We start from the raw sequence: 161,571 nt of genomic DNA on the forward strand, positions 1-161,571 counted from the left end.
CCATAAAAGCCAATCTATCGTGATTTCTCTAGAACGAAGCAGTCCGTCGCCAGCAGCGCCGCCGCCCTCGTTCAGTGAGCGGACTTATAAATCTAACCAAACAAACAAGTCAACAGCCCTTTTTCATATTTATAATAAAATCACACAAACTACTGTTTTTATTAGAGAAATGTATGTTTTTCGATCGTTTCGCACGCCACGATAGTTTTAGACCCTACTCACATGCACTGCAAACAAGGGAACATACGAAATCTCTAATGTGTCTGCCTTTATTCTGCCCTGACTCCGCCACATCTCAATGGTCAAAGGAGCGTTAATATCGTCCCGCGCTGATATGTATATATGTAAGAGCTTACGCATTTGACTCGCGGCATTGAAAGTTGCACACCTTCGGCAGTACCTTCTGGAGATTAAATGAAAGACTGGTCGCAACAAGCATGATAGCGGACCGCAACACGATCCGTTCGCTTGGCAATGAGCCTCCAATTCTGGCAGATGGGCGTCGCGCGCCTGATCGCCGGGAGATTTCACTGCGTTGGCTGTCCGGCACATTTCTCACCGGTATCACCTCTTCTATATTGATGGGCGTTGCACTGTTTGCAGCTCTCGACGGACGCCAGCAATTGGCCATTCCTGCCGAAGCCTTTGCAAAAGCGGATATGAACAGCGCATCAGCAGATGTTACACGTCGCGGCGGCCGTATTCTTGAAAGCAATATTGCAGCGCGCCCGTCTGACCGTTCCGTACTGGAAGTGTCAACCGTCATTCATGATGGCGACAAGGAAGTCGTCCGCCGCGTACCATTTGCGCATGTGAAGATCGCACTCGCGTCCAATTATGCGACGCAGGATGATTATCCAGCCTTTGATCCCCTAAATATCTTTGCAGCCAATGGCGCACCGCCACCGGCGGCAAGCCGTACCGGCACTATTTATGGCTCTGATGTGGAGTCAGAAGTCAGCCTTCGTACCGTGGCATTTCCGTTGAAGAACCCGGATTTTGCTTATGCAGGCGCAATGAGCATTGATGAGGTTGAGGAAGCTGTAAGATCAAACGGCTCCATTTTGACCGATGGCAATGAGCAGCTCGCTGCGCTCTATTATATCGACCCACGCCGTTTCGACACGTCCGAAAGTGATGTGGACATTACCGCTGGCCTTTCGGCGCGCGTGGTTGAACAGAATATGTCTGTTTCCACACCTCAGACAATTGTCGCCAACCAGCTTGAATATGCAGATGATGTGATACCGGTTCGTCAAGTCAGCAAAATCGCCGAACTTCTGGGAGCCAATGGCTACAGCAAAGAACAGGCCGATACCGCTGCAAACAGCCTTGAGCCTTTGTTGCGTTCTGCTGAACTGGCACCTGGTGACGTATTGCGGGTTGGCATTCTGCAAGGTGAAGGCGAAAGTGCCGCCAAAATCGTCCGCGCCAGCGTCTATCGTAAAAACCGGCACGACGTCACCGTGGCGGTCAATGACAAAGGCCAGTTTGTAGAAGCAAGCGAGCCTCCGAAACTGGATGCCGTAGCGAGCGCTTTTGAGAGCAATCCGGCGGCCGCCATGGCAAACCGTGATTTGCCGCGTGTTTATGACGGCATTTACCGCGCCTCACTTGCGTACGGCATGAACAAGGACATGATTGGCCTGATGATCAAGCTGCTAGCCAGCAGCGTCGACTTTCAGGCACAGTTGCGTCCAACCGACACGCTGGAAGCTTTCTTCTCCGTACAGGATAAAGAAGGCAAAGCCACCGACGATTCAGAACTGCTGTATGTGAATGCCAAGTTTGGTGACAACGAAACAAGGTTCTATCGTTTCCAGAACCCGGAAGATAACAGCGTTGACTACTTCAATGAAGACGGCAAGAGCATCCGTCAGTTCCTGATCAGAAACCCGGTGCCAAACGGTCGTATGACCTCCGGTTTCGGCATGCGCCGTCACCCGGTTTTGCGCTTCAGCCGCATGCACACCGGTACAGACTGGGCAGCTCCGCGCGGCACGCCCATTATTGCCACCGGCAACGGCGTTATCGAGAAAGCCGGATGGGCAAATGGTTACGGTAACCAGACCCTCATTCGCCACGCCAATGGTTATGTCTCGTCTTATAATCACCAGAGCGCCATCGCCAAGGGTGTGAAAGAAGGCGCGCGCGTCACCCAAGGTCAGGTGATTGGCTATGTCGGTTCGACCGGCCTTTCGACCGGCGCCCATCTGCACTACGAACTGATCGTCAATGGCACCAAGGTAGATGCCATGAAGGTTCGTCTTCCCGGCGGAAAATCACTGAGCGGCGATGCACTTGCCAGATTTACCGATGAACGCCAGCGTATCGATGCCTTGCTCGATTCCGAAGGCAAGCCGGAACAGGTCGCCAGCCGCTGAGTCAATTTGTAATCGAATGACAAAACCGGCTTTTTAGCCGGTTTTTTTGTGCGTGGATTTCAGGACACAAGCTACGGTCGATCTCTAGAAACCTAGCCACCCCAATGAAAAAGGCGGCCACATCGCTGTGGCCGCCTTGGTTTCTGGTCAAACATTAAATGCTCGGGCGGCAACCTGGCATGCCGGGCATGCATGGTTCGCCCCGATCATTGGCGCCGCCACGTTGGCGGTCCGGATCATATTGGCGGCGTGGTTGATCGCCATTGTTGCCACCGGGCCGGCTGTCCTCGCTCCAGCGCGGAGGATCCCGGCGATTATCGTCTCTCCGGTTATCGTCTCTGCGGTTGTCGCTGCGTTGGTCATCGTCGCGCCGGTCATCACGGCGCGGCGGACGCTGACCACTATCCCACTCCTGACCGTAACGCTGTTCCCAACGGCCATCATTGGGACCACGTGGCGGCGGCGGGCGGTTCCAGTTGCCATCACCGGGACGTGGTGGGGGGCGATTCCAATCGCCAGGGCGTGGTGGCGGAGGTCTGTTCCAGCCGGGAGGTGGTCCACCCCAATCATTACGAGGTGGGCGCGGACGGCTCCAACGATCGCGATCACGATAAAAATCACGGTCGCGATAATAGCGATCCCAGTAGGTACCGACATCGAAGGTGATGATCGGAACGCCCAGATCGCGGTAATAACGTGGTTCCACATAAACGCGGTTCTGGCGATATTCGGCCTGAACATAACGGCCCGCTACCCAGCCACGTCCACGACTGAATGAAACGTCGCACCATGGCGTGTCGGAAAGGCAGCCATAAATGACCAAGGGTGCCCCTTCCGGTATCACCACAACCGCTGGATATGCGGTGCTCGGGCCTGAGCGCATGTTGACGTTTGCGGTTGCAAAGCCTCGAGTGGCCGCCTCCGCAAGCGCCGGCATGGCGACAAGCGCCAGAAGCGCAATTGCACCATATAATTTCTTCTTCACGTTCGTTCTCTCCCTGGACAAGGCCCGCCTGCCGATTTCCGGCATCCTTCTTAATCATCGTTGGAACGCAATTTGGATTTTTTGATGATGATAAAATTCTGCTTCCAAACTGCGTGATATCATGCCGCAGATGTCTGGAAAATGCCGACTTTTCAGTCTTTTATTACGGCGTTAACGAACTGGCCGTCAGGTTGTTCCAAAGGTATCTCTTGACTTCACACGTCAATCATTGGACTCCAGTCCGCAAACAGCTTGGAGCATTGCAGATGAACGAAACAGCAAAAACGACCATCGACCAGACGGAAGTTGACCGCTTTTCGGCCATGGCCGCAGAATGGTGGAGCCCGACCGGCAAATTCCGTCCGTTGCACAAGTTCAATCCGGTGCGCCTCGAATATATTCGCAACCAGGTCTGCGAAGCATTTGGCCGTGACCCTAAATCCCATAAGCCACTCGCCGGACTTCGTATTCTTGATATCGGGTGCGGCGGCGGCCTGCTCTCAGAGCCCGTTGCCCGTATGGGTGCGGACGTTGTTGGCGCTGATCCATCGGAAAAGAATATAGGCATTGCCTCGACCCACGCCCGTGAAAGTGGCGTCTCGGTCGACTATCGTGCCGTGACCGCCGAACAGCTTCACGAAGCAGGCGAGACATTCGATGTGGTGTTGAACATGGAAGTGGTGGAGCATGTCGCGGATGTCGACTTCTTCGTGACAACATGTGCAAGCATGGTACGTCCCGGCGGCCTGATGTTTGCTGCCACCATCAACCGCACGCTCAAGGCGCGCGCCCTCGCCATCTTCGCGGCTGAAAATATTCTGCGTTGGCTGCCGCGCGGCACGCATCAATATGAGAAACTGGTTCGTCCGGAAGAGTTGGAAAAGCCGCTGACCGAAAGCGGCCTGCAGATCATTGACCGCACCGGTGTGTTTTACAATGTGCTGCAAGATCGCTGGAACCTGTCCAGCGATATGGACGTAAACTACATGCTGCTGGCAAAACGCCCCGCATAAGATTTACGCAGTTCAGTTCACATCATCCGGGATGAAGTTTAGTTCACATCATCCGGGATAACAGGCAACGGCGCAATATCGATGCCTTCTTCGACCAATGCCTGGGCTTCCTGCAAGGTCGCCTGCCCGATAATGCCGCGTTGGTCTGTCTCACCATAATGGATCTTGCGGGCTTCCTCGGGGAACCGCTCGCCGACATCTTCCGTATTGGCACGAATTTCCGCCAACGTTTCTTTCACCTTGGCCAGCACCGCTTTTTGCACTGTATCCATCGCCAGGGTGCGCATTTCATCCTGTTTGCGTGCAGTAGATACAGAAGGCGCCATCAGCGCCTTCGTAACCTGAAGAGAATTGCAAACCGGACATGATACGAGACCACGTTCGACCTGCTGGTCGAAATCGGCACTGCCTGCAAACCAACCTTCAAACTCATGCGCCTTTTCGCAACTAAGCGAGTAACGGATCAAGCCGCCTCACCTCCAGCTGAAGACGCTGCTTTAACTGTGTCCAGTTTGAAATCACGTGCGTTCTTGAGGTTCGGGATTTTTCCACGTGCAGCGGCGACTGCCGAAGGATCGATCTCCGCATAGATGATTTCCGCACCTGCTCCACCGGCAACGGCCAGAACCTTGCCCCATGGGTCGACGATGATCGAATGACCGAAGGTTTCGCGCTCGTCTTCGTGAACACCGGCTTGTGCCGCGGCAATCACAAAAGCACCATTTTCAATGGCACGGGCGCGCAAAAGCACTTCCCAATGTGCTTCACCGGTCTGGCGGGTAAAAGCGGCCGGAACCGTCAGCACCTCAGCGCCTGCAACGGCTTCCGTTCTGAACAGTGACGGGAAACGCACGTCGTAACAAATGGCAAAACCGAAGGATGCCAAAGGCAGCGTCGCAACGCGCGCATTAGTACCCGGCTCATAGGCTGCACTCTCACGCCAGCTCTCACCATTGTCGAGATCGACATCAAACATGTGGATCTTGTCATAGGTGCAGATCCTCTGACCATCAGGCGCAAACAGGAAACCACGATTGGCAATCTTGCCATCATCTCTGGCAATGGCCGTTGAGCCGACATGCACGTAAATACCAAGCTCCTTGGCAAGTCTTGCAGCAGTCGTTGCAATGATATCGGTGTCTTCATCTTTCAGGACAGCACGCAACGCAACGCGATCCTTCTGGATTGCACCGGTCATTTCCGGCGTCTGAACGTAAACAGCGCCATTGGCCGCCGCTTCACGGATCAGCTTTTCCATCTCAACGGCATTTTTCTCCGGATCAACACCGGAGCACATCTGAATTGCGGCAGCCTTGAAAGTCATCTCGCTATCCCGTTCTCAGTTCGCAAGCAACGCGTCAAGTTTGCCATCCCGTTCAAGGGCATGCAAATCATCACAACCACCGACATGCTGGCCAGCGATGAAGACCTGCGGGAACGTATTACGTCCGGATTTCTCTATCATTTCCTGCCGATATTCTGGCGTTACAGTCGCGTTATACTCCGCATAATCAACGCCCTTCTCATCAAGAAGAGCCTTTGCGCGGGCGCAATAACTGCAAAAATCGCGTGTGTAGATCGTGACAGATGCCATAGGTTTTCCCCAGGTTATGCAACATCATCAATGGAAGGCGTTTCAGCCTGTTCACCCCGTCATATAGGGCCGGAAATAGCCATTGCAAAGGTCAAAACGGTGACATCTGCGGCGCCCGCTTTCTTTAATAGTCGCGATACCGCTGAAACGGTCGCACCGGTGGTATAAACATCATCCACCAGCACCACTCTTTTCCCTGCAACATCCAGTTCGCGTCCCGGCGCAAAGGCAAATGCACCTCGCATATTGTCCTGTCGCCCCTTTGCAGTGAGGCCAACCTGTCGTTTGGTTGGTTTGGTCCTGATAACGGATGAAGACAGAAAAGGCTTTCCTGAAAGGTCCGCCAGATGGCGTGCCAGTTCTGCAGATTGATTGAAGCGCCGTGATATAAATCGTCTCCGGTGCAGTGGCACGGGTATGATGTAGTCACATTGTTCGATCATGCCGTCACTGGCACGCAGCATCCAGACTGCCATCGTGCTGACAAGATCCAACCGATCGAGATATTTCAGTTGATGAACGAGCTTGCGTGCTGCGCCCTCATGAATGACAGCTGATCGCAAACGGTCAAAAGGTGGCGGATTGGCAATCGCTTCGGAAGAGAGCATGCCTGGGCCCGGATCACTGGAAAATGGTAGACCCAAAATTTCGCAATAGGGACGCTCGATAAATCCGATGCCACTCCAGCATTCGCTGCAAAATGCACCGCCTCGCGAGATGATAATGCCACAACCAGCACATTGTGGAGGATAGACAATATCAACTACCGCCCTGCCCCATTGGCGTAGCAGTCCAATTGGTCCCGATGATAAAAAACGTAACCTGCCCGACCCCATGATGTTGACATTACCTTCGAACGGGTGCCTTTGCGAAGCAAATATTCTGAAGGCCATCCCATGGACATACTTTTCGACCAGCGGCTGATTGAAGCCAATCGCAAACGCGCCCTGCGCACACTGGATGAAAAGGCGCTTTTTCTGCTCGATATCGTCGCCGATGAAATTGCCGAACGGCTTGTTGTCGTTGAGCGGCAGTTTGAGACAGCGGTCGAACTTCATGGCGCAACCGGCATCACCGCACGACGGATCATGCAGATCGGCAAGGTCGAAACGTTACACCGTGTTGAAATAGACGCCGCTTTCGCCCAATCAGGCGAAACAGTACAGGTCGCTTCGCTGGAGCAATTTCCACTCGAAGAGGCCTCGGCCAACCTTATCGTGTCGCCACTTGGCCTACACCTTACCAATGACACACCCGGTGCCTTTATCCAGATCAGACGCGCATTGAAGCCAGACGGCCTGTTCATGGGGGCAATTCCTGGAGCCGGTACCCTTGCCGAATTGCGCGACGTGCTGCTCAGCACAGAGGCCGAGTTGACGGGCGGTGCCAGCCCGCGTGTCATTCCTTTTGCGGATGTGCGTGATGTTGGCGCCCTCTTGCAACGTGCAGGTTTTGCCCTGCCGGTAACCGACACCGAAACCTATACGGTACGTTACGATTCCATTTTCCCGCTGATGCGTGATTTGCGTGCCATGGGCATGGCCAATCCGTTGATGGGCCGCAGCCGTGCGCCGCTCAATCGTCACTTCTTCATGCGGGCTGCCGAGATTTACGCTGAGCGATATTCCGATCCGGACGGTCGCATCCGCGCCACCTTCTCATTCATTTATGTGTCAGGCTGGGCACCCCATGACAGCCAGCAGAAGCCGCTTAAGCCAGGCTCGGCAAAAATACGGTTGGCGGATGCCCTGAAAACCAAGGAAATAAAGCTTTGACCTCGGTCATGCCGAGCATGGCAGGGTGAACAAGTTGCAATAACGACAGGAAGAACGGCCTGAGCTTTCAGGCCGTCGAACTTGCCAGTGCGTTATAGATGATATCGAATATCTTGCCCAGATTTTCGGTGATCGCCCCAAAGCCCAGAATAATGGCGATAGCGATCAAGCCACCGATCAAGCCATATTCAATAGCGGTCGATCCCTTACAATCACGCAGCATCTCAAAAAGCTGGCGCATTGATTTTCCTTGTCCGGCAAGCCGAGCCTGCTGCTGCTTGAATGATGTCGTCATTTCGGCGCGCGCAATTGCGGCCGGAACATATGAACAGGGTCATTTCATGCCGATAATGTCGGCACCGGCCTCCCGGCCGCACTGCAGGTACAATCAGCAGCCGCTTTCGTTGCCATAGCCTTCAACAATACAAACCGAACCGGGTGTTTGCTGGAGAATACTGCGCCTTATGGAATAGGTTTTTTTGCCGTCTACCGAAGCAGCAGGCTTGATCGATCCGGTGGTAATCATGTCGAAATTATCAGGAACCTGCGCCAGACGCGGCTCTCTATTCTTGCCAGCCACCATCGGTGTGATGATCAAAGACAGCGCAATGGCTGCCGTACCGAACAGCAGGGCAATGTTCAAAATGCCAGTTTGGCGCGCCTTACGAGAATAAGGCCGACGGACCTCTACGGTCTTCCAGAAATCCTCGTTCATCGTTACGCCTCGTTTACCAATTCTACACAGTGGAATGTGCCAGATGGTGCTAAACGATCTATTAACGGACGATCAATTTTAGAAAGATCTAAAGCAAATCCTGAAGGTAAGGGATAAGCGGTTCGTCGGCGGGTGGCATAGGGTAATCACGCAGTGCATTGACCTTTACCCATTTGACCAGCTGACCTTCGCGACCGTAGGGGATTCCCTCATAACGACGGCATACGAAAAGTGGCATCAGCAGGTGAAATGTCTCGTAGGAATGGCTAGCAAAAGTCAGCGGCGCAAGGCAGGCAACCTTGGTGCGAATGCCCAGTTCCTCTTCCAACTCCCGCACCAGTGTTTCCTCAGGCGTTTCTCCTGCTTCCAGCTTGCCGCCGGGAAATTCCCAAAGGCCTGCAAGAGACTTTCCTTCAGGACGTTGTGCCAGAAGAATACGGTTGTCACTGTCAACGAGCGCGCAAGCCGCAACCAGTACGATCTTCTTTCCCGCTTCGCTCATTGCGCATCGCCTTTTCGCCAGTAAGCATAGGTATAGGCTTCGGTGAAACCGAATTTCTCGTAGAGTGCCAACGCCGGTTTGTTGGTTGAAACCACCTGCAACCAAGCGAGCTTGGCACCGCTCAACCGCGCCCAACGCAGCGCCGAAGTCAGCACCTGCGTCGCGATACCCAAACGACGGCTGTCCTCTGCCACATCCAAGGAGAGAATGCCGGCAAGATCGATGTCCTGTACGCAGATGACGGTCGCCTGCGGTTCGCCCTCGACGTCTTCCTTGATAAACAGACCAAGCGGCGGCACGATCGAGCTGACGATCTCGGCAATAGCCGGACGCAGCCCGGCATCATCGCCAGAGACCTTGAGGTGAGCCTCAACGAAACGCCCGACATCCTGGCTTGGCAAGTGTGAGATAGTTTCCGGCAATTCCGCGCTTGAAATGTCGGCGGTCATCACCTTGACCTCTTCAAAGGCAGACCAGCCGCTTTTGCTTAGATGTTCGCGCAATTGCGGTGGCATCAGTGGCGTTTCGCGCACCAGAAGCGGCCGTCCGTAATCTTCGAACCTCTTGCGCGCTTTTTCCAGCCGCATATCGGTATTGCCGTAATCCGAAGGATCCAGCGGCACGACACAGTTGATGCGCTTGGAAGGATGCGAACCTGTCATGCGCACCTGCCAGCTGCCATCGTAAACAACTGATGATGCTGGCCATGCACGGAAGCTGACCGCCTCTAAACGGCGAACCAGCGGAAAATTGACATTATTTTTAGGCTTATCGACAGTCACAAAATCAGCTCCGGTAGTCACCGTTGATCGCCACATATTCCTTGGTCAGATCACAGGTCCAAACCGTAGCGGTGCCATTGCCAAGACCGATATCCACCTTCACGGCAATATCTTCCAGCTTCATGACCGCAGTTGTTTCCGCTTCCGAATAGGCCGGATCACGTTCGCCATTAACGGCAACACGAACATTGCCAAACCAGATGGCCAGAAGGTCGCGGTCAGCCATTTCACCGGACTTGCCAACGGCCATTACGACACGGCCCCAATTGGCGTCTTCGCCGGCCACAGCTGTTTTGACCAACGGCGAATTGGCAATCGAAAGTGCAATCTTTTTGGCAGCGGCATCATTTTCCGCGCCGGTGACCGTCACTTCAACCATCTTGCGTGCGCCTTCGCCATCGCGAACCACCTGCAGTGCCAGATCCTTGAGCAGATCATTCAGCGCTTCACGGAAGGACGCAAGGCGGGCATCGTCGCCCTTTTCAACACGGGCCTGGCCATCAGCGGCAGCGGCACCCGTGGCAAACAACATCAATGTGTCGGACGTCGATGTATCGCTATCAACCGTAACCGAGTTGAAAGTCGGACCAACACCGGCAGACAACAGCGCCTGAAGTGCCTCAGGCGCAATATCGGCATCGGTCACTACAAACGACAGCATGGTCGCCATGTCAGGCGCAATCATGCCCGCACCCTTGGCGATACCATTGATTGTCACCTTCACGCCGCCAATGTCGGCAGTGCGGGTTGCAACCTTGGGATAAGTGTCCGTGGTCATGATGGCTTCAGCAGCCTGCTTCCAGAAATCACCGGTCGCGTCACTGTGCATCTGGCCAAGAACGCCTGCAAACTTGGTTGCGTCAAGCGGCTCACCAATAACGCCGGTCGAAGCGAGATAAACTTCATTTTCGCCGCAGCCAACAGCAGCAGCTGCAGATTGCGCCGTCAGCGTGGTGGCCTGCTTGCCCTTTGCGCCGGTGAAGGCGTTGGCGTTACCGGAATTGACGACCACTGCGCGGGCAACGCCATGTGCAAGGTTGGCGCGGCAGAAATCAACTGGCGCAGACGGGCACTTTGACTTGGTGAAAACACCGGCAACACTGGCCGGCTTGTCGAAGACCATCATCAAAACGTCTGTGCGGTTCTTGTATTTTATGCCAGCTGCCGCCGTTGCCATGCGCACACCGCGCAAGGAAGGCATTTCGGGATAGGATTTGGGAGCGAGCGGAGAAACGGCAACGGACATGACGGAACCTGACAGAAATGGGGTGGGGCTATGGAAAACGGGGCGGTAATGACCGCCCCGCGAAATATCGATTATGGCTGCGGCTGCGGCTGTGCCGCCTCAGCGTCCTGCGCTTTGTTGACTTCGTCGTAGCCAGTCTTGAGCGCCGGATCCATGATGTCGATCTTCTGCTCGGTCTTTGCCTTTTCAATCAGCGCAACATATTTTTCGCGCATAACCATCTGGCGAACCTGCTGCTCGACCTGATCAAATGGTGGTGGCGGTGCAATACGCTTGTCTTCCAACTTGATCACGTGGAAGCCGAACTGGCTCTTGACTGGGGTCTTGGTGTAAGCGCCCTTTTCGAGAGCAAAAGCAGCCTGTTCGAATTCCGGCACCATGCGGCCCTTGCCGAACCAGCCGAGATCGCCACCCTCATCCTTGTTGGAATCAGTGGACTTCTCTTTGGCGATTTCAGCAAAATCCTTGCCTTCATCAAGCTGCTTAATGACATCCTTGGCCACGTCTTCAGACTCAACCAGAATATGACGGGCGTGAACTTCTTCCTCCTGTGGCATCGCAGCGACTTCCTTGTCGTAGCGTGCCTTGACCTCTTCAGGCGTCACGGCGTCGGAAACGTGCTTGAGGAAGTAAGCATTGTGAAGTTCGCGCTCAGTGATGAAATTGACGCGGTTCTTGAAAGCGTCGGTGTCTCTGAGACCTTCCGCATCAGCATCCTTTACCAGCAGCTTCACATCGATGATGGACGACAGAGCTGCAACTTTTTTCTGCTCATCGGGAAACTGGGCAAATTGCGGGTCGAGATTGGCAATTGCCAGATCAAGTTCGGACTGGTGAATTTCCAGATCGCCCACTTTTGCAACAACGGCGTCTTCCTGCGCAAAAGCTGGAAGTTGAAGGCCAAGCGTCGCCACGATTACGGCGGCGGCAATTTTGTTATAGCGCAACATAATAAACCTTTCGGAGACTATGCCGGGTTCCACATGGCACTTCCGGCTGGAAAATGTTCCAAACATTGGATTGTGGCCATTCTGTAACCGGCAGAACCGTTGACATCATTTGCCCCCCCTCTTATCTGTCACGCAACCTCGCGTCCAGATACGTTTCCGGGCGAAAGCCGTCATTTGTTTGTGAAAAGCTCTGACGGTCGCAGCACGAAGCGGAAACGGCACTTCAGAAAGGGCCAGCAAGATGGTCAGTCTAGGCGGCATCGCCCGCAAGTTGTTCGGTTCGGCCAATGAACGCCGTGTCCGTTCGTTTAAAAGCAAGATCGCAGCCATCAACGCGCTGGAAGAAGCCACTAAGGCTCTTTCCGATGAGGCGCTCTCCGCAAAGACCGTCGAATTCCGCCAGCAGCTTGCAGATGGCAAGAAACTGGAAGACCTGATTATTCCGGCCTTTGCCGTTTGCCGTGAAGCATCGCGCCGCGTTCTGGGCATGCGCCCGTTCGATGTGCAGCTGACTGGTGGTATGATCCTCAATGAGGGCGCCATCTCGGAAATGAAGACCGGTGAAGGTAAAACGCTTGTGGCAACACTGGCGGTTTATCTGAACGCGCTTGAGGGCAAGGGCGTACACGTGGTGACGGTTAACGATTACCTCGCCTCCCGCGACGCCACCATCATGGGCAGGCTATATAGCTTCCTTGGACTGACCACCGGCATCGTCGTGCATGGTCTTTCCGACGAAGAGCGTCACGCGGCCTATGCCTGCGATATCACCTACGCGACCAACAACGAGCTTGGTTTCGACTATCTGCGCGACAACATGAAATATGATCGCGCCCAGATGGTTCAGCGCGGCCACCACTACGCCATCGTCGACGAAGTGGACTCGATCCTCGTCGATGAAGCGCGGACGCCACTGATCATTTCCGGCCCGCTTGATGACCGTTCCGATCTTTACAACACGATCGACGCTTTCATCCCTCTGCTTGATGCTGCCGATTACGAAATCGACGAGAAGCAACGTTCGGCCAACTTCTCCGAGGAAGGCACCGAAAAGCTGGAAAACCTGCTGCGCGCTGCTGGCCTGTTGAAGGGTGAATCGCTTTACGATGTCGAGAACGTTGCAATCGTTCACCACATCAACAACGCGTTGAAGGCTCACAAGCTGTTCACACGCGACAAGGACTACATTGTCCGCAATGATGAGATCGTCATCATTGACGAATTTACCGGACGTATGATGCCAGGCCGCCGTTATTCGGAAGGCCAGCACCAGGCGCTTGAAGCCAAGGAAAAGGTTCAGATCCAGCCGGAAAACCAGACGCTTTCCTCGATCACCTTCCAGAATTACTTCCGTATGTACAAGAAGCTTGCCGGCATGACCGGTACGGCATCGACCGAAGCGGAAGAATTCAGCAACATCTACGGCCTCGATGTTATCGAAGTTCCCACCAACCTGCCGATCCAGCGTATCGACGAGGATGATGAGATCTACCGGACCGGTGAAGAGAAATACAAGGCGATCATCACCGAAATCCGCGCAGCCCATGACCGCAATCAACCGGTTCTGGTTGGCACCACATCGATTGAAAAATCGGAATTGCTTGCCACGATGCTGCGTCAGACTGGTTTCGAGAATTTCCAGGTTCTGAACGCCCGCTACCACGAGCAGGAAGCCTACATCGTGTCACAGGCCGGCGTTCCCGGCGCTGTCACCATCGCCACCAACATGGCTGGTCGCGGTACCGACATTCAGCTTGGCGGCAACGTCGACATGCGTCTTGAGCGCGAACTCGACGGTATGGAGCCAAGCGCCGAGCGCGACGCAAAAGAAAAGGCGATCCGCGAAGAGATCAAGGTTCTCAAGGAAAAAGCACTGGCTGCTGGCGGTCTTTACGTCATCGCGACAGAACGCCACGAAAGCCGCCGTATCGATAACCAGTTGCGTGGTCGTTCGGGTCGTCAGGGTGACCCGGGCCGTTCGAAGTTCTACCTGTCGCTTCAGGATGACCTGATGCGCATCTTCGGCTCCGAGCGCATGGACAGCATGCTGCAGAAACTTGGCCTGAAGGATGGTGAGGCAATCGTCCACCCCTGGATCAACAAGGCCCTTGAGCGCGCCCAGAAGAAGGTTGAAGCCCGCAACTTCGAAACGCGTAAAAACCTGCTGAAATACGACGACGTTCTCAACGATCAGCGTAAGGTGATCTTCGACCAGCGTCTGGAACTGATGGATGCACAGAACATCAGCGAAACCGTTGCCGACATGCGCAGCGAAGTCATCGACATGCTGGTGCAGAAGCACATTCCAGAACATGCTTATGCCGAACAGTGGGATACCGCTGGCCTGAAGGCCGGTGTTGCCCAGTTCCTCAACCTTGATCTGCCTATCGAAGACTGGGCCAAGGAAGAAGGCATTGCTGAAGATGACATTCTCCAGCGCATCACGGAAGCCACCGAAAAATACGCAGCAGACCGTCGCGAGCGTTTCGGCGAAGAGCTGATGACCTATGTCGAACGCTCTATCCTTCTGCAGACCATCGACCACCTGTGGCGCGAGCACATCGTCAACCTCGATCACCTGCGCTCCGTCGTCGGTTTCCGCGGTTATGCCCAGCGCGACCCGCTGCAGGAATACAAGGCCGAAGCATTCGAACTGTTCCAGGCACTGCTTGCCAATCTGCGCGAAGCCGTCACCACCCAGCTGATGCGCGTTGAACTGGTTCAGGAACCACCACAGCCTGCCGAACTGCCGGAAATGACCGCTCATCACGCAGACCCGAATACCGGCGAAGACGAGATGAATGAACCGGCTTTTGCAATGGGTCTGGCTTACGTTGCCCCGGAAGATCGTGATCCGAACAACCCCGCAACCTGGGGCAAGATCGGTCGCAACGAGCTTTGCCCTTGCGGCTCCGGCAAGAAGTACAAACATTGCCACGGCGTCTTTGATCAGGCCTGATTGCCTGTTCCGCGACAAAAATCAAAAAGCCTGCAAACCTCGTTTGCAGGCTTTTTTGTTGTCATGGACAGCAAGGACGCTTGCGCAGGATCGGGCGAAAAATCAGTAGGCAGATTTACCAGTTCTTGTTGGTTTTATTTTAATGATTACCCGCTCGCTCATGAGCTGGATGGAAAAATCATGTTCAACTTCAAAACTGCGATCGTAACGGCAGCACTTTGTGCGGCCGCAGCTACGCCTTCGATGGCTGAAGACCTTGTGTTCAAGCTCATCAATGGCACGAACTCTGTGCTGACCCATTTTTATACTTCGCCTGTGGGTGTAGATAACTGGGAAGGCGATGTGTTTGGCAGCCAAGTTCTCAAGCCCGGTGAAAGCGGCACTGTCACCATTACTGACGGTCGTGATGTCTGTGAATACGACATGCGTTTCGAGTTTGAAGGCAGCGCTGACTTGGACACTACGGAAGACACACAGAACCTGTGTGAACTGAGCGAATACACGATCGAAGAATAATTGGTCGGCCAACACGACCCGCGGATGTCAGGATGGCGCAAGGGGGGACACTCATGCGCCATCGGTTGTCGGGCGGTATTCTCGCCGCATACAATTTGATTGACGCCTGTCAAAGGCTCTCATAACTGTGCCGCCAGAACCGCCTCTCTTTCTGGATAGTCTTATGAAACCGGGTGCAATCGCCGCATACATTTTTCTCGCTGTTGCGTGGGGTTTGTCATTCCTGTTGATGTTACGCGTTGTCGAAACATTCGGCTGGGTGGGCGCAGTGACAACCCGCTGTTTCATTGCCAGCCTAATGTTGCTTTTGATCGCAAAGCTGACCGGCCGTAAACTGAACTTCGACGCGGGATGGCGTGCCTTTGCCATTGTGGGCGCGACCACTGTTGCTGGTCAGCTTGTCGGCCTGTCCTACGGCACTCCGTTGATTGGGACTGCGATGGCCGCAATCATCGTTGCCACCATTCCCCTGTTCTCCATGTTGATCAGCCAGTTCTGGGGACTTGAGAAAATGACAGTACAGGGGCTGGTCGGGCTGCTGCTCGGCGCCGGCGGCATCATCCTGCTGGTTGGTTTTCCAACCGTACCAGTTACACTGTCCTTCGTGCTTGGCTGTGGTGCCTGCCTTGTCGGTTGCATCTGCGCTGCCTTTGGCAGCAACTATGCCAGCCGCAGCCTGAAAGGCACCGGTTCGTGGGAAATCACCATCGGCTCATTTCTGGCCGGCGGCTTTATCACATTGCCGCTGCTGCTCGCTGTCCCCTTCCGCGCGATACCGGGACCCGTTGATTTCTTTTATCTTTTCACGCTTGCCATGGTGATGAGTGCTTTGACTTACATCACCTATTTTTGGCTGGTTTCCAAGATCGGAGCCACCAAGGCCATCAGCGTGGAGTTTGCCGTTACCATTATAGCGGTGCTGATTGGTGCGCTGGTATTGCACGAACCACTTTCAGTTTTGCAGTTGGGTGGTGCCGTTGTTATCATTACCGGATGCATTCTGGTGCTGGGACTTTTCCCGCGCCGCAAACAACCCGTTCCTTTCATGCCGGAAACCTGAAACAGGTCGAAAATAAAGCCTGTCCCGTCCGCAAAAACCTTGACGTGCAAGGTACCGAAAACACATCAATTTTGTGCAGCCAATACCCTTCGTTAACTGGCGCAGGCTAGGCTGCGCATAGCCCGGTGGCTTTGGAATTATTGCGTGACCATCATGACGGTTCTCTATGCGGCGGAAAAAATCCTGCCCGATAGTCTTCGCTGCAAAGTCGCAGCGGTAAGGCTCGGAACCGCACGAATTTTATCCGGCGAAACCGAAGCAACGCGCGCCCAACGCATGGCGCTGATCGCCTTCCTGATCCGCATTATCAGTGCTGGCATTGCCTTCGTATCGCAGATCATGCTTGCCCGCCTGATGGGTGAATTTGACTACGGCATTTTCGCCTTTGTTTGGGTCATGGTCATTCTGCTCGGCAACATGTCCTGTCTCGGTTTCCACGCCACCGTCATCCGTTTTCTGCCGGGATACAAGGCAGCGGGCGACAACCATCTGATCCGCGGCCTGACCGCCACAGCGCGTATTTTTGCACTCGTCTCTGCAAGTCTGATGGCCGCAGCCGGTGCTGCCTTCCTGTATTTCTTCGGCGACATGATACCGGACTATTATCTGGTTCCGACCTTTCTGGGCGCCCTGATCCTGCCAATGATCGCACTCGGTGATGTGCTGGATGGCACGGCCAGAGCTAATGGCTGGCCTGTTTCCGCTCTCAGTCCAACCTACATCGTACGCCCGCTCTTGATCCTGATCTATATGCTGATCGCCATACTGGCGGGCGAACCTCACACTGCCACAACGGCAATGGTTGCCGGATTGGCAGCCGCCTACACGACAACTGTTCTGCAACTGCTGCTGATCAGCAAGAGGCTGGATCACACATTCGATCGCGGCAAAAGAACCATCCATTTCAGTCAATGGTTTCGCTTCGCCCTGCCGATTTTCGTCATCGACGGCATCGGCTTCATGATGACCAACGCAGATGTATTGGTGGTCGGCTTTTACCTGCCACCCGATCATGTCGGCATTTATTTCGCCGCCGCCAAAACCATCATTCTGGTACAATTCGTCTTTTTTGCCGTTAAGGCTGCTGCATCACCGCGTTTTGCAGCCCTGATCGCCGACAATGACCGAGAAGGACTATCCACCTTTGCCGGGCAGTCAGCGCGCTGGACATTCTGGCCGTCGCTCGGTATCGGCGCCTGTGTACTGCTGGCAGGACCTCTGTTACTCTCTCTCTTCGGACCCGCCTTCACCCAGGGTTATAGTTTGATGTTCATTCTGTTTGCAGGTTTCCTGGCCAAGGCCAGTATTGGCCCGGCGGAGGCACTGCTGAATATGACCGGACACCAGAAACTGTGTGTTGGTATTTACGTCGCAACTCTGGTGTGCGGCATCATTCTCTATCTGACCCTGACGCCGCTTTACGGACTGATCGGAGCAGCAATTGCAACGGCAGCAATTACGGTCATCGAAACCGTTCTGTTGCATGTCGCGGTACGCCATACGCTTGGCATTGTGCTGTTTGCTTTCAAGTTTCCATTTGCGCGTGCCGACCGGAAAAAGGCAGCATGATCATGACCCCCAACCAGCGCCCCACCGACATGCAAACGGTTGAGACGCCAGCAGGCGCAAAGGCCAGTGGCATGAGCGATACGGTTGCCCCTTCTGCTGACAAGACCCTGCAGATTGGTCGCGAGGGCCGAGAGTTCTGCATATATCCCGCACAACTGGGCTATGACTTGCAAGAAGAACTCGACTTCCTCACCAACCGCGTGATGGAACCGAACGTCTTTTTCACCGGTCGTCTTCTGGCACCGGCCATGACACGTATCGATGAGCGCGCTGTGCGTTTTGCGCTGATCCGCGACCGCAATGAGCAGCGCAGCCGCATGCGCCTGCTGATGCCGTTCTCGGTCGAAAAGCCTGGTTTTTCGATAGGTCCATCCGTTATTCGTGTCTGGGCCAATCCGTTTGGACCACTTGGCACGCCGCTGGTGGATACCGAAGCCGCGGCCGAAACCATTGACACCCTGCTTGACGCCTTAAGCGATGACCGCGCCGATCTGCCCGACGTTCTCGTTCTACCGGACCTGCGCCTGGATGGACCGTTTGCGCGTATGCTGAAAGCCATAGCACTCAGCCGCAACCTGCCACTGGCAACCGCTGAACAACATCAACGCCCGATGCTGCAAAGCTATGAGGATGGCGACGCCTATCTGAAAGAAACATTGGCCTCCAATCACCTGCGCGAAATGCGCCGGCAGTGGCGGCTTTTGGAGAAGGTCGGTACGCTGACCTACAATGTGGCCCGTCAGCCAAAGGACATTCGTTTCCGTCTGGAAGAATTTTTGGCATTGGAAGCCAGCGGCTGGAAGGGGCGCAAACGCTCTGCATTGGTGGATGACCGTTACCGCGCCGCATTTGCGCGTGAAGGCATCAACAACCTTGCAGAAAACGATGCGGCCCGTATTCACACCATCGACCTCGACGGACAGTCGATCGCCTCCATGGTGGTACTGATGGCACAAGGCGAAGCCTACACCTGGAAAACGGCCTACAACGAAAACTACTCAAAATATTCGCCCGGCAAGCTGCTGACATGGAAGCTGACGGACTGGCACCTTGATGACGCCAATATTTTACGGACCGACAGTTGCGCGGTCGAAGATCACCCCATTATGAGCCGCTTCTGGAAAGAGCGTGAAGAGATGGGAACATTGATCATCGGCTTGACACAGAAAAGCGACCGCGATGTGCGGCAAGTTTCGTCACAGGTCCATATGTATCGTAACACCCGCAGTATTGCGCGTATGTTGCGTCAGCGGATCATGTCGCTGGGCCGGCGCGGCGCCTGATCAACAACTCGCAACTGTCGAAGGACGAATAAATCACCCGCAAAGACATCTGCGGGTGATGGGTTTTACGTCACGTGAGAGCAAGGGGCGGTTTAGCGCGACGCCATCTGGATCATGCGGCAGAGCTGGGTCAGCGCTGCATCATAACCACCGCTACCAAGGATATCGACACAGCGACGTGCCAGCCGAATCTGCTCCGGACGAGACATGTTGTTGTAGCCGACTATCGCGCGACGCAGGGCCGGATTTTTGGTGCCGGGATTGTTGACGCCAGGGTTTCCTGGTGTGCCAGGTGTCGTCGTAGTGGTGCCACCAAGACCGAGACCCACACCCAGATTGACACCACCAGTTCCTGCATTCAGCCCGACATTGGCCTTCAATCCACGGTCGCCGCCAACCGAGGCTTTTGCATTGGCACTGGCAAGGTCGCGACCGCCAACCGTGGCTCCGACATCGGCATTAACGCCATCGCGGCCACCAACCGATGCGCTGACATCAGCACCGAGACCGCCACTGCTGCGGCCACCAACGGAAGCGCCAGCATTAACGCCATCACGACCGCCAACCGAGGCACCCGCATCCAGCCCGTCTTTTGCATCGACGCTGACGCTCACACCTTTTTCACCACCAACATTGATGTCGAGAGCGTAGGCACCCACGGGCATAAGAAGGCAGGCGGAGACGAGAAGGCTGCTTGTTATTGTTTTCATGATCTTCCTCCAAATGTTGTTAGCCACGAGCGGCTACAAACCATTGAAAGCGAAACTACATCAGCAGTTCCTTTAATTCATTTCATTTAATTAGACTTGCCTAATGAATAAAATACAAAGGACACAGGAAGAGGTGTGTGCTGATATCAAACCACGCGAGATGTCCCGTTTTGAAACAATTCTGTCTTTTTGCCGGCCAGGAAACCTTATCGACGGGTGGTTTCAATCCGACCGACGCGGGCAAGCAGGATCACAGGCAATATACCGATGACAACAATGGCCAGCGCTGCAATTGACGCTTCCTCATAGGTACCGCGTGCCGCCTCGCCATAAAGGTGGGTGGCGAAGGTCTCAAAATTCAGCGGACGCAGAAGAAGCGTTGCCGGAAGCTCCTTCACGCAGTCGACAAACACCAGCAAACCTGCAGCGGCCAGCGCCGCCCGTGACAGTGGAAAATGCACATGACGGAATGTGCTACCAGCAGTGCGACCGAGTGTTCGCGACGCATGATCAAAGGAGTGCGGTATGCGGCTAAAACCGGCATCAACACCACCAGCAGCAATGGTCAAAAATCGCGCCGTATAGGCAAAGATCAGCGCTCCGCCGCTACCGATCATCAAAAGACCGGTTGAAACGCCAAACCAACTTTGCGCAGTCACATCGACCAAGCGATCAAAAGCGCCGAGCGCGATCAACACGCCAATCGCGATCACCGTACCGGGTGCTGCATAACCGATTGTCGACAAACGGTAGCTCCACCGGCTGGTTGCACCGGGCCTTAGCCGCATGGCGTAAACAACGATGATGCCACATAGTAACGTTACGGCTGTCGCAACGCCTGCAAACACAAGCGTATTGCCTGCCTCACCGATGAGACGGGGAGAAAGCCCGCTGAAGCGGAAGCGCTTCCAGGCTTCGATAACCAAATAGATCGCCGGGAACACGAAGCCCACCAGGATCGGCAGGCTTCCAGCGAGAAATGCCAGCCAGCCCTTGAGCCGGGATAGCCGCAGAGGCTGCAGCGGATGATTGCGCTGCGCAGATACGGAATACCGCTGTCTGCGACGCGCCCACCGTTCCAAGGCAACAAGAGCAACGACGATGAACAGCATGAACAGGGCGATTTGCGATGCACCCGGCAGATCGGAACGGGTGACCCATGTCGTGTAGACGGACACCGTCAGCGTTCGTACACCAAGAAACTCGGACGCACCGATATCATTCAGCGCTTCCATCAGTGCGAGGCTGATGCCAACCGCTATGGCCGGACGCGCCAATGGCACTGCCACCCGTACAAAGACACCGCTACGAGACGCGCCAAGGCTACGTGCAGCCTCGATCAGATTGCCCGCCTGCGTCATGAACATCGCCCGCACGGGAATGTAGACATAAGGATACAGCACGAAGCTGAGCAGGATGATGCAGCCAGTGGTCGAGCGAATATCCGACAGTCGGAACTCGCGCGGGCTGGAGTAACCCAATACCCAGCGGATCAATTCCTGCACCGGACCGATCGGGTGCAGGATGTCGAGATAGGCGTAAGCGACGATATAGGTCGGCATGGCCAGCGGCAAAAGCAGCGCCCATTCCAGTATCTTGCGACCGGGAAAATCATGTGCGGCCACCAGCCAGGCGGCAAGTGTTCCAAGAACTCCGGCAATGACCCCGACGCCAACGAGCAGAACCAGCGTGTCGGGCAATGCCGTTGCCAGTACCGATGATGCCAGATGCGCCCACAGACCTTGCGAGCCCTGCAGCGCTTCAAAAAGCAACGCCAGAACCGGCACCAGTGCCAAAAGCGCAATCAACACAGCGCCAACCAGCCAGATTTCCAGTTTACGACGTCTGGCCTTGCTTGAGGATTCGACGGCTGGGTTAAGGCTCACGTATCGACCTGCTCTTCAGGTGGGAATTATCATCTTGGCCGAATAGCATTTTAAACGGCCAAAGGCGCCCGTTCAAAACGAGCGCCTCGGTAGCATGTAACAAACTGATTATCAGTTGTCGAAGCCAACCTTTTCAGCCAGTTCGCTGGCCTGTTTGCGGTGGGTAACGATTTCCGAAAGCGTCTTGTTGTCAATCTTCAGTTCGCCGAACGATGCAATGATCGGGTCGACAGAAGCACCCTGTCTGACCGGATATTCGTAGTTGGCTTCCGCGTAGATTTTCTGGGCTTCTGCAGAGACCAGATACTCAAGCAGCTTTACAGCATTGTCCTTGTTGGGCGCGTTCTTGGCAACAGCAGCGCCCGATATGTTGACCTGCGTACCGCCGTTCTTGAAGGTTGGCAGAACGACCTTGATCGCCTCGCCCCACTTGACCTGGTCTTCACCACCCTTGCCCGAACGCATCAGGCCAACATAGTAGGAGTTTGCAATACCGATATCGCAAATGCCGCCGAGGATATCCTTGGCAACATCACGGTCACCGCCACCAGCCTTGCGAGCCAGGTTATCCTTGACGCCAGCCAGCCACTTTTCAGTTTCTTCTGCACCGTAATGGGCGACGTAGTCAGCAAACAGGGCCGTGTTGTACGGGTGCTGGCCAGAACGAATGCATACCTTGCCCTTCCACTTGGCATCAGCGAGGTCTTCATAGTTGAAGGACGCCAGATCAAGGTCCTTGGCAGCGTAGAGAACGCGGGCGCGCATCGAAAGTGCAAACCAGTTGCCGTCGGCGTTACGCAGTTCAGCTGGAACGGCTTCCTTGAGAACGGCGGAATCAACGGCCTGCGTCACACCCTTTTCAACCAAGTCAACGAGGTTACCAGCATCAACGGTCATCAGGATGTCTGCAGGAGAGCTGGCGCCCTCGCTCAGAACGCGCTCAGCCAGACCGTCTTTCAGGAATACGGTATTGACCTTGATGCCGCTGTTGGTGGTGAAGGAATCGAGAAGCGGCTGAAGAAGAGCCGGTTCGCGGGTCGTGTAGATGTTCAGTTCAGTTGCCTGAGCTGCACCCGCCATGAACACGCTTGCGAGAAGTGCTGTCTTGAAAGAAATGACTTTGCTCATCTTAATCCCCTGTACTCCTAAGAAAAGTTACAGGCGGTCTGCATCATACATGACAACTGATGTCAAGTTTATGCGCTGGCAAATTCGGATAAAATACTCACTTTAAGTTGATAGCGCACCAAAAACAAAGAGGATACCAACGCAAATACAACCCTAGATGAAAACAAGAACCGTTTCCGGCTTCACCTTAAGCTGCACACGATCCACGCCTTGAGGCAGGCGATCCATGCTGCGCACGCGCAGATTTTCACTCATGCCGGGCACCTGGATATTGAGTTGCTCGATCTCGCCAAGGAAGGTTCTGCCGGAAATAACACCTTCTACCGAGCCGTTCATCGCACCGTTTGCCGACAGGGAAATGGCACTGGGACGAATATAGGCAACGGCCTGCGCACCCTCGGGAAGTTTTTCAGGCGTCGTAAAGGCACCCAACCCGGTTTCAATCCGGCCATTGCGAATGACGCCATCGACCTTATTGAAGGCACAGAAGAAATCCGCCGCATAACGGCAATTTGGTCTGTCGTGTAGATCATATCCACTGCCGGTTTGCACGATCTGGCCCTGCTGCATCAGCACTACACGATCACCGGCAGACAGCGCCTCCTCGGGATCATGTGTGACCATGATAGCCGTAGTGCCAAGACCACGTAGCAATGAAAGCGTCTCTTCGCGCACGCTGTCACGCAGGCCACGGTCGAGATTGGAAAAGGGTTCATCCATCAGCAGAATAGCCGGACGTGGAGCAAGCGCTCTTGCCAGCGCCACGCGCTGCTGTTCACCACCGGAGAGCGTGTGTGGATAACGCGTCGCCAATGCCCGCAGTCCGACATGGTCGATAAGGGAACTGGCACGCTCACGTGCCTCGTCCTTCTGTACGCCCTTGAGTCCAAACATCACATTTCGCTCAACGGTCAAATGCGGGAAGAGTGCATAATCCTGAAAGACGAAGCCGATATTGCGGTTTTCAGGTTCGACAAATGACGACGGCCCGGCAATCTCCCGGCCATTCATCATGAGCGTGCCCTGATCCGGAGTTTCAACACCGGCAATAATTCTCAAAAGCGTCGACTTGCCGCAACCGGAACGCCCGACCAGGCAGATGATTTCACCGCTGTTGACCGTGAGATCGATGTTGTTCAACACATCGGTCGCACCAAACCGTTTACCGATGTTTTTCAACTCAAGTGCAGCGACAGTCATTCACGTTATTCCATGCATACAGGCCGATATTCTTTGTTGATCGCGCAAATCAGGATTAAAGTCAAAACCAACCCGCGGGCGAATGGGCACGAAAGCGGATTTTCGGCGGAAAATTGTAGTCCCTACCGAAATAGACACGTCGAAAGGGTGATGTTTGCCACCGCCTCTTGCGCCATCCGTCAGCACCGGTCCAAATTGCGTAATCCGGTCGCGTATTTTTGACTGTAACAATCGTTACAGTGAGATTGACGTGTACGTTAGAGTTACATACATTTTGATCAGGCAGCTAATTCGGTTGGAGGACCGGAACGGCATGGACAGCGGGTGACAGCTATTTGCCTCACACAAAACGCTGTGCGATAAGTTACGCTGGGAGGAGCGGCATGAACGACGCGTTCAAAACTAAACCTGAAGGTTCTGCAAAGGATAAACCGTGGCTTGCTTCCTATCCGGAAGGTGTGCCAGCGGAAATTCCGTCATCGGCTTATAACTCCTTGCGCGATCTGATGGAGAAAAACTGCGCCGCTTATGCTGGCCGCAAAGTCTTCACCAGCATGGGTAAGTCGATCACCTACGCTGAACTTGAACAGGAAACACGCAAGGTCGCAGCCTGGCTGCAGGCCCACGGTTTCCGCAAGGGTGACCGTATTGCGGTGATGATGCCCAATATCCTGCAAAACCCGATTGCTGTTTACGGTATTTTGCGGGCAGGCATGATTGTCGTTAACATCAACCCGCTCTACACCGCCCGTGAACTGACCTATCAGTTGAAGGATTCCGGTGCAAAAGTCCTGTTTGTACTGGAGAACTTTGCCCATACGGCCCAGCAGGCCATCATCGGCACCGATATTCAAAATGTCGTTGTTGCCTCGATTGGTGACGTGTTCGGCGCCAAGGGTATCCTGATCAATTTCGTGCTGCGCCGAGTCAAGAAGATCGTGCCCAAATGGTCGATCTCCTGTGCGATCCGCTACACGGACATGATGAAGGAGGCGAACCGCTTGAAAATGGTGCATACCGATATTGCACCAGAAGACGTGGCGTTTCTGCAATATACCGGCGGTACCACAGGAATCTCCAAGGGTGCGGTGCTGACGCACAACAATCTTTTGGCCAACAAGGCGCAGATTTCGCTGTGGCTTGATTCGGCACTGGCCGGCAAACAACGCCCGGAAAGCATGACTTTCCTCTGCGCCCTGCCGCTTTGCCACATCTTTGCATTGACGGTGAACTCGCTGATGGGCGTGGCACTGGGTGCTAACAACGTGCTGATTGCCAATCCGCGTGATATTCCGGCGCTGATCAAGGAAATGCGCCATCATCGCTTTCACGTATTCCCCGGCATCAACACCCTGTTCAATGCACTTTTGAACAATGACGACTTCAAGACGCTTGATTTCTCCGAGCTTCTTCTTGTGCTCGGCGGCGGCATGGCTGTTCAAAGACCCGTGGCGGAACGTTGGATGTCGGTAACCGGCCGCCCGATCAGCGAAGGGTATGGTCTGTCCGAGACATCACCGGTCGCCACCGTCAACCGGCTGGATGTCAACGATTTCACGGGCACCATCGGCCTGCCTATTCCGTCCACCGAAGTGGATATTCGGGATGAAAACGATAACAGCCTGCCATTTGGCGAGGTTGGCGAAATCTGCATTCGTGGCCCGCAAGTCATGGCCGGTTACTGGCAAAGACCGGATGAAACCGCCAAGGTCATGGCAGCGGATGGTTACTTCCGCTCCGGCGACATGGGCTTCATGGATGAGCGCGGTTACACCAAAATCGTTGATCGCAAGAAGGACATGATCCTGGTTTCCGGCTTCAACGTGTATCCCAATGAAATCGAAGAAGTGGTCGCTTCACATCCCGGCGTGCTGGAATGCGCCGTGGTTGGCATTCCAGATGAACGGTCCGGTGAAGCCGTTAAACTATTCGTAGTCAAAAAAGACCCGAACCTGACGGCAGAAGAACTCAAGGCGTTCTGTGCTGAGAACATGACCAACTACAAACGCCCACGCCAGATCGAGTTCAGAACAGAGCTGCCAAAAACCAATGTCGGCAAGATCCTGCGACGCGAACTGCGCAGCTGAAGACGGTATCATTCAGCGACAGAACGATGGTCGGCAAGAACATCGTTCTTTTGTCAAATACGCGCCTTGATTTGGCCTGCTGAAAGGGAATAGTTTCTGCATCCTTCCACGGAACTGAGGAACATTCCATGCAGGCTATCATCGAAAACCTGAAATCTACGGCTGCGGCCACATCCGCAACAGATATCAGGGCCGCTTTCGCCAATGACGCAAAGCGTTTCGACAATTTCAGCGTCCGTTTTGACGATCTGCTGATGGATTATTCCAAATGCGCGGTGAATGCCGAGATTGTTGACCTGCTTGAAAAGCTGGCAACGGCAGGTGGCGTTGCAGAAAAACGCGAAGAAATGTTCTCGGGCAAGGCGATCAACTTCACCGAAGATCGCGCCGTATTGCACACAGCTTTGCGCAACCGTTCCAACACTCCGGTCCTGGTTGACGGCAAGGACGTGATGCCTGATGTCAACGACGTTCTCGCCGCCATGGGCAAGTTCGCCGATGCAATTCGCTTGGGCACACTCAAAGGCGCAACCGGCAAAAAGATCACCGACGTCATCAATATCGGCATTGGTGGTTCGGACCTCGGCCCGGTCATGGCGACATTGTCACTCGCACCATTCCATGATGGTCCACGTGCGCACTTCGTATCCAACATTGATGGCGCGCATATTGCAGATACGCTGAAATCGATTGATCCTGAGACAGCACTGTTCATCGTTGCATCAAAAACATTCACCACCATCGAAACGATGACCAATGCTGCAACGGCACGCAAGTTCATCGCCGACAAACTGGGTGAAGACGCCGTAAAGCACCACTTTTGCGCAGTATCGACCGCATTGGACAAGGTCGCCGCCTTCGGCATCGAAAGTGACCGTATTTTCGGTTTCTGGGATTGGGTCGGCGGACGCTACTCCATTTGGTCGGCAATTGGTCTGCCATTGATGATTGCCATCGGGCCTGAAAACTTCGGCAAGTTCCTTGATGGCGCGCATGCGATGGACAAGCACTTCCGCGAAGCGCCATTCCGTCAAAACCTGCCAATGCTGCTGGGCCTTATCGGTTTTTACCATCGCAATGTGCTGGATTATCCAACCCGCGCCATTCTGCCTTACGACCAGCGGCTTTCGCGCTTCCCTGCCTATTTGCAGCAGCTCGACATGGAATCCAACGGCAAGGGCGTCACGATTGACGGCAAAGCCGTTGAAGGTCAGTCCGGCCCGGTCGTATGGGGTGAACCCGGCACCAATGGACAGCATGCATTCTATCAGCTGATTCACCAGGGAACGAGCATCATCCCGGCTGAATTCATGATTGCCGCCAACGGCTTTGAAAAAGAATTGCGTCATCAGCACCAGTTGCTGATTTCCAATTGCCTTGCCCAGTCAGAGGCACTGATGAAGGGTCGCACACTGGCAGAAGCCAAGGCACAGCTGACCTCAAAGGGCATGGACGACAAACAGGCCGATTTCATTGCGCCACACCGCGTCTTTACCGGCAACCGCCCCTCGATCACCTTCGTGTATGACCAACTGACACCATTTGCGCTTGGTCGCCTGATCGCACTCTATGAACACCGCGTTTTTGTGGAAGGCGTGCTGTTCCGTATCAACTCCTTCGACCAGTGGGGCGTGGAGCTTGGCAAGGAACTGGCAACGGGCCTGCTGCCGGTTGTGGAAGGCAAGGAAAAGGCCGATGGCCATGACAGTTCCACACAGGGGCTGGTCAAGGTTTTGGCCGGTATGGCGAAATAACCAACAACACAAGATAAAAAAGCCGGGATATGCTCCCGGCTTTTTCATGAAAACCAAGCCTGTGTCTGTATGACTGGCTTGAACGTCAAGACCGCGCCAAATTTGGTGTCGCGAGATTGGTGGTACCTGGTTTTCTCAAAAGCAGCACTGACACAGCCGCGATCATGCACATGACACCTGCGATCTGCAAAGCGGGCATATAGGTTCCGAAATCATCCCTGAAATATCCGGCACCGAAAGCGGCGGTCGCAGCGCCAAGCTGGTGGCCAGTAAACACCCATCCAAAAACCAGACCGGCTTTTTCGCGTCCGAAATTCTCAGCCGCCAGCTTGACGGTTGGCGGAACGGTGGCAACCCAGTCCAGACCGTAAAATACCGCAAAGATCGACAGCTCCACCAGACTGAAACCCGAGAAGGAAAGGTAGATCAGCGATAGGCCACGCAGACCATAAAACCAGAACAGCAGGAAACGATTGTCAAAACGGTCCGACAGCCAGCCAGCAAATACCGTACCAAAGAAATCAAAGATGCCGATAACCGCTAGCGTGCCCGCCGCCGTCACCGCAGCCATGCCAAAATCTCCGCAAATCGAAATCCAGTGCGTCTGAATGAGCCCATTGGTCGACAGACCGCAGATGAAGAATGTTCCGAACAACACCCAGAATACCGGGTTTGTAGACACTTCCTTCAACACCAGCAGTGGCGACACAAGTGTGGCAAGTAGTTTGTGATCCTGCTTTACCCGCGCACTCACCGTCTCCTCACCATAGGCCGGTAAACCAACATCGGCCGGATAGTCACGCATCAGAAACAGCACGAGTAGCATTGCCAACACGATTACCGTGACAGCCAGCATCAGGGCTGTGCGCCAGCCATAGGCTTCGGTAAGTGCGGCAAGAATGGGTAAAAACACCAGCTGACCGGTTGCGTTGCTGGCAGTCATCAATCCAACAACCAGCCCGCGGCGTTTCGAGAACCAGCGTGTGGCGACCGTTGCACCAAGGACCAGCGCTGTCATGCCTGTGCCGACACCGATGACCACACCCCAGAGTGCGACGAGTTGCCAGACTTCCGTCATCAGAAACGATGTCAGGATGCCAAACAAAATCAGTGTCAGCGCCGTCAACACAACTTGGCGCACTCCAAAGTGGTTCATGAAGGCCGCAGCAAACGGTCCGAGAAGGCCAAAAAGCACCAGACGCACCGCCATGGCAAAAGAGATATCGGCAATGTCCCAGCCAAATTCCTGATGCAGCGGCTGGATCATCACCCCGGCGGAGCCCATGGCACCGGCGGTCGCGAGCATGGTCAGAAATGTGGTCGACGCCACCACCCAGCCATAATGAAGATTTTTGCCAGCCATCCAGCCAGCAAGACGTTCGGAAAACATTGCACTTCCCTTTCCTGATCACTGGTGTTGCGTCGAAATACGGGTAGATACCCTTATTTGCGTGCATATACCCGCTTCATGATAAAAATTAGAGAGCTGCCAGCAGCTCCTGTAACTGTCTCGTTCTGTCAGTGCCCAACCGAGCCTCAATATCATCCTGCACGCCGTCCCAGAGCGGCGCACCCTCATTCAGAACGGCCTGCCCTTGCTTGGTGATAGACAACATAGCCTCGCGCTGGTCCTCGCCATGGCCAATTGCCACCAGCCCCATACGCTCCAGTACCTTGGCATTACGGCCGACCGTCGAGCGGTCCAATTCCGCTGCGACAGCAACATCGGTCAATGACGCGGGCGCCAGACGCCTGATCTTCCTTAGCAGACTGAACTGGCCGATATTTACCCCAAGCGGAGCCAGCGCCTCGTCATAATAGGACGAGACCTTCCGGGAGGCTTGGCGCAGCAATATGCAGTGACAGTTACTGGTTGACATAACCATGGGTATATACCCGTAAAACTATAATCGCAAGCGCCGGATTGACCAACACAATAGACCGACCGAGATGAGGTCACAACAACTGGCAGAAAGCTGCGATTATCTGATTGAAACACAAAGAAAAAGCCGGGGGATGATCCCGACTTTTCCATGATCCAAATTTTGAGGAGATCAGGCGAGACTGACCTGCGCGCGCGGCTTGACCCCGAGAATGATACCAATGCTGGCGACAGCAAGCACCAGACCACTGATACCGAAAACGCCGGTTGCGCCATTTGTGTCGAAGATAAAGCCGCCAACTGCCGCACCCATGCCGATGGCAAACTGGATGGAGGCAACCAGCAAACCGCCGGCACTTTCCGCTTCATCGGGAATGGTGCGCGCCAGCCATGTCGACCATGACACCGGCACCGCGCCGAACAGGAAACCCCACAGCGCAACAAGCACGGCAGCCAGAGGCAGCGGCGGTTGTGTGGTCACAATCACGAATGCGATAGCAGCCATCAACAGTGGCAAGACGGCCAGCGACAGCTTGAGGCTACGCCCGATCAAAGATCCAGCCGTCAGCGTGCCCACAAAATTGGCCAATCCAAAGCCCAGCAACAGCGCCGAGACCATGCCAATATTGGCACCGATATCCATTTCCAGATACGGACGAAGGTAAGTGAAGAACGCAAAGTGTCCGCCAAATACCAGCGTTGCCGCCACCAGACCAAGCGCGATGCCTGGTCTTGCCAACACGGTACCAAGGGTGCGCAGGCTGCTTGTGCCTGAGGGGGCGAGCTTTGGCAGCGTCAGATACTGCATGATAAGGGCAACAACACCCAAACCGGCCGTCAACACGAAAACGAAACGCCAGCCGGCCATTTCACCGACGTAACTGCCAATCGGTGCCGCAACGATGGTTGCAGCAGACACACCGCTGAACACCATGGACAGGGCCCGCGGCACATTACGCGGCGGTACAAGGCGGATGACGATGGCCGTGGACATTGCCCAGAAACCGCCAAGCGCCACGCCCAACAGCAGACGCCCGAGCAAAAGCAGCGTAAAGCCGGGGGCAGCCGCCACCATAAGATTGGAAACAACCAGCAGCGCGGAGAAAAACATCATCAAATGGCGACGGTCAATGCGACGTGCAGCCGATGTGATCAGCAGGCTGGCAATCATGCCAACAACCGCTGTGACGGTAACAGCCTGTCCGGCCGCACCTTCGGTAATACCAAGTTCAGCAGCAATGGGGGTAAGAAGGCTTGCGGGCAGAAACTCTGCCGTCACCAGTCCGAATACACCGAGTGCCATGGAGGCCACGGCACCCCATACAGGGGTTTCCGGGCCAGCCCCAGCCTGTGTAGGTTCAAAAGTCGGGTTCATCATCTTGTCCTTTGGGAGGGAAGGAATGATCTGAAGATAAGCTGGACAGCCCGGACTATCTATGTCACAAAATCCGTCATGCTTGATCGAAAGTCCGAAAATCACAGCTTGCCAGATCCCGATCTCGTCAGTGAGCTGCTGATGGGCATGCGACTTGTCGGCCTGAACTACAATCGCATCGAAGTTGCTCCGCCCTTTGGTCTGGCGTTTGGTGAGGTCGAGGGACGAGCACAATTTCACTTTGTGGCACGCGGCCCGGTCTATCTGAGAACACTGTCCGGTAGCCTGCACGAGATGAACACTGGCGATGCCGTTCTGTTGCCACGTGGTGGCGCACATTCCCTGCTGTCCAGCCCGGAAATGCCCTGCCAGAACATCCGTTCCTTCAACACTGCGCCGCTCTGCAATTCCGTCACCGCCATCAAGACCTGCAGCCCCGAAACACCGGCCGCTGAGCGCATACTTGTTTTCAGCGGCTGCATGGAGTTTGACCTGGGCGGCCTGCACCCGCTTGTCGGACTGATGCCGGAAGTGATGTTTGTTGGCACCTTGATTAATCGTTACCCGGAACTGCTGCCGATGCTGGAGGCGATGGAGCGGGAAACGCGACAGGCCCGTGCCGGCTTTGCAGGCATTCTGGCGCGGCTTGCCGATGTGGTTGCCGCATTCATCGTGCGGGCATGGGTCGAATGTGGCTGTGGCGATTCCTCCGGTTGGATTGCGGCGTTGCGCGATCCTCGTCTTGGTCGCGTTCTGCTTGCCATTCACAACAATCCCGGCCACGACTGGTCTCTGGCAGAACTCGCCAGCCAGATGGGTGCGTCACGCTCGGTTTTTGCCGAACGTTTTCTCGAAGTGACCGGCATAACACCACTGCGTTATCTAACTGAGCTTCGCATGCGGCTTGCTTCGCAATGGATTGGCAAGGAACATATGCCGATTGAAACGGCCGCCCTGAAACTCGGTTACGGCTCACAGGCCGCATTCAGCCGGGCCTTCAAACGCATCATTGGCCATCCACCGGGCTCGCTGACCACAAAACACAGTGACCTGCCTCCCCCGCCCCATCATATCGCATAAAAAAACCGCCGGTCGCCCGGCGGTTTTGTCATTCGCAGCACCCGCGCTTATTCAGCAGGAACGGCTGTCGGATCAAGCGCGTCGATACCTTCAACGCGGTCATAGGCGTCCTGATCGAGAATGCCCTGACGTTTTGCAACGACGGTCGGGATAAGTGCCTGGCCAGCGACGTTAACGGCAGTACGACCCATGTCGAGAATAGGATCAACCGCAAGCAGCAGACCAACGCCCTGCAGAGGCAGGCCAAGGGTGGAAAGCGTCAGCGTCAACATGACCGTCGCACCAGTCAGGCCAGCAGTTGCAGCAGAACCAAGTACCGAAACAAAGGCAATCAGCACATATTCCTGCACACCAAGCGGAATACCGTAGAACTGCGCGACAAAGATCGCCGAAATGGCCGGATAGATTGCCGCGCAACCATCCATCTTTGTGGTCGCACCGAGCGGCACGGCAAAGGCTGCATATTCGCGTGGTACACCGAGATTACGTTCCGTAACCTGCTCGGTTACCGGCAGAGTGCCAATCGACGAACGGGAAACGAAGGCCAACTGGATCGCAGGCCATGCACCGGCGAAGAACCGCACGGGGTTCAGGCCGTTTGTTGCCAGCACGATTGGATAGACGACGAAAAGCACGATCGCCAAACCGATGTAGATCGCAGCAGAGTACCAACCAAGCGATGCGAGCGCATCCCAGCCATAAACGGCAACCGCATTGCCCAGAAGGCCGATTGTGCCGATTGGCGTCAGGCGAATGACCCACCACAGAATCTTACGGGTAATGGCAAGCAGCGAACGGTTGAAGGACAGAAACGGTTCAGCCTTTTCACCCACCTGCAAGGCGGCAATACCAACGGCAATCGAAACCACAAGGATCTGCAAGACGTTGAAGTTGAGCGATGTGGTGGCACCACTGTCATTGATCCGTGTCGATGCCTGCAGGCCTAGCACGTTGGAAGGGATAAGGCCTTTCAAGAAATCAAGCCACGAACCGGTACTGGAAGGTGCCGCGGCAGTCGTTGCGGCAACACCACTGTTGATCCCCGGCTGAATGACCAGACCAAGTACGATACCGATGAGAACCGCTATCAGTGCCGTAATCGCAAACCACAGCAGGGTCTGCCAGACGAGGCGCGCTGCATTGTTGAGTTCACGCAGGTTGGCGATACTGGCCACAATGGCCGTGAAAATCAGCAGAGGCACCAGGGCGCGCAGAAGCTGCACAAAGATGGAGCCAATGGTCGAAAGCGTCTGAACGAGCCAATTCGGGCCAGCATCGGTCGGGCCGATCTGGCGCGCGATGTAGCCGAGGACCAGGCCGATAGCCATGGCGACGAACACCTGAAAGCCGAACGAAGCGTAAAACGGCTTCTGCGCCCGCGAAGCGGATGTTGAACTAGACATTTTGCATTCCATTTGATGGAGATAAAAAGAAACGTGGCAGCGGCTGATGAACGCGGCGCTGCGATGTGCCTATATATTTGGCATTTCGCCTTAAATATCAACAGATACAATTGCGCGAAACAGACGCTTCACGAAAATTCATTCCACCATACAGGCAATTGGCGGGATGCTTTGGCGGTAGCACCGGCACGACCGGCCTGCTAATTATCACGATTGTCCGGACAGTGAACTCTGTCGACGCAGAATGAACTTCATCGGCACCGTAATTACAATAAGGCAGCAGATGATCAGGGCGACCCCAACCCAACCCAACATAGGCAACCGTTCACCAATGATTGCAACTGCAAGCATTGCCGCAATGACCGGCTCGATAAGTGTAATCGTCGTCGCCATACTGGCGGGAATTCGCGCCAGTCCGATGCCGAAACAGATGTAACCCAGGAACATCGGCACCATCGCCATATAGAGGCCAACCGCCGCATTGTTCCACGAGGCGAGAAACGGTCCACCGGTCATAACCAGCACAGGCATCAGCAGTAGGCCACCAATACCGAAGGTCGCACCCATGGCTGCGGATGACCGAATGCCCTGCAACATCAAACCGCGTGCCGTCCACGAATAAAGCGCATAGGTCAGGCCACCGACCAGACCCAATCCAATCCCGGCAATTGTCGAATGACCACCGGTGAAGATTTCGGTGGAGGAACTTTCCGCTACGCACAGCAGCAACATGCCGGCAAGGCCGAGCAGCGCACCGCCCAACCAGCGTTTCGACAAACGTGCCCCATCGAAGAGATTTTCTATCACGGCAGACAGTAGTGGCGCCGAGCCAAGAGTAACCACCGTGCCAATCGTAACTCCGGCCAAACGCATCGATCCGTAAAAAGCCAGCGGATAAAGAGCCACCGCCAGCCCACCGAGGAACAGCTTGCGCCAATGCAAAGCCAGATCGGGAATGGAGCGACGGATACTTTTGGTAGCAATCGCGGCCTGTAGCAGTCCGCCAATCCCCATGGCGGCAGCACCAATTGCAGCAGCGCTAACCTCTGGGGCGAACGTTGCCGCCGTACCGGTCGTACCCCACACGACGGAAGCGAATAGAACGGCCGCCACACCAATCCTGAAATCTTTTGGCGCAGTATTCATAATGTCTCCAGCAGGTCCGATGCCATAGCACGCGCTTCAATCACCAGCCCGCTGTTGCCTTCCAGCCCGGCGCGGGTAATGGCACCCTCTAGGAGAAAGGCCAGTTGTCGTGCGATCTTGATTGCACGAGGCCTGTCACTGCCAATCAGTTCGGCCAAATGATCGGCAAGCAGCCGTTCGACTTCTTCCTTGTGAACACGCACCGCCTGGCGCCCGATGTCGCCAACGGTCAGTTCAGCCGCCGCATTCAGCAGGCCACATCCACGAAATCCACGTTCATAGGCATATTCGGCATGATCCTGATAGGCATCGAACACCGCCAGGATCCGGTCTTTGGGCGAATGCGCCTTGGCCAACCGCTCATCGTACAGGGCAAGCCATTCGGCATGGCGAACTTGCAGATACTGGTTTACCAGATCGGCCTTGGAGGCAAAATTGTTGTAGAGGCTTTTCTTGGCAACGCCGGCCCGCTCCACAATGGCATCAATGCCGGTTCCGGCAATGCCGTTTTCATAAAACAGCACCGCTGCCGCCCGTAAAAGACGTTCACGAGCACTTTCCGGCACGGTTATTTGCACATCGCTCATCAGCAACCTCATTAGTAGGTAGATCGGTCTACCTACTGATTGCAAAAACGTCAAGCCTAGTGGGTGCCGTCGGCTATCACCAACACACCGTTGCCGCCTCAACCAGAAGCATCCATCAGGAGCGTTTGGCCATCACATCAACCAGCAGAAACAGGGTGACCACACCGATCCCGGCAGCGGTCAGCCAGGACCAGGCATAGAGCGGCGGAAAACCTTCGATGATGGAGGTCAAAATGGGCAGTGCCGCCATCGTCACCATCACAGTATAGGCGTCACAACGTTCGATACCAACCTGCAGAAGATAAAGCGGTGCCAAAACGGCGATCATTGTCACGGCAAGCAGATAGACGGACCATTCAATTGCTGGCAGGCCTGAGCCCAGTGTCATGACAAACGAAATCGGGATGATGAGATAAAACCGATGCGCCAGCACCGACTCGAATTTCCAGCCGCGATTAAGAAGCGCCTTGGAAGCCATAGTGATGAGCACAGCACCGATACCGGCGGCCACACTTGCAAGCAGACCAAGCCAGGCATTCTCACCAATGGAAGCAAAACCACTGCCCTTCACCGCAGCAAGCGCGAGAACACCACATCCAACTAGCACACCCGCGCAGACCGCAATGCGCTGAACGGACGGTTTCTGACCGGTACGAGCGAAGGTAATGATCACAGCCAGAACAGGACCGACACCAATTTCCACCGCACCGACAATCGCCGGTTCAATCAACTTCAGAGCATAAAAGAAAGTGAGAAAGGTCAGTGCCGTGCTGGCATTCAACAGAAGGAGCGGCCCTCACGCTTTTTGCCCGACGCTACGGCGCGACAAAAGCAGGAAAAACACGGCGGTAAGCGTGAAACTGACGAACACAAAAAAAAGCGAGGACACGACTGTCAACCATGTGCCAAACATCACCTTGCCGACCGGCTGAAAAAAGACGGCCAGAAAGATCATCAACCAACCAAAACCGGCACCTGCCACTGACACAAATTTCTCCCGCAATCTACACTGTGTCCGGGCAACCCTAACTGTAGAACACACATATGTGCTGTGTGCCCCAGGCAGTCATCCGGAGGCACACTGCACATTGCAAAACGCATCAAAGGCTGGTTTTAAAGGCCTATTTCTTTGGCCCATGGCGGGTTTGCGCCCGCGCGGGAAACGGTGACAGCGGCAGCCTTGGAGCCGAGCGCCAACGCTTTGGTAATCGCCTCCTCGCTGAGCGTTGCAACCTGCGCCTTGGTCAGCAGTCCCTGCAACTTGAGCGAGGCCAAAATACCAGCATCAAATGTATCACCAGCACCGACCGTGTCGACAACCTCAACCTTCTGGCTTGGCACGAACACCTTGCGATCCCGGGTGTAACCGACAGCGCCTTCAGCACCCTTGGTCACCACCACCAGTTTGGTGCCATCCTTCAGCCAATGCGTGGCCATGGCGTCGAGATCGCCATCCAGACCGAACCATTCCAGATCTTCATCAGAAAATTTCAGGATATCCGACATCGCAGCCATGCGGGTAATGCGGGCCAGGTGTTTTTCCTTGTCCTTGATGAATCCCGGACGGATATTCGGGTCGAGCGAGATGACACGGCTGGCATGTTCACGCTGCATCAGCGCTTCATAGGTGCTGCCGCATGGTTCGGGAATAAGGCTGATCGCACCAAAATGCATGGCCTCGCAGTCATCGCCCAGCGCCGGTAAGTCATCCTGCGACAACATTCTGAGTGCCGTGCCCTCATCATAGAAGGCGTAAGTCGCATGGCCATTGACCAGCTTCACAAAGGCAACGGTGGACGGACGATCCGAAAGTGCACAAAAGCTGTAATCGACATTGGCGGCCTTGAGGCTTTCAATCAGCACGTCACCCAGCATGTCCTTGGCAATGCCACAGAAAAAGCCGGAGGCAACACCAAGCCTTCCAAGCGCGATGGCCGTATTGAACACTGCACCACCTGCATAGGGGGCATAACCTGCCTCCCCTTGCGTCGTTTGACGTGGCAGCATGTCGATCAAAGCTTCGCCGCAGCACAGGATCATTCGGTCCTCCTCACCCATATGAAAAATGAATCTGAAAATTCTTTGCGCTTTAAATCGATTTAACCGATGTTACGCAGAAAAACCAGATCAGGACGTTGGCAATTCGCTGACACCACCGTTGCGGCCAGACCAGGCCAGCGGCGCATCCAGAAACGCTTCTACCTCAGCCAAAGTATTGTCATCGAACAGCTTGTCAGCCTTGGCAACGGCCAGCACATCGCGCCATGTGGCGATGTAGTGCAGCTTGACATTACCGGCTGCAAAACGCTGTTCCGCTTCCGGGAAAATGCCGTAATAAAAAAGCGCAATGCCATGATCAACGATGCCACCGGCCGCACGGATTGCATCAATGAAGGTAAACATCGAACCACCGGCTGTCGTCAGGTCTTCAATGACCAGAACACGCGAACCTTCAGGCATGTTGCCCTCGATCTGCGCATTACGGCCATGGCCCTTTGGCTTCTTGCGGCAGTAAATCATTGGCAGCGAAAGACGCTCGGACAGGAAAGCGGCAAAGGGAATGCCAGCCGTTTCACCACCGGCAACACAGTCGAACTTTTCAAAACCTGCGTCGCGCATCACAGTTGCCGCGGCAAAATCCATCGCCGTTGAGCGAATGCGCGGATAGGAAATCAGCTTGCGCATGTCGATGTAAACAGGGCTCGCCATGCCGGACGCGAACTTGTACGGCTGGTCAGCAGAAAAATGCACAGCCTTGATTTCCCAGAGCATTTTGGCGACGATTTCTGCCATGACGGCGCGATCTGTAAAGTTGGCATGGATCATCTGGCTCTCCTTGGGCGTCTTTGGCTTTTCAAAATTCAGTAAATGGGTGTTGCGGCTTAGGCCACATCCCAATGCAATGGGAACATTGGGTCAAACACCGTCACGATGCCGGCACCGGTTTCCCGCTTGGTTGGGAAGGCAACGGGCTGATCACGCTTGACCAGCGTGATCGTCTCATCATTTGGGGCAAGGCCATACCATGCCGGACCGTTGAGAGACGTGAAGGCCTCCAGCTTATCGAGTGCATTGTCCTGTTCAAACACATGCGCAAGGCAGCTCATGGTGTTGATCGAGGTGTAGACGCCGGCGCAACCACAGGCGCATTCCTTCAACGGATCGATATGCGGTGCGGAATCCGTGCCGAGGAAGAAACGTGCGTCGCCGGATGTTGCCGCAGCGCGCAGCGCAAGACGGTGTTCTTCACGCTTGGCAACCGGTAGGCAATAATAATGCGGCTTGATACCGCCGACCAGAATGGCGTTGCGGTTGATGATCAGGTGGTGCGTGGTGATCGAACCGGCGAGATTGGCCTTGGAGGATTTGATGTAATCCACGCCATCTTTTGTGGTGACATGTTCCATCGTCACTTTCAGCTCTGGCAAACGCTTGCGCAGCGGTTCGAGAACCGTTTCGATAAACACGGCCTCGCGGTCGAAAATATCGACCTCAGGCGTTGTCACTTCACCATGCACGCAAAGCGGCAGACCGATCTTGGCCATACGCTCCAGAACAGGCATGGCCTTGTCCATGTCACGCACGCCGCCGTGGGAATTTGTGGTGGCACCGGCGGGATAAAGCTTCACGGCGGTGATCAGGCCGCTGTTTTTACCGGCTTCAACATCATCCGCTTCGGTGTGTTCGGTCAGATAAAGCGTCATCAGCGGCTGGAACTTATGGCCAGCCGGTATAGCCTTGACGATGCGGTCCTTATAGGCCTGCGCATCCTCGGTCGTGACAACAGGCGGCACGAGGTTTGGCATGATGATCGCACGTGCGAAATCTTTGGACGTATCACCGATCACGCCTTCGAGCATGGCGCCATCGCGCAAATGCAGGTGCCAGTCATCAGGGCGGCGAAGGGTGATCGAATTCATCGTGCGGACCTCGGGTGCTGTATGGAATGCGGCAACCGCTTAACATCTTTTGCACCGGGGATACAGCCGCTGAACGGGTTTCAGCGGCTGTAAATGCATTTTTTCCGGCAGGAAGAACCGATCTGAGACCGGCTTTAGATACCGCCTGCCTCTGGTCCCCAGACATCGGTCATCGCAAATCCGTCCGCCAGCGGATCAAACGGGTCCAGACCCACCTGGTGCAGGCCGAATGTAAATCCACGACCGGCAATGGTCGGGATGACAGCCGGGCGACCGGCAACTTTAGTCAGCGCCGACAAGCCCACCTCAAATTCCGAGCCAATGATCGAACGCGATGTGTATTCGTCACCGAGTTTGACCTTGCCGCGCGCATAAAGCGTTGCGAGATTGGCCGAGTTGCCAGTACCGCATGGCGAACGGTCAGCACGCCCCGGCCACATGGTGGTGCAGGTGCGGATGGAGCCATCCGCATCCACATCGCGGAACATCACATAGGCAACACCTGAGATCGCCGGGATTTCGGGATGAACCACAGGCACTGCCCGGTTGACGATATCTTTCAGCACCATACCCGCCGCCACCAACTTGGCTGCGTTCGCCTTGTCGATGGTCAAGCCGATCTGCCGCACATCCACCAGCGCGTAAAAAATGCCGCCATAAGCGATATCCATCGTCACCCGGCCCCAGTCCGGTGTGTCGATGCTGACATCAAGCTCATGAACAAAAGACGGCACCATGGTCAGCTTGACCTTTTCACAGCGCCCGTCGCGGCAGGTGGCGGTTGCCTTGACGAGGCCAGCAGCCGTTTCAAGAATGATCACCGTTTCCGGCTCTTTCATCTCCACCATGCCGCTTTCCAGCAGCGCCGTTGTGGCGCAGATGGAGTTCGACCCGGAACTGGCATGGGCCTGATCCGGCTGCAGGATCACAAAGGCCGCATGGGCGTCCGGATGTTTCGGCGGCAGCAACAGATTGACCGAGCCCATTGGCGTGCCACGAGGTTCAAGCGTCAGGAAGCGCCGAAGCTCGGTACCTTTCGGATCGGTATTCATCCAGTGAAGCTGTTCAGCAATGCTGTCGCCAGGGATTTTCGGCGCACCACCCACGACGACGCGACCGATTTCGCCTTCACAATGCACATCGAGAAGCTGAAGTGTGCGTTTCCAACGCATGATATTCTCTCCGAAAATCAACCAAGACGAACAATGCCGCCGTTCACATGACGCGACCTAACCTTAAGCAATACTCAACTGCATGCAGTTTGTATATTGAATAATTGTGTTTCCCGGCGACAGTTTTGCGCGGTCAGCGTCGATTACAGACGGCACGATCGCGATTGACGGAAAGATCGCAATTCACGCCGGACGAACCCATTGCCGACTCGTTGACCACACTGCCGGCCGTATCCCCAACCGAACCAATTGTGTTGCCAAGCGAACGACCGAAGCGTTCAACCTGCTGACCGTAATTGTCGCGTGTGCGTGGATCAAACACAGCAATCGGAGCACTGACCACCACGCTGGCCGCCGTGCCAACGGTTTGCGCTGCGCCAATTCCAACGGCGCCAATTGCCTCACCAAGGCCAACATCAGAATCCGTCACTGTCTGTCCGGCAATCAACCGGTCGCCAATCAACCGCACGACTTCGGGGCTTTCGGCAAATTTACCGTGATTGAGATTGTCTCCTGACTTCAGCTTGGTGAGATCGAGAACCGTAATGCCGGCCTTTTCAAGCTGTGAAGCATAGGGCTCAACCGTTGGATCAATCTGTCCAAGGCGATCGACGTTACCGGAGATGCGGCGAGATAGGGTCAAGGCCCGGTCGTCCTGCGACACGAACAACGTGAACTTCGGCGGCGTCTTGCCGAGTGCCGTGTACTGTCGGCTGAATACGTCCACATCCAGATCAGGTGCAGCAAGAATGACATTTTTGATCTTCGGATTCACGCGACCATTGCGAATGGCCATCTGCCGCAGCGATTCCACCGCAAGCCAGGTGCCCATCGAATGGGCCATCACGGTGATCTCACCAACAGACGTGTCCTTGGCAAGGCGGGTCAGCATTTCCTCCAACGCGTCGCGCGAATAGTTGGTGCTTTCCTTGTCGTAATTATAATCGAAGATGCTGGCGCGGGATGGCCAGGTAAACACCACTGGCACCACGTCCGTACCGGAATCATGCACGATCTGCGCAAATCGATAGACCGATTCCTCGTAGCGGTTGTTGAAACCATGCACGAAGACCAAAACGCGGCGGTCCTTGGAAAGGTGCTTCTTCACCCACGAAAAACCGGCTGCCTCACCGATGATCGGCTCGATCGAAACCGTTGTAAAATCCTTGATCGGGTTGGGTGGCAATTTCTTTGGCCACTGCACCTGCCCGACCTTGCGATTGGCTTCAGGTGGAATGGAGACAGTCACAGCGTCGATCTTGAGGCCGGTGCCACGCTCTCCGCCAAACAGGATTGCGGTATTATCAGAGGGAGCACGGGTCGTCGCAACGAGAAGATTGACTTCAGACGTGCCCGGTACGGTCGTTCCGGTTGGGGTCATCACGCCGATTGGACGCCCACCACAGCCGGTCAGCACGGCAAATACCATAAACACTGCCGCACATTTTGTGCGCATTCCAAAGGGCATAGATTCATTCTCCCCGAACCATGGAGCCTTCGTCAAAACAGCATCCGGCCGGGTCCCTTCTATAGCAAAGCCCAATGAAGCGGAATTGCTTTTTACAATCCCGCATTTTTGTTGATCAGGCAGAAGACAACATGGTGCCCTTTTCCCGCAGTGCCGTGTGCCAGGAGAATGCTTCTTCGAGGATATGCGGTGTATGCCCACCACGTTTTACAGCCCGCTCATAATAATCTGCCAACTGGTCGCGGTAGAGCGGATGCACGCAGTTGCGAATAATCACCGGCGCACGCTCACGCGGCGCAAGTCCACGCAAGTCAGCGATGCCCACTTCCGTCACCAGAATATCCACATCATGTTCGGTGTGGTCGACATGACTTACCATCGGCACAACGCTGGAAATCGAACCATTCTTGGCAATAGACTTGGTGACAAAGATCGACATGTACGCGTTGCGGGCAAAGTCCCCGGAACCACCAATGCCGTTCATCATATTGGTGCCGCCAACATGGGTGGAGTTCACATTGCCGTAAATATCGAATTCCAGTGCCGTGTTGATGCCAATAATCCCCAGACGGCGAATAACCTCCGGGTGGTTGCTGACCTCCTGCGGACGCAGGATTAACCGGGACTTATAGTCCATCAGGCGCGGCATAACCTTTTCGTTCATCTCTCCCGACAGGGTGATTGAAGAACCGGATGCAAAGGTCAGCTTGCCACTGTCAAACAATTCAAAGGTCGAGTCCTGCAGAACCTCGGAATACATTTTTAGGTCATGGAACGGTGTGTCGATAAAACCGTGCATCACCGCATTGGCAATCGTACCGATACCGGCCTGCAGCGGCTGCAGTTCATAGCCCATGCGACCCTGCTTCACCTCGTTGAGCAGGAAGTCCGAAAGATGGGAGGCAATCGCCTTGGTATCGTCATCGGGTGGCAGAACGGTCGAGAAGCTGTCTTCCTTTTCCGTGACAACGATAGCAGCAATCTTTTCCGGCGGAACCGGAATATAGGGCAGACCAACGCGGCTATCCGGCGTCACCACCGGGATGGGCATGCGGGTAGGTCGACGTGCCGGAATGAAAATGTCATGCAGCCCTTCCAGAATGACCGACTGCGACAGGTTGATTTCAACGATGATCTTGTCCGCCAGAATGGCAAAACTTGCCGAGTTACCAACCGATGTAGTTGGCACGATGCCACCTTCGGAAGTAATTGCCACCGCCTCGATAATGGCAACATCAACGCCGTGGATCTGGCCCGAACGCAGTTGCTCAACGGTTTCCGACAGGTGTTGATCGATGAACATCACTTCACCGGCATTGATGGCCTTGCGAAGCGCCGGATCGGACTGGAAAGGCATGCGCCGCGCCAGCATATGGGCTTCGACCATGGTCTTGTCGAGATCATTGCCAAGTGATGCCCCGGTCATCAGCGTAATGGAGAGTGGGCTTTTCTTCGCCCGTTCCGCCAATGCCAGCGGCACGGCCTTGGCCTCGCCAGCACGGGTAAAGCCACTCATACCAACGGTCATGCCGTCGTTGATGAGCAAAGCAGCCTCGTCCGCACTGACCACCCTGTCGAGAAGGCTGGCGTTGCGAATACGATCCTGAAGCATGAAACTCTCCTAAAAACGCACTTATGTCATCGTCCCGACGACAATATATTGCACTGCAACAGACATCGCGCATAGTTCGCACCAGCGCAACTTGGCAATAAGTATGGGATAGTTTTAGCCACTCAGAACTGATCCATGTCAAAAAACAAGCAAGATCGCAGATAATAGCTACGCCATTAAAACCACGCTATAACGTATGCGAGACTTCGGACAGCGCTAATCTACAAAGACGCGCACGCTGGACGCACGCCCATCCGCGTCGATGACAGTCAGCGTCGAATAACCGGCACCGTCCGGCAGCCATTGGCTGGTGCGCTTGCGCGACAGGTCGCGAATGGGTTTGCCATTTGCCAGCCAGCGAAACGGCGCCCGACCACCCTGCATCTTCAAAACCAGCGGCGACATGTCACCTCCCTGCACGGAAAGTTCCACCTTTGCCCCCTCGGGTGGGTAGACGATATGCGGCGCAGCTTCACGGGTTGAAGCGGTCACAAGCCCGCTTGATGTCACACTGAAACGACGTTGTGCAGCAGGAAGATCCTGTGCGGCCAGCCGCACCGCACCTGTGGGTGCCGATGGCAAGGGTGTGATCGCCACGCCAGATTTTTCAAAGGCTTCAAACAGAATTGGTGCAGCAGAGGCATATCCCGCAATGCCCGCCACAGCGCCGTTATCGGCACGGCCAACCCAGACGCCAATGACGTGGCGGCCGTCATACCCCACCGACCACGCGTCACGATAACCGTAACTGGTTCCGGTTTTGTAAGCGATGCCGCGCTGCTTCATGCCAAGCGGCGGCAGAACACTGGCCAGTATATCGCTGACATTCCACACCGCGACCGTATCCAGCATTGTCGATGTCTGTTGCGCCTGGGGCTGCGATCGAACGCCGTCGCCGAGAGCGACCGGCACTCCACGATTAGCAAGAGCGGCATAAAGCTGAACCAGATCAACCAACGAAACACCGGCCCCACCAAGCGCAATGGCAAGTCCCGGCGCCTCGCCTGCTGGCAGCGACAATGACACGCCCGCCCTTCGGAAACGCACCATCAGAGCAGCCGGGCTAACCGCATCCAGCAACTTCACCGCAGGCACATTGAGAGAAAGCTGCAAAGCTTGGCGGATGCTGACGTCACCCTGGTAACTCATGTCGAAATTACGCGGGCGATAGCCGTAAAAATCGGAAGGCCGGTCTTCAATCAGCGTTTCCTGCGCTGCCACGCCATCTTCAAATGCAAGGCCGTAGATAAACGGCTTGAGTGTAGAGCCAGGCGAACGCACTGCCCGCGTCATATCCACCCAGCCGCGTCTCGCCGTGTCGGTATAATCGGAAGAACCGATTTCCGCGAGAATGTCTCCAGTGCGGCTGTCAGCCATCACGATCGCCACCGAGACTTTTGACCCGAGCTTTTCAGCTGCACGTTTTGCCAGCGCCTCCAGCTCTCTTTGAACAGACAGCGACAAAGTGGTTGAGATTTCGCCGGCATCAGGCGTTTTCCGTCTGGCAACCTCCGCCAGATGCGGTGCAAAGGCCGGCAGCTCCATTCGTCGTGAGGGTACCATTGAAAGCGATGCGCGGGCGGCTTCACCATCGCCTAACACATCGGCAACGGCAAGGCGCGACAACACCCGCTCCCGGGCGGCCTTTGCTGCCTCAGGAAAACGGTCTGGTCGTCGCCTTTCAGGCAGTTGCGGCAATGACACTAACAAAGCAGCTTCTGCCGTTGAGAGGCGTTTCGGCTCCTTGCCAAACCATGCGAGGCTTGCAGCACGGACCCCCTCAAGATTGCCGCCATAGGGTGCAAGATTGAGGTAGAGGTCAAGGATTTCCGCCTTGCCCAGGCGTCGTTCGATCTGTACCGCGCGCGCTGCCTGCAAGAATTTCGCAGAAAAGGAGCGGTCCGTGCGCGGCTCGATCAATCGGGCCACCTGCATGGACAGTGTGGAAGCACCGGAGACGATCCGCCCATTTGAGACCAGCTGCCAGCCCGCCCGCATCAACGCCCATGGGTCAATACCGGCATGTTGCCAGAAACGCTGGTCCTCATAAGCAACCAGCATTTTCAGAAACTGCGGGTCAACATCGTTAGCCGTCGTCTTCAACCGCCAGCGCCCGTCAGTCGTGGCAAAGGCGCGCAGCAACTGGCCATTTGCGTCCTTCACTTCGAATGAGCGGCTCAACGCGGCATCAAGCGGCGGCGGATAGGCCTTATCAAGAGCATCCAGCGTATAGGCGGCGCCGATGGTCAGAATACTGACCAGGGCAACCGCTATAGCTGTCTTTTTCCACCGCATGCTTTTGATCCGCATCATGGCGAAAGCCTTATTCGGCCTTCACCACCGACATGCGGCCAGTTGCTGTGCGGGCGGAGAACTGCGGACGATACATGTCTTCCACATTTGCCGCCGGATGATCGTAGGTACCGGGTGTGACCGCACGCACCACATAGGCCAGTGAAATTTCCGAATTGTCACCGGCCGAGCGATCAAATGCCGCCACGAAACGATCGCTGCGGAATTCGGTGTGTGCGGCCTCGACCTCGCCAATCCATTCGAAATTGGAAAGCTGCGCGCTATCCACAAGGCTTGGATTGTCGATTTCAAAACCGGCTGGCAAGAGGTCGGTAATCAGGATGCGCGACTGCCAGTCATGCTGCGGCATGACATTGAGCACCACCACATAACGTTCGTTCTGCACGGCCTCGCTGATGTTCACCTCTTCGCCATCAAGCGAATAGTAGGCCCGGGAAATCGTGAACCCATCGCCACCGGCCGCAAGCGGCGAGGCCGGCGCGGCAACCGTGGTGACCGTTGCCGTGACTGGATCGGAAGAGGCATTCGAGATGGTCAGCGGCTTGTGCAGCAACTCGTCGCCCGTCATCTGTTTGCCAAATCCACCGGTCGACATTTCGCCGTTCACATCAAGGCGAATGTCCTTGTCTTCGCCCTTAAGCGCGCGGGCAGCCAGCAGCATCCACGCCTGTTCCTGCGTGCTGGTGTAGGTCTTGTTTTCCCATTCCTTGGCAACACTGGTGGCCAGTTGCGGCACAACAGGCGGCACCGGACGGCTTTCTGCCGCCAGTGCCAGAGAGGCCGCACCATCACGCAGTGCCGACCCGTAATCGGCGCGGGCAAGGCTGACATTGGCGGAGTTGGCCGCCATGCCTAGTGAGGATGCAAAGACCGATTGCGAGCGATTATTATCGCCATAAAGCGAAAGTGCTGCAGCGATCTGTGCCTTGGCCAGAGGTGTCGGGAATTCGCCAAGCGCCGTATCTGCAAAGTAGCGCAGGTCGTTGATCGCGGCCTTCTTGTTGCGGGCCAGCACATAGAGTGCATAGGCGATTTCATTGCCACGATCCCGGACATTGTTGTCAATCGCCAGGCCGTTTTGCAGGTTGGTCAAAGCCTGAACCATCGCCTGCTCCGGAACCTCATAGGACTGTTCGCGGGCACGGGTCAGGAAGTCGGTGATATAGGCATCCAGCCAAAGGTCACCATAGCCGGGCGACCAGAGGCCGAAACTGCCCGAACTCGACTGGAAGGACAGCACGCGGAAAATCGCATCCTGTACGCGCTTCTTGATCTCAGGGTCTTGCGAAAGAGCAGTGTCGCTTGTCATTTCAGACAGATAGAGCAGCGGCAATGCACGGCTGGTCGTTTGCTCGGCACATCCGTAAGGATATTTGTCGAGCATCATCACCAGTGCCGGAACATCGAAAGCTGCCGAGCGGCTGACATTGACCGCAACCGATGCACCAAGCAGCATGCTGTCAGCCAGCAGGTCACCGTTCACAGTCAGGCTGCTATTGGGAGCAATACGAATGTTGCGTCGTGTGGTCACAGGCAGGGCAGATGGCCGCACCGGAATGTTCAACTCCTGTTCAAGAGCTGCACCCGTCGCATCCGCCAACCGTATCGTCACTTCGGCATTGCCGGGCATTTCGCCTGTTAACGGCAAGGTCAGATCCGCTTTGCCACCTGTCGCCAAAGTCAGGGTCTGCTGCACCAGTCCTTCACCCACTGTCGCAGCAGTGTTGCTGGAGACCGTCAGTGTGTAATCGCCAGCGCGACCATCAGTATTGGCAATGTCCAGCCGCAACTGGGCCTCGTCACCGGGGCTCAGGAATTTAGGCGCACTGGCGGTAATCACCACCGGATCACGAATGACGACATCAGACACCGCATGTCCAACCCCGGTCTTGGAATAGGCAACAGCCATAACCCGAGCAGTGCCGTTAAACTGCGGAATATCGAAGGTGATAACGGCCTTGCCTTCACCATCCAGTTTTACCGGACCGGCAAAAAACGCCACCAGCTTTTCGGTCGGAGGGCTACCCTGTAGGGCAACCTGCCCGCCATCACCACCGGTGCGCAACCGGCCGGTCGCACCCAGCGAACCGTCAATCAATCGTCCATAAATATCGCGGATTTCAAGTCCCAGACTGCGCTGGCCAAAATACCAGTCATCCGGCTTTGGCGGCTGGTAACGTGTCAGGTTCAATATCCCGACATCGACAGCAGCAACCATCACATAGGCGTCTTCGTCCGCACCGGCTCCCGTCACCTGTACGGGGATTTCCAGCGGCTGACGGGGTAGCGTCTTTTCCGGCAGGGTCAGCGAGACATTCAGCTTGCGCTCAGCCGGGTCAACGGCCAACCATTTGATACCGATGGCACGCATCGGCATGCGGCTTTCCTGCGCATCACCAGGGCGGAACAGTGTGGCGGTCACATAGGCACCCGCACCCCAGTCCTCGGTAACAGGAATGTCCACTTCACCGCCGTTTTCTCCAATCGAGACATTCTGGACGGCAATCAACGCTTCCGAACCAGCAGTGACCATTAGCTCACCCGCAAATTTCGAAGAAATCTGCAGCTTGGCAGTTTCGCCAACCGTGTAGCGTTCCTTGTCCAGTGCTATTTCCAGGCCATCAGGCGTTTCCGTTGAGCTTGCCTCCACGAACCAGCCAGCATCAAACTCAACGCTGGACGTCGGGCCATCATTCTGGGCAGTTTCCACTTCCAGACGGTAACGACCCCAATTGACAGGCACGGAAATCTGCCCGCCATTGGCGTCAACGGACACCGTTCCGGTTTCCATCTGACGGGTAAACACGACCGGCTCATAACGCCAGGAATTACCCTGACGATACCACTGGTAATTCCGTTCAACCTTGATCAGCTTCCATGTCAGGCCGCTCATAGCTTGTTTTGCACCATCTGCCGAAACGCCAATGATGTGGAAACGACCAACCGAATTCTCAGCAAGATCACCGGAAAATTCTGGCTTGATACCAATCATCGAACCTTCAGACTTGACCGGCAACGTCAGGCTGCGCTCGACAGCACGGCCACCAGCCTCACGCATCCGCACAATGACATTGGCATTGAGAAGCTGCGTGGTCGACGGAATTTCACTCAACGTCACCGGGAAGGTCGCCTTGCCATCATCATCCAGCACGGGAAGTTCTTCCAGCGGCATGCGGCTTTCTTCCTGGCTTTCCTCGTCAGCGAGACCAAAGAAATAACCGGGGAAAGCATCGCTGTTGCGGGTCGGTTTGAGGGCAACTTCGCCTTCAAGCTCAAGACCGGCGGCTGGCGCACCGTAAAGATAACGACCATCGACAGTAACATCAGCTTCCGCACCGGGCACGATTTCCTTCACCGAGCTGGAAAGCTCGAACTCGGTCCGATCAGGCACAAAATCGTCCACCAAGAACGATGTTTCGCTGAGCGATGACGCCTTTGGATCGGTATAGACCCTCATTGTCCAGGTGCCACGCATTGCGGTGGCCTGCGTTTCAAACTGCAGCGCGTGTCCACCAAGCGCCCGGCCATCACTGACCACGCGACGATCCTCAACGCCGTCAGGGCGCGAGAACACGAAGGTTAGCGGCAGATTTTCAATGGCGTTACCTTCAATGTCACGGGCAAGCGCAACAGCATTGACGGTTTCACCAGCACGGTAAATTCCGCGCTCCGTCCAGCTCATCACATCGATAGCACCGGGGGCTGCACGTCCTGTCACACCGCGATCAGAAAGATCAAAACCGGCGCGCGTCATATCAAGGAAAACGTAATCGCTGTCGCCATTACGGGCGGTAATGACTGCCGGTGCCTGTGCTGCCGTTCCGCGGATCAGACCGGCGGCAAAGGTCGCGCGACCTTCTGCATCACTCGTTGCGGTCGCCAGAACTTCGTTGTTCTTGGCCAGCAATTGCAGTTCCACGCCTTCCAATGGCTTGGCGGTGCTGAGTGCACGCACGAAGACATTCAGGCCATCCGTTCCGGCATAGGTCGTTACGCCGGTATCCGACACCAGGAACCATTGGGTTGCGCGTGAATCCCAGTTTTCCGGCGCAGTGCCAGGCGGTACAGCAGTCAGAACATAGATGCCAGGCTTACGCTCAGGCAGCGCTTCATCCACCGGGAAGCTCGTAACCACATCCTTGTTCAACTCAGGCTGAATGACGATATCGCCCTGCCACACCAGTTCACCAATTTCGTTTTCGATACGGTCTGAACTATAGCCATCCATCTGGGTGAGAAACTGCGAATTGGCCAGCAATGGCGCAATGTTGCGATCACCGACGCGGTAGAGTTTCAGAGATGCGCTTTCGATGTTGACGGACACCAGCGGCACACCACGGCGTGCAGTGCCCGGCAATACGAAACTGTCACCGGTAAAACGCACCGAGGCCGAACGGTCACGGACGTAAATGTCGAGATCGACCTGCTTTTCCAGCGGCTCTTCCACGGACGATGGCAAACCGGCACGCAAAGCAAGTTTGTAGCGCTGGCCATGGGTCAGACCTTCCACGCAAATTTCGCTGCCCTTGGCTTCCATAGCCTTTGGCGACGTACCATCCAGCGTCACGAAAGGCGCATAATCGACACCGGCTTTCAACAGCGGTTCGGAGAACTGCACGCAGGCACGCGGCGATGCGCTGTCGGTATCAACGGTGTTGCCGATAACCCTAAAGCCCTGGCGGGTGCGCAGGTCTACATAGGCAGCGCGAATAGCTCCATCATCGACGAGTGCAAGACGCGCCTTGTAGGTGTTGAGGGCAGCACGGTAATTCTGCGTTTTTTCAAACGCTCGCGCTAACGCATCCAGCGCGTCGGTTCTGGCACTTGAGGTACGGCTCAGCTCATAGGCATTGAGCGCAGCAGACGCAGCCTGTCCGGCAATCGAATAATTGTTATCGACGCGGGCAGCGGTCGCAGACAATTGCGCCCACACCGTACCGTTGTCAGGTTCCAGTGACAGGGCAGCCTTAAAGAAATCAACCGCTTGCGGAATATTTCCCGCGCCGCTTTGCATATTGGCATTGCCAAGCAGGGCATCAAAACCCATTGCCTCCTGTTCGTCCGTCGCCGTCAGGCTGGACTTGAGGCGCCGTGCCTCCTGAACCAGATCGTCGGAAATGAACGACAATCGCTTGGGCGCACCGATATCCGGTTCATTGGACACTTCCACGACTTTGCCAGCCACAGCGCCCGGGAAAGCGTTCAACTGGTTGAAGTCCGATTTGAGGAAGCACCATTGCACCTTGGGATTATAGGTAAATGCCTTGCAGGACGCGTCATCAAGGCACGTCGTCTTGCACTCATCTAGTGAAACATTTTGCTCGGTACGCAGGTCAAAACCGAAATAATCGCCATTTTGCGTGGTGACTATTTTACGGTCTGCCTGTTGAGCATTGGAGGGCAGCGTTGCAAAAACCGTTGCAGCAACCACGAAGGAACCGCGAAGCAAGGCGCGCAAGGACATCTGTTCTCTCCCCGACAGATTTTTATATTCGATTGTGTTCAAATTCCTTTTGGCTTGTCAACGCAGCCAAAACAAGCCTCAGAATTTATGGCTGAAATCCATAACGCCGACATGACGATGTTATGCGGCAGCTGGAAGGCTAATCTTCCAGCTTGCGGGCTTCAGAAACCAGCATGATCGGAATTCCGTCGCGAATGGGATAGGCAAGGCGCCCGCTCTCGGAAACCAGCTCGTTTTTCTCGCGGCTATAGGACAGCGTGCCCTTGGTCAGCGGGCAGACCAGAAGCTCAAGCATCTTCGGGTCAACCCGGCTCATTTTTTCATGCATGCAACATCACCTTCATTGCAAAACATTACCGCCATCGCTGCGCCCCTGCGCCAGTACGATTTCGGTAATCGCAATCAGCGTTTCCGCGCGTGAACGAAGATCCGGCGCCTCAAGCAGTGCCTGCTTTTCCGCAGGCCCGAAAGGTGACATCATCGACAGGGAGTTGACCAAAATACGGTTTCCGGCCCGCTCGACACTTTCCCAGTCGGCTTCCAACTGGTTGGCATCCAGAAAATCACGAAACACTCGCAACAAACTATCCCGGTCAACGGCGCTCTCGTCATCGTCTCCGGTAAGGTCCGTCAGCAAAGGCGCGTGTTTGAAAACCCGGTAGGGTTTGGAGCAGGCCACTTCGTCGATCAGCCGGAAACGGCACACGCCCGTCAGGGTCACCAGATAACGACCGTCACCGCTTTCGGTAAACGACGTGATACGGCCAAGGCAGCCGATCTGGCTTAAAACGGGCGTATTGACATCGTAATTATTCGCCTCTGTCAGCGATGGTTGCACTATGCCGATCAACCGTTCCGCCGCCATCGCCGCATCAAACATCGTCAGATAACGCGGTTCGAAAATGTTCAGCGGAAGATTGCCACCGGGCAGCAAAAGTGCGCCGGACAACGGAAAAACCGGAACGGTGGCGGGCAGATCACTGCCCTTCACATATCTCGCATTTCCCACTTGCATCAGGATCATCCCTCAGCGTGAAAGCCACAACAGGCCAGATACACTAAAGCACCAAATGTGGTGTTTTTGCGCAAAAACGCAAGCCTTTGTCAGCGATCAGACCCGGTTCAGGAGAATAGAACGGCAGAAAGTTTACGCCGTGCTGCAACCGTTGCCGGGTCCTTGAAGCCCCATGCATCGAAAAACTCGAGCAGCAGACGGCGCGCGCCATCATCATCAAAAGTGCGGTCCTTGCGCATCACCAGCAGCAGGTGATCTGCCGCCTCGTCACGCTTGCCCTGCACATTGAGGATCTTTGCCAGTTTCACCCGTGCTTCGTGGTTGTCGACGTTCAGTGCAAGCTCATGTTCCAGCGCTGTCGGATCGCCCAGCTTGCGGGCTTCTTCATACTGCGCCAGTTTTTTCTGAACAGCCTGAATACCTGCATCTTCGGCAATTTCCGGCGGCAGCGACGACAGCAACTGGCTGGCGCGGTCCTGTTGGCCAACCGCAATCATGCACTCAGCGATACCGGCGATCGCACCGGCATTATCAGGTGCAGCCTGCATCACAGCGCCAAAAAGCTGGGCCGCCTGATCGTACTGACCATCCGCCAACAACTGGCGTGCTTCAGCCAGTGCAGCGTCAATCTCGGCTGCAGGGTCATCGCCTGCCGGTCCTGCAATCTTGTCGATGAACTCGCGGATCTGGCTTTCAGGCACAGCACCCATGAAGCCATCTACCGGGCGACCGTCCGCAAAGGCGACGATTGCCGGTATGGACTGAATGCCGAGCTGGCCAGGAATGGACGGATGATCATCGATGTTCAGCTTGACCAGCTTCACGCGGCCGGCCGATTCGTTGATGACCTTTTCCAGCACCGGTGTTAGCTGTTTGCACGGTCCACACCATGGCGCCCAGAAATCCACCAGAACAGGCTGGCGACGTGATTCTTCAAGCACATCCTTGGTAAAACCTGCCGTGGTGGTGTCCTTGATGAAACCGCCCTCACCAGCACCGTTAGCGGCACCATATTGGGCCGATGCGCTCATTTGCGCACCAAAAGAACCGCCATAGGGGTTGTCCATTCCGCTCATCGTCGTCTCCAGTTCTTGAAGCCAGCACAGGCTGCACTGTCGTGCGCCAAAGCATTATCGTGGCAAAGATCGTATGTCACTCGCTCACTTTCAAGACAAGCGGTGTGTGACCGGTCGCCTCGAGAAAACGCAACACGTCTTTGGACGTCAAAGTTGTGGTTGCATCATTGGAAAGCGGATGGCCGTTAATCAGCTCGTTTTCCATCAGCGCTTCATCCAGCACAAAGGTCACTGCATTACCGGTATCGTTGATCGCACCAAACACCGTGACCGAACCCGGCACCACACCCAGATACTCCAGCATCTTTTCCGGTTTGCCAAAAGAGACCTTGCTCGCCGCACCGATCGCCTTGTGCACAGTCTTCAAATCAACCACCGCATTTTCTTCGACGGTCAGGACAAAATACTGGTCCTTCTTGTCCTTCACGAACAGATTTTTGGTGTGGCCACCAGGAATGAGGTCACGCAAAGACTGCGATTCGGCCACGGTAAACACCGGTTCATGGCTCGTTGTCTTATGGGAAATGCCCAGATTATCGAAGAATTCGAACAGGGCTTCTGGCGTTTTAGGGGCCGGATTTGTCATGTCATCGCTTCTCTGCTGTCACTCGATCTGAAATAGCCGTCAGAGGGTTTTAAGCGGCAAAATCAAGTCACGCAATGGCATCCACAAAACAAACCCCTAAAATTTCCATTTACTTTCAATAACTTGAGTGACGAATGCATTTTTTCTCGCTCTTTTTGTCATTTCCCTGTTGCATTTGAAAATCGATTGAGCGATATAGCCCCCGTCGCCGCAACGCAGCGACCCACGGCTCAGCGACTACCCCGGGCCTTGGATTTTTGAGCGGGTGTAGCTCAGGGGTAGAGCACAACCTTGCCAAGGTTGGGGTCGAGGGTTCAAATCCCTTCGCCCGCTCCAAATCTCCTAAAAAGAGATAAATGCTCAAAACCGCCGCAAGGCGGTTTTTGCATTTCTGGCCTATTGTTTTTCAATTTCTTTGCCGCCTTCCCACTGAATATGCGCCTTCAACAGCAGAAAACTAAATGCATCACGAAATGTATTGAGTATTGCATTTGAAATTCGATTGAGCGATATAGCCGTCGTCGCCGCAACGCAGCGACCCACGGCTCAGCGAACTACCCCGGGCCTTGGATTTTTGAGCGGGTGTAGCTCAGGGGTAGAGCACAACCTTGCCAAGGTTGGGGTCGAGGGTTCAAATCCCTTCGCCCGCTCCAAATCTCCCAAAAGGAGATAAATTCTCAAAACCGCCGAAAGGCGGTTTTTGCATTTCTGGCCTATGGTTTGTCAGTTTCCTTAACACCGTCCCACTGAATATGCGCCTTCAGCGGCAGGTGGTCAGAGGCGACGCGTGCCAGCGCCGAATCATGCACAGTCACCGAACCAATTAATTCTTTGCGGTTGGCGATGATTCGATCCAGTGCCAAGACCGGCAGGTTGGAAGGAAAGCTCGGCACGGCGGGCGGCAAAAAACCAAATGCATCACGAAATGTATTGAGTGACGATCCCTTTCCAAGCCGCCACTCATTAAGATCGCCCATCAGAATGGTTGGCAGGCCCTCACGTTCGCCCAAAAGCTCCAGCAATGCCCTCGCCTGTTGCGCTCTCGAATGGCGCAAAAGCCCGAAATGCGCAGCAATCACCCGTAGCGCGCCACCACGCTTCAATTCAAGTTCAGTGACCAGCGCACCGCGTGGCTCAAGACCGGGCAGTTTTACCGTGTGCACATCCCGGATTTTGCCTTCCTTGAACAGCAGCACGTTACCATGCCAGCCATGCGCCTTGCCTGCCGGTGCAATGGGCACGGCGACCAAGCCATTTTCGCGCTCCAGCCTCGCCAGATCGAGCAGGCCACGTCGTTCGCCGAAGCGGGTATCGGCTTCTTGGAGGGCAATAATGTCGGCTCCGATTTCCTGAATGACGCGACTGGTTCGCTCAGGGTCAAAACGGCCGTCCCGGCCAACGCACTTATGAACATTATAAGAGGCGATCACCGGCTGTGATGTGTCCATCAACACGCCGTGCTCCTGACGGCGCCGCCGATTCTTGATGGATGCCATTAGTGCGGCTTGCAGGCTCTCCGTCTTGGTCTTTTCCCTGATACGATTCACGAAATGCCGTTCTCCCGCAATTACAGATAAGGTGAGGCCAGCCACAGAACCCGCTCGGTAAAGCGGACCAGAAACGGACGTGCACGTAACGCATCAAGGCTGACCGCGGTTGCGTTCTGGCGAGCCGTCTCCATGCGTTCAGCGATCTGGCGGGCGAAGGCTTCATCCAGCACTTCGATATCGATCTCAAAATTCAACCGCAGCGAGCGCGGGTCAAGGTTCGAAGAACCGACATAGGACCAGCGGTCGTCAATCACCATCAGCTTGGAGTGGTTGAAGGCACCTTCGGCGCGCCAGATACGGCAATAGTTCCTCAAAAGCTGGTCAAACTGCGCCGTCATGGCGTGGTCCACCAGCTTGAGATTGTTGCTGGCCGGCACAATCACATCCACCTGCACGCCGCGCCGCGCGGCCGTGATGATCGACGAGATCAACTCACGGTCAGGCAGGAAATAGGGCGACATGATCAGGATAGAGGAGCGGGCGACTGAGAACGCCCCCATCAGCATCTTGTGGCTGGTTTCGATACTCTTGTCAGGACCCGATGATGCAATACGCGCCATCAACGGAGAGCCCGGTTCGGCATCCGGCAGCACGATGTCCCACACAGGGCCGTCGAGAAGCTCGTCGGTGGTAAAACGCCAGTCCTCGGCAGCAATGGTAAACAGGTCGGCGACGATTGGTCCCGTTACCTTGAAATGTGTGTCGAGCGCGAAATCCTTGCCGGCAAATTCTCCGGTGAAACCTTCTCGTATGTTCATGCCGCCGGTAAAACAGAACTGCCCATCGACAACCAGGATCTTGCGGTGTGTGCGCAGATTGGCATAGGGCAGCCTCAATCCCATCACCACCTGACCGTTGAACACGTCAGTGGTAACACCTTCTCGCTGCAGATGACCGACGATACTTGGCACGGAATAACGGGCACCCACGGCATCCACCAGTACCCGCACCTCAACGCCGCGTTTTTTTGCCTGTGACAGCGCCTCGACAAACCGCAGGCCAATACGGTCATGGTCGAAAATATAGGTTTCCAGAATGACGCTGCGTTGCGCGGCATGGATGGCATCCAGCATCGCCTTGTAGGCCGCGTCACCAGTTTCCAGCGGCGTTATGCTGTTGCCGGACGTCATCGCATGGCGGGTCACGCGGTCGGCCAGCGTCTTCATTGCCGCAAAACGACGTCCAAACAGCCGGGTGACAGTCTCGCCATCGACGTCATATTGCACAACGCGGTCCATGATACCGCCCTGCACCAGGGAGCGATGCTGAATGATGGAGCTGCGCCTTATGCGATTGATGCCGACAATAAAATAGATGACTGCACCAACGATAGGCGACAGAACGATCACACCGACCCACCCGACGGCGGAGCGAACCTCTTCTTTGGTCATCGTGGCGTGGACGGCAGCGATCGTTCCCAGGACCACGGAAAGAACGGCAAGAATATGCGGCCAATAGGTCACGAACAGATCGAGCATTCATTGAATATAATACGGTTGTTGCGGCACGCAATGCGTGCCGCAATCAAAGGCTGTACTATCGCCGGAAATCCGTCGCCCGTCTTTCAGGGTAGTTTAGCGCGATGACATTTCGCGAATCGGCGGCTCAGACCCTTCCGGCAGAGGGCTGATATAGGGCTTGCCTTTACGGCGCCTGACCAGATCAGCCCACGCAGCCTCACGCAACTGTTCACTTTCCAGAGCCGCCAGTCCTGTAGCCGCCATGACCTTAGCCACGGCCACCATGCCCTTGTGGGCCGCCGGGCTCTTGCCCTGCGCGACAAGTTGCCAGGTGTGAAACTGTGTGCCGATGGCGCAGGTTGGACCATCCGCTTGCACGGTTGGTACTACCCAGCTGACATCGCCTACATCGGTCGAGCCCGTGCTCAATGTCGCGCGATCATGCGAAGGCACGACAAAATCCGTCAGCGGAATATCCCGCTCCGGCAAGCTGAATGCGCGCCAGGTCGCTGCAATATCGTCGGGTGACAGCGCCTTGCGGATTTCCGTGGCAAAGGCGCGGTCCTGCTCATCAAACTCAGGCACGCCCAGCTGCTCCCAGATATCCTGCATGACATCCATTAGTGGCGTGTTGGGCAAAAGATTGGAAACGGCACTGATCACCCGGCTCTCGACCGAGGTCTCCGTCATCAGCGTTGCGCCTTTGGCAACATTTTTGACACGCTCGATCAGTGACAGCATACCGTCGAGTTCCGGCGCACGCACCACATAGCGCACCTTGGCGCGTGCCTGCACGACATTGGGGGAAATGCCGCCCGTATCCAGCACTGCGTAATGGATGCGGCAATCAGACGGCATATGTTCGCGCAGATAATTGACCCCGACATTCATCAGTTCCACCGCATCGAGCGCGCTGCGTCCCAGATGCGGGTTTGCGCCGGCATGTGCAGCACGCCCCTTGAAGGTAAAGTCGACACGGGAATTGGCCAGTGTCGTGCTGCGCTGGACCCCCGCGAAATCACTGGGATGCCAGCAGATGGCAACATCGACATCATCAAACACACCGGCCCGCACCATAAAGGCCTTTGCCGCGCCACCTTCTTCTGCCGGGCAACCATAGTAACGCACGCGGCCGGCAATACCTGTTTCCGCCAGCCAGTCCTTCAACGCAGTCGCCGCCAGCAAGGACGCCGATCCAAGCAAATTGTGGCCGCAACCATGGCCATTGGCACCTTCGGTTTCAGGATCGTGGTTGGTGGCGCCCGCCTTCTGGCTCAAACCGGCCAGCGCATCATATTCACCCAGAAACGCAATGACCGGGCCACCTTTTCCCGCTTCGCCCATCAGGGCGGTTGGAATACCCGCCAGATCGGCCGTGACGTTGAAGCCCTGTTTTTCCAGCATGCTGCGGTGTGCGGCGGCCGATGCCGTCTCCATGTAACAGGTCTCGGGTGTTCCCCATACGGTGTCGCTAAGCTCTATGAAGTCCTGCTTTTTATCCTCCACAATCTGCCAGATGCGTGGACGGTTGGAATCTTGCTTTGTCATGCTGAAATACTTTCGTGACAGTCCCGGAATAGGTGCTGGGCGTGACCATAGCTTTTCATGGTAAAATGAAAAGTGTCGCTTCAGGCCAGCCATGCGTAAACAACGGTGGAATATAATAAATTGCTATGCCATGAGAGGCGGCAATGAATGCTAAAGCCTGACAGAAGTGGCGCACCATCGCCGCTCCCGGGCTTCGATTGGAATGTGAGTGTCATGTCTGAAACCGTAAACGGCAGCGTCATCGCCATATCCAGCCAGGTCATGCGCGGTTCCGTCGGCAACCGCGCGGCGGCATTTGCCCTTGAAACACTGGGCTTTCCCGTATGGTCCGTTCCCACCATTGTCATGCCATGGCATCCCGGCCAGGGACCGTCCACCCGGTTGCGTTTTCCCGACGCGGATTTTGAAAAGGCGATGGACGATCTGGCCAATGCGCCATGGACCGGTGAACTCAAAGCTGTACTAACGGGCTATTTCGGCAGCGCTGCGCAGGTGAGAGCCGTTGCACGGCTGATAAAGACCCTGCGGGAAAAGAACCCCGACCTGATTTACGCCTGCGACCCTGTCATGGGCGACAAGGGCGGGCTTTATGTGCCGCTGGAAACCGCGCAGGCCATTCTGGACGAGCTTATTCCACTTGCCTCGATTGCCACACCAAACCGTTATGAACTTGCGTGGATGAGTGGTGCAGACCTTGAAACCAATGCCACCATCATGGATGCGGCTCTTGCGCTTGGTCCTGCACGCATGCTGGTTACTTCGGCAGTGCCGATGATGACAGGCGGTATCGGCAATCTGTTCCTCAGCGGTAAAGCCGCCTTGCTGGCAGAACACCGTTCGATCGACAATGTGCCAAACGGCCTGGGCGATTTGCTGGGCGCGCTGTTTCTGGCGCGGGTGCTGCAAGGCATGAGCGATGAGAAGGCCCTACAACTGGCAACGGCCAGCGTTTTTGAAATACTGGCACGCACCATGAAACGTGGCATGAATGAGCTGACGCTGGAAACCGACGCCTCAAGTCTTTCTACGCCCATGGCCATGGTACAGATGCGCCACCTGATGCATCCCAGCCGGGCGAAACAAAAATAACAGCTACTCGATCTGCCAAAAAGGTGTAGATCGAGCTCATTCAGAAAATGCGAAAATACAAAACCATGCGCATTTTCCGCAATCGGGCCTGTCCCTTGCTGCTTCGGGACAGACCTCACCAACTGATTGATATTCAGTCAAAGGAAGGATAATTCGAACCCATGCAGAATTTCCCCCCATCTCTTCTGTCTGGCTACAGAAACTTCATGAGCGGTCGCTACAAGGATGAAAGCGAACGTTATCGCGCCCTGGCTGAAACCGGTCAAAAACCTCAAACACTCTTTATCGCCTGTTGCGACTCCCGCGCTGCGCCCGAAACGATTTTCGATTGCGGTCCGGGAGAACTGTTCGTGATGCGCAACGTCGCTAACATGGTTCCGCCATTTGAGCCCGACGGCCAGTACCACGGCACATCCTCGGCCATCGAATATGCCGTTCAGGTCTTGAAGGTGAAGGACATTGTTGTGATGGGCCACGGCCGCTGCGGCGGCATCCAGGCAGCTCTCGACCCCAATCTGGCGCCCTTGTCGCCCGGCGACTTCATCGGCCGCTGGATGGGCCTTGTGAAACCCGCTGCCGAGCAAATCCAGAGCAACGACATCATGACGGCTGGCGAGCGCCAGACCGCACTTGAGCGCGTCTCGATCCGCAACTCCATCAACAACCTCATGACCTTCCCGTTCCTGAAAACCCAGGTCGAAGCTGGCAAAACGAAAATTCACGGCGCATGGTTCGACATCTCGACCGGTGAACTGTGGATCATGGACAGCAAAACGGGCGACTTTCGCCGCCCGGATGTGTGATTGAATTGAAGTGGTGACGGCCAGACTTACTGGCCGTCGATCGACTGACCGATATGGGCAATTGCCTGCTGGTAAACGCTTGCAGCATTCCAGCCCTGAATGGCAGCATAGCTCGGCTGACCGGGCTGATAACCGGCACCACGAACCCAACCGTGACCCTTGAGGAAGTTTGCCGTCGAGGCAAGTGCATCGGCGCGCGAACCAACCAGATCAACGCGACCGTCACGGTCAGCATCAACGCCGTAACGAACCACGTTCAGCGGCAAGAACTGCGTCTGGCCAATTTCGCCGTGTGCTGCACCCTTAGCGCTGGTCGACAGTGAGCCCTTGCCGACGAGCTGCAGAGCCGCATAAAGCTGCTCTGTGAAATATTCAGAACGGCGGCAGTCATAAGACAGGGTCGCAACAGCAGACAGCGTGTGCTGGTTGCCCATGAAGCTGCCAAAACCGGTTTCCATGCCCCAGATTGCAATCAGCGGGCCAGCAGGAACGCCATAAGTCTTCTCCAGCTGCGCAAATAGCGCGGCATTGTTGCGCTTCATGGTCTTGCCACGGGAAATGATCGTTGCGCCACCACGTTTCTGCATGAACTGGTCGAACGACAGCTTGAAGCTGTGTTGGCCACGGTCGGCGCGAATGGTAGCGGTATTGTAGGTCACATTGGCAAAAGCGCGGTCAAGAACCGACTTGCTGACACCCTTGGCAGCGGCTTCGCTCTTGAAGGCATCAACCCACTGCGAAAAACCAGCAGACGTATTGCCACATTGCGCAGCCATTACAGGCCCAGCCACCAAACCGGCAAACATCGCCACACCAAGGGAAAGTACCTTCATTGCCCGCATCAGAAATTCGTCCTCGATTGTTACTTCAGGGGAGCTTCGCCCCTGACAGCGCACGGCCTTGTTGCCGCGTATAAATTGTAAAATGCCTGCTCATGGAAGAAGCGGCAAATAAACTGGCCGTGATGCGGCTAATTTAAAACCCGCCTCTTCTTAACTGAACAGGCGGGTTATATTCAACGTTTCTTACGAAAAAGTATCAAGCAGCAGCTTTGCGTGGCTTGATAAGGCCACGGTTGACCAGAAGTTCGGCAATTTGGATTGCGTTAAGGGCTGCACCCTTACGCAGGTTGTCGGAAACAACCCAGATGTTCAGGCCGTTTTCAACCGTTGCGTCTTCACGGATACGCGAGATGTAGGTCGCATCTTCACCAGCACTTTCAACAGGCGTGATGTAGCCGCCGTCTTCATGCTTGTCGATGACGAGGCAACCTGGCGCTTCGCGCAGGATGTCACGAGCCTGATCGGCAGTGATCTCGTTTTCGAATTCGATGTTGACGGATTCCGAGTGACCGATGAACACAGGAACGCGAACAGCCGTGCAAGTGACCTTGATCTTTGGATCAAGCATCTTCTTGGTTTCAGCAAGAACCTTCCACTCTTCCTTCGTGTAACCGTCTTCCATGAACACGTCGATGTGCGGGATCACGTTGAAGGCGATACGCTTGGTGAACTTCTTGTTCTCGACCGGGTCAGCCACGAACACTGCGCGGGTCTGCGTGAACAGTTCGTCCATCCCTTCCTTGCCAGCGCCGGAAACGGACTGATAAGTGGACACGACAACACGCTTGATCTTGGCAAAGTCATGCAGCGGCTTCAGCGCGACAACGAGCTGCGCTGTCGAGCAATTTGGGTTGGCGATAATGTTCTTCTTGCCAAAAGTATTGATGGCATCCGGGTTTACTTCCGGCACGATCAACGGAACTTCCTGATCATAGCGCCATGCCGAAGAGTTATCGATGACAACGCAACCCTGTGCGCCGATCTTTGGAGACCACTTCTTGGAGATATCACCACCAGCCGACATCAAGCAGATATCGGTGTCAGAGAAATCGTAATTTTCGAGATTGGAAACCTTCAGCGTACGGTCACCGTAGGAAACTTCGGTACCCTGGCTGCGTGCCGAAGCCAGCGCCACAACTTCATCTGCTGGAAACCCGCGTTCTGCGAGGATATTGAGCATCTCGCGACCGACATTACCGGTGGCGCCTGCGATTGCAACTTTGAAACCCATAATCAAGCTCTCTTTCTTCTCTCCTCTTTTTGGTGAGGGGGAACCGCATTGCTGCGATTTCCTGTTCCCCAGCCAAACCGGGGAGAGAGCGGTGGCCAGAGACGTTAGACGGTTTTAATCGTCGTTTTGGCCATAATTCGGATAGAATAAGAAAAGCGTGGTAAAGCCCCGGCTTCATCAGCCGGTCTGTTGCATGCAGCAATGTCACAGACATTTAAATGCAAGGTCGCTCTCCCTTTCGAGGCAAGCTATTAGATGGTTTAGCGGTTCTGTCAAGGCTGTATCGGCTGAAAACTGGTCGCGAAACGCCTGTCGTCAGGCAAAAGCTGCGGCACTTTTGCACAAGCAAATTAGACTAAAGTCATAATGCGAAAGCATCGCTCTTCCTCTCGTTAATTTTCTGTCAATCTATTCACTGGTGCATCGTGCCTTTTGAGGCAACCCGGAGGAGAGTTGGGTTCACGCGATGCGACCATTTTACATCTGTGGAGGACAGAAAATGGCAAACGCAGCAGCCGTAAGCGGCTCGTCCCGTCCAATGACGGGAGAGGAGAAGAAGGTGATTTTCGCCTCTTCCCTCGGAACAGTTTTTGAGTGGTACGACTTCTATCTTTACGGTTCGCTGGCCATCTATATCGGCGCGACCTTCTTCAGCCAGTATCCGGAAACGACGCGCAATATCTTCGCGCTTCTTGCCTTTGCCGCCGGCTTCCTCGTTCGCCCGTTCGGCGCGCTGGTGTTTGGCCGCCTCGGCGATCTGGTCGGTCGTAAATACACCTTCCTCGTCACCATCCTCATCATGGGCGTTTCCACGTTCCTCGTCGGTGTTCTGCCGGGCGCGGACACCATCGGTATCGCCGCTCCAATCATCCTGATCATCCTGCGCATGCTGCAGGGCCTGGCACTGGGCGGTGAGTACGGCGGTGCTGCCACCTATGTGGCCGAGCACGCTCCGAACGGACGTCGCGGTTACTTCACCTCATGGATCCAGACAACAGCGACACTTGGTCTGTTCCTGTCGCTGGTCGTCATTCTTGGCGTGCAGTTTGCCGTTGGCAAGGAAGCCTTTGCTGCCTGGGGCTGGCGCATTCCGTTTCTTCTGTCCGTCGCACTTCTAGGTGTCTCGGTCTGGATTCGTATGAAAATGAACGAATCCCCCGCATTTAAAAAAATGAAGGACGAAGGCAAGCAGTCCAAGGCACCGTTGACGGAGGCTTTTGGTCAGTGGAAGAACGCCAAGATTGCCATTCTGGCGCTGATCGGTGCAGTTATCGGTCAGGCTGTGGTTTGGTACACAGGCCAGTTCTACGCACTATTCTTCCTCCAGAGCATTTTGAAGGTTGATGGCCAATCGGCGAACATCATGGTCGCCTGCGCGCTGATCCTCGGCACCGGCTTCTTCGTCCTGTTCGGCTGGCTGTCCGACAAGATCGGCCGCAAGCCGATCATCATGGCTGGCCTTCTGCTGGCGATGCTGACTTACTTCCCGCTGTTTAAAACCCTGACATGGGCCGGTAACCCGGCATTGGCACAGGCGCAGCAGGATGTTCGTGCAACGGTGACTGCCGCACCGGGGGACTGCAAATTCCAGTTCAACCCAACCGGTACTGCCAAATTCACCACCTCATGCGATATTGCAACGGCGTTCCTGACACGCAACTCCGTACCTTATGATGTTGTAATGACAGCTCCGGCCGGTACTGCAGCAACGGTTGCCGTCGGTAGCGCCACCATCAACAGCTATGACGCTGTTGCAGCGGGCGATCAGGCAACGGCACTGAGCAACACCTTCCAGAAGCAGGTCAACATTGCCCTTCACGATGGTGGTTACCCGCTGGTCCGTGGTCCTGCAAAGGTGGCCGATGCCAAACTGGATGCCTTCATTGCAGCCAACCCGGAACTCAATCTCAATGCAGAAGCGGTTCGCGCTGGCGAAAAGGCCGTAGTGCCGGCCGACAAGTTGGTGGCTGACAAACTGGCAACGACGGCAGAACTGAACGGCGCATCAGAAATGGCGGTTTACACCATTGCCGGTGGTGGTGGATTCACCATGGTGTCCGATCCGGCCGCCGTGAACTGGACAGTCATTATTGCTGTACTGACGGTTCTGGTGATCTATGTGACCATGGTGTACGGCCCGATTGCCGCTTTGCTGGTCGAACTGTTCCCGACCCGCATTCGTTATACCGGCATGTCGCTTCCATACCACATCGGTAACGGTTGGTTCGGGGGCCTGCTTCCAGCAACGGCTTTCGCGATGAGCGCGGCCAAGGGCGATATCTATTATGGCCTCTGGTACCCGATCATATTTGCAGGGATTACGCTGGTCATCGGCCTGCTGTTCCTGCCGGAAACCAAGGACCGCGATATCCACGCGATGGATTGATCACACACGACTAAAAGAAAACCCGGCGCAAGACGCCGGGTTTTTATATCTGCCGTTATGCCAGGCACACAGTCCTTGAGCGACATTTCATTGTGTTGGCAGCGATTGGCTTTGCACCTCACCGCCTTGCATGCTGAACATCTGCGCAAAAAACTGTTCATCCGACAGGCGACGAAGCACCGCTGCAATCATCGCCGTTACCACCACAGCAAACACCACGCGCCCGACAAGAATACCGTAGACGTCGGCACCAAGCGAAATCATGATCAGCGTATCCTCGATCACGCTATGCGCAAATCCCATGAAGACGCAGGACAAAAAAATCTGACGTGGCGATACTGTCCCCGATCGGGCCTCACGGATCAGCAGGCCGGCACCATAAGAAATTCCAAGGAATAGTCCGACAGCCGTCAGATGGCCTGCCTCGCCTCGGATACCGGCAAGCCGCAACACCGGCTCCAGGGCTTTCATCATCCATGCCATCACCCCGGTCACTTTTAGGAGCTCAAGTGCCCAGAACAGGGCAAAAAGGATGACAAACATCAAGACCATGGTTTCGCCAAGGCTCCAGAAATATTCGCTCCACTGCGGTGTGACGCCGAGCGGGATCCAGCCCGGATTGACCGGAGCCGACAGCCAGTCCATGGCCTGCAAAACATGATGCAGAAGAAACGCGTAGAGCAGACCGCCTGCAACACGCAGCACGGTGGTGACAACCATGCCAGGACCGGCCTTCTGGATAATCTTCTGCTCGATAGGCAGACCGTGCGCAAACAGGATCAGCGCTGAGAAAACAGTCATATCCGCAACAGTCAGCGACGAGGCCGGCACAAGCGCAAAAATAAGCGGCACCGCGCCCCAGATCCCGACCAGCATTGCCGTCAGCCATGCCAGACCAAGTTCATTGGGCAGGCCAACCAAGCTCATCACAGGGGAAAAGGCCGGTGCGACCGCCTCGATCACCCCCATGCGCGACAGTAGCTCCGTCAGAATGGCGATGGGAACGGTAATCCGGACAAGCACCCAATAAATATCGATGGTGTCGCGCGTTTTTAGCATGAAGGTTGATAGCAGTGGCTGCATCAGAAGCTCCTTTGACTGTGCCCTGATCTGCTACCGCAGGACCATTCGAATTTTTGGTCAAAGATTGCAGCTTCGTGCAATTTTATTGCAAATCCATTTTCATGAACCTTATGCTGCCAGCATGGACAAGATCGATCAGAAACTACTCAACCTCATGCAACGCGATGCATCACGGACCAATGTCGAGATGGCCGACGAGGTGGGTCTTTCGCCGTCCAGCTGCCTGCGGCGGGTGCAGCGGCTCCACAAATCGGGGATTATCGATCGCATCGTGGCGATCCTCAATCCCTCGAAAGCCGGACGTGGCATCAAGGCATGGGTGACGGTTGAGCTAAAACTGCATGGCGAACAGCATATGCGCCGCTTTCTGGATCTTGCATCTGCGGAGGCCGCCGTGACACAGGCCTATGCCGTCACCGGTGAAGCGGATGTCGTGCTGATGTTGCGACTGCGCGACATGGAAGAGTTCGATGCACTCTGTGAGCGGCTGTTTCGGGATCAAACCAATGTCGCAAGGTTCTTCACTATGGTCGTCATCCGCACGGCAAAAGAAGAAACCGCCATCCGTCTTTAAAGGACGCTGGGTTACAGCGTCCGGTAACTGCGGTTGAAATAGAGCAGCGCTTCACCCTGCCCGTTATGGCGAATGCATTGCACATCGCAGATCAATATGTCGTGGGTGCCACCATCATGAATGTCACGCACCACGCAATCCAGCGACACCATGGCACCGTCAAGCGCCGGTGAACCAGTTTCAAGCCGTGACCAGACACCGGCTGCGAAACGTTCCACCATCGGTGTCTTTCCGCCAAACAATGCACTCAGCGTCTGGTGCTCCGACGTCAGCGTGTTGATGCAGACGACGCGGTTTTTGATAACCGATGGATGGGCGGACGAGGCCCGGTTGATGCAGACCAGCATGGTTGGTGGATTGTCTGAGACACTACATACCGCTGTTGCGGCAAAGCCAGCCATGCCACCTTCCCCGTCTGTTGTCACGATATTAACCGCTGCGGCCAGATGCGACATGGCATTACGAAATGCCAAACTGTGCTCAGCCGAAGATGGTGTTGTATCCTGCGTGGTCACGGTCAGAATTTGTGCCTGCATCGGTTCATCCTGCTTTCACAACAACAGGCCCGAAATCGTATTTCAAAGGACCTGATTTCAATTTTGAAAATCGCTGCGCCAGTACCGTCGGAACAAGCGCATGGCGCAATCACGTCACGCCAGCACGCATGCCTCTTCAAAAGACAGGCGCGGCAATCGGCCGAACAATTTCGAAGGATCACCGTGGCCGAGATTGATCAAGAAGTTGGATTTCCAGCTTGTCCCGGCAAAAAATGCCTCATCGACCTTTGCCTTGTCGAAACCGGACATCGGCCCCGTATCCAGTCCCAGACTACGCGCCGCCAAGATGAGATAACCTGCCTGCAAGGTTCCATTGCGGAACGCGGTTTCCTCTGCAACGGCAGGGCTCGAGGTAAACCAGGACTTGGCATCCGCATGTGGGAAGAGTTCTGGCAGTTTCTCAAAGAACTGCGCATCGATTGCGGCGATCACCGTGACCGGTGCTGCCATGGTCTTTTCCAGATTGCCCGAAGACAAGGCCGGACGCAGTTTTTCCTTGGCCTCAGCCGAGCGCACGAACACAAAGCGCGCTGGCGAGCAATTGGCCGATGTTGGCCCCATGCGGGTCAGTTCGTAAATTTTCTGCAGTTCCGCATCGGTCACGGGCTGATCGCTCCAGCCATTATGGGTCCGTGCTTCTGTAAACAGCGCAGCCAGCGCGTTGCTATCAAGTGGCAATGTCATGACGTTCCGTTTCCGTTTTGATTGCTGCTTTTTCCTGCAACAGGAAAGCCAGCATATCCTTATTGAAGCGTGTCGCTTCAGTGATGTTGACCGCATGGGCACCGAAGTCGGCAAGCAAAAGCTTGGCGTTGGGCAAGCCATCGGCAAGCCTTATAGAGCGCGTGTAGGGCACAAGCAGATCATCTTTTGTCGCGGTCACCCAGGTCTCAGTGTCGATCGCACCGAGACGGTCATCGATATCGAATGCCCGCAGTGCCGCAATGCGTCGCAACACATTGGTCTTGCCCTGAAAATGGGCGATGCCGTGCGCTTCATCTGCAGCCATTCGCTCGGAATATTCACTCATCCACACGGCTGGATAAAGAAACAGCGGCTGCGCTTTCACAAACGCCTCGACGCCGGAATTCTCCAGAAGCGAAATGCGCGTATCGAAACACCGGCCCGAATGCGGATCCGCTTTGCTCCACGCATTGATCAGCAGCAGTTTGCCAAGCATGTCAGGCTGACGCAGTGCCAGCTCAAGTCCAATAAGACCGCCCAGCGCATGCCCCATGAAATGAAACCGCGTCAGCTTCAATGCATCGGCAATCTGCAGCACATCGTCGACCATGGCGGAAATACCGCCCTGTTCAGGCACCTCTCCGCCGGTGCGCCCCGTACCACGATGATCATAGGTCACAACGCGGAAATGTTCGGCAAGATCAGCTATCTGTGGTGCCCAATAGCTTCCCGATCCCCCCAGTCCTGAAGACAGGAGGATCGTTTCGACATCAGCGCTCTGTTGGCCGTGAACCTCGAAATACATCGGGCCTATTTCCCACCAATATGGGCAACGGTTGCAATTTCCACCAGCGCATCCGGTTTGACCAGGCCGCACTGAATGCAATAGCGGGCCGGTTTGTCACCCGGGAAATATTCGGCATAGACCTTGTTGACTGCCTGATAATTTGCCCAGTCGGTGATGAAGATATGGTTCATCGTCACATCGTCCATGGTGCCACCGGCTGTTTCAATCACCGACTTGATGGTTTCCAGCACATGGCGCGTCTGCGCGCCAGCATCGCCCACATGCACAACATCGTTGTTCTTGTCGAAAGGCAGGGTACCGGACACATAAACAACGCCATCAGCAAGCGTGCCCGGTGAATAGGGAGCAATCGGCTTCTGGGTGCCTTCCGGGACAATAATCGATTTCGGCATTTCAATTCTCCTCTTGGAACAGGTGATGACGACGTTCAGGCGTTTTCCGGTGCAGCCTGCGAAATGACGGCGCAAAAATCATTGACCGTCGCGACCCAGCCGAAAAACTTCTCGATGTTGTAGACGGTGGCCTGCTGAATGAAGTCAGGGCCGAGATGATGGGTGGCGTCTTCCAGCATCACCCCGAAATATTCGAGGTGGAACGCGTCTCTGAGTGACGATTCCACGCAGACATTGGTGGCAATTCCGACAAAGACCAGATTGCGAATGCCCCTCGCCCGCAGCACGCTGTCCATATTGGTGTTGAAGAACCCGCTGTAACGGGTCTTTGGCACAAGGATGTCGCCCGGCTGAGGTTGCAGCTCGTCGACAATGGCGTAGTCCCAGGTGCCTTTGGCCAGTAACTTGCCCTGCAGATCCGGCCGCGCCCGCATGGTTTTTAGGGCATTGGACTTGTGCCAGTTGGGAGAACCCGGGCCACCCGCCTCGACATAGTCCTTGTCCCAGCCATTCTGGAAATAGATCACCTGCACACCGGCAGCCCGCGCCGCATCCAGCGTTTTGCCAATATTGGCAATGGTGGATTTGGCACCGGAAATATCAAACCCGGCCAGATCGACATAACCGCCTTCGGTTGAATAGGCATTTTGCATGTCCACCACCACGACGGCCGTTTCCGATGGTTTGAGTGTGATCGGCTCTGGTCGCGCCGGCAGCGTTACACTTTGTGTGCGGCTTGTCGGGGCAACATATCCTGCAACAACGGGCTCGCTCATTCTGCAGCCTCCAGTGAAGGCTTGATGTGCTGGCGGCATTTCATCAGCGGCTGGATTTTGGTGCCAAAATCCTCAACCCCCTTCACAAAGTCATCGAAGGTCAGCAACACGCCGCCGGTCCCCGGAACCGTTGGAACTTCATCCAGCATCCTGGCCACCGTCTCATAGGACCCGACCAGCGTGCCCATGTTGATATTCACGGCAGAAACCGGGTCGGCCATCTGGCGGATATTGGTGTCGGAGCCGGATTTGGTGTCGGCAGCCCCCTGCAGACCGAGCCAGGAAATAGCCTCCTGGTCGGCACCGGCCTTGTAGTGTTCCCACTTGGCGCGAGCCGCCTCATCCGTTTCATCGGCAATCACCATGAACAGCACGAAGGACGACACATCACGGCCAGTCTTGGCGGTCGCTTCTATCAAACGTTCAGCGGCAGGTGCAAAAGCGGTGGGAGTGTTGACGCCAACACCAAAGCAGAAATTGTAATCAGCATATTTGGCGGAAAATTCCATGCCGGCATTGGATGAACCGGCACAGATAACCTTCATGTCAGCCTGCGGACGCGGGCTGAGACGGCAATCCTCCATCTTGAAGTAGTCGCCCTTGAAGTCGCTCTGGCCGTTTTCCCACAACTCGCGCAGAACAGTCGCGTATTCGCCGAGATAGTCATACCGTTTGGAGAAATATTCATCGCCCGGCCACATGCCCATCTGGGAATATTCCGGACGCTGCCAACCCGTAACCAGATTGAGACCAAAACGGCCATTGGAGATGCTGTCAATGGTCGAGGCCATGCGTGCCACAATCGCCGGTGGCATGACCAGCGTTGCCGCCGTCGCAAACAGTTTGATCTTGGTTGTGACTGCCGCAAGACCGGACATCAACGTGAAGGATTCCAGATTGTGATCCCAGAATTCGGTCTTGCCGCCAAAGCCGCGCAGCTTGATCATCGACAGCACGAAATCGAGGCCGTATTTTTCGGCCTTGAGCGTAATTTCTTTGTTCAGTTCAAAAGTCGGTTTGTACTGCGGCGCATTTTCAGACAGCAGCCAGCCATTGTTACCGATAGGAATGAAAACGCCGATTTCCATGTCAACACTCTCCTGTGCCAATGCCTCAAGGGCGAGAATTCTTGACAAAAGAGAAGCAGGTTCCGTGCCAGATTATAAAATCGTTTTATTTCAAAAACTTGCATAAGTGATATTTCATTGTTTTTATCAGAAGATAAAATTTTTATCATTTGATAAAATATTTACGCCCAATAAATCGCCCGAGATCATTATTTAGGCATCCATCGGAAACCAGTCCGCCGCTACTCAATAAGCGTAGAAATCCGGCGCTTGAAAGCTGGTGATGCAAGACTCAACAACGCACCTGCAGGACCTGCACTTGTTTGCTTCATTTGCGGTACCCAGATAGCGTCTGACATTTATGTTGCATGCGAGTATCAATGAACGACACACCCCATCCGCCCATCCGTACCGAACGCCTGACATTGCGACAATTTGCCAGAGATGATCTGGCCGCCTACAGCGCCTATCACACACGCGCCGATGTCTATCGCTTTCTTTACACCGCACCACCTGCGGCAGAAGCGCTGAAAGCCCAGTTTGAGGCAGTGCTGTCAGCACCTTTTGCAAATGATGGTGACACACTGCGTCTGGCCGTGACACGGTCCCAGGACGGCGCACTGATCGGTGAAGTTCTTTTGAAAATTGCCAGCAAGGCTGCCCTGCAGGCGGAAGTCGGCTACATCTTCAACCCCGCCTTTGCCGGAAAGGGATATGCAACGGAGGCTGTGCGCGCGATCATTGATCTGGGATTTGACCAGCTCGGCTATCACCGCATTTTTGCCCGACTAGATACACTCAATCATGGATCGATTGGCGTCGTTGAACGGCTGAATATGCGCAAGGAAGCGCACCTCATCCAGAATGACCGGTTCAACGACACCTGGGGTGATGAGTTCATCTACGCCATGCTGAAATCCGAATGGCAGGCCTCAAACGCCCAAGACATGAGAAGTAACCCATGAACCTCATCGAAGAACGGGTCGCCATGGCGCGCGCCAGTACAAACCCGTTTGTTATTTCCCGCCTGCCTTCCGGCTGGCTGGTGATTGGCGATGTGCAGCCACTTCCCGGATATTGTCTACTGCTGGCCGACCCAGTTGTTCCCAGCCTCAACGCACTCGACGCCAGACAGCGAATGGAATTCCTTCATGACATGGCTATGGTCGGCGACGCATTACTCGCGGTGACTGGCTGCGACCGCGTCAATTACGAAATATGGGGCAATAGTGAACCTGCCCTGCACGCACATATTATGCCACGCTATGCGACAGAAGCCGACGGGAAACGTCAGCGGCCGGCCTGCATGGGGTACTCCTGGAGCGATTCCCCCTCATCATCCGTTGATGAATATAAAGACCTCAAGGACAAGCTTCGGGCCTATCTGGAGCAGAAATATCAGACGGTCTGAGACCCAGATAGCAAAAGGGCGGGGAATCCCGCCCTTTCAAACATCAGAATTCTTCAGTCCAAATCAGCCGAGCTTTTCAACAGCATAAGCATGCACAGCGCGGAATGCATCCGACGCTGCAGCAACTGCGCGCTCTTCTTCTTCCTCGGTCAGCGCGATCTCATCGAGCGCTGCGGTAAATGTACGCCAATGCAGTCCACGCCCCTCTGGCGCACCAGCCAGGTGACGTGCGCCGAATTCCTCGTTCAAGCCAAGTTTGGCAGCATCCTTCAAAAGGAAGGCGGCGCCGAGATTGGAACCCTCGACCACATACAGCCAACCCATGGCTTCCGGCAGATCAAATGCACCACCCTTGGCGAAACGTGGCTCAGCAGATGGCGCAGGAACTTCAAGCCCAAGATCGGCTAGATCCTGCCTGATAAAGTCAAGACGGCGGCGACCCAATAGGTCTGGCAACATGCCATCCAGCTTTTCATTGTAGAAAAATGCATCCAGATCGCGGTGGAAAAGATACTGCGTCTGCACAAACTTGCCGAAATTTTCGCGGCTGGCAAAAGGTGCTGCACCGGTAATGAACTTGTCGAGGACCTCATGCGCTTCACGGGTCGCAGCCTTCATGCGCTTGGTGCGGCTTGCTTCTTTTTCCTGCCCAGCGGCAGCTGCTTGCGTGATGTCCATAAGGTGTCCCTCTCAAATAAGCGTGTTCCGCAACGCAATAAATCATGAGCCTATTACTCCATTTAGAATAAAAGGCAAACCCGCATGCGGTTGCAGAGACGTTTCTCACCCGTTTTTGGCGTTCATCCTGCATTCACATTGCAAATCGCACATTCCCGCCCGGTCACACCGCCTATGTGGCCTTGCGAGACCCGGTCGGGGGACCAAAGCTAGATTGGGTCTCGCAGAAGACAGCATGCCGTCACACCAATAAAATATAAGGGAGGACGCTTGTGACGTACGAATGGGACACGCGGAAAGCCCGCAAAAATCTTGCACTTCGAATCTGCACAAAAATGCTGGCTGCCATCGTCATCACAGCCATGCCGGTTGGCATTATGCTGTACACGATCGCGCATTGATTTTCTTGACATAGAGAAGTTTTGAAATTGCCTATATATAGCAATTTACGCAGATCAACGGGTAGACGATTTCGGCAGAAGTGAATCAAGGGGACCTATTAAAAGTTACGTAAAAGATTGAGGTGTTTGGCAGGTCCTAGCTCCTCACTGTTAGCTCATATTTGACGTCATACTTTCCCAACTCAAAAAATCGTTGGAGGATTTTCAGCGCGAGCGCATACGTGAATGCCGCAATCTCGAACGGTACTGGGTTTGAGTGCTTGGCGCCGGGGAAGCCGAACAAGTTTCGGTCATCAAATGAGTACGGTAGTGACACGTTTCCGTGGAAGAGTGCGTTTCGATACTTATAAAGCTCACGGAATTTGCCGACGATTTGGTCTTGATTTTCATCCAACAATGCACGCAAACGCAGTTCCAACACGCCACTATTTGCCTTGTCGGATGCAGTTGAAAGCATCGACTCAATCGCAGCCAAAGACCACATAAACATGACCAGTGGATTTTCTGACAATCTAAAAGTCTGAGAGATGTAGCTCAAGCCCTTCATAAATTGTGACTTTGGTTCGCCAGAGATTTCGTTTGGCTTGCCCCAGAGGAAGCCAAAGACATTCTTGGGCGATAACTTCCGTAATGCAACGTCTGACGCTAGAGTTGTATTAGCCCCCATGCCCATTTTGAAGCCTTCAGAAGTCGCTCTGTCGCCCCCACTGCGTGAGACGATGCGGCACGTAGAAACCGCCAGCGGATTCGCCAGATGCGCAGCCACCAGTATCGAGTATGCTTTTAGCTCAAAGTCACGAGCTAGTTCTCCGCGGAACACTGTGCCCTTGGAACGGCGGATAGCCTCTTGAACGTCAATGTTCTGGATACTGTCTCTCGCTTTGATCTGATCCAGTATTCGCGCGCGAGCTCGTTTCGAGTAGGCCGCAATGAGTTTACGATCTAGAGTGATTTGAAAGACCAGAACCTTTGAGGTGTCACATAGAGCATCAATGTTTGGAGTGAGCTTGATTAGGTTGGTGCCGCTGCGCTGCTCGATCTTGATGGTTGAGCCAGGAGCGTGATCCATGGCAACCTGCTCACTCATGCTAATGACAGGCCCCCAATCAGTTAGGCCTTCATTCTTTCCGATAATCTTTTGCGATAACGCAATCAGTTCAAACTTTTCGTTCAGCAGCGTCTTCATGGTTTCAACGCAAAATTATGGGTGAGAAAACTTGGTCTGAAATGTTGATAGGAATTAGTCGTGGAGTTTCGCCAACTCAGGCGTCACAGCTCGAACATATTTATCAATATTGAAGTTCGCCTGGGAAGATTTGGTGGAGCTAAGCGGGATCGAACCGCTGACCTCTTGCATGCCATGCAAGCGCTCTCCCAGCTGAGCTATAGCCCCATCAAGGGTTCCGGTTTTTCATCCGGTTCCGGGAAACCGAAGCGGTTTGTTTCCGTTCGGTGGCGGCTTATTACTTCCGCTGTTGGAAGATGGCAAGCCAAAAAATTCACCCGATGACATTTTTCTGTCATCGGGTGATTTATCAACAGGATCAGACTTCTTCGTCGTCGCCAGTCACACCGATGATGCCGGACATATCGTCATCGTCATCATCTTCGTCGGCTTCGAGGAATGTGTCGTCGTCGTCGTCCAACTCGACGTCATCGTCACCGATATCTGGAATGTCATCGCCGCTGTTGTCGCCGTCAGCATCTTCCAGCGACACAAGTTCGACTTCCGTGTTTTCGGTATCGACTTCTGCCACATCCTCTTCTTCTGCCTGCTCCAGCTTGGCTGCTGCTGTGCTTTCCTCGAAGTAGGACAGCGGCCAGGACTTGCCGGTGTAAGGAGAAACGATCGGGTCACGGTTGAGGTCGTAGAACTTCTTGCCGGTATCCGGGTCTACGCGCTTGGTTCCAAGTTCCGCTTTTGCCACTGTCAAAGCCTCAATTTTTTTTGAATGAGTTCGGTCTGTACGCCGTGGTTCCGGCAGTAGACGATAAAATTTCTAGCCGGTCCCCATAATCGTTGCAGTGTTGCCTGTCAAAGATAAACTTCAATTACCGCATCATCGACAAGTTTTCGGCACGAACGGGATGAATGCAAGCCTTCTTTATGATATCGCCCCCTCAACAGACAAAATGCCATCAGGATAACTGCAGCATGACCTTTACCATTGCCATCGACGGACCGGCCGCAGCCGGCAAGGGCACTCTTTCGCGCCGCATTGCCGAAACATACGGGTTCCATCATCTCGATACTGGCCTTACTTACCGTGCCACTGCTAAGGCCCTGCTCGATGCCAACCTGCCGCTGGATGATGAAGCAGTCGCGGAAAAGGTCGCTCTCGAGCTGGACCTTATGGGTCTTGATCGCTCGGTGTTGTCGCGCCACGAAATTGGCGAGGCTGCATCCAAAGTTGCCGTTATGCCAGCCGTGCGCCGTGCGCTGGTTGAGGCACAGCGCAAGTTTGCGACAAAGCAGCCGGGAACCGTGCTGGATGGTCGCGACATCGGCACCGTTGTCTGCCCCGCCGCACCGGTGAAGATTTATGTGACAGCATCGGCAGAGGTTAGGGCAAAACGTCGTTACGACGAAATTTTGGCCAATGGCACGGCAGCAGATTACGACGCCATTTTTGACGATGTGAAAAAGCGCGACGAACGCGACATGGGCCGTGCCGACAGCCCTTTGAAACCCGCTGAAGACGCGCACTTGCTTGATACGACAGAAATGAGTATAGAAGCCGCGTTTAAGGCCGCGAAAACCATCATAGACGCAGCCTTGCAAAAGAATTGACGTGACGGCGGAACCGGATCATCCGGTTTCTCATTTCACGGTAATGACCCGAAACGCGTCCCCGCGCCGAATAGCCTTCTTTGAAGGCGGATGTGATTTTCGGGTGTGATCAACACCAACACCGGCGCTCTTGTGTCCTTAACGGGGCACATTCAGGAGATTTCATGTCAGTAGCAAACCCCACGCGGGAGGATTTCGCAGCCCTCCTCGAAGAATCCTTCGCTTCCAACGATCTCGCCGAAGGCTATGTTGCCAAGGGTATCGTAACGGCCATCGAAAAGGACGTTGCAATCGTTGACGTCGGCCTCAAGGTTGAAGGCCGCGTACCGCTGAAGGAATTCGGCGCCAAGTCCAAGGACGGCTCGCTCAAGGTCGGCGACGAAGTCGAAGTTTACGTTGAGCGCATCGAAAACGCTCTGGGCGAAGCAGTTCTGTCGCGCGAGAAGGCTCGCCGCGAAGAGAGCTGGGTCAAGCTCGAAGCCAAGTTCGAAGCTGGCGAACGCGTCGAAGGCGTTATCTTCAACCAGGTCAAGGGTGGTTTCACCGTCGATCTGGACGGCGCTGTTGCCTTCCTTCCACGTTCGCAGGTCGACATTCGTCCGATCCGCGACGTTACTCCGCTGATGCACAACCCACAGCCGTTCGAAATCCTCAAGATGGACAAGCGCCGTGGCAACATCGTTGTATCGCGTCGTACGGTTCTCGAAGAGTCCCGCGCCGAGCAGCGTTCTGAAATCGTTCAGAACCTCGAAGAAGGCCAGGTTGTTGACGGCGTCGTCAAGAACATCACCGATTACGGTGCGTTCGTTGACCTCGGCGGCATCGACGGCCTGCTGCACGTCACCGACATGGCATGGCGCCGCGTCAACCATCCTTCGGAAATCCTCAACATTGGCCAGCAGGTCAAGGTTCAGATCATCCGTATCAACCAGGAAACCCACCGTATCTCGCTCGGCATGAAGCAGCTCGAGTCGGACCCATGGGATGGCATCTCCGCCAAGTACCCAGTTGGTAAGAAGATCTCCGGTACCGTCACCAACATCACCGACTACGGTGCATTTGTTGAGCTGGAGCCGGGCATCGAAGGCCTGATCCACATTTCCGAAATGTCCTGGACCAAGAAGAACGTACACCCCGGCAAGATCCTGTCCACAAGCCAGGAAGTTGACGTTGTCGTTCTCGAAGTTGATCCGTCCAAGCGCCGTATCTCGCTCGGTCTCAAGCAGACCCTCGAGAACCCATGGCAGGCATTTGCCTACAACCACCCAGCCGGCACTGAAGTCGAAGGCGAAGTCAAGAACAAGACCGAATTCGGCCTGTTCATCGGCCTCGAAGGCGACGTTGATGGCATGGTGCACCTGTCTGACCTCGACTGGAACCGTCCAGGCGAACAGGTTATCGAAGAATACAACAAGGGCGATGTCGTAAAGGCTGTCGTTCTGGATGTAGACGTCGAGAAGGAGCGTATTTCGCTCGGCATCAAGCAGCTCGGCAAGGACGCTGTTGGCGAAGCTGCTTCGTCCGGCGACCTGCGCAAGAACGCTGTCGTTTCGGCTGAAATCACTGCCGTTAACGAAGGTGGCATCGAAGTGAAGCTGGTCAACCACGAAGACCTGACTTCCTTCATCCGCCGTGCTGACCTTGCTCGCGACCGTGACGATCAGCGCCCTGAGCGTTTCTCGGTTGGCCAGACTGTCGACGCTCGCGTCGTCAACTTCTCGAAGAAAGACCGCAAGGTCATGCTTTCGATCAAGGCTCTGGAAATCGCAGAAGAGAAGGAAGCTGTTGCACAGTTCGGTTCGTCCGACAGCGGCGCTTCGCTCGGCGACATCCTCGGCGCAGCTCTGAAGAACCGCAGCGAGTAATCGTTACGGCTTTCGTCAGAAAGCGTTAGAAACAAAGAACCCGCCGAACCATTCGGCGGGTTTTTTATTGGCTATCGCATAACGGTATCATGTCGAAGGTGACCGATGCTTTAGGCCAATCCGCCCATACGCAGATAATAGGCTTCAGCACTCTCGCTATCGCTGGCTACAGTGCCATCATCAACTGTCTCATCGGTATTCTGCTCAGCCTCGGCTTGTTCATCAGGGGATTGCCCCTCATCGCCTTGCGCGTGAGCATCTTGCTGCCCTTCCTCACCGTCATCACTGGAAGACGGCCACCGACCGCGATGCGGAGACGAAGAATCCGGCTCATCCTTGGCCTGCGGATTAGCCACAAAGGGCATACCCAGACCTTCCTTGCTCAGGCTAGCAAGAGCTGATTGCAGAAGCGGTTGCTCAAGTGCGGCTTTGGCATCTGCCAAGCCCAGACCCTGCGGCACGCCATCAGCGCCATGACGTGCGGCAGGCAGTGGCGTTTCAGGATCTGATGATGAGGAAGCGGCAAATCCCGCAGCATTGGCCGCAACACCCGGTTTGCCGGTGTCCTGCTGTGTGCTTTCCAGCATCTGCGAAATAGCGGCGAGATAGGTAGAAGACCCTTCCGCCCGCTGCGGCAACTTCTGTCCCGCAAGCGATGTCAGCAGCAGGTTTTCCACATCCGTTTTGGTCAGTGTGCCCTTCGGATCCATGCGCCCGCCCGCTTCAGCGTTTTTGGCGGTTTCAGCCGCGCGGCCATCAACATGTGCTCGCGGCAGAGCGCGTTCGTCACGGGAAACCAATGGCTCGGACGACGACTTCTCTGTCTTTGTTGCCGCAGCTTCATTGATGTTGCGGTTTGCCACCTTTGCAGGATTGTCGTCCGCGATATCTTCTTGCTGCGGCACCGGTCCAGCTGCATTGACCCCGTCTTGTTTGGCACCGGTTGATGACGCTGCAGTATCCTGTTTCGTCGGTGCAGCAGAAGTACTCGCAGACGCCGCTGCGGCAACACCGTGGCGTCCTCCCGTCTTTGCGTCATCAACGGTATCATCAGGTGAAATAACTACGGCCGACAACGACGCTTTTTGCGCCTGCTCTGACGCCTTTGCGCCGGCAGCGTCAGCCTGTGTCGGCGGCTCCTGCATGGTGGCAGGACGAGGCTGTTGTGATTGACCTGCAGCCTGATCTTTGACCGGCAATGCTGCAATAAGATCATTGCCGGTATTCTGGCGATAAGACGATACGACGGCCTTGGCCGCCATATCACCCTTATATCGGGTCATTTCCAAGAGAACAGCAAGCCGCGCAGCATCCGGACCTGCCGGATTCTTCAAAACCTCGGCAATGATCTTCAAGGTCAGTCCCTGCAACACCTTGGCAAGTTGCTGGTTCAGCACTTCACGCTCGCTGGAAGACAGACCGCGAATGGCCTGCACAAGTCGATTGGCGTAATCATCAACACTCTCGGCGTCCTTGCGCGGAATATTGAGTATACGTCCCAGCGCCTCAGCCAGCACTGTCACACTTTGCGATAACTGCAACTGACCGGACAGCGCCAAAACGCTGGCGCGGCCAAGATTGGTGTTTTCCTGTGGGGCAACATTGCTGGAAGCCCCGCTATTGGGCGTCATTGTGCTGGCCGCACCGCCCTGCTGCTGGCTGGTGTAGCTGTTAAACGAGATATCCGTATTCGCAACTGCACGGACAGGCGTAAGCATGACGCGCTCCATTCAGGTTGAAAGACTACCCGCAACAAATGACCTTGCGTCTGTGCTTGCTGAATGAGCGTATTGATGGTGTAAGCCCATCAATAACAAGCCGCACGGACGGTAAAATTCATGACCGCTCATGCGGGTGTCCCGGCCAGTGTCGCCTTTTTCAGCTGAAAAAACCGAACCGTTCCCAACCATGGGACACGCCTGCGAATTCACAGCAGGCGCTTTGTGAATATAAAGAATCACTGATGTAAGGATGCGTTGAAAAACTTAATAATTCGCTAACCATAAACCGCTGGCTGTAGCTTGAGAGCTGCCACTCTTAAGGCGAGACGCCGACAAACATCCGGTAAAGGCCGTTATCGTCGGAATTGACAGAGGAAATGCTGGCCTTTGGCGGCTCCACGCTGTCAGCCATCGTCGGTTGCTGCGGTAACAGCGCATCGAGCCAACTGGCCTTGGGGTAAAGTCGAACCCGCGCCTTGGGGCGCATGTCTTCCATTTCATCGAGCGGAGTGATCGAATATTCGTCAACCGAAAACGGGTCGGCCGCCATTGATGGTGCCACGACATTCATCATGTTGCCGGTGGTCGTGTTATTGTCAGCTTGAAGCATATCCAGAATGTCAGGCATTACAGAACTCACATCATGTTTCGTTCATGGCATCTGCGAATGGCCCAATCACGCTGCATTGCGCTTGAGCAATTCGTATAATCCGTTGTCATCCACGCTGACCCAAAAAGGCGCGTCGCTTTTTCCGTGCTGCACGGCATCGAGAGCGTCAGCATAATCAGCCGCCTGCTCATCCAGACCCGTCTTTTCTGCATCATTATTGTCAGACGAGCCTGATGGTTCCTCTTCCGCAGCGTCTGCCTCGTTGTCATTATCAGCAGTGGTTGTTTTCTCGACCGACAGTCCGGCCGATAACAGCTGGATCATCTGGGCGGCAGCGGCAGCCTCGGCATTGCCTGTGTCGTCGCCGTCCTTGCCGTTCTTCGCCTGTTCCAGGCCCTCACGAACTGCCTCATGCATGTCGATAACATCATCCAGCTTTTGCGCGTGCTGGCGCTGCTCGATATCGGCTTCACGCTCAAGCTGCACTTCGGTGTCATTCACCTCGGTCGGGTCGCGTTTGGTCTTTTCCTGTTGTAACTCTTCAAGCGATTTGGGATCAGCCACGTCTTCCAGACGCTGGATCACCTTGCGCATTTCAAGCGTCATTCCCTGGTCGAGCTTGCTCTGCTCGTCCAGTATGCCCTTTATCTTCTGCGCGGCCTCGCCATAGGGACTGGCGACAGCGGAAATCAATTCGTTGATGGAAACACCCATGGCTTTCAGGCCGGTTGTTTCCTCAAGCTGTCTGGTGTTTACGGGCAGGCTTGCCCGCATTGCCGTCAGATACCCTGTCAGTTGCTCATTGAATGCATCGGGATCATCAGTGGAAAGATTGCCCTGTGTTGCCAGTCGCGCAATCAACTGCGTCGCCGCATCCGGCTTCAGCCCTTTTTCCTGGGCGGTACCATCCATCACGGAAATGATCGTCGAGACATCAAGGTTCAGCGAAGAGGCGCTGACCACGGTTGCCTCACCGGAGGAATTTGACTTTGGTACCATCTCCATAAAGGAGACGGCGTCCTGCAACCGTCGTGCAAAGGAAAAACCACTTTCATCGACGCCTTGTGTAATGCCAAGCGCAGACGCAACCCGGCCAATCAACGCGGCCATCTGGTTGCCTTCCTGCTTCAGATTACCGAAGAAATAGGCATTGATCTTTTGATTGGCAGCAGCAGTGACCGGATCATGCGTGATCTTCTGTTCAGCCGCATCATCCTTCTTCAGGCCCTCGAGCTCGTTTTCACGCTCCTGACGCAGCTCTTCTGCTTCCTCAAGCATTGAACGCATCAAATCGGATGCAATGATCCCGGAACCTGTCTGTAATGCTGGCAGCATGCGAATTTCCCGACTGCATCCCTGTAGAGAATACAGCCGAAGATAGGCACCAATCGTAAAGCAAGATTTAAAAGCCGGGCCCCAAAACTACCCGGTTTAAAGCAACGTAGAGCTTATCAGATGCGTTAGTACGCAGTGACTTCACGCTCCGCTACGGCCCTCAGCTATGGGCAAAAATATCAGTCTCTTCCCAGCCGAGAAGGTCAAGCTTCGCCCGAGTTGGCAGGAACGCGAAACAGGCGGTTGCATGGTCCTCCCGCCCGTCACGCACCAGTCGCTCGTTCAACTTGTCGCGCAGAGCATGCAGGTAAAGAACGTCGGAAGCCGCATATTCAAGCTGTGCCTGCGACAGCTTCGCTGCCGCCCAGTCGGAGGACTGCTGCGCCTTGGAAATATCAACCTCCAGCATTTCCTTGAGGTTGTCTTTCAGGCCATGCCGATCCGTGTAGGTGCGCGTCAGGCGTGACGCAATCTTGGTGCAGAACACTGGGGCAGAGGTGACCCCGAATGTGTGGAACAGCACGGCAATATCAAAACGGCCATAATGAAAGATCTTCTGACGCGCCGGATCAGCCAACATCGCCACAAGGTTCGGCGCCTCGGTCTGCCCTGCCGCAATGCGAATAACATCCGCAGAGCCGTCACCGGGTGAAAGTTGTACCACACACAGTCGGTCACGGCGCGGAACCAGACCGAGCGTTTCCGTATCGATGGCGATTGCCCCGGTATAACGCGCCGCATCCTCTGCACTGATATCACCCTCGTGACAGCGGATTGTCGTCGCCATTTTCTGCTCCAGACCTGATCTTTTCATCGTTCCGGCTATAGCGGAAACAGCGGTGCGACGATACCGCTTTTATATATTTTCACCATTGCCGACACTCATCGCCTGGCCTGGGCTTGCCTTCATGCTTCATCGCAAGATAGGTTGGCCGTCTTCCCTCAATTGCGACGAAAAACTCCATGACAAAAAAGCTATATCTTGCCGGACCGGAGGTATTTCTCTCCAACGCGCGCGAAATGCTGGACAGAAAAGCAGCACTGGCCCGTGAAGCCGGTTTCATACCGCTCTCGCCCGGTGATCTCGCCATTCCGCCTGCAGCAACCAAGACTGAGCATGGCTGCAACATCAACGCCATCGACGAGCAGATGATGCTTGAAGCCGACGGTGTGATTGCCAACCTCACCCCGTTTCGCGGTATCGCAGCCGATACCGGCACGACCTACGAGCTGGGTTTCATGTGTGCACTGGGCAAGCATGTTTTCGCTTACACCAATGTCGCGGACAATCATTTCACCCGCATCATGAACCATTATCACGGCATCGCCGCACAGGACGACGAAGGCCGTTATCGTGGCGCGGACGGACTGTCGATCGAGAACTTTGACATGGCTGACAACCTGATGCTGCACGGTGGCATTTTGCGCCGTGGCGGATCACTGATTGTCGGTGATGCAAAACCGGACGAAATCTACACCGATCTCACGGCATTCAAGCAATGCCTGAAGGTCGCCGCTGAAAAACTTCTGTAACAACGGAAACGGATAACGGGACTTTTGTTGGGAACGGCAAAAGTCCGGCAATGGAGACAACGGCATGAACGGAACAATCCTCATTACCGGCGCAACGGCTGGTTTCGGTCGCGCAACGGCAAAGCTTTTCATCGCCAATGGCTGGAAAGTCATCGGCACCGGCCGTCGTGCAGAACGCCTTGAGGCCCTGAAACAGGAACTGGGCGACAATTTTTACGGCTCAGTTTTCGACATTACCGACGAAGCCGCCATGCGTACCGCACTTGAGGCGCTTCCCGAGGCTTTCCGCGACATTGACATCCTGGTCAACAATGCCGGCCTGGCACTTGGCACGGGAACCGCGCCACAGGTTCCGCTAAAAGACTGGCACACCATGATCGACACCAACGTGACCGGTCTGGTCAACATCACGCATAGCATTCTGCCAACCTTGATTGAGCGCCGCGGCATCATCATCAATCTGGCATCGGTTGCGGCAAACTGGCCTTACACAGGCGGTAATGTCTACGGCGCAACGAAAGCCTTCTTGCGGCAGTTTTCGCTCGGCCTGCGCTCCGACATGCATGGCAAAGGTGTGCGTGTTACGTCGATTGAACCGGGCATGTGCGAGACAGAGTTCACGCTGGTCCGTACCGGTGGCAACCAGGCTGCGTCTGACAACCTCTATAAGGGCGTCAATCCGCTGACGGCAGATGATATTGCCAACACCATTCACTGGATTGCCACCCAGCCAAAGCACATCAACATCAACAGCATCGAGATCATGCCGGTCAATCAGTCCTTTGCAGGTTTCCAAATCTATCGGGAAACCCAGTAAAACAAGGCTTTTTCGCCTGCAGTGATCAAAAACAATGCAGCAAATACCGACCTATGCAAAAATGCATTGCTGCGTTGCGAGACTTGCGCTATTCATCGGCGGAGATTGGTTTATATATCTAAACATCGAAGCGACGCACTCCTCCTCCCAGCGTCGCTAGATGTGGATCGGCGATACTCCTCCTCCCAATTGCCGATCAAGTTTAAAGCCTGCCGCACCTCCTCCCGCGGCAGGCTTTTTCCGTTTCAGAGCCCTGAAAACAAAAATCCCACGCACCGTACCTCATGCCGGCAACGGAACGATCAAGTCTGGTCGACAGGGAAAATATTCATTGAATGAATGTGGCAAATACCCGGGGGGATGACCGCCGCCCAATTTGGTGTGGGCAAATCCCAACAGCTTGAGCCGGGCACACCTTGGCGGTGGCCCGAACAGCAGAGCCTAAAAGGCAACGCGAAGCTATTGAGCGACGTCGAGCGAATAACGATCGATACGACCTTGAAGCGCAGTCACGACAGCAGACAGGAACTCACGGCGGCGGGGTTCGGCGGCTGTCTGCAGCGTCACGTTCAACCGGTCACAGATTTTGCTCATAAACCCCACATGGTCGAAACGGTCAGCTTTGATGTTGACCTCAACCTCGTCCATATAATGGGCCAGATGCGGCTCGAACTCCAGGTTCACATCCATCTGGTAGTGGGTGGCCATCTGTTCGGCGAGCGTCCCCATCTGTACGTAGGGTCCAAATTCGTGTCTCATCAAGTCTCCTCTTGTCTGTCTGGCGACTTAGATAGGTGTTGCTTGTAACAGGTGCGAGATCAACTGCTTGATGAACATGACACAGGAGCCGTAATCACAGCTTTGTGATTACGTAGCTGTGTAGTGGCAAGGAAGCCGGATTTCTCCGCCAACCCGCAAACCAATTTAGCGCTTTGAAAACGGCTTAATTTCGTTGGTGTCCACGAGAGGATTCGAACCTCCGACCCCAGGATTCATACCACTTCGGCTTTAGCCGCCGTCATCAGACGTTCGTGGTCTGGACTGTCCCTTCACCATGGACCTTGACGGCCGTTAGGTGCTGCCCATCCAGTCTCTACACCTTCACCGGATTTCTCCGGAGCTTGGCTCGGGATTGGCATGCTGGAAGCCCAGCGAAGCGTTCCCCGACTTTGAGCAGATCGATTGTGCGGTTTCCCGGCACAACCCCCAATTTTAACTTAGGAATCCTGTGCTCTATCCTGCTGAGCTACGTGGACACTCAACGCCAGCTTCTTAACCCGCCAAAATGATTGGATCAACCGCCTTGTTGGCGTGCGCCACTGAAAATCAGGGAATGCCTGCCAAGGACCATGGGATCAATCTGCCAGCCTCTGCTCAACAAGCCGTACCCAGTACGAAACGCCATAAGGAATAACTTCGTCGTTGAAGTCATACGCCGGGTTATGCAGGCCTGCAGTTTCACCATTACCAATGAAGATAAAGGCGCCGGGACGTTCCTTCAGCATGTAGGAAAAGTCCTCCCCTGCCATCGAAGGATCGACCTCGGCATTCACATTGGTTTCGCCAACGATCTGGCGTGCAACCGCTGCGGCATAATCCGTCTCAGCGGCATGGTTGAAAGTGACCGGGCAGGCGCGCTCATACTCTAAATCCGCCGTTGCACCATGCGCAGCGACAAGGCCTTCCACCACCTGATGGATACGTTTTTCCGCCAGGTCCCGAACCGTCTCATCCAATGTGCGCACCGTACCAGCCAGCACCGCTTCGTTGGGAATGATATTGAAGCTGGATCCGGACTGAAACTTGGTGACCGACACGACAATGGAGCGCACAGGGTCAGTATTGCGCGACGCTATCAGCTGCAGGCTGCCGACCAACTGGGCGGCGATGGCGATCGGATCGATGGTGCTGTGCGGTTGGGCAGCATGTCCGCCCCTGCCCTTGACTGTAATGAAAAACTTGTCAGGCGCTGCCATGATGCCACCCTTGCGAATGGCAAATTCGCCAAGTGCAATGCCCGGCATATTGTGCATGCCGTAAACTTCATCAATGCCAAACCGGTCGATAAAACCATCTTCAACCATGGCAAGCGCACCTGCGCCACCTTCTTCGGCCGGCTGGAAAATTACTGCAACGGAACCGCTGAAATTACGTGTTTCGGCCAGATATTTTGCAGCCCCTAGCAACATCGCCATATGCCCGTCATGTCCGCAGGCATGCATTTTTCCGGATGTTTTCGAGGCCCAGGCCTTGCCGGTTTCTTCCACCATTGGCAGCGCATCCATGTCTGCCCGCAGGCCGATAACACGGTCGCTGTCACCCTTGCCACGGATGATGCCAACCACGCCGGTGCGGCCAATACCGGTCACGATCTCGTCAACACCAAAAGATTTCAATTTTTCTTCAACGAAGGCTGCGGTGTTGAATACGTCGTAGAGAATTTCAGGGTTCTCATGCAGATGATGCCGCCATCCGGTAATTTCTGCTTGCATTTCAGCGGCTCTGTTCAAAATCGGCATGATGAAAATTCCCGGGCCTTCAATATAAAAGTGTGAATCGTTGAGTTCGGTTGCAGATAGTGCGCCGCAGTATTGACGTAATCAATGTACTTTGCCATCCCTTGGTCATATATGGTGAATATTGCCAATCCCGGATTGAATACGGGAATTTGAGGACACGTCTTGCCACACGCACACAGATCACCTGCAGCACGCCGTCTGATGACGGCTCTGGTCGCCGCTTCTACCGGCTTGATGGCAATTGCCACAACAGCACAGGCAAACCCCAAAATGGTGGTGGATGTCAAAAGTGGTAAGGTTATCGCCCATGAAGAAGCGTTCCGCAAATGGTACCCGGCATCACTGACCAAGCTGATGACCGCCTACATCGCGTTCAGTGCCATGAAGTCGGGCAAGATCAGCCCTGAAACGGAAGTGATCGTCAGCAAACGCGCGGCCGATCAGCCCGCCAGCAAGATGTATTTCAAGCCCGGCCAGAAACTGACCATGGACAGCGCGCTCAAGCTGCTGCTGATCAAATCGGCCAACGACGTGGCAGTTGCCATTGCCGAAAGACTGGGTGGCACAAACGAAAACTTCGTGGCGCAGATGAATGCGCAGGCCGCACGGCTTGGCATGTCTTCGACTCATTTCATCAATCCGAATGGTCTGCCGGGCAAAGGCCAGTACACCACGGCCCGCGACCTTGCCGTGCTGGCGCTGATCCTTAAGCGTGAATTCCCTGAATATGCCGGTTATTTCTCGCTGGAAGGCGTGACCACCGGCAAGAAAAACTATGCCAACTACAACATGCTGGTCGGCCGCTTCGATGGCGCTGATGGCATGAAGACCGGTTTCATCTGTGCATCCGGCTTCAATCAGGTATCGTCTGCAACCCGTAACGGCCGCTCGGTGATCTCCGTTGTGCTTGGCGCAGACAGTCTTGGTGGACGTACCGACGCATCTGCAGACCTCCTGCAGATGGGCCTGACCTCGTCGTCGGGGGCAGGAACCTCGATTGCGTCGCTCGCTGCCTACGGCCCGGGACAGGATGCCGTCACCGACATCAGCGCGGAAATCTGTAATCCCAAAGCCCAGAAGGTGCGCAGCGAAGGCCGCGACGATGCCGGGCGCATGATTACCCACTCACCCTACATTCAGGAAATGACACGCCCACCGCAATATTCCTTTGCTGGCCTCATTCCGGGCAGTGAAACCGTTGCTGCCAACGACACCAAGGGCAGTGCAGTCAATGTTCCAATCCCGATCCCGCGTCCGTCTTTCTGACTGAGCGCATAAGACAACATCGTATCATGGCACAGACACGCATTCCCGTTTCGATCATCACCGGCTTCCTCGGAGCTGGTAAATCAACGTTGCTCAACCACCTGCTGAAAGATCCTGTGATGCAGGATGCCGCCATCATCATCAATGAATTTGGTGATGTCAGCATCGATCACATGCTGGTTGAATCCTCCAGCGATGCGATTGTCGAACTGGCCGATGGCTGCCTGTGCTGCACCGTGCGCGGTGAACTGGTGGATACGCTTGCTGAACTGATGGAGGGTATCCAGACCGGCAAGATCAAACCGATCAAGCGCGTGGTCATTGAAACAACTGGGCTGGCCGATCCGGCCCCGGTAATGCAGTCCGTCATGGGCAATCCGGTCATTGCCCAGAACTTTGTCCTCAACGGCATGATCACTGTTGTCGACGCTGCCAATGGTGCACAGACCCTCGACAATCATATTGAAGCGGTAAAACAGGCGGCTGTGGCCGACCGTCTGATCATCTCAAAAAAAACACTCGCCGACCCTGAAAAGCTCAAGCAGCTGATGGAGCGTCTGAAGACGCTTAATCCGCGTGCCCCGGTTCTGGATGCAGATGACAAGACTAACCTGACATCGGCCATTCTCGAGAATGGCCTTTATGACACGACCAGCAAACATGCAGATGTAAGCCGCTGGCTGGGTGAAGAAGATCACGCCCATCACCACCATGAACACAGCCACGAGCACGAGCACGAGCACGAGCACGAGCACGAGCACGAGCACGAGCACCATGGCCACCACCATCATCACGATGTAAACCGCCATGATGAGAGCATCCGCTCTTTTTCGATCATTCACGACCGCCCGATCGAGCCTGCGGCTATCGAGATGTTCATTGACCTTTTGCGCTCCGCCCATTCCGAGCGATTGCTGCGCATGAAAGCCATTATCCAGCTGGCGGATAATCCCGAGCGACCTTTGGTCCTTCATGGTGTGCAGAACATATTTCATGCACCGGAGCGGCTTGCCGCATGGCCAGACCAGAACGACCGCCGCACCCGCATGGTGATGATCACCAAGGATCTGCCGGAAGCATTTGTGCAGGATCTTTTTGGCGCCTTCGTTGGCAAACCACGCATCGACAAGCCCGATGCGCAGGCTTTGAGCGACAACCCGCTTGCCATTCCTGGCATGCGCATGTGACGCGCCGACTGTCTCATTCAGGGTCGCAATTGCAGCTATGCTCACCCAGCGGGGTGAGTATTTTTTTACTTTCCGACCCTATGCTCAACATTCGAATACTCATCTATTCGAAGATAATGCGATGAACGCATACGATGCACTCGATCGGTAATCGCGCATATGACGACAACGGGCTTGAAGACCGTCTCATCACAGTCGACAGTCACCGCAGCTGATGCGGCAGCGGGTATCCGCGCCATGCACAAAGGCGATATCGATGCGGCGGAAACATTGTTCAGCGCCGCCTTTCGCAAAAAAACGCCCCCAGCCGGCTCGGAACTGCGCGCTTACATTGCCAGCCTGTTTTTTGACAGTCCACCCTATACGACCGACAATGGCAGCATCGTTCACGACGATGGCAACGGTAACATCGACAGCGCAATCTTTGCCTTGCCCATGACATTTCACACCGTGGACCGCACCGCGGTGGCACGTCTGTTATGCGCCTTTGTCTCCAGCGGTGCCAAAGGGGCACTGGGTGCTGCACGTCTGGCCCGCAACGTGCGCGCCACCCAGCAGGACATGTGTTTTTCCGACACGTCATCGGCCACCAGTGCGGACCACTGCATTGCTGCCGGCGGCATTATCCTGCCAATACAAAGCCTTGACTGGCACCGGGTATTCCAACCGGTCGCAGCGCTGGCGCTGCGGCTGCAAAAGCGGATAAACCTGCCCGGCATCGATCTAATGTTACCGCTCTGCCGTATGTTCGATACGGCACTGGCCAAATGGAAGCCCGGTTTCAGACCGGTCGGTGATTTCGGTTTTCAATGCAAACTTGAGGAGCCATCGGCCTTTTTTGAACATATCGCCCCGATGACCCGCCGTTTTGCCATTCGCCCTGAATGGAGGAAAATCGAATTTGACTGGCTGATTGAAAAGGCAAAATTGAACCGTAAACTCGGCAAGCTGCAATGCGGCATCGTCGAGGACCGCCAAGGCACTGTTATCGGCGCCTTCCTGTTTTTCGGCAATAAAAAGCGGGTCGCCACGGTTTTGAACATTCTGTGCCAACCGGGCAAGGAACTGGACGTGACGCGGGAAATGTTCGCGTTTCTCAATATCGCCGGTCACGCAACCTCACAGGGCATGGCGCAACCCTTCCTGATGAACGCGCTTGGTCGACAGCGTTTGATGAGTTTCCGGCACCGCGGATATTTCTGCATCAGCACGCGTCATGACGACCTGAAACAGGCAGCGCTGTTGGGCGACATCTATATTGGCGGTCTGGCATCCGAACAATGGAGCCGGATGCTGACAGATTTCTAGCATCCACCAACGCGTCCGAACTACCACAGGAAACATGAGGGGGGCCCCTCATGCATGCTGCAAACGTTTTTCCCGACGCTGCGCCTGAATATGCGGATCAGGATCAAGTCCGGCAGCCAGAAGACGACGTGTATAGTCCTCACGCGGGTTCTCAAAGATCTGCCGCACGGTTCCGCTTTCCACCAGTTCGCCTGATTTCATCACCATCACATGGTCGGCAAAGTCCCGCACTACCGGCAGATCATGCGCGATAAAAATAAACGCGATGCCCAATTCACGGCGCAGCTTGTCCAGCAGGGCGATAACCTGCGCCTGTATCGACACGTCAAGCGCCGACACGGCTTCATCGCATACGATGAGTTCCGGTTCCAAGGCGAGTGCGCGGGCAATGGCAATACGCTGGCGTTGGCCGCCAGAAAACTGGTGCGGATAACGATCGGCATGGGATGCAGAAAGACCAACCTGCAGCAGCAATTCTTCAACGCGTGCCGGCCATTTGTTTTTCGGCAGGATTTCTGGATGGATGACCCAGGCCTCGGAGATAAGTTGATAGACGGACATGCGCGGGTTCAGCGACTGCGTCGGATCCTGGAACACCATCTGCAACTGCCGACGCAGACCATAAAGCTCCTTCTTTGGCATGGTCAGCAGGTCACGCCCTTTCCACAGCGCCTTGCCGGAATCCGCATCTTCCAACCGCAGCAAAGCCCGCGCCAGCGTCGACTTGCCAGAGCCACTTTCGCCAACCACAGCCATGGTTTCACCCGGCATGAGGTTGAAGGAAACACCTTTCAGCGCATGAAACGCACCATAGGTCTTGTAGAGGTTTTCGACCTTCAACAACGGTTCGCCGGTGGCAACAGGCTCATGCATTTCACCCTGACCGGGAGCGGCTGAAATCAGCTTCTTGGTATAGGGATGGCGCGGGTTGTGATAGACCTCATCCGGCGTTCCGGTTTCCACGATCTCACCGGAATTCATGACCACCACACGGTCTGCGATTTCCGCCACGACACCAAGGTCGTGGGTGATCAGCAGCAGGCCCATGCCGGTTTCTTTCTGCAGCTCACCCAGCAGCGCCAGAACCTCAGCCTGAACAGTTACGTCAAGCGCCGTTGTCGGTTCATCGGCAATGACAATATCCGGCTTCATCGCCAGAGCCATGGCAATCATCAGGCGTTGCCGCTGGCCGCCGGAAAACTGGTGCGGAAATTTACCCATCGCGGTTTCAGGAGATGGCAGGCCAACGCGCTTCAACAATTCCAGCGCCCGTGCCCGGGCCGCATCCGCGTCCACACCATGAATGCGCATGACTTCAACGATCTGCCAGCCAACCGTGTAAACCGGATTGAGATGGCTGAGTGGATCCTGAAACACCATGGCAATCCGTTTGCCATTGACACGCTTGCGCGCATCGTCACTCATTTTCAGCAGGTCCTGCCCGGCAAACAGGATTTCACCACTGGTAATTTCCGCCGGTGGCATGTCCAGCAGGTTCATGATGGTCGACGCGGAAACCGATTTGCCGGATCCGCTTTCGCCGAGAATGGCAAGCGTTTCACCACGGTCCAGATGCCAGCTGATATTGCGTACCGCGTGCACGGTGCCAGTCGCCGTATGAAACTGGACAGACAGATTGCGAACCTCGAGAAGATGTTCAGCCATTTTTCTTGCCTCCGATTTCAAGTCTCCAGCGCTGCACAGGATCAAGCACGATGCGCATCCAGTTGGAAAGGAGATTGAGCGACAGGGTGGTGAGGATGATTGCCAGGCCTGGCCAGAAGGCCAGCCACCAAGCATTGGTCAGATATTGTTTGCCCTGCGCGACCATCAGGCCCCAGGTCACTTCAGGTGGTTGGATGCCAATGCCCAGGAACGACAGAGACGATTCTGCCAACATCACAAAGGCAAAATCCAAGGTGGCAATGGTCACCAGTGTCGGAATGACCATCGGCAGTATATGTCGAAACACGATGCGCATCGACGATGCGCCCATCACCTGCGCCGCCTGCACGAACATGCGTTGGCGAATTTCCAGGACTTCAGCACGGGTGGTACGCAGATAGATCGGGATACGGGTGATCGCGAGAACAATAACGATATTACCGACCGAAGGCGCCAGCATGTAGAGAACTATCACGGCCAGCAGCAGTGACGGGAACGACATGATGACATCCGCCAGACGCATGATGACATTCGACACGCGTGGCGAGGAATAACCGGCAACCAGCCCGAGAAGTGCGCCAATCACGCTCGAGAAGATTACGGCAGCAGCCGCGATCATCAGCGTGTTCTGTGCCGCAACAACAATGCGTGCCAGAAGCGAGCGGCCAAGCGCGTCTGCGCCCAAAAACAGCAGCCAGCCATTTTCCAGCGAAAACGGTGGCAGGTTACGTGCCCGCAGGTTCTGCGCAACGGCCGCATCTCTCAGCAGCATTGGACCGAAGATCGCGCAGAATGTCGCGAGGATCAGGAACAGGGCAGCAAAGAACGCGAACTTGTCGCGCCACAACATGCCAAGCAGCACCGAAGCCTTGTTGCGAGATTTGGCTGAAACAGCCTGTACATTTGGAATAGTATTGGTCATGGACATGGCCTTCAGGTCCGCAAACGAGGATCGAGCAAGCTGTAGATGATGTCGATCAGCAGGTTCATGATGAAGATGGCGAGTGCCGTGACCATGATCGCGGCAAGGATGACATTGAAGTCGCGCTGCAGGATGGAATCGATCATCAGCTTGCCGACACCGGGGAAACCAAAAATCGTTTCAACAATCACCGCACCGTTCAACATGGCTGCGGCCTGATCGCCGATAACGGTGATGACCGGCAGCATGGCGTTGCGCAGTGTGTGAACGAAGATGATGGAGCGGTTGCCGACGCCTTTGGCGCGGGCGGTCTTGACGTAAGCCGAACCGAAGGCCGTCAGCATCGAGCCACGCACTACCTGAAGAATGAGGCCGAACGGGCGAATGAACAGAACGGCAATTGGCAGGATCCAGTGCCAGATCGTTCCGGTTCCAGAGGTTGGCACCCAACCGAGCGTCACCGAAAATACCACGATGCCAACGATGGCAATCCAGAAATCAGGAGCGGAAGCACCGATCAGCGACAGCAGGGACACAAGCCGGTCAAATACTCCGCCGGGACGGAAAGCCGCCAGTGAACCAATGACAATTGCCGCAACAGTCACAAGTATGATGGTGATGAGTGCAAGCTGCAATGTCCAGGTAAAGGCTTCCAGCACCACATCGATGGCGGGACGTGCCTTGCGGATGGATTCACCAAAATCAAGCTGCATCACATCGCGCACATAACGCGCAAACTGCTCGATCAGAGGATCGTTCAAACCATGCAATTCACGGAACTTGTCGAGCATTTCCTGACTGGCATCGATCGGCAGGAACAAGGCCGCTGGATCACCTGTCAGTCGTGACAGGAAGAACACGATAACGATAAGCGTGATCAGCGAAAAAAAGCTCGCCACGATGCGCGTGAATATCTTTTTTCCCATCGCGTCTACTCCCGAAAGAAACGGAAAGGCGAAGACAATTCTCCGCCTTTCCTGGAGGGTGGAAAGGCTTATTTGAAGCCGATTTCAGACAGTTGAAGCTGCGAGTTGGTCGCGATGGTCGGGGTGAAATCGATACGCGGATTGACCCGAGCGAAACCAACCATGTGGAACATCATCACATCTGCAACGACATCGTTGTAGAGATAGGCAATTACCTTCTTCCAGTCTTCCGTTCGCTTGTCCCCAGTTGCAGCGGTTGCGTCAGCAATCATCTGGTCGACCTTCGGGTCGGAGATACCGGACTGACGGCCCTTGCTGTCATACTTGAAGTACATGGAGAACACCGGGTCACCGCGCGAATTGTCGTGCTGGGCAGCAACGAGCTGTGGCCCACGGTTTTCCGGATAAGGCTTGGAATACTGCTTTTCGAATTCGGCCACTTCATACATTTGCAGCTTGGTTTTGAAACCGACAGCTTCAAACATCTGCTGGGCAGCTTCCAGAACTTCAACGACGTTCGGGAAGTTGTTGGTGCGGCCAACAATGGTGATTGGCGTATCAACGGCAACACCGTCAGCCTTGGCTTCTTCCAGCAGCTTCTTTGCACCTTCCGGGTCAAACGGCAGAGGCTTTACATCCGAGTTCCAGCCAAGTGTGCTTGGAGGCACCATGGCAACGGCCTTGACGGCACCCTTTGGCAGCAGCGTGCCGATGAAGGCGTCGCGGTCCAGTGCCATGTTCAGAGCCTTGCGAACACGAACGTCATCCAGCGGCTTGATGGATGTATCGACGCGCATGTAGAAAGTTTCAGAGTTCAGGTAGCTGAAGTCCATCTTCGGATCGGTGGCGTCGAGCTCCGAAATATTAGTTGCCAGATCGGCTTCGCCGGCGGCCACCATGGCTGCACGAACCGCTGGGTCAGCGCGGAAGACATAGGTTGCCTTGGTCACAGCAGGCGCTGTGCCCCAATAGTCGTCGCGGCGCTCAAGCGTAATGCTCTGGCCAGCCTTCCATTCGGTCAGCTTGTATGGACCGGTGCCGATTGGCTGACGGGTAAACTCGATTGGCGTTTCCGAAGGAACGATCGTTACCAGCGTCATCAGCAGTGGCAGAATTGGCTGTGCGGGCGTCGCGGTAATGTCGATTGTCTTGTCGTCGACAACCTTGGCTTCGATTTTGGTATCACCGAAATAACGTGGCGTTTCGCACGAGATCTTGTCGCTCATCGCGCGTTCGATGGAGTGTTTGACGTCGGCAGCATCAAATGCCGAACCGTCAGAGAACTTGGCATCCTTACGTAGATGGAAACGCCATGTGCCAGGCTGGCTTTCTTCCCACGTTTCCGCCAGTCGTGGCATCAGGCCCTTGTTGGTGCGCACATCCAGTTCGGTCAGCGTCTCGGATACGTTCTGCAGAATGATACGGCCAATGTTCGAGCGCGTTGCCATGCACGGCTCAACCAGATCAACCTCTTCATCCAGAACGACAGTCACATCCTTGGAAGCCTGCGCATAACCGGTCGTGACAACCGAAGTGGCCATCAACATCCCGAGTAAAATCCGTTTGCCTTTCATCTGTTCCTCCCTTTTTGATGCAGCACCTTGCGATTTTCCGCCCACGGCTGCGCTGCGAATGCCGTTACGAATTTTCAAGCTAGATATCGCGCTCGGCCGCAGCCTGCGCACGCCGTTTGAGGCGCCCTCCTCCCGCCACGGCCAGCGTGGACAGGAAAATCACTCCGGCGCCGATCCAGGTTGAAAAACCTGCGACCTCGCCAAACAGAACCCAAGCCATGACCGCAACAAATGGCAGACGCAGGAAATCCATAGGCGCAATATGCGACGCCTCTGCCATGCTGAAGGCCTTGGTCATCAGTGTCATGTTGATCGCACCCATCACACCTTGCAGGGCAAGCAGCGAAAACTGACGAAGATCGGGCGTCGCCCAGAAGAACAGTGCCGGAATGGCCGCCAGCGGCACGGTGACGATGAGGTTCCAGGCCACCAGCGTTTCCGTATTGTCCTTGTCCGACATGCGCTTGAGCATCAGTTGCACCAGCGCCTGAAGCGCCGAACCACCCAGCGCAAACAGCAGGGCTGGCGCAACGGCGCCCGCGGCACCGGGCTGAATAATGACAAGTGTACCGAGAAACCCGGTTACCACAGCAAAGAGTTTTGTCAGCGTGAAGGCCTCACCCAGCCACAACCAGGCACCAATCATCAGAAAGATTGGCGTCATGAACATGATCGCCATCGCATCAGCGAGTGGCGCGGCGGCCAACGCCACGAAATAACAAACGAGTGCTGCCAGCTTCAAAGCGGCGCGGCTGACATGCTGGAACCTGTAACCCGATTTCAGAATGTGCGGTCGCGTCGCGATCAGCGGCAGAATAACTGCCAATCCGAAGACACTTCTGAAAAAGCCAATAACAAAGGGATGCACTTCGCCGGCAAGAAGACGGATCACCGCAGCGTCCGCAGCGGCCAGCGCTGCAGCCAGTGCAACGTAGCATGACGCCACCATAATGGTGCGATCATTTCGCTGGACATCCGCCGTAACCATGATTTCTCCCTGTGCATGCTCCCACATTCACCGACACAAGCTTGCTACAACATAGACAATTTGTCAATTCGTTCGATATTAATGTTCGAATAAGAATTTTTTCAAAAAAATAAATATATGATATTAAACAATAAAATTTACTCAAAACCTCGAAATCGACAAAAAACAAAAACAGACATAACTTGACAACATATCAAATTCAGCAATGATGAACGTGAAAAAAGCATCATAGGGAGGATGCGTAAGTGACACCGGAAGAAATAGCCGCCAGCATGGATGGGCGCATCGCCGCATCCGAAGGCGGACTGACGCAGGCATTTCTGCCCTCACCGAAAATTCAGAACCACGCAGCCTTTTTGCGGTTCCTACCTGACGGCACACTTGCCTGCGCATGGTTTGGCGGCACGCTGGAAGGAAAGTCCGACATTTCCATCCACGTCTCGACGCTGGCACCACAGAGCAATCAATGGTCTGAAGCCAGCCAGCTGAGCGACGATCCGAACCGCTCCGAACAGAACCCGATGCTGTTTGTCGAGCCGGACGGTTCCATCAGCCTTTTTCATACGGCGCAGCCTTCCGGAAATCAGGATGAAAGCCGCGTTATCGCAAGGCCGATCTCATTCGACGGCACAATGACGGCTGGCAACCCACGCGACATTGGTCTTGCAAATGGCACCTTCATCCGCGCGACCATCGTGGTGCGCGATGATGGCGCTTGGATGTTGCCTCTGTTCCTGTGCAATCCACGCCCCGGCGCACGCTGGACCGGCACTCACGACACCGCAGCCGTCGCCGTCAGCACCGACAACGGCAAGACCTGGAGTGTGACGGATGTGCCCGATAGCTTCGGCTGCGTGCATATGACGATCGTGCCACTGGACAATGGCAAGATGGTCGCCTTCTTCCGTCGCAGGCAGGCCGATTTTGTTTATCGCACGCAAAGCCTTGATGGCGGCAGAAGCTGGTCAGCACCAACTGCCACCGACGTGCCCAACAACAATTCATCGATTGCCGCTATTCGACTGCGGGACGGACGTGTGGCGCTGTTGTGCAACCCGGTATCATCAGCCGAATTTTCGCAGCGTCGTGCATCGCTCTACGACGAGTTGGAAGAACAGGACGATCGCCCGAATGCCGAAGGTGGCATCGTGCCGATCTGGGGTGTGCCACGTGCGCCCCTCACGCTTTGTGTTTCAACGGATGATGGCCACACCTTCCCGACGCGTCGTATCGTTGAAGACGGCCCCGGCAACTGCCTTTCCAACAATTCTGTTGACGGTCACAATAAGGAAATGTCCTACCCGGCCATGGTCGAAGACGGACAGGGCAACTTGCATCTGGCCTACACCTATTATCGCCGCGCCATCAAATATGTCCGCCTGAACAAGGGCTGGATAGACGGAGAAATTGCATGAGCACACTCGTTGGAATAACCATGGGCGATCCCGCAGGCGTTGGCCCGGAAATCACCATCAAGGCACTGGCCGAAATGAGCACTGAGGACCGCGCCAATACGCGGGTCTATGGCAATCTCAAACAGCTGGAAGCCGCCAAAGCAGTGCTCGGCATCGATCTGGACCTGACCGGACTGGTCGTTGACGTGGAAGTGGAAGGAGCACCCGTTGCCTGGGGTAAACTCAGCGCCATCTCCGGCGATGCCTCATTCCGCTTCATCGATACTGCCGTGAAAGATTCAATGGTCGGCAAGATTGGCTGCATCGTCACCGCGCCAATCAACAAGGAAGCACTGAATTCGGCCGGCCACCACTATGATGGCCATACCGGCATGCTGACGTCACTGACCGGCTCGAAGTCCGCCTTCATGTTACTGGCGTCCGACCGGTTAAAGGTGATCCATGTTTCGACCCATGTGTCGTTGAAGGACGCCATCAACCGCGCCAAACCAGAGCGTATTCTGGCGACCATCAAGGCCGGAAATGATCACCTGAAACGTATCGGTTATGCCAAGCCGAAGATTGCCGTGGCAGGCATTAACCCGCATTGCGGTGAAAACGGTCTGTTCGGCACCGAAGACGATGAATTCATCGCGCCGGCCGTTGCCCAGGCACGCGCCGAAGGCATTGATGTTTACGGCCCTATTTCGGCGGATACCGTGTTCCACCGCGCCTATCAGGGCGGGTTTGATCTGGTGATTGCCCAGTATCACGATCAGGGTCACATCCCGATCAAGCTGGTGGCCTTCGATACGGCCGTCAACGTCTCCGTCGGCCTGCCGATTGACCGCACCTCTGTCGATCACGGCACCGCCTTCGACATTGCCGGGACCGGCAAGGCCAATCACGTCAACATGAACGCAGCCATCGCCTATGCGCGCAAGCTGATAGCCGGGAAAAATGCACATGGCAAAGTTTGAATTCAGCGGCGTTTATTGCGCGGCAACCACCCCGGTTACGGCCGATGGCAACCCGGATTTCCAGCTGTTTACCGCCCATTGCAAAGCGCTGCTGGACGAAGGCTGCGATGGCGTCGCACTGCTTGGCACCACAGGCGAGGCAAATTCCTTCGGCCTGAAACAGCGTATGGATATTCTGGAGAAGGCGATTGCCGGTGGCGTAGCACCTGAAAAACTGCTGCCCGGCACCGCCCAGACGGCCATTGCCGACACCATTGAAATGACACGCCATGCCGTTCAGGCCGGTGTGCACGGCGTGGTCTTGCTGCCGCCATTCTACTACAAGGGTGTCAGCGCCGAAGGCATCTACCGTGCCTATGCCCGTATTATCGAAGGCGTGAAAGACGACCGCCTGAAAGTGGTTCTCTATCACATTCCACAGGTATCGGGCGTCGCCATTCCGCATGAGGTTATTGCCCGCCTGCGCAAAAATTATCCCGGCGTCGTTGTTGGCATCAAGGACAGTTCAGGCGATCTGGAAAACATGAAGGCGATGATTGCCGCATTCCCGGATTTCGGCGTGCTGGCAGGTGCCGATCCGCTGCTTCTGCCGCTGATTCAAGCCGGTGGTGCAGGCTGCATTACCGCCAGCTCCAATCTTGTCGCCGCTGAACTTCGTTTTGTGTTCGACAATTGGAATGTGCTGGGCAAGGAAGCCGCAGTCAAAGCAGCACAAGACAAGATCGTCGCCTGGCGCGAACTGACCAACGCCTATGTACAACTGCCGACCGTGAAAACCATGGTTGCTAAACGTCGCGGCGACAATGGCTGGCTGCGCGTCACACCACCGCTGATCGAACTGTCGGACGCAGAACGTGCAGATGTCTGGTCGCGCATGGACGCGCTTGAAAGAGCTTGAGGGAGAACCGCCATGGATGGAATGGCTAGACCGATCACCCTGCATCAACCCAAGCGCCTTGAAATAGGCGTTGGCGCCTCTGCCAAGCTGGGCGAATGGGCCAATGGCGCATCACGCATTCTGGTGATTGCCACCGAACACACGCTTGGTTTTGTCGACCGACTGAAGCTGACTGGCGCGATCACCGTCTTTGCCGACATTCCACCGGAGCCGGATGACAAAGCGCTCAATGCAGCCATTGAAATGGCACGTAGCGTTCAGCCGGATCTGGTGGTTGGCCTCGGTGGTGGCTCGGTTCTCGATGTCGCGAAACTCGTTGCCGCTCTCTGGGACGGTCAGCAGGCGCTGGATGACGTTGTTGGCCCCAACAAGGTGGCTGGCCGCAAAACAGCGCTGGCTCAGGTGGCAACAACAGCTGGCACCGGGTCTGAAGCCGGTATTCGCGCACTGATTACCGACAGCCTTAGCCATTCCAAAAAGGCGGTCGAAAGCCCCTACCTGCTGGCCGACATCGCCATTCTCGATCCGGAACTGACCTGGTCGGTACCACCGGCAGTAACCGCCGCCACGGGCATTGATGCTATGGCTCACTGTGTGGAAGCCTTCACCAATATTCGCGCCCATGACCTGATTGATGGTTATGCGCGCATGGGCATCCAACTGGTCGGCAAATATCTGGCGCGTGCCGTGGAAAACGGCAAGGATACCGAAGCCCGCGCCGGCATGATGCTCGCCTCCTATTACGGCGGCATCTGCCTCGGACCCGTCAATACTGCGGCAGGCCACGCCCTTGCCTATCCTCTCGGCACCAGGCTAGGTCTGCCGCATGGCCTGGCCAATGCCATCATCTTCCCGCATGTGCTGGCCTATAATGTGCCGGTGCGAGCGGAAAAAACTGCCGAAGTTCTTGATGCACTTGGCCTTGCTATCTCCAAGGATCCGGCCGCCGTGCTCACCGCGACCTATGGTTTCTGCAAGGCACTTGGTGTGGAAATGAAGCTGTCGGTACATGGTGCGCAGCAGGAGCACTTGCAGAGCTGGGCAGATGAAGCTCATGCCATCCGTAGACTGATGGATAACAATCCACGGGACATGTCAGCGCAGGATGTGCTGGCAATCTATAACGCCGCGTTCTGAAACCTGCCTGTCAGGCACTCCAAATTCAAAACAGCAAACAAAACCCCGGTCAAAAGCCGGGGTTTTTATATGTGCAAAACAGAAAGCCTTATGCCCCCTGGGCAAGTTCGGGCCTGCGCCCCTCGAACAACCGGTCACGCGAACCACGAAGGTGCTGGCGCATCAGGTTTCTGGCCAGATCGGAATCGCGCGTGCGGATTGCCTCGTAAATCGCGGCGTGTTCATCAAAAACATGTCGCAGTCCACTGGCTGAATTCTTCAGCGACAGGCCATGGAACTGCATTCCAATGGCAATATGATCTTTCAAGGCCTCCATGGCCGTTGAAAAATATGTATTACCCGAAGCCTGCGCAATCGACAGGTGGAACATGAAGTCGGCATCTTCGCGGTGCCTTTGCCGGCTCGTTGCATCCTGCAATGCTTCAAGCGCCAGACGAATGACCCGGATCTGCGTATCGCTGTGCCGTTCGGCAGCGCAGGCCGCCGCTTCCGGTTCCACGGTAATGCGGAATTCATAACAGTTGTGCAGATCGGCAATATTTTCCAGTGGCCCGAACCCAAGGGGTTGCTTGACCCCTTGTATGCGCACGAAACTGCCAGCCCCCTGACGCGAATACACAAGCCCTAGATCGCGTAACTTCTTCAGGGCATCACGCACTACCGGGCGCGAAACCTCAAATTCCGCCGCCAATTCATGTTCGGTAGGCAATCGTTCATCGCTCTGATAGGCGCCGGATTTGATGGCATGTTTCAGCCGTTCAAACACCACCTCGCTCAGGCTTTTACGATGTGAAATCTGCTCCACTGTCCGCATTATTTCACGCCTTCATGTCCGAGAATTTTCTCCGCCACCTGCACCAGTGTTTCCGCATCGCCGAAACCGCCCGACTTGGTGATGAAATGACGATCGCCATATTTGGCAACGGGCAAGCCTGGCATAATCTCACCCAGCAAGGTCAAAATGCGAATACCCTGCTTGTCGAAATAGGCTTCCGCCGACGCACCGCCCGACAGGAGCAAGGTGTCATAACCCGCATCAAGCGCCGCAACCGATGTTGCAAGATTGTCCGCGACTTCAACGGACGACAGTTCCGTTGCACCATCAACCGCCTGAACGAGGATGAGCGCCGATGGAAGTGGCGCGGCAGCAACGGCTGTTTCCGAAACAGCACCACCTGGCGCAGCAATGTAATTCAGATGAGAAGCCGCATTGCGCAGGGTATCAACTTGCGAAACGGTAATCGGATCGCGCGACCCGATGGCAATCAGCAGCTTGCTGCCTTTCACGCCGACACTGTCCTGTCGCGGGCGACCCGATTGTGCCGCAAGCGCATTTGCCAGCGACAATGCGCCGACCAAAAGATCGTTTTCCTGCAAAAGACCCAATGCCGCCTGCATCGCCTCAACGGTGCTGGTGTCTGGAATGATCGATCTTTCAGCAACGGCCCCCAGCCGACCAGCAATGGCTATAGGTGTTTCAACACCAAAACCGCTGATCATGCCCTTGGTCACAACCCGACCAAACTCGGGAATGGCAGGCAAAACAACCGCACGCTCAAACTCAAGCGCTGAAATCTCGGCCTCGACATTGCCTTTCAGCCGTGAGTCGACCTTTTTCAAAAGCGCCATGCGGCTGACCAGCTCGTTTTGTGCCAAAGCCACACGGTTGGCGGCTTCATCCGGTGCAATTTCACGGCTGCGGGTGGTCACGGCAACCACATCTGCGCCGCCAGCAACGGCCTCACCCAACGCAGCCTGATCGGTAACGACCGCAACGGAATAACCATGAGCGGCAAAAGGAGCAGCGGAATCCAGCGCACCCGTCAAATCATCCGCAACGATCATTAATCTGTCGACTTCAAACTTCATGCTGCTGTACCGATTTTACAAATTTTCCATAAATTGGACTCTCAAAGGGCCGCAATTTCTTTGGTAAATCATCGCATAACGGGAAATGAAAACAACAAAAATTTACAAGTCAAAAACAAATTATCGCAACTTGTGTGGTTGAATGTGACCTAAATGCACATTCCCCAAACCACCAAAATATTGAGGCAGAAAACACCGGACAACAGCACCGGGTAAGGCACAGACCAAGCGCCAGCAATCCCCAACCAAATAGCCGGAGCGTAGAACTCAAAACGCCTTGAATTCATGGAATCGGACAGCGCCGGAGAAAAAAGAGGCATTCTATTTAAACTTAAAGAAAACTTCGCAAGCGCGACTTCAGAGCAAATTTCATCAAGTAAAAGAATTTCACGCGACAGCCGAAAAATAAAAATCAGGCAGAGAAAACCATTCTCAAGCGCTCATATTAGCGCAAAAAACTCATTACCCATATAAAATACAACCCGTAATTTTATATATCAAAAATACCAAACCTTGAATTTCCAAATTACCCGATGACTCGCCACAAAATGAAAAATCTTGAAATATCGGCACGTTAATCACGTTTACAAAATTTTAATCACCTAATCATTTCGGGTCATTTCTTTAATGCGGTTTTCATATTAGCATAATTAACAAGTGATTAATAACAATGGACATGCATCATTTCGCGGATTCGAAATAACAAACACAATAAGAAAGTAAAAAAGGCGTATCGCTCAGGGAGGCGTAAATGTTCATGGTATCTTCTAGAATAACTCATGCAGAACGCATAAACAACACGTCAGTAACAAACCAGACATTACTTTTAATCGCGGATGCGGATCTGTTTTCCGAATGCCTGGTTGAGGCACTCGGCAAAAAGTTCCCCATGTGTAATGTCATCAGCATTAACCAACCACAAGCAATCGAAGACGGGTATACATCCGATGTGAAACTGGTCCTGCTGTACAGAATTGCCGGCCAGCAGTTGCAAGATGCCCTGAACAACATCCGGGAAAAACATCCCTCAGCATCGATCGGCCTCGTTATTGATGCCGTCGGCATGCTGGAATCCTATCTCAAACAGCTGGTTGAAACACGGATCATTGATGGCGTATTGCCACTCAGTCTGAGGCTGGATGTATTCATGGCCGCAGTCGATCTGTTGATCAAGGGCGGAGAACATTTCCCGTCCGCGCTGCTTGGACGTCTTGTTGAGACCAAGTCACCAACCAATGCTATGCCGCATGCTGGCACGCCCATTGGCTTGGCGTCGGCTGCAAAGCAGCACCACCATGACTTCAACGGCCTCACGACACGGGAAGTCCAGATTTTGGATCTTCTGTGTAAGGGAACCCAGAACAAGATTATCGCGGACAGGCTGCATCTGTCGGAAAATACTGTCAAAGTACATGTGCGAAACATCTATAAGAAGATGCATGTGCGTAACCGTACGGAAGCCGCATCACGCTTCTTCGCATTCGACCATGCCGAAATGACCCATCACGAATGGAAAAACTGAGCGTCGTCGTACAAAAGTTGCAGTTTGCTTTTGTACGAAACTCTCCTGAGCTCATCGCGGCTCAATGAGCTTTTTGTGAAGCAACATTGATCCGCGACACCACGTTATGCCTGACAGAAGCAGATATTAGCGCAGGTAGCAGCGAGCCTTCTGGCCAAAACCGCTCGGCGAGCAGGTATAAGGCGATGAACCGAGATCATTGACCTTGGTAACGGCAACAGCAGGCTCGCCCTCCGCTTCAACGCTTGAGACCAGCGTGACAGACGCCTTGTCATAGGCATAGGACTTCTTCGGTGCGGAAACGCGATGACTGACTTCGTTCTGGATTTTCGGTGCGCTGTTATCGGACAGAAGCGGGGTCTCGACGGCGGAACAGGACGCAACGGAAAAAGCAACAACGGCAATAGAGCACGCCATTTTGGCAAGGCGCGCAGGGTTCAATGCCCCGGTGCGGTGATGAATAATAGACATATTTGTCCCCAATGCCGCAAAGCGCGGCCAGCTGCGATGCGTTTGCGGCAAACAGCCCGTCAAACACACTCGTGTTGATATTTGACTCATGCACCTCTGACCAAGGCAAGCATGTCACACCACACACAATCGCTTCCGGTGGCCAGTACACCGAACGCCGTTTCAGGCTCGGCACGCACGCTACCCTAACCTCATTCGATTGAGTGAGGCTTGCGCTCTTGCTTGATAAGAAAGGCATTATGTTGGCATAGTTAAAAATACGCACACAATGGGATTAATCAATGTATTTCCGCGGTAATCAATTGTAATATTTTAGAAATTTCGCATTGACGAAAGCAAACGATAAAATATGATATTCTTAAAACAATAAAAAAAGGACATGAATCAAGTAAAGGCGGCCGACAACAACAAGTAATAAAACCGCCGGAATTTCAAAAAATCAAAACGAGCGACACAACTACACGGAAACGGCACTGCAGTTTCCTGGTAGGAAGGAGTGTGTGTAATGCGTAAGTTCGTTCCCGATGACAATGATTCCAACGTCAATATCTATTCAAACTGGAAGCCGGGTCTCCGTGCGCTTGTCAATGGCGGCGCAGGTTTCCTCGGTTCGCACCTGTGCGAACGGCTTTTGCAATGCGGCCATGAGGTTGTCTGCCTCGACGACTTCTCCACCGGCAGACGCACCAATATTGAACATCTTACATCCAATAATCGTTTGACCGTGGTGGAGCACGACGTGCGCAACCCCTATGATCTCGATGTATCTGTCATCTTCAATTTTGCGTCGCCTGCATCACCACCTGATTACCAGAGGGATCCAGTAGGCACGCTTTTGACCAATGTGATCGGTGCCCTGAACGTGCTGGAACTGGCACGTCGCACCGGTGCAACAGTTGTCCAGTCCTCCACATCGGAGGTCTATGGCGACCCCCTTATCAACCCGCAGCCGGAAACCTACTTCGGCAACGTCAATCCCATCGGCCCGCGTGCCTGCTACGATGAGGGAAAACGCAGCGCTGAAACGCTGTTCTTCGATTATCACCGCAATTTTGGCGTCGATATCAAGGTTGGTCGCATCTTCAACACCTATGGCCCGCGCATGCGTCAGGACGATGGTCGTGTTGTTTCCAACTTCATCGTGCAAGCCCTGCAGAACAAGGACATCACCATCTATGGCGACGGCAAACAAACCCGTTCCTTCTGCTATGTGGATGACCTGATTGAAGGTTTCCTGCGCTTCTCGGTTAAAAGCCCGGAATGCTGTGGCCCGATCAACATTGGTAATCCTGCAGAAATTCCGGTGCGGCAACTGGCAGACATCGTCATTGCCATGACCAACTCCAGTTCACGCATCATACACCTGCCAGCCGCAGTGGATGACCCGCAACAACGCCGGCCGGATATTACCCGCGCCAAAGAAGAGCTGAGATGGCAACCCCGCGTCAATCTTGAACATGGCCTCGCAAAGACCATCCACTATTTCGATGCGCTGCTCAGCGGAAAAAAAATGGCGGAGGCCGTATGAGATGCCCCGCTACATCCTTGTCACAGGCGGAGCCGGCTTCATAGGAAGCCATATCTGCAAGGCGTTATCGCTGTCCGGCATGGTGCCGGTGGCTTATGACAACCTGTCCACCGGCCACAGCGATGCTGTGCGCTGGGGACCGTTGATCACGGCTGACATTGCCGATCACAGCATGTTGCGGGCAACGCTTTCCGAGTTTGCCCCTTCCCACGTCATCCATTGCGCTGCCAATGCCTATGTCGGGGAATCGGTAACCGACCCGCGCAAATATTACCGCAACAACGTGGCCGGCAGCCTGACACTGCTGGAAGCCTGCATGGACCACCATGTCGAAGGACTGGTCTTTTCCAGCAGTTGCGCCACCTATGGCATTCCGGAAATCCTGCCGATCCGTGAGGAAACGCCACAAATACCGGTTAATCCCTACGGCCGTACCAAGCTGATTTTTGAAATGGCTTTGGAAGACTATGCCGCAGCCTATGGGCTGCGGTTTGTCGCCCTGCGCTATTTCAATGCCGCAGGGGCTGACCCGGGCGGAGAGCTTTCCGAACGGCATGAGCCAGAAACCCACCTTGTGCCACGCGCGCTTCTGGCCGCCGCCCACAAGGTTCCGCAGCTGGATGTGTTCGGCAATGATTACGACACGCAAGACGGAACCTGCGTGCGTGACTACATTCATGTCAGCGATCTGGCTGACGCTCATCTCGCAGCGATCCGTTATCTTGTGGGTGGTGGCGAGACCCTGCGTGTCAATCTGGGCTCTGGCCGTGGCGCATCGGTTGCCGAAATCGTCGGCGCCATCCACCGAGTAACGGGCCAGCAGGTACCTGTCCAATACGGCCCGCGTCGCGCCGGTGATCCCCCCTCACTATTTGCAGATATTGGTCGCGCCAAAGCCGTGCTTGGCTTCACACCATCCCGCTCGGACATCGAAACGATCATCCGCACTGCTGCACCGACGTTCGGACTGGAGACCAGCCGATGAGCACGACACAGTTCACAACGATCGATAACACCCAAAAGGCCAAACATAAGGTCCATGCCAGGGTGTCCGACGCACTGTTCGACCCGGTCTTCACCGGGTGGAACCGTATTGCCTATCTGCTGGGTATCGCAGGTTGGCTGGTAACCCTGGTTTATTTCTGGGGCTGGTGGCTGGATACTGACCACGTGCTGTCGATGCCCTATTTCATCGCCGTCAGCGTCTCGGTGTTCTACGTCACCATCCTGCCTGCCTATTTCGTGCTGATTTTCCTCAACGCCAAAGCCGTCAAACCGGAGGCACCCTTGCCCGAGGGGCGTGTTGCCATGGTGGTGACCAAGGCTCCATCAGAGCCCTTCTCGGTGGTCAAAAAAACCATGCTGGCCATGCTCGAACAGAAAATAGCGACAGAATACGACGTCTGGCTGGCAGATGAAGATCCGTCACCGGAGACCAGACGCTGGTGCGGCGAACATGGCGTGTTGATTTCCACCCGCAAGGGTGTTGAAGCCTATCACCGTGCACAATGGCCGCGCCGCACACGCTGCAAGGAAGGCAACCTTGCCTATTTCTACGATCATTATGGGTATGACCGTTATGACTTCGTGGCGCAGTTCGATGCGGACCATGTACCGGAACCGGACTATCTCCACGAAATCCTGAAGCCTTTTGCGGATCCCGCGGTCGGTTATGTGTCGGCACCCAGCATTTGTGATGCAAATGCCGATGAAAGTTGGGCGGCACGCGGCAGGCTATACGTCGAGGCCGGCCTGCATGGCGCATTCCAGACCGGTTATAATAACGGCTGGGCACCTCTATGTATCGGCTCACATTATGCCGTGCGCACCAAAGCCTTGCGTCAAGTGGGTGGCCTTGGGCCTGAATTGGCAGAAGACCATTCCACCACCTTACTGATGAATGCGGGTGGCTGGCGTGGAGTGCATGCCTTGAACGCTATTGCCCATGGTGACGGGCCTTCAACCTTCACAGATCTTGCCGTGCAGGAATTCCAGTGGTCGCGTAGTCTGGTTACTATTCTTCTGCAGTATTCGAAGGACTATGTGCCGGCACTGCCAGCCAAACTGCAATTTCAGTTTCTGTTTTCGCAGATGTGGTATCCGCTGTTTTCCGTTGTCATGGCAGTCATGTTCGTCATGCCGGTTATCGCCCTTCTCGCAGGCCGTCCACTGGTCAATGTCAGCTACCCTGAATTCATGCTGCATTTCCTGCCTTCAATCTTGATGCTGACGGTGTTCACCTTCTTCTGGCGGGCAACCGGAACCTTCAGGCCGCATGATGCACGGCCGTTTTGCTGGGAAACATTTGCCTTCCTGTTCCTGCGTTGGCCCTGGTCGCTGGCAGGCTGCCTAGTCGCCATCCGTGACAGGATGAACGGTTCTTTCGTGGATTTTCGCATCACACCGAAAGGTGGCGAAAAGGCCGGATGCCTGCCGCTGCGCATCGTCGCACCCTACATAGTGCTGGCTGGCTTCACAGCGCTTGCCATGATGCTCGCGCCGGACAGCCGCAGCACACAGGGCTTTTACATTTTCGCAGCCATGAACGTGACGGTTTACGCCTTCCTCGTTCTGCTTTTGATGTTCCGGCACGCTTCGGAAAACAGCCTCTCGGTATTGCCGCGGACATGGGGCAATGCACTCGCAACAGTGTCTTCCTTCATCATCATTGCCAGCGGGGTGGTGCAACTCAACACTCATGGCCTTGGTGGCCTGGAAGCGCTGTCGCACGGCCAACCCTATGTCAGCTTTACCGAAACCCGCTTCAACGCTTCCGGTGCAGGCGTTGGTGGTACCAAGACCATAAAGATGAAATTCCGGGTGAAATGGCACGGCATCCAACCTGAACAGGAAGTGCAGGTAAAGCCGCAGCCCACTCCACCACAATACGGAATCATCATGCTGGCCAAGGCCAGACAGGATGGGTCCCTCGAGAAAGGAAGACTGTCATGAAAACTATAATCAAAAACCTCAGGCTTCCAGTCCTTCTGCTCAGCATGAGCATGCTGACACCAAGTCTGGCGCTTGCCGCAAAAGAGGTCAAAAAATCCCCACAGCTTCTGACAGCATCGGAAGTGGTGAATATGTACAAGGACAAAACCTGGCGCTGGCCAAGTGGCGGCGGACGGTTTGATTCGCAAGGTCGGCGCTTTACCGCAATGACCGAAGAAAACGGCAAGAAGTCCGTCGGCGAAGGCACATGGTCTGTCGATAACCTCGGCAAGATGTGCATGAACGCCACCTGGACGACGGACGGCAAGGCCGCCAAGGCAAGGACATGTTTTTCCCATGGCAGGCTTGGCAATGTCATCTACCAGAAGCGTTTGCCAATGGGAGACTGGTACGTGTTTCGCAGTGCCAAACCCAGAGCAAGCGATGAATTTTCGAAACTTGTGAACACCGACAGCGTAACCGTTCAGGCGTTGGCGGCCAAACAGGTCATGTCAGTCAAAAAATAGTTGGAGAGGAGAAAGCCATGAAGAAGCTGAACAAAAAAATCCTGTCCGCAGCGGCTATAGCAATCCTGTTTTCCGCCGCGGCCTACCCGGTGGTCCAGTCACAGGCACAAAATGCCGCAGGCATGACAGCAGCCACCTTGCGTTCCATCACAGACAAACGCCCGACACTGCATGCCGATGGCATAAAGTTCGGTGCCTATGATCCACATGGCGACTTTGGTCAGCAACAGGGTGTAGCAACCGAACACCTCTTCCTGCCCTGGGAAGACGTGGATCTGGATAGTCTGAAAACGGCCGATGCCTATGCGCTGGAACGCAAACGCAATGTGCTGATTACCGTTGAACCCTGGTCGTGGGACGTCAGCTGGCGCCTCACCTCCGATGAGTTGCGGCGGAAAATCCTGCAAGGCGGGTATGACGAAAATATGCACGCCATTGCCCGCATGGTCTCGCAAATGAAAAGCCCTGTCATCATTCGATGGGGCCAGGAAATGGAAGACAAATCCGGCCGCTTCTCTTGGTCCGGCTGGGCACCCAATGACTACATCACCGCCTACCGTCACATGATGGATATCTTGCGCAAGGAAGCACCCAATGCCAAACTGATGTGGTCTCCAAAGGGTGAAGACGGCCTGCAGGCCTATTATCCCGGCGACAACTATGTCGACTTTGTAGGGCTGTCAGTGTTCGGTCTCGAAGCCTTCGACAAAATCGAACATGGCGGCCCATGGACCTTCGGACAATCCCTCAAGAAGGGATACAGTCTGGTGGAAAAATACAACAAACCGATATGGGTCGCCGAACTGGGTTATGAAGGCAATGATGCCTACATCAAACCCTGGATGAACGACGTAACTTTGAAAACTAGCGAGTTCCCCAAGCTGGAAGAAGTCGTCTATTTCAACGACAAGGACGTCCATCCATGGCCGCATAACCTTGGAAAACCTGACTGGCGCGTGGTGCGCAACGACCAGACCAACTGAAGCGTTGCCATGTCAAACCACACATAAAAAAGCCCCGCACGACAGGCGCGCGGGGCTTTGTTGTTCAAGCGATACGGCTGCGATCAATCCTCTTGGATATGGCTCGTATGCTTGGTGTCGCGCATGCGGATGTAAACGATCAGCGATAGGCCAATCATGATCGTGACGTACCAGAAAAACCACTCTTCATGGCCGATCTGCTTGAACTTCAAGGCCACGAACTCTGCCGTACCGCCAAACACCGTATTGGCCAGCGCGTAAGGAAGCGCAACACCGAGTGCACGGATGTGCGCCGGGAACAGTTCCGCCTTAACGACGGCATTGATCGAGGTGTAACCGGTGACGATCAACAGACCCGCAAGAACCAGAGCGAATGCTGCAAAGGCATTTGTCGTTACAGCCAAAGTCGAGAAAATCGGATAGGTGCACAACAGACCGAGCACACCGAACCCGACCATCAGCGGCTTGCGACCGATCTTGTCGGAAAGCGCACCCGCGACAGGCTGGAACAGCATGAACACAAACAAAGCAGCTGTGGTAATCTCCGTCGCACTTTCCTTGCTGAAGCCCGACGTATTGACGAGGAACTTCTGCAGGTAGGTCGTGTAGGCATAAAAGGCCAATGTACCACCGGATGTCAGTGCCATAACCATCAACGCTTCACGCGGATAATGGCGGAACAGGGCCCAGCCACTGGACTTCGGCTTTTCAGCCGTATCAGCCTTGGCATTTTCAAAAGACTGCGTCTCAACCAGACCACGACGGATGTAAAACACCGCAATGGCGAGGAAGCCGCCAATCAGGAATGGGATACGCCAGCCCCACGAGCTGAGCTGTTCCGGCGTCAGCACACGCTGAAGAACCAAGAGAACCGCCAGCGCCAGCAACTGACCGGAAATCAGCGTGACATATTGGAAGCTTGAGAAAAAGCCGCGACGGTTCTTGCCCGCCATCTCGCTGAGGTAGGTGGCACTTGCGCCATATTCACCACCAACACTGATACCCTGCAGCAAACGTGCAAACACCAGAATGGCCGGCGCCGCAATGCCAATGGTTTCGTGACCCGGCGTAATGGCAATCAACAGCGATCCGAGACACATCAGCGTCACCGACAGCGTGAGGCCCGCCTTGCGGCCCTTGCGGTCTGCGTAGGTTCCCATGAACCAGGCACCTATCGGGCGCATCAGGAAACCGACCGCGAAAACGGCCGCTGCGCTCAACAATTCGGCGGTCTGATTGCCGGAAGGAAAGAAGATCGGCGCAAAATACAACGTAAAGGCCGAATAAACATACCAGTCATACCACTCGACGAGATTGCCTGCGGAACCGCCAATAATGGATTTCAAACGGGTTTTCTGGTCCAGGACTGGAGCACCAGCCGGACTTGATGACATCTTATTCACAGTAACTCCAATTCGTAATTATCTGGAGATGAGGCGCGCGGAAGGTATGAGATGCGATATTTTGCCGCGCCATAAGACGGCTATACACCCGGATTGCTGCAATGCGCAAGTTTATGCTGCGCTGCAGCAATGTCACATTAGACCAAAGAACTAGGCGCAAAAAACCGGTATCGTGCCGAACAGGAATTCGTTCCTGCGGAAATCTTTATCAAATTATCGATGTGAAGATTTTGGTGCCCCTTGCCGGAATCGAACCAGCACTCCTCTCGGAACCTGATTTTGAGTCAGGCGCGTCTACCAATTCCGCCAAAGGGGCAACAGGAGCGAAGTCCTGTGGTATGGCGCCGGACTATACGAATGAACCGGTTCCGGTCAACCGGTTTTTACAAAAATCAGCAATTCACGAAACTTTGCTCGATCACCGTGTTGGGCGGAACATTCACCACATTTACATTCCCGCATGTACTGGATTACAGGTTACAGCATGATGCCGGGCAGGACGGCACCCATATACCCCTCCTTTCCTGTCCCATGCGTGGGCAATTTTCATCACGCAGATACCAAAGCAAGAGTGAAATCCATGGCACAGACACAATCCGCGCAATCCGGTCTTATCGTTTCTTCCGTTCTGGTCACCGCAGGTATGATCTTCACCGTCGGCTCGGCGCTTGGTTTTCAGCACATTGGCGGCTACACGCCCTGCGCGCTTTGCCTCTTGCAGCGTGATCCCTATTATTACGCCATTCCGCTCGGCATTCTCGCCATCCTCGCAAGCCTTCTGAAGCTGCCCTCATGGACCGTCAAAACATTTCTCGTGCTGATTGGTATTGCCATGCTGATCGGCGCTGGCATGGGCGTTTATCATTCCGGCGTTGAATGGGGTTTCTGGGAAGGTCCGACGACCTGCGCCACCGGCGCACCATCGATCACAACCAATGCCGGCAGCCTGTTGAGCGACCTCAACGCCATCAAGGCGCCTTCGTGCAACACCGCAGCATTGCGCGTGCTTGGTCTGTCGTTTGCGGGCTGGAACGTGATTGCAAGCGTAGCGCTGGCCGCAATCGCCTTCTACGGCGCAACCCGCAAAAAGATCTGACCGGGAACCGGCTTCATCAAGGCTGAAGCTCGGTATCCCAGTAAAGATAGTCCATCCAGCTTTCATGCAGGTAATTGGGCGGGAACAACCGCCCATTATTATGCAGGTCCTGCACGGTTGGCTGGTATGGTCTCTGGTGCGGAAGCATGCCAGCCTGTTTCGGCAACTTACTGCCTTTGCGCAGGTTACATGGTGAACACGCCGCAACGACGTTCAGCCATGTGGTTTCACCACCATGCGCACGCGGAATAACATGATCGAATGTCAGGTCGTCATGAGAGCCGCAATACTGGCATTGGAACTTGTCGCGCAAGAAGACATTAAAGCGGGTAAAGGCAGGGTTTCTGGCCGGTTGCACATAGGTTTTGAGGCTTATGACACTCGGTAATCGTATCGAGAAACTCGGCGATGAAACCGAGTGATCATACTCTGCTATGATATTCACACGATCTAGAAAAACCGCCTTGATCGCGTCCTGCCATGACCAGAGCGACAAGGGATAATAACTCAGTGGCCTATAGTCAGCGTTCAGAACGAGCGCTGGCAAAGCCTGTGGGGAGACTGCAATCGTCAAGGGCTTCTCCTGATCGATTCGGCATCTGCATTGTGTATATTAGGTCTGTTGTTACAGTATTGTGAAGCCTATAAATGAAGCGCTCAAAGAAAGGCATATTTCAGGCGATTGGCAGCGCCTCACGCCGGGTTATTGCAGCGTAATAGGACCAGAAAAGCCGGGCCGCCACCGAGCGCCAGGGCGACCATTTTTCTGACAAGACAGCCAGTTGGCGAGCCGTCGGGCGCGCCTCCATGTCAAACGCATGGGCAACCGCAGCCTGCAAAGCGACATCCCCGGCCGGAAAAATATCCGCATGGCCACCGCAGAACATCAGATAGACCTGCGCCGTCCATGGCCCTACCCCTTTGACGGCGGTCAATTCGGCCATCGCAGTCGCCGCATCAATCCGGCTCAACGCTTCGAGATCCAGACCACCTTCGGCAACCGCCGTGGCAATGCGCTGCAAAGTCTGCGCTTTGGCACGGGAAAGGCCAAAACCGGCGGCAATATCCGGGTGAACAGCCAGATATCGGTCCGCCGTCATCACCTCCGTGCCCGCGACAATCCGACCCCAGATTGCATCCGCACTGGCACGCGACACCATCTGAGACACGACAATACTGGCAAGACCGGCAAAGCCCGGTTCGCTGAGACGTAACGGCACCGGTCCACACCGGCTGGCAATAAGGCTTAAGGATGGATCGAGCGCAAACAGGGCCGTAAGCCCGTTGGTAATATCATCATCCCCACGAATAACCGTCATCGAATTTCCCAGTCAAACCACAGCCTATTAGAGGGCCTAGGGTCAACACGCCCACCGACCCTTGGCAAACAGAAAAAAATAATGCCTGTAGAGATCATGTCTGATCTGCCTCGTCAAAATTGCGTTACCCGTTTTGCTCCAAGCCCCAATGGGCCATTGCATCTGGGTCATGCCCTTTCTGCCTTCATGAATGCCGATATGGCCAGAGAAAACCAGGGTCGCTTTCTGCTGCGCATAGAGGATATCGATCAAACCCGCTGCACTCCGCAGTTTGAACAGGACATTTACGACGATCTGTCCTGGCTTGGCCTGTCATGGGAACAACCTGTCCGGCGACAGTCTCAGCATTTCGACGACTACCGACTTGCACTGGAAAAACTTGTTGCCATGGATCTTGCCTATCCCGCATTTCTGACGCGCGGCGAAGTGAAGGCAATCGTCAAGGCATCAGAGGCAGGTGGCACGCCATGGCCACGTGATCCGGATGGCGCGGCGCATTACCCAGACAGCGACAAACTGCGGTCATCGGCCGAGCGACAAAGCCGCCTTGCAGCAAACGCCCCTTTTGCATGGCGGTTGAACATGCAAAAGGCCATTGCCCAGCTTGATGAACCATTATTCTGGGACGAGTTCGGCAGCGGCCAGCATCAAACAATCAAAGCCGATCCCGCCCAGTGGGGCGATGTTGTGCTATCGCGTTCGGATGCGCCATCAAGCTATCACCTTTCCGTGGTGCTGGATGACGCGTTGCAGGGCATTACCGATGTGGTGCGTGGCATGGACCTCTATCACGCCACCGCCATTCATCGCCTGTTACAGCAGCTTTTGAACCTTCCGGCACCCAATTATCGTCATCACCGGCTTATTCTCGGCGATGATGGTCGCAAGCTTTCCAAAAGCGAAGGCGGTACGGGACTGGCAGCCTTGCGCGCGATGGGCAAAACGCCCTCAGATATCCACCGCCAGTTACTGCTCGAAATAGGATAGGTCCCGAAGGCGCAACTCGGAGAAAAATAACCTACTGTTTGAGTACATGTCCAAACGTATCGAGCGTCATGTTTAAATCGTCAGCAATGTCTCCAATGTACTTCAAAAGGTTCTCAATGCTTTCCTGGGTATCCTCGTAGAAATAATCAATTGTAAAACGCAGTGTTTCACCAAACTGACTATCGATCGGCGGGTAAGCCAAGCTCCGAATTTGCGTTGCACTTCCCCCACGAGCCGCATCTCTCACCCACCAAGAGATGAACTCCAATCCTTTCAAGCCTTCGACGTTACGTGTAATTGTAAAGTTTATTGAGATTAGGACTTCTGATTTTGAAGCACCATTCGTCCGGCGAAGCGCCGCCAAAGGTAAATCTCCAAATGGTAACTGACTGAAATTACTAACGCTAATCGATGAAATATCCGTTTTGGATACTTCAACAGATGCAATCCCGGGGATGCGTCTTACGGCTTTTTGTAAACTGGCCACCTGTTCTGGAAGGCCATCGACAGCAACCTCAGATTGCGAACTAGCGTGGCAAGGCGAAACCAGCAGGGCACTGATCGCCATCAGCATATAAATAAGTCTTTTCATCCGCACATAAAAAAATGAAGAAATTTTTCTAACAGTCATCTCAGCTTTCCCAAAAAAAAGAGCTAAAATCAGCATCATACGCCGATCATGGCTCGCTAATCGAAGATGAAGCAAAAGATGCACAAAGGAATTAAATCAATTAAAAATTGCATAACGGACTTAACGAAGGTTTACCGCGATACTTAAATATCCGCAGCCTGGTCGGGCTCTGAACTTTCCTTGATGGTTTTCCCATTGATGGTGCGCTTGATGATGCGGCGGACCTGGTACTTCATCAGGGCTGCATTGACCTCTGCACCCAGCATGAAGATCACCCCGATCATGTACAGAAACACCAGCACGATCATCACCGACGCCAGACCGGCATAGGTGGCGGTGTAATTTGCGAAGGTGGCAAGATACGAGGCAAAAAGCAGCGCGCCAGCCACCCAGAACAGCAATGTCAGCACGATGCCCGGCAGCACATCCAGCAAACGCCGCCTGCCCGCTGGAAGCCATAGATGTGCAATCACCAAGCCGGTAAATAGAACGATGATAGTTCCGTAAACACCAAGGCTGGAGATAGTACTGAGAAAATCGGTCATCCACGGAAAGCGCACTTCCGCAAAAGCCAGAGCCACCGGCACCGCCACCAGCACCGTGCTGATTGCAGCAAAGATGATGACCGCCATCAGCACATAAAAAAGGCTCCACAGACGGGTTACATACCACCAGCGCGTTTCGGAAACGCGGTAGGCGCGGTTGAGCGATATGCGCAGCGCCTCTACCCCGTTAGACGCAAAGTAGGCGGCAGCCAGCACCGAAACTGTCAGCAGTCCCCCGCGCGGAATGGTCAGGACCTGCTGCACCTGGGCCGCAATGGGTGCGGCAATCGCCTCCGGCCAGGTATCAAAAATCAGATGAACAGCTGTTTCCGAAAAACTGTCCGCGCCAAGGAAACCGGCCAATGCCGTCCCGAAAATCAGGAACGGAAAAAGCGCCAGCAAAATAGACAATGCCACGTGACTTGCCATTGCCCAGCCGTCATCCTCCGCAAAATGGAAGTAGGCGTCAAAGGCAACCTTGTAGGCCAGTCGCAGAGTGGCGAACATGTCACCTCCTGATTCATGCATGCTGATTGTAACTTAGTGGCGAATATGGGAAATCAGCATCGCTTTGTACAGGGAAGAGGCATGACAGACAAACCGGTTATCATCATTACAGGTTGCTCGTCCGGCATTGGCGCCCATTGCGCGACAGCGCTGCAAGACGATGGTTGGCGGGTTTTTGCCACGGTCCGGAGAACTGAGGATATGGCGGCGCTGGAAAACCAGGGCATTGAAACCCTCCTGATGGACTATACCGAACCCACCTCGATTGCGGCGCTGGTCGACACGGTTGCGGCCCGCACTAACGGACGCATCGATGCGCTGTTCAACAACGGTGCCTATGGCCAGCCCGGCGCAGTGGAAGACATCTCGGTTGATACGCTACGCCGCCAGTTTGAAACCAATGTTTTTGGCTGGCATGACCTGACCTGCCGCGTCATTCCCTTCATGCGCAGACAGGGCAAGGGCCGCATCGTGCATTGCTCATCCATTCTCGGCCTTGTGCCATATCGCTATCGTGGCGCCTACACCGCTTCAAAATTCGCACTCGAGGGACTGGGTGTAACCTTACGCATGGAACTGGAAGGCAGCGGCATCCATGTCAGCATGATCGAACCGGGACCAATCGCATCAAAATTTACCGCTACCGCCCTTTCGCATATCGAGGCCAATATCGACCTGAAGAACTCGGCGCATGCGGCGCAGTACGAAAGACAACTAGCGCGCCTGGACGGAACAGGTCCGGTTAACAAGCATAAGCTTGGTCCTGAAGCAGTCTATAAAGTGCTCAAGCATGCCTTGACCGCAACAAGACCGAGGCCGCATTATCTTGTTACCGTTCCAGCCAAACAGGGTGCGTTTTTGAAGAGGATATTACCCGCCGACATGTTCTATCGGCTGCTGCGCAAGTTCGACTAGCCAGAAACGGAAATTCAAAGCAGAGTTTCGCAATGTGCATTGCGAAAACTTGAAATGATGATGCGTATCAAACGCACGGCACCTCAGGGAAACAACAAGGATAAAATCATGTCGGGGTTTACAACAGTTCTTGCCCTCATCGTCATGGGACTTGTCGTTCTCGTGCTGATCCGTGGCCTGTTCAACATGCTCAAGGGAACGGATGGCAACAAATCCAACAAGCTGATGCAACTGCGTCTGGTTCTTCAGGCATTGGCCATTGCGCTGATCATGCTGACATTGTGGATTACCGGCGGCGGGCGTTAAGACAGGAAAAACATGGTCAAGCTGAACAAAATTTACACCCGCACCGGCGACAAGGGCACCACAGCTCTGGTGTCTGGACCACGCCGCCGCAAGGACGACCTGCGTGTTGAGACCTACGGCACGGTGGACGAAACCAATTCGGCCATCGGCATGGCACGCCTGCACACCAAGGCATTTCCCGAACTGGATGCCATGCTGATGCGTATTCAGAACGATCTTTTCGATCTGGGGGCCGACCTTGCCGCGCCGGATACGGGAGAGCCGCTGGGTTATGAACCGCTGCGGATCATCGCAGCCCAGGTGACCCGGGTGGAAACCGAAATCGATGCGTTGAATGCAAACCTTTCGCCGCTCACCTCATTCGTGTTGCCCGGCGGTTCACCTGCATCGGCCTATCTGCATCTGGCGCGCACCATTTCCCGCCGCGCAGAACGGCAAATCGTGGAGCTGTCTTTTACCGATGGCGAAACGGTGAGCCCGGCGGCACTGCAATACATCAATCGTCTCTCCGATTTTCTGTTCGTGGCAGCGCGTTTCACCAATGACGGAGGCGCTGCCGATATTCTTTGGGTACCGGGCAAAAACCGCTGAAAATGATCATGCATCAGAGGAAAATCGATGTTCATACCGTTGCATGATTCGAACTCCCTCAAGCACATCAAAACCCAATACGTCACGATTTCGCTGATCGTCATCAATACAATTGTTTGGCTTGTGACCGGTGCGTTGGTTTCAGACGAAACTTTCGGTCGCGCGGCCATGGGGCTTGGCTTCATTCCGGCAGTGGTGTTCGACTATGCACATCTGGAACCGGCGCTGCAGATAATCCCTGATGATGCCACCTTGATCACCTATGCATTCCTGCATGCAGACTTCTGGCACCTCGCCGGTAACATGGTGTTTTTATGGGTGTTCGGCGACAATGTTGAAGATGCGCTCGGCCATGTCAGGTTTCTGCTGTTCTATCTGCTTTGCGCTGCGGCAGGCGCCCTGTTCCATGGTCTGGTCGCGCCCATGTCGGAAGGTCCGCTGATCGGCGCATCTGCAGCCGTGTCAGGGATTGTTGCCGCTTATTTTCTACTGCACCCGAAAGTCCGTGTTTGGGTGCTGGTGTTGTTTCGTATCCCGCTTCCGCTACCGGCGTTTATTCCACTCGCACTGTGGATCGGCCAACAATTTCTGATGCTGGCAGCTGGCATGGACGATAACGTCTCCTGGGCTGGGCATGTCGGTGGCATTCTGGCCGGCAGCATCCTGGTTTTGTTCCTGCGACGCAAAGGCGTACCGCTGTTTGATCGGACAATTGTCACGCCAAAAGCAGTCAAACACACGACCGATGATGTAAAAACAATACCGGTGTCGCAAAATCAGCGCTCCAATGGCGGCATCCGATGGGGTCGCTGAAAAGAAACCGCTTTATTTTATCTTCACGTAAACGTCAGATATCAATCCAACGCATGGCATCATGAGCAATGGTCCGTTGAATTTATGGAAAAAATGCGTATCCATGTGCCCACTCGAAAATATGGTGGTCGTATGCTCTGTCCACATGATTGAAGTTGAAGGAAAGCTCCATGAAGATCCTTGTGCCCGTTAAACGAGTTGTCGACTACAACGTGAAAATTCGCGTGAAAGCAGATGGCACGGGCGTTGAACTTGCCAACGTCAAAATGTCGATGAACCCGTTTGACGAAATCTCCGTCGAAGAGGCTCTTCGTCTGAAGGAAGCTGGCAAGGCCGAAGAAGTGGTCGTTGTGTCAATCGGTCCGGCCAAAGCCGAGGAAACGCTGCGCACGGCGCTGGCCATGGGTGCCGACCGTGCAATCCTGATTGAAACCGATGAAACGGTTGAGCCGCTGGCAGTCGCCAAGCTGTTGAAGGGCGTGGTCGATGCGGAAACGCCGGATCTGGTTATCCTCGGCAAGCAGGCAATCGATGACGACAGCAACCAGACCGGCCAGATGCTGGCGGCATTGCTCGGCTGGGGTCAGGGCACCTTCGCATCGAAAGTCGAGATTGCTGACAGCTCGGTTGCTGTGACCCGCGAAGTCGACGGCGGCCTGCAGACCGTTTCGCTGAAATTGCCTGCCATCGTGACCACCGACCTTCGCCTCAACGAACCACGTTACGCGTCGCTGCCGAACATCATGAAGGCCAAGAAGAAGCCGCTGGACAAGAAGACCCCTACCGATCTGGGTGTTGATATTGCGCCGCGCCTCAAGGTTTTGAAGACCGAAGAACCGGCTGGCCGCAAGGCAGGCGTCAAGGTTGGCTCGGTCGCAGAGCTGGTATCGAAACTCAAGGCCGACGGCGTATTGTAAGAGACGGATAAGGGAGATTTTATTATGGCCATTCTTCTTCTGGCAGAACACGACAACGCAACCCTTTCCGATCAGACCGCCAAGACGCTGACGGCAGCCGCCAAAATCGGTGGCGACGTGCATGTGCTGGTGGCTGGCTCCGGTGCAAAGGCTGCGGCCGATGAAGCTGCAAAGCTGTCCGGCGTTGCCAAGGTGCTTCTTGCTGACGACGCGTCCTACGCAAACCAGCTGGCAGAACCGCTTGCTGCGCTGATCGTATCACTGAGCGGCTCTTACGACGTCATCATCGCACCTGCGACCGCATCGGCCAAAAACGTTGCGCCGCGCGTTGCAGCTCTGCTCGACGTCGCACAGGTATCCGAAATCACCGAAGTGGTTTCCGCTGACACCTTCAAGCGCCCAATCTATGCCGGTAACGCCATCCAGACCGTACAGGCAACTGACGCCAAAAAGGTCATTACCGTTCGCACAGCCTCGTTCACTGCGGCACCAGCCGGTGGTTCCGCTGCTGTTGAAGCGATCGCTGCTGCGACCAACCCAGGCGTTTCGTCCTTCGTGTCGGACGCACTGGCATCGTCTGATCGTCCTGAACTGACATCTGCCAAGATCATCATCTCCGGTGGCCGTGCACTCGGCTCGTCTGAGAAGTTCAAGGAAGTCATTCTGCCGGTTGCCGACAAGCTGGGTGCGGCCGTTGGCGCATCGCGTGCGGCTGTTGACGCCGGTTATGCACCAAACGACTGGCAGGTTGGCCAGACCGGCAAGGTGGTTGCTCCGCAGCTTTACATTGCCGCTGGTATTTCCGGTGCCATCCAGCACCTGGCTGGCATGAAGGACTCGAAGGTCATCGTGGCCATCAACAAGGACGAAGAAGCACCAATCTTCCAGGTTGCTGACTACGGCCTGGTGGCAGACCTGTTCGACGCTCTGCCTGAACTCGAAAAAGCATTGTAAGAAAACAGGCACTATGCCTTGATTGCCGGGCAGGAAACTGCCCGGCAATATTTATTAATCCCTGCACCCATATATAATGCCCGCATAACTGCACCCGCTTTGCCCGGAGGAATCAGCACCATGACCGTTACATTGAAAAATATCGGCATTATCGGAGCGGGCCAGATGGGTTGTGGCATCGCCCATGTTTCGGCACTGGCCGGATACAAGGTGCATATTTACGATCTGAGCCAAAGCGGCATTGAAGCTGGCCTTGCCACCATCAACGGAAACCTGGCCCGTCAGGTCAGCCACGGCAAGCTGGAAGACGAAAGCCGCAAGCACGCGCTGTCCAAGATCAGCGGTTCGACCGATATCAATGATCTCGCATCGATGGATCTGGTGATCGAGGCGGCAACTGAAAACGAAGACATCAAGCGCAAGATTTACGCGCAGGTTTGCCCGGTTCTGAAACCTGAGGCACTGTTGGCGACCAACACCTCGTCGCTGTCGATTACCCGCCTTGCATCCGCCACCGACCGCCCGGAACAGTTCATGGGCATCCACTTCATGAACCCGGTTCCGGTGATGAAGCTGGTGGAACTGGTGCGTGGTATCGCAACCGGCGAAAAAACATTCGACACCGCCAAGGGATATGTCCGCTCGCTCGACAAGGCCATCACTGTCGCCGAAGATTTCCCGGCCTTCATCGTCAACCGCATTCTGCTGCCGATGATCAATGAAGCGATCTACACGCTTTACGAAGGTGTTGGCACGGTTGAAGCCATCGATACCGCCATGAAACTCGGCGCCAACCACCCGATGGGTCCGTTGCAGCTGGCAGACTTCATCGGTCTCGACACCTGCCTCTCCATCATGCAGGTGCTGCATGATGGTCTCGCAGACAGCAAATATCGCCCCTGCCCGCTGCTGGTCAAATATGTCGAGGCTGGATGGCTGGGTCGTAAATCAGGCCGTGGCTTTTATGACTACCGTGGCGAAACACCGGTTCCGACCCGCTAACAGTTCGCCATTACGCGGGGGAGAAAAGGTAAATTCACCCCCGCCATATCATTGGATCACGGCCTCTTGGCCGCCGTGATCAGGGCCTTGGCATCAGGGCTGTCCCATGCAGCCGGCCCATTCATCGATGCAAGCAGACATCCCTTGCCATCAAATAGCAGGGTGGCAGGCAGGCCAAAGGCCAGACCTTCCTTTTTCAGCAAATTAAAAACGCCCATCGAACTGTCGCGGTAGTAACCGAGCGCACCGATCTTGTATTCATCAAGGAAGGTTTTGGGCTTTTCATCCCCGCCCCTATCAATATTGACGGCAACCACTTCAAAGTCCTGCCCACCGATCTCCTGCTCGAGAGCGTTGAGTGCCGGCATTTCTTCACGACATGGCACACACCACGTGGCCCAGAGGTTCAAAAGCACCGTCTTTCCGGCAAAATCCGCCATCGTCAGGCTCTGACCTTCCGGCCCCTTGAAGGTAAGGTTGAGCGGACGCGGCTCCGACGCCGGTGCCATCGCAGCCACCTGCCCCTTGGAAAAGGGCGTCAACGCCGCAATACGGTCGCCTGCACCTTTACATAAACCGGCGACATTGGCCTGAGCCTCTTGAACCGAGCTGCCAGACCCAATATGCCTCATGTAAACCGCGCCTGCACCGGCGATGATACCGGCAAGGGCAGCAATTCCAACAAGCTTGGCAGAGGGAAGGCGAAATGGTCTTTTTTCTGTCACTACATACTCCGGGACTGGCAAACCATGGCTGACGGCAACGACACGAAATCCTCTAACCAGATGTGGGGCGGGCGATTCGCATCCGGTCCGGCCGCAATCATGGAAGAGATAAATGCCTCCATCGGCTTCGACAAGAAACTTTATGCCCAGGACATCCGCGGCTCTATGGCGCATGCTGCCATGCTGGCTGAAAAAGGCATTATTTCGCACGAAGATAAAGACAAGATCACTGAAGGCCTGAACACAATCCTGTCAGAGATCAAAAACGGCACATTCGAATTTTCACGCAAGCTTGAAGATATTCATATGAATATCGAAGCCCGCCTCGCCAACCTGATTGGCCCTGCTGCAGGACGCCTGCACACCGCCCGTTCGCGCAACGATCAGGTCGCGCTCGATTTTCGCCTGTGGGTGAAGGAAGAGCTTCAGAAAACCGAAGCCATGCTGACGGATTTGATTGCTGCGTTCCTCGACCGCGCCGAACAACATGCAGACACCGTCATGCCGGGCTTCACGCATCTGCAAACCGCCCAGCCTGTTACTTTCGGTCACCACTGCATGGCCTATGTTGAAATGTTCGGCCGTGACCGCGCGCGTGTTCGCCACGCCATCGAACATCTGGACGAAAGCCCGATCGGTGCTGCCGCACTTGCCGGCACCGGTTATCCGATCGACCGTCACATGACCGCCAAGGCACTCGGTTTCCGCGAACCGACCCGCAACTCTATCGACACGGTTTCAGACCGCGACTTCGCGCTGGAATTCCTGTCGATCGCCTCGATCTGCGCCACGCATCTGTCGCGTCTGGCGGAAGAAATCGTCATCTGGTCGACACCACAATTCGGCTTCATCCGTCTGTCGGATGCATTTTCGACCGGCTCTTCGATCATGCCGCAGAAAAAGAACCCGGATGCTGCTGAACTGGTGCGCGCCAAGACCGGTCGTATCAACGGTTCCCTGGTTGCCCTGCTGACCGTGATGAAGGGCCTGCCGCTGGCCTATTCAAAGGACATGCAGGAAGACAAGGAACAGGTCTTCGATGCCGCAGAAAGCCTCGAACTGGCGATTGCCGCGATGACCGGCATGATCCGCGACCTCGAAGTCCGCACCGACAAAATGCGCGCAGCTGCCGGTTCTGGTTACTCCACGGCAACCGATCTGGCCGACTGGCTCGTACGTGAAGCCGGCCTTCCGTTCCGTGATGCGCACCATGCCACCGGCCATGCTGTGGCACTGGCCGAAAAGAAGGGCTGCGACCTCGCCGACCTGTCGCTTGAGGAGTTGCAAGCCATCAACCCGGCTATCACCAACGGCATTTTCGATGTTCTTTCTGTCGAAGCCTCGGTTGCCAGCCGCACCAGCTTTGGCGGTACGGCACCGTCTGAAGTCCGCAAACAGATCGCCTGGTGGCGCGCGCGCAACTGATCAATTTAGCGTTACACCAGCATCACAAGAAACAGGGTGCACAAGCGCCCTGTTTTTCTGTATCAGAAGAGCAACTTTTTCCTTTGGACAGACCCATGCTTTCAAAAACGGTTCGTAGCTTCCTTCTTCCCCTTGGCATGACGCTGGTCGTCAGCCTCGTCGTTACCGGTTGCGGCCGTAAAGGCGCGATTGATCCGCCAAGCACGCCGGTAGAGCTGCGCAACAAACGCCCGGCAGATGGCCAGGAAGTCAAACAGGTTACGCCTGAGCGTCCTTTCGTTCTCGACCCGCTGCTTTAACGGAACTTAGACCGTGAACCATTTTCAGTATATTGACGGCGTCCTGCACGCCGAAAACGTGGCCGTGCCAGAAATCGCCAAGGCCGTCGGCACCCCGTTTTATGTCTATTCCACAGCCACGCTGGAACGCCACTACAAGGTGTTTTCGGCAGCCTTTGCCGATGTCGATTCCATGGTGTGCTACGCCATGAAGGCAAACTCCAACCAGGCAGTGCTCAAGACATTGGCCCGTCTGGGTGCCGGCATCGACGTCGTGTCCGGCGGTGAGCTACGCCGCGCGCTTGCAGCCGGTGTTCCCGCCAGTCGCATCATGTTTTCAGGCGTTGGCAAGACCGTTGTCGAAATGGATCTGGCGCTGGAAGCAGGCATTTACTGCTTTAACGTTGAGTCTGAGCCGGAACTGGAAGTGCTGAACCTGCGCGCCATCAAGGCTGGCAAGAAGGCACATGTTTCCTTCCGCATCAATCCGGATGTCGACGCGCGTACCCATGCCAAGATCTCGACGGGCAAAAAAGAAAACAAGTTCGGCATTTCCTACCAGCGTGCCCGCGCCGTTTACGCCCATGCGGCAACGCTTGAAGGTATTCAGGTTACCGGCATCGACATGCATATCGGCAGCCAGATTACCGAATTGCAGCCGTTCGAGGACGCATTCCGCCTGCTGCGCGAACTGGTTGAAGAGCTGCGCACCGAAGGTCATGTGATTGATCACGTCGATATCGGTGGCGGTCTCGGTATTCCCTACAAGGACGACAATAACCCGCCGCCACTGCCAGATGCCTATGCTGACATCGTCAAGGCACAGCTTCGCAGCCTGAATTGCAAGATCGTTACCGAACCTGGCCGCCTGATTGTTGGCAATGCCGGTATTCTGGTAACCGAAGTGCTGTTCGTGAAGGACGGCGGTGAAAAGACCTTCGTGATCGTTGACGGCGCCATGAACGACCTCATTCGCCCGACCCTTTATGAGGCCTATCACGAAATCCGTCCGGTCAGAATTTCTGCCGCCAATGCACCGCGCATCAAGGCCGATATCGTTGGCCCAGTCTGCGAAACCGGTGACTATCTGGCGCTTGATCGTGAAATGGCGATGCCGAAGCCCGGTGATCTGATTGCGGTCGGTTCGGCTGGCGCCTATGGCGCGGTTCAGGCGGGCACGTATAATTCACGCCTGCTCGTTCCCGAAGTGCTGGTCAAGGGCGATGAATTCCACGTCATCCGTCCGCGTGGCACCTATGAAGAGCTGATCGAACTTGATTCCGTGCCAAAGTGGCTGGATTGAGATCGGCATTCCCGATCACTTTTGAGAGAAATCATCGGAAAAATGAGGGTGAGCAGCCGCTTGCCCTCGTCTTCGCCATAAACAGTGTTATCTTGTAGACATTGCACCAGCACGTCAGGCGTCCGTTTGGACAGCTGATCGGGTTGAAATTTCGATGTGCGTGTCGTGCTTTGCGAAAAGCGATTAGGGTTTTCGCACCGATACGCTAAAATATTTTGCGATTCCGGTTCTTGCGGGATCAGGTGGCCAGAACCGGGAGAACGGATTGATGACCACATCCAGACAAGGCAGAAAAGGCGCCTTCGAAGGACAACCTGCGCTGGCCCGGAAGGTCGCAGCGAAGCGGTTTGTGGCCAGATTGGTGCTGCTGGCGGAGCGCGCCGCCCCCCTTTCCATTTTACCGCTGTCGATTATCGCCATTTTCCTCTCGCTGGCTTGGTTCGGTGTTTACCGTCAATTGCCGGACTGGCTTCGTCTCTGCGTCGTTTTCATTCTGGTCTTCGGCCTGCTGTCGTCGCTGTTGCCGTTCCTGCGTCTGCGTTGGCCATCAGCCGATGAAGCTGGGCGCCTGCTTGAAGAACGTAATGATCTGCCGCACCAGCCTGTCGGCGTGCAGGAAGACGAGCCAGCATTCGACACGCCGTTTGCCCGCGCGCTGTGGAAAGAACATCAGCTGCGCATGGCGCAACGTATTGCCACCCTCGATGCTGGCCTGCCGAAACCCGATATTGCCCGCCATGACCGTTTTGCGCTTCGCGCTATTCCCGCACTTGTTCTGGCAGCAGCGTTCGGCTTTTCCTATTCCAACGGCGCCGGTACCGTTGTTGAGGCATTCCGCAACAGTCCGGCAGCCGGACCAATCAATCCTGATTTGCGCATCGACGCATGGGTCACACCACCCTCATACACCGGGCGTGCACCGATTTTCCTGACCGGACGTAACGAGGCTGCGACTGAGGCCGTGGCGGTGCCACAGGCATCGAAACTGACAGTTCGTGTCACCGGCGGTGAAGGTGGAGAGCAGGTCAGCTTTGAGCCGGAAGTGGCAGGCCGTTTGCAACCCCTGCAGCCAGAAACAACCTCAAGCGGACAGACACCACCGCAAGCAGCGGCAAACAACGCCCCTGCTCCCGAAGCAGACAACAAACAGCTTCCGCCACGAACCTACTCGCTAGAAATCGCCGAAAGCGGCACCCTTGTTGCCAATGGCGAACAATGGGTCTTTGACGTTATTCCGGATAAGCCACCGGTCATCTCCTTCGACAAGATGCCGCGTCGTGCCGTGAACGGCGCGCTTGAAATCGGCTTTATCGCTTCGGATGATTACGGCCTGCGTGAAGCGCACGCGATCATCGAACCTGCGGAAACAAACGAAGACGCAACACCTCTTTATCCCCTGCCGGAATACAAGCTGGACCTGCCACGTCAAAACAGCCGCGAAATCAAAGGTCTGACCAGTCGCAACCTGACGGAACATCCGTTGGCGGGCAAAAAGGTGCGCATCACTCTGGTCGCCAGCGATGGCGCCGGACAGGAAGGTCGTAGCCCTTCACATGAAATGGTTCTACCCGGTCGCGGCTTCAGTGAACCACTGGCAGCAGCGGTTGCCGAACACCGCCAGATTTTCGCACTTGATACCCGACAGATGCCGAAAGCCATTGCCTTTAACGAGGCGGTGACAATGCGTCCGGAAGAAACCATCCCCAACAAGACGCATTATCTGCTGCTGCGCTCTGCTCATACCCGCATGAAACTTGCCTACGACGAGGCTAGCCTGAAGGACACTGCCGATTACCTCTGGGAAATCGCCCTCGGCATTGAGGACGGTGATCTGTCGCTAGCCGAGCGCCGGTTGCGCGATGCACAGAAGCAGCTTTCTGACGCGCTTGAACGCAACGCACCGGACGAAGAAATAGCCAAGCTTATGGAAGAACTGCGCAACGCCATGCAGGATTTCATGAGCGAGATGGCGCAGCGAATGCAGAATGCGCCGCAATCCAACATGAATCAGCAGGCGCAAAACTTCCTGCGTCAGCGTGACCTGCAAAACATGCTGGACCAGATTGAAAATCTGGCCCGCTCCGGCAATCGAGATGCCGCGCAGCAGATGCTGTCACAGCTGCAACGCATGATGAACAATCTGCAGATGGCACGCCCGCAGCAGGGTCGTCAGAACCAGCAGAACAGCCAGCTGCGACAGCAGATCGACAAGCTCGGCGAAATCATGCAGCAACAGCAGCAACTGATGGACCAGACCTTCCAGTTCGATCAGGCACTGCGTGACCGCATGCAACGCGGCGATCCACAGCAGGAAAGCGAAAACGGCGAACAGCAACAGGGTCAGCAAGGCCAGCAGGGGGACCAGCAGCAGCCAGGTCAGGGTCAGAATCCCACCGACCAAATGACGGCGGAGCAGCTTCGTGAAGCCTTGAAGCAACTGCGCGCGCAGCAGGACGCACTTGGCAAGCAGCTGGGTGAATTGCAGCAGGGTATGAAAGATCTTGGCATGCAGCCTGGAGAAGGTTTTGGCAAAGCCCAGCAGGAAATGCAGGGTGCCGGTGAAGCCTTGGGCCAAGGACAGGGCGACCGCGCCGTTGAGGGTCAGGGCAATGCCCTGAATGCTCTGCGCCAAGGTGCACAGGACATGATGAGCCAGATGATGCAGGCCATGCGCCAACAGGGTCAGGGCCAAGGTCAGGAAGACGGCATGATGGGTCAGGGCGGCCAGAACGGCCGTGATCCACTCGGTCGTCCACGGGCCACCAACGGTCCGGACTTTGGCGATCAGGTGCGTGTGCCCGATGAAATCGATGTGCAGCGAGCCCGCGAAATTCTCGAAGCAATCCGCGAGAAACTGGGACAGAACCCGCCGGGCGAAGCGGAACGCCGCTACCTCGAGCGTCTTCTGGATATCCGCTAGGACCTTATTCCAAAAGCGGTTGGACCGCTTTTGGAGAGCCCAGATACTGTCGTCAGGTCAGATCGTGCAGTTCTTTGCCAAGTGGCGCGGTGAGTTGAAAATCTGAGAAACGGACCTTTAACCCTGCCCGTTCAGGCGTGCAGGCCATCGGGCCCACCAGATAATGGTCAGCGACATCAAAAGGCGCGAGCCGCACGAGCGGCCAGAACTGGCCATCGGCAGACACCTGCACGCGGATAACACCCTTTTCAACCGTGACCCGCATCCAGAAATCATCATCATTGCCTTCGTATGGCGCAGTTGACCAGTCGGAGCGACCGTTGGTCAATACACTCGCCAGCATCGCGCGACCGTCGGAAAGCTCGATCCCGGCCTTGATCCAGCGGCATTCGTCAATCCGCACCATGATGCCAGCCTGATCGTAAAGCGCCTGATAAGCGCCGCGAATACGAAACTGGCATGTAAAAGCCGGTGGTGTCTGGACGCCGAAAAAATGCCCGCTGTCACGCGTGAAGCCGTAATAGGTCTCACGCCAATAATCAGAACCCTCGTCCGTCACCAGATCAAGAATACCATCCTTTAGCGACCAATCCTTCGGCTCATTCAGCCAGACACCGTTTTTCAAGTCACGCTCCTGTCAGCAATGTTGGGAAGGTTTTAAACTGCACCGGTTTTAAATGAGGATATAGAAAAGGAAAACTGAAATGCCTACGACACAAACGCAAGGCAGCTTAAGCCGCCGTGCGGGCCGCCAAGGCACGTGCAACAGCCATGCGAATATCGGGCAAGGCAAATGGCTTGGAAACCACGTCTACGACCTTCTCCATCAGGTCGTCAGCCCGCTCCCGCTGTTCGGCATAACCGGTCATCAGCAGAATGCGCATGTCAGGAAATTGCGAGGCCGCACGGTGGGCAAGCTCGATGCCGTCCATAACCGGCATACGAATATCTGACAAAAGCAGATCAAAGTTATGTTCCTGCAGCTTCTCCAGCCCCTCGGCGCCATCAGCCGCCTCATGGGTCTCGTGGCCATCAAGGCGCAAGGCACGCGCCACAAATGAACGCAGCGAATCCTCGTCTTCGGTAATCAAAATTTTTGCCATAATAACCATTGCTCCTGGCAGTCATCTCCAGCCGTGAGCAAAATCGCCGCTGCACCTTTTCAATCGGTAAAGATTGCGCCCTTTGTTACAAGATAAGACGCGATGCAGCGGACATGGTTAACAAGCGGTCATCAAAACGGAGGCGCTTAAGCCTCCGCATCACCTTTCACGATGCCAACAAATGGCAGTTCGCGGAAGGCATAAGCCACGTCCATGCCGTAACCGACGACGAAATAATCGGGGCATTCGAAGCCGACATAATCCGCCTCGAGGTTTTCCTTGCGCTTGACCTTTTTGTCGAGAAGAACTGCGATGGTCACGTTGCGGGCGCCACGCTCATAAAGCAGTTCCTTGGCGAACAGCAACGTGCGGCCTGATTCGAGAATGTCATCGATCAGCAGAACGTCGCGGTCCTTCACATCGCTGTCTATGTCTTTGACAATCCGTACACCCTGCGAAACCGTGCCAGCACCGTAGCTCGACAGGGTAATGAACTCGACTTCAGGCGCAAGACCACTGTCATGCAGCGAGCGAATGAGATCGGCAGCGAAAATGAACGAGCCTTTGAGAACCGCGATGACCAGCAGGTCTTTTGTTGGACCCGAAGCGATGCGCTGCGCCATATCCCGGTTACGCTCGGCGATTTGTTCCGCCGTATAAAGCGGCTCGATGATCTTTCCACGAACGACGGGCAATGCAATCTCCTTGACTGACTGTCGGGCAGACCTTGACCTACCCGTTCAACGAAAGGAAATCCGCTACCACAATCACGAACCGGAAACACCCGTTTCCATGAAGGAAAGCTTCACACGTGGCGTTTTTCCACCGGGATGGCGCAATTTTGTCGTGAATCCGTGGCTCTGACGCCCCAGAATTTCGCTAACCGGTGCTTCGATGACAACACTGGCAACCAATTGGCCATTTTCGGACAGAAGATCAGCACGGATATCTGGAACCGCCACCACATCGCCGCCATGGTTCTCGACAATACCGTTGATGGACAGCACTTCCATGCCATCTGCATCCTGCGGTGTGATGGTGACATGGGAAAGCCCAAGCGGATTCACCTGTTCCTGCGCAGCAGACGGGGTGCCCGAAACGAGTGTGAAACCACCGGAGACGCCGAAGACCACGATGACAGAAAGCGCCACCAATGCCGAATAAGCATCGACAGACAATTTGCCAAGACGTCTTTCCACGCGCTGCATTACGGCGGAGACCGGACGAGACGGCATCACACGCTGTTGATAACGGCGTTGCCGATTGTCATTGCCATAGCCGCGTGCCGGTGTTTCCTTTACCGTCACAAATTCGGCATCGACCACATCGTTTGCTGGTGTGCCGGAACGGGGCGCTTTTCGCGCGGGATGTTCAGGCAGGAGAAGATCGAAATCGAATGTGTCATGACGACGCGACGAACGGAACATACCCATGGAATTTCCTCTATGGTTTTCCGCCCTTTGAAAACTGGGCATTGAAACAAATACTCACCAAACGTAAATTTAAATGGTTAATGCTTCGCAAACATCGGGTCATCGCAGACACCGCACCACGGGCATGAAACCATGCAGCGACCTGAAACGTTCCATGCAAAATTGCCGTTGTGAAAGAGAAAGACTGGAAGTCCGTTGATCCATTTCGAAAATGTCGGGTTACGCTATGGTATGGGCCCCGAAATCCTCAGGGACATGACCTTCGATATTCCCAAAGGATCATTCCAGTTTCTGACCGGCCCTTCCGGTGCTGGTAAAACTACTCTTCTACGGCTTTTGTTTATGTCACTGCAGCCAACCCGCGGCATGATCCGCATGTTTGATCGTGACATTTCCCGCATTCCCCGCGCAGAACTTCCACTTTTGCGCCGGCGTGTTGGTATCGTGTTTCAGGATTTTCGCCTGCTTGAACATTTGACGACCTATGAAAATGTCGCGCTGCCGCTGCGAGTGCGCGGCAAGGACGAAAGCTCCTATCGTTCCGATGTGATTGAGCTTCTCAAATGGGTGGGACTTGGCGAACGCATCAACGTGTTGCCACCCATTCTATCCGGCGGTGAAAAACAACGTGCAGCAATTGCCCGTGCCCTTATGGATCAGCCGGAAATTCTGCTGGCCGATGAACCGACCGGCAACGTCGACCCTCCCATGGCCAAACGGCTTCTCAACCTTTTTCTCGAATTGAACCGGCTGGGAACCGCCGTTGTTATCGCAACGCATGATTTTGCATTGATGGATCAGATCGACGCACGCCGCATGATCCTTACCGAAGGGCGGCTCGACATCTATGAATGAGATCAACCGCCAACAGCTTTCACCGCAACAGAACCGCAAGCAGCGGCCTGCCATGCGCATCCGTCCGATGGGCCCGATCCTGCCCCCTTCCAATATTCAGGGCAATGCACTGATCGTCGTTATCGCCATCATGGCATTTCTGGCCTGTCTGACGCTGGGTGCTGTCAGCATGATCCGCGCAACGGCATCATCTTGGCAAAGCCAGATTTCCCGTGAGATTACCATCCAGATAAAGCCGGAGGACGGTCTGGACATGGCCGCCGCGCTGAGCAAGGCGCGCAACCTTGCTCTCACCTTCGTCGGCACCCGTGAAGGCACCATTCTCGATGACGCGGCCACAGCCCGCCTGCTCGAACCATGGCTCGGTTCGGGCCTTGATCTCAACGAACTGCCTGTGCCACGCCTCATCGTCGTTACCATCGACGAAAACAATCCACCTGACTTTCAGGCCATGCGTGACTTGCTGAAAACCGAAGTGCCGCAAGCCTTTCTCGATGACCACCGCACATGGGTAGACCGTCTGGTGTCTATGGCGCGAACAACCGTGATGATCGGCATCAGCGTGCTGGGTCTGGTTTTCATTGCTATGGTGCTGACCGTGGTCTTTGCAACGCGTGGCGCACTTGCCGGCAACAGACACATCGTGGAAGTTTTGCATTTCGTCGGTGCGGAAAGCAAATTCGTTGCGCATGAATTCCAGAAACACTTTCTCAAGATCAGCTTCAAAGGTTCAGCCGCTGGCGGATTGCTCGCCTCAGCTGTGTTCCTGCTGGCGGGCTTTTGGCAATCACGCTCCATAGCCACTCCGCAAAGCGATCAGGCTACAGCACTGTTCGGCACGTTTTCGGTTGGCTGGACCGGTTACCTCGGCATCTTCGGCACGATGATCTTCATCGCGCTGCTCACCACCCTGACGGCAAGGATGACCGTCATTCGCACGATTGACGATATTGACCAGATGCGTTCTGACGCTTCCCGCACTGATGGAATTCCTCCGGGCTGAAATTGATTGGCTTGGAAATGCCTGTTCCTTGCCTCAATCTGCCATTATTGATTAGACATGCTGATGAGTCGGTCGCAACGCAACGATGAGACAAATATCTCACGGGAAAGCAGATCTGGAAAGGATTTGCTTTCGCGGCGTGGACCATTGCGCCGCACGGCGCGTTATCTGATCCTCATTATCCTCATCATTACAGCCGTTGTTTTTGCCGGTTTCCTGCGCTTTGCCGATGCGGTTGCGACCATGCGACCGCCAGAAGATATCAAGGCAGATGCGATTATCGTATTGACCGGTGGCTATCAGCGGATCGATCAGGCCGTCGAACTTTTGCGCTCCGGTGCTGGTACGCGGCTGTTGATTTCCGGCGCCAATCCTTCGACCAGCCGCGCCCAGATCCGCAAGATGACACAAAGCTCGAGCGATCTGTTTTCCTGCTGCGTTGATGTTGGTTATGACGCTATCGACACCATTGGTAACGCCAATGAAGCGGCGCGCTGGATTACCGATCACGACTATTCGAGCGTTCTGGTGGTGACGAACAATTACCACATGCACCGCAGCCTCTATGAACTGCGCCGCGCAAGCCCAAAGACCGAATTTGTCGCCTACCCGGTTGTCAGTTCGGACCTTACCCGAAAGAACTGGTTCGCCGACCCGGATGTGTTGCGCACCCTGCTCTATGAATATGCAAAATATGTTGGTGCAGCCGCCCGTGATATGGTTGGCATGGGCAAAAGCAATGGCCTTCGCGGCACAGCCTCTCAGGACGCAAAATAAAACGGCACTTGCCGTAACTGCGCCTTTTCGTGTAGGCGTGCGGTAATTGCACCCGATGTTGTGGTTTCGAAATATCTCCCCTCGAAACAGCGGATGTGCCCGGAGAGTTGCCCTTTATGCTCAAGCTGCGTTCCGCACTGTTCAACACCCTGTTTTATGCCAATCTCATCCTCAGGATGGTCGTGCTGACGCCGATCTATTTCATCCTGCCGCGCAAGATCGCCTATGAGATTCCCAAGAACTGGGCCCGCTCCAGCCATTGGCTGATGAAAAACATTGTCGGAACAACCTTCGAGATCGAAGGTCTGGAAAACATCCCGACCACTGGCTGCATTTTTGCGCCCAAGCACCAGTCCTTCTGGGACACCTATGCATTGCTGCCAAACCTCAATGATCCGGTTTACATCCTCAAGCGTGAACTGCTTTGGATCCCGCTGTTTGGTTGGTACGCGATGAAGCAGCGCATGATCCCGGTCAACCGTGCCGCACGCGGCAAGGTTATGTTGAAGGTGATGGAACGCGCTAAGCAGGAAATGGCAAAAGGCCGTGAGCTCATCATTTACCCTGAAGGTACTCGCCGCCCGCCGGGTGCTGAGCCACAGTACCGTTACGGCATCGCCCGCCTTTACCGTGATCTCAACGTTCCGGTCGTTCCCGTTGCCATGCATCCGGGCCTGTTCTGGCCACGCCGTTCGACCATGCGTTATCCCGGCCACTTCAAAGTGCGCATTCTGCCGCCGATTGAACCGGGTCTAGATCCGGATGCGTTTTTCAAAAAGCTGATACAGGTCACCGAACAGGCAAGCGACGAGTTGCTGGTCGAGACGGCAACCAATAATCCGAACCTTCCCTTGCCGCCAACCGCCATCAAGCGTCTGGAAGAAATCAAGGCCATGAAAAATCAAAACGACTGAAGGTCGCTTCCAAACCTGTCACGGCAGGTAAGCGACCCGTCTTGCCTTTAGCACTTTCATGACAGGGACGTTTGTTACAAAATTGTGTACTAGTCACGGTTTTGCCGCTTATGGCCGTTCTCATTGTAGTTGTCGCCCTGCGCTGCTGCATCCATAAGAGTGGATTACCGTTTGGGCGACGAATCGCCCAAACGACCCCGGGAGAGACGACGTCTATATGATTGTAATGAAACAGATGAGGTGGGGCGGAGCGGCCTTGCTGGCCTTAAGCTTCGCATGCGCTGGAATATTACCCGCATGGACTGGCTATGAAAATGGCCCGATTGAGAATGCGCAGGTTTTGATATTGCTGGGTGGCGCAGTCGTGGCAATGGTTTTCGCCGCAGATCAACAATCAACGCTGCGATGGTTCTGGTTGGCCGTCATTCCTCTTTGGATCGTTATGGCGCTGCGCGAATTGAGTTGGGGTGGCGTCTTCATGCCGGCCCTGTCCGTCAGTGAACACGGACCATATTTCTCATCCTCTCAGCTTTGGTATAGATCTTACATCGTACCAATGCTGGTGGCAGTGAGCCTTCTGGTTGCCGTGCTTTTTATCAAGGCCAAAGGCCCGCATATTCTGAAGTACTTGGTCACTACGCGGCAGCTTCCCTACGCTGATATTGTGCTTGTTATTCTCGCAATGATCATTTCAGCCGGCGCCGAGGGGCATATGGGCCTGAATTTCGGTGATTGGGGTCACATGCTGGTTCTGGAGGAGATGTCAGAAACGGCGGCTTATGTTTTCCTGCTCTCCGCCCAGGCGCGGGTGGGGCTGGCGCTTAGGCACTACAGCCCCAACTAATCCCAATACGGCGACAAATGGGAGGGAGATAGCGGCTTAACCGCCGCTCTGCTCTAGGCCAGATGCAACATTTTCCAGCCATGGATCACGAATACCGATATCCGCCAGATGCTGGATTGTGTTGACCACGTAATCAGTGTTGGGGCCAGACCGACCAACACTTGATCTCACGATCCGGGCGGCATCTTCGGCGCTCAAGCCACCGGCATATTGTTCGTGCAGCGGGTCGGCCACATAGGTCACGGCACTGACCTTATGCCCGGCCGCCAAGCTAACCGGGACAATACGTTCTTTATAAACATTGGTGACAAGTTCGCGCTCGCGCAGGTAGCCGATAACCTCGCCGTGATTGCTTCCCTTGACACGGAAAGCCACGCCACGGCAGGAGCCACCGCGGTCCAACCCCAGAACAAGACCAGGCTTTTCCAGCGTACCACGGTAAACGCTCGACCATATGCACAGAGAGCGTCGGTAACCATGCAAACGGGCCGTCTGACGTTCCTCAAACGCAAAACCCGGGTTCCACATTAAGGAGCCGTAGCCAAATACCCAAAAATCGTCCATATCGCACGCCAGATCATTATTATGTTTCGTCGCCAGCCTTGGAGAACATCATGGCAGCATCAAGCCAATCGACAAGCAACAAAAAATTTCTCTTGCTCGGTTCGGGCATTGTGCTGGCAATCGCTGTTTATACCGGCGGCTGGTTCTATGCCGCATCGGCCTTGCGTGAAACGGTCTTGAAAACCATCAGCCCGGCCGGTGGCAAGGAAATCACCGGCGAATGCGTGGACATGGATTTCCGCGGTTATCCATTCCGCATCGGTCTGTTCTGCTCCAAGGTGAATGTCGATGACAGCACCAACGGCATTTCTGCTTCGTTCGGCTCGCTGCGGTCGGCAGCGCAGGTCTACGCCCCCAATCACATCGTCATGGAACTAGACTCCCCCGCGGAAATCCGCACGGCCCACGGCCTGTCGATCAATGCCGCATGGGAAAACCTGCAATCCAGCCTGATTGCCAAGTTGAAGGGTGTTGATCGTACCTCAACCGTTATCGACGGATTGAAGGCCACAGCGGTCTCTTCCGTCAGCGGCCAGACAATCAACTTTAATGCCGGGCACACGGAAATTCACCTGCGACAAAACAATGCCGATCTTGATGCCGCCATTTCCATGACCGATTCGGCAACCGTGATTGAAGGCTGGCCGCAGGTGCTGCCGCGCCTTTCCACCAATCTGGACGTCACGCTTGTCGGAAAAGCCGGCATGATTGATGGCAGCGACGAAGCGGGGCTTTATGGCGCAACCGGCGAACTCCGTCAGGCCGTTGCAAATATCGGCGAAGGCCGCACCATGACGCTGACTGGCCCGTTTTCTTTCGATGAAAGCGGTTATCTCTCGGGCAAGTTCAAGCTGGAAGTGCAGCAGCTCGGTGAATGGGGCAACAGCGCCAAGGAAGTGTTTCCGCAGCTGGCACCGACCATAGACAGCGCCACTAAGCTACTGCGTGCGCTTGCAGGCGGCAGCCAGCGTGTATCGGTCGATCTCGTAGTGGATCGCGGTCGCGCGACCGTAAGTGGCTTTATTCCTCTGGGAAATATACCGCCGATCTGAACCAGCGGCATCATTTTTCCACTTACTTCTTGTCGAGGATATGCCGGCCGAAATCCGGCGTATCCACATCCTGCCCCGCCTGAACGATAGAACGGCGGATGGCACGTGTGCGGGTAAACAGCTCAAACAGCTTGTCGCCCTCACCCCAGCGAATGGCGCGCTGCAAATAGGCCAGATCTTCAGAAAACCTTGACAGCATTTCAAGGATGGCATCCTTGTTGTGCAGGCAGATATCCCGCCACATGGTTGGGTCGGACGCGGCAAGACGCGTAAAGTCACGGAAACCCGATGCGGAATATTTGATGACTTCCGATTCCGTCACTGTCTCCAGATCGTCGGCCGTACCAACAATATTGTAGGCGATGATGTGCGGAAGATGCGAAACGATAGCCAGCACTTTATCATGGTGCTCGGGCGTCATTTCATCGACCATAGAGCCGAGTGTCTTCCAGAAGGTCTTCAACTTTTCCAGCGCCTGCGGATCGGTGCCTTCAAGCGGCGTGAAGATGCACCAGCGGCTGCGGAACAGTCCCGCGAAACCAGCATCTGGGCCGGACTTTTCGGTACCGGCCAGCGGGTGGCCAGGAATGAAATGAACCCCCTGTGGCATATGCGGCTGCATCTGCGCGATAACTGATGCCTTGGTCGAGCCCACGTCGGTAACGATCGCACCGGGTTTCAGATGCGACGCAATCTCGATCGCCACGCGTTCGGAAGCACCAACAGGCACCGACACGATCACCAGATCGGCATTCTTGACGGCCTCGGCCGCCGAAATTGTATAATGCGTGCCGAGTTGCAGTTCTTCCGCACGCTTCAGCGTCTCGGCACTGCGGGTCGACACCACAACATCGTTGGCGATGGACAGTTCCTTGATATCGCGTGCGATGGAAGAACCGATAAGACCGATACCGATCAGGGCAATTCTCTCGAAATGAACATCGCTCATGCGCTGCGTCCCATAAATTCTTTCAAGGCGGATATAACGCAAAGATTGGCCTCTTCCGAACCCACGGTCATGCGCAGAGCATTGGGGAAGCCATACCCCCGCACAGCGCGCAGGATGAAGCCGCGGCTGGTCAGAAATTCATCGGCATCCGTTGCCCGCTTGCCGTCAACGTCAGGGAAATGAACCAGAACGAAGTTGGTCACGGATGGCGTGACAGTCAGGCCAAGGTCGGTAAACTCCTGCGCCAGACGCTCCAGCCAGATCTTGTTGTGGGCGACGGCCTTTTCAACAAAAGCCTGGTCACGAATGGCAGCGGCACCGGCAGCGAGCGCAGGTGCGCTCATATTGAACGGACCGCGCACGCGATTTACCGCATCAACAACGTCAACCGGTGCATACATCCAGCCAACACGAAGGGCAGCAAGACCGTAAACCTTGGAGAAGGTGCGGGTCATCACCACGTTGCGGTTGGACGACACCAGTTCAAGCCCGGCCTCATAATCATTGCGGCGAACATACTCGGCATAGGCCGCATCAAGAACCAGCAACACATGTCTTGGCAGGCTCGCCTGCAGCCGACGAATTTCCGCAACGGGAACATAGGTGCCGGTCGGATTGCCGGGATTGGCGATGAACACCATTTTTGTCTTTGGTGTCACGGCTGCCAAAATCGCGTCGACATCAACCGTGCAGTCCCGTTCCCTGACGGTAACAGGTGTTGCGCCAGCACCCATGATCTGAATGCGATACACAAGAAAGCCGTGCTCGGTGATGATGGCTTCATCACCAGCGCCGAGATACACATGGCACAGCAGACCCAGCAGCTCGTCGGAACCATTGCCACACAGGATGTTGGCAAAGTTCAAACCATGAATGTCAGCAATCGACTGCCGCAGAACGGTGGCCTGACCGTCCGGATAGATTTCAAGATGGCTGGCGGCCGTGCCAAAAGCTTCAATCGCTTTGGGGCTTGGGCCAAGCGGCGTTTCGTTTGACGAAAGCTTGTACACCTTGGCGACACCCGGCGCATGTTCCTTACCCGGAACATAAGCGGCAATGTCCAGAATGCCCGGACGTGGAACGGGTTGGCTCAGCTCTTCATGCATGGAAACGACCTTTAGAAAAACGCCTGCTCAAACGGCATGGTGAATACCGGAAATTACAGCATCCAATCTGCGATTGCTCCCATCGCAATTAGGAACGCCATAACCTGTTGAATGCCGATTGCTCCTAGACCGGAACGCAGGATTTGTCGAGGGTTAGGCCGTGTTGACTGGTCGTGTTTGGGCCGTTGCCTGGAAGGAAATGACGCAAGCCTCAGCAGCACGACCGAACATCACGCCGATATCCAGGCAGTTTCGCGACATAAACTTGGAGATTTTCACCGATCTCAGCGCCGTTTTGTCTCGCTCGACCGCGTGCGGGTGGTCGGTATTCCCTGCGGCGCCAGCACCGGCACGAATACGCGGCGGGAGGCGCGCTGTGAAACCGGCAGGCCCTGATAAAGGCGCTTCTGCGCTTCCACGATAATCACGCCGGAAAACACCGGCCACAGCTTGCGGCCAATAGTTTCAAAATAGCGCCGCAGCTTGAGAATGAATTTGAGCTTCGACGGCGGAAACAGCAGCGCTTCCGTCGACACACCCGGCGTGAAGTTTGCCTCGCGCAGCAAAGTCGTCAGCTGCCCGCGTGAATAGGGTCTGCCCGAGCCGAACGGTGTGTGCTCCATACGCGCCCAGACGCCACGACGATTGGGAACAACGATCACCAGCCGTCCACCGGGGGCCAGCACACGCCAAAGCTCGGTCAGCGTTTCACGCGGATTTTCGGCAAACTCCAGCGAATGCACCAACAACACACGATCAATCGACGCGTCCGGTAGCGGCAATTCTTCGTCAAACACCAAAGCAGTGGAAGACAGCTCTCCGGCTGGCCAATTCACCGCGCCCTGCCCGGCAGGCATGAAAGCAAAGGTCCGCTCGGTATCGGCACGAAAACGATCGAGATAGGGCACAGCGTAACCCAGCCCCAGCAGGCGCTCTTCCGGCAGCGGTGGCCACATGGTGGAAAGCGCCATCACGATGGATTGCTCAGCCAGCCTTCCCAGTGTGGAATGATAAAATTCGCGCAGATCGACAATATCGGTGTTCATAGCCAGAATGTAGCAGCAGCCGGTTGGACTTCAAGGACAATGCACTTACATGAAAGAACGCACAACCGTAAGCCAAGGAGGAAGCCTGCCATGAAACCTTTGGAAATAGAAACCTTCCTGTGCCGCAGTGATAATTTCGGAGTGTTGTTGCACGACCCGGTATCAGGTGAGACGGCTTCCATCGATGCGCCGGAGGAGCAGCCGATCATCGAGGCGGCAAAGCGCCGTGGCTGGACGCTCACCCATATTTTCACCACCCATCATCATCACGACCATGTCGATGCCAATCTCGCGCTGAAAGAAAAGTTTGGCTGCACCATTCTTGGGCCTCACGGCGAAGCAGTTGCGATTCCCGGCCTGGACAAAACAGTGATGGATGGCGACGAGTTCGAATTTGCCGGACGCACCATCAAGGTGATCGAAACACCCGGCCACACCGCGGGCCATGTTTGTTATTACATTCCCAGCGACGGCTTGCTCTTTGCCGCCGATACCCTGTTTGCGATGGGGTGTGGCCGCCTTTTCGAGCGCCCAGCAGCCGATATGTGGCACTCCTTCCAGAAACTGATGGCCCTGCCCGATGAAACCAAAGTTTATTTCGGTCACGAATATACCGTTTCCAATGCCCGTTTTGCCGTGACCATCGACCTTGAAAACCCGGCACTGAAAACGCGTGCCGCCGAAGTATCCGCCCTGCGAGACGCCGGAAAATTTACGATTCCCACAACGATCGGCCTTGAAAAACAGACCAATCCCTACATGCGTGTTGGCGATGCGGCGATACGCCAACACCTGGGCATGATCGATGCCAGTGATGAGGACGTATTTGCAGAAATCCGCACGCGGAAGGATAATTTTTGATGACAGCGCAGGCCATCATCAGGGAGCTTGAATTGCAACGCCATCCGGAAGGTGGCTGGTATCGCCAGACCTTTCGCGACACGCAGGGCAGCCAGCGCGGCCACTCAACGGCCATTTATTATCTGCTGGAAGCCGGTGAACGCTCTCACTGGCACCGGGTGACCGATGCGGTGGAGGTCTGGCACCATTATGCTGGCGCACCGCTGAAATTGCATGTTTCGGAAAATGGCACGGATAGCACCACCATCAATCTCGGCCCAGACGTTCTGGCGGGCGAGCGGCCGCAGGGGCTTGTTCCGGCGGGCTGGTGGCAATCGGCAGAAACAACGGGAGAGTTTACCCTCGTTGGCTGCACGGTGTCGCCGGGCTTCGAGTTTTCAAGCTTTGAAATGGCTGCACCGGACTGGCAGCCTGAAAGCGCCTGAGCGCCGTCAGGTCAAACCATCAGCCGCCATATTTGGTCGCCGTTATGTAAACGGGGCCAACCTTGGTTGGAATGCGTGCGTAGACCGGAGCGTAGAGATCCATGTTCTCGGCCTTGGCAAACCAGACTTCCATGGAAATGGATTTCAGGTACTCAATATCGGCGCGTCCCTCACGAAAGCCTGATTTCGGCACATAACGAAGGGTGCAAACGATAGCATCACCACTAAAACCGGTCGTCGAAAACGGCCGTGTGCCCTTCGAACTCAACACCAGATCCATGCGTGATTCACCGTCATAGATCGGCAGACGGCTGGGGCATACACGGCCACCGGCCGGAATGATCAGACCGGAAATCGGATCGAGAACAGAGCGCAGGTCTCTGTCACGCACCTCAACCCAATTTTTCGGTTTGGTCTTCGGTTCAGGTCGCACAACCGTCGCTGTCACGTTGCCGTTGCGATAACGCACCTCATATGTCCGCGTGCGTTTGCCATCCTTGTAAACCAGCGTGTACTGGTTTGCGAGCATACGGTTGCCACGCTTGATGCCGGATACCGTGGTACGACCGGAAATGTCCTTGATGACGCTGGCTATGCCGGCGGCGTTGAACGACCCGGTGATCGAATAATTGCCATCGGTCATCTTGGTCGAGAACGACGCCTTGGCAATCGGCAGAATTCCGAGGTTAATGCTGTACTCGCTTTTGTGATATGTATCGGCAGCCTGCGACACGCCAAATGACGCCAGCAAGAAAGCAGTGGCCTGTAGATATTTCCGTCCGATGGCTATCATTCTCGCCTACCTTTGGCCCCGCAACCGTTTCGGACTGCATCATATAGCTGCACTTGTGGCAATAAAATAGCAGTGAATGGCGGGAAAACTCGGAAATTCCGCCTCAAAGCCAATGAGCGGCTTGACTGCGCCGCCCCACCTGACTATAGAACCGCAACTTTCCAATCATGGCCAATTGGATTGCCTTCCGGTTTTTGCCGGGAAGCTGGTTCAAAAGGCAAACACAAGAATAGGTGTACCCATGTCCCGTGTATGCGAATTGACCGGCAAGGGCGTCCAGACAGGCAACAACGTCAGCCACGCCAACAACAAGACCAAGCGCCGCTTTTTGCCAAACCTCTGCAGCGTTACGCTGATTTCTGATGCTCTTGGCCAGCGTTTCAGCCTGCGCGTATCCGCTGCAGCGCTGCGTACGGTTGAACACCGTGGCGGTCTCGACGCTTTCCTTCTCAAGGCAAGCGAAAACGAACTGAGCATGCGCGCTCGTCTGCTGCGTCGCCAGATCGCAAAGAAGACTGCTGAAGCAGCCTGATCTGCCCAAGCAAGAAATACAAAGGCTTGATGGGTACCGCTCATCAAGCCTTTTTTATTGAATAAACATTGTTATCCCTCCAACTGGTGGCATCACCCAGGATAAAAAAATGCCCTACCTGCGTTACACATTTATCTATGTCGTCCTTATGACGCTTGTCGTCGTGGCTTCGAACATCCTCGTTCAGTACCCGCTCAGCGGCACACTGTACGGTATCGCCCTTGGCGATCTCCTCACCTGGGGTGCATTCACTTACCCCATCGCCTTCCTGATTACCGACCTCACCAACCGCCAGTTCGGACCATCCATTGCACGTCGTGTGGTGTTTGCCGGTTTTGTCGTTGGTGTCAGCCTGTCATTCTGGACATCCATTCCACGCATCGCCGTGGCATCGGGCACTGCCTATCTGATTGGTCAGCTTCTGGACATCTCGGTATTCAACCGTCTGCGCCGCCAGAGCTGGTGGCAGGCACCGCTGGCAGGTTCGATTGCTGGCTCCGTGCTCGACACAGCGCTGTTCTTCTCGATATCCTTTGCACCGGCATTCGCCTTCATTGGCCCCAACGATGCCTTTGCAATCGAGAATGCTCCAATCTTCGGTGTGATGGCAGCAGAGGCTCCACGGTGGATCTCCTGGGCACTGGGTGACCTCAGCGTCAAGGTTCTGGTCGGCTTGGTCATGTTGCTGCCCTACGGCGCACTGATGACGACGCTGAAGCCAATGCCACCGGCAAAGACTGTATAACCCCATAAAAATAAAGCCCGCTTCTGCGGGCTTTATTCATTCAGGCGAAACTCCAGCATCATATTGCGCTGAAGAAATGAGTGGTTGTCATCAGACACCAGAATGATGTGCGTGGCATCATCTGGCCCAGCAATCACATCCATACCTTCCATATTGTCGATTTGGCTTTCCATGCCAGCCTCAAAGATCACAGGACCATCGAGAACTGCGCCCGGCTTGATAGTCGCAGCTGGAATGCGGCGAATACGAACACCCACACCTTCGGCAAGGTTGAAGCGGCGTTCCAGTAATAGAAGATCACCATCAGGCAAAAACGCACTGTCTGTCACATCAAATGAAGGATGGCGCGAAACGGTAAAAGCGCCCTTCAGCGGACCTTCCAGAATGGCACCGAGAAGATTGCCATCCTCATCGATACTCTTTTCAGCCACCACGACCAACGCCCCTTGCAGGGGCGAATTTGCGGGTGAAAGGCCAAGTGCTTCCATACCGCCATTGGCACGCAATTCCCCCGATGGAATAAGATGCGGAATACGTTTGACAGGCCGCGACGTGGCAAAGCCTGGATCAGGATACACATCAATCCGGTGACGCTGCTCGTAGCTGACGATCACCTGCCCATCCCTCAGAACCAGCCCTTCGGCATCCATTTCCATCTTGCGATGTGGTTCGCGCCCTGCGGCATCCAGCATCGGTGTTATTTTAACGCCGGTGACACTGACAAGCTTTCCATTAGTATCGCGCTGGATTTGCCCCGTCAGCCAGTGGCCAGTATCGAGAACCGCAACAAAATTTCGACCATCGGGACGGAAACGTATACTGGACATGGCGCCGAACAGTGGCTCGCGCGAACTGAGCACTAGTCCGCCGACAAAGTCGAGCTTTCCGAAACGGGTTTCCTTGCCGCTGACCTTGAAGCCCTGCAACACCCGCGCACTGACAGGCGCGTCAACACTGTTTGCAGCAAAAACCGGCAGCGGCATGAACAATGCGACACCGGCGACCAGCGTCGCCAGGACGCCAGTCAGAGATGCCGTATTTTTTGTCTTGCTGTCGGTATATTGCGTGCGCTGCTTATCCCGCACGGCGCGCTCGTCCGGAAGCCTTTGTCGTGCCCTGCTCCTCAAACAGAGAGGCAAGCTGTTCCGTCATCGCACCAGCAAGTTCATCCGCATCCACAATCGTCACCGCGCGGCGGTAATAACGTGTCACATCGTGACCGATACCAATAGCTAGCAACTCGACCGGCGACCGTGTCTCAATCTGCTCGATAACAGCGCGCAGATGCCGCTCGAGATAATTGCCCGGATTGACCGACAGTGTAGAATCGTCGACCGGCGCACCGTCGGAAATCATCATCATAATCTTGCGCTGCTCAGGACGGCCGATCAGACGGTTATGCGCCCACATCAGCGCTTCGCCATCGATGTTTTCCTTCAGCAGGCCTTCACGCATCATCAGACCGAGATTGCGGCGTGAACGCCGCCATGGCGCATCGGCGCTCTTGTAGATGATGTGACGCAGATCGTTGAGACGACCCGGCGAAGCAGGTTTGCCATTAGCAAGCCATTGCTCGCGCGACTGGCCGCCCTTCCAGGCCTTGGTGGTGAAACCGAGGATTTCGACCTTGACGCCTGAACGTTCCAGCGTCCGTGCCAGAATGTCGGCGCAAGTCGCAGCAACAGTGATCGGACGACCACGCATCGAACCGGAATTATCGATGACAAGCGATACGACGGTGTCCCGGAACTTGGTGTCGCGTTCCTTTTTGAAGGACAATGGTTGCATCGGATCAATGATCAGACGCACCAGCCTTGCAGGGTCGAGGTAACCTTCTTCGAGATCAAAATCCCAGGAGCGGTTCTGCTGCGCCATCAGGCGGCGCTGCAAGCGGTTTGCGAGACGTCCAACAGCACCCTGTAAATGGGCAAGCTGTTTGTCGAGGAATGCGCGCAGCCGATCCAGTTCAGCCTCTTCGCACAGTTCCTCGGCATGAATTTCTTCATCGAATTCCTGCGTGAAGATACGGTAGTCGACCTTCTCGTTAAAATCGTCAAACGGGCTATTGGGGCGACGGGTTTCACCCGGCGTTTCGGAGTCTTCATCGAGATCGTCGGACATTTCGTCCTCCGACATCTCGGCGCCATCCATCTCGCCTTCTTCCATTTCTTCCTGCGAGGCTTCACTGTCCTCGGCAGGGGCTGCATCAGAACCGGCTTCTTCTTCTACCTGCTCTTCTTCTGTCTCGTTGCTGCGTGGCTGATCTTCATCGCTCTGCGCTTCCTGATCATCGGCCTCATTATCAACGTCGCCAAGATCTTCCGCCATCTGCATCGAGGTCAGCATATGACGCACGAGCTTTGCGAAAGCCTTCTGATCGTGAATGGCCGAACCAAGATTATCGAGATCGACAGAGGCCTTTTCTTCGATGAAAGGACGCCACAGATCCAGAACCTTGCCCGCACTTGCCGGCGGTTTTTCACCGGTCAGACGTTCGCGAACCAGCAAGGCCACAGCCTCGGCAATGGGTGCGTCATCCTGTTTCTCAATCGTCGAGAAATTGGCTTTGGAATATTTCTCTGTGTTCATGCTGCGAATGTTGGAGGCAACACCCGGCATGCGCAGCGAACCGATGGATTCGACACGTGCCTGTTCTACAGCATCAAAAATAACGCGCGCATCTGCACCCTGCGGTGCGAGGTTTGCGTGAATATCATTGTCGTGACAGGCCAGTCGCAACGCCATGGAATCGCCAAGACCACGCGTGATGGCAATTTCCTGTGCCGTCGGCTTTTTGGAGATTTCCGGAAGACGCATACGCTCGCCTGCAAGACCCGGACGCTCATTGGCGAACACGACCTCAACCTGCGCACTGCCAGCAACGGACCGCACACTGCCGGCAATGGCATTGCGCAACGGCTCCGTATCGATCACCGTACCGCTTTTCGCTCTGGAATTATCGCCACGCATTGCCATGCTATTACCCATTCACCTGAGAAGCCCCGCCCCTCGCACGCCGTGACGGCAAAACCGTCACACAGTTTTACGTGGCATGCCATAAGGGGCGTAATGCATTCTCATCCCTTGATAATCCGAATGTTAGATCAACCCTCAAAGAGGGGTGGTCTCACGCGGAGAGAACGATGTTTGCTGCACTTTCTTTCAGCTCAACGCCAAAGGCGCGCTGATAAAGTTCGGCAACCAAAGTGCGCTCAAGTTCGTCGCACTTGTTAAGGAACGTCACGCGGAAAGCAAAGGCGACATCGCCAAAGATTTCAGCATTTTCTCCCCAGGTAATCACAGTACGAGGGCTCATGACGGTCGAAAGGTCGCCATTGACGAAGGACGAACGCGTGAGATCGGCCAGACGCACCATTTTGGAAGCGGTTTCGCGGCCTTCCTTGGTGTTCAGCTTCTTCACCTTGGCAACAACGATATCAACTTCCTTGTCATGCGGCAGGTAGTTCAGCGTCGTGACGATAGACCAGCGGTCCATCTGTGCCTGGTTGATCTGCTGCGTGCCATGGTAAAGACCGGTGGTATCACCAAGGCCAACCGTGTTGGCGGTTGCGAAAATGCGGAATGCAGGATGAGGACGGATAACGCGGCTCTGGTCGAGCAGCGTCAGGCGACCGGAAGATTCCAGAACGCGTTGAATAACGAACATCACGTCGGGACGACCGGCATCATATTCATCGAACACAAGCGCAACATTGTGCTGGTAAGCCCACGGCAGAATGCCGTCCTTGAATTCGGTAACCTGTTTGCCGTCCTTCAGAACGATGGCGTCCTTGCCGACGAGGTCGATACGGCTGACATGGCTGTCGAGGTTGATACGAACGCATGGCCAGTTCAGGCGCGCAGCAACCTGCTCGATATGGGTGGACTTACCCGTGCCGTGGAAACCGGACACCATGACACGTCGGTTGTGAGCAAAACCCGCAAGAATTGCCAGCGTCGTCTCGCGGTCAAAAAGGTAATCCGGGTCCAGATCCGGTACATAGGCATCGCCCTGGCTATAGGCAGGCACGACCAGATCGGTATCAATACCAAAAACATCCCGAACAGAAACGGTTGTGTCCGGCAGGTTGGAAATATCAAGATCAATTTTGCTCATCACGTCTCCAAGGCGGGTAGCAAGCACCCAACCACATATCATCAGGCAATTATCAAGCGAGTTTAAGGTTCGCAGACCCTAACAGAAACCAGACTGCTTTAACAATTGATACGCTTGAATAACAGTCCGAAAACGCTCTTCCGAACCGCGATCGCCACCATTAGCATCAGGATGATGCTTTTTGACAAGTTCCTTGTAGCGGCGCTTGATTTCGTCCTGGGTTGCACTGGCTGCCAAGCCAAGCGTATCAAAAGCTTGGGCTTCCAGTGTTTTCAACTTGCGGTTCTGCTGGAACCGTTGTCCGCCGCTACGCGCGCCACCGGAGCCGGTAAAACCAAACGGGTCGCGAATACGTGCATTTGCGCCGGCAGCGCCTGATTTCAGCGTGGAATGCAAAGGGCTATCGCGGGCGGTCTTGTTGACCCCAACCGTCCAGGTCGGACGGTGACCGGTAATCGCCTCTTTCTGGTAACGCGCAATGTCGCTGTCGGACAGGCCGGAGAAGTAGTTATAACCCTTGTTATACTCCTTCACGTGCTCGAAACAGAACATGAAGAATTGCCCTTCGGCGTTGCGGCCGACGGGTGCACGATGGGCACCAGGGCGCTCGCAACCGTCCCATTGACAGGTAGGAGCTTGAACCTCCTGCTGACTGTCCTTTTTCCGGCGCGTGCGGATGCGATCAAAGTATTTCGAATCCAGTTTCATGATAGCCTGATTATGGGGTACGCAAAGGTACACAACAAGAATTGACAAACAGGAATGTTGCTGGCTTTTAAAGAGCCCCTTTTAGAATGGAATGAGACGATGTCACTGACCGCCCGCATAGAAAAAAAACTGAACGACGCTTTCGCACCGCAACGCCTTGCCGTCATCAATGAGAGCGGTAAACACGCAGGCCACCAGCCAGGAATGACCGGGGATGGGGAAACCCATATGCGTATCCAGATAGTGTCAGAAAGCTTTTCCGGCAAGTCTCGCATCGACCGCCACCGGGCAATTAATGCCCTGTTGCAGCCTGAACTGGACGAAGGTTTGCATGCTCTCGCCATCGAAGCTGCGGCACCGGGAGAACCCACCCGCTTTTAAGATATGTGGCCGTCAATCTGAGCAGCAGCAGGATTGGCATCGTAAGACACGATGCCAATCTCAAAAACATCAAGCCGGATGTTTTTCTTTCAGGAAGGATTCGACTTCGGAGGCGGCAACATTATCCGCAACGAAGGACTGGCCAATACCATGGGTCAGGATGAAGGTAAGCTTGCCGCTTTTGACCTTCTTGTCCTGTGCAATCGCCGCCATCAGCATTTCAACCGGTGGCAGGGTGCCGGGAATTTCATTCATCGAAACAGGCAGACCAACCGCTTTCAGATGCGCCTCGACCCGCTTTGCGTCATCCGGGCTCGCCAGATTGAGCCGCGACGAGAACTGGTGCGCAAGAACCATGCCGATGGCAACACCTTCGCCGTGCACCAGACGTTTGCTGTCATATTCAGTTGCCGCTTCCAGCGCATGTCCGAAAGTATGGCCGAGATTGAGCAATGCGCGACGTCCGTTCTCGAATTCATCTTCGACAACCACATCGGATTTTGCCTGGCAGCTGGTGGCAATGGCTTCAATGCGCGCCGTACCACCGGCAAAAACCTCCTGCCAATTTTTCTCAAGCCACTCGAAGAAATCCGGTTTGTCGATAAGGCCGTATTTGACCACTTCCGCGTAACCGGCGCGGAATTCGCGCTTGCTCAACGTATCGAGCACCGAGGAATCCGCCAGAACCAGATCCGGCTGATGAAACACACCAACAAGGTTCTTGCCATGACGGGTGTTGATGCCGGTTTTGCCACCGACCGATGAATCCACCTGTGACAGCAGCGTGGTCGGTATCTGTACAAACCGCACACCACGCCGCACTGTGCCGGCGGCAAAGCCAGTCAGATCACCGATTACACCACCGCCCAAGGCAATGACTGCGTCATTACGTTCAACGCGTGCCTCAAGAATGAGGTCGCAGACTGCCATATAATGTTCGAAGCTCTTGGTCTTCTCACCCGCTGGCAGGGTCAGGGAAACGGCCTCAATGCCATCGGTCTGCAGGCTGTCCATCACCATATCAAGATAGAGAGGTGCGACATGTTCATCCGTGATGATCGCCGCTCGGCGACCTTTGAGACGCGAAGAAATTTCTCCGCCAGCCTTGGTCATCAGACCTGGCCCGATCAGAATGTCGTAAGCGCGCCCTACCAACGGCACATGCACGCGCCGCTCCTGCGATGATCCTGTCGAGGTCGTCATGATTTGGCATTTCCATTCTTGGAGGTAGCGAGGTCACGTCCGGCAACAGCCGCCAGAACCTCAGTCACGATGATATCTTTGCCCACATCGCGGGATTCGATCACTAGATCAGCCTCGGCATAGATCGGGTATCTCTTTATCATCAGGTTTTCGAGCGTGGCTTTTGGGTTCTCGGTTTTCAACAACGGCCGATGATCGCGCTTGTTGACGCGCTCCCACAATACATCCAGATCAGCCCTCAGCCACAGAGAAAGACCGGCATTCTTGATATGATTGCGAGTAACCTCGTTGATAAATGCGCCGCCGCCTGTCGAAACCACCTTAGGGCCACCGCGCAAAAGCCTTCTGATGACACGAGCCTCAAGTGCACGGAATTCGTTTTCGCCGTATTTTGCAAACAGGTCAGTGATCGTCATGCGCGATACGCGCTCGATCTCCGCATCCGTATCGACAAAAGTAACGCCAAGTTGCTGTGCGACCAGACGGCCGATCGCAGATTTACCAGCGCCCATAAGACCGACAAAGACGATATTGCGTCTTCCGAGCTTCGCCCGTGCTTCCTCAGCAAGCGTGGGAACGGGAAATGTGAAAGATTCGCTCATTAATGTGCAGGTCCGGTTCGATTCCGGTATCTGCAAATGTTTAGCCAGCGTCAAGAGATATTCCTTATGGCTCAGGCTAAAAGCCTCAGACATTAACGGTCAAAGATTGAACGCGTCTGGTTGCCCTTTGCTTTCATCTTTTGCATATGGGACAAGACAAACCCAATCTGGCACAGCAATGATAGATGGAGGGCCAATGCCAACCCTGTTCCGCTTTTTGTTTATCTGCGCCGCCATTGTCGGAATTGTTTACGGATCCATGGTTTCACTTGTGATGCTGGTTGAACCCCGAGAACGCGATATAACCGTGCGAATTCCTTCCGAGCGCCTTAACCCGCCGGTCCAGTGAGACCAAGAGACCGCCAATGAGCAAGATGGACAGTGCCCGTCTGGAAAGTTTCCTGGAAATGATGAGCGCGGAACGGGGCGCGGCTGACAATACGCTTCAATCCTACGAACGTGATCTTTCCGACCTCTGGCAGTTTCTGATCGATAACGGCACTTCGCTGATGCAGGCGCAGCAGAGCGACCTTTCAGCCTATCTTTCTCATCTGGCCACACTTGGCTTTGCCGCCTCGTCACAAGCACGCCACCTGTCCAGCATGCGCCAGTTCTACAAATTTCTGTATGCCGAGGGTCTGCGCGACGATGACCCGACCAGCATCCTCGACGCACCAAAGAAAACAACGCCGCTGCCCAAAATCATGAGTGTGGCCGATGTGAACCGCCTTTTACAGCAGGCCTCAGCTGAGGCAGAGCAAGAAGGACCAGGGCAGCTTTCGCGGTTGCGTATGCATGTTCTTCTGGAACTGCTTTATGCCACCGGCATGCGCGTCAGCGAACTTGTATCTCTGCCGCTCACGGCATTGGCACAAAAAGAGCGGTTCTTGTCGATCCGCGGCAAGGGCAACAAAGAGCGGCTGGTCCTGCTTTCGCGCACGGCAATGGACGCGATGTCAGCCTATGGCAGCGCCCTAAAGGCCAATAGCGACCCGAAAAACGAAAATCCCTGGCTTTTTCCTTCTTATGGTAAATCGGGCCACTTGCCGCGTCAGGTATTCGCCCGTGACCTGAAAGATATTGCCATTCGTGCCGGTATAAACCCTTCTGCGATATCGCCACACGTCATGCGACACGCCTTTGCCAGCCATCTTTTGCAAAATGGCGCCGATCTGCGTGCGGTACAGGAATTGTTGGGTCATTCCGACATTGCAACGACACAAATCTATACACATGTACTGGAAGAACGCCTGCAAGAACTGGTACAAACACACCACCCCCTTGCCAAACAGGGCAAAAAACACGATTAGAGCCTGCGGAACCGCCGGTAAGGACCGGATAAACCTTGGGCAAAACGATCGGAAACGGATCTCATGCACAACTACCTCGACTTCGAAAAACCAATCTCCGACCTTGAAGGCAAAATCATAGAGCTGAAAAAGCTCGCCACCGAGGACGAGAGCATAGACACCTCGGAGGAGATCACCCGTCTGGAAAGCCGTGTTCAGGATGCGATGCAGGACATCTATTCCAAACTGAACCCCTGGCAGAAGACGCAGGTAGCACGCCACCCGCAGCGTCCGCATTTCGTGGACTATGCAACTGCGCTGTTTACCGACTTCACACCATTGGCGGGCGACCGCAAGTTTTCGGAAGATGCCGCCATTCAGGCAGGCCTCGGTCGCTTTAATGGCCAGCCGGTTGCCATTATCGGTCAGGAAAAAGGCAACGATACCAAGTCGCGCCTCAAGCACAATTTCGGCAGCCCGCGCCCAGAGGGTTACCGCAAGGCTATCCGCGTGCTGGAACTGGCTGATCGCTTCTCGCTTCCGGTCATTACGCTGATCGATACCGCAGGCGCCTATCCCGGCGTTGGCGCCGAAGAGCGCGGACAGGCCGAAGCCATCGCTCGCTCGACCGAAATGTGCCTCAACGTCAAGGTCCCAATCGTCTCCGTTGTTATCGGCGAAGGTGGTTCGGGCGGCGCCATTGCCATTGCAACGGGCAACCGTGTCTACATGCTTGAGCACGCAATCTATTCGGTGATTTCACCTGAAGGTGCAGCATCCATTCTCTGGCGCGATTCCACCCGTGCAAAGGAAGCCGCCACCAACATGAAGATCACCTCGGAAGATCTGAAGTCGCTGGGCGTTATCGACGGTATCATTCCAGAGCCGATTGGCGGTGCACATCGTGATCCTTCCAAGGTCATCACCGCGACCGGTGACGTGATCAACAAGGCACTTTCTGACCTGTCGTCCCATTCTGCCAACCAAATCCGTGCGGAACGCCGCCAGAAATTCCTCGATATCGGCAGAAATCTCTGATTATGTCCGCATTACCAGCGAATATGGCCTAAACTAGGCCATATTCTGATCACAGACATGTGTGCGACGGAGGCAACGGGGGTGGATTGCCGATCAGTTAAGAACATGTAAACGGTTAACGCTGTATTTTAAATGACATGCTGTTGACGGAACAACGCCAACGGCGGCTTGTTTTTTCGGATCGATCTTCATGCGTTTGATACATCTTGCTCTTCTGGCGTGCACAGCCTTCGCATTGACAAGTTGCAACGATACGCTCGACACCGTCGAAGCGGACGTCTCGCACATCAAAAATAAGGTCGGCCACCCGCTTTCGCCAGCAAGACTTGCTGAAATGCAGAAAAAGGACATGGAGCGCAATGCGCCCATCATGATCCGCATTTTCAAGGAAGAAGGCGCGCTTGAAATCTGGAAAGCGAAACGTGACAACCGTTTCGACAAGATTGCCGAATATCAGATCTGTGCATGGTCAGGTAAACTTGGCCCAAAGGTCAAGGAAGGCGACCGGCAAGCCCCGGAAGGTTTCTATAACCTGACACCCGGCCACATGAACCCGAATTCCAGCTATTATCTGGCCATCAACACCGGATTTCCGAACCGCTATGACCAGGCCAACGGGCGTTCAGGTACCAACCTGATGATCCATGGTGCCTGCTCCTCATCCGGTTGTTATTCGATGACCGACGCGCAGGTCCTAGAAATCTACGCTTTTGCCCGTGATGCGTTTACTGGTGGCCAAAAGACCATTCAGCTGCAGGCATTCCCCTTCCGCATGACAGCGGAAAACATGGTACGCCACCGCCACAGCGAAAACCTTGATTTCTGGAAAATGCTGAAGGTCGGCTACGACAATTTTGAAGTGACCAAGCGCCCACCGGAAGTAAATGTCTGCGAGAAGAAATATGTCTTCAACCAGCAGACCGAAGGTGGATCGTTTAACGCTTCGGCACAATGCCCTGCCATGAGCACACCGCCAGCATTGGCGAACGCACTGGCAGGGTACGGCAAGACTTATGATCTTGCCTATGAAAAGGCAGTCAAAAAATACGACGGCATGGCGTGGTATGACCCAAGCGAGGCTGAGCGCAAGGCAGTTGTTGCCGACAAGCGTAAGGGCCGCGAAGCCGCTTACGCCCCCACCGGTTCTTCGCTGAAGGCTGGCAAGCTTATGAAGGAGGCGGAATTCGCTGCCCTCATGGACAAAAAGAACCATGTCACACCGGTTTTGACACCACAGACCCCTTCGGCAACAGCCTCGACACCACGTCCGGCAACACCGCAACAGTCTCCAGTCAGCACTGGTCAGACGGCTATCGCTTCGAACACGACGCAGCCAGCCGCTGGCATGACAACAGCTTCGGTCCCTGTTCCGTCGATGAACCCGCTCGCCTTCGCGCCACAGCAGGCACCGGAGCCAGAAAAGAAAAAACCATTCTGGAAGCTTTGGGCAACGGAATGACCTCCAGCGGTCCGGAAATGCTTGACCTGCGTGGGCTGCGTTGCCCACTGCCGGTTCTGCGAGCCAGAAAGCTACTTGCCAAAAAACAATCCGGATTCGAATTTATCATCGAGACCACCGATCCTCTCGCTGTGATCGATATTCCCCATCTTTGCAATGAAGACGGACACGCATTGCTGGAAAGCACTGCGCTGGAAAACAGCCACCGCTTTCACATTCGCAAGGGTTGAGCGCCTCAACCTCGGCAACGCCTTAAAGATAAGAAAGCTAAGATTGCCTTGCATAGCTGAAACCTAAAAAATCAGGTTGTCAGACAATGAAGAATGGTTTCTTATAAAACTGACTTCCCGCCTTTTACATGCATTTGGCACGCGCCCTACACCGGCGTCGGTCAGAACCCAAGATATGAGCTTTCAATGCAAGCCAAGACCACCGGCCTCCTTTATGCGCTGATTGCTTTCAGCATTTTTGCGGTTCAGGACGGTATCTCGAAATATCTTGGCACCCATTATCCGCCGGTCTTCGTGACCATGATCCGCTATTGGGCGTTTGCACTGTTTGCGATCTTCATGGCCATCCGATCCCGAGATGGGTTACGGGCAACAATCGCGGCAAAGCGGCTAGGCCTGCAAATCAGCCGTGGTGTGATCCTTGCGGTACAGATTTCGCTATCGATCACATCTTTCGCCATTGTCGGCCTGGCACACTCCCATTCCATTCTGGCCTCCACACCACTGATGGTGGCAGCGCTGTCCGTCCCCATTCTCGGGGAGCGTGTCGGCTGGCGCCGCTGGTCGGCTATTCTCGTCGGTTTTATCGGGGTGCTGATTATCCTCAAACCGGAAGGTGATGGATTTGACCCGATGCTGATCGTCACTTTCATTGCCGCATTCCTGCTTGGGCTTTATGGCGTGTTGACACGGCTGGCCAGCCGTACTGACAGTGCCATGACCAGCTTCTTTTATACCGGCGTTGCGGGCGCTGTCGCGCTGACCTTTGTCGGTCCCTTTTATTGGGTTTCTTTTGCGCCACATGATATTGTCTGGATGCTTGCATTGTGTGCCACCGGCATGAGTGGCCACTATCTGCTCATCAAAGCCTTTGAACTGGCCGATGCAGCCTCGGTACAGCCGTTCTCTTATTACCAGCTTGTTCTGGTCTCGATCATCGGCGTGACGCTTTTTGGCGAGAGCCTGAGCACCAATATGATCATTGGCGCTGTGATCGTTGTCGCCGCAGGTGTCTTCACCATTTGGCGTGAAAACATGGTCGCACGTAAGAACCGCAAGACGGAGGGCTGACAGCCCTCCTATTCCTTATGCGGCTGGGGCATTCGCTGTATTTACCATGTAGGTCTCAAGCACTTCAATCTGCTCTGCGGTGAGGTGGAGACCAATCTTGGTACGGCGCCAGACGACATCGACGGCATGGTTCGCCCATTCCTGCGTCATCAGCCAATCAACCTCTTTGGCGTAGAGATCTGCGCCAAAATGTTGACCGAGCTCGGAAATTTGCACAGCTGACCCAAGCACACGATTGGCATTGGTGCCATAAAGCCTGACGAGGCGTCTTGCATGTGATGTTTCCAGAAATGGATAAGCGGCGGAGAGCTTTTTGACTTCGGTCTCATAACCCGTGACATCGAAATCACCACCCGGCAAACGGCTCTTTGCAGTCCACGGCGCCCCCTTGATGACCAAGGCCTTGCCAATGATTTCCATCGCATGTTCAGCAAGACGGCGATATGTGGTGAGTTTGCCACCAAACACATTGAGAAGCGGTGCTTCGTCAGTGGCTCCATCCAGTTTCAGCACATAATCACGGGTCGCTTCCTGCGCCTTAGAGGCACCGTCATCATAGAGCGGACGAACAGCGGAATAGGTCCAGACGATATCTTCTGCGCGAACCGGCTCAGCAAAGTATTCGCTGGCGGCATTGCACAGATACTGAATTTCCTCGTCACTGATCTTCACGTCCTTCGGATCAGCCTTGTAGTCACGATCTGTCGTGCCGATCAGCGTGAACTCATCCTCATAGGGAATGGCGAAAATTATGCGGTTGTCAGGGTTCTGGAAGAAATAGGCACGCGGATCATCGAACTTCTTTTTCACGATGATATGGCTGCCCTGCACAAGCCGTACATTATGCACGGCGTTGCGGCCCAAGGACTGCCCCAGCACCTGGTCAACCCACGGGCCCGCCGCATTGACCAGCATGCGGGTTTTAACCGTCGTGACCTGCCCACTAACCGTATCGGTCAATGTCAGCGACCAGAGCTTGCCATCACGCTTCGCCGACGTCACTCTGGTGCGGTTCATGATATGTGCGCCACGGTCGGCCGCATCCCGCGCATTCAGAACCACCAGCCGCGCATCATCCACCCAACCGTCAGAATATTCGAATGCCTTGTCGAAAATCGGCTTCAGCGGTTTGCCTGCCGCATCGCGGCGCATGTCCAGCGACCTGGTCGGTGGCAACAACTTGCGGCCACCTAAGTGGTCATAGAGGAACAGGCCGAGGCGAATGAGCCAGGCAGGGCGCACACCGCCCTTATGGTAAGGCAACACAAACCGCATCGGCTTGATGATATGTGGTGCCATTGCCCACAGCACTTCACGTTCCATCAGCGATTCACGAACCAACCGGAACTCGTAATGTTCGAGATATCGCAAACCACCGTGAATAAGTTTGGTGGCACCAGATGACGTACCTGCAGCAAAATCGCTCATTTCGGCAAGGCCAACCGAGTACCCACGGCCAGCAGCATCACGTGCGATGCCGCAGCCATTGATGCCGCCACCGATAATGAAGAGGTCGTGTATTACGTCCTGCTGCAAGTTCGTCTCCCCAAAGGAAAATCTCATTGTATCCGGAACAGCTTACAGCACCGAAGATAATGAAATTCAAATGAAACTATGACGAAATTCAGCAGAATAACGTCATGAGTCTCAATCTGGCCAATGGGAGGCGTAAACAGATTACCCGACCTTTATCAGGCCATCGCTGCCTCACAACGCAGCAACATGCCGAATAGATCGCGTGGATCATCCGGGTCAGCAAGGAGGTCCAACTCCTCGAAAAGCCCTGTATCGTGCAGTTTGGCACGCACATAGCGCAGAGCCGAAAAATCCTCGGTCGCAAAACCGACGCTGTCAAAAAGCGTAATCTGGTGATCGTTCACCCGGCCGTCCGTCATGCCAGCCATCACCTGCCACAACTCCGTGACCGGATAATCGGCCGGTAACTGCTGTATCTCGCCTTCGATACGGGTCTGCGGCGGATATTCCACAAAGATATCCGATCGCAACAGGATATCCTTGTGCAGCTCCGTCTTGCCTGGGCAATCACCACCAACCGCGTTGATGTGCACGCCAGGGCCAACCATGTTGTCACTGAGGATCGTGGCATATTGTTTGTCTGCCGTAACCGTGGTGATGATGTCAGCACCTTCGACGGCATCCTGCGCAGTCGGACAAATCACAATATCAAAACCCTGTCCGGCAAGATTACGCCTGCATTTCTCACTCGCGGCGGGATCAATGTCATAGAGACGCAGTTGATCGATACCGAGGATAGCCTTGAAGGCACGCGCCTGAAATTCGCTCTGGGCACCATTACCGATGATCGCCATGGTGCGCGCGTTCTTGCGTGCAAGATGTTTGGCCGCAACCGCTGACGTCGCAGCGGTTCTAAGCGCCGTCAGGATTGTCATTTCGGTCAGCAGCATCGGATAACCGTTGCCTACGTCAGAAAGTACGCCAAAGGCCGTTACGGTCTGCCGGCCTTCCCGCGTGTTCTTGGGATGGCCGTTGACGTATTTGAAGCCGTATAAAGTGCCATCGCTGGTCGGCATCAGTTCAATAACACCATCGGTCGAGTGCGACGCGATGCGGGGCGTCTTGTCAAAACTCTCCCAGCGCAGGAAATCTTCTTCGACAACATCCGCCAGTTCACGCAGGAATGTATCGATGCCGATCTTCAAAACCAGCTTCATCATGTGATCGACACTGACGAATGGAACGATATTCAGATTAGGTGCGATTGTCATAGTCATCTCCTCCGCAATCAGCCTGCCCGGTTCGGGCGATCCATCACACTCTTGCCCATCAGGCTGGCAGCAAGATCGACCATAAGCGTTGCTGTACGCCCTCTTTCATCCAGAAACGGATTAAGCTCGACCAGATCAAGGCTCGAAACCAGACCGCTGTCGTGCAGCATCTCCATCACCAGATGTGCCTCACGAAAGGTAGCGCCACCCGGAACTGTTGTGCCTACCGCTGGCGCGATGGCGGGCTCAAGGAAGTCCACATCAAGGCTGACATGTAGCAGACCATTTGCGGCCTCGACCTTCGCAAGAAACTCGCGCAGCAGCACGGCGACGCCATGTTCGTCGATCATGCGCATGTCATGCACGGTGATACCAGAGCCTTTGAGGGCGACGCTCTCAGCCGGATCAACGCTTCGAATACCGATCATGCAGATGCGGTTTGGATCAACGGGGTGTTCAAGCGGTGGGAAATAGCCCGAAAAACTTTCTCGTCCGCTGTAATAAGCAACAGGCACGCCATGCAGATTGCCGCTGTGCGTTGTTTCAAGGCTGTGATAATCCGTATGAGCATCAAGCCAGAGCACAAAAAGCGGACGGCTCATTTCTGCAGCACGCTTTGACAAGCCGGCAACCGTTCCCGCCGATATCGCATGGTCACCGCCCATGAAAATCGGCATGCCAAGCCCGCTTTCACGATAGGCCGCTTCACTCAGAGCTTCCGTCCAGGCAGCCGTCTCACCGAGGTGGTGAACGGCGGCGTTGGGATGCGGGATTTCCGCGAACGCCTTGGGTGCCACATTACCGATATCAGTGACCGTGTGACCAAGAGCTTGAAGCGCGGTTTTAAGACCTGCAATCCTAAGCGCACTTGGGCCCATCTCGCAGCCCAACTGCCCTGCTCCAATCTGCAATGGTGCACCAATCAGTCTGCATTCCATGGCCATCACTCCTCTCAAATTCTATTCAGAGGATCAGACCATGTTTAACTGGCGAGATGAACAATAATTATTGGCAAATAGCGCCAATAGCTTTACCATTTTGGTCACTCATGGAGACAAAGTGGCAACATGGATCCGCTTGACGAAAAACTCATCACGCAATTGCGCCATAATGGACGTCGCAGCATTTCGGATCTGGCCGCAGAAACCGGCGCGTCGCGTGCCACAGTACGTGCGCATATAGAACGACTGGAAAAGTCCGGCGTTATTCTAGGTTACACCGTCATTCTACGGGCTGATGCCGTTGAAGAGGCGGTGCGGGGCATCATGATGATCGAAATCGAGGGGCATGTGACGGATCGCGTGATTCGCGCACTCGAAGGCATTGCTGAAATTTCTGAAGTTCATACCACCAATGGCCGCTGGGATCTGATCGCTGAACTCAGCGCCCCAACACTGGCCACCTTCGACGCGATCCTACGCCGCATACGCCTTATTCCCGGTATCACCGGCAGCGAAACCAGCCTGTTATTATCCTCGCCACACTCAACACGGGCGAGATTGTAAGCAAAGCGAATTTCCTTTGCCAAAAACGCATTTTGAGCTTGCATCAGGGGTTAAATCATTTATATGACGCCCTATCAGAGCGGCGCAGCCACTTCGCAGCGTTGGGGAATAGTTCAACGGTAGAACGACGGACTCTGACTCCGTTAATCTTGGTTCGAATCCAGGTTCCCCAGCCAATTCTCTTTTCCAGATACAGTATAATACCGTAAGAAAGCTCTTTAGTGAGTTGGCATTATATGTGCATGCGTACGCATTGTAACTCACACCTTTCCCGGAACTTGACTCCTGTGACCTGCCAAAACCGGTAAGTTAATCGCATTATGTCGCGTCTGATTGGCCAGCTTTCTCTTGGCAAATCCGTGGACCACACGGGCAAATGACCTGCCGTTTACGCCGCCGTCTTATGTTGGCACATGCTCCGCGTTCCATTCCCCGCGATTTTACTACTTTGTTTACGTACCTGCACCGCCTGGCAAAAGGACCGCAGCGTTCCCCTTTATGTCAGTGGTTCTCAGGCAGGTTTGTTGCCTGCTGTTCTGCCGATCATAATACCGAGATGTCTGCACTGTAATCAGGTCGATACGGGCGTACCGCCACCATTCACATCGACCGCAAGTTTCGGACCGTCATTATCGGCGACTGAGATGTGACGGCAAGTCGATCGATCAGCTCTATTACGCCCCGCCTTTCGCGCCGGGCCGATCATAAGAAGTGGTGCAGCACGTTGTGCTGCCTTTTTTGGCGCCGGCCGTCGTGTTGTTCGGTCTCCGCTGCGTGC

Annotated in this window: 153 protein-coding genes and 5 tRNA genes; 67 read left to right on the forward strand and 91 right to left on the reverse strand. The window is 55.0% G+C overall.

What is annotated here, in order from left to right; all coding sequences use genetic code 11:
- The first annotated feature begins 437 nt into the window (after nt 1-437).
- Nucleotides 438-2,384 (forward strand): M23 family metallopeptidase, encoded by a 1,947-nt coding sequence (locus tag M2418_RS22950; protein WP_259149328.1) that lies wholly within the window; start codon nt 438-440, stop codon nt 2,382-2,384.
- A 154-nt stretch (nt 2,385-2,538) separates the two neighbouring features.
- Here the strand turns inward: M2418_RS22950 and M2418_RS22955 are convergent, their stop codons facing one another.
- Nucleotides 2,539-3,369, reverse strand: a complete 831-nt coding sequence (locus M2418_RS22955; protein ID WP_259149329.1) for an SH3 domain-containing protein — start codon at nt 3,367-3,369, stop codon at nt 2,539-2,541.
- A gap of 266 nt (nt 3,370-3,635) precedes the next feature.
- Here M2418_RS22955 and ubiG point away from each other — a divergent pair, with 266 nt between their 5' ends.
- On the forward strand, nt 3,636-4,382 hold the full coding sequence (gene ubiG, locus M2418_RS22960) for a bifunctional 2-polyprenyl-6-hydroxyphenol methylase/3-demethylubiquinol 3-O-methyltransferase UbiG (protein WP_259149330.1): 747 nt from the start codon (nt 3,636-3,638) through the stop codon (nt 4,380-4,382).
- 38 nt (nt 4,383-4,420) lie between these two features.
- Here the strand turns inward: ubiG and M2418_RS22965 are convergent, their stop codons facing one another.
- The 4 genes from M2418_RS22965 to M2418_RS22980 are packed head-to-tail and all read right to left on the reverse strand — an operon-like array spanning nt 4,421 to nt 6,812.
- Entirely contained in the window at nt 4,421-4,849 is a 429-nt protein-coding gene (locus tag M2418_RS22965) for a DUF1178 family protein (RefSeq protein ID WP_259149331.1), read from the reverse strand.
- A complete protein-coding gene (locus M2418_RS22970; RefSeq protein WP_259149332.1) occupies nt 4,846-5,706 on the reverse strand; it encodes a carbon-nitrogen hydrolase family protein in 861 nt (286 codons plus the stop codon). Before M2418_RS22970 ends, M2418_RS22965 begins: the two co-directional genes overlap by 4 nt.
- A 15-nt stretch (nt 5,707-5,721) precedes the next feature.
- Complete coding sequence (gene grxC, locus M2418_RS22975) at nt 5,722-5,976, reverse strand: glutaredoxin 3 (protein ID WP_259149333.1); 255 nt, start codon at nt 5,974-5,976, stop codon at nt 5,722-5,724.
- Between the two features lie 59 nt (nt 5,977-6,035).
- A complete protein-coding gene (locus M2418_RS22980) occupies nt 6,036-6,812 on the reverse strand; it encodes a ComF family protein (protein ID WP_259149334.1) in 777 nt (258 codons plus the stop codon).
- Nucleotides 6,813-6,872: 60 nt separating this feature from the next.
- Here M2418_RS22980 and M2418_RS22985 point away from each other — a divergent pair, with 60 nt between their 5' ends.
- Nucleotides 6,873-7,751 carry a methyltransferase domain-containing protein gene (locus tag M2418_RS22985; RefSeq protein ID WP_259149335.1) on the forward strand — a complete coding sequence of 293 codons (879 nt, stop codon included), beginning with the start codon at nt 6,873-6,875 and terminating at the stop codon, nt 7,749-7,751.
- Between the two features lie 67 nt (nt 7,752-7,818).
- Here M2418_RS22985 and M2418_RS22990 read toward each other — a convergent pair whose 3' ends face one another.
- From M2418_RS22990 to M2418_RS23015, 6 genes are all read right to left on the reverse strand, one after another.
- A complete protein-coding gene (locus tag M2418_RS22990; RefSeq protein ID WP_250985619.1) occupies nt 7,819-7,992 on the reverse strand; it encodes a Flp family type IVb pilin in 174 nt (57 codons plus the stop codon).
- Nucleotides 7,993-8,139: 147 nt separating this feature from the next.
- Complete coding sequence (locus M2418_RS22995) at nt 8,140-8,466, reverse strand: hypothetical protein (protein ID WP_250985618.1); 327 nt, start codon at nt 8,464-8,466, stop codon at nt 8,140-8,142.
- Nucleotides 8,467-8,554: 88 nt separating this feature from the next.
- Nucleotides 8,555-8,968, reverse strand: coding sequence for an 8-oxo-dGTP diphosphatase MutT (gene mutT / locus M2418_RS23000; RefSeq protein WP_192491434.1), 414 nt, complete (start codon nt 8,966-8,968; stop codon nt 8,555-8,557).
- Entirely contained in the window at nt 8,965-9,750 is a 786-nt protein-coding gene (locus M2418_RS23005) for an N-acetyltransferase (RefSeq protein WP_250985617.1), read from the reverse strand. Before M2418_RS23005 ends, mutT begins: the two co-directional genes overlap by 4 nt.
- Nucleotides 9,751-9,754: 4 nt before the next feature.
- Nucleotides 9,755-10,996, reverse strand: coding sequence for a bifunctional glutamate N-acetyltransferase/amino-acid acetyltransferase ArgJ (argJ, locus tag M2418_RS23010; protein WP_259149336.1), 1,242 nt, complete (start codon nt 10,994-10,996; stop codon nt 9,755-9,757).
- A 71-nt stretch (nt 10,997-11,067) separates the two neighbouring features.
- Complete coding sequence (locus M2418_RS23015; protein WP_250985615.1) at nt 11,068-11,946, reverse strand: peptidylprolyl isomerase; 879 nt, start codon at nt 11,944-11,946, stop codon at nt 11,068-11,070.
- A 241-nt stretch (nt 11,947-12,187) separates the two neighbouring features.
- On the opposite strand from M2418_RS23015, the gene secA reads away from it, so the two are divergent.
- From secA to M2418_RS23040, 5 genes are all read left to right on the forward strand, one after another.
- Complete coding sequence (secA, locus tag M2418_RS23020) at nt 12,188-14,905, forward strand: preprotein translocase subunit SecA (protein ID WP_259149341.1); 2,718 nt, start codon at nt 12,188-12,190, stop codon at nt 14,903-14,905.
- 180 nt (nt 14,906-15,085) lie between these two features.
- A complete protein-coding gene (locus tag M2418_RS23025; RefSeq protein ID WP_192491439.1) occupies nt 15,086-15,421 on the forward strand; it encodes a hypothetical protein in 336 nt (111 codons plus the stop codon).
- A gap of 163 nt (nt 15,422-15,584) precedes the next feature.
- Nucleotides 15,585-16,481 (forward strand): DMT family transporter, encoded by an 897-nt coding sequence (locus M2418_RS23030; protein ID WP_259149343.1) that lies wholly within the window; start codon nt 15,585-15,587, stop codon nt 16,479-16,481.
- A gap of 153 nt (nt 16,482-16,634) precedes the next feature.
- Complete coding sequence (locus M2418_RS23035) at nt 16,635-18,050, forward strand: lipopolysaccharide biosynthesis protein (RefSeq protein ID WP_259149503.1); 1,416 nt, start codon at nt 16,635-16,637, stop codon at nt 18,048-18,050.
- Nucleotides 18,051-18,121: 71 nt separating this feature from the next.
- Entirely contained in the window at nt 18,122-19,333 is a 1,212-nt protein-coding gene (locus M2418_RS23040; protein WP_259149504.1) for a GNAT family N-acetyltransferase, read from the forward strand.
- A gap of 92 nt (nt 19,334-19,425) precedes the next feature.
- Here M2418_RS23040 and M2418_RS23045 read toward each other — a convergent pair whose 3' ends face one another.
- The 4 genes from M2418_RS23045 to M2418_RS23060 form a co-directional block, all read right to left on the reverse strand.
- The gene (locus M2418_RS23045) at nt 19,426-20,043 is read right to left on the reverse strand and encodes a hypothetical protein (RefSeq protein ID WP_250985611.1); all 618 of its coding nucleotides are present in this window, start codon (nt 20,041-20,043) and stop codon (nt 19,426-19,428) included.
- Between the two features lie 206 nt (nt 20,044-20,249).
- Nucleotides 20,250-21,878, reverse strand: coding sequence for an iron ABC transporter permease (locus tag M2418_RS23050; protein WP_259149505.1), 1,629 nt, complete (start codon nt 21,876-21,878; stop codon nt 20,250-20,252).
- A gap of 162 nt (nt 21,879-22,040) precedes the next feature.
- Nucleotides 22,041-23,057 (reverse strand): extracellular solute-binding protein, encoded by a 1,017-nt coding sequence (locus tag M2418_RS23055; protein ID WP_259149347.1) that lies wholly within the window; start codon nt 23,055-23,057, stop codon nt 22,041-22,043.
- Between the two features lie 153 nt (nt 23,058-23,210).
- Complete coding sequence (locus M2418_RS23060) at nt 23,211-24,257, reverse strand: ABC transporter ATP-binding protein (RefSeq protein ID WP_259149348.1); 1,047 nt, start codon at nt 24,255-24,257, stop codon at nt 23,211-23,213.
- A 383-nt stretch (nt 24,258-24,640) separates the two neighbouring features.
- Between M2418_RS23060 and M2418_RS23065 the strand changes: the two genes are divergently transcribed.
- Together M2418_RS23065 and pgi are read left to right on the forward strand one after the other, a co-directional pair.
- On the forward strand, nt 24,641-26,344 hold the full coding sequence (locus M2418_RS23065; protein WP_259149351.1) for a long-chain-fatty-acid--CoA ligase: 1,704 nt from the start codon (nt 24,641-24,643) through the stop codon (nt 26,342-26,344).
- 128 nt (nt 26,345-26,472) lie between these two features.
- Complete coding sequence (pgi, locus tag M2418_RS23070; protein ID WP_259149352.1) at nt 26,473-28,098, forward strand: glucose-6-phosphate isomerase; 1,626 nt, start codon at nt 26,473-26,475, stop codon at nt 28,096-28,098.
- Between the two features lie 85 nt (nt 28,099-28,183).
- Here pgi and M2418_RS23075 read toward each other — a convergent pair whose 3' ends face one another.
- The 3 genes from M2418_RS23075 to M2418_RS23085 form a co-directional block, all read right to left on the reverse strand.
- Nucleotides 28,184-29,488, reverse strand: a complete 1,305-nt coding sequence (locus M2418_RS23075; RefSeq protein WP_259149353.1) for an MFS transporter — start codon at nt 29,486-29,488, stop codon at nt 28,184-28,186.
- Nucleotides 29,489-29,576: 88 nt separating this feature from the next.
- Complete coding sequence (locus M2418_RS23080; protein ID WP_259149506.1) at nt 29,577-29,978, reverse strand: MarR family winged helix-turn-helix transcriptional regulator; 402 nt, start codon at nt 29,976-29,978, stop codon at nt 29,577-29,579.
- Nucleotides 29,979-30,152: 174 nt separating this feature from the next.
- Nucleotides 30,153-31,355, reverse strand: a complete 1,203-nt coding sequence (locus M2418_RS23085) for an MFS transporter (protein WP_259149354.1) — start codon at nt 31,353-31,355, stop codon at nt 30,153-30,155.
- A 78-nt stretch (nt 31,356-31,433) separates the two neighbouring features.
- Between M2418_RS23085 and M2418_RS23090 the strand changes: the two genes are divergently transcribed.
- Nucleotides 31,434-32,435, forward strand: coding sequence for an AraC family transcriptional regulator (locus M2418_RS23090; protein ID WP_250985604.1), 1,002 nt, complete (start codon nt 31,434-31,436; stop codon nt 32,433-32,435).
- Between the two features lie 47 nt (nt 32,436-32,482).
- On the opposite strand, the gene M2418_RS23095 is transcribed toward M2418_RS23090, so the two are convergent.
- The 17 genes from M2418_RS23095 to M2418_RS23175 all read right to left on the reverse strand — a co-directional run bounded on the left by M2418_RS23095 (nt 32,483) and on the right by M2418_RS23175 (nt 54,197).
- A complete protein-coding gene (locus M2418_RS23095) occupies nt 32,483-33,838 on the reverse strand; it encodes a dicarboxylate/amino acid:cation symporter (RefSeq protein ID WP_259149356.1) in 1,356 nt (451 codons plus the stop codon).
- A gap of 207 nt (nt 33,839-34,045) precedes the next feature.
- Nucleotides 34,046-34,984: a DMT family transporter gene (locus M2418_RS23100; RefSeq protein ID WP_259149358.1), complete on the reverse strand. Its 939-nt coding sequence runs from the start codon at nt 34,982-34,984 to the stop codon at nt 34,046-34,048.
- Complete coding sequence (locus M2418_RS23105) at nt 34,981-35,571, reverse strand: TetR/AcrR family transcriptional regulator (RefSeq protein ID WP_259149360.1); 591 nt, start codon at nt 35,569-35,571, stop codon at nt 34,981-34,983. The genes M2418_RS23100 and M2418_RS23105 overlap by 4 nt, the downstream gene beginning before the upstream one ends.
- Nucleotides 35,572-35,686: 115 nt before the next feature.
- Nucleotides 35,687-36,352, reverse strand: a complete 666-nt coding sequence (locus tag M2418_RS23110; RefSeq protein WP_259149361.1) for a hypothetical protein — start codon at nt 36,350-36,352, stop codon at nt 35,687-35,689.
- 15 nt (nt 36,353-36,367) lie between these two features.
- Nucleotides 36,368-36,559 (reverse strand): hypothetical protein, encoded by a 192-nt coding sequence (locus tag M2418_RS23115; protein WP_259149363.1) that lies wholly within the window; start codon nt 36,557-36,559, stop codon nt 36,368-36,370.
- Nucleotides 36,560-36,684: 125 nt separating this feature from the next.
- Nucleotides 36,685-37,611, reverse strand: coding sequence for a carbohydrate kinase (locus M2418_RS23120; RefSeq protein WP_259149364.1), 927 nt, complete (start codon nt 37,609-37,611; stop codon nt 36,685-36,687).
- Nucleotides 37,612-37,698: 87 nt separating this feature from the next.
- On the reverse strand, nt 37,699-38,397 hold the full coding sequence (locus M2418_RS23125) for an orotate phosphoribosyltransferase (RefSeq protein ID WP_192491453.1): 699 nt from the start codon (nt 38,395-38,397) through the stop codon (nt 37,699-37,701).
- A gap of 56 nt (nt 38,398-38,453) precedes the next feature.
- Nucleotides 38,454-39,491, reverse strand: coding sequence for a dihydroorotase (gene pyrC, locus M2418_RS23130; protein ID WP_259149367.1), 1,038 nt, complete (start codon nt 39,489-39,491; stop codon nt 38,454-38,456).
- A 134-nt stretch (nt 39,492-39,625) separates the two neighbouring features.
- A complete protein-coding gene (locus M2418_RS23135) occupies nt 39,626-40,663 on the reverse strand; it encodes a 4-hydroxyproline epimerase (RefSeq protein ID WP_259149369.1) in 1,038 nt (345 codons plus the stop codon).
- A gap of 133 nt (nt 40,664-40,796) precedes the next feature.
- Nucleotides 40,797-42,119, reverse strand: coding sequence for an alpha/beta hydrolase (locus tag M2418_RS23140; protein ID WP_259149507.1), 1,323 nt, complete (start codon nt 42,117-42,119; stop codon nt 40,797-40,799).
- Between the two features lie 127 nt (nt 42,120-42,246).
- Nucleotides 42,247-43,743, reverse strand: a complete 1,497-nt coding sequence (locus tag M2418_RS23145) for an acetyl-CoA hydrolase/transferase family protein (protein ID WP_259149370.1) — start codon at nt 43,741-43,743, stop codon at nt 42,247-42,249.
- A 216-nt stretch (nt 43,744-43,959) separates the two neighbouring features.
- Entirely contained in the window at nt 43,960-46,038 is a 2,079-nt protein-coding gene (pbpC, locus tag M2418_RS23150; protein ID WP_259149371.1) for a penicillin-binding protein 1C, read from the reverse strand.
- Nucleotides 46,039-46,066: 28 nt separating this feature from the next.
- The gene (locus M2418_RS23155; protein ID WP_259149373.1) at nt 46,067-51,520 is read right to left on the reverse strand and encodes an alpha-2-macroglobulin family protein; all 5,454 of its coding nucleotides are present in this window, start codon (nt 51,518-51,520) and stop codon (nt 46,067-46,069) included.
- A 139-nt stretch (nt 51,521-51,659) separates the two neighbouring features.
- Nucleotides 51,660-51,848: a Trm112 family protein gene (locus M2418_RS23160; RefSeq protein ID WP_192491458.1), complete on the reverse strand. Its 189-nt coding sequence runs from the start codon at nt 51,846-51,848 to the stop codon at nt 51,660-51,662.
- Nucleotides 51,849-51,860: 12 nt separating this feature from the next.
- Nucleotides 51,861-52,535: an LON peptidase substrate-binding domain-containing protein gene (locus M2418_RS23165; RefSeq protein WP_259149377.1), complete on the reverse strand. Its 675-nt coding sequence runs from the start codon at nt 52,533-52,535 to the stop codon at nt 51,861-51,863.
- Between the two features lie 107 nt (nt 52,536-52,642).
- Nucleotides 52,643-53,611 (reverse strand): thioredoxin, encoded by a 969-nt coding sequence (gene trxA / locus M2418_RS23170; protein WP_259149379.1) that lies wholly within the window; start codon nt 53,609-53,611, stop codon nt 52,643-52,645.
- A 76-nt stretch (nt 53,612-53,687) separates the two neighbouring features.
- Nucleotides 53,688-54,197, reverse strand: a complete 510-nt coding sequence (locus M2418_RS23175; RefSeq protein WP_259149381.1) for a prolyl-tRNA synthetase associated domain-containing protein — start codon at nt 54,195-54,197, stop codon at nt 53,688-53,690.
- A 261-nt stretch (nt 54,198-54,458) separates the two neighbouring features.
- On the opposite strand from M2418_RS23175, the gene M2418_RS23180 reads away from it, so the two are divergent.
- Nucleotides 54,459-54,533, forward strand: a tRNA-Gly gene (locus M2418_RS23180).
- A gap of 242 nt (nt 54,534-54,775) precedes the next feature.
- Nucleotides 54,776-54,850: transfer RNA gene (locus tag M2418_RS23185), tRNA-Gly, on the forward strand.
- Nucleotides 54,851-54,910: 60 nt separating this feature from the next.
- Here the strand turns inward: M2418_RS23185 and M2418_RS23190 are convergent.
- The 3 genes from M2418_RS23190 to M2418_RS23200 form a co-directional block, all read right to left on the reverse strand.
- Complete coding sequence (locus M2418_RS23190; protein ID WP_259149508.1) at nt 54,911-55,693, reverse strand: endonuclease/exonuclease/phosphatase family protein; 783 nt, start codon at nt 55,691-55,693, stop codon at nt 54,911-54,913.
- A gap of 71 nt (nt 55,694-55,764) precedes the next feature.
- Nucleotides 55,765-57,225, reverse strand: a complete 1,461-nt coding sequence (locus M2418_RS23195; protein ID WP_250985592.1) for a phospholipase D-like domain-containing protein — start codon at nt 57,223-57,225, stop codon at nt 55,765-55,767.
- Nucleotides 57,226-57,321: 96 nt separating this feature from the next.
- Nucleotides 57,322-58,755 carry a M20 family metallopeptidase gene (locus tag M2418_RS23200; protein ID WP_259149383.1) on the reverse strand — a complete coding sequence of 478 codons (1,434 nt, stop codon included), beginning with the start codon at nt 58,753-58,755 and terminating at the stop codon, nt 57,322-57,324.
- Between the two features lie 213 nt (nt 58,756-58,968).
- Here M2418_RS23200 and pdxY point away from each other — a divergent pair, with 213 nt between their 5' ends.
- Both pdxY and M2418_RS23210 read left to right on the forward strand, forming a co-directional pair.
- Nucleotides 58,969-59,844, forward strand: a complete 876-nt coding sequence (pdxY, locus tag M2418_RS23205) for a pyridoxal kinase PdxY (RefSeq protein ID WP_259149385.1) — start codon at nt 58,969-58,971, stop codon at nt 59,842-59,844.
- A gap of 161 nt (nt 59,845-60,005) precedes the next feature.
- Nucleotides 60,006-60,647 carry a carbonic anhydrase gene (locus M2418_RS23210; protein WP_192491465.1) on the forward strand — a complete coding sequence of 214 codons (642 nt, stop codon included), beginning with the start codon at nt 60,006-60,008 and terminating at the stop codon, nt 60,645-60,647.
- Nucleotides 60,648-60,673: 26 nt separating this feature from the next.
- Here M2418_RS23210 and M2418_RS23215 read toward each other — a convergent pair whose 3' ends face one another.
- On the reverse strand, nt 60,674-61,489 hold the full coding sequence (locus M2418_RS23215; RefSeq protein ID WP_259149386.1) for a lytic transglycosylase domain-containing protein: 816 nt from the start codon (nt 61,487-61,489) through the stop codon (nt 60,674-60,676).
- Between the two features lie 196 nt (nt 61,490-61,685).
- Complete coding sequence (locus M2418_RS23220) at nt 61,686-62,720, reverse strand: aspartate-semialdehyde dehydrogenase (protein WP_192491467.1); 1,035 nt, start codon at nt 62,718-62,720, stop codon at nt 61,686-61,688.
- A gap of 499 nt (nt 62,721-63,219) precedes the next feature.
- Between M2418_RS23220 and M2418_RS23225 the strand changes: the two genes are divergently transcribed.
- Complete coding sequence (locus tag M2418_RS23225; protein WP_259149393.1) at nt 63,220-65,106, forward strand: MFS transporter; 1,887 nt, start codon at nt 63,220-63,222, stop codon at nt 65,104-65,106.
- 87 nt (nt 65,107-65,193) lie between these two features.
- On the opposite strand, the gene M2418_RS23230 is transcribed toward M2418_RS23225, so the two are convergent.
- On the reverse strand, nt 65,194-66,189 hold the full coding sequence (locus tag M2418_RS23230) for a nucleoside recognition domain-containing protein (protein ID WP_259149395.1): 996 nt from the start codon (nt 66,187-66,189) through the stop codon (nt 65,194-65,196).
- Nucleotides 66,190-66,310: 121 nt separating this feature from the next.
- Here M2418_RS23230 and M2418_RS23235 point away from each other — a divergent pair, with 121 nt between their 5' ends.
- On the forward strand, nt 66,311-66,763 hold the full coding sequence (locus M2418_RS23235; RefSeq protein ID WP_250985587.1) for an Lrp/AsnC family transcriptional regulator: 453 nt from the start codon (nt 66,311-66,313) through the stop codon (nt 66,761-66,763).
- Nucleotides 66,764-66,774: 11 nt separating this feature from the next.
- On the opposite strand, the gene M2418_RS23240 is transcribed toward M2418_RS23235, so the two are convergent.
- The 6 genes from M2418_RS23240 to rutA form a co-directional block, all read right to left on the reverse strand.
- On the reverse strand, nt 66,775-67,299 hold the full coding sequence (locus M2418_RS23240; protein WP_259149398.1) for a flavin reductase: 525 nt from the start codon (nt 67,297-67,299) through the stop codon (nt 66,775-66,777).
- A gap of 114 nt (nt 67,300-67,413) precedes the next feature.
- A complete protein-coding gene (locus M2418_RS23245) occupies nt 67,414-68,004 on the reverse strand; it encodes a malonic semialdehyde reductase (protein ID WP_259149406.1) in 591 nt (196 codons plus the stop codon).
- A complete protein-coding gene (rutD, locus tag M2418_RS23250) occupies nt 67,988-68,809 on the reverse strand; it encodes a pyrimidine utilization protein D (protein ID WP_259149408.1) in 822 nt (273 codons plus the stop codon). Before rutD ends, M2418_RS23245 begins: the two co-directional genes overlap by 17 nt.
- A gap of 5 nt (nt 68,810-68,814) precedes the next feature.
- Nucleotides 68,815-69,204: a pyrimidine utilization protein C gene (gene rutC, locus M2418_RS23255; protein ID WP_250985583.1), complete on the reverse strand. Its 390-nt coding sequence runs from the start codon at nt 69,202-69,204 to the stop codon at nt 68,815-68,817.
- A gap of 35 nt (nt 69,205-69,239) precedes the next feature.
- A complete protein-coding gene (gene rutB, locus M2418_RS23260; protein ID WP_250985582.1) occupies nt 69,240-69,980 on the reverse strand; it encodes a pyrimidine utilization protein B in 741 nt (246 codons plus the stop codon).
- Nucleotides 69,977-71,068, reverse strand: a complete 1,092-nt coding sequence (gene rutA, locus M2418_RS23265; protein ID WP_259149409.1) for a pyrimidine utilization protein A — start codon at nt 71,066-71,068, stop codon at nt 69,977-69,979. The genes rutB and rutA overlap by 4 nt, the downstream gene beginning before the upstream one ends.
- A gap of 359 nt (nt 71,069-71,427) precedes the next feature.
- Between rutA and M2418_RS23270 the strand changes: the two genes are divergently transcribed.
- Together M2418_RS23270 and M2418_RS23275 are read left to right on the forward strand one after the other, a co-directional pair.
- Nucleotides 71,428-72,012 (forward strand): GNAT family N-acetyltransferase, encoded by a 585-nt coding sequence (locus tag M2418_RS23270; RefSeq protein ID WP_259149410.1) that lies wholly within the window; start codon nt 71,428-71,430, stop codon nt 72,010-72,012.
- Nucleotides 72,009-72,458 carry an HIT family protein gene (locus tag M2418_RS23275; RefSeq protein ID WP_259149411.1) on the forward strand — a complete coding sequence of 150 codons (450 nt, stop codon included), beginning with the start codon at nt 72,009-72,011 and terminating at the stop codon, nt 72,456-72,458. The genes M2418_RS23270 and M2418_RS23275 overlap by 4 nt, the downstream gene beginning before the upstream one ends.
- A 63-nt stretch (nt 72,459-72,521) precedes the next feature.
- Here the strand turns inward: M2418_RS23275 and M2418_RS23280 are convergent, their stop codons facing one another.
- The 4 genes from M2418_RS23280 to M2418_RS23295 form a co-directional block, all read right to left on the reverse strand.
- The gene (locus M2418_RS23280; protein ID WP_259149412.1) at nt 72,522-73,136 is read right to left on the reverse strand and encodes a biliverdin-producing heme oxygenase; all 615 of its coding nucleotides are present in this window, start codon (nt 73,134-73,136) and stop codon (nt 72,522-72,524) included.
- A 537-nt stretch (nt 73,137-73,673) separates the two neighbouring features.
- Nucleotides 73,674-74,723 (reverse strand): hypothetical protein, encoded by a 1,050-nt coding sequence (locus M2418_RS23285; protein WP_259149418.1) that lies wholly within the window; start codon nt 74,721-74,723, stop codon nt 73,674-73,676.
- 131 nt (nt 74,724-74,854) lie between these two features.
- Nucleotides 74,855-74,930: transfer RNA gene (locus tag M2418_RS23290), tRNA-Ala, on the reverse strand.
- A gap of 151 nt (nt 74,931-75,081) precedes the next feature.
- Nucleotides 75,082-75,465 carry a TIGR02300 family protein gene (locus M2418_RS23295; RefSeq protein ID WP_250985577.1) on the reverse strand — a complete coding sequence of 128 codons (384 nt, stop codon included), beginning with the start codon at nt 75,463-75,465 and terminating at the stop codon, nt 75,082-75,084.
- A 227-nt stretch (nt 75,466-75,692) separates the two neighbouring features.
- On the opposite strand from M2418_RS23295, the gene cmk reads away from it, so the two are divergent.
- Nucleotides 75,693-76,328, forward strand: coding sequence for a (d)CMP kinase (cmk, locus tag M2418_RS23300; RefSeq protein WP_259149419.1), 636 nt, complete (start codon nt 75,693-75,695; stop codon nt 76,326-76,328).
- Between the two features lie 164 nt (nt 76,329-76,492).
- On the forward strand, nt 76,493-78,193 hold the full coding sequence (rpsA, locus tag M2418_RS23305) for a 30S ribosomal protein S1 (RefSeq protein ID WP_192491482.1): 1,701 nt from the start codon (nt 76,493-76,495) through the stop codon (nt 78,191-78,193).
- 110 nt (nt 78,194-78,303) lie between these two features.
- On the opposite strand, the gene M2418_RS23310 is transcribed toward rpsA, so the two are convergent.
- The 4 genes from M2418_RS23310 to M2418_RS23325 form a co-directional block, all read right to left on the reverse strand.
- Entirely contained in the window at nt 78,304-79,911 is a 1,608-nt protein-coding gene (locus tag M2418_RS23310; protein WP_259149420.1) for a hypothetical protein, read from the reverse strand.
- Nucleotides 79,912-80,230: 319 nt separating this feature from the next.
- Nucleotides 80,231-80,542 carry a hypothetical protein gene (locus M2418_RS23315; protein ID WP_259149421.1) on the reverse strand — a complete coding sequence of 104 codons (312 nt, stop codon included), beginning with the start codon at nt 80,540-80,542 and terminating at the stop codon, nt 80,231-80,233.
- 48 nt (nt 80,543-80,590) lie between these two features.
- Nucleotides 80,591-81,859: a hypothetical protein gene (locus M2418_RS23320; RefSeq protein WP_259149422.1), complete on the reverse strand. Its 1,269-nt coding sequence runs from the start codon at nt 81,857-81,859 to the stop codon at nt 80,591-80,593.
- Between the two features lie 160 nt (nt 81,860-82,019).
- On the reverse strand, nt 82,020-82,646 hold the full coding sequence (locus tag M2418_RS23325) for a ribonuclease D (protein WP_192491485.1): 627 nt from the start codon (nt 82,644-82,646) through the stop codon (nt 82,020-82,022).
- A 176-nt stretch (nt 82,647-82,822) separates the two neighbouring features.
- Here M2418_RS23325 and M2418_RS23330 point away from each other — a divergent pair, with 176 nt between their 5' ends.
- Complete coding sequence (locus M2418_RS23330; RefSeq protein ID WP_192491486.1) at nt 82,823-83,392, forward strand: nucleoside 2-deoxyribosyltransferase; 570 nt, start codon at nt 82,823-82,825, stop codon at nt 83,390-83,392.
- A 64-nt stretch (nt 83,393-83,456) separates the two neighbouring features.
- Nucleotides 83,457-84,209, forward strand: coding sequence for an SDR family oxidoreductase (locus M2418_RS23335; protein WP_259149423.1), 753 nt, complete (start codon nt 83,457-83,459; stop codon nt 84,207-84,209).
- 459 nt (nt 84,210-84,668) lie between these two features.
- On the opposite strand, the gene M2418_RS23340 is transcribed toward M2418_RS23335, so the two are convergent.
- The gene (locus tag M2418_RS23340; protein WP_250985571.1) at nt 84,669-84,968 is read right to left on the reverse strand and encodes a hypothetical protein; all 300 of its coding nucleotides are present in this window, start codon (nt 84,966-84,968) and stop codon (nt 84,669-84,671) included.
- Nucleotides 84,969-85,564: 596 nt separating this feature from the next.
- Nucleotides 85,565-86,728: a M20 aminoacylase family protein gene (locus M2418_RS23345; RefSeq protein ID WP_250985570.1), complete on the reverse strand. Its 1,164-nt coding sequence runs from the start codon at nt 86,726-86,728 to the stop codon at nt 85,565-85,567.
- Nucleotides 86,729-86,929: 201 nt separating this feature from the next.
- Between M2418_RS23345 and M2418_RS23350 the strand changes: the two genes are divergently transcribed.
- The 3 genes from M2418_RS23350 (at nt 86,930) to M2418_RS23360 (ending at nt 90,489) form a co-directional block, all read left to right on the forward strand.
- On the forward strand, nt 86,930-87,994 hold the full coding sequence (locus M2418_RS23350) for a D-alanyl-D-alanine carboxypeptidase family protein (protein ID WP_405049474.1): 1,065 nt from the start codon (nt 86,930-86,932) through the stop codon (nt 87,992-87,994).
- Nucleotides 87,995-88,020: 26 nt separating this feature from the next.
- Nucleotides 88,021-89,181 carry a GTP-binding protein gene (locus M2418_RS23355; RefSeq protein ID WP_259149424.1) on the forward strand — a complete coding sequence of 387 codons (1,161 nt, stop codon included), beginning with the start codon at nt 88,021-88,023 and terminating at the stop codon, nt 89,179-89,181.
- 159 nt (nt 89,182-89,340) lie between these two features.
- A complete protein-coding gene (locus tag M2418_RS23360; RefSeq protein WP_259149425.1) occupies nt 89,341-90,489 on the forward strand; it encodes a GNAT family N-acetyltransferase in 1,149 nt (382 codons plus the stop codon).
- Between the two features lie 48 nt (nt 90,490-90,537).
- Here the strand turns inward: M2418_RS23360 and M2418_RS23365 are convergent, their stop codons facing one another.
- The 5 genes from M2418_RS23365 to M2418_RS23385 form a co-directional block, all read right to left on the reverse strand.
- Nucleotides 90,538-92,154, reverse strand: a complete 1,617-nt coding sequence (locus tag M2418_RS23365) for an ABC transporter ATP-binding protein (protein ID WP_259149426.1) — start codon at nt 92,152-92,154, stop codon at nt 90,538-90,540.
- Nucleotides 92,147-93,004, reverse strand: coding sequence for an ABC transporter permease (locus M2418_RS23370; protein WP_259149509.1), 858 nt, complete (start codon nt 93,002-93,004; stop codon nt 92,147-92,149). Before M2418_RS23370 ends, M2418_RS23365 begins: the two co-directional genes overlap by 8 nt.
- Nucleotides 93,005-93,087: 83 nt before the next feature.
- A complete protein-coding gene (locus M2418_RS23375; protein ID WP_192491494.1) occupies nt 93,088-94,002 on the reverse strand; it encodes an ABC transporter permease in 915 nt (304 codons plus the stop codon).
- Nucleotides 94,003-94,070: 68 nt separating this feature from the next.
- The gene (locus M2418_RS23380; protein ID WP_405049475.1) at nt 94,071-95,543 is read right to left on the reverse strand and encodes an ABC transporter substrate-binding protein; all 1,473 of its coding nucleotides are present in this window, start codon (nt 95,541-95,543) and stop codon (nt 94,071-94,073) included.
- 112 nt (nt 95,544-95,655) lie between these two features.
- On the reverse strand, nt 95,656-96,564 hold the full coding sequence (locus tag M2418_RS23385) for a DMT family transporter (protein WP_259149454.1): 909 nt from the start codon (nt 96,562-96,564) through the stop codon (nt 95,656-95,658).
- Nucleotides 96,565-96,809: 245 nt separating this feature from the next.
- On the opposite strand from M2418_RS23385, the gene M2418_RS23390 reads away from it, so the two are divergent.
- Genes M2418_RS23390 through M2418_RS23405 form a run of 4 tightly spaced genes read left to right on the forward strand, consistent with a single transcriptional unit; the run spans nt 96,810 to nt 100,973 of the window.
- Complete coding sequence (locus M2418_RS23390) at nt 96,810-97,979, forward strand: exo-alpha-sialidase (RefSeq protein ID WP_259149455.1); 1,170 nt, start codon at nt 96,810-96,812, stop codon at nt 97,977-97,979.
- On the forward strand, nt 97,976-98,938 hold the full coding sequence (gene pdxA, locus M2418_RS23395; protein WP_259149456.1) for a 4-hydroxythreonine-4-phosphate dehydrogenase PdxA: 963 nt from the start codon (nt 97,976-97,978) through the stop codon (nt 98,936-98,938). Before M2418_RS23390 ends, pdxA begins: the two co-directional genes overlap by 4 nt.
- Complete coding sequence (locus M2418_RS23400) at nt 98,925-99,836, forward strand: dihydrodipicolinate synthase family protein (RefSeq protein ID WP_259149457.1); 912 nt, start codon at nt 98,925-98,927, stop codon at nt 99,834-99,836. The genes pdxA and M2418_RS23400 overlap by 14 nt, the downstream gene beginning before the upstream one ends.
- 12 nt (nt 99,837-99,848) lie before the next feature.
- Nucleotides 99,849-100,973 (forward strand): iron-containing alcohol dehydrogenase, encoded by a 1,125-nt coding sequence (locus tag M2418_RS23405; protein WP_259149458.1) that lies wholly within the window; start codon nt 99,849-99,851, stop codon nt 100,971-100,973.
- An 88-nt stretch (nt 100,974-101,061) separates the two neighbouring features.
- On the opposite strand, the gene M2418_RS23410 is transcribed toward M2418_RS23405, so the two are convergent.
- Both M2418_RS23410 and M2418_RS23415 read right to left on the reverse strand, forming a co-directional pair.
- The gene (locus M2418_RS23410; RefSeq protein WP_259149459.1) at nt 101,062-101,787 is read right to left on the reverse strand and encodes a FadR/GntR family transcriptional regulator; all 726 of its coding nucleotides are present in this window, start codon (nt 101,785-101,787) and stop codon (nt 101,062-101,064) included.
- Nucleotides 101,787-102,842 carry a four-carbon acid sugar kinase family protein gene (locus tag M2418_RS23415; protein ID WP_259149460.1) on the reverse strand — a complete coding sequence of 352 codons (1,056 nt, stop codon included), beginning with the start codon at nt 102,840-102,842 and terminating at the stop codon, nt 101,787-101,789. Before M2418_RS23415 ends, M2418_RS23410 begins: the two co-directional genes overlap by 1 nt.
- A gap of 751 nt (nt 102,843-103,593) precedes the next feature.
- Here M2418_RS23415 and M2418_RS23420 point away from each other — a divergent pair.
- Nucleotides 103,594-104,364 carry a response regulator transcription factor gene (locus M2418_RS23420; RefSeq protein WP_250985557.1) on the forward strand — a complete coding sequence of 257 codons (771 nt, stop codon included), beginning with the start codon at nt 103,594-103,596 and terminating at the stop codon, nt 104,362-104,364.
- A gap of 126 nt (nt 104,365-104,490) precedes the next feature.
- Here M2418_RS23420 and M2418_RS23425 read toward each other — a convergent pair whose 3' ends face one another.
- Entirely contained in the window at nt 104,491-104,835 is a 345-nt protein-coding gene (locus tag M2418_RS23425) for a hypothetical protein (protein ID WP_259149461.1), read from the reverse strand.
- A gap of 505 nt (nt 104,836-105,340) precedes the next feature.
- Here M2418_RS23425 and M2418_RS23430 point away from each other — a divergent pair.
- The 5 genes from M2418_RS23430 to M2418_RS23450 are packed head-to-tail and all read left to right on the forward strand — an operon-like array spanning nt 105,341 to nt 110,804.
- On the forward strand, nt 105,341-106,363 hold the full coding sequence (locus M2418_RS23430) for a UDP-glucuronic acid decarboxylase family protein (protein WP_250985555.1): 1,023 nt from the start codon (nt 105,341-105,343) through the stop codon (nt 106,361-106,363).
- Nucleotide 106,364: 1 nt separating this feature from the next.
- Nucleotides 106,365-107,348, forward strand: coding sequence for a UDP-glucose 4-epimerase GalE (gene galE / locus M2418_RS23435; protein WP_192491506.1), 984 nt, complete (start codon nt 106,365-106,367; stop codon nt 107,346-107,348).
- Nucleotides 107,345-109,315 carry a glycosyltransferase family 2 protein gene (locus M2418_RS23440; RefSeq protein ID WP_259149462.1) on the forward strand — a complete coding sequence of 657 codons (1,971 nt, stop codon included), beginning with the start codon at nt 107,345-107,347 and terminating at the stop codon, nt 109,313-109,315. The genes galE and M2418_RS23440 overlap by 4 nt, the downstream gene beginning before the upstream one ends.
- A complete protein-coding gene (locus M2418_RS23445; protein ID WP_259149463.1) occupies nt 109,312-109,821 on the forward strand; it encodes a DUF995 domain-containing protein in 510 nt (169 codons plus the stop codon). The genes M2418_RS23440 and M2418_RS23445 overlap by 4 nt, the downstream gene beginning before the upstream one ends.
- A 17-nt stretch (nt 109,822-109,838) precedes the next feature.
- Nucleotides 109,839-110,804, forward strand: coding sequence for a glycoside hydrolase family 26 protein (locus tag M2418_RS23450; RefSeq protein WP_259149464.1), 966 nt, complete (start codon nt 109,839-109,841; stop codon nt 110,802-110,804).
- A gap of 83 nt (nt 110,805-110,887) precedes the next feature.
- Here M2418_RS23450 and M2418_RS23455 read toward each other — a convergent pair whose 3' ends face one another.
- Together M2418_RS23455 and M2418_RS23460 are read right to left on the reverse strand one after the other, a co-directional pair.
- Nucleotides 110,888-112,198 (reverse strand): MFS transporter, encoded by a 1,311-nt coding sequence (locus M2418_RS23455; protein ID WP_250985627.1) that lies wholly within the window; start codon nt 112,196-112,198, stop codon nt 110,888-110,890.
- 240 nt (nt 112,199-112,438) lie between these two features.
- A tRNA-Leu gene (locus M2418_RS23460) sits at nt 112,439-112,523 on the reverse strand.
- 264 nt (nt 112,524-112,787) lie between these two features.
- On the opposite strand from M2418_RS23460, the gene M2418_RS23465 reads away from it, so the two are divergent.
- On the forward strand, nt 112,788-113,303 hold the full coding sequence (locus M2418_RS23465) for a disulfide bond formation protein B (RefSeq protein WP_259149465.1): 516 nt from the start codon (nt 112,788-112,790) through the stop codon (nt 113,301-113,303).
- A 16-nt stretch (nt 113,304-113,319) separates the two neighbouring features.
- Here the strand turns inward: M2418_RS23465 and M2418_RS23470 are convergent, their stop codons facing one another.
- Nucleotides 113,320-113,877: an HNH endonuclease gene (locus tag M2418_RS23470; protein WP_192491511.1), complete on the reverse strand. Its 558-nt coding sequence runs from the start codon at nt 113,875-113,877 to the stop codon at nt 113,320-113,322.
- A 100-nt stretch (nt 113,878-113,977) separates the two neighbouring features.
- A complete protein-coding gene (locus M2418_RS23475) occupies nt 113,978-114,622 on the reverse strand; it encodes a DNA-3-methyladenine glycosylase (RefSeq protein ID WP_259149466.1) in 645 nt (214 codons plus the stop codon).
- Nucleotides 114,623-114,703: 81 nt separating this feature from the next.
- Here M2418_RS23475 and gluQRS point away from each other — a divergent pair, with 81 nt between their 5' ends.
- Nucleotides 114,704-115,609 (forward strand): tRNA glutamyl-Q(34) synthetase GluQRS, encoded by a 906-nt coding sequence (gene gluQRS / locus M2418_RS23480; RefSeq protein WP_259149467.1) that lies wholly within the window; start codon nt 114,704-114,706, stop codon nt 115,607-115,609.
- A 31-nt stretch (nt 115,610-115,640) separates the two neighbouring features.
- Here the strand turns inward: gluQRS and M2418_RS23485 are convergent, their stop codons facing one another.
- Together M2418_RS23485 and M2418_RS23490 are read right to left on the reverse strand one after the other, a co-directional pair.
- The gene (locus tag M2418_RS23485; RefSeq protein ID WP_259149468.1) at nt 115,641-116,279 is read right to left on the reverse strand and encodes a hypothetical protein; all 639 of its coding nucleotides are present in this window, start codon (nt 116,277-116,279) and stop codon (nt 115,641-115,643) included.
- Between the two features lie 104 nt (nt 116,280-116,383).
- Complete coding sequence (locus tag M2418_RS23490) at nt 116,384-117,292, reverse strand: YihY/virulence factor BrkB family protein (protein WP_192491513.1); 909 nt, start codon at nt 117,290-117,292, stop codon at nt 116,384-116,386.
- 81 nt (nt 117,293-117,373) lie between these two features.
- On the opposite strand from M2418_RS23490, the gene M2418_RS23495 reads away from it, so the two are divergent.
- The 7 genes from M2418_RS23495 to M2418_RS23525 all read left to right on the forward strand — a co-directional run bounded on the left by M2418_RS23495 (nt 117,374) and on the right by M2418_RS23525 (nt 122,790).
- Nucleotides 117,374-118,207 carry an SDR family oxidoreductase gene (locus M2418_RS23495; protein ID WP_259149469.1) on the forward strand — a complete coding sequence of 278 codons (834 nt, stop codon included), beginning with the start codon at nt 117,374-117,376 and terminating at the stop codon, nt 118,205-118,207.
- 108 nt (nt 118,208-118,315) lie between these two features.
- Nucleotides 118,316-118,513: a twin transmembrane helix small protein gene (locus M2418_RS23500; protein WP_192491515.1), complete on the forward strand. Its 198-nt coding sequence runs from the start codon at nt 118,316-118,318 to the stop codon at nt 118,511-118,513.
- A 12-nt stretch (nt 118,514-118,525) separates the two neighbouring features.
- Nucleotides 118,526-119,104, forward strand: coding sequence for a cob(I)yrinic acid a,c-diamide adenosyltransferase (locus tag M2418_RS23505; protein WP_259149471.1), 579 nt, complete (start codon nt 118,526-118,528; stop codon nt 119,102-119,104).
- A gap of 27 nt (nt 119,105-119,131) precedes the next feature.
- Nucleotides 119,132-119,917 carry a rhomboid family intramembrane serine protease gene (locus M2418_RS23510; RefSeq protein WP_259149472.1) on the forward strand — a complete coding sequence of 262 codons (786 nt, stop codon included), beginning with the start codon at nt 119,132-119,134 and terminating at the stop codon, nt 119,915-119,917.
- Between the two features lie 170 nt (nt 119,918-120,087).
- Nucleotides 120,088-120,834: an electron transfer flavoprotein subunit beta/FixA family protein gene (locus tag M2418_RS23515; RefSeq protein ID WP_259149475.1), complete on the forward strand. Its 747-nt coding sequence runs from the start codon at nt 120,088-120,090 to the stop codon at nt 120,832-120,834.
- 24 nt (nt 120,835-120,858) lie between these two features.
- Nucleotides 120,859-121,788: an electron transfer flavoprotein subunit alpha/FixB family protein gene (locus M2418_RS23520; RefSeq protein WP_259149476.1), complete on the forward strand. Its 930-nt coding sequence runs from the start codon at nt 120,859-120,861 to the stop codon at nt 121,786-121,788.
- 120 nt (nt 121,789-121,908) lie between these two features.
- The gene (locus tag M2418_RS23525; protein ID WP_259149477.1) at nt 121,909-122,790 is read left to right on the forward strand and encodes a 3-hydroxybutyryl-CoA dehydrogenase; all 882 of its coding nucleotides are present in this window, start codon (nt 121,909-121,911) and stop codon (nt 122,788-122,790) included.
- 56 nt (nt 122,791-122,846) lie between these two features.
- On the opposite strand, the gene tlpA is transcribed toward M2418_RS23525, so the two are convergent.
- Complete coding sequence (gene tlpA / locus M2418_RS23530) at nt 122,847-123,515, reverse strand: thiol:disulfide interchange protein TlpA (RefSeq protein WP_259149478.1); 669 nt, start codon at nt 123,513-123,515, stop codon at nt 122,847-122,849.
- Between the two features lie 24 nt (nt 123,516-123,539).
- Here tlpA and argH point away from each other — a divergent pair, with 24 nt between their 5' ends.
- The 4 genes from argH (at nt 123,540) to M2418_RS23550 (ending at nt 129,441) form a co-directional block, all read left to right on the forward strand.
- Nucleotides 123,540-124,940: an argininosuccinate lyase gene (gene argH / locus M2418_RS23535; protein WP_259149479.1), complete on the forward strand. Its 1,401-nt coding sequence runs from the start codon at nt 123,540-123,542 to the stop codon at nt 124,938-124,940.
- 95 nt (nt 124,941-125,035) lie between these two features.
- Nucleotides 125,036-125,239, forward strand: a complete 204-nt coding sequence (locus M2418_RS23540; RefSeq protein ID WP_250985539.1) for a hypothetical protein — start codon at nt 125,036-125,038, stop codon at nt 125,237-125,239.
- A gap of 13 nt (nt 125,240-125,252) precedes the next feature.
- Nucleotides 125,253-126,521, forward strand: coding sequence for a diaminopimelate decarboxylase (gene lysA / locus M2418_RS23545; RefSeq protein ID WP_259149480.1), 1,269 nt, complete (start codon nt 125,253-125,255; stop codon nt 126,519-126,521).
- Between the two features lie 268 nt (nt 126,522-126,789).
- On the forward strand, nt 126,790-129,441 hold the full coding sequence (locus tag M2418_RS23550) for a TIGR02302 family protein (RefSeq protein WP_259149481.1): 2,652 nt from the start codon (nt 126,790-126,792) through the stop codon (nt 129,439-129,441).
- 52 nt (nt 129,442-129,493) lie between these two features.
- Here M2418_RS23550 and M2418_RS23555 read toward each other — a convergent pair whose 3' ends face one another.
- From M2418_RS23555 to M2418_RS23570, 4 genes are all read right to left on the reverse strand, one after another.
- Nucleotides 129,494-130,066: a DUF1349 domain-containing protein gene (locus M2418_RS23555; protein ID WP_259149482.1), complete on the reverse strand. Its 573-nt coding sequence runs from the start codon at nt 130,064-130,066 to the stop codon at nt 129,494-129,496.
- Nucleotides 130,067-130,172: 106 nt separating this feature from the next.
- Nucleotides 130,173-130,544, reverse strand: a complete 372-nt coding sequence (locus M2418_RS23560; protein ID WP_192491527.1) for a response regulator — start codon at nt 130,542-130,544, stop codon at nt 130,173-130,175.
- A 146-nt stretch (nt 130,545-130,690) separates the two neighbouring features.
- Nucleotides 130,691-131,239, reverse strand: coding sequence for a hypoxanthine phosphoribosyltransferase (gene hpt, locus M2418_RS23565; protein WP_259149483.1), 549 nt, complete (start codon nt 131,237-131,239; stop codon nt 130,691-130,693).
- Between the two features lie 72 nt (nt 131,240-131,311).
- On the reverse strand, nt 131,312-131,971 hold the full coding sequence (locus tag M2418_RS23570) for a hypothetical protein (protein ID WP_259149518.1): 660 nt from the start codon (nt 131,969-131,971) through the stop codon (nt 131,312-131,314).
- A 201-nt stretch (nt 131,972-132,172) separates the two neighbouring features.
- Between M2418_RS23570 and ftsE the strand changes: the two genes are divergently transcribed.
- The 5 genes from ftsE (at nt 132,173) to M2418_RS23595 (ending at nt 136,370) form a co-directional block, all read left to right on the forward strand.
- Entirely contained in the window at nt 132,173-132,832 is a 660-nt protein-coding gene (gene ftsE, locus M2418_RS23575) for a cell division ATP-binding protein FtsE (protein ID WP_192491529.1), read from the forward strand.
- Nucleotides 132,825-133,835, forward strand: coding sequence for an ABC transporter permease (locus tag M2418_RS23580; protein ID WP_250985535.1), 1,011 nt, complete (start codon nt 132,825-132,827; stop codon nt 133,833-133,835). The genes ftsE and M2418_RS23580 overlap by 8 nt, the downstream gene beginning before the upstream one ends.
- 63 nt (nt 133,836-133,898) lie before the next feature.
- Nucleotides 133,899-134,612, forward strand: coding sequence for a YdcF family protein (locus M2418_RS23585; protein ID WP_405049472.1), 714 nt, complete (start codon nt 133,899-133,901; stop codon nt 134,610-134,612).
- Between the two features lie 116 nt (nt 134,613-134,728).
- Nucleotides 134,729-135,526, forward strand: coding sequence for a 1-acyl-sn-glycerol-3-phosphate acyltransferase (locus M2418_RS23590; RefSeq protein ID WP_259149487.1), 798 nt, complete (start codon nt 134,729-134,731; stop codon nt 135,524-135,526).
- Between the two features lie 364 nt (nt 135,527-135,890).
- Nucleotides 135,891-136,370 (forward strand): hypothetical protein, encoded by a 480-nt coding sequence (locus M2418_RS23595; protein WP_259149488.1) that lies wholly within the window; start codon nt 135,891-135,893, stop codon nt 136,368-136,370.
- A gap of 36 nt (nt 136,371-136,406) precedes the next feature.
- On the opposite strand, the gene M2418_RS23600 is transcribed toward M2418_RS23595, so the two are convergent.
- The gene (locus tag M2418_RS23600) at nt 136,407-136,934 is read right to left on the reverse strand and encodes a gamma-glutamylcyclotransferase (protein WP_192491534.1); all 528 of its coding nucleotides are present in this window, start codon (nt 136,932-136,934) and stop codon (nt 136,407-136,409) included.
- Nucleotides 136,935-136,984: 50 nt separating this feature from the next.
- Here M2418_RS23600 and M2418_RS23605 point away from each other — a divergent pair, with 50 nt between their 5' ends.
- Nucleotides 136,985-137,986 (forward strand): DUF2125 domain-containing protein, encoded by a 1,002-nt coding sequence (locus tag M2418_RS23605; protein WP_259149489.1) that lies wholly within the window; start codon nt 136,985-136,987, stop codon nt 137,984-137,986.
- A gap of 22 nt (nt 137,987-138,008) precedes the next feature.
- Here the strand turns inward: M2418_RS23605 and M2418_RS23610 are convergent, their stop codons facing one another.
- The 3 genes from M2418_RS23610 to M2418_RS23620 form a co-directional block, all read right to left on the reverse strand.
- Complete coding sequence (locus M2418_RS23610; protein ID WP_250985529.1) at nt 138,009-138,935, reverse strand: prephenate/arogenate dehydrogenase family protein; 927 nt, start codon at nt 138,933-138,935, stop codon at nt 138,009-138,011.
- Nucleotides 138,932-140,041, reverse strand: a complete 1,110-nt coding sequence (gene hisC, locus M2418_RS23615; RefSeq protein WP_259149491.1) for a histidinol-phosphate transaminase — start codon at nt 140,039-140,041, stop codon at nt 138,932-138,934. The genes M2418_RS23610 and hisC overlap by 4 nt, the downstream gene beginning before the upstream one ends.
- 284 nt (nt 140,042-140,325) lie before the next feature.
- Entirely contained in the window at nt 140,326-141,087 is a 762-nt protein-coding gene (locus tag M2418_RS23620) for a class I SAM-dependent methyltransferase (RefSeq protein WP_250985527.1), read from the reverse strand.
- Nucleotides 141,088-141,177: 90 nt separating this feature from the next.
- On the opposite strand from M2418_RS23620, the gene gloB reads away from it, so the two are divergent.
- Complete coding sequence (gene gloB, locus M2418_RS23625; RefSeq protein ID WP_259149492.1) at nt 141,178-141,948, forward strand: hydroxyacylglutathione hydrolase; 771 nt, start codon at nt 141,178-141,180, stop codon at nt 141,946-141,948.
- Nucleotides 141,948-142,373 (forward strand): cupin domain-containing protein, encoded by a 426-nt coding sequence (locus tag M2418_RS23630; protein WP_250985525.1) that lies wholly within the window; start codon nt 141,948-141,950, stop codon nt 142,371-142,373. Before gloB ends, M2418_RS23630 begins: the two co-directional genes overlap by 1 nt.
- Nucleotides 142,374-142,392: 19 nt before the next feature.
- Here M2418_RS23630 and M2418_RS23635 read toward each other — a convergent pair whose 3' ends face one another.
- Nucleotides 142,393-143,166, reverse strand: a complete 774-nt coding sequence (locus M2418_RS23635; protein WP_259149493.1) for a DUF3108 domain-containing protein — start codon at nt 143,164-143,166, stop codon at nt 142,393-142,395.
- A gap of 241 nt (nt 143,167-143,407) precedes the next feature.
- Here M2418_RS23635 and rpmB point away from each other — a divergent pair, with 241 nt between their 5' ends.
- Nucleotides 143,408-143,698: a 50S ribosomal protein L28 gene (gene rpmB / locus M2418_RS23640; RefSeq protein ID WP_192491542.1), complete on the forward strand. Its 291-nt coding sequence runs from the start codon at nt 143,408-143,410 to the stop codon at nt 143,696-143,698.
- A 109-nt stretch (nt 143,699-143,807) separates the two neighbouring features.
- Nucleotides 143,808-144,443, forward strand: a complete 636-nt coding sequence (locus tag M2418_RS23645) for a VUT family protein (RefSeq protein ID WP_192491543.1) — start codon at nt 143,808-143,810, stop codon at nt 144,441-144,443.
- A 32-nt stretch (nt 144,444-144,475) separates the two neighbouring features.
- Here the strand turns inward: M2418_RS23645 and M2418_RS23650 are convergent, their stop codons facing one another.
- The 4 genes from M2418_RS23650 to M2418_RS23665 all read right to left on the reverse strand — a co-directional run bounded on the left by M2418_RS23650 (nt 144,476) and on the right by M2418_RS23665 (nt 149,268).
- Nucleotides 144,476-145,528, reverse strand: a complete 1,053-nt coding sequence (locus M2418_RS23650) for an esterase-like activity of phytase family protein (protein ID WP_405049473.1) — start codon at nt 145,526-145,528, stop codon at nt 144,476-144,478.
- Nucleotides 145,518-147,419, reverse strand: a complete 1,902-nt coding sequence (cobT, locus tag M2418_RS23655) for a cobaltochelatase subunit CobT (RefSeq protein WP_259149494.1) — start codon at nt 147,417-147,419, stop codon at nt 145,518-145,520. Before cobT ends, M2418_RS23650 begins: the two co-directional genes overlap by 11 nt.
- Nucleotides 147,420-147,570: 151 nt before the next feature.
- Entirely contained in the window at nt 147,571-148,560 is a 990-nt protein-coding gene (gene cobS, locus M2418_RS23660; RefSeq protein ID WP_192491545.1) for a cobaltochelatase subunit CobS, read from the reverse strand.
- Between the two features lie 78 nt (nt 148,561-148,638).
- Complete coding sequence (locus M2418_RS23665) at nt 148,639-149,268, reverse strand: DnaJ domain-containing protein (protein WP_192491546.1); 630 nt, start codon at nt 149,266-149,268, stop codon at nt 148,639-148,641.
- Nucleotides 149,269-149,367: 99 nt separating this feature from the next.
- Between M2418_RS23665 and M2418_RS23670 the strand changes: the two genes are divergently transcribed.
- Nucleotides 149,368-149,649, forward strand: a complete 282-nt coding sequence (locus M2418_RS23670) for a BolA family transcriptional regulator (protein WP_192491573.1) — start codon at nt 149,368-149,370, stop codon at nt 149,647-149,649.
- Nucleotides 149,650-149,718: 69 nt separating this feature from the next.
- On the opposite strand, the gene aroB is transcribed toward M2418_RS23670, so the two are convergent.
- Together aroB and M2418_RS23680 are read right to left on the reverse strand one after the other, a co-directional pair.
- Nucleotides 149,719-150,852, reverse strand: a complete 1,134-nt coding sequence (gene aroB, locus M2418_RS23675) for a 3-dehydroquinate synthase (protein ID WP_259149495.1) — start codon at nt 150,850-150,852, stop codon at nt 149,719-149,721.
- Complete coding sequence (locus M2418_RS23680) at nt 150,849-151,454, reverse strand: shikimate kinase (RefSeq protein WP_192491548.1); 606 nt, start codon at nt 151,452-151,454, stop codon at nt 150,849-150,851. Before M2418_RS23680 ends, aroB begins: the two co-directional genes overlap by 4 nt.
- A 365-nt stretch (nt 151,455-151,819) precedes the next feature.
- Here M2418_RS23680 and xerD point away from each other — a divergent pair, with 365 nt between their 5' ends.
- From xerD to M2418_RS23705, 5 genes are all read left to right on the forward strand, one after another.
- Complete coding sequence (gene xerD, locus M2418_RS23685; RefSeq protein ID WP_250985520.1) at nt 151,820-152,764, forward strand: site-specific tyrosine recombinase XerD; 945 nt, start codon at nt 151,820-151,822, stop codon at nt 152,762-152,764.
- A 63-nt stretch (nt 152,765-152,827) separates the two neighbouring features.
- On the forward strand, nt 152,828-153,781 hold the full coding sequence (locus tag M2418_RS23690) for an acetyl-CoA carboxylase carboxyltransferase subunit alpha (protein ID WP_192491551.1): 954 nt from the start codon (nt 152,828-152,830) through the stop codon (nt 153,779-153,781).
- Nucleotides 153,782-153,971: 190 nt separating this feature from the next.
- On the forward strand, nt 153,972-155,240 hold the full coding sequence (locus tag M2418_RS23695; protein ID WP_259149497.1) for a murein L,D-transpeptidase family protein: 1,269 nt from the start codon (nt 153,972-153,974) through the stop codon (nt 155,238-155,240).
- The gene (locus tag M2418_RS23700; RefSeq protein ID WP_192491553.1) at nt 155,237-155,470 is read left to right on the forward strand and encodes a sulfurtransferase TusA family protein; all 234 of its coding nucleotides are present in this window, start codon (nt 155,237-155,239) and stop codon (nt 155,468-155,470) included. Before M2418_RS23695 ends, M2418_RS23700 begins: the two co-directional genes overlap by 4 nt.
- Nucleotides 155,471-155,656: 186 nt before the next feature.
- The gene (locus M2418_RS23705) at nt 155,657-156,541 is read left to right on the forward strand and encodes a DMT family transporter (protein ID WP_259149498.1); all 885 of its coding nucleotides are present in this window, start codon (nt 155,657-155,659) and stop codon (nt 156,539-156,541) included.
- A gap of 15 nt (nt 156,542-156,556) precedes the next feature.
- On the opposite strand, the gene glpD is transcribed toward M2418_RS23705, so the two are convergent.
- The 3 genes from glpD to rocF form a co-directional block, all read right to left on the reverse strand.
- A complete protein-coding gene (glpD, locus tag M2418_RS23710) occupies nt 156,557-158,077 on the reverse strand; it encodes a glycerol-3-phosphate dehydrogenase (RefSeq protein WP_259149499.1) in 1,521 nt (506 codons plus the stop codon).
- A 155-nt stretch (nt 158,078-158,232) separates the two neighbouring features.
- Nucleotides 158,233-159,288, reverse strand: coding sequence for an ornithine cyclodeaminase (locus tag M2418_RS23715; RefSeq protein WP_259149500.1), 1,056 nt, complete (start codon nt 159,286-159,288; stop codon nt 158,233-158,235).
- 17 nt (nt 159,289-159,305) lie between these two features.
- On the reverse strand, nt 159,306-160,226 hold the full coding sequence (gene rocF, locus M2418_RS23720) for an arginase (RefSeq protein WP_259149501.1): 921 nt from the start codon (nt 160,224-160,226) through the stop codon (nt 159,306-159,308).
- Between the two features lie 129 nt (nt 160,227-160,355).
- On the opposite strand from rocF, the gene M2418_RS23725 reads away from it, so the two are divergent.
- Nucleotides 160,356-160,793: an Lrp/AsnC family transcriptional regulator gene (locus tag M2418_RS23725; RefSeq protein ID WP_250985513.1), complete on the forward strand. Its 438-nt coding sequence runs from the start codon at nt 160,356-160,358 to the stop codon at nt 160,791-160,793.
- A 102-nt stretch (nt 160,794-160,895) separates the two neighbouring features.
- A tRNA-Gln gene (locus M2418_RS23730) sits at nt 160,896-160,969 on the forward strand.
- Nucleotides 160,970-161,364: 395 nt separating this feature from the next.
- Here M2418_RS23730 and M2418_RS23735 read toward each other — a convergent pair.
- On the reverse strand, nt 161,365-161,571 hold a 207-nt coding region (locus M2418_RS23735; protein WP_259149502.1), incomplete at its 5' end, for a hypothetical protein.

The sequence above is a fragment of the Rhizobium sp. BIGb0125 genome, assembly GCF_024810055.1.
GTDB lineage: Bacteria > Pseudomonadota > Alphaproteobacteria > Rhizobiales > Rhizobiaceae > Agrobacterium.

Bases quoted from the DNA above. Each gene is read 5' to 3' on its own strand.
- M2418_RS22950 (WP_259149328.1), top strand. From the start codon at position 438: ATGATAGCGGACCGCAACACGATCCGTTCGCTTGGCAATGAGCCTCCA.
- ubiG (WP_259149330.1), top strand. From the start codon at position 3,636: ATGAACGAAACAGCAAAAACGACCATCGACCAGACGGAAGTTGACCGC.
- M2418_RS22970 (WP_259149332.1), bottom strand. From the start codon at position 5,706: ATGACTTTCAAGGCTGCCGCAATTCAGATGTGCTCCGGTGTTGATCCG.
- grxC (WP_259149333.1), bottom strand. From the start codon at position 5,976: ATGGCATCTGTCACGATCTACACACGCGATTTTTGCAGTTATTGCGCC.
- M2418_RS22980 (WP_259149334.1), bottom strand. From the start codon at position 6,812: ATGGGGTCGGGCAGGTTACGTTTTTTATCATCGGGACCAATTGGACTG.
- M2418_RS22985 (WP_259149335.1), top strand. From the start codon at position 6,873: ATGGACATACTTTTCGACCAGCGGCTGATTGAAGCCAATCGCAAACGC.
- M2418_RS22990 (WP_250985619.1), bottom strand. From the start codon at position 7,992: ATGCGCCAGCTTTTTGAGATGCTGCGTGATTGTAAGGGATCGACCGCT.
- M2418_RS22995 (WP_250985618.1), bottom strand. From the start codon at position 8,466: ATGAACGAGGATTTCTGGAAGACCGTAGAGGTCCGTCGGCCTTATTCT.
- mutT (WP_192491434.1), bottom strand. From the start codon at position 8,968: ATGAGCGAAGCGGGAAAGAAGATCGTACTGGTTGCGGCTTGCGCGCTC.
- argJ (WP_259149336.1), bottom strand. From the start codon at position 10,996: ATGTCCGTTGCCGTTTCTCCGCTCGCTCCCAAATCCTATCCCGAAATG.
- M2418_RS23015 (WP_250985615.1), bottom strand. From the start codon at position 11,946: ATGTTGCGCTATAACAAAATTGCCGCCGCCGTAATCGTGGCGACGCTT.
- secA (WP_259149341.1), top strand. From the start codon at position 12,188: ATGGTCAGTCTAGGCGGCATCGCCCGCAAGTTGTTCGGTTCGGCCAAT.
- M2418_RS23025 (WP_192491439.1), top strand. From the start codon at position 15,086: ATGTTCAACTTCAAAACTGCGATCGTAACGGCAGCACTTTGTGCGGCC.
- M2418_RS23030 (WP_259149343.1), top strand. From the start codon at position 15,585: ATGAAACCGGGTGCAATCGCCGCATACATTTTTCTCGCTGTTGCGTGG.
- M2418_RS23035 (WP_259149503.1), top strand. From the start codon at position 16,635: ATGACGGTTCTCTATGCGGCGGAAAAAATCCTGCCCGATAGTCTTCGC.
- M2418_RS23040 (WP_259149504.1), top strand. From the start codon at position 18,122: ATGAGCGATACGGTTGCCCCTTCTGCTGACAAGACCCTGCAGATTGGT.
- M2418_RS23045 (WP_250985611.1), bottom strand. From the start codon at position 20,043: ATGAAAACAATAACAAGCAGCCTTCTCGTCTCCGCCTGCCTTCTTATG.
- M2418_RS23055 (WP_259149347.1), bottom strand. From the start codon at position 23,057: ATGAGCAAAGTCATTTCTTTCAAGACAGCACTTCTCGCAAGCGTGTTC.
- M2418_RS23060 (WP_259149348.1), bottom strand. From the start codon at position 24,257: ATGACTGTCGCTGCACTTGAGTTGAAAAACATCGGTAAACGGTTTGGT.
- M2418_RS23065 (WP_259149351.1), top strand. From the start codon at position 24,641: ATGAACGACGCGTTCAAAACTAAACCTGAAGGTTCTGCAAAGGATAAA.
- pgi (WP_259149352.1), top strand. From the start codon at position 26,473: ATGCAGGCTATCATCGAAAACCTGAAATCTACGGCTGCGGCCACATCC.
- M2418_RS23075 (WP_259149353.1), bottom strand. From the start codon at position 29,488: ATGTTTTCCGAACGTCTTGCTGGCTGGATGGCTGGCAAAAATCTTCAT.
- M2418_RS23080 (WP_259149506.1), bottom strand. From the start codon at position 29,978: ATGTCAACCAGTAACTGTCACTGCATATTGCTGCGCCAAGCCTCCCGG.
- M2418_RS23085 (WP_259149354.1), bottom strand. From the start codon at position 31,355: ATGAACCCGACTTTTGAACCTACACAGGCTGGGGCTGGCCCGGAAACC.
- M2418_RS23090 (WP_250985604.1), top strand. From the start codon at position 31,434: ATGCTTGATCGAAAGTCCGAAAATCACAGCTTGCCAGATCCCGATCTC.
- M2418_RS23095 (WP_259149356.1), bottom strand. From the start codon at position 33,838: ATGTCTAGTTCAACATCCGCTTCGCGGGCGCAGAAGCCGTTTTACGCT.
- M2418_RS23100 (WP_259149358.1), bottom strand. From the start codon at position 34,984: ATGAATACTGCGCCAAAAGATTTCAGGATTGGTGTGGCGGCCGTTCTA.
- M2418_RS23105 (WP_259149360.1), bottom strand. From the start codon at position 35,571: ATGAGCGATGTGCAAATAACCGTGCCGGAAAGTGCTCGTGAACGTCTT.
- M2418_RS23120 (WP_259149364.1), bottom strand. From the start codon at position 37,611: ATGATCCTGTGCTGCGGCGAAGCTTTGATCGACATGCTGCCACGTCAA.
- M2418_RS23125 (WP_192491453.1), bottom strand. From the start codon at position 38,397: ATGATCCATGCCAACTTTACAGATCGCGCCGTCATGGCAGAAATCGTC.
- pyrC (WP_259149367.1), bottom strand. From the start codon at position 39,491: ATGAATTCGATCACCCTTCGCCGCCCTGATGACTGGCACCTGCATTTG.
- M2418_RS23135 (WP_259149369.1), bottom strand. From the start codon at position 40,663: ATGCGTTGGAAACGCACACTTCAGCTTCTCGATGTGCATTGTGAAGGC.
- M2418_RS23140 (WP_259149507.1), bottom strand. From the start codon at position 42,119: ATGCGCACAAAATGTGCGGCAGTGTTTATGGTATTTGCCGTGCTGACC.
- M2418_RS23145 (WP_259149370.1), bottom strand. From the start codon at position 43,743: ATGCTTCAGGATCGTATTCGCAACGCCAGCCTTCTCGACAGGGTGGTC.
- pbpC (WP_259149371.1), bottom strand. From the start codon at position 46,038: ATGCGGTGGAAAAAGACAGCTATAGCGGTTGCCCTGGTCAGTATTCTG.
- M2418_RS23155 (WP_259149373.1), bottom strand. From the start codon at position 51,520: ATGTCCTTGCGCGCCTTGCTTCGCGGTTCCTTCGTGGTTGCTGCAACG.
- M2418_RS23160 (WP_192491458.1), bottom strand. From the start codon at position 51,848: ATGCATGAAAAAATGAGCCGGGTTGACCCGAAGATGCTTGAGCTTCTG.
- M2418_RS23165 (WP_259149377.1), bottom strand. From the start codon at position 52,535: ATGCAAGTGGGAAATGCGAGATATGTGAAGGGCAGTGATCTGCCCGCC.
- trxA (WP_259149379.1), bottom strand. From the start codon at position 53,611: ATGAGCGGAATGGACAACCCCTATGGCGGTTCTTTTGGTGCGCAAATG.
- M2418_RS23175 (WP_259149381.1), bottom strand. From the start codon at position 54,197: ATGACAAATCCGGCCCCTAAAACGCCAGAAGCCCTGTTCGAATTCTTC.
- M2418_RS23190 (WP_259149508.1), bottom strand. From the start codon at position 55,693: ATGGCATCCATCAAGAATCGGCGGCGCCGTCAGGAGCACGGCGTGTTG.
- M2418_RS23195 (WP_250985592.1), bottom strand. From the start codon at position 57,225: ATGCTCGATCTGTTCGTGACCTATTGGCCGCATATTCTTGCCGTTCTT.
- M2418_RS23200 (WP_259149383.1), bottom strand. From the start codon at position 58,755: ATGACAAAGCAAGATTCCAACCGTCCACGCATCTGGCAGATTGTGGAG.
- pdxY (WP_259149385.1), top strand. From the start codon at position 58,969: ATGTCTGAAACCGTAAACGGCAGCGTCATCGCCATATCCAGCCAGGTC.
- M2418_RS23210 (WP_192491465.1), top strand. From the start codon at position 60,006: ATGCAGAATTTCCCCCCATCTCTTCTGTCTGGCTACAGAAACTTCATG.
- M2418_RS23215 (WP_259149386.1), bottom strand. From the start codon at position 61,489: ATGCGGGCAATGAAGGTACTTTCCCTTGGTGTGGCGATGTTTGCCGGT.
- M2418_RS23220 (WP_192491467.1), bottom strand. From the start codon at position 62,720: ATGGGTTTCAAAGTTGCAATCGCAGGCGCCACCGGTAATGTCGGTCGC.
- M2418_RS23225 (WP_259149393.1), top strand. From the start codon at position 63,220: ATGGCAAACGCAGCAGCCGTAAGCGGCTCGTCCCGTCCAATGACGGGA.
- M2418_RS23230 (WP_259149395.1), bottom strand. From the start codon at position 66,189: ATGCAGCCACTGCTATCAACCTTCATGCTAAAAACGCGCGACACCATC.
- M2418_RS23235 (WP_250985587.1), top strand. From the start codon at position 66,311: ATGGACAAGATCGATCAGAAACTACTCAACCTCATGCAACGCGATGCA.
- M2418_RS23240 (WP_259149398.1), bottom strand. From the start codon at position 67,299: ATGCAGGCACAAATTCTGACCGTGACCACGCAGGATACAACACCATCT.
- M2418_RS23245 (WP_259149406.1), bottom strand. From the start codon at position 68,004: ATGACATTGCCACTTGATAGCAACGCGCTGGCTGCGCTGTTTACAGAA.
- rutD (WP_259149408.1), bottom strand. From the start codon at position 68,809: ATGTATTTCGAGGTTCACGGCCAACAGAGCGCTGATGTCGAAACGATC.
- rutC (WP_250985583.1), bottom strand. From the start codon at position 69,204: ATGCCGAAATCGATTATTGTCCCGGAAGGCACCCAGAAGCCGATTGCT.
- rutB (WP_250985582.1), bottom strand. From the start codon at position 69,980: ATGAGCGAGCCCGTTGTTGCAGGATATGTTGCCCCGACAAGCCGCACA.
- rutA (WP_259149409.1), bottom strand. From the start codon at position 71,068: ATGGAAATCGGCGTTTTCATTCCTATCGGTAACAATGGCTGGCTGCTG.
- M2418_RS23270 (WP_259149410.1), top strand. From the start codon at position 71,428: ATGAACGACACACCCCATCCGCCCATCCGTACCGAACGCCTGACATTG.
- M2418_RS23275 (WP_259149411.1), top strand. From the start codon at position 72,009: ATGAACCTCATCGAAGAACGGGTCGCCATGGCGCGCGCCAGTACAAAC.
- M2418_RS23280 (WP_259149412.1), bottom strand. From the start codon at position 73,136: ATGGACATCACGCAAGCAGCTGCCGCTGGGCAGGAAAAAGAAGCAAGC.
- M2418_RS23285 (WP_259149418.1), bottom strand. From the start codon at position 74,723: ATGAAGACGCTGCTGAACGAAAAGTTTGAACTGATTGCGTTATCGCAA.
- cmk (WP_259149419.1), top strand. From the start codon at position 75,693: ATGACCTTTACCATTGCCATCGACGGACCGGCCGCAGCCGGCAAGGGC.
- rpsA (WP_192491482.1), top strand. From the start codon at position 76,493: ATGTCAGTAGCAAACCCCACGCGGGAGGATTTCGCAGCCCTCCTCGAA.
- M2418_RS23310 (WP_259149420.1), bottom strand. From the start codon at position 79,911: ATGCTTACGCCTGTCCGTGCAGTTGCGAATACGGATATCTCGTTTAAC.
- M2418_RS23315 (WP_259149421.1), bottom strand. From the start codon at position 80,542: ATGCCTGACATTCTGGATATGCTTCAAGCTGACAATAACACGACCACC.
- M2418_RS23320 (WP_259149422.1), bottom strand. From the start codon at position 81,859: ATGCTGCCAGCATTACAGACAGGTTCCGGGATCATTGCATCCGATTTG.
- M2418_RS23325 (WP_192491485.1), bottom strand. From the start codon at position 82,646: ATGGCGACGACAATCCGCTGTCACGAGGGTGATATCAGTGCAGAGGAT.
- M2418_RS23330 (WP_192491486.1), top strand. From the start codon at position 82,823: ATGACAAAAAAGCTATATCTTGCCGGACCGGAGGTATTTCTCTCCAAC.
- M2418_RS23335 (WP_259149423.1), top strand. From the start codon at position 83,457: ATGAACGGAACAATCCTCATTACCGGCGCAACGGCTGGTTTCGGTCGC.
- M2418_RS23340 (WP_250985571.1), bottom strand. From the start codon at position 84,968: ATGAGACACGAATTTGGACCCTACGTACAGATGGGGACGCTCGCCGAA.
- M2418_RS23345 (WP_250985570.1), bottom strand. From the start codon at position 86,728: ATGCCGATTTTGAACAGAGCCGCTGAAATGCAAGCAGAAATTACCGGA.
- M2418_RS23350 (WP_405049474.1), top strand. From the start codon at position 86,930: ATGACGGCTCTGGTCGCCGCTTCTACCGGCTTGATGGCAATTGCCACA.
- M2418_RS23355 (WP_259149424.1), top strand. From the start codon at position 88,021: ATGGCACAGACACGCATTCCCGTTTCGATCATCACCGGCTTCCTCGGA.
- M2418_RS23360 (WP_259149425.1), top strand. From the start codon at position 89,341: ATGACGACAACGGGCTTGAAGACCGTCTCATCACAGTCGACAGTCACC.
- M2418_RS23365 (WP_259149426.1), bottom strand. From the start codon at position 92,154: ATGGCTGAACATCTTCTCGAGGTTCGCAATCTGTCTGTCCAGTTTCAT.
- M2418_RS23370 (WP_259149509.1), bottom strand. From the start codon at position 93,004: ATGTTGTGGCGCGACAAGTTCGCGTTCTTTGCTGCCCTGTTCCTGATC.
- M2418_RS23375 (WP_192491494.1), bottom strand. From the start codon at position 94,002: ATGGGAAAAAAGATATTCACGCGCATCGTGGCGAGCTTTTTTTCGCTG.
- M2418_RS23380 (WP_405049475.1), bottom strand. From the start codon at position 95,543: ATGGCCACTTCGGTTGTCACGACCGGTTATGCGCAGGCTTCCAAGGAT.
- M2418_RS23385 (WP_259149454.1), bottom strand. From the start codon at position 96,564: ATGGTTACGGCGGATGTCCAGCGAAATGATCGCACCATTATGGTGGCG.
- pdxA (WP_259149456.1), top strand. From the start codon at position 97,976: ATGAGCACACTCGTTGGAATAACCATGGGCGATCCCGCAGGCGTTGGC.
- M2418_RS23400 (WP_259149457.1), top strand. From the start codon at position 98,925: ATGGCAAAGTTTGAATTCAGCGGCGTTTATTGCGCGGCAACCACCCCG.
- M2418_RS23405 (WP_259149458.1), top strand. From the start codon at position 99,849: ATGGATGGAATGGCTAGACCGATCACCCTGCATCAACCCAAGCGCCTT.
- M2418_RS23410 (WP_259149459.1), bottom strand. From the start codon at position 101,787: ATGCGGACAGTGGAGCAGATTTCACATCGTAAAAGCCTGAGCGAGGTG.
- M2418_RS23415 (WP_259149460.1), bottom strand. From the start codon at position 102,842: ATGAAGTTTGAAGTCGACAGATTAATGATCGTTGCGGATGATTTGACG.
- M2418_RS23420 (WP_250985557.1), top strand. From the start codon at position 103,594: ATGTTCATGGTATCTTCTAGAATAACTCATGCAGAACGCATAAACAAC.
- M2418_RS23425 (WP_259149461.1), bottom strand. From the start codon at position 104,835: ATGTCTATTATTCATCACCGCACCGGGGCATTGAACCCTGCGCGCCTT.
- M2418_RS23430 (WP_250985555.1), top strand. From the start codon at position 105,341: ATGCGTAAGTTCGTTCCCGATGACAATGATTCCAACGTCAATATCTAT.
- galE (WP_192491506.1), top strand. From the start codon at position 106,365: ATGCCCCGCTACATCCTTGTCACAGGCGGAGCCGGCTTCATAGGAAGC.
- M2418_RS23440 (WP_259149462.1), top strand. From the start codon at position 107,345: ATGAGCACGACACAGTTCACAACGATCGATAACACCCAAAAGGCCAAA.
- M2418_RS23445 (WP_259149463.1), top strand. From the start codon at position 109,312: ATGAAAACTATAATCAAAAACCTCAGGCTTCCAGTCCTTCTGCTCAGC.
- M2418_RS23450 (WP_259149464.1), top strand. From the start codon at position 109,839: ATGAAGAAGCTGAACAAAAAAATCCTGTCCGCAGCGGCTATAGCAATC.
- M2418_RS23455 (WP_250985627.1), bottom strand. From the start codon at position 112,198: ATGTCATCAAGTCCGGCTGGTGCTCCAGTCCTGGACCAGAAAACCCGT.
- M2418_RS23465 (WP_259149465.1), top strand. From the start codon at position 112,788: ATGGCACAGACACAATCCGCGCAATCCGGTCTTATCGTTTCTTCCGTT.
- M2418_RS23475 (WP_259149466.1), bottom strand. From the start codon at position 114,622: ATGACGGTTATTCGTGGGGATGATGATATTACCAACGGGCTTACGGCC.
- gluQRS (WP_259149467.1), top strand. From the start codon at position 114,704: ATGCCTGTAGAGATCATGTCTGATCTGCCTCGTCAAAATTGCGTTACC.
- M2418_RS23485 (WP_259149468.1), bottom strand. From the start codon at position 116,279: ATGATGCTGATTTTAGCTCTTTTTTTTGGGAAAGCTGAGATGACTGTT.
- M2418_RS23490 (WP_192491513.1), bottom strand. From the start codon at position 117,292: ATGTTCGCCACTCTGCGACTGGCCTACAAGGTTGCCTTTGACGCCTAC.
- M2418_RS23495 (WP_259149469.1), top strand. From the start codon at position 117,374: ATGACAGACAAACCGGTTATCATCATTACAGGTTGCTCGTCCGGCATT.
- M2418_RS23500 (WP_192491515.1), top strand. From the start codon at position 118,316: ATGTCGGGGTTTACAACAGTTCTTGCCCTCATCGTCATGGGACTTGTC.
- M2418_RS23505 (WP_259149471.1), top strand. From the start codon at position 118,526: ATGGTCAAGCTGAACAAAATTTACACCCGCACCGGCGACAAGGGCACC.
- M2418_RS23510 (WP_259149472.1), top strand. From the start codon at position 119,132: ATGTTCATACCGTTGCATGATTCGAACTCCCTCAAGCACATCAAAACC.
- M2418_RS23515 (WP_259149475.1), top strand. From the start codon at position 120,088: ATGAAGATCCTTGTGCCCGTTAAACGAGTTGTCGACTACAACGTGAAA.
- M2418_RS23520 (WP_259149476.1), top strand. From the start codon at position 120,859: ATGGCCATTCTTCTTCTGGCAGAACACGACAACGCAACCCTTTCCGAT.
- M2418_RS23525 (WP_259149477.1), top strand. From the start codon at position 121,909: ATGACCGTTACATTGAAAAATATCGGCATTATCGGAGCGGGCCAGATG.
- argH (WP_259149479.1), top strand. From the start codon at position 123,540: ATGGCTGACGGCAACGACACGAAATCCTCTAACCAGATGTGGGGCGGG.
- M2418_RS23540 (WP_250985539.1), top strand. From the start codon at position 125,036: ATGCTTTCAAAAACGGTTCGTAGCTTCCTTCTTCCCCTTGGCATGACG.
- M2418_RS23550 (WP_259149481.1), top strand. From the start codon at position 126,790: ATGACCACATCCAGACAAGGCAGAAAAGGCGCCTTCGAAGGACAACCT.
- M2418_RS23560 (WP_192491527.1), bottom strand. From the start codon at position 130,544: ATGGCAAAAATTTTGATTACCGAAGACGAGGATTCGCTGCGTTCATTT.
- M2418_RS23570 (WP_259149518.1), bottom strand. From the start codon at position 131,971: ATGTTCCGTTCGTCGCGTCGTCATGACACATTCGATTTCGATCTTCTC.
- M2418_RS23580 (WP_250985535.1), top strand. From the start codon at position 132,825: ATGAATGAGATCAACCGCCAACAGCTTTCACCGCAACAGAACCGCAAG.
- M2418_RS23585 (WP_405049472.1), top strand. From the start codon at position 133,899: ATGAGTCGGTCGCAACGCAACGATGAGACAAATATCTCACGGGAAAGC.
- M2418_RS23590 (WP_259149487.1), top strand. From the start codon at position 134,729: ATGCTCAAGCTGCGTTCCGCACTGTTCAACACCCTGTTTTATGCCAAT.
- M2418_RS23600 (WP_192491534.1), bottom strand. From the start codon at position 136,934: ATGGACGATTTTTGGGTATTTGGCTACGGCTCCTTAATGTGGAACCCG.
- M2418_RS23605 (WP_259149489.1), top strand. From the start codon at position 136,985: ATGGCAGCATCAAGCCAATCGACAAGCAACAAAAAATTTCTCTTGCTC.
- M2418_RS23610 (WP_250985529.1), bottom strand. From the start codon at position 138,935: ATGAGCGATGTTCATTTCGAGAGAATTGCCCTGATCGGTATCGGTCTT.
- hisC (WP_259149491.1), bottom strand. From the start codon at position 140,041: ATGCATGAAGAGCTGAGCCAACCCGTTCCACGTCCGGGCATTCTGGAC.
- M2418_RS23620 (WP_250985527.1), bottom strand. From the start codon at position 141,087: ATGAACACCGATATTGTCGATCTGCGCGAATTTTATCATTCCACACTG.
- gloB (WP_259149492.1), top strand. From the start codon at position 141,178: ATGAAACCTTTGGAAATAGAAACCTTCCTGTGCCGCAGTGATAATTTC.
- M2418_RS23630 (WP_250985525.1), top strand. From the start codon at position 141,948: ATGACAGCGCAGGCCATCATCAGGGAGCTTGAATTGCAACGCCATCCG.
- M2418_RS23635 (WP_259149493.1), bottom strand. From the start codon at position 143,166: ATGATAGCCATCGGACGGAAATATCTACAGGCCACTGCTTTCTTGCTG.
- rpmB (WP_192491542.1), top strand. From the start codon at position 143,408: ATGTCCCGTGTATGCGAATTGACCGGCAAGGGCGTCCAGACAGGCAAC.
- M2418_RS23645 (WP_192491543.1), top strand. From the start codon at position 143,808: ATGCCCTACCTGCGTTACACATTTATCTATGTCGTCCTTATGACGCTT.
- cobT (WP_259149494.1), bottom strand. From the start codon at position 147,419: ATGGCAATGCGTGGCGATAATTCCAGAGCGAAAAGCGGTACGGTGATC.
- cobS (WP_192491545.1), bottom strand. From the start codon at position 148,560: ATGAGCAAAATTGATCTTGATATTTCCAACCTGCCGGACACAACCGTT.
- M2418_RS23665 (WP_192491546.1), bottom strand. From the start codon at position 149,268: ATGAAACTGGATTCGAAATACTTTGATCGCATCCGCACGCGCCGGAAA.
- M2418_RS23670 (WP_192491573.1), top strand. From the start codon at position 149,368: ATGTCACTGACCGCCCGCATAGAAAAAAAACTGAACGACGCTTTCGCA.
- aroB (WP_259149495.1), bottom strand. From the start codon at position 150,852: ATGACGACCTCGACAGGATCATCGCAGGAGCGGCGCGTGCATGTGCCG.
- M2418_RS23680 (WP_192491548.1), bottom strand. From the start codon at position 151,454: ATGAGCGAATCTTTCACATTTCCCGTTCCCACGCTTGCTGAGGAAGCA.
- xerD (WP_250985520.1), top strand. From the start codon at position 151,820: ATGAGCAAGATGGACAGTGCCCGTCTGGAAAGTTTCCTGGAAATGATG.
- M2418_RS23690 (WP_192491551.1), top strand. From the start codon at position 152,828: ATGCACAACTACCTCGACTTCGAAAAACCAATCTCCGACCTTGAAGGC.
- M2418_RS23695 (WP_259149497.1), top strand. From the start codon at position 153,972: ATGCGTTTGATACATCTTGCTCTTCTGGCGTGCACAGCCTTCGCATTG.
- M2418_RS23700 (WP_192491553.1), top strand. From the start codon at position 155,237: ATGACCTCCAGCGGTCCGGAAATGCTTGACCTGCGTGGGCTGCGTTGC.
- M2418_RS23705 (WP_259149498.1), top strand. From the start codon at position 155,657: ATGCAAGCCAAGACCACCGGCCTCCTTTATGCGCTGATTGCTTTCAGC.
- M2418_RS23715 (WP_259149500.1), bottom strand. From the start codon at position 159,288: ATGACAATCGCACCTAATCTGAATATCGTTCCATTCGTCAGTGTCGAT.
- rocF (WP_259149501.1), bottom strand. From the start codon at position 160,226: ATGGAATGCAGACTGATTGGTGCACCATTGCAGATTGGAGCAGGGCAG.
- M2418_RS23725 (WP_250985513.1), top strand. From the start codon at position 160,356: ATGGATCCGCTTGACGAAAAACTCATCACGCAATTGCGCCATAATGGA.